The organism is Halosimplex litoreum, from assembly GCF_016065055.1.
Lineage (GTDB): Archaea > Halobacteriota > Halobacteria > Halobacteriales > Haloarculaceae > Halosimplex > Halosimplex litoreum.
Window position 1 is genome coordinate 3,799,112 of record NZ_CP065856.1, and the last position, 228,953, is coordinate 4,028,064.

Genomic DNA, 228,953 nt, shown 5'->3' on the forward strand with positions numbered 1-228,953 from the left:
CGTCGTCGGTCGCCCACACGTCGCAGTCGGCGACCCGACCCGCGTAGGCCGCGAGCGGGCCGTAGCCGCAGCACAGATCCAGCACCCTGTCGCCGTCCGCGACCGTCGCGGTCTCCGCGAGCAGGCGCGTCCCGCGGTCGAGTTCGCCGGCCGCGAACAGTCCCGGTGCGGTGGCGAACGTCAGGTCGACCCCGGCGACGGTCGTCTCGATCCGGCCGAACGGTGGGTCGGGGCGGCCACCGTCGGCGCTCCGCGATCCGGTCGCGCGCAGGAGCGTCCAGCCGCTGCGTTCGGCGGCCGCCTCGACGGTCGCCGCGGCACCGGCGAGGGCGTCCTCGTATCGTCCGAGTCCCGCCTCGGGCTTCGCGGCGAGATAGAGGGTGCCGTCGCTCGCGAGCGACGCGAGCGCGGAGCGGAGACGACGGATCCCCACCTCGATCGGGGTGTACGGTTCGGGAACGAAAGCGACGGTGTCGAACTCGCGGGCGACCGGACCGTCGACCGAGGCGAGACCGGTCGCGAGTTCGACGGTCGCGTCGACGTCGTTCTCGGCGGTGTTGCGCTCGCAGCGCGCCGCCGCACGAGCGCTGGGAGTCGACATCTCGACTCGCTCGGCGCGTTCGGCGAGGACGACCCCGACGACGCCGTAGCGAGCGCCGACCGTCCGGAGTCGGCCGCAGTCGCGGTCCCACAGGGCTTCGAGCGCGAGCAGCTCGCCGGGGCAGAACGAGTCGGCATCGGGGACGCCATCGGCGGTGTGGAACGTGAACCGGTCCGGGCCGGCGTCGGTGCGCGAGCCGAGGACGAGCGGCTCCCGGCGGGCGGTCATCGGGACCCCTCCGAGGCGTGTGGCCTCCGTCGAGTGCGGGCGGTGAGGTGGTCGTCGGGACTGTGCGGTCGCGGGCGTGTGTGGCGTGGCATTCGGATGGTCGGCAGGGCTGGCGTTCGTCGACCGACTCGGAGCCGCGCCTCCGGACGTGACGTGCCGAGAAGACACCCACCGCTGTCCGCAAGCGCGACCTCGGGTGCCGAAAGCGCGACCGGGCGGAGAGAAGACGCGCCAGACAGCGACTCCGACACGCATCCGCCCGGCCCACAGCCGGCGAGCCGGTCGAGCCCGCCCCGCCCGCGTGACCGCCGCTGCCGTCGACGGTCTACGCGAATCGGAGGGCGCGGCCCGACCTCGGGCCGTTGTCCATCCTGTCCCGTCGTTTCCGGGCGTCCTACTAAGGCGTTTCCGTGGCGTGGGACTCCATCGCAGGTGCGGTCCGGTTCCGGACTGGGGGAACACGTATGCGCCCCCCGGCTGACCGACCGACATGGAACTCGTCGAAGCGACCCGCGGGGACACCGAGACCCTCGCCGAGCACTGGTTCGCGCTCGCGACGGCGATGGAGCAGTACGACGACCTGAACGAAATCGCCTACGACGACCCCGAGCCCGCCGAGGCCGGATTCGAGAGGCTGCTCTCCGCGGACGACACGACGGTCTATCTGCTCACCGTGGGCGACGACGAGCGCGGCTTCCTCGTCCTCCGTTCCGGCGAACACCCCTCTCGAACCCACTCGGAGTACCTCGATATCGTCGACCTGTACGTCGAACCGGAGCACAGGGACGAGGGTCACGGGAGCGCGGCCCTCGACTCCGTGATGGAGGTCGCCAACGACCGCGGCGTCGACTACGTCGAGGTCTCCTGCGAGTGGGCCAACGACGGCGCCCGGCGGTTCTACGAGGACAGCGGCTTCGAACCGAAACAGGTGACCTACACTCGGCGGGTGGACTGAGATTCGGACCGTTGGCTGACGATGGTATTCGGATGGGATCGAAAATCGAACGCGCCTGGAACTTTCGAAACACAGGGACAAACCGCATGAATAGGGAGTCCCTATCTAGACGCATCATGAGCGAGCGCACGATACGACTGCAGCTACAGGGGATGAGCTGTGCGAACTGTTCGCAAACCATCGAGGAGCGCGTGGGCTCGCTCGCGGGCGTCTCCGAGGTAGACGCCAACTACGCGACCGACGAGGGGAGCGTCACGTACGACCCCGCGGAGACGAGCCTACGAGCGATCTACGAGGCGATCGAGGACGCAGGTTACGAGGCGGCCAGCGAGACGGTCTCCGTGGCCATTACCGACATGTCCTGCGCGAACTGCGCGGAGACCACCGAGTCGGCGCTGCGTGACACGCCAGGTGTCGTCGACGCGGACGTGAACTACGCCACCGACGAGGGGACGGTGACCTACAATCCCGCCGCGGCGTCGCTGGACGACGTCTACGACGCGATCGAGGGCGCCGGGTACTCGCCGGTCCGCGAGGACGGGACCGCAGGGAGTGACGACGGCGAGAGCGGAGCCAGCGATGAGAGCGGCGAGACCGCGACCGATCCGCAGCAGGCCGCGCGCGACGCGGAGATCCGTCGCCAGCGCAACCTCACGCTGTTCGGTGCGGTGCTGTCGCTGCCGCTGCTGGCGATGATGGCCGGCCACCTCTTCGCACCCGGGTGGATGGACGCCACCTTCGAAGGGATCCCGCTCGGCTGGGCCGCCTTCGCGTTCGCGACGCCCGTCCAGTACGCGCTGGGAAAGGAGTTCTACGAGAACTCGTACACGGCCGTCGTAAAAAACCGGACGGCGAACATGGACGTGCTGATCGCCCTGGGTTCGTCGACGGCGTATCTCTACTCGGTCGCACGACTGCTCGGGTTCCCCGGGGAAGGGCTGTACTTCGACACCGCGGCGCTCATCCTGGTGTTCATCACCCTGGGCAACTACCTCGAGGCCCGCTCGAAGGGCCAGGCCTCGGAGGCGATCCGGTCGCTGCTGGAGATGGAAGCCGATACCGCGACCGTGGTGCGGGAAGACGGCAGTGAGGAGCAAGTGCCGCTCTCTGAGATCGAGGTCGGCGACCGCCTGAAAGTCCGACCGGGCGAGAAGATTCCCACGGACGCGGAAGTGGTCGACGGCGACAGCGCGGTCGACGAGTCGATGGTCACCGGCGAATCGGTGCCCGTCTCGAAGGAGCCCGGCGACGAGGTGATCGGGTCGACGGTCAACCAGAACGGCGTGCTCGTCGTCGAGGCGACGAAGGTCGGCGAGGAGACGGCGATCCAGCAGATCGTCGCCCGCGTGAAGGACGCCCAGAGCCGTCAGCCGGAGATCCAGAACGTCGCCGACCGCATCTCCTCGGTCTTCGTCCCGGCGGTCATCGTCAACGCGCTGTTCTGGGGCGGCGTCTGGTACGCGTTCCCCGAGGCGCTGGCCGGATTCGTCGGTGGACTGCCGCTGTGGGGACTCGCGGCGGGCGGTCCCGCGGCCGTGGGCGTCTTCGAGTTCGCAGTCGTCGTCTTCGCGTCGGCGGTGCTGATCGCCTGTCCCTGCGCGCTCGGGCTGGCGACGCCCGCGGCGACGATGGTCGGCACCACGATCGGCGCGCAAAACGGCGTCCTCTTCGAGGGCGGCGACATCCTCGAACGGGTCCGCGACGTGGACACCGTCGTCTTCGACAAGACGGGGACGCTCACGAAGGGCGAGATGGAACTGACCGACGTGGTCGCGCTGCCGGCGACGGACGGCGGGAGCGTCGAGCACGACGCGGCCGCGGACGGCGGAGCCGTCGTCGAGTCGGAGGTGTCTGAGCAGTTCGTCCTCGAAGTCGCCGCGAGCGCCGAGTCCGGTAGCGAACACCCGCTGGCCGAGGCCATCGTCGAGGGCGCTCGCGAGCGCGGTATCGAGGTCGAGGACGCCGACGAGTTCGAGAACGTCCCCGGCCAGGGCGTCAGGGCGACGACGAGCCACGGACGTGTTCTCGTCGGCAACCGGACGCTGCTACGCGAGGCGGGCGTCGACGTGACCCCCGCCGAGGACGCGATGGACCGACTCGAACGAGAGGGCAAGACCGCGATGCTGGTCGCGCTCGCCGACGGTGAGGGCGCCGGCGACGGGGACATCGACGCTGCCGCCGGCGACTACCGGCTGCTCGGCGTCGTCGCCGACGCGGACACCGTCAAGGAGTCGGCCGAGACCGCCGTCGCCGAACTCCGCGAGCGCGGCACGGACGTGTGGCTGATCACCGGCGACAACGAGCGCACCGCCGAGGCCGTCGCCGAACAGGTGGGCATCGACCCCGGAAACGTGATGGCCGGCGTCCTACCGGAGGACAAAGCCGACGCGGTCGAGCAGATCCAGTCCGACGGCCGCCGAGCGATGATGGTCGGCGACGGCGTCAACGACGCGCCGGCGCTGGCGACGGCGTTCGTCGGCTGCGCCATCGGCAGCGGCACCGACGTGGCCATCGAGGCGTCGGACGTGACGCTGATGCGCTCGGACCCGCTGGACGTGGTGAAAGCCGTCCGCGTCTCGGAGGGGACGCTGTCGAAGATCAAGCAGAACCTCTTCTGGGCGCTGGGCTACAACACCGCGATGATCCCGCTGGCCTCGCTGGGGCTGCTCCAGCCGGTGCTGGCCGCCGCGGCGATGGCGGTCTCCAGCGTCTCCGTGCTGACCAACAGCCTCCTCTTTCGCCGGTACGAGCCCGACCACGACTACGAACTGCTCGGGTTCCTCCGCTGAGGGCGACCCCTCGCGACACCCCGTCGACCGGCCGAACTGGTTCGGCCGGATCTGGCGATTTCGTGCGACTGACAGCATCGAGGCGGTCTATCACGGTCTGTATTGCGAACCCTCTTTTCGGTGGGGACCCAAGGATTCAGTTGCGACATGACCGACGGAATCCGACGTCGACGGCTGCTCGGTGGTATCGGAGCGATGGCGACCGCTGGCGTGCTCGCGGGCTGCTCGACGGAGACCAGTGGCGACGGCGGGGATGGCGGCGATACGGACGGCGGCGACGGCGGCGACGGTGGGAGCCAGGGGACGCCGTCCTGGCCCTCGTACCTCGACGACGCGATGGGCAACACCAGCCAGGACGCGCGCGGCCAGAGCGAGGTCACGGTCGCGGTCGGACCGGATGGTAACTTCGTGTACGACCCGGTGTACCTCCGCGTTGACTCGGGGACGACGGTCAACTTCGAGTTCGAGTCACCCAACCACAACGTCAAACCGGAGAGCCAGCCCGACGGCGGTTCCCTCGACGGGACCGAGGGCGGCGAGATGGCCATCGTCGACCAGGGCGAGACCTACTCGGTCACGCTGGAGACGACCGGTGTCTACACCTACTACTGCGGACCCCACGAGGCGACCGGCATGAAAGGCGGAATCTCGGTACAGTGACCTAGCGGACGCGCTAAACTTAGGATCCATCCCGGAATCCTAGAGCTACCCGTCGTTCGCCATTCGACCGGCAACGAACAGGGCGGCGCCCCCCAATAGGACGGCGAGTCCTTCCAACCCGCGCTCTACGGCGGGCTTTTCTGACAGCCCCTGTGTCTCATAGAGTCTGAACACCGCGACGTATCCGTCCTCGTACTCGTAGATCTCGTTATGATCAGGACCGAGAGGCAGTGGGCTGTCGACCTCGGTCCGGCCCTGCTCGATGATGCGCTCTGCCCCCGGGTCGCTCATCGGACGTGACGCGACTGCGCTCAGTGCCTCTTCCGGTGGGACTCGCTGCAGACCCAACGTCGTCTCTTTGCCCTCGGACGCGGTCTGGCGACGGTAGGGGACGCCCTCAGCACCGAAAACGACGTACTCGGGGATGGGGGTGCCGACCGTGTCGCTCCCGTCCGCTGGGTAGGTCACCGTCGTGTTGCCCTCGTGGAGTCCAGATTCGAGGTAACAGCCGCGGTCGTAGGTCTCCGCTGCGAACTCGCTCATGCAGGCAATCTGGTCTGTCGGGCTGGGCTGGCCCCTGGTGGTCTCGACAGAGATCCGGCCGTCCTCGGCCGTCACCTCAGTCGCGTCGTAGACGTAATCGGTGCCGGTCACGTCCAGCACCGGCCCGAGGACGGGCGCTGACAGTAGCACTCCTCCTAGTAACAAGGCCACGAATACTTTGGTCTCCACAACCATCACCCAGTAATTATTCTAGATAAGTATTTCGGATTGATAGTAATTCGTCCCAACACGCGGTCCCTCCCTCGCTGAATCCGACAACGGACGAATCGTAACTCTAAAACTGATTTATGATTTGTGATTAACCAATTGGTAGTTTTAGACATCCACGCTCAGCGTTTGGTTCTCCCGTGTTTATTATAAATTAAGTACTAGGATGGTAACTAGACATTATAAAATACTAATAAAACATTACTAATTGGATGACATGATGGTACGAGATAAATTGTCCAACCCATCGAGGCGTCGCTTCCTCAAACGCTCGTCGCTCGGTATCGCAGCGGGAATCCCCGCGGCTAGAGTGGCCACCGGTTCCGTGGCCGCCGAGAAGTGGGACGAACTGGAGCCTCCGTACAAAGACGTCAAGGAGAGCATCGACGACGAGGTCACGATCACCAACGAACAAGACGACCTGATTTACGACCACCGGAACGTATCGACAACGACAGTAACCGTACTGAACGCGGACGAGATGGACAACGGCAGCGGGTACACGACCACGTTCGGCATCAGTACGCAGGCCCTCTGTCTGAACGACGATGACGAGAAACAGGACGACATCTCCTCACACGGTTTCCGTATCGAGCGAGCCAACTCCTTCGACGGTGACATGACGATCTACACCACCGACGACAGCGCGGTGACGGGGGCGTGGCCCAACAGCGGCGACGAACTCCAGAATCTCGCGATCTCGACGATCAACCAGACGGCCGGGGTACTGAACAGCTACTACGCTGTCGCGCTCGCCGGAACGACTATCGTCGATAAACTCCCCGACGCGTCCACTGACAGTTGCAGCGAGCGTAACGACTGCGCGAACTTCGAGTGGTCGGCCTCGAACGTCGGCGAGGTCGCTCACCACTCTCGCGTCAAGATCGAGACGACCGAGGAAGGGTTCGGCGCGGTCCTCACTTCGAACGTCGACAACATCGCCGAGTGTAAGTTCGCGCTGACCTCTTACGAAGACAACGCCTTCGCGACGCCGGTGAATCTATCATTTAACTAACTAGACGGCGGAACGCTGTTGTCCTGTTCATTTTAGCCGACTATCGGGTCCACGTGGATCCGTGACCCGGCGTTTTTTCAAGGCTGGTTTCACTCTTCACTCGCCGCGCAGTTCGGCGACGTGGTCGATGCGCTGCTGGACCAGGTCGGGCTTGCCGATGTCGTGGCGGATGCGGACGCCGTCGCCGGCGGCCGCGAGCGCGTCCTCGGCGATCGCCTCGGCGGTCTCGATCGTGTCGGCGAGGCCGACGACCGCGAACGACCGCGAGGTCGTCGTGTAGATGCCGTCGTCGCGCTCGTCGACGCTGGCGTAGTACAGCAGCGCCTCGCCGTCGGTCCCCTCGGCGGCGGCGGCCGCGCTCTCCTCGTCGACGGTGACCTTCGCACCGCTGTCGGGATCGGTCGGGTAGCCGTCGGGGACGGCGTACTTGCAGACGGTCGCCTTCGGGGCGAACGAAAGCTGCGGGAGCGCGTCGCCGTCCCGGGCCGCCGTCAGCACGTCGAGGAAGTCCGTGTTCAGCACCGGAAGCGTGTTCATCGCCTCGGGGTCGCCGAAGCGGGCGTTGAACTCCACCACTTTGATGCCCTCGCTGGTGAGCATGAACTGGCCGTAGAGGACGCCCTTGTAGCCCTCCAGCGCGTCGACGACGGCCTCGATCACGTCGACGGCCTCCATGTAGTCGTCCTCGTCCATGAAGGGAAGTTCCAGCGTCGAATCGGAGTAACTGCCCATCCCGCCGGTGTTCGGGCCTTCGTCGCCCTCGTAGGCGCGCTTGTGGTCCTGGACAGCGGGAGAGACCCGCACGTCGCCGTTGGCGACGAGCGCCTGGACGGTGAACTCCTCGCCGACCAGCCGTTCTTCGAGCACGATCCGCTCGTAGTCGGACTCGCGGACGTACTCCTTGGCCTCTTCTTTGGTGATCTGGTCGCCGGTGACGCGGACGCCCTTGCCGCCGGTGAGGCCGGCGGGCTTGACGGCGAGGTCGCCGTCGAACTCGTCGATAAAGTCGCAGGCGGCGTCCATGTCCTCGAAGGTCTCGAAGACCGGGCAGCCGGGGATGTCGTGCCGTTCCATGAAGCGGCGCTGGAACGCTTTGTCCGTCTCGATGCGGGCCTCGGCCTCCTGGGGACCGAACGCGTAGACGCCGGCGTCGTCGAGCGCGTCGGCGACGCCCGCCGCGAGGGGCGCCTCGGGGCCGACGACCGCCAGCGTGGCGTCGATTTCCTCGGCGTAGGCCGTGACCGCCGTCGGGTTCGTGGTGTCGAGCGACTCGAAGCCCTCGGCGAGCCGGGCGATGCCGGGGTTGCGGTTGCCCGCGCAGGCGTAGAGATCCGCGTCGGAGTCGGCCAGCGCGCGAGCGACCGCGTGCTCGCGCCCGCCGCCGCCGACCAGCAGGACTGTCTCTGTCATACCCGGATATCCGACGCGGTGGGAGCCTAAAGCTTGCCTTTCGGGCGACGCGACGGCGCGAACGCCGGCGAGCGGACCTCCGAGGCGGGCGCGGCGGCCGAAATAAGTGCCCCGCGAGCGCACCCGCTCGGAATGAACGTCGTCAACCCAGCCACCGGCGAGCGCATCGCCACGTACGAGGAGGCCGGCGACGAGGCCGTCGAGCGGACGCTCGCGGACGCCGAGCGCGCGTTCGAGTCGTGGCGCGAACGACCGCTGGCCGAGCGCGAGGAGCTGCTCGCCTCGGCCGCCGAGGTGCTCCGCGAGAACGAGCGCGAGTACGCCGAGCTGATGAGGAGGGAGATGGGCAAACCGATCGCCCAGGCCGAGTCCGAAGTCGAGAAGTGCGCGTGGGTCTGCGACCACTACGCCGAACACGCCCACGCCTACCTCGAAGACGACCACCACCCGAGCCCGCCGGGCACCGCGGTCAAGACCGTCCACGAGCCGCTCGGTGTCGTGCTGGCGGTGATGCCGTGGAACTTCCCGTTCTGGCAGGTGTTCCGCTTCCTGGCGCCGTCTCTCACCGCCGGCAACGTCGGCGTGCTGAAACACGCCTCGAACGTCCCCGGCTGCGCCGAGGCCATCGAGGATATCCTCCTCGAAGCGGGCTACCCCGAGGGCGTCTTCCAGTCGCTGCTCGTGCCCTCGGACCGCGTGGACGATATCATCGCTGACGAGCGGGTCCGAGCTGCGACGCTCACGGGGAGCGGTCCCGCGGGCCGCGCCGTCGCCTCCGCGGCCAGCGAGCACCTGAAGAAGACGGTGCTGGAACTCGGCGGGAGCGACCCGTTCGTCGTCCTCGACGACGCCGACCTGGCGGCGGCCGCCGAGACCGGCGCGTGGGCGCGCAACCTCAACGGCGGCCAGTCCTGTATCGCCGCCAAGCGCTTCGTCGTCCACACCGACATCTACGACGACTTCCTCGACCGGTTCGTCGCGGAGGTCGAGTCGCTCGCCGTCGGCGACCCGACCGACGAGGCTACCGAGGTCGGCCCGCAGGCCAGCGCGGACCTGCTCGCGACTCTCCACGAGCAGGTGGCGGCGAGCGTCGAGGCGGGCGCCACCGTCCGCACCGGTGGCGAACCGATGGACCGGGAGGGCGCGTTCTACCCGCCGACGGTCCTGACGGACGTGCCGGAGGGCTGTCCCGCGGACACGGAGGAGCTGTTCGGCCCGGTCGCGGCGGTCTACGAGGTCGACGTCGAGGGCGCCGGGGTCGAGCGGGCCAACGACACGGAGTTCGGGCTCGGCGCGAGCGTCTGGACGGAGGACCGCGACCGCGGCGAGCGCCTCGCCCGCCGGATCGACGCCGGCTGCGTCTACATCAACCAGCTCACAAAGTCCGACCCACGCGTCCCGTTCGGCGGCGTCAAGGAGTCCGGTTACGGCCGCGAGCTCTCCGAAGCCGGGATGAAAGAGTTCGTCAACCGCAAGACCGTCTGGATCGAGTAGTCGCGGCTCGCACGAGCGCACTCGGTTGGCCCGTCCTCGAGCGTAGTACGGTTATTTCGTCGTGCAGCGTGTATCGATCGGTATGACCCTCACAGCCGATGTTTCGGTCCCACACGACGCGCTCACGCTGGGAGGGAAGCCCCTGAGAGCGGGCCTGACGGTCGAGTTCGAGACCGTCGTCCCCGTCGGTGGCACCGCCCGGGTGCTCTTCTGGGTCGAGGACGACGACGCGTTCGACCGCTGGTCGGACGGCGGTACGGACGACCGCCCCGCCCGGGTGGACGCGGTCGACGGCCGAGTGCTCTACCAGGACGAACTCGGTCCCGAGGCGGGGCCGATAGTCGAGCCGATCCGGGAGGACGGCGTCCACATCGTCGCCGGGGTCGGCGACGCCGACGGCTGGCGCTTTCGGCTCCTCTGTGCGGACAGGCGGTCGCTCTCCGAGTTCTCCGTGCGGGTGACCGACCGCGGCGTCCCGGTCACGCTCGACCGGATCCGCCGCGACGACGACCGCACCGCGCCCCCGCTGTCGACCGAACAGCAGACCGCGGTTCTGCGCGCGCTCGACGGCGGATACTTCGACATCCCGCGGCGAACGACCATCCTCGACCTGGCCGAGTCCGAGGGGATTAGCGACAGCGCGTTCTCCCAGCGGCTCCGCCGGGGCCTGCGGGCCGTCCTCGAGGAGTCGCGAACCGCGGGGCTGCTCCGCGACGGCGGCCGCTGACCGGGCTCGCCACCGGTTTCGAGTCCTTCGACACCGAGACTCCGCCCGGCTCGCTCGCTTCGGATAGCGAAGGCAACGCTTCTGCCCCGAGGCCCGAATACGTATCACCGTATGAGTCCGTCCGCAGCCACCGACGCCGCCCGGACCGTCGACCGATCGCTATCGCTGCTCGCGAGCGGCCCCCGTCGCGCGATACTGACCGAGTTGTCGAGTTCGCCGGGGATCGGCGGCGAGGAACTCGACCGGATCCGCGCCCGGTTCGGGGCGACCGAGGTCGAGTTCGAGACCCAGCTGTTCCACGTCCACCTGCCGAAACTGACGGCCGAGGAGGTCGTGGAGTTCGACCTGGACCCGCTCTCGGTCCGCCGGGGACCGCGGTTCGAAGAGCTGGGGCCGCTGCTCGAAGCCCTGCGACCGATCGACGGTCCTGTCGGCGATTGACGACCGATGACGGACGCCGAGTCGATACCGGTCCGGGTGGTCGAGGCGCTCGCGAGCGCGCTGGACGAGGAGCCGACCCGGATCGAACTGCAGTTGGCCGACCACGTGCCGCCGGAAGCGCTGCGAGCGCTGGCCGGCCACGAAAACGACAGCTGGTGGCTCACCTTCGAGACGGGCGACTATCGCGTGTCGGTCGACGGGAGCGGAACCGTCGAAGTGACCGAGCGAACTGACTGAGTCCGATGTTCGCACATTTACCTGCCCGCGACCCAAACCGGCGGGTATGGCCGAGCCCGCTCCGACAGCACGCAACCGCCTCGACGAGGAGGCGAGCCCGTATCTCCGCCAGCACGCCGACAACCCGGTGAACTGGCAGCCCTGGGACGAGACCGCACTGGCGGCCGCCGAAGAGCAGGATAAACCGATCTTCCTCTCGATCGGCTACGCCGCCTGTCACTGGTGTCACGTCATGGAGGAGGAGTCCTTCGAGGACGAGGACATCGCCGAACTGCTCAACGACCACTTCGTCCCGATCAAGGTCGACCGCGAGGAGCGCCCGGACATCGACTCCATCTACATGAGCATCTGCCAGCAGGTCAGCGGCCGCGGCGGCTGGCCGCTCAACGCCTGGCTCACGCCCGACGGCGACCCCTTCTACGTCGGCACGTACTTCCCTCCGGAACCGAAACGCGGCGCGCCCGGCTTCCGCCAACTGCTGGCGGACATCTCCGAGTCGTGGGCGGACCCCGAGGAGCGCGCGGAGATGGAGTCACGCGCCCGCCAGTGGACCGAGGCCATCGCGAGCGACCTGGAGACGACGCCCGACCAGCCCGGTGACGCTCCCGACGAGGACGTGCTCGAATCGACCGCGAGCGCCGCGCTCCGCGGCGCCGACCGGGAGTTCGGCGGCTGGGGCAAGGGCCAGAAGTTCCCCCAGCCCGGTCGCCTGCGCGTGCTGATGCGCGCCCACGAGGCGGGCGGCCGCGACGCCTACCGCGAGGTCGTCGGCGAGACGCTCGACGCGATGGGGGACGGCGGCCTCTACGACCACGTCGGCGGCGGCTTCCACCGCTACACCACCGACCGGGAGTGGGTCGTCCCCCACTTCGAGAAGATGCTGTACGACAACGCCGAACTCGCTCGCATCTTCCTGACCGGCTACCAGTTCACCGGCCGCGAGCGCTACCGCGAGACCGCCCGCGAGACGCTCGAATTCGTCGAGCGCGAACTCACCCACCCCGACGGCGGGTTCTACAGCACGCTCGACGCGGAGAGCGAGGTCGCGGCCGGCGGGAGCGACCTCGGAACGACGACCGAGAACGAACACGGCGAACGCGAGGAGGGCGCCTTCTACGTCTGGACGCCCGACGGCGTCGACGACGCGGTCGCCGAGTACGGCCCCGAACACGGGATCCCCGGTGAGCAGGCCGACCTCGCGGCCGAGATCTTCCGCGAGCGCTACGGCGTCACCGCGACCGGAAACTTCGAGGGCGGACAGACGGTCCTGACACGCAGCGCGAGCGTCGCGTCGCTCGCCGACGACCACGGGCTCTCGACCGACGCCGCCGAAGAACTGCTCGACGCGGCGAAAGCGGCCGTCTTCGCGGCCCGCGCCGAGCGCCCCCGTCCGCCCCGCGACGAGAAGGTCCTCGCCGGCTGGAACGGGTTGATGGTCTCGGCGTTCGCCGAGGCCGCCATCGTCGACGACCCCGCACACGCCGAGACGGCGACCGACGCACTGGCGTTCGCCCGAGAGCACCTCTGGGACGCCGATACGGGACGGCTCTCCCGGCGGTTCAAAGACGGAGCTGTGGACATCCAGGGGTACCTGGAAGACTACGCCTTCCTCGCGCGAGGCGCGTTCGACACCTACCAGGCAACGGGGGAGGTCGAACACCTCGCGTTCGCGCTGGGCCTCGCGCGGACCATCGAGGCGGAGTTCTGGGACGCCGAGGAGGAGACGCTGTATTTCACGCCGCAGAGCGGCGAGTCGCTGGTCGCGCGACCCCAGGAGCTGGCCGACCAGTCGACGCCCTCCAGCGCGGGGGTGGCCGCCGAACTGCTGCTCGAACTGGACCAGTTCGCCGCACACGACCGCTTCGAGTCGGTCGCGAGCGGCGTGATCGCGACGCACGCCGGCCGGGTGGAGTCGAACCCTCAACAGCATCCGTCGCTCGCGCTCGCCGCGGACGCCTACCGCACGGGCGCCAGCGAACTCACCGTCGCTGCCGAGTCGATGCCCGAGTCCTGGCGCGCTACCCTGGCCGACACCTACGTCCCGCGACGCCTGCTCGCGCCGCGGCCGCCGAGCGACGACGCGCTCGCGGAGTGGCTCGACGCGCTCGAACTGACCGACGCACCGCCGATCTGGGCGAGCCGCGAGGCTCGCGACGGCGAGCCCACGGTGTACGCCTGCCAGTCGCGGACCTGCTCGCCGCCGAGCCACGACCTGGACGAGGCCCTGGAGTGGTTCGAGCACTGACGCTGGCAGGACGACCACGCCGGTATCTCGATCGATACTCGGGGTGGTACAGTTCTACTCACCTACGGGCTACGTTCTCCACTTGATAGCTGTGGGAACATAGTTGGGCGATCGTTTTCAGATCTGATAGGGGGTAGATGCGCTTACGTCGGTGCTGTCCTGTGAGTCGGGTACGATGTTGTCACTGATACGCAGCCGGTACGGGGCCAAGCTCGGGCTGGCCTACGTGGCGACCGGCGGCCTGCTCGTGGCGGTGGGGCTGACGACGAACGACGTGGCCTCGACCGTCGTGGCCGGGGTCGCGGGGCTGTTGACGCTCGGGTCGATCAACGCGGCCGAGAGCGTGGCGAGTATCAAGGAGATCCGTGCCCAGACGGCGACGGTCGCTTCTGGCGAGCTCGACCAACCGGTGGTATCGACCCGGACCGACGAGTTCGGCCAGTTGGCCGACTCCGTGGAGACGATGCGCCAGTCGCTGCAGGAGCGGTTGGCGGAGATGGAGCAGGCACAGCAACAGCTGGAGTCCGCGCGGGCCGAGGCCGAGGAGGCTCGTCAGGAAGCCGAGCGCGCCGAACGCGAGGCCACCGAGATGGCCGCGGCTTACCAGGAGATAGCGGAGCGATACGGCGAAGTGATGGCGGAGGCCGCGACGGGCGACCTCGCTCAGCGGGTCGACGTGGCGACGGAGTACGACGCCATGGAGCGGGTGGGCACCTCGTTCAATCGGATGATGGACGACCTCGAACAGACGCTCGTGACCGTCTCCGAGGTGACCGACCACGTGCGCGAGGGGACCGACGAGGTCGCGTCGCTCAGCGTCGAAGTCGAGGACCGCGTGGACGAGACGATGACGTCCGTGACGGAGATCCAGGGCCGAGCGAGCGAACAGCAGGAGCGCTTCGACGGCATCGCGGACGACGTCGCGGACGTGAGCGCCGCAGCGGAGGAGATCGCGGCGACGGTGACGGACATCGCGGACCAGAGCGACCAGGTGTCGGACGCGACCGACACGGCCAGCGACTCCGCTCAGTCGGCGCTGGCGGAGATGGACGCGATCGAGTCGGACGTGGCGTCGGTCGTCGACCAGGTCGAACAACTCCGGGAGACGGCGACCGGGATCACCGAGATCACCGAGATCATCGGCGAAATCGCGGAACAGACCAACATGTTGGCGCTCAATGCCTCCATCGAGGCCGCGCGGGCGGGCGACAGCGACGGCGACGGGTTCGCCGTCGTCGCAGACGAGGTAAAGTCCCTCGCCGACCAGACCCAGGAACGGGCCGACGAGATCGCGGCTATGGTCGGTGAGGCCGAGACCCAGACCAGGTCGGTCGTCGAGTCGGTGAGACAGACCCAGGAGCGCGTCCAGTCGGGGTCCGAGACGGTCGAATCGGCGCTGATGGAGATAGAGAGCATCTCCGGGTCGGTCGAGGACATCTCCGAGGCGATCGCGGAGATCGACCAGACGACCACGGAGCAGGCGACGACGCTCGGGCAGACGGCGTCCGCGGTCGACGAGGTCGCCGAACTGAGCGACGAGACCGCCTCGGACGTGACCGATATGACACAGGCCGTCCGCGACCAGCGGTCCGCCGTCGAGTCGATCCGAACCTCGATCGAGGACCTCCAGAACACCGCGGTCAGCCGGCTCGACACGCAGGTGGGCGCGTTCACGACCGGCGACGCCGCCTCGCGACCGACGCAGGTTCGGCCGGCCGCGACCGACGGGGGGAGCAGCTGATGCTCCTGGCCGCACACCTCCTGGCCGCCGTGGCGTTCGGGGCCGGACTGGTCGTCACGGTCGCGGTCTACTCGTCGCTCGATGGGAGCCCCACCCAGTCGGTCGTGCCGTACCTGATGGTGATCCCGGGCTTCGCCGGCCTGTCGTACCTGGGGATCGCCTTCGGCGTCGGGACCGTCACCGTCGACGGGACCGAGTTCGTCGGGCTGCGCTACCTCGACTGGATCGTGACGACGCCGCTTTTGGTCGGGTTCGTCGGCTACGTCGCCGGGGCCTCGCGGCGGGCCATCGCCGGTGTCATGCTGGCGGACGCGTTGATGATCCTCGCCGGCGCCGGCGCCGTCGTGACCTCCGGGACGGTCAAATGGGGCCTGTTCGGCGTCTCGGCGCTGTTCCACGCCGGCCTGTTCGGGTATCTCTACTACGTCTTCCCTCGGACCGTGCCCGACGAGCCCCAGCGGATCGGCCTGTTCAGCCTCCTGAAAAACCACATCGGGCTCCTCTGGCTCGCGTACCCGTTCGTCTGGGTGACCGGACCGGCCGGGCTCGGCTACACCACCCTCGAAGGCGCCAGCCTCACGTTCCTGTTCCTCGACGTACTCGCGAAGGTGCCCTACGTCTACTTCTTCTATGCGCGCCGCAGCGCGTTCACCGACCGCGAGGTGCGGTCGAAGCCGACCTCGTCGGGGACCGCGGCGGACTGACACCGGTCTTACCCGACCGGAGGACGTCGGAGAGACGGCAGGACCCGCAGCTTCAGACCGATTCGGTGAGGTCTCCGAGTTCGCGAGCGAGGTAGACGGCGATGGGGACCGGTTCCTCCTCGACGAAGCGAGCGACCTCCTCGCCGTTGCGCTCGACGACGACGGTCGGGATGTACTCGACGTCGTACGCCTCGACGTTCGGGCCGACCTTCGTGCCGTCCTCGTCTTTCTCGACGGCGTACTCCTCGATCCGGTGGTCGGGGACGCCCGCCGCGTCGAGCGCCGCGCCGAAGTCCGGCAGCTGCGAGCGGCAGTCGATACACCAGTCGCCGCCCCAGACTTTGAACGTGACGTCGTCGCCGAGCGCCGCGAGCACGTCTACCGTCTCGGCGTAGGCCTCCTCGGTCCACACCGGGTTCGGGTCCATGGTCTCTAGTGACATACCACCTCCTAACGGGCGGGGTGGCTTAACGACAACGCTCCGTTCGCGCTCACTCGCGGCCGCTGGGCCTCGTCCGCGGCCGTCGTCGACGCCCGCACTCCCTGCCGCTGTCACGGGCCATTTAAGCGACGGTGTCGTAGGCCTGGCCAGTGAAATCGAGCATCCTGGACACGATCGGGTCGCCGCTGGTCGAAGTCGACGCCCCGGAGGGCGCCACGATCGCGGCGAAGGTCGAATCGTTCAACCCGGGCGGGTCGGCGAAGGACCGACCGGCGAAGGGGATGGTCGAGGCCGCCGAGCGCGAGGGCACCCTCGCGGCGGGCGACACTATCGTCGAGCCGACGAGCGGCAACACCGGCATCGGTCTCGCGATGGTCGGCGCAGCGAAGGGCTACGACGTGACCCTCGTCATGCCCTCGTCGAAGTCGCCCGAACGGCGCCAGATCATGCGCGCCTACGGCGCCGAGATCGAACTCGTCGACGGCGACATCTCCGCGGCGAAAGACCGCGCCGACGAACTCGAAGCCGAGGGAGAGTTCGTCCAGCTCCGGCAGTTCGACAACCCCGCCAACCCCGACGCGCACTACCGGACGACCGGCCCCGAGATACTCGAGCAGGTCGACGACCGCGAGATCGACGCCCTCGTCGCAGGCGTCGGCACCGGCGGGACCATCACTGGGATCGGCCGCCGGCTGCGCGAGGCGTTCCCCGAGATGGACGTCGTCGCCGTCGAACCGGCCGAGAACGCCGTCCTCTCGACCGGCGAGGCCGGCGACGACGACTTCCAGGGGATGGGACCGGGGTTCGTCAGCGACAACCTCGACCGCGAGTTGCTCGACGACGTCGAGACCGTCGAGATCGGCGCCGCCGAGGCGGAGTGTCGCCGCCTCGCCCGCGAGGAAGGCATCTTCGTCGGCCAGTCCTCGGGCGGGACGAACCTCGCCGCCAAACGTGTCGCCCAGCGTCTTGCCGCCGCCGAGGACGTCGACGATCCGCTCGTCGTCACCGTCTACTGGGACAGCGGCGAACGCTACATGTCGACCGGGATGTTCGATTAACCCGCTCTCTCACCACCGTCCTCCGCACCGTCTTCCGAGTCCGGTCGCGCCTCCTCGAACGCTCGCAGGTCGCCACTGACGCGCCGGGCCGCCTGCCCGTGCACGACCCGTCCGAGCAGGACGGCCAGCCCCGCGACGAGCAGGGCGACCGCGGTGACCGTCGCGACCGACACGGAGCGGTCGACGGCAGCGATGCCGTTCCCGCCGAACTGTAGCCCGACGGGGATCAGTGCGGTCCCGGCGGCGACGAGGTAGCAGCTTCGCGCGAACGCTTCCGCGGGGACGCGAGCGCGAGCGAGGTACGCGGCTGGGGCGAGCCACCCGCCGAGAAAGACGAGTCCCGCGCTCCACACCGACTGCACTCGAACCGTGTTGACGAGGAACAGGGCCAGCGGCGCGAGCGGGAGCGCGACCGCCAGCCCGGCGACGACCATGACGCGGCCGGACGCTCGTCGCTCGCCGGCCTCGACGGACAGCAGCTCCGCGGGGTCCTCGTCGAAGCGGTCGTCGAGGTCCGAGAGGTCGACCGCCTCGCCGTCCTCGCCGATGGGCGTCGCGCAGCGGGGGCAAAAGCGGGCGTCGGCTGGCAGCGGGTCGCCGCAGTCGGGACAGGGGACCGTCTCGCCGTCGTCGTCGGGCGCCCTGTCGCCGTCGACGGGGCTGTCGTCGTCCCCTGGATCGGCCATACCACCGGCTACGCGCTCGGTCGTCAAGAATCCCGGTCACGTCACGGACCCGCGGTCGCGGATCGGCGGACGGACCGCGGTCGGGGAGAGACACGCGGTGGATCGACCGGGCTCGACCGCGAGCGGACGAGAAACGACTTTACCGGCGGGGAGCCACCCACCGGGCATGCGACTGGAGGACTACTGGGGTATCGGGCCGAAGACCCGGGATCTCCTGGCCGACGAGTTGGGCGTCGAGCGAGCGGTCGAAGCCATCGAGACGGCCGACACCCGCGCGCTGGTCGCGGCCGGGCTCTCACAGGGGCGGGCCACGCGCATCCTCCGACGTGCGCAGGGCGGCGAGGCGCTGGACGTGCTCGCCACGCGGGACACGCGCGAGGTGTACAAGGAGATCCTCGACCTCGCCGGCGAGTTCGCCCTCACCGAGGACGCCGCCAGCCGGATCCGCATCCTCACGCCGCTGGGCACCCGCGAGGAGATGGCCGAGCGCATCGACCGGGTCCTCGAAGCTCGCGAGGCCTGGACCGCCCTCGACGACGAGACCCGGACAGCGGTCGAGACCGCCTTCGACGAGGGCGCCGCGGGCGGCGAACTCGCCGCGGTACGGACCGCGATCGCGCTCTCGGCAGCGGGTGTCTCCGAGGGCGTCTTCGAACCGATCGCCGAACTGGACGACGAAACGCTCGACGACGCGGCCGCTGCGCTCGCGGGTCTGGCAGGCGAGGACGACCGCATCGGCGAGGGCGCCGACGGCCGCCTCGATTCGCTGCGGGCGACCCTGGCGAGCGTCGAGGACATGGCCGCGACGCCCGAGAGCGTCGCCGAAGAAGTGCAGTCCGGCGCGCGCGGCGCGGACGACTTCCGGGAGACGCTGGTGCGCCACGTCACGAGCGAGACGGACGTGGACGCAGCGCGCGTCCGCGAGGCGATGCCCGGCGAGGCCACCGACGCGAGCGACTTCGTCGCCGAGACGCTGCGGGCGCTGGCGAGCGATCTGCGGACCGCCGTCGAGGACCGGGAAACCGAGGTGGCCGACCGCCTCGAAGACACGCTCGAATCCGCTCGTGCGGAGGTCGACGCGGCGGTCACGGCCGTCGACGACGTAGCGCTGTACGTCTCGCTCGCCCGGTTCGCCGAGGCGTTCGACCTCGGGCGGCCGACGTTCGTCGACCGTGAGACGGTCGCCGTCGAGAACGCGCGGAACCTCTCGCTCGTGGCGGGCGGCGTGGGCGTCCAGTCGGTCACCTACGGCATCGGCGACCACGACCTCGACGTGGCGACCGAGTCCGCTCCACCCCGCGACCACCGCGTCGCCGTCCTCACGGGCGCGAACTCCGGCGGGAAGACCACGCTCCTCGAAACGCTGTGTCAGGTGCAACTGCTCGCCCAGATGGGGCTGCCGGTCCCCGCCGACAGCGCGGAGGTCGGCGTCGTCGACACCGTCGTCTTCCACCGCCGTCACGCCAGCTTCAACGCGGGCGTGCTCGAATCGACGCTGCGCTCCGTGGTCCCGCCGTTGACCGACGAGGGTCGGACCCTGATGCTCGTCGACGAGTTCGAGGCGATCACCGAGCCGGGCAGCGCCGCCGACCTCCTCCACGGGCTCGTCCGCCTGAGCGTCGACCGCGGCGCGCTGGGCGTGTTCGTCACGCACCTCGCCGACGACCTCGAACCCCTGCCGCCGGAGGCACGCGTCGACGGCATCTTCGCCGAGGGACTGACGCCAGATCTCGACCTCGAAGTCGACTACCAGCCCCGCTTCGAGACCGTCGGCCGCTCGACGCCGGAGTTCATCGTCTCGCGGCTGGTCGCCAACGCCGGCGACCGGGGTGAGCGCGCCGGCTTCGAGACGCTCGCCGAAGCCGTCGGGGAGGAAGCCGTCCAGCGGACGCTTTCGGACGCCCGCTGGTCTGCCTGACCGCTGTAGCCGTTTCAGACAGTCCTCGCGGTCAGCAGGTCGTCGTCCGACGGGTCCTCGCCGTCGCTCGACGCCTCCTCGTTCTCACCGCTGGCGTCGTCGGATCGATTCCGTTGCTCGTCGTCCCGCGACGCGTACTCCGGCACGATGATGCACAACATGGGTCGTAGGCTCCCCGACGGGGATCGAACCCGCCGCTCCGGCCGGCTGCCGGCGTCACACCGCTGTGACCGCGGGGAGCGAAGGGCCGGGGCGACCCCGCCGCGGGACCGCCGTCGGTAGTTACCGCCGGTCACGCCTCGGCCGCCTCGGCCACGAGGACGCTCGCCTCCATGATGCCGAATCCGTCTTCCAGAGTCGCCCGGACCGCGTCGGACTCGACTTCGTGGTCGGGGAGGACGACCCAGACCGTCGCAGTGACACGGATATCGGTCGCTCGCGGCGTCACGTCGGTCACGCCGGTGACCTCGGCCGTCTCGACGCCCGCCGCGTCGGCGACGACCGTCCGGACGCCGCTCTCTAAGTCCGCTATCGTGTCCCGGGGGACCCACAGGTCTATCTCCGCCGTCGCTTCCACCTGGTTCGTGGCATGGACTGCCATACGACGCCCGGCGCGAGTCGAACGCGCCGCCCGCTGCCTCCGAGGGGCGTCCGGGGCGCGCAGCGATGCCTCTGGCCGGCACAGCTGGCGCTGGTTCACCGACCGCGCCCGGGTTCGAGCCGAGGTACGCCGGCTCGCGCACGGTCACCGCGTGAGCGACGACCGGCCGGACGGGCGCGGGTCTGGGGGACTAAACGTACCGTGACCGGGACGTCGCGGAGACGGGACCGACGAGACCGGGGGGTCGTCCTCGGTGGGACGGACCCGTGGCCACGACGCCGAAGTCACAGGAAGAGCCGAGGTCGGCTCGAATCGACGGCCGTCACCGGACTGGGAGCCCGGACGGCCTGCGGACCTTCACGCGGCGATCGACTCGAGATTGCGGTCGACCCCGCCGAACCCGACGCGCGCAGGAATCCGCTTGCCGGCGTCCACCGGACCGTCGGCGGACACGCCGGACCCGGCAGTAGCGCAGACGAGGGCCTCGGCCCTCTGGTGTGCCGGATACGCGCTGAGTTCGGTCGTCATCGGGATCACCGCTCACCTCGTTGGTGTAGCGTACACGGTACTCTACACGGATTTATATTAAATTTTTTGCACGTATGTCAGGGATTGACACGCGAGACTTCTCGTGAGGGTCACATTTATGCCTCGGATAGGCGAATGAGAGGGTATGCAGAAACGCATCAAACGCGTCCTGAGTCGTGCTCGCTACGCAGCCATGGGTGCCGCTATCGGCGCCGGGATCGGCGGTCTCGTCGGCCGCAACGCAGCCAGTACCGGCGGCGCGCTCGGCGCCATCGTGGGCGCGACCGTCGGCGAGAAGCGCGTCACCGTCGACTCGTTCATCGACGACGTCAAGGAGAAACGCGCCGAACGCGACGAGCTGGTCGCCGAGGAGTAACCTCCGAACGGCGTCGACCGCGCCGGCGTGGTCGGCCGCCGACCGAACTACACCGCTTGTTCGACGTGCGCGCGGGTAACGTGCCCGCCGCAGCCGCACTGTTCGACGTACTCGTACCGGACGGCGTCGCCGTACGCTTCCTCCAGCGCTTCGTAGAGATACGTCTCGGGGTGGCCGTGGTCGCCGTGGGTGACGATGTTGACGTGGTTGTCCGGTGTCGTGTGTTCGACCGCGTCGAGCGCCTGGGCCACCACGAGGTCGCGGTCCTCGCCGTGGTGCGGTTGCTCCAGATTCGCCGACCAGGAGTTGTCGTGGACGCGGTCGGTCACCGGCTCCACGTCGTCATGGCTGACGGACATACCGACCCGTAGGAACCGGCCACACCAAGCGCTGGCGCCGAACGTGTTCGCCCCGAAACCGCCCGTCAGGCGACGCCGACGTCGTCTTCGCCCTCGTCGTCGTCCTCGTCCCCGCCGTCGGCACCCTCGTCGGACTCGGACGCCTCGTCGGGGTCTTCTTCGGGCCCCTCGACGGTCCGTTCGCGGACCTGGACGCCCTTACCGGCGAGATAGCGCATCTGTCGGCGGGCGAACTCCTCCTCGCGTGCGCCCTGCGTGGCGAGGACGTACATCAGTGCGCGGCCGGCCGGTCGCATCGTCCGGCCGGCGCGCTGCGTGCCCTGTCGTCGGGAGCCGCCCAAGCCCGACGCGACGATAGCCAGCGAGGCGTCGGGCAGATCGATACCTTCGTCGCCGACGCGGGAGACCACCAGCGTGTCCAGCGACCCGTCGCGGAACTGTTCGAACTTCCGTGCGCGCTCGTGATGTGGTGTGTCGCCGCTGATGAACGGGGCGTCGATCGCCGCCGACAGCTCCCGACCCTGGTCGAGGTAGTCGACGAACACGAGCGCCTTCTGCTCGGGGTGCTCGCGGAGTATGCGGCGGGTCTCACCGATCTTCGCCGGGTTCGAAGCGGCGATCTGGCGGCGTTCGTGGCCCTCGCTGCCGACGTACTCGTTGCGGTGGTCGTCGTCGGTCCAGGGGACGTAGCGGATCTCGACGGTCGGCTCGGCGACGAACCCCTCGTCGAACAGCGCGTCCCAGTCCGTACCGATCGGCGGACCGATCAGCGTGAAGATCTCCTCCTGCAGGTCGTCCTCCCGGACGGGGCTCGCCGACAGCCCCAGCCGATGGCGGGTCTGGAGGTTCGCGCTCCGGCGGTACACGTCGCTGGGGACGTGCTGGACCTCGTCGTAGACGATCAGCCCCCACTCGCGGGAGTCGAACAGGTGTCTATGTCTGCCCATCCCGGCGGTTTGGTAGGTGGCGATCGTGACGGGCCTGATGTCTTTCGTGCCGCCGTGGTACTCGCCGACCTGGGACTCGTCGAGCGTCGTGTGGGCGAGCAGTTCGTCGCGCCACTGGCGGACGAGTTCGCGGCTGGGGACCAGAATCAGGGTCTCACCGCCGACGCGCTCGACGATGCCCATCGCGGCGACGGTCTTGCCGCTGCCCGGCGGGCCGACGAGGGCGCCCGATTTCGTCTCCATGAACCGGGCCACCCAGTCGTGCTGGTACTCCCGCAGGTCGAGGTTCAGGTCGAGATCCAGCGGTTCGCCCGAATCGAGGTCCCGTTCGTCCTGAACGGGGTAGCCCGCCTCGTAGAGGACCCGCTTGACCTCGGCGGTGGCCTCCTCGGCGACCCAGCTCTCGGTGTCGGAGATGGGCGCCCGGAGGTGGGAATCGTCGAGCTTCTGGCGCGCGACGTTGCCCATCAGATTCTCCGTCGCCGCTTCGAGGACGACGTAGCCGTCCTCGTGAGTCTTCAGGGTGAACTGGTGGGCGCGTTTCCACTGGTCGCCGATCCACTCCTCCAGAGCGGGGTAGCGCTGGGGCAGCACGTCCCGGACCGTCCCGAGCAATCCCTCCAGGTCCTCGTAGGGCGCCTGCCACACGTCCGAATCGTCGATCTCGTAGACGTAGCCACCCTCCCCGTTCGTATCCACGAGCCGGGCGAACTGCGAGAGCTGGGCCCGCGTGAACTGCGCGGGCCGGTCGACGACGATCTGGCGTCGGTCGGGGAAGACGACGAACCGCTCGCGGTCGGCGTAGTCGGTCCACTCCGCCGGGTACCACACCGTCGGGTCCTGGGACACGTCCCTGCTCACGACCGCCCGCTCGCGTTCGAGGGTCGCGAGCCACGTCTCGACCGCCGCGCGCGGTTCGTCGGCGTGGCGCGCCACCTCCTCCGTCGTCACCACCGGGTTGCCCGCCGCCTCGACCGCCTCGTGGAACCGGTCCAGCGACGGCTCCCCCTGGTCGTCTGTCACGCTCGGCGGTTGGCGGCGCCGCGACAAGGGGGTTTCGTCTGCCGACGTCCAGTCCGATCGTCACCGGTCCCGAACTATCGAATCGAAATACTACTAGCTTTTTCGTCCTAATGCAAAGATAATGAGAGACGACAGCGCATCGGTTCGAAACGGGTCTCCCCGCCTTGTGGGCACTCTTGGGCGTGGATATCGGCTGGGCTTCGACGATCGGACTGCGCGCGACGGTCCGATCCGAGCTATCGTAGAACGCCGCAAACGTCGCGTATACGCCGCTCGAATGGGTTCAGCGTCGTCGAGGGGGCGGTCGTGGTCGCGCAGACGCAAAGATATATCGAAGTAGTCACGTAGTGGCAAATGACGGAAGTGCTATCGCTCGGCGAGCTACGAGTAGGTGACGTTGAGTTCGAGGACGTTGGCGGTCTCGAGGACGCGCTTGGGGAGTGCCTCGCGGAAGCGGTCGTCCTCGAAGCGGTGGGACGGGCCGGAGACGGAGATGGCGCCCAGGACGCGGTCGTCGTTGCTGAGGACGGGCGCGGCGACGCAGCGCAGGCCCGAGAGGCGTTCCTCGTCGTCGAACGCGACGCCGCGCTCGCGGATCTCGGCGAGGGTGTCGAACAGTTCGTCGCGGTCGGTGACGGTGCGGTCGGTGGTCTCGGGGAGGCCGTGTCGGTCGATGATCTCGTCGACGCGCTCCTCGGAGCAGTGGGCGAGGATCGCCTTGCCCAGCGCCGTACTGTGGAGACAGACCCGGTTCCCGACGTGTTCTTTCACGCGGACGGCGTTCTCGCCGCGGGTCCGGTAGAGGTACGTGCCCTTGCCGTGTTCCTCGACGAGCAGGTTACAGAGCTCGCCGGTCTCGTTGGCCAGGCGGTCGAGTTCCGGGCGGGCGATCTCGAAGATCTGCGACTGGTTGCGGGCGTAGGCACCGTGTTCGAGGAATCGGAGGCCGATGCGATACTCGTCGTCGGCCTTGACGACGTAGGCCTCCTGTTCGAGCGTGCTCAGGTAGTTGTGGACCGTGCTCTTGGGCAGGTCCAGATGGGTCGACAGCTCAGTGACGCCGGCGCCCCCCAGCTCCTGAAGCCCACCGATGATCCGGAACGTACGTTCGACCGATTTCACCGTGTTCCGCGCGGTCTGCGCCATACGCGCAGTCAATACACTGCCCCGTAATAATCGTTCCGCAATCGCAAACGTTCGTTCAGAAATTCACTCGGGACCGAGCCAATATTCGACCGAACCCGACGACCGCTCAGACCGTCGTGACTGGGTTCTTCAGGGTTCCGACGTCCTCGATCTCGATCTCAACGAGGTCGCCTTCGTGGAGCGTGAAGTCACCTTCCGGAACCAGTGCCGTTCCGGTCATCAGAACGGTGAGGTCGGGGACGACGTTGTGGCGGGTGAGATACGAGGTCAGTTCCTCGCAGGTGCGGACCATCTCGCCGGTGTTGGTCTCGCCCTCGTAGACGACCTCGTCGTCGCGGTGGATCTGCATCGTCATCTCCAGGTCGTGAGGATCGTCGATATCGCCGGCGGAGGTGACGCTCGGACCGAGGGCCGCACAGCGGTCGTACACCTTCGCCTGCGGGAGATAGAGGGGGTTCGCGCCCTCGATCGAGCGGCTGGACATGTCGTTACCGATGGTGAACCCGACGATATCGCCCTCGTAGAGGACGATCGCCAGTTCCGGTTCGGGCGTGTCCCAGTCGGAGTCGCCGCGGATACCGACCGACTCGTTCGGGCCGACCGTCCGGCTGGGCGTCGCCTTGAAGAAGACCTCCGGTCGCTCGCTCTGGTAGACGTCGATGTACACGTCTGGCTCGTCGCTCTCTTCCTGGCGCGCTTCCTCGCTGATCTGGTAGGTGACACCGGACGCCCACACTTCCGGCGGCTCGACGGGCAGGACGAGGTCGTCGTCGTCGAACTCGACCTCCCCGGCGTCGTCGAGATAGGCCTCTGCGGCCTCGTCGAGGCCCTGGCGCGTCTCGTCGGCCGCGAGCAGTTCGACGACCGTCGACGGCCCGTCGGGGGCGCTCGTCAGGTCGTAGGCGGCGTCTCCATCGGACACTACCAACCGCTCGTCGTCCCCGCTCGTCACTCGAAAGTATCTCATGCTACTCACTGTGATGGACAGCCAGTATTTAGTTTTGCCGGGCTACGACTGCAAGCACCGATCGCGAGGCCGCGCCCCCGTCGACGGGGCAGTTCGCTCGTCGAAATCCCCCGGAGAGCCGGTGTGGACCGCGCGGCCAGGGCTGTTCGCCACCCAGAATCGCTCGAACCCGCGGCGAGGGGTACCGCCACCGCAAGAGTTTTTGAGCGTTCGAGAGAGGTGAACACACATGGACGTAGGTGTGCTGACAGTGGCACTCGGCGGCGAATCGCTCGACGACGCGTTCGCGTACCTGTCGGAGCAGGGCGTCGACGCGGTCGAACTCGGCTGTGGCGGGTTCGTGGGCGACGACCACCTCCCGCGCGAGGAGTACCTCGACGACGAGGATGCACAGGCCGAACTACACGACCTGCTCGACGAACACGACCTGTACGTCTCGGCGCTGGCGACGCACAACAACCCGCTCCACCCCGACGAGGAGCGGGCGGCGCGCGCCGACACCGAGCTCCGGGAGGCCATCGAGCTGGCCGACCAGCTCGGCGTCGACGCCGTCACCTGCTTCTCCGGCCTGCCCGCGGGAAGTCCCGCAGGCGAGGTGCCCAACTGGATCACAGCCCCGTGGCCCAACGAACATCACGAGGCCCACGAGTACCAGTGGGAGGTCGCCGAGGCGTACTGGTCGGACCTGGCCGAGCACGCCGCCGACCACGACGTCTACGTCGGCATCGAGATGCACCCCAACATGCTCGTCTACGAGCCGACCGGGATGCTCGAACTGCGCGAGCGGACGAACGAGTACATCGGCGCGAACTTCGACCCCTCGCACCTGTTCTGGCAGGGTATCGACATCACCGAGGCGATTCGCTTCCTCGGCGAGGAAGACGCTATCCACCACTTCCACGCCAAGGACACGAAAGTGTACGAGTCTAACTCCCGCGTGAAGGGCGTGCTCGATACCGAACCCTACACGGAAGAGCCCGACCGCTCGTGGCTGTTCCGATCGATCGGCTACGGCCACGGCGAGGAGTTCTGGAAGGACGTGGTGTCGACGCTGCGGATGGTCGACTACGACGGCGCGCTGTCCATCGAGCACGAGGACTCGCTGACCTCCCCGAACGAGGGCCTGGAGAAGGCCATCGACGTGCTCCAGCGCTCGGTCTTCGAAACCACTCCCGGCGACGCCTACTGGGCCTGAACCATGAGCGAGGAACCACTCTCCGTCGGCGTGCTCGGGTACAGATTCATGGGGAAAGCGCACGCGAACGCGCTCGCGCGACTGCCGATGTTCTTCCCGGAGGCCCCGGACGTCGAACGCGACGTCATCGTAGGGCGCGACGAGGAAGCGCTCGCCGACGCCGCAGACCAGCTGGGCTTCGAGCGCTACGCGACCGACTGGGCGGACGTGGTCGAGGAGGTCGACGTGTTCTACAACCTCGGCCCGAACAACGTCCACGCCGACCCCTCGATCGCCGCGCTGGAGGCCGACACGCACGTCTTCTGCGAGAAGCCGCTCGCGAACACACTCGACGACGCCGAACGGATGGCCGACGCCGCCCGCGACTCGGCGGCGACCGCGGGCATCGCCTTCAACTACCGGTTCATCCCCGCGATCCGATACGCCAAGAACCTGATCGACTCCGGCGAGATCGGCGAGATCCACCACGTCCGCGGACGGTACCTGCAGGACTGGCTGGTCGACCCGACGGCCCCCTGGAGCTGGCGCAACTCGGAAGAGCTCGCAGGCTCCGGGGCGCTCGGTGACCTGGGCGCTCACACGATCGACCTGGCCCGGTTCCTCGTCGGGGACCGTGCCGGTGACATCTCGCGGCTGTCTGGCCACCTGCAGACGTTCGTCGACGAGCGGCCCGTCCCCGGTGGCGACGAGGGGTCGCTCGAAGGGTCGGGCGGCGAGTCGACGGAGACCCGCGAGGTGACCGTCGACGACGCCTACACCGCCCAGGCGGAGTTCGAGAACGGCGCGATGGCAACCTTCGAGGCCTCGCGGTTCGCCAACGGCCGCAAGAACGACCACACGATCGCTATCGAGGGGTCGAAGGGCAGCCTCTCGTTCTCGCTCGAACGGCTGAACGAACTGGAACTGCTCACCGAGGGCGACCGGGGCTTCCAGACGGTCAACGTCACCGACCCCGACGACCCCTACATCGACCACTGGTGGCCGCCGGGCCACGTCATCGGCTGGGAGCACACGTTCGTCCACGAGAACTACGAGTTCCTCTCGGCGGCCGCGGCCGGTGAGGACCACAGCCCGTCCTTCGAGGACGGCTACCGCGTGCAGGAACTGCTCGCGGCGATCGAGGAGTCCGACGACGCCGGCGAGTGGGTCGAGGTGTAACGCCGGTCCGGCTACCGCTCGGCACCCGTTCGACAGCGTTCTCTGGAACGTAACTATCGTTCTATTCGTATAGAACTACGTTTACTGGCGAATGCACCGTATTCTGGGTTCTAGACCGCTGGAAACTCGATTTCGTCAGCGAATCGAGTGCACACGGAGAGAACAGCGAACCACTGTTCGGGAACGCACATACCCGGTCGCGAATGATTACATGAATACGAGTGTAATATTTGGGGTCCGGTGCCAGACGGGCTAACTATACAGAACACTGTTCTATTTCCAGTAACGGGAGTGGAGCGGAGGCAGACCGACGCGGGTCGACGGGTCAGTCGTCGGCGAGGCGCTCGCGGAGGACGCGGTAGGCCTCTTTGGGGCGGCGATACTCGTCGAGGACGCCCTTGTTGTTGCGCGTCCGGGGTCGCGTCATCGCCGAGTCGGGGTTCGTTAGCGTGTCGCAGAACTGCCAGACGGTGAACCCGGCGACGCTCTCGCGCTCGCGGAACAGGTCGACGCAGTCGGCCAACAGGTCGGCCTGGTAGGACTCGGACCACTTGCGGCCCTCGTGGGTGCGGTCGCCGGGGACAGCGCCGGCGCCGAACTCCGTGACGACGAGCGGCTTCTCGCCGTAGTCGGCTTCGATGCCGTCGAGGAACTCGCTCCAGTCGCCCTCGCGGTACCAGCCCCAGTAGGCGTTGACCGAGAGGAAATCGCAGAACTCGAAGGTACCGTCGGTCCCGCCTTCGAAGTCTGTGTTCGAGGCGACGGTGATCAGCCGGGAACCGTCGACGCCGTCGGCCGCCCACTTCAGCTTGCGGGTGCCGTCGACGACCGTCGACTCGTCGTTCGCGCACTCGTTCGAGAGGCTCCAGGCGAACACCGAGGGGTGGTGGCGATCCCGCTCGACCATCTCCATGAGCGTGCGCTGGGCGCGCTCCTGAGTGGACACCATCGTCGACTCGTCGACCCCCCACATCGGTATCTCCTCGATCACGAGGACTCCTCGTTCGTCGCACAGGTCGAGAAAGCGCGGGTGGTTCGGGTAGTGCGAGCACCTGACCGCGTTGCAGCCCGCTCGCCGTATCAACTCGAGGTCCCGTTCCTGCACCCGGAGTGGCTGGGCGGATCCCCACTCGGGGTGGTCCTCGTGACGGTTGACGCCCGCGATAGCGACCGGCTCGCCGTTGACGAGGATGTCGCGACCACTGGTCGAGACGGTACGGAAGCCGATCCGGTCGCGCAGGTCGTCGGTGAAGGCGCCGCCCTCGCGGTCGTCGGCCCGTTCGCCGTCCAATCGCGCTTCCACGTCGTAGAGCGTCGGGTCGTCGGGAGTCCACCGCTCCACGTCCTCGATATCGAGAGCGAGCGTCGCCGTGGCGGCGTCCATCCCGTCGACCTCGACCGGTTCGGTCACCGACGCCTCGCCGACCGAGACCGTCAGGTCGGGCTCGGCCGGTCGCGGGTCGAGGTTGTGGAGCGTCACCGCCGCTTCGACCGTCGCTTCGTCACCGTAGATATCGTAGTCGACGGCGAGATCGCGGACGTACACGTCGGGCACGGTCTCGACGACGACCTCGCGGTGGATGCCGCCGTGAGGGAACCAGTCGACGTCGTCGTGGGGGAGCGTCGCCTCCCTGCGGGTGTTGTCGGCGCGGACGACCAGTTCGTGTTCGCCCGCGTCGAGGTCCCGTGCGAGCGCGTCGAACGGCGTGTAGGCGCCCTCGTGACTCGCCACCTCCTCGCCGTCGAGGTAGACGGTCGCGTCGCGGGCGACTCCGTGGAAGGTGAACAGCAGCGAGTCCTCGGTTCGGGTCTCGAACGTCCGCCGATACCACGCCGGGCCGACGTAGTCGGCGTACTCCCGGTGGGCGTTCCAGGAGCTCGGAACGCTCAGTCGGTCCGCCTCCTCGGCCGGGAACGACTCGTGATAGTCGCCGTCGTACCCCTCGTCTCCGGGGTCGGTGAGGAACTCCCACTGTCCGTCGAGGGTCCGCTGGTGTCGCTCCGTCGTCGTCTCGAACGTCCGGTGCATGCCTCTTTCTCGGTCACCCTTGCCGAATAAACGTTGCTACCCGTGCGGGCGAAACGTTAAGTTAGAATGTCACGATATGACGGTATCGATGGTTGGCGACCCTTACGACGGTAGTGAGGCTCACGGCGGCGAGGTCGACGGCGACACCCGTGGCGGGTCGACGGGCTCCGGACGGCTGGACAGGCGAGCGTTCGTCTCGCTCGCCGGAACGGTCGCCGCGGCGGCGCTGTCGGGGTGTTCGAACGAGTCCGACGACGATCCGACGACGGCCGGTCGGCAGCGCGACGTTGACGGGCCGGTGGTGTCGGTGATGACCGGCGCCCAGCCCAGCACCCTCGACATGGGGCCGAGCATGAACACCCCCGCCGGTCGGCCCCACTTCGAGGGGTTCCTCCAGAGCCTCGTCCTCCCGACGCACGCGCCGACCGGCCGGAGCCTCACCAGCGACCACATCTGGACGGTCGACGGCTCGGCGCTGCCGGTCCCCTGCGCGGTCGAGTCACGGGAAGTCACCGACGATGGAGACGTTCGCTACCGCTTCGACGACCGGCTGACCTACTGGTCGGGCGCCCCTCTCGACGGCCAAGCGTACTACCTCCGCGACCGGGTCGGGTGGCTGGAGACGAACGGCGCCTTCCGCGAGGAGTCGTTCGGAGGCGAGCTGGAGAGCGACATCGTCTACCGCCGGTCGCCGCTGGCCGGCCCGACGAACCCGGCGGCCGCGCGGGCGAACGCCCACCCCGGCATGCCGCCGCTGCCGCCCGCCTACAGCGAGCCCTGGGTCGAACGGTTCGAGGACGCGACGACCGAGGAGGCGGTCCAGGGAACGTATCTCGACTACCACCAGGGGAAGCTCTCGGTCGAGACCTTCGCCGAGGAGGGGTACGGGACCGGCCGCTACGAAGTCCGGTCGGCCGACGACGTGACGAGCGAGCTGATCGAACTCCCCTACGGACTGCGTACGAACACGGAGGTCGTCTACGCCGAACCCCGCTCGGAGTACCCCGGTCCCACCGACCGGCCGACGCTCCGGATCGTCTGCGGGTCACGGACGAGCTCACCGGGGATAGCGAGCAAGCCGTCGGGCTCGATGTACGACCCGCGAGACTTCGTCAACGGCGACGAGATCGACTTCGGCCGGGGCGTGATCGCCGAGTCGAAGGGCGACTTCTTCCGGAAGCAGGTCCCCGACGACATCGAGCAGCTGACCACCTGGCCGAACCCGGCCGGCGGCGGGCGACAGCTCACGTTCAACTGGGCCAACGACCACCTCCGGCGGCTGTGGGTGCGCCGCGCCATCGTCGCCGCCGCGCCGTTCGAGCGGATGCGCTCGAACCAGTACGGTCGCGGGTCGATGGCGCCCTCGTCCGACGCCGGGACGCTCGGGTCGATCGCCGAGCGCGCGCTCGGCGAGTCGTTCGTCGATTCGCTGTACACTTATCCGCTGGCCACGGACACCGACCTGGCGGCGCGATGGCTGCGCCGGGCCGGCTACGAGCGCGTCGACGGTCTGTGGACGGGACCCGAGGGGGAGGGGCTCTCGCTGACGCTGTCGGTCTTCTCGTCGGAGGTCGGCGACGTGCAGACGCTCGTCGCCGGGCTGGAGGCGTTCGGGATCGCGATCGAGGTCGAACAGCTGCTCGCCGGCGGCATCTCCTACGAGGGCAACGTCGAGGCGGGCGGGTTCGACCTGCTCGTCTCGAACGCGCCCGCCGGCGGGTCGGTGCTGCCGTACTACGGCGACTGGTTCTCGGTCTGGGGGAGCGGGATGTCGATGCCGCCGATCGCCGTGGCGGGCAACCCGCTGGGGAGCTGCCGCGACGACCCGCCGCTGGCGTCGGTCCCGGCGTCGGTGACGCTCCCGTCCGAGCCCGGCTCGCTCGCGGTCGACGGCGTCGACTACGCCGACAGCGGCGGGACCTACGAACACGACGCCGGCGAGACGGTCGCGCTCTGTGAGACGGTCGACCGGCTGCACGACGCAGGGACCGACGTCGAGGGGTTCCGCGAGGCGGCCCGGCGCTGCGCTCGGTGGTACAACTACGCAGTCCCGAACTTCGTGTTCGCCCAGGACCGGGTCGGGCTCTGGGCGGAGCTGAGCGAGTTCGCGGTGTCGGCCGACGAGGACCGCTCGCTCGGGATGAGTCGGGGGGAGCCGACGGCGCCCGTCCACTACCACGTCCAGGCGGGGACGCTCCGTCGGGCGGGCGCCGCGGAGTGACTGCGCTCCAGCCGCACCGGTCGCGGGCGCCCGAGGGTAGCGGGAGCCACCGATCGGAAGCGAGAGTGTTCGATCGGGAGCGGGCGCACCCGAGCGAGTCGAACGCCAGTTCTATGGACGCCCGCCCCAGAGAGCGGATATGGAAATCGAACCGGTCGACGGGGCAGTGTTCATCTACACCTTCGGGGTGATGTTCAGTGCCCTCTGGCTCTCGACGCCGGGGACGCCGCCGCTGAACCTCTTCATCTTCGCGCTGTTCGGCGTCGTCTCGCTGGGGTGGACCGCCTACTTCAAGTGGCAGATCGCGCCGCAGTTCCGCCCCGACGAGGACGAAGAGGACGAGGAACCGGAGACGCCGCGGCCCCCGACCGCCGAGGAGTAGTCCGGCTCGGCCGCCCCGACCGAGGCCGACCGGTCAGTGGACGGTCCGCTCGTCGGACGTGTCGATGTCCTCGCGCGGGTCGGTGTTGCCGCCGCTGGAGGTGGCGCGGTCGTCGCTGGGGGCGGCCCACTCGACGGCGTTGGCGAGCACCTTCTGGATCTCCTCGTCGTGGTAGATGGGGTAGGTCTCGTGACCCGGTCGGAAGTAGAAGATCCGGCCGTTGCCGCGGCGGTAGGTACAGCCCGAGCGGAACACCTCGCCGCCCTCGAACCAGGAGTTGAACACCAGCGTCTCGGGCTGGGGCACGTCGAAGCGCTCGCCGTACATCTCCGCCTCGTCGAGTTCGATACAGTCGTCGATCCCGTCGGCGATGGGGTGGCTCGGCTCGATGACCCACAGCCGCTCGCGCTCGGCCGCCTCGCGCCACTTCAGCGAGCAACTGGTGCCCATCAGCCGCTTGAACACCTTCGAGTAGTGCGCGGAGTGGAGGACGAGCAGCCCCATCCCGTCGCGGACCGCCTCGACGACCCGCTCGGCGACCTCGTCGGAGACTTCGTCGTGGGCGGCGTGGCCCCACCACGTCAGCACGTCGGTCTCGGCGAGCACGTCTTCGGTGAGGCCGTGCTCGGGCTCCTGTAGCGTCGACGTCTCGGTGTCGAAGCCGCGCGCGTCGAGCGCGGCGGCGATGGCGCCGTGGATGCCGTCGGGGTAGATCTCCGCAACCGTCTCGGACTCCTGCTCGTGGACGAACTCGTTCCAGACCGTGACGCGTGTGTCGGGCATGCGTACACGCTGGCGCCCCGGGCGCATGCCCGTTCGGGTTCCGGAGAGTTACCCGACCAACCGCGCGCTTTTTGTCGGGGGACGGCAACGACGGGCAACCTATGAGCGAGTTCGAACCAGGGTCGGACGGGCCCGCCGAGCGGGTGCGCGTCGACCAGGTCGGATACCTCCCGTCGGCGCCGAAGCGAGCCGTCGTCGCCGTCGAGACCGACCGGTCTACAATCGAGGCCGAACGGTTCGCCGTCCGCGAGTGCGGGCCCGGGGACGTCGTCCGCTCGGGGGCACTCTCGGATCCGGTCGACGACCCCGACGCGGCCGAGACAGTCCGTCGCGCCGACTTCTCGACGCTCTCCGAACCGGGCGAGTACCGGGTCGCAGTCGGGCGCGGCGTGACGGACGACGGCGACCTGCAAGCGGTCACCGCCGAATCGGTTCCCTTTCGCGTCGGCACGGACGCGTACGACGGGGTGCTGGCCGACGCCGTCCGCCTGTACACGCTGAAGCGGTCGAACACCGCCATCGACGATCCCGTCACCGGACTCGACGTACCGGCAGGCCACACGCAGGACGCCCGGGCGGCGATGTACTTCGGCGACGAGTTCCGCGACGACGGCGAGCGGCTGGACGTCTCCGGCGGCTGGTACGACGCCGGCGACTACGGGAAGTACGTGCCGCCGGCCGCGGTGACGGTTGGGCAGCTGCTCCTGGCCTACGAGCAGTATCCGTCCGCGTTCGAGGCCGGGCAGTGCGACCTGCCGGTCGAGGCGTCCGGAGTCGAGGGGTCGGTGACCGACGGCGAGGACGCGTTCGAACTGCCGGACCTGCTCGTCGAGGCGAAGTTCGAACTCGAATGGCTGGAACGGATGCAACGCGAGGACGGCGCCCTCTATCACAAGGTCGCAGCGCGGGAGTGGCCCGCGATCGACGAGGCGCCGACCGACGACGACCGCGAGCGGTTCGTCTACGGCCTCTCGACGTTCGGCACCGCCCAGTACGCGGCCGCGATGGCGATGGCCGCCAGAGTCTACGCCGAGCGGGCGCCCGAGTTCGCCGAGCGCGCGCTCGAACACGCTCGCGGGGCACACGCTTACCTCGAATCGAATCCCGACCCCGAGTTCCGCTTCGACGAGGGCCAGGACGACGGGTCCGGCCCCTACCGCAAGGACACCGACCGCGAGGAGCGATTCTGGGCGACCGCGGAGCTGCTGAAGACCACCGGCGACACCCGGTACGCCGACTATCTGGAGGTCCGGTTCGCCGACCTCTTCGACGCCGAGGCGCGGGCCCCGGTCTGGGACGACACGCTCTCGCTCGGCCAGTGGGCCTATCTCACCGCCGACGCGGCCGACGACGCCCGTGCTGACCGGCTCGAATCCGCGTTCGTCGACTACGCCGACGACCTCGTCGCGGCCATCGAGGCCGACGGTTACCGCTGCGCGCTCGATACCGAGGACTACCACTGGGCGTCGACCAAGTTGGCGCTCTCGAAGGGGAGTCTGCTCCTGCTCGCGAACGCGATCGACTCGGACGCGCGCTACGTCGCGGGCGCGCTCGACCAGTTGCACTACGCGCTGGGGCGGACGCCGACCGGCTACAGCTACGTGACCGGCCAGGGGACCCACCCGCCGCGCAACCCCCACGACCGCCTCGTGGAGGGCACGGGAACCGACCTCCCGGGGATGGTCGTCGGCGGCGCCAACCGCAACGGCGACGACGAGACGGTCGCCGAGTACATCGCCGAGACCGACGCGCCGCCCGCGAAGTGCTACGTCGACGCCACGGAGTCGTATTCAGCCAACGAGTGGGCCATCGACTACACCGCCCCGATCGTCTTCCTGCTCGGGCACGCCCGGACGATGGGCGACGCCTGAGGCGGCACCTCGCCGTTCGACCCGCGGGCTATCGGCGTTCCGGCGCCACCTCGTCGCCGAACAGCTCCATCCCGCGCGTGCTCGGGAAATCGGGGAAGATGAGCTGGAGCTTCCCGAACCCCAGCTCGCGGATCGGTTCGATCTGCTCCGCGACTTCGGCGGGCGTTCCGATCAGGAAATCCCCCTTCTCGCGGGCCTCTTCCGGTGTGCTCAGCTGGTCGTCGACGTCCTCCTCCTCGCCCCACGGCAGCGGGAAGATCTCCTCGCACAGCCGGTCGAGTTCCTCGGGGTCCTCCCGGACGATGCAGTGAGCGAGCCACGACCGCTCGACATCCGCGGGGTCGCGCCCCTCGGCTTCGAGGTACTCGTCGAACTTTCGAGCTTTGAACTCGATCGGTTTGCCACGGGCTCGCCCGGATATCTCGACGTTCCACTCGTCGGCGTGGCGAGCGGCGAGCCTGAGCATCCGCGGGCCCGCGCCGCCGACGACGATCGGCGGATGGGGGTCCTGGAGCGGTTTCGGCTCGTTGTAGGCGTCGTCGATCTCGTAGTGGTCGCCCGAGAAGCCGGGCGCGTCCTCGGTGAACATCGCCCTGATCACCTGGATGCCCTCGTCGAGCATGTCGATGCGCTCGTTGACGGGCGGGAAGTCGTAGCCGTAGGCCTCGTGCTCCTCGCGGTGCCAGCCACAGCCGAGCCCGAGGCGGACCCGACCCTCGGAAAGGTGGTCGACGGTCGTCGCCATCTTCGCCAGCAACGCGGGGTTGCGGTAGGTGATCGACCCGACGAGCGGGCCGATGTCGAGATCGGTTCCCTGGGTCCGCTCGGCGATGGCCGAGAGGAGCGTCCAGACCTCGAACTCCTCGTGGTTCGGCCCGAGCATGAAGTGGTCCGGCGCCCACAGCCCGTCGAGCCCCGCGTCGACGGCAGCGTCGACCCCCGCCATCACGGTGTCGCGGTCGACGTGCTCCAATAGTGGGGTGTCCCTGTGGACGCCCGCGCCCGCGTAGCAGCCGACCATCCAGTCGAATTGCATAGCGGAACCGGGGGTGGCAGCGACTTCAGTGTCGGGGTCGATCTGTGGTGGGGAAACGAGAGCGAACGAGAGCGACCGCAGGAGGTAGCAAGCGATGAACGCCCTCTGCCCGTTCGCTAGCAGTGAACTCGACTGGCGACAACAGGCGGTGAACGCCCTCTGCCCGTTCGCTAGCAGTGAACTCGACTGGCGACAACAGGCGGTGAACGCCCTCGGCCCGCTCGCGGTCGCTGAGTCGGATATCCGCGCTCTCCAAACCGCCCGCGCGGATAGAGCCGACTCAGACGACTGAACTGGACGCGAGCGCGCCTCGCCCTTTCAATCCGCCAGGGACCGCCCCGCACGGCACCGCAGCCGGCCACGACCCTCCCCAGCCGACTCCCTCGCTCGCTGCGCTCGCTCAGTCATCCCTCGCACGGCTTCGTCGCGCGCACGAGAGCGCGCGACAGCGCGCGCCACGGTAGATTACTCAGTCCGTCACACCCACTGAATCCCCTGCACGATACCTGAAGCCGAGCCCACGCCGCTACCGATCCACGTCGACGCTGGCTTCGCTGCCGCCGTATTCGAGGGTCGCGTCCGGTTCGGCTGACCCGATGCCGGTGCCACGGTTTTCATCGACCACGACCACCTCGAACTCCCGGTCTTCGACGAGCTCGGGGAACGAGCCCTCGCGGTCCTCGACGGTCAGTTCGTCGGCGGTGTCGTCCCAGCGGATCGGGGTGAAGGCGTAGTCGCCGTCCTCGTAGTCGAAGCCGTCGCCGGCGTCCTCGTAGGCGTCGAACTCCGCGTCGCGACCGGGATAGACGCGCAGCTCCCACGGCGCGTCGGGCTTCTCGCCGGTGTGCTGGACTTGGGGCCCCATCGGGAGGATGCTCCCCGCTTTGACGAACAGCGGGAGCTTTTCGAGGGGCGCGTCGGCCAGGACCGTTTGCCCGCCGTCGTGGCGCTCGCCGGTCCAGAAGTCGTACCAGTCGGTGCCTTCCGGGAGGTAGACTTCGCGGGCCTCCGCCTTCCCGTCTAGTTCCGTCGAGTCGGGACCGTAGTACATCGGTTCGGTGACCGGACAGACGAGCAGGGAAGGACCGAACATGAACTGGTCGCCCACGTCGTGGGCGTCCTCGTCGTCCGGGAACTCCAGGGCGAGGTGGCGATACATGGTGTAATCGCGGTGGGTCTCCCAGCCCGCCAGCGAGTAGAGGTAGGGCAACAGGCGATAGCGCAGGCGGTCGAACTTTACGAGCGTGTCGTAGGTGCGGTCGCCGGGCTCGCCGAAGCGCCACAGCTCGCGAGGCGTGTCGGTGCCGTGCGAGCGGAACATCGGCAGGAAAGCGCCGTACTGGAACCAGCGGACGTACAGCTCCCGATACCCCAGGTCGTCGACGCCGTCGTCGAAGTCGCCGTCGGTGATCCACGACGGGCCGTCGCCGACGAAGAACGCGCCCACGTCGAGGGTCCACTTGGGATTGCCTGCGGCGGTGAACTGCAGGCCGTCAGCGATCTGGTTGCGGTAGCGCTCCCACGTCGCCTCGACGTCGCCCGACCACGTGATCGCGCCGTAGCGCTGCTGACCGGGATATCCCGACCGGGTGAGGTTGATGACTCGTTTGTCGTCGGTGGTCGCGCGCTGGCCCTCGTACATCCCTTTCGCCTGGTGGAGCGAGTAGGTGTTGACGTAGCCGGGGTCGAAGACGCGTTTGAACGCGTCGGTGGTGTGCTTGGCCAGCGCGAACGGGTCCGGCGCGGTGGGGAGCGTCCACGTCGGGTCGTACGGCTCGGTCGAGTCGCACCACCACGCGTCGACGCCGTGGTCGAACAGCCCTTCCTTCGCCTGATTCCAGTAGATGTCCCGCGCTTCCTCGGAGAAGGCGTCGTAGTAGCGCTGCTCGTTGCCCGGTGCGGGAACGTCCGCGTCGTCGAGGATGTGACCCGCGTCGCGCAGCTCGTCGTAGTTCTCGCCGGCGAGGGTGTTGGGCCAGATGGAGACCATCAGCCGGACGTTCCGGTCGTGGAGCGCGTCCATCGTCGCCGACGGATCGGGGTAGCGGCCCTCGTGGAAGGACTTCTGTCCCCACTGGCCCCAGTCACCCTGGGGGCCGCCCCACTCCTCGAAGTTCGGGTGATGGTCCTCGGTGTCGGGCCAGTACTGCCAGTCCTGGACGACGCAGTCGATGGGTACCTCGCGGTCGCGGTACTCGTCGACCACGTCGACCAGTTCGTCGCCGGTCTCGTAGCGCTCCTTGGACTGGACGTACCCGTAGGACCACTTCGGCAGCATCGTCGCCTCCCCGGTCAACTCGCGAAAGCCCGCGATCACCTCGTCGGGGTCGCCGGCGACGACGAACACGTCGAGGGCGTCGTCGCACTCCGTCCAGACGTACGACCCGTGCCGGTCGTCGTGGAACGTCGTCAGCGAGCCCGTGTTCCAGAGCATCCCGTAGCCGCCGGTCGACAGGATGGCGGGCATCGCGACCTTCGTGTTCCCCTGGTAGAGCGTCTGTCCCTCGCCGCTGTAGTCGGCGACGCCGCCCTCGTGCTGGCCGAGGCCGAGGATCGCCTCGCTGTCGTCGAATTCGAGGTCGAGCCGCGTCGAGTACGCCTCACGGTCGAGACCCTCGCGCGGGCTCGCGACCTCGTGGTCGCCCACGGTCAGCTCCTCGGGGGAGACGGGGACGAGCGACTTTCCGCCGTCGGCGGGCTCGCGGACGAGCAGGTCGCCGTCGGAGTCACGCCAGGCCAGCGCGCCCGTCTCGCGGTCGAGTTCGGCGCGCAGGGCTGGAGTGACCAGTTCGTACTCGCGCTCGCGTTCGATCAGGTCCCACTCACCCGTGGCCTCCTGTTCGACGACCATGGGGCTCTCGGGGTCGGGGATCTCGTCGGCGGCGGTGTAGACGAGTCGGACGGTGTCGTCGGCGAGGACCTGGAGTTTGAGTCGCTTGCCGCCCGCGTCGAACAGCGGACCGTCGGCGTCCCGTCGGAGGGCCGTTACGTGCATGACAGATTGCTCAGACGGATGCCTCTTTAGCGTTCTCGTCACGGACTCACACGTCCGGGCCAATCCGGAGAGATGGACCGCTTTCCGTGGCATCCGGCGGAATCATCGACGAGAATGTCCCCGGTATCTTTATCGGGGAGTGTTCACCTGTTCGAGGTATGGCAGACGAAGACAGACTGCGGGACGTGGCCGACGAACGGGACTTCGAGATCGGTGCGGCCGCGGCGGCCCAGCCGCTGCGGACAGACGCCGCTTACAAGAAGATCCTCCGCAACGAGTTCAACTACGTCACCGCCGAGAACGCCCTCAAGATGGGGCCGCTCCGACCCGACGAGGGAGTCTACGACTTCAACGACGCCGACGCGGTCGTCGACTACGCCCGCGCGAACGACCAGTCGGTCCGTGCGCACACCCTCGTCTGGCACAATCAGACGCCGACCTGGTTCCAGGAGTGGGACTACACCGCCGAGCAGCTGCAGGAGTTCACGCGCGAGCACGTCCACACCGCCGCGGGCCGCTACCGCGACACCGTCGACACCTGGGACGTGGTCAACGAGGCCGTCGCCGACGACGGCACGATGCGCGAGAACCTCTGGTACGAGACGTTCGGTGAGGAGTACCTCGACGACGCCTTCCGCTGGGCCAACGAGGTCGCCCCGGACACCGATCTGTACTACAACGACTACGGCGCAGACGGCGTCAACGTGAAATCCGACGCAATCTACGACCTCGTCGAACGGATGCTCGACCGCGGCGTCCCCATCGACGGCGTCGGCCTCCAGATGCACGCGCTCCACGAGAAGCCCGGCATCGACTCCGTCGCCGAGAACATCCGTCGGTTCAAAGATCTCGGCCTCGACGTCGAGATCACCGAGTTCGACGTGGCGTACCTGCCCGACGACGACCCCGGCGACCAGGAGGCTCGCTGGGAGAAACAGGCCGACTTCTATCGGGACATCACCGAGGTCTGTCTCGACGAGGGCGTCGACACCATGATCGTCTGGGGGGTTCGGGACTCCGACTCGTGGATCCCCAACTGGTTCGAGAACCTCACCGGCGACCCGCTCCTGTTCGACTCCGGCAACGACCCCAAGCCCGCCTATCACGCGATCAAAGACACGCTCGCGAACTACGAAGCGTAGGGAGCGTTTCGTTCGGCGTCTTCGGGCAGCCTTTTCCGATCTCCGGTGGTTGGCGGATCTAATGAACCGACGCCACCTCCTCGGTGTCGCGGCCTCGGGTATCGGTGCCGCGGGGCTGTACTGGGCCGGATTCGGGCGCCAGTCGGACGACGGGCCACGCGCGTTGAGCGAGGCCCACGGCGGGAACCGGGTCGCCGACTCGCACGGGCGACTCGAACTCGCCAGCGCGACGGAAGACGTCGAGTTCGGGGAGCCGGCGCGGTTCGAGATCGGGAACACAGGCCCATCGACCGTCGGAGTGGGCTGTCAGGTCCCCTGGACGATCCAGCGACGCGAGAGCGGTGGGTGGAGCGACGTGCTGTGGACCGATTCGAACGCGTTCGCGCAGCGTGCTACCGAACTCTCGCCCGGAGGTACGACCTCGGAGACGGTCACGATGTCCCGGGCCGCGCTCGACGACCACGGGATCGTCGAACTGAGCTTGAACCCCGGACGGTACCGGTTCGTTCTCCTCGGGGTCGACCCGTTCCTCGCGACGGACTTCCGGCTCGTCTGAGCGCTTCGAACCGAGTGCGACCGTGTGAATCCTACAGCTCGATACGCCCGCCCGACTCCCCGGACTCGTAGATAGCGTCGGCGATCCGCATGTCCTCGTAGCCGTGCTGGCCGTCGGGACCGATCGCCATGTCGGTCAGGAGGCCGGTGGCGAAGTAGTCGAACTCCTCGACCATCTCGGAGGGTTCCTCGACGGTGACGGTCTGCTCCTCGCCGCCGGTGCTGACGGTGATCGTCCGGTCGGCGTCGACGTTGAACGGCACGTCGACCCGGATGCGGCCGTGGGTACCACCGACCTCGAAGTAGTTGTCGCCGGCGACCTGGTAGCCGCTGTCGCACTCGGCGACGGCGCCGTCGGGGAACTCCATCGTGAACGCGACGTACTTCTCCAGGCCGTCGAACTCCGGCGGCCCCTCGACAGTCGTGGCGTGGACGGCCTCGGGGTCGGCGTCGAGGACGAACCGCGAGGTGTTGAGCGGGTACACACCGAGGTCCATCAGCGGACCGCCGCCCGCGAGGTCTGGGTTTAGGCGCCACTGATCCATCGACTCGCCGGCGGCGATGAGGTTGTACGAGAAGGCGCCGCGGGTGTGGACGGGGTCGCCGATGGCGCCGTCCTGCACGACGTCGCGGACCCACCGGATCGACCGCGTGGTGTGCATCCGGTAGGCCGTCATCAGTTCGACGCCGCCGTCCTCGCAGGCCTCGACGCACTTGCGGGCGCGCTCGCCGTTGGCCTCGAGCGGTTTCTCACAGAGGACGTCCTTGCCGAGTTCCGCAGCGGTCTCGACGTGCGGGAGGTGCAGCGCGTTCGGCGTGCAGACGTAGACGGCGTCGTAGGCGTCGCTGGCCTCGCCGTCGGCGTAGTCGTCGTAGGTCAGCGCGTGGGCCACGCCCTTCTCGTCGGCGACGCGCTCGGCCTTCTCGCGGCCGCCGCTGACGACGACCGTCGTCTCGCAGTAGTCCGACGCCTCGATCGCAGGGATCGCCACGTCCGGAGCGAACCACCCCAGTCCCAGGACGGCGAACCGGACGGGCCCACCGTCGACCGGTCGCGCCCAGTCCCGCTCGTCGAACGAACTCGGTACGTCGATATCCATACCACGACTCAGCAGAGCCACCGGCAAAAAGTGAATCGGTCGCGGAATCGACAGCGATAATCACACCGATCCGTGTCGAGCGGCCGGCTCAGAACCCGTACAGCTCCTTCGGCCGCTCGTAGGCGACGTGGTCGACCAGGTCTTCGGCCACGTCGAGGGGGATCTGCCCGCGCTCGACCTTCTTGCCGACGACGTTGGCCAGCGTCCGGCGGAACATCTCGAAGCGAGAATCGAAGGAGAGGAGCTTGCGCGAGTCGCTGACCATCCCGGCGTGGTTGGCCAGGAGGTCGACGCTCCCGACGTAATCGAGCTGGTGGTCCATGCCGAACGGGCTGTCGTTGAACCACCAGGCCGGGCCGACGCTCACGTTGGAATAGGCCCGCGCGACCGTCGTCAGCGTCGGGTAGTGGCTCGGGTCGACGCAGTAGAGGACGATCTCGCCCGCGCCGTCGAAGCGGTCGAGGTAGTAGTCCAGCCCCTCGGCGATGTCGATATCGCCCATCGACACGTCGCCGCCCGACGCCGCACCGAGTTCGTCGTACAGCTGTTCGCGGTAGTCCCGCAGCGCGCCGATGTGCAACTGTGAAACCCAGCCCGCCTCGCCGTTTAGCTCGCCGATAAACTCCAGCAGGTAGGCCTGAAAGTCGCCGATATCGCGGTCCGAGAGCGACTCGCCGGCCCGCCGTTTGGCGTACACCTCGGCGGCGCGGGCTTCGCTGACCGGTCGCGAGACGGGTTCGAGGATGCCCAGATCGCTGGCCGCACAGCCGTGGTCGTCGAAGTACTCGTGGGTAGCCGCCAGCGCGTCGAGATACCCGGCGAAGTCGTCGGTGTCGAACTCGGTCGCGTCGGCGAGGTCGTCGGCGAAGTCGAGGAAGCCCGCCTTCTGGACGTTGACGGCCGGGTCCGCGCGCCAGGTGGGGCGGACGTCGACGCCGTCGACCTCGTCGACGGCCCGCTCGTGGTATTCGAGCTGCGACGCGGGGTTGTCCGTCGTCGCCAGGACTTCGACGTTCATCTCCCGCAGGAGCTCCTGGGGGCGCATGTCGACGCCCTCCAGCTGATTCTTCGTCTCGACCCAGATCTCGTCGGCGGTCTCGGCCGAGACGGGGTCGTCGATCCCGAACCGCCGTTTGAGATCGAGGTGGAGCCACTCGTAGACCGGATTGCCGGCCATCTCCGGGACGACCTCGGCGAAGGCGTCCCACTTCTCGCGGTTGGAGGCGTCGCCGGTGATGTACTCCTCGCCGACGCCGCGCTTTCGCATCATCGACCAGACGTAGTGGTCGGTCGCACCCTGGACCTCCCAGATGTCCGACCAGCCGTCGTTCTCGACGATCTCGACGATATCGGCGTGGTTGTGCGGGTCGAGGATCGGTCGGTCGGCGATGGTCTCGTAGAGGTCCCGTGCCGCCTCCGTTTCGAGCAGATACGTTTCGTCGTCGAGGAAGGCCATGTCGGTCGGACCAACCGGCGATTCGTTCATAAAGGTAGCTGTCCGGGCGCGCTACCGCGGTGGGGCGGGCACCGTCGCCCGGTTCCTACTCGTAGGCGTACTTCACCTCGACGACGTTGACGGTGTTGCGGAGTTCGGGCAGGATCTCCGCCTCGATCCGCTCGTCGTCGAGTCGCGCTTTCGGTCCGGAGACCGATATCGAGCCGACCACGCGCCCGTCGACGACGATCGGCGAGGCGACCGACCGGATACCCTCCCGGCGCTCTTCGTCCTCGACCGCGTAGCCGCGGTCCTCGATCCTGGCGAGTTCGCTGTCTAGCCGGTCGCGGTCGGTTATCGTGTGTCGGGTGGCTCGCGGCATCCCGTAGGTGTCGACGACCTCGTCGATGTACTCGGCGGGGAGGTGTGCGAGGATGGCTTTGCCGAGGGCGGTCCAGTGCATCTCGGTGTGTTCCCCGATCGGGGCGTTGTCGTAGACGGCCTCCGTCCCCTCGGCCTGATAGAGCAGGACTCGCTGGCCGTTCTCTTCCACGCCGAGGTTGGCGACTTCGCCGGTGGATTCGGCCAGCGCCTCGATCTCGGCCCTGGTCGCGCCGAATACGTTCCGCCGCTGCCTGACCGCGACGCCGTCGCGGAGGAACCGACAGCTCAACCGGTAGCCGTCCTCGCCCTGGACGACGTAGCCGATGGATTCGAGCGTCGCGAGGTGTGAGTGGGCCGTGCTCGTGGGGATGTCCAGCGCCGTCGCCACGTCGTCGATCCGCACGGTCACGTGCTCGCGAACGACGCCGACGACCGCGAAGGCCCGCTCTACGGCCCCGATCGCGCCGTCGTCCGCGCCCGGTTCTGTGATTCCCATATCGTCCCATACGATTCGCCAGTGGTAAAATCTACTGATGCTGGAATACGGGGATGAAATTACACTCGTATACTTGTATTCTGATTTCGGGGATCTGAGGTAGGTTCGGCGTGTCAAAACCTGCCTTCCCGAGACTCGTCAACCGCCTGAAACGGGCGTATGTGTAATTATCGTTAGTGTGTGTATGGTTCCACCGATGGTAGAATGGGGAGCGTAGTTCGCCGTCGTGACGGCCCGGTACCAGGTGCGCGGTCGGAACTGGCGGTGAGAACAGGTGGTCCGTGTCCGATCCAGATCGATTCTGAGTGGCCCTGATTATCGCAAGCGTGTATCGGGTCGACCGCACGCGGTCGTGTGGTCGACGTTCTGGACATCGACGGTGAAAACCGGAGTCGGGTCAGTCCTGCGCGACGGCGTCGACGCCGTCGTCCCGGACTGCTTGCTCGGCGCGCATGGCTTTCAACATCCCACGGAGATAGCCGACGGTGTAGGCGCGGCCGCGGTGTTCCCAGTCGGTGTCTCCCTCCAGATGGGGGGTGTGGTCGGGGATCATCATCCCGGAGAAATCCACTTCGTCCAGCAGCGAGAGGAGTTCGTACTCGTCGTAGTTGCCCTCGTCGATGAAATCCTCGGAGAAGTTCGGGACGGTCCCCGAGACGTCGCGAAAGTGGACGTAGACGATCTCGTCGCGCTCGCCGAAGTAGCGGATCACCTCGTCCAGTGGCTCGCCCATCTCCGACCAGCAGCCCAGGCAGAGGTCGAGCCCGTGGTGGTCGGTGTCGCGGTAGTTCATCGCGCGCTTGAAGTTCTCGAAGTTGCGGAACAGCTGTGGGATCCCGCCGAGTGTCTCCATCGGTGGGTCGCTCGGGTGGAGACACATCGTGACGCCGGCCTCCTCGGCCACGGGCAGGATCTCGTCGAGGAACGACTCGTAGTTGTCCCACAGCTCCGCCTCGGTGTACTCCCGGTCGTGGGTGAGTTCGTCGGTCTCGGCCTCGTCGGCGTCGAAGACGGAAACCTCGGCGCCGCCGCGAGTGGTCGTCCAGCCGGTTCGCCAGACGCCCGCCGGCGCCCAGTGGTATCCGAAGATGGGGATACCCGCTTCGCCCACGTTGCGGATCGTCCGCTTCAGTTTCTCCATCTGTTCGTCGCGGTCGGGCCCGTCGAGCATGATGTCCTCGTAGAACGAGACGGGCACGTTCTCGATCGCGTCGAGTCGCATGCCCTCCGCCTCGACGCGCTCGCGGAGTTCGCGGAGGTTCTCGGCGGACCACTCGCCGTCGCCCGTCAGCGGGACCCGCTCGTCGTCGGGCATGTGCTCGTAGTCCGGCTCGTCGACCTGATACATGTTCAACAGCACGTCGTCGGCACCGAGCTGCTTGATGTATCGCAGACGTTCGGGCGACGGATCCATGAACTGGCCCGCGCCGACCCGCATCGGCAAGTCCGCGAACGAACTCGGCTCGTCGTTGTCGGTCGCCATACGCCCCGTACCGGATACGGAGTTATAAATCTCGTCACCCAAATCCCGGTCCGGACCGCCGCGAGGCGTGGATTCAAGAGCCACCCGGCGCTTGCTCGGGCTATGGTAGACGCCGCCGCACACCACGCTCGCCCGCACGCCCCGTCGAACGACCACCGCTCGTCCGGACCGACTCCCGGGCCGGATCCCCACTGGGAGGTGTCCGCCTGATGGTCGAGTTCGCCGCCAACGCCGGAATCGTCGCCGCCGACGGCGAGACGGTCGCCGACGGGATCGAACGAGCCGCAGACCTCGGCGTCGACGCCGTCGAGTTCTTCGACTGGGAGAGCGCCGACCGCGACGCCGTCCGCGCCGCCGCCGAGGAACACGGGGTCGAAATCGCCGGGATCCTCGCCGCCGGCGCCGGGTCGAACATCGACGACCGCGACGCGCCCGCGACGGTGAATCCCTACGACCGCGAGACGGCCGTCGCCGACGTCGAACGGTCGCTCGATGCCGCCGCTGCGTTCGATGCGGAGTGTCTGATAGTCACCGTCGGCCCCGACCAGGGCGGATTCGCTCGCGACACCCAGCGTCGCGCGCTCGAACGCGTCCTCGCCGACGTGGCGCCCGCCGCCGAGGAGGCGGACGTCACGGTCGTCGTCGAACCGCTCAACACCGTCGTCGACCACCCCGGCTACTTCCTCGAATCGTCGCGCGAGGCGTTCGACATCACCCGATCGGTCGGGGGCGACCACGTGAAGGTGCTGTTCGACGCCTACCACCAGCAGATCACCGAGGGCGACGTGATCCGAACCCTCACGGGGAACGTCGACCAGGTCGGTCACGTTCACGTCGCCGACAACCCAGGCCGACTCGAACCCGGGAGCGGCGAGATGGCGTACGACACCATCTTCGACGCGCTCGACGAGGCGGGCTACGCCGGCTACGTCGGCATGGAGTTTTTCGCGACCAGCGAGGGCACGAGCCTGGCCGACGGGATCCGCGGAACGATGGAGCTGGACTGACGGGCGACCGAAATGACAGCTACCCCGGAATCGGACCACGACGACCCTACCAGGTACCGACCACTCTCGACCTCCGCGGTGGGGTCCGCCGAAACGAATACACTATCGCTGGAACACGTTTCGAGTGCGACCGGTTCGTGAGTGCGTCGGACGGCGTGTTCGCGGCTCGAGTCGGGGCCGACGGGTCGGCTGTCGTCGATATCGCGGTCGAGGTGAACTATCGTAGAATTCGAAAGCGTTTGCACGGTCGATCGCACGCTATCATGCGATCGTTCGAGCGATGTCTTTCAAATTCTGCGATACCGGCCCCGCCGGTGTCTGTTCACGCGAGCGAACTGGTCCCGTTCTCCGTGAACCCAGCTCTTAAGCGTGGGCGTGCGTACCGTCAGTCGATGGCACCCGACGCGACACACGCGGAGCAGCCGATAGACTCGGACGATCTCGAGATCGCCTACATCGGCGGCGGCAGCCGCCAGTGGGCCCCGAACCTGATCCAGGATCTGGCGCTCTCGGAGTTCGACGGCCACGTGCGCCTCTACGACACCAACCAGGACGCCGCCGAGACCAACGCCGAGTTCGGCAACTGGGTCCAGGACGACCCCGACGCCACCGCCGAGTGGTCCTACGAGGCCGTCGAGGACCTGGACGACGCGTTGGCGGGCGCCGACGCGGTCATCCTCTCGACGCAGTACGACCCCCGCGACACCTTCGTCCACGACCTGCGCATCCCGAAGGAGTACGGCATCTACGGGGCCGTCGCGGCCACCATCGGCCCCGGCGGCATCTTCCGCGCGATGCGGACGATCCCCGTCTTCCGGCGGTTCGCCGCCGCGATCCGCGAGAACTGTCCCGACGCGTGGGTGTTCAACTACACCAACCCCGTCCACTTCGTGACCCGCGCCCTGTACGACGAGTACCCCGACATCAACGCGCTGGGCCTCTGTCACGAGGTACTCGGTACTCGCTGGCACCTCGCGATGCTCGCCGAGGAGGAGCTGGGCATGGACGCCGAGCGCGCCGACGTGGAGGTCAACGTCAAAGGGATCAACCACTTCACGTGGGTCGACGAGGCCCGCTGCAAGGGCGTCGACCTCTGGCCGCTGCTGCACGAGCTGAAAGACGGCGAGCGCGGCAGCAAGCGGTTCACCTACGACGACCTGAAAGACGACAGCGTGTTCAGCGACAACTGGCAGGTCACCTGGGAGCTGTTCCGCCGGTTCGGCGTGCTCCCAGCCGCAGGCGACCGCCACCTCATCGAGTACGCCACCTCCTTCATCGCCGACGGCCAGGAGTCGCTCAACCACTGGGGCGTCCGCCGCACGGACGCCGACTACCGCGCGAAACACTGGACGCCCGCCGAGTCCAAACAGACCACCAACGTGGAGGGCTGGATGGAGGGCGAGCGGGAGTTCGAACTCGAATCGTCCGGCGAGGAGTTCCTCGACATCCTCGAAGGGCTGACCGGCGACGGCCCGTACGTCACGAACGTCAATCTCCCCAACTCCGGCCAGGTCTCGGACATCGAGCAGGGCCCGGTCGTCGAGACCAACGCGGTCGTCCGCGACAACCAGGTCAAGCCGGTCAACGCCGGCGGCTTCCCGCGCCCGGTCCGCAGTATGGTCCAGGGTCACGTCGACACCATCGAGACGATCATCGAGGCCGCCCGCACCGGCGACGTGGATTACGCCTTCCAGGGCTTCTCGACCGACGACCAGGTCCAGACGTTGACTCCCGACGAGTCCCGCGACCTGTTCGGCGAGCTGTTCGCCGCCGAGGCCGAGTTCCTCACCGACTGGAACGTCGACGACTCCGACGTGCTCGCGAAAGCCGACACCTTCGACGCCTGACCGGCGTCTCCCACCGTCTCTGAAGGGGCCGGTTCCCGCCCCTTCCGGGTCCGGTCCGCGTGTCGCTCGACCGTCCGTATCGTCCGCTCGCCACCAATCGGACTCTATTCGGCACCCATCGTTCTCTACTCGATACATATCGTTCTCCCTTCAAACCGCCTCGTTCCTCGCCCGACGAACATCGTTCCTCACCTCTCTCGATTCGTCAGACAACTCGATTCTCGGTGTTCTCCATTCGTCTATACTCGTTCTTTTTGTAGCTAATTTATTCACTTCTGGTAGCGTAGCGTTCTCCATTTGGTTCGGCTACCGCGGTTGGCGCCACCGACTGGTCGTCCGTTGGTACAATGTTTTATTGACGAAAAGTATACACACCTAATTGAAATAAGACTTAACTCCACCACACTACACGTCGGAGTCACCAGGGTGGTGCTATGATACGGGGTGGCAAGACTTACGATAGTTGACCGCAGCGAGAGGACCCCCGGCTCGGACGACGAGGTAGTCGTCCGTTTCAGGGCCGCCTCCGCGCTCCGCCGCTGACCTCCCGTCGACGTCCGCGGTCGCAGTATCCGCGGCCGGCGTAGTCATATCTGAGTTATATGTTGTTTGTTTATGCTTTGTTTTAATGTTTGTTACAATTGCTAATATTTATGTAGTTATCGCGTCTCGAAACGAGTGCGGCAGTGGTAACATGGTACGCGATACTGGCGACGACGGCAGTGGTGAATCGTACTCCGACGGATCGGGAAGCTTCGACCGACGTGGCTTCATGAAAGCGGCCGGTGCCGCCGCAGCGACCGGCATCGGCATCGGTGCGACGGCGAGTCCGGCGGCCGCCGATATCACGTCGAACCAGACGGGCAACGACAGCGGCTACTACTACTCGTTCTGGACGAACGCCGAGGGGACGGTCACGATGAACCTCGGGGACGGCGGCAACTACAGCGTCGACTGGTCCGACACGGGCAACTTCGTCTGTGGCAAGGGCTGGGAGACCGGCGGCCGCCGCGACGTCGACTACACGGCCAACTACAGCCCCTCCGGCAACTCGTATCTGTGCCTGTACGGGTGGACGACCGACCCGCTCGTGGAGTACTACATCATCGAGGACTACGGCAGCTACAAGCCGGGCGACTCCTACGTGGGGACACACACGACCAACGGGTCGACCTACGAGATCTACACGTCCGAGCGAGTCAACAAGCCCTCGATCGAGGGGACGGCGACGTTCACGCAGTACTGGAGCATCCGGCAGAACTCCCGGACCGAGGGGACGATCACCACGGGCAACCACTTCGACGCCTGGGAGAACAACGGGCTGCCCATGGGCAACCACGACTACATGATCGTGGCCACCGAGGGCTACCAGAGCAGCGGTTCCTCCGAAGTCTGGGTCGGCGCCGACGGCAGTGGCGGCGGTGGCGATTCCGGCGGCGACTCCGGTGGCTCGACCGGCTCGCTCGCCAGTGGCACCTACAGCATCCAGAACGTCGACAGCGGGAAGGGCATGGACGTGACCGGCCAGTCGACCGACGACGGCGCCAACGTCCAGCAGTACAGCTACTGGGGCGGTGAGAACCAACAGTGGACCGTCACCGACACCGGGAGCGGCTACAAGATCGAGAACGTCAACAGCGGGAAGGTCCTCGACGTGTCCGGTAGCTCGACCAACGACGGCGCAAACGTCCAGCAGTACACCGACTACGGCAACGACAACCAGCGGTTCCACATCCACGACCAGGGTGGCGGCCAGTACCACGTCCAGCCGGTCCACAGCGACATGGCCGTCGAAGTCGAGAACGCCTCGACCTCCGACGGCGCCAACGTCCAGCAAGGCGACTGGAGCGGTGGCGACCACCAGCTCTGGACCTTCGAATCGGTCTGAGCCCCCCGCATCGCCCGACCCACCGGTGTCGAACTCGTCCGTGCCTCTGCACTTTTGCGGCCGCGGCCGCGACCGATCGCTCCGGTCCATCGGGAAACCAAGTGTCGAACACGGTCGGTCGTTCCGATCGCAGACCGATTTTAACGTTAGTTATAATTGATAATGTTTATACAATAACCGGGTGAGGTTGTAACTGCTGGTGGTGCGTTACAATGGCACACGATACTGGCGACGACGGCAGTGGCGAATCGCAACCGACAGACCGCGCCGACGTCCTCGACATGGACCGGCGCGAGTACATGAGTGCAGTGGGCGCGACGGTGGCGACGGGATTAGGGGTGGGAGCGGCGACGAGCCCAGCGGCGGCCCACGGGGAGACGATCACTTCGAATCAGACCGGCACGCACGACGGTTACTTCTACTCGTTCTGGACCAACGCCGAGGGGACGGTCGAGATGACGCTCGGAACGGCCGGCAACTACGAACTGGACTGGAGCAACACGACCAGCACGGTCTGTGGCCTCGGCTGGGAGACGGGGGCACGCCGGAACGTCGAGTACGACGCGACCTTCGACCCGGGCAGCAACGGTTACCTCTGCCTGTACGGGTGGACGACGGATCCGCTCGTCGAGTACTACATCATCGAGGACCACGGGCCCTACCAGCCCGGAGACTCGTTCCAGGGCACGGTCGACACCGACGGCGGGACCTACGACATCTACACGTCCGAGCGAGTCGAGAAGCCCTCGATCGTGGGGACGGCGACGTTCACGCAGTACTGGAGCATCCGACAGTCGGGTCGGACGAGCGGCACCATCACGACGGGCAACCACTTCGACGCGTGGGCCGACAACGGGATGGATCTGGGCAGTCACGACTACCAGATCATGGCCACCGAGGCCTACCAGTCGACCGGCAGCTCGGACGTCTCCGTCGGTACCGCCGGGAGCGGCGACACGGGCGGCGGTGACGACGGTAGCGGTGACGGAGGGAGCGGAGACGACGGCAGCGGTGACGGCGGCTCCGGCACCCAGCAGCCCTACGGTGGTACGCCACACGCCGTTCCCGGTCGTATCCAGGCCGAGGAGTACGACCAGGGCGGTTCGGGCGTCGCCTACAGCGACACCACCGCCGAGAACGAGGGCGGCGCCCTCCGCACCGGCGAGGGCGTCGATATCTCCTCGAACTCCGCGGGCTCGGGCTACTCGATCGGGTACATCGAGTCGGGCGAGTGGGTCGAGTTCACCGTCGACGTCGAGCAGGCCGGCGAGTACACCCTCGACGCGCTTGTCGCCTCCGACTCCGGCGGCGGCGCCTTCCACGTCGAAGCGAACGGCCAGAACGTCTCCGGCGACGTCAGCTTCGGCGCCACCGGCGGCTGGGACTCCTGGGAGACGGTCTCGACTTCGGGCGTCTCGCTCGACGCGGGCCAGCAGGCGATCCGCGTCGCGATGGACGAGAGCTGGTGGGATCTGAACTACCTCGACTTCTCGCTCGACGGTTCGAGCGGTGGCGGTGGCGATAGCGGCGGCGACAGCGGCGGCGACAGCGGCGGCGACAGCGGGGGCGATAGCGGCGGCGACAGTGGTGGCGACAGCGGCGGCGACAGTGGTGGCGACAGCGGGGGCGACAGCGGGGGCGACCTCGTCGCGGAGATCGACCCCGACACGACGTCGGCGGCGGTCGGTGAGCGCGTCGCCTTCCGCGTCACCGACACCACCGGCTCGGGCAACTGGATCGACTCGTTGTCGTGGAGCCTCGGTAACGGTGACACCGGCGCTGGGTGGTACACCGACACCACCTACGACTCGGCCGGCTCGTACACGGTCCAATTGGACGCCACCAACGACGAGGGAACCACGACCACCGACGAGGTGACGATCACGGTCTCCTGATCGGACGCGGGACCGGGCCCGTCCACGCGCAGCGATCGGGTGAGCGGTAGCATCGCCACGCACGCCGACGATTCGGGGCGTGCGGCGCGATTCAGTTCTCCTCTCCGAACGAGTCCCCGACCCAGAGGGGCACCGGAGAGGCGGGCATCGACGCAGCCGAGCGGTTAGCACCGAGTACGTACGATGACGGACGACACCACAGAAACCGACGACACACGAACGGACGAGAATCGAACGGACGACGAACGCCGACCGGGCGACGCACCAATCGAAGAGTCGCCCGGTCGGCGGGTCGAGAAACGCGAGAGGAACGACATGGCGCCGGCCGACGCGTCGGACGGCTTCGGCATGAGCCGCCGAGACTGGATGCGGACGCTCGGCGCCGCGATCGCCGCCGGGGGTGCAGGCGCGGCCGCCTCCGGCGCCGCCGCCGGCGAGACGGCCGACACCTCGAAGACGGTCGACCAGCGGATCCAGGAGCACCGTACCGGCGACCTGCAGGTCACCGTCGAGAACGAGGACGGCTCCGCGGTCTCGGGCGCCGAGGTCTCGGTCACCCAGCAGTCACACGACTTCAACTGGGGGACGGCGGTCCACGCCGACACGCTGATCAACCAGTCCAGCGCCGGCGACAACTACCGCGAGTACATCCCGGAGCTGTTCAACACGGCGGTCATCGAGAACCAGATGAAGTGGGCGATCTGGGAGAGCGACACGCAGCTGGCCGACGACGCGGTGAACTGGCTGCTCGACCAGGGGCTGGACGTGCGCGGGCACGTCTGCGTCTACGGCGTCGACTACGCGGTGCCGTCTGACGTCCAGACCGCCATCGACAGCGGTGATACGCAGTCCATCCGCGAGCAGTCGATGGCCCACATCGACGAGATCGTGAACCACTACGGGAACGACATCCACGAGTGGGAGGTCGTCAACGAGGTCCAGCACTCGACGACGATCATCGACCCGTTCACCTCGACGCCCGAGACCGCCGACATCGTCGCGGACTGGTACCAGCGAGCCGAGGCGGTGCGTCCGAGCGGCGTCACGCTGGCGGCCAACGACTACAACGCGATCGCCGGCAACTACGGCAGCGACCAGCGCGGCTACAAACAGCACATCAACCACCTGCTCGACAACGGGGTCGACCTGGAGACGACCGGCCTGCAGTGTCACTTCGGGCAGAACCAGACCCTGTCGACCGACCAGATCCTCGCGACGCTCAACGAGTACGGGCAGCTGACGGACACGCTGAAGGTAACGGAGTACGACCAGGCGGGATCGGGGTGGCCCGAGTCCCAGAAAGCCGACTGGTTCGAGCGGTTCCTCCGGGTCACCTTCAGCCATCCCGGCGTCGAGTCGTTCCTCGTCTGGGGCTTCTGGGACGGTCGCCACTGGGAGAACGACGCGCCGTTCTTCGACGACGACTGGTCCACCAAACCCAGCTACGACGTGTGGATGGACCTGGTCTACGGCGAGTGGTGGACCGAGACGTCGGGCACGACCGACTCCGAGGGCACGTTCGCGACCGGCGCCTTCCTCGGCGAACAACAGATCGAGGTGTCCACCGACTCCGATTCGGCGACCGTCACCCGCGCGGTCACGAGCCCCGACGGGACCACGACCGTGACCGTCACCGTGTCCGGCGACGGCACCGGAGACGACACCGACGGCGGGGACGACACCGACGACGGAGACGACACGGCCGGCGAGCAGCAGCCCTACAACGGTACCCCCCACGCGATCCCTGGTCGGATCCAGGCCGAGGAGTACGACCAGGGCGGCTCGGGGGTCGCCTACAGTGACACCACCGCCGAGAACGAGGGCACGTCCTTCCGCACCGACCAGGGCGTCGACGTCTCCTCGAACTCCGCGGGATCGGGTTACTCGATCGGGTACATCGAGTCGGGCGAGTGGGTCGAGTTCACCGTCGACGTCGCGCAAGCCGGCGACTACACCCTGGACGCCCTCGTGGCGTCGAACGCCGGCGGCGGTGCCTTCCACGTCGAAGTCGGCGGCACCGACGTGTCCGGTACGGTCGGCGTCCCGGACACCGGCGGCTGGGACTCCTGGGAGACGGTCTCGACTTCGGGCGTCTCGCTCGACGCGGGCCAGCAGGTGATCCGCGTCGCGATGGACGAGAGCTGGTGGGATCTGAACTACCTGGAGTTCTCGCTGGACAGTTCGAGCGGCGACGGCAGCGACGGCGGCGACGGAACGGACGGGGACGACGGCACCGACGGTAGTGACGGCGACGACGGGAACGACGGTTCCAGCGGCGACCTCGTCGCGGAGATCGACCCCGACACGACGTCGGCAGCGGTCGGCGAGCGCGTCGCCTTCCGCGTCACCGACACCACCGGCTCGGGCAACTGGATCGACTCGCTGTCGTGGACGCTGGGCAACGGCGACACCGGCGCCGGGTGGTACACCGACACCACCTACGACTCGGCCGGCTCGTACACGGTCCAGCTGGACGCCACCAACGACGAGGGCGAGACTACCACCGACACCGTCACCGTCGACGTGTCGTAACCGCTCCGCGTCGAATCGACCGACCCTCTCGGGTCGAACCGCACTCCGTACCCCTCCTCGCGAAACGCTCCCCGTCGAGCGGCCGCTCAGTCGTCGCCGCCGACGCGGCCCTGCTCGTCGGGGATCTCGGCGTGGTCGTAGAAGTACTCGCTCAGTCGGTCGCGCCAGATGCCCGCGTGTTCGACCTGCTCGTCGAAGCGCTCGGCGACGTGACGCCAGCGTTCGTCGTCGATCTCCCCTTCGAGCGTCCGCCACTCGTCGCGCAGGCGCTGGGTCTCCTCGACGCCCGCGTAGAGGTTGTCGTACAGTGTCTGAACGACGGTCCGGCCGTCCCCGAGTTCGTGATCCCAGGGCAGGTGATGGAAGAAGAGGAGCAGGTCCTCCGGGCACGATTCGGGGTCGTCGTACAGTTCGGCGAGGGCTTCGGGATACTGCTGGGCGTAGCCGTTGCCCCGGGAGTTGCGATCCTTGCCGATACCCTCGTCGGTGATGCCGGTGTAGCCGGGCCACTCCTCCGGACCGGGGTCGTAGTGATTCTCGAGGTAGGCGCTGCCGTTGTACATCATGTGCATCAGGCCGATGCCCCCGGTCGAGTAGTCGACGACCGCCGGCCAGGTCGAGTGCATGATCTCCGTCACCGTCTCGACCACGTCCGGGTCGGTGCCGAACGTCAGTTTCACCCACTCGTCGGTGATCTCCTCGGTGGTCAGGTCCGGGTCCCACGCGAGGCGGCCGTAGCCGTAGAGGTTGGCCTGCGCGAGATAGTGGCCGGTCCAGTTCCTGTCCTCGCCGGGCCCGCCGACCCCGGCCATGCCGGTCCCCTCGTCGGTGAAGAGGTCCTTGACTTTCTTGCCGTGGCCCTCGGGGTCGGTGTCGAACTCTAAGACCTCCTTCCACATCGGGACGTGGTAGCAGGCGTGGACGTGCTGGCCGGTGTACTCGCCGGTGATCTGCAGTTCGAGTCCGAGGTCCGTCTCGGGCATCTGGCCGAAGACCGGCGAGATGGGTTCTCGGGGCTGGAAGTCGATGGGGCCGTTCTTCACCTGGACGGTGACGCTGTCGTGGAACTCACCGTCGAGCGGCTCGAAGGTGTCGTACTGCTGGACGGCGCGGTCCTTGTGGCTGCCGTAGACGAACGCGCGCCACCAGACGCGACCGCCGTGGGGTTCGAGCGCCCGCGCGAGGACGTTCGCGCCGTCGACGTGGTCGGCGTCGTAGTTGTACGGCCCGGGCTGGCCCTCGGAGTCGGCCTTGACGAGGAACCCGCCGAAGTCGGGGATCAGGTCGTACACTTCCTCGGCCTTCTCGGCCCACCACTGCTCGACTTCGGGGTCGTTCGGGTCCGAGGTGTCGAGGTCGCCGATCTTCTCCGGCGCGCCGAAGTTGATCGAGAGGTACGTCTGGATGCCGTACCGGCGGAACGTCGAGGCGAGCCCGGTGAGCTTCTCCAGGTACCGCGTCTCCAGCAGGCGCCACCCCTCTAACTCTTCCATCGCCCCGTTGCCTTCCTCGCGCCCGGGAATCCCCGTGTTGACGTTGTTGAGGACGATGCCGTTGATCCCGACGGAGGCGAGCAGGCGCGCGTAGTCGCGGTAGCGCTCGCGCAGGTCCGGCAGGCGCTCGAAGTCGAAGATCGACTGGCCGGCGTAGCCCCGCTCGACGGACCCGCGGAAGGGGTTGTCCCAGTGGTTGATCAGCCGGTCCGGGGAGGTGGGCTCCTCCTCGATATGCACGTCCGCGATGGGTTCGCGCATCGCCAGCAGCCGCAGGAGGTGGAAGGTGCCGTAGACGAGCCCCCGATCCGAAGAAGCGGTGACGACCAGCGTGTCGACCCCCTCCCACTCGCCGGTCGTGACGACGTATCCCCCGTCGTCGAGGTCGGCGATCCGGTCCTCGTCGACGGCCTGAGCCACCACGTCCATGTCGCCGGGTGTCCCGACGGCGAGGAAGCCGTCGACGGTGCGAGGCGGGTGCTGCCAGAGGTGTGGGTCGCGTCCGAGCATGCCTTCGAGGCCGCGTCGGAGCTCCTCGCGGACGGCGCCGAGTTCGCGCGACTCCTCGGCGACGTAGGCGTGGGTGCAGAGTCGCCGGTACGACTCGCGACGGTCCCCCTCGGGGACCTCGTCGTACCGGAGCCAGCAGTCGTCGTAATCCGGTTGCATACGCTACTCGATCCGCGGGGGCCACTAAAACGCTGACGACCGGTCTCGGAAGAACGGGAACGGCGGACGCCGCCGGTCAGGAGACGGTGACCTCGACCTCGTCGGTGGTCGAGTAACCGATGTTGTCCGTCGCGGTCAGGGAGACGGTGTAGGTGCCGGTCGAGTCGTAGCGGTGTTCGGCCCACCAGCCCTCGGCGCTCTCGTCGTCACCGAACTCCCACTCCAGATCGGTGATCCAGCGGTTCTCGCCGGAGGTGTCCTCGACGGCGAAGGTGAGTCGCTCGTCGACCGCCGCCTCGGTGGCGCTGGGCTTGGCCTCCGCGAGGACGCCCTCCAGCTCGGAGACCCAGACGGTGAGTCCGTCCGTCGTGGTCTCGCCGTCGCTGTTCGTGGCGGTCAGTTCGACCGTGTAGATACCCGGCTCCTCGTAGCGGTGGTCGTTCCAGTAGCCCGACGCGGTCGTCCCGTCGTCGAACGACCACTCCAGGTCGTCGATGTGGGCGCCCGACCCGCTGGTGTCGATCACCTGGAACTCCAGTCGGTCGCCGACGGTGCTCTGGGTCGCGCTGGGCTGCAGGCGCGCGATCAGGTCCTCGTCGCTCCTGGTGACCTCGAAGCTGAGGTCGGTCGCCGTCGTCACGCCCGAGGCGTTGGTCGCAGACACGTTCAGGGTGTTCCGTCCGCGGGAGACGATCTCCCCGCCCTCGAAGGTGTCGCCGTTGAGCGTGACCGACTGCGAGGCGACGCTCGACTCGTCGTCGGCGATACGCACGCCGGCGGCGCGGGGCGCCTCGTAGGTCGCGCCGGCCTGCAGGTCGTCGATCACGATCCCCGGACCGGTCGGATCGGTGGCGTCCAGCGAGACGGCCTCCGAGTAGACGTCGACCGCGCCGACCACCATCGCGTAGCCCTGCGGCCCCTGCGGGATTGTGACCCGGAGGTACTCGGCGTCGTCGGGCAGCCCGCCGACCTGCGAGTAGGTCCAGAAGGCGTAGTAGCCGTTCGAGTCGTTCGGCGGCTCGACGACGGTCGGCCCTACCTCGACGGGCTCGAAGGTCTCGCCGTCGCTGGAGACCGCGAACGACAGGTCCGAATCGGTCGCGTTGTTGTTGACGTAGGCGTCGACCTCGAAGGCGGCCACGCCGTCGGCGAGGCGGTACGTGACCGAGCCCGCCTGACCGCCCTCGGACTTCTGGAAGAAGCTGTCGTCGCCCTGGCGCGAGGTGTAGCCCGCCGCGAAGACGTTGTCGTTGGAGTCGGCGACCGACAGGTCGCTCGCGTCGTCTGCCAGCGCCGGGTCGCCCAGGTCCGCGCTCTCGCGGGCCGCGAAGCGCGCACTCGCCGCCGCGGTGTCGCCGTAGGCCGCGACCGTCACCGTCACCGTCGCGGTCCCCTCGCCGGCGACCGAGACGACGCCGTCCTCGTCGATCACGAGCACGTCCTTGTCGGCGCTCTCGAAGGACAGCGCCCCCTCGGGGACCGGTAGCTCGTACCCGCTCTCGGAGGTGAGCGCCACGCCGAGGTCGACGGTGTCGTCGCCGACGAGCGTGTGCCCGTCCACGTCGAGGTCGACGTCGGCGATCGAAGCCGTCTCGATCTGAACCTCGACGGAGGCGCCGTCGTCGGTGAACTCGACGGTCTCGGCGCCGATCCGCTGGCCGTCCCGAGCGACGACCTCGTACGTGCCCTCGAAGCCGCGACCGCTGTAGACGCCGTCGGCGTCGGCGGTGCCGGACGCCTCGGTCCACCACTCGTCGAACAGCAGCCGGCGGTACTCCTCGCCGTGGGGCCGGATCGTCCAGTCGCTGTCGTAGTAGGCGCCGGTCGGCCGCCAGTGTTCGTCCTGCCAGAAGCCCCACGAGACGACGCCCTCGACGGCCTCGTGGCTGAACGCCGCCGTCAACACGTCGCGGAGGTAGTCACGCTGGGCCTGGACCTCGCTCTCGTTCGAGCGGTCGTTGATCTGGATGTCGAACTCGGTGAGCTGGAGCGGGACGCCGAACTCGGCGAACCGGTCGAACCGGTCGAGGAGCTCGGTCGGCGGCGTCAGGCTGCCGAGGCCGAAGTGGGACATGAAGCCGATCCCCTCGACGCCGGCGTCGTTGCCGGTGAGCCACTCGATGTGGTCGTAGTAGTCGTCGGTAAGCTGGTCGCCCGCGACGATGTTCAGCTCGTTGACGTACATCTGCGATGACGGGTCGGCCTCGTTGGCCGTCTCCCACCAGTCGAGGACGTACTCCTGGCCGATGTCCTGCCAGATCTCGGGGTAGAACAACGGGTGGTTGTGCATGTCCCACTCGGGGAGGTCGCCTTCGAACTCGTTCGCTCGATCGCGGATCAGGCGTTTGACTTCCTCGTTTATCTCGGTCGCCGACAGCGAGTCGTCGATGCCCATCCAGTCGTAGGTCGACCAGACCAGCGCGTGGCCCCGCGTCGGAATGTCGCGTTCGAGCAGCCAGTCGATGGCCGCCCGGGTGTTGTCCTTGTCGAGGCCGTCGCCGTACTCCCCCTCCCAGGCCGGCACCTTCAGGCCGTTCTCCGGGACGGCCTTGTTGAAGTTGTCGAGGAACGTCTCGCGGTAGGTCTCCGAGCCGTCGGGCCACTGGTTGACCGCGATGGCCGACCCCCAGTCGTACTCGTGAGCCTGCATCGCGACCTCGACCTCGGCGTCGGAGACCGGGTCGCCGTCCGCGTCGAGGACGGTCACCTCGAAGTCGGTCTTCCGCAGTTCGTCGATCCGATCCTGGGCCGCCGAACGCCACTCGGCGTCTTCGGCCCGACCGGGGTACTCGTAGTCGAAGGCGGTCGTCGGCAGGTCGCCGACGCCGACTTCCGTGCCGTAGTCGAGCAGGGCGACACCACCGAAGTCGACGGTCTGCTGGCCGAAGCCGGTCCAGAACTCCACGTACGGGATATACTCGGAGCCGTCGGGTTTGGCGCCCACCTCGATCGGGAAGTAGAAACGGCGCCACTCACTGCCCAGGGTGACCCGCTCGGTGCCCTCGATGAACGAGTCCGAGTAGCCCGTCTCGCCGTCGGGGTCGGTGAACTGGTACTTGAACTGCGCCTGGACCTCGACGGCACCCTCGGCGGCGGCCGCGTTCGGGCCGCGCATGTACGCCACCGCGAGCAGCACGTCGCCCTCCGAGAAGTCCCGGTCGGTGATGTTGGACTTGTACGTGTAAGAGTAGCCGTTGCTCGCGTCTTCCTCGATCGCGACGCGGTCGCCGACGGTGATAGGCACGTCGGCGTTCACGTCGAGCTGCGTCTCGGTTCCCTGGTCGCCGCCCTGCAGCGAGAACGCCTCGAGCGTGGCCGCCTCGGTGTCACCGTAGACGAACGTCCCTTCGGGCAGCCCTTCCTCGTCCATCAACCGGGACTGCAACCCCTGGTGATACGCGTCGGCCGCTGTCTCTCCACCCGATGCCACACCTGTGCCGAGGACCCCCGCAGCGCTGGCCGCAGCCAGCGACTGCAGGAACGTCCGCCGGTCGCTCCCGCTTTCGCGGGTCTCGTTGCCATCCATGTACGAAACAACACGTAATACGTTCGCCACCATATACAAAATATTTTTGTGTTTTCACTGTTTCACTTGCGTGTCAATACGAAATGTCGTACTCCGCCAGCCAGTCCGTTCTCACGGTTGAGAAGCGCGGACGAACGTTTTAGTGCAAATGCGTCGACAACGACGACATGAACGCACCGACAGAAGACGGACGCGGAGGCGACGACTCCCGGGCGACGACCCGTCGCGCGCTGCTCGGATCGCTGGGGATCGCGGGGGTGGCGGGCTGTCTCGGTCTCGGGGGTAGCGGGACGGGTGAGGAACCGTCCGGCGGTGGCTTCCAGACCGTCGGACCCGACGGGGGGCCGGAGCCGACGCGGACCGCAGAGGTGACACCGACGACCGCCGCCGAGCGGGACCGGACGGCGACGGAGACGCCGGCTCGGTCGACCGAGACACCGAGCGACGACTCGTCGACGGCCACCGCTCGGCCCGGGACCGAGACGAGCGCCGACTGGCCGTCGGTCGAGGACCCCTACTACAGCGCGCTACAGGACGACCTCGCGGCGATGGGCGTGTCGCCCGGGGAGTTCGTCTACGCCGACGACGAGGAGACCGCGCTGGGGAAGTTCGAGATCTGGTCGGACCTCGCGGAGACCTCGTCGCTCTCGGTGACCGGCGACCGGGACTTCTCAGCGGCCCGACGCGTCGAAGTGACGGAGCAACCGGACAACCCCTGGGACGTGACGATGAACGGCCCGGTCAACAATCGGTCTGTCGCAGAGGGGGACGTGTTGCTCGGCGTCGTCCATCTGCGGAGCCCAGTGTCGAGTCCGACGGATTCGACGGTCCAGTTCATCGCCAAGGATCAGGACAACACCGCGACGAACATGGTCGCAACCCAGCCGCGGGTCACCCCACCGACCGAGTGGACCCGCTACTACGTCCCGATGCAGTGGAGCTACGACTCCGAAGCGGGCACCTGGTGGTGGGAGCTGTTCCACGGCTTCGGCGTGCAGACGACCGACGTGGGCGGCCTCGCGCTCGTCGACTTCGACCGGTCGGTGAAAGTCGAGGACCTCCCGCGAGGACCGGTCACCGACGGGGACTGAGACCACGGAACGCCGGTGACGCTTCGGGAGCTCCGCGGCGGCGTTCGCACGGACACCGAACCCTTTTACCAGCATTTCCCCTTGGACGATGCACGCGCATGTCATCCGAAGACACAGACGGTTCGGGTGCGGACGGGGCGGTGGACTCTTCGGTCGATCGGCGGTCGCTGCTTGGCGCGCTCGCAGCCGCGGGACTCGCCGGCTGTCCGAGCGACGGCGGCGACGGCACGGCGACCGAGGGGGGGACGACGCCGACACCGACGCCCACTCCGGACGACGGTGAGGCGACGCCCGAAACGACCGACTCTCCGAGCGGGACCGACACAGTCACCGAGCCGGACCCGACCGTCGAACGCCGGATCCGCGACCACCGAACGAGCGACCTCACGGTCGAGGTGACCGACGGGTCCGGCGCCACGGTCGCGGACGCCGAGGTCGAGGTCGCGATGCAGGCCCACGAGTTCGGCTTCGGAACCGCGGTCAACGCGGGAACGCTGATCGAGGAGTCGAGCGAGGGCGACGAGTACCGCGAGTACATCCCGGAGCTGTTCAACAAGGCCGTCATCGAGAACCAGATGAAGTGGCGCTTCTGGGAGTCGGACCCGGAGCTTGCCGACGCGGCGGTCGAGTGGCTGCTCGACCAGGGCCTGGACGTGCGCGGACACGTCTGTATCTGGGGGCGCTCCGACGTGGGCGCCATCCCTTCCGACGTCTTGACCGCGATCGAAGACGGTGACGCCGAGACGATCCGCGAGCGGTCGATGGCTCACATCGAGGATATCGTCACCCACTACGGCGACGACGTCACAGAGTGGGAGGTCGTCAACGAGGCGATGCACGCCTACCAGCTCCAGTTGGGTGTCTACGGCGACCAGATCGATTCCGAGGAGCCCTGGACCGGTGAGATCGTCCCCTGGCGGTCACCGCTGCTGGCCGAGTGGTACAGCAAGGCCGACGAAGTCCGTCGAGAGAACGACCTCGACATCGGTCTCGGCGTCAACGACTTCAACCAGTTCGGCTACAGCTACACCGACGGCCGCTATCAGTCCCAGATCGAACACCTCAACGACACCGCGGTGCAGCTCGACACCGTCGGGCTGCAGGCCCACGTCGGCGCTCGCTCAGGCGAGTTCAACACCAACTCCGACCCCGACGAGCGGGTCAGCGCCAGCCGCGTCGCCGAGGAGATCGACACGTGGGCCGGCTACGGGGCGAGTGTGAAGATCACCGAGTTCGACACCTACGCCGGCGACGACTGGGCGGACGACGAACAGCGAGCGCAGGTGCTGGAGAACTACCTCCGGGGCGCCTTCTCCCATCCCGACGTGACGGACTTTCTCATGTGGGGGTTCTGGGACGGTCGTCACTGGCAGGAGGAGGCGCCGTTGTTCTACGAGGACTGGTCGGAGAAACCCGCCTTCGACGTGTGGACCGGGCTCGTCTACGACGAGTGGTGGACCGAGGAGACGGGCACCACCGACGAGGCGGGCGCGTTCTCGACGACCGGGTTCCACGGCGAGTACGAGGTCACCGCGACCGTCGACGGCACCGAGGTCACCGAGACGGTCACTCTCTCCGACGGCGGCGCGGTCGTCGAACTCACACCGAACGCGTAGCGGTGCGGTGTCGCTCGCCGCTCGCGCTCACGAGTCTGCGTCCGCGACCAGTGTCACTTCGAATGTAAATCCTTTTTACCGGAACTCGCACTGGTAGGAGTCACGTCGATGGTAGACGATCACGTTCGCGGTTCTGAAAGCGGTGAGAACCCGGCACTCGGCCGGCGGTCGCTACTGGGCGCGCTCGCTGCGGCCGGACTGGCGGGGTGTCCGAGCGGCGGTGCGAACCCGACAACGGAGGCGCCGGACGGCGGTGGTGGGGCCGGCGGTGCCCCGGCGACGCCGTCGGGGACGCCCGCGACCGTCCCCTCGGGGTGGCCCGAGACGCGGGACCCCTACTACGGGGCCCTCGCGAGCACGCTGGGCGGCGAGATGGGGCTTCCTGGGGGGGAGTTCGTCTACGCGAACGACGAGGCGGGCGCGTCGGCCGCCTTCGGCGTCGGGGTCGAAGCGGCCGAGGCTACCGAGATCGAGGTGGGCGACGCACAGCCGTTCGACTCGGCGGTTCGCGTCGAGGTCGCCGAGGAGACCGAGAACGTCTGGGACGTGACGATGATGGGGACGGCGACCGACACTGCAGTCGAGAGCGGGGACGTGTTGCTCGGCGTCGTGTATCTGCGCGGCCCGGAATCGAGCGAGTCCGAGTCGACCGTCCAGTTCGTCGCCAAGGACGAGGACAACCTCGGCACGAACATGGTGCGGTCGACGCCGGAGGTCCAGCCCCCCGCCGGGTGGACCCGTTACTACGTCCCGATCCAGTTCGACTACGACGCCGAGGCCGGCACCTGGCGGACGGAGCTGTTCCTCGGATACGGGCCCCAGACCGTCGATATCGGCGGCATCGCGCTCGTCGATTTCGGCGCCGACGTCGCCGTCGAGGACCTCCCCAGCGGCCCGGCCGACGAGGTCCGGGACGGAGGGACCGATGGCGGGACCGCAGACGGCGACTGGGAGGCCGCGGCCGACGAGCGTATCGCCGAGCACCGGACGAGCGATCTAACCGTAGAGGTGGTCGACGCCGACGGCGCGGCCATCACCGACGCCGAGGTCGAGGCCGCGATGCAGGCCCACGAGTTCGGCTTCGGCACCGCGGTCAGCGCCGACTTCCTGACCGAGGAGTCCGAGGACGCCGACACCTACCGCGAACACGTCAGCGATCTGTTCGACCTCGCGGTGCTGGGCAACCACCACAAGTGGCGCTTCTGGGAGGAGAACCGGGCGCTCTCGGACGCTGCGACCGACTGGCTCGAGAGCGAGGGGCTGGACATCCGCGGCCACGTCTGCCTGTGGTCCGACGTGTCTGCGTGGTCCGTACCGCCCGACGTGGTGCGGGCGATGGGGGTCCAGTGGGAGGAAAACGGCGTCACCGACCCCGACCTCGACCCCGAGTACGTCCGCGAGCGAACGCTGGAACACGTCCCCGCGATCATCGACTACTACGGCGACCGGATCACCGAGTGGGAAGTCGCCAACGAGATCGTCCACAAGCCGGGACTGATCCAGGCGGCCAACGGCGTCGCGGCGACCGACGACGCGACGCTCGACGACGTCGACCTCGTCGAGTCGCCGATCCTCGCCGAGTGGTACGCCGCCGCTCGCGACGCCGCTCCCGAGGGGATGCCACTGGGCGTCAACGACTACAACACGCTCTCGGGGCCGTACGAGTCGACCCGGGACGACTACGAGCGACAGATCGAGTTCCTCGCCGACGCCGAGGCGGGACTGGACTTCGCCGGCCTCCAGTGTCACTTCAATCGTGAGTCGTCGCTGTCGCCGGCGGCGGTGAAGGCCGGACTGGACCGCTACGCCGAGACGGGCGTGCGTCTGCGGATCACCGAGTTCGACATGGCCGACGAGAACTGGGACGAGGCGGACAAGGCGGTCTTCTTCCGGCAGTTCCTCAAGATCGCCTTCAGCCACCCGGCGGTCGACGACTTCCTCGTCTGGGGCATCTACAGCCCCAATCACTGGCGTGACGACGCGCCCTTCTTCGCCGACGGCTGGGAAGAGAAACCCGCACTCGAGGAGTACCGTAGTCTGGTGTTCGACGAGTGGTGGACCGAGGCGTCGGGGCGGACGGACGACGAGGGGACGTTCTCGACGACCGGATTCCAGGGAGCGTACGAAGTCACCGCGACGATAGACGGAACCGAAGTCACCGAGACGGTGACCCTCTCCGACGGCGGCGCGACCGTCGAACTCGCGCCGAGGGAGTAGCCCCCGGTCGATCCGAACCGGAACACCGCTTTACCGTCCCCTCGTTCTCTCGTGATCGTTGGTAGCGATTCGCAATACCTGTCTCGAAAACAAACGTTTTTCAACAGGTATCGGTCTCGTATGAGCCAGATACATGCCAGAAGCCAACGACGGGTCGGGTGAGGCGGAGGGTGCGAACGATGGAGAGAACGGGGCGCTCGCGCGCCGATCGCTGCTGGGGACGCTCGCCGCGGCGGGTATCGCGGGCTGTTCGTCGATCGGCGGTGGCGGTTCGACGCCGACGGACACCGAGACGCCGGAGCCGACGCCGACGGGCACGCCGCATCCGGACGGGACGCCGGCGGACGTGCCGCCGGGGTGGCCGACGGTGCGGGACCCCTACTACGGGGAACTCGCGTCGACGCTCGGGGACCAGGGCCTCCCGGGCGGGGAGTTCTGCTACGGGACCAGCGAGGCGGAAGCGGTGTCGGCGTTCTCGGTGCAGTCGAACGTTGGCGTGGTCGAGCCGCTGGACGTCGCCGACGAACTACCGTTCTCTTCGGCGCGTCGAGTGATCGTCGAGGAGTCGACGGAGAACCCGTGGAACGTGACGATGAAGGGGACCGTCCCCGACCGCGCCGTCGCCCAGGGCGACGTGCTGCTGGGCGTGTTCTACCTGCGCGGTCCCGAGGACAGCGAATCCACGCCGACGCTGCAGTTCGTCGCCAAAGACGAGGACAACGCGAGCACGAACATGGTTCGCGGGGTCCAACAGGCCGAGCCAGCCGACGAGTGGATCCGCTACTACGTCCCGATCCAGTTCGACTACGACGCCGAGGCCGGTACCTGGTGGACCGAGCTGTTCCTCGGCTTCGGCCCCCAGACGATCGACATCGGCGGCGTCGCGCTGATCGACTTCGACCAGAACATCTCCGTCAGCAACCTCCCCAGCGGGCCGGCGAGCCAGCCGAGCAGCGACGACGGCGCCGACGACTGGGAGGCGGCCGCCGACGAGCGAATCGCCGAGCACCGGACGAGCGAGTTGACCGTCGAGGTGACCGACGCCGACGGCCAGCCGGTCGAGGCCGCGTCGGTCGACGTGGCCATGCAGGAACACGAGTTCGGCTTCGGCGCCGGGGTCGACGGCGCGTATCTCCTGAACGAGACGAGCCAGGGCGACCCCTACCGGGAGTACGTCTCGGAGCTGTTCAACACCGCGACGCTGACCAACCACCACAAGTGGCGCTTCTGGGAGCAGGAGAAGCACATCTCCGACGGCGCGACCCAGTGGCTCCTGGGCGAGGGTCTCGACGTGCGCGGTCACGTCTGCCTCTACGCCGACGTGTCCTCCTTCGCCGTCCCGCCCGACGTCGTCGGAGCCATGGGACGCACCTGGGAGGACGGCGGCGTCACCGACCCCGAACTCGACCCGGAGTACGTCCGCGAGCAGACGCTCTCACACACAGGGGACATCGTCGACTACTACGGCGAGGACGTCCTCGAGTGGGAGGTCGTCAACGAGCTCATGCACTCGCCGGGATTCGTCCAGGCGATCAACGGCGTGGCGGCGACCGAGGACGCCTCGCTCGACGACGTCGACCCCGTCGAGGCGCCGATCCTGCGGGAGTGGTTCGCAGCCGCCCGCGAGGCCGCCCCCGAGGGGATGCCCCTGGCGATCAACGACTTCAACGTCCTCGCCGGCCCCTACGAGGCGGACCGGGCGCGCTACGAGCGACAGATCCAGTTCCTCGCCGACTCGGAAGCGGGGCTGGACGCTGTCGGCATGGAGTGTCACTTCAGCCAGGACGAGACGCTCACGCCCGAGGAGATCATGGACGGGCTGGACCGCTACGCACAGTACGACGTCTCGCTGCGGATCACGGAGTTCGACATGGCCGACGACGCCTGGAACGAGTCGAAGAAAGGCCAGTTCTTCCGGCGGTTCCTCAAGACCGTCTTCAGCCACCCCGCCGTCGAACAGTTCCTCGTCTGGGGGATCAACGACGCCAATCACTGGCAGGGCGACGCTCCCTTCTTCACCGCGAGCTGGGCCGAGAAGCCCCCGCTCACCGAGTACCGGAGCCTGGTGTTCGACGAGTGGTGGACCGATACCGAAGCCGAGACCGACGGTGACGGGTCCGTCTCGACGACTGGGTTCCACGGCGAGTACGAGGTCACCGTGACCGTCGACGGCACCGAGATCACCGAGACGGTGGCCCTCTCGGACGGCGGAACCACCGTCGAGCTCTCGCCCGACGAGTAGCCCGGCGCTCGCCCGACACGGTCCCGCGTTCCTCCGACTCGACCCGACGTTCGCTCGAGCCGATCCAGCGTTCGATCGGGCCGACTCGGCGTTCGCGCGCCGTCCACGCGCACCGAATATCGGCCGACAGATCCCGTCGATCCGGCGGTTCGGATCGGGTTCGAGGTCCCGTGAACTGCCGCGAACCCGGGGATCCGGCAACCGTCTCCGACAATTCTGACAACGGGATCGGAAGTATCTCCAGTTTTCAGTATGTTTTAGGAATATTTATGACGCATAAATTGCAGAGATCCGGGTGCAACTATGCGAGAGTCTGACAGAGGCGGTCGTGAGGACGACCGATTCAGGGTGGGCCGTCGACCGTTCCTCCAGTCGATCGGAGCGGCCGGCGCCGCGGGTGGTATCGCCAGCGCAACAGCGGGCGGGGTCAGCGCGGACACGCCCGATTCGTGGGCGTCGGGCGGTGACTCATACTATTCGACGCTCGTCGACGACCTCCAGAACGGAGAGGGGCTGCCGCCGGCGTCGTTCGAGTTCGCCGACACCGAGTCGGCCGCCTGGGACACGCTGTTCGCACAGGCCGGCTCGGACGGCCAGTACGGGACCGTCGAATCCATCGACGTGAGCGGCGACTCGGTGCCGTTCTCCGAGGCGCGTCGGATCGACGTGACCGACGCGCCGGACGCGAACTACCCGGTGCAGCTCCGCGGCGACCTCACGCGGGACGTTTCCGCGGGCGACACGCTACTCGCGGTCGCGTACCTCCGGTCGTCGTCCGACAGCCCACAGTCGGAGTTTTACGCCGTCGATAGCGGCGGGTTCGGGAACGCGTCGGTCGGCAACGGGTCGCCGACGATCGGCTCGGAGTGGGAACGGCACTACTTCCCGATCGAGATCGGTGCCGACACCACGGCCGACTCCTCGGACCTCTACGTCCAGTGGCAGTTCGGCTTCAAACAGCAGACCGTCGACGTCGGTGGGGTGGCGCTGCTCGACTTCGGGACGAACGCCGAGTTCGACCAGCTACCGTCCGGTGTCGTAGAGTCGTCCGGCTCGTCGGGGTCGTACTACGACACGCTGACCGGCGACCTGTCGGCGCTGAACCTCCCCGACCCCGGGTTCGTCTATAGCGACACAGAGTCGGGGACGTGGAGCTCCTACGAGTTCGGTGTCGGCGAGTACGGAACTACCGAAAGCCTCGACGTGAGCGGCGATTCGGTCCCGTTCTCGCAAGCGTCGCGCGTGTCGATCAACGGCACACAGAGCAACGGCTACAACGCGAACCTTCGAGGTGACGTGAGCGGGATGGCCGTAGAACAGGGCGACGTGTTCCTCGGCGTGGCGTACCTGCGCGCCCCCGACGGCGACGCGCAGGTCACCTACTCCGCACAGGAGAGCGCCAGTACGTCGTACAACAACTGGGCGGAGTTCACTAGCCCCTCGATCGGCTCGGAGTGGGAACGATTCTACTTCCCGATCCAGTACGGTACCGGCGACGACGCCGGCAACTGGTGGACGGAGTTCTGGCTGGCGTACAACGAGCAGACCGTCGACGTCGGCGGGCTCGCGCTGCTGGACTACTCCGATACCGACGTAGCGGTCGGCGACCTTCCTGCCGGCGCGGCGAGTGAGATCGGGACTGGGGGCGGCGGACCGGAAGAGTGGCCCCAGACCGACGACCCGTACTACTCGGGGCTGATCGACTACCTCCAAGAGCGCCAACTCGACCCCGGACGGTTCGTCTACGCGAACAACGAGACCGACGCCTTCGCCGGGTTCGAACTCGCCGGCGGTGAGACGGACAAGGCCACCCGCTCCAGCCTGGATGTCGGCGACGGCGTTCCGTTCTCGGAGGCGACCCGGATCGACGTCACCGAATCTGGGACGAACGCCTACAGCATCAACCTCAAGAACTTCGTCAACGACGAAGGTGTCTCCAGCGGCGACGTCCTCCTCGGCGTCGCGTACCTCCGCACGCCGGACGAGGAGAACGCGCAGGTGACGTACAAGGTCAGCGAGAACACAAACTTTGCCAACTACGTCACGAAGCCGAACCCGCCGGTCACCAACGAGTGGCAGCGGTTCTTCTTCCCCGTCGCGTTCGACAGCGGCTACGAAGCGGGCAACTGGTGGACGGAGATCTGGGTCGGTGCACAGGTCCAGACAGTCGACATCGGCGGGCTCGCGCTGTTCACCTTCGAGGGGAACAACTCTCTGGAGGCCTTGCCGGAGTGGGAGCAATCGCCCGCCGACGGCTGGGAGGAAGAAGCAGACGCTCGCATCCAGGACCACCGGACGGCCGAGATGGCGGTCGACGTCGTCGACGAGAACGGCGACCCGGTCGAGGGCGCCGAGGTGTCCGTCTCGATGCAGGAACACGAGTTCAAGTTCGGGGCCATGACCAACGCGCCTCAGATAGCGAACACGGAGGAGGGCGACCCCTACCGCGAGAACCGCAAGGAGCTGTTCAACGCGGGTGTCCTCGAGAACTACCACAAGTGGGACTTCTGGGAGGGCGGCCAGGACACCGCCGACGCGGCCGTCGAGTGGATGGAGGCCCAGGACTGGTACATCCGCGGCCACGTCGCGCTGTGGGGGAGCGTCAGCTCCGCTGCCGTCCCCGACGACGTCGTCGACGCGATGGCCTGGGACAGCGACGCCGGCGAAGCCGTCCCCAGCGAGGCCGACTCGCAGTACGTCCGGGACGAGACCATCGCCCACGTCGAGGACATCGTCAGCTACTACGGCGACCGCATCGACGAATGGGAAGTTATCAACGAGCTTATCCCCCAGCCCGGCTTCGCCCGTGCCATCCACGGCGCCGACGTGAATCCGCCCGAGGCACCGATCCTCGGCGAGTGGTTCGCGACCGCCCAGGAGGCTGGCCCCGACGGCCAGCCGCTGGGTATCAACGACTACAACACCATCGAAGGGCCCTACAGTGGCCGCCGAGATCAGTACCAGACCCAGATCGAGACGGTTCAGAACACCGAGGCAGGGCTGGACTTCGTCGGCCTACAGAGTCACTTCAGCGAGAGCTCCTCGCTACTGCCCTCCCAGACGATGTCCGCGCTCGACAGCTACGCGGAGTACGACGTCCCGATCCGCATCACCGAGTTCGACATGTCCGACGAGAACTGGCCCGAGTCGGAGAAGGCCGACTTCTTCTACCAGTTCCTGAAGACGGTCTTCAGCCATCCGTCGGTCGAGCAATTCGTCGTCTGGGGCCTGATCGACACGCTGCACTGGCGCGACGACGCGCCGTTCTACGCGGCGGGTTGGGAGGAGAAACCGGCGCTCGACCGGTACCGCGACCTCGTGTTCGACCAGTGGTGGACCGAGGAATCGGGAACGACCGACTCGGAGGGTCGGTTCACGACGAACGCGTTCAAAGGCGAGTACGAGGTAACCGTCACCCACGACGGCGAGACGGTTACTAGGTCCGCGACACTCTCGGACGACGGCGCGACGGTATCGGTCGCGACGAACCTCTCGCCAGTCGTACAGGAATACGACAGCAACGGCAACAGTGCGGTAGAAGTGAGAGAGCTCGGTCGCGCAGCCACCGACTTCGCCCGTGGCGATCTCACCATCAGCGAGCTCTCGGAGATCGCGAGACTGTTCGCGTCGTCCTGAACGAGGGACTCTCCGGCCTAACGCCGTCGGCTACGGCGGCCGAGAGGATGGCTTCCCCTGTCGGAACCATTAATATCCGCGTCCCCGACCGAACAGGCGTAATGACAGCCGACTCCGACGCAGCCTACCGCGATCCGGCGGTACCGATATCGCGGCGCATCGAGGATCTGCTCTCCCGAATGACGGTCGAAGAGAAAGCCGCGCAGCTCGGCTCGGTGAGCCCGAGCCGTGGTGTCGCGGACAACGCCGGCGAGGTCGACGAGGGCCAGGAACTCGTCGAGGACGGCGAACTCAACCGCGAGGTCGCAGAGGAACTGCTCGCCGAGGGGATCGGCCACCTCACTCGCATCGGCGGCGAGGGCAGTCTCCCGCCGACGCAGGCCGCGTCGGTCACCAACGAGATCCAAGAGTACCTCGCCGAAGAGACGCGACTCGGAATCCCCGCGATCCCACACGAGGAGTGTCTCAGCGGCTACATGGGCCCCGAGGGCACCACCTTCCCGCAGGGAATCGGCATGGCGAGTACCTGGGACCCGGACCTGCTGGCGGCGGTCACCGACACGATCGGCGACCAGCTCGAGGCCATCGGCACCGCCCACGCGCTCTCGCCGGTGCTGGACGTCGCTCGGGACCTGCGCTGGGGTCGCGTCGAGGAGACCTACGGCGAGGACCCGTACCTCGTCGCCGAGATGGCGACCGCTTACGTCGACGGCCTGCAGGGCGACTCCCCCGCCGACGGCATCTCCGCGACGCTGAAGCACTTCGTCGGCCACGCCGTCGGCGCGGGCGGGAAGAACCGCTCGTCGGTCGACCTGAGCCGGCGCACGCTCCGAGAGGTCCACATGTTCCCGTTCGAGGCGGCGATCCACGAGGGGAACGCGGAGTCGGTCATGAACGCATACCACGACATCGACGGCGTGCCCTGCGCGAAAGACGAGTGGCTGCTGACGGACGTGCTCCGCGGCGAGTGGGGCTTCGACGGCACCGTCGTCTCCGACTACTTCAGCGTCGACTTCCTCAAGGAGGAACACGGCGTCGCCGCGACCCAGCAGGAGGCGGCCGTCTCGGCCGTCGAGGCCGGTGTCGACGTGGAACTGCCCAACACCGACTGCTACGAGTACCTCGCCGAGGCCGTCCGCGACGGCGACCTGGCCGAGGAGAGCCTCGACGAGTCGGTCCGCCGGGTCCTGCGCGCGAAGTTCGAGAAGGGGCTGTTCGACGACGCCACCGTCGACGTCGAGGCGGCGACCGACCCCTACGAGGACGAGGCGGCCGTCGGGCTGGCCCGCGAGGCCGCCCGCGACTCGCTGGTCGTCCTGAAAAACGAGAGCGACCTGCTGCCGCTCGACGAGGCCGATTCCGTCGCCGTGGTCGGTCCGAAGGCCGACGACAAGAAGGGGATGCTCGGCGACTACGCCTACGCCGCCCACTACCCCGAGGAGGAGTACGAGTTCGAGGCCGACACGCCCCTGGCCGCCATCGAGAACCGCGTCGACGCCGACGTGAACTACGCTCAGGGCTGTACGGCCACGGGCAACTCCACCGACAAGATCGGCCGCGCCGTCGAGGCCGCCGAGAACGCCGACGTGGCGCTGGCGTTCGTCGGCGCCCGCTCGGCCGTCGACTTCTCCGACGCCGAGGGCGTGAAGGCCGAACAGCCGATGGTCCCGACCAGCGGCGAGGGCTGTGACGTAACCGACCTCGGGCTACCCGGCGTCCAGAACGAGCTCGTCGCGCAGGTCGAGGAGACGGACACCCCCGTGGTGATCGTCCTCGTCAGCGGCAAGCCCCACGCGATCCCCGACATCGACGCGGGCGCCGACGCGGTCGTCCAGGCGTGGCTCCCTGGCGAAGAAGCAGGCAACGCCGTCGTCGACGTGGTCTTCGAGGGCCACGACTCGGGCGGCCACCTCCCCATCTCGATGCCCAAGTCCGTCGGCCAGCTGCCGGTCCACTACAGCCGCAAGCCCAACACCTACAGCGAGGACTACGTCTACGACGACGCCCAGCCGGTGTACCCGTTCGGCCACGGCCTGAGCTACGCCGAGTTCGAGTACTCCGACCTCGATCTGTCGGACGTGGACGTCGACCCCTCCGGGACGTTCTCCGCGAGCGTCACGGTCGAGAACACCGCCGACCGCGACGGGAGCGACGTGGTTCAGCTGTACGTCTCCGCCGAGAACCCCGACCTGGCCCGCCCGGTCCAGGAGCTCGTCGGCTTCCGCCGCGTCGAACTCGACGCTGGCGAGTCGACCGAGATCACCTTCGACCTGGCCGCCAGCCAGCTCGCCTACCACGACCGCAACGAGAATCTCGCCGTCGAGGCCGGCGACTACGAACTCCGCGTCGGCCACTCCTCCGAGGAGATCGCCGAGTCCGCCCGCCTCTCGGTGACCGACACGAAACAGGTCCCGCGAACCAGCCGCCGGTACTTCACCGAGACGAGCCTCGACCAGGCCTGACCGTCGCGGCTCGACCCCCCTATCGTTCAGTATCGTACGTGATATAGCGTTCCCGTTCTCGTGGCTTCGCCAATTGAAGCCTCGCGCGCACGCGCGAAGGGTAGGAGGCAATGCAGTGGGGGAGCGCGACCGATCACGAGGACAGTTCTCATGGATGATATCGGAGGGTGACCGGTACCGGAGGGGGTAACGAGCGCTCCCGGCGGAGGCGGCGGGCCTCCGTCGGGTCGACCCGGCGAGACCGCACGAGCCCGCCTCTCGCCGGTGTGGCAACCCTTTTCGGGACCGCCCGACAACGGGGGAGCATGGTTCGGGCGCCCGTCGTCGACGGAGGGATCCGATCGTGAGCGAGCAGGCCGACGAGCAGACGGGCCGCGAGGCGGCCGCCGAAGCGCTGTGTGAGGAGAAACGGAAGGTCCTGGGCGTGTTCACGATCGCGGTCGTGTTCCTGCTCATCCAGCTCCCCTATCTGGTCGTCACCGACGCGGACTCGTCGCTGTTCGTCGTGTCCGTGTTGAACGTCGTCGGGAGCGGCGCGTTCGTCCTCCTCAGTGGGAGCGTCCTCTGGTTCTGCCGACAGCGTGCGGTCTGAGGCGGCCGGCGAGGAGTGGCCGGGACGGTGCTACGTTTCACGGATCGGCGGTGCGACTCACGGTTCGGTGGCTGCGGACCGGGAGACCGAGGGGAAAAGGTCGCGAGCGGTTCAGGCCGACGTCGTCGCGCGGGCGTAGAGTTTGTTCGCGAGCAAGAATCCGTAGACCGTCGCCCCGAGGACAATGAGCGTCACGCCGAAGATGCCAAGCATCGCGGCGAAGACTTTGTGCGCCAGAACGACCCCGGAGACCTGCCCGAAGGTCTGGACCGACTCGGGGATCCCGTTCATCAGCGAGATCGGACCGGCGTCGCCGGCGATGACGATCGCTGGGGTCCCGTTGACGAGGGTGGCGCCGAGTGCGATACAGATCACACCCACGACGATGACCATCAGCGAGATGTTCCCGACCATGAAGTAGTACAGCGCCAACGCGTACGCTCGGATACCGTCCGCTTCCTGTCCGGCTCGTTCGAGTTCCTGTCTCATTGCGATAGAGTGTTTCACACACCTATTTGAAGGTTGCGCTTGCGGGAGCGGCCTCGGTGGCCCCCGCCGTCAGATACGTCGCTCACTCGGTATGAAATAATCAGGAAGTTTTATATAGAGCTGGCAGAAGGTAGAGGTATGCGGAAGCCTGACAGCATCCGTGACAAGGAGTTATCGCGACGCCAGTACGCGCAGATACTGGCTGGAATGGGAGCCGCGGGCATGGCGGGTTGTGGGAGCAACGGTGGATCCACGGCCACGCCGGGTTCGGGGAGCACGCCGACGCCGACCCCGAGCGGCGACGGCGGCGACATGGGCGACGGTGGTGACGGTGAGACCGAAACCGAAGCCGACACCGCGACCGCGACCGCCGCGGAGCCGGTGACCCGCCAGGTCAACTACGCCGTGGCGAACTCGCCGGACGTGTTCAACTGGAACCCGTGGACGCCCCAGGACAACACCATCGGCGACCTGTGGATGTCCGACCTGCACGGGCTCCGGAACGTCCACACCACGCAGAGTTCCTACAGCGGGACGACGATCCCCACGCCGCACAAGCCCGACCACGAGGAGATCGAGATCATGACGTGGATCTCGGGCTTCGAGGTCGAACCGCCCTACGACTGGTACGACCACCACGACGACCGCGCCCGATACTGGAACGGCGACCCCTACGACGCGGTCGCCCGCGAGGCGCACAACCACGTGAACTTCTTCCAGCAGGGGAACAAGTTCAGCGAGGGCGTGACGTTCAACCAGCGCGCCGAGGACCAGTGGACCCACCACTACTGGCAGAACAAGGGCGACGTCCCCGAGCAGGACCCCGACCCGACGGCACGGGTCGTGCTGCGCTCGAACGCGGGCCCCGTCGACGGTGACCCGCCGATCCACCCCGACTTCACCACCCCCTACCGGGAGCAGTACCGCGACGCGGCGAACGCGGACGCGGTCAGTTCGATCACGGACGAGCTCGTCAGCGACCGGATCAGCCTCGACCGCATGGCCGCGAACGGCGGCACCGACGAGATGCTCGCCGGGTCCGGTCCCTACATGCTGGAGTCGATGGACGACGTCGGCTCCGAGCGGGTCATCCTCCGGCTCAACGAGGACCACCCCAACGCCGAGAACACGAACGTCGAGCGGCTCGCGCTCTACTGGGCCGAGGGCGACCGGCGCCAGACGCTCGTCAACGAGGGTGTGCTCGACGTCGACTCCGGCGCCGTCACCGACAGCGGGGCCACTACCCGCGAGACGCTGCCGGACCACGTCCAGGAGTTCACCCGCTGGCTGCGCGCTACGGGTGGCGACGTCTGGAAGCTCAACTGGCAGAACGAACACCTCCAGAACCTCTGGGTGCGCCGTGCACTCATCGAGGCCATCGACTGGAACGCCGTCTCCGCAAACGGGTGGGGCGAGGACGCCTCGCAGGTCACCCAGCACGACACCTTCCTGCTGGACGCCCAGTCCGAGAGCACGTTCTCCGAGGACTTCCTCGACCAGCTGCACCACTACTCGCGTTCCTCGAACGTCGAGAACGCGAACCGGTACATGCAGCGGGCGGGCTACAGCAAGCAGGGCGGCCAGTGGGTCGACCCCAACGGCAACCCCGCGTCGATCGACCTCTCCTCGCGTTCGGGCAGCCCCGCCAACGTGCAGGGCGCCCAGACCATCCGCGCCAACCTCGCCAACTGGGGCTTCGGCGTGAACTTCACCACGATGGGCTGGAACAACTGGTCGACCTCGATCGACCCGAACGAGGGACTCAACTACGACTCCACGATGTTCTGGCACGGCGACCCGTACGTGTTCCAGTACTACCACGACCGCGGCGCGTGGTGGGACGAAGCGCTCGTCGCCGGCAGTCCGACCGGCAGCCCGTTCAACGCCGACCCCGAGGACGAGATGGACACGCAGGGCAAGCCGGTCGTCCAGCAGGTGCCCGACGAGCCGGGCGCCTTCGAGGCCCCGGACGAGGCCGGCAAGTCGCCGGATCTCGACAACGCGACCGAAGTCAACCTCGTCGAGACCGTCAACGCGATCCGCGAACCGGGCAACTCCGAGGAAGAGCAACAGGAGCTCTACCGGACCTGCGCGAAGTACTACAACTTCTACGTCCCGCACTTCGTGTTCCATCAGTACCTGATGGGTTCCTACGGCGACGTGCGCGACTTCGACTGGCCGGACCCGTCGGCCCGAGCGTTCGACTACGAGCGCTCGTTCGGTATCGAGGACGTGCTCGTGCTCGGCGGCATCACGCAGGCCAGCACGGACACCGAGTTCGAGCCGCCGCAGTAAGCGGCTGACCAACGCATCGAACGCCGACCACCCGGGCCGTCCGGGTCGACGCTTTTCGCCGTTCGTCGTGAGCCGACGAGCGTCGCGACTCCGCGTGAGTCGCCCCACTCCGTCGAACGGCAGTGCTCCACGTGTGGTCGTGCCGCGGCGCTCGCGGTTTCGCGTCGTCGGAGCGGCCGCGACCGGCGCTACTCCTCGGTCGTCGGCCGTATCATACCGTGTTTCAGCATGTGAAACACGGGCTGACCGGCGGGGCCGGCGGTCCCGTATTCGGGGGCCGCGTCGTAGGACGGCCACTCGAAGTCGCGGGTGTTGCCCCAGAGGCCGTCGACGGTGGTCCCGAGGTAGACGTCGGGGAGGGCGTCGTTCCACCAAGTCGCGAACGTGGTGATCGCGTCGACGGTCGTCTCCCGGTCGCTCGGCCCTTCGATCGTCCGCCAGAGCTCGCGGAGGTCGACCGTCCGGCGCTCCCCCGCTGGGGCGTCGACTGCGCCCGGCTGCCGGGGGACCGAGACCTCGACGGGCTTGCCGCGGCTCCCGGCGTCGGCGTCCGGGCCGGTGGCGCCGTACCCGATCGAGGTCGATCCGTCGCTGGCCAGGTCGTAGACGCTGTAGGGATCGCCGTCGAAGTTCCAGAGCGTGACGTCGTGGGTGTGGTTCGAGACGGCGGCGTAGACGTTGCTGTTGGTGAGCCGGTCGGTCTCGACGTCGAAGCCGAACTGCGAGAGGCTCGACGCGACGACCTCCGCCCCGGAGACGAAGTCCGACCACACCGGCGTCGCGAGGCTGAGCGACGGCTGCTCGCCGTCCGGGCCGCGCCAGTCTCCGTTCCCGTCGCGGCTGTAGCCCGCCTCGCGCATGTACTCGGCAGCGGTCTCCTCGTCGGCCTCGACGGGGTAGCGGTGGAGTCGCTCGCGGACCTCCTCGGGGAGCCACCGGCGGGCGGCGGGCGCGGAGAGGCCGGTCTGGCGGACGGTCGGCTCGCCCCAGTCGGTCACGTCGACCACCTGGTCGACCGGGATCACCGACAGGACGGCTCGCCGGACCGGGCGGCGACCGAGGTGTGGGTCCCGCCAGTCGAGGACGAGCTTCGTCCCCGAGTTCGTCGGGTAGCGGGCGAGCTCTTCGAGGTTCTCCGGCGGGGTCCCGCGCTCGTCGTCGAGCCGGCCGGTGCCGCCGTCGAGCCACCCCTTGCTGACGAGGTTCTCGATCGAGACCGACTGGACGACGGGGAACCACAGGCGTGGGACGGCGACCTCGTCGGCGCGGGGGTGGTCCTCGTAGCGCTCCAGCATCAGCCGGTTGATCGACACCTCGACCAGCTCGAAGGGACCACAGCCCAGCCCCTCGTCGGCGACCGTCTCCAGCCCGGGGCTGTCCGTGCGGAGGTCGGCGGCGACCTCCCCGCGGCGCTCGTCGGTCCCGGCGTCGCGGAACCGGTCGAGCCAGGGTTCGTAGCGGTCGGCGCGCGTTCTGACGGCACCGCCCGCGGCAGTCGAGAGCGCGAGCGGTCGGTCGAGCGGCCGCTCGAAGCGATAGCGGAGCCGCCTGTCGTCGAGGCGTTCGACCTCGTAGCTTCGGCCGCCGCTCACGAACGACCCGATGCGCTCCTCGATCCACGCGTCCCGGGCCGTGACGGGGTCGCCCGACCACCACGTGTACCCGTCGGCGTACGCGACCGTCGCGGTGTCGCCGTCGGTCTCGAAGGAGTCGATCACGTCGCCGAGTCGGCGCTCGCCGCCGGGGGTAGTGTAGGACTCGGCCTCGAAGAGGATCGAGTAGAACGCCGCCGGGTCCGAGGAGGACCACGGTCCGACGTGGACGTTCTCGGGGACGTATGGGAACTGGAACCCGAACACTTGCGGCGAGTCGACGATCTCGTTCGGGCCGGAACAGCCGGCCATCGACCCGGCGACCCCGGCGGCGACCGCGGCGAGATACCGCCGCCGAGTCGTGCCGTCGACCGGGTCGTCGCCCGCCCGTCCCGCGGAACCAGGATCCATCGCCGCGAGGTTATGGACGACCCGACTTAAGACCTCCGGGGACGGGCCCGTCGGCGGGCGGGACCGCCGACGACGGCTCGACGCGACGGCGGAGACGGCCCCGAGTGCGAACGGTTCTCGCGCGCGCCGACCGCGCGGGGTCAGGTCACCGCTACCCAGCGGATCGGCGAACGGGCTCCCCGCCAAGCGGAAAAGACATATAGGGTCGATCGTACAAATCGTAGTATGGATGATTATGTGTCACAGGAAGCCCTGCGGTTCGTCGTGATCGGGCTCGTGGCGATGGCGGCCATCGCCGTGGGCGCCGCGACCATCACGGCGACCGTCGACACGGGGGCGACCGGTGGCGGGCAGGGTCCGGTGGAAGACCCGAACGAACAACAGCAGAACCGGGGCGGCGGCGGAAGCGGAGACGGCCCCGGCGGGGGTGACGGGTTCAACCGAAGCGGGAGCAGTTCCGGCGGGGATCAGGTTCAGTTCACTACCTGTGTCGAACCGCTGACGACGTGGTACGGCGGGCTGGCGTACTTCGGCGCCGCCGCGATGCTCGTCTTCCTTATCAAGCGCCGGTACTCCTTCGGCGCCGCGTTCCTCGGGCTGTACGCGCTCGCGCCGCCGGTGCTGCTGGCGTACTTCCTGGGGACCGACTGCGCGACCGTCGGCGGTCCCGGACTGGGTAACGGCACCGTCTCCAGTGCAGCCAACGCCTCGTCGTCGCCGGTCGCGTCGGTGGACGTGCCGCCGGCGGCCATCCTCGGCGTCTTCGGCGTCGTGCTCGTCGCGACGGCCGCGGTCCTGTTCCGCGCGTCGGGCGACCAGGGGATCACCACCATGGAAGAGGAGGCGGCCGACGAGGGCGAGGGCGCCGACGTGATGGACCTCGCCCAGGCCGCGGGTCGCGCGGCCGACCGCCTCGAAGAGCACAACGCCGACGTGGACAACGAGGTCTACCGCGCGTGGTGGGAGATGACGAGCATGCTCGACGTGCCCAACCCCGACAGCGCGACGCCCGGCGAGTTCGCCGAGGCGGCCGTCGACGTGGGCCTATGCGAAGACGACGTCGGAGAGCTGACCCGGCTGTTCGAGGAGGTCCGCTACGGCAAGCGCGACGCCGAGAGCCGCGAGGACCTCGCTATCGACGTGTTCCGCAACATCGAGGACGAGTACGGCGGGTCGACCCGCTCGTCGGTCGGACGGGAGGGCGACGATGGATATTGAGACGGTCCTCAACCGCCTGCTGATCGCCGTCGGGGCGATCCTCTTCGCGGCCGCGGCGGCGATGATCGCCGTTCCGGACCTCTCGTCGGCGCTCCCCTCCGCGACCCAGGGCGTGTTCCTTGTCGGGATCGTCGCCGTGGTGACCGGGCTGGGCGTCGTCCGTCGACGCCTCCGCGGTGAGGTCGAGGAGACGGTCACGCCGAACCCCGAGCGGCCCGCCGGCAACCCGATGCCCGGCGAGGACGTCGACCGGATGCTCTACGAGATGACCCACCTCCGCCAGGGGGTCAACGAGAACCGCGAACACCTCGAGGAGCGCCTGGAGAACCTCGCGGTCGCGGTCGTCCGCAACCGCGAGGACTGCTCGGTCGAGGAGGCCCGCCGTATCCTCCAGGCCGGCGAGTGGACGAACAACGAGACGGCCGCGGAGTTCTTCCGGAGCGAGCGGACGGCCGCCCAGGAGGCGGGTCTCTCGGAGTCGCTGCTCTCGGGCACCGACGACGTGGCCGCCTTCGAGAACCGCTTCCGCGTGACCGTCGAGGAGCTCATCGAGGTCGGCGACGTGGACGTGAGCCACTCCGTCGACGTCGAGGAAGAGACCGACCGCTCCTTTTTCGACCGCCTGCTCGGCCGGTCGGGCGACGACGGCGACGACGAGGACGCGGTCGAGTCCAACTGGAACGACTCGAACTCCTCGATCCCGTCGTTCGATACGAGCGAGCCGTTCGAGGACGTGAGCCTGCAGCACACCAACCGCTGGCTCGGCGTGACCGCGTTCGCGCTGGTCGCGGTCGGCGCCGGCGTGGTCACGTTCACCCCCGGCCTGATGCTCGCGGGGACGGTCGGCGTCGCCTACACCATCTACGCGCGGGTCTCGGCGGTGCCCCGGACGGAGGGGCTGGTCGTCGAGCGCGAGTACGACGTCGACGACCCCGAACCGGGCGACCTCGTCGAGGTGACGCTGACGGTGCGCAACGAGAGCGGGTCGATGCTGCCCGACCTGCGGATGGTCGACGTGGTCCCGGACGCGTTCGTCGTCACCGAGGGCGTCCCGCGCCTGCACACGGCGCTGCAGTCGGGCGCGCAGGCTCAACTGGAGTACACGGTCCGCGTCGAGCGCGGCGAGTACGACTGGCCGCTGCTCGTGGTCGCTCGCGACTTCAGCGGCGGCGTCGAGCGCACGTCGCTGGTCACGCCCGAGGCGGGGATGCGAGTCGTCCCGCCGCTGCGGGTCACCAACGACATCCCGGTCCGCGCCCAGACCACCCAGTACGCGGGTGACGTCGACACCAAACAGGGCGGCGCCGGGCTGGAGTTCCACTCCGTCCGCGAGTACCGCCCCGGCGACCCGATGAACCGCATCAACTGGAAACAGGTCGCGAGCACCGGCGAGCTGGCGACGATCGACTTCCGCCAGGAGAAGGCCGCGACGGTCACCATCCTGTTCGACACCCGCCAGAGCGCGTACATCTCGGCGGGCGTCGACGAACCGCACGCCGTGGACCACTCCGTCCACGCGGCCAGCGACATGTTCGGCGCGCTGTACGACCAGGGCAACCTGGTGGGACTCGCCGCCTTCGACACGGTGCCGTGCTGGTACGCGCCCGGCGCGGGCAGCGAGCACCTGGAGAACGCCCGCGTGCTGTTCGCCCAGCACCCGGCGCTGTCGCCGCGGCCGCCCGAGCGACAGGACCACGAGAGTCAGTACATCGACCCGATGACGCACGTGCGCCGGCGGCTGCCGAGCACGTCGCAGGTGTTCCTGTTCTCGCCGCTGGCGGACGACTACGCGGCCGAAGTCGCCCGGCGGCTCGACTCCGAGGGTCACCTGGTCACCGTCATCAGTCCCGACGTGACCGTCGACGAGACGGTCGGCCAGCGACTCACGCGCATCGAACGGACCGCGCGGGTCCGGTACCTCCGCGAACGGGGGATCCGCGTCATGAACTGGGACCCCGACGGGCAGCTCTCCCTCGAGGTCGAGAAAGCACAGACGAGGTGGGCATAATGAGTTTCGACATCCAAGACGAGGAGTTCAGCGCGGTCGAGGTAACCCACTCGCCCGCACGGTTCAGTAGTATCATCGCGGTCGCCGCGGCGCTGCTGGCGGTCGTGACGACGGCACTGGTCGCGCCCCTGTCGGCACCGGTCGGCCTGTTCGGGCTCGCCGGGGTCGCGGCCGGCCTGTTCGTCTTCGAGTCCGAGCGGCTGACCATCGCCGGCACCGGGATCGTCTTCGTCGGCATCGTCGTCGCCGGCTTCTTCGGCGACGTGCCGGAGTTCCTGTTGTTCGCCTCGCTGGCGACCATCGTCGCGTTCGACCTCGGGTCGAACGCATTCAGCGTCGGGCGCCAGATGAGCGACCAGACCGATACCCAGCGCGGCGAGGCCGTCCACGTCGCCGCCACCGTCTTCGTCGGCGTCATGGCGGCCGGTCTCTCCTACGGCCTCTACATCGTGCCGTGGGGGTCGCTGACAGTGCCGGCGCTCACGCTGTTGCTGCTGTCGGCGCTCTTTTTCCTCTGGTCGATCCGGCAGTAAGCCGGCCGACCGACCACTCGCCGCCGGGCCGTTCGCCCGACGCTGGCGACCCCGCGACCCAACCCATTTTCACCGCCGTTCTCGTTCGGGCGATTCCGTCGATACCGCCCGGCTGACTGCCGTGTCAGTCAGTATTCCATCACGGAAAACCGTCTTACACCGTCAGGATTAAGAGGCACAGCACGGGCTATCTTACCATGGCACAGAGCGAACTATCCATTCAGGAGGCCAGTGACCAGTTGGACGCAGTGGTCGACGAGATCCAGTCGTCGGTCATCATCGAGGAGGAGTTCCTCGAGACGGTGCTCGTGGGACTGCTCTCGAAGGGCCACGTCCTGCTCGAGGACGTGCCCGGGACGGGCAAGACGCTGACCGCGAACAGCTTCGCGACGGCGCTGGGCCTGTCGTTCTCCCGCATCCAGTTCACACCGGATCTGCTCCCCAACGACGTGACCGGGACCTACATCTACAACGAGCAGGAGGGCGAGTTCGAGTTCAACAAGGGGCCTATCTTCGCGAACATCGTCCTCGCCGACGAGATCAACCGCGCGCCGCCGAAGACCCAGGCCGCACTCCTGGAGGCGATGGGCGAGGGCCAGGTCACCACCGAGGGTGACACCCGCCAACTGCCCGAACCGTTCTTTGTCATCGCGACACAGAACCCCGTCGAGCAGGAGGGGACCTTCCCGCTGCCCGAAGCGCAGATCGACCGTTTCAACGTCAAGTCCTCGATCGGCTACCCCGACGTGGACGGCGAGGTCGAGCTGCTCCGCCGCCGCAACGACCGCACGTCGACGACGCCGTCGGTCGGGCAGGTGCTCGACCACGATTCGGTCATGGACCTGCAGGCGGTCCCGGACACCGTCACCGTCACCGAGGACATGCTGGAGTACATCGCGGCGGTCTCGCGGGCCACCCGCGACGACCACCGCGTCGAGACCGGGATGAGCCCGCGCGGGACCCAGCGACTCTACGAGACCGCACGCGCGCAGGCGGTCATCGAGGGTCGCAACTACGTCACGCCCGACGACGTCAAGACGGTCTCCCAGCCGGTGCTCGCCCACCGCATGGGCCTGACCGCGGAGTCGCAGGTCAACGACGTGGACAAGTCCCAGATCGTCGACGACGTGCTCGAAGAGATCCCCGTCCCGACCATCGAGGCCCCCGCGTAACGACTATCTGGAGGATACATCATGGGTGTTTCAAACGCGGTTCGGAATCCGGGCTCGTACATCAGCAGGACGCTGGGTCTGTACCGGACGCTGCTGACCGACCCGGAGCGGTTCTACGACGAGTACATCGGCAGTCGCCGGGTCAAATCGGAGTTCGCGCTGGTGCTGGTCGCCGGCCTGATCGGGCTCGTGGGCAACTACGTCATGCTCCAGGAGCTGATCTTCCAGTTCGACCCCTTCGACGCGGTCGTCATCAACGACCAGGTTCGCTTCCAGCTCCAGCAACGGGTCATCGAGCCGCTGCTGGGCGCGTTCCTGCTGTGGGTCTGGTTCGGGGTCGGGATGTACTACGTCGCCTGGCTCTATACGACGATCGGGACGACGTACGTGACGATGAAGCGAACCGCGTGGGCGCTGCTCCCGGTCCTGATCGGGAACGTCATCCACACCGCGGCGATGGCCTACGCGTCGACGACGATAGACGTCACCGAGGAGGACATCACGATCACCACGAGCCTGGCCGACGAGGTGTCGGCGTTCGTCTGGTCCCAGGCCAGCGGTGAGACGGTCGTCCTCGCGGCGACCGCCCTCGGGATCGTCTTCGCGCTGTGGACCGGGTACATCGGCGCCTACGCGATCAAGGACGTGCGAGACCTGACGACGAGCGAGGCCTACAAGGTCGCCGCCGTCCCGACCGTCGGCTACGTCCTCTACATCGCCTACAGCGTCTTCACTGCGCTCTGACAGAAGAATTAAGAAGTTGTGACACACCAACACACAGTATGAACTATTACATACGCCGATTCGCGCAAGCGATCGTGACGTTCGTCGTGGGGATGTTCATCACGTTCGCACTGTACAGACTCGTTCCGGGTGGGCCGGTGGAGGCGATCATCGCCGACCGGGTCCAGCAGATGCAACAGCGGGGCCAGCCCGTCGACACGCAGGAGGTCGGGGATATGGCCGAACAACTGACGGGGATCAACCCCGACACGCCGATTCCCATCGCCTTCTACGAGTGGCTTCGGGACATCATCCTGTACCAGGACTTCGGCGAGTCGATCCTGTTCCAGGACCCCGTCTTCGACATCCTCTTTCGGGGGATGCCGTGGTCGATCTTCCTGAGCGTCTACGGACTCCTGCTGGGCTTCACGGCCACCATCGCGGTGGGCGTGTTCATGGCCTGGCACGAGGGGACCAAGATCGACTCCGGGCTGACGGTGTTCGTGCTCGTCATGCGGTCGATCCCCTACTACGTGGCCGCGATCGTGATGCTGTCGGTGCTGGCGTTCCAGTGGGGCCTGTTCCCGACCGGCGGCCGCGCGCCGCCGGCGGCGACGCCCGGCTTCAACGTCGAGTACATGGTGGGGATCGCCAGACACGCGGCGTTGCCCATCCTCTCTAACTTCATCGTCGGCTTCGCCGGCGGGGCGATCGGGATGCGGGCGCTGTCCGTGCGGGTCATCGGTGAGGACTACCTGCGGTCGGCGCGGCTGCGCGGGCTCGGCACGAACCGCATCCTGACGCGGTACCTGACCCGCAACTCCATCCTCCCGATCTACACCGGGTTCATGCTCGGCATCGCGGGGATGTTCAGCTCGAACGTCATCACCGAGGTCATCTTCCAGTACCACGGCGTCGGCTGGTTCATGCTCGAGGCGGCGGTCAGTCAGGACTACCCGCTCGTGATGGCCGCGTTCGTCTTCTTCTCGTCGATCACGGTGACCGCGATCCTGATCGCCGACTTCACCTACGGGCTCATCGACCCGCGAGCAGGGACCGGTGCGTCCAGGGAGAGCTTCTAACGATGTCCGAGAACGAACCACGGAGCGACGGAGGCGTCACGCAGGAGAGCATCTTCGGCACCGACGAGGAGGTCGAGCGCCGACGGACGCCGCCGGCCGAGCGCGCCCGCCGCGCGTTCGACTTCTACATCGCGACGCCGTTCCGCGTCGCGTGGTCGGACTGGCGGACGCGCATCGGTGGCGTGGGTGTGCTGTTCTACCTCCTGATGGGCACGGTCGGCGTCTGGCTGGTCCCACCGCCACAGATCAACGAGGGGCCGTACTACCTCCAGCCGTTCGTCGACTGGTCGATGCCCCTGGGGACCGACAACCTCGGACGGGGCGTGTTCAAGACGCTCGTCCACTCGACGCCGGCGATGATGAAGATGGCGCTGGCCGGGATCGTCTTCTCCATCGGGATCGCGGTGCTCGTCGGGATGATCGCGGGCTACAAGGGCGGCGTCGTCGACACGGTCCTGATGACGATCGCCGACGTGTTCATCACGCTGCCGGGGCTTCCGCTGATCATCGTCCTCGCGGCGATCTTCTCGCCCCAGGACCCCTTCATCGTCGGGACTATCATCGCGATCGACCAGTGGCCGGGGCTGGCCCGGATGTTGCGCTCGCAGGTGCTGTCCTTACGCGAGGAGGACTTCGTCGAGGCGGCCCGGTCGATCGGGCTCTCGACGCCGACTATCGTCGGTCAGGAGCTCGTCCCGAAGGTCGCGCCGTTCGTGCTCGTCTCCGCGGCGGGCGCCGCGGTCGCGGTCATCTTCCAGTCGGTCGCGCTGTATTTCATCGGCGTGCTCCCGTTCAACTCGTTCAACTGGGGCGTGATGATGCAGCTGGCCTACCAGCAGGGCAACGCGATCTCGGCGCCGGGCCGCGCGGGCCACTGGATGTTGTTCCCGCTGCTGGCCATCTCGGGCGTGAGCTTCTCGCTGATCCTCTTCTCGCAGGGGCTCGACCGGGTGTTCAACCCGCGCCTGCTGGCGCGCCACTCCGAGACGGTCCCGGAGGACGAACAGGACGGAGCGGGTGACCTCTGATGACCGCTCGCGAACCGACGACTCGACCGGAGGGACGCTGACATGGCAATCGGACAACCGAACCAATCGACCGAGGAAGAGACGACGGAGGGCGACGACCCGGACGACGACATCGTCATGAGCGTGGACGACGCCCGAGTACAGTTCGGGATGTCACGCGGTCAGGCGTGGGTGCTCAACGACGTGAGCCTGGACGTACGACGCGAGGAGATCCTCGCCGTCGTCGGGGAGAGCGGCTCGGGCAAGTCGATGTTCGCGGCCGCGCTGATGGACGCCGTCGAGGATCCCGGCCACCTCTCGGGCGACGTGACCTACTACCCGAGGGAAGACGAGAGCGACGAGACGCCCAGCGCCGACCAGATCGGCTCGTACGACGCCGTCGGGGACGACTCCATCGACGTGCTCGGGATGAGCGAGGGCGAACTCGACAACTTCCGCTGGGAGGAGGTGTCGATGGTGTTCCAGGGGGCGATGAACTCGTTCAACCCCACGATGAAGATCAAGGGCCACTTCCACGAGACCATCCAGGCCCACAACGCGGTCCTCGACGAGCGGATGGAGCACGTCCGGAACCTCTTCGAAGCACTGCACCTCGACCCAGACCGGGTGATGAACGCCTACCCCCACGAACTGTCGGGCGGGATGAAACAGCGCGCGCTCATCGCGCTCGCGCTGGTGCTCGAACCCGAGGTGCTCGTGATGGACGAACCGACGGCGGCGCTCGACCTGCTCATGCAGCGCTCTATCATCTCGATGCTGCGGGAGCTGCGCGACGAGTTCGAGCTGACCATCGTCTTCATCACGCACGACCTGCCGCTGGTCGCCGGGCTGTCGGACCGTATCGGCGTGATGTACTCCTTCGAGTTCATCGAGGTGGGCGACACGCGGTCGCTGCTGAAAGACGCCGCCCATCCCTACACCCGAGCGCTGTTGCGTTCGGTGCCGAGCATCGAATCGGACATCGACGAGATGGAGCCCATCGAGGGCGCGCGACCGGACCCGGTGAACATCCCGACGGGGTGTTCGTTCCACCCGCGGTGTCCGGTCGCCGACGACCGCTGTGAGATCGAGGACCCCGACCTCGTATCGGTCGGCGACGACCACCAGACGGCGTGTTTCTACTCGGACCAGGCCCGCAACGAGCTGTCGTACAGTCTCGACCACGGGACCACGGAGGACTAACCGATGAGTACAGACGAACCCACGGCGGAGGACCCAGCGGACGACCTGACCGCCGACGAGCCGGCGACCGACGTACCGGACGACGAACCGATCCTGTCGCTCGACGACGTGAACGTCCACTACACACCCGGCGGGATCGTCAAGCGAGCGCTGACCGACAAGAAGGTCCGCGCGGTCGACGGCGTCAGCTTCGACCTCTACGACAACGATATCGTCGTCCTGGTCGGCGAGTCGGGCTGTGGCAAGACCACGCTGGGCAAGACCGCGATCGGCCTCGAACAGCCTACCAGCGGGTCGATCTCTTACCGCGGCCAGGACATCTGGGACGCAAAGGAGAACCCTCGCGGCGCCGACATCGAGTTCACCGAGATCCGGCGCTCGATGCAGATCATCCACCAGGACCCCGCCAACGCGCTGAACTCCTCGCGACGCGTCAAGGCGATCCTCTCGGACCCGCTCAAGAAGTACCGGACCGAGCTGGGACCGAAGGAACGCGAGGACACGATCTATCGCTTCCTGGAGTTCGTGGACATGATGCCGCCGGAGGACTACGCCGAGCGCTACCCCCACCAGCTGTCGGGCGGGGAGAAACAGCGCGTCGCGCTCGGTCGCGCCCTGCTGATGAACCCGGACGTGATCCTGGCCGACGAGGCCATCTCGGCGCTGGACGTGAGCCTGCGCGTCGGGATGATGGACCTGATCCTCGACCTGCAGGAGACGTTCGACACTTCCTACGTCTTCATCAGCCACGACCTGGCCAACGCCCGGTATCTCGCCAAGCGCGCCGGCGGGCGCATCGCCATCATGTACCTCGGCGAGATCGTCGAGATCGGGCCGCCCGACGAGATCCTCCAGAACCCGACTCACCCGTACACCAAGGTCCTGAAGTGGTCGACGCCGACGGTCGACCCCGACCTGGCCAAAGAGCGGATCCAGGAGGACCCGCCGGTCCGCGAGGTGGACGTCCCGGACCCCGAGGACCCACCCTCGGGCTGTAAGTTCCACACCCGCTGTCCGGAGGCCCGCGAGGTCTGCACGCAGGAAGAACCCGAGCGGTTCGACACCGCCGGCGAGAGCGACGCCGCCTGCTTCCGAGCGCTGGAGACCCACGAGTACTGGAACAGCGCGGAACTGGCCGACGCCGAGGCCGACGAGTACGACGCGCAGGACTCCTCGACGTTCGGCGACTGAGTCGGAGATGCCCTCTTCTCGCGGTTCGCCGTCGATCGCCGGTCGCGACGCACCGAAAGCAAATCTTATTTCTGCCAGACGCGGTTGTGAGCACACATGGCACGACAGATGGCCGACGGACCGATGGTGGTCCTCTCCGACGAAAGCCAGCGCACGTCGGGCGAGGACGCCCGGTCGATGAACCTCGAGGCAGGGCGTGCAGTCGCGGAGACGATCCGAACGACCCTCGGCCCCCGAGGGATGGACAAGATGCTCGTCGACCAGGGCGGCAACGTCGTCGTCACGAACGACGGGGTGACACTTCTGGAGGAGATGGACGTCGACCATCCCGCCGCGGACATGGTCGTCGACGTGGCGACGACCCAGGAGGAGGAGGTCGGCGACGGCACTACCTCCGCCGTCATCCTCGCCGGCGCCTTGCTCGGCAACGCCGAGGAACTGCTCGAACAGGACATCCACCCGACCTCGATCGTCGCGGGCTACCGCCACGCCGCCGAGACGGTCACCGAGGTGTTCGAGGACATCGCGACCGAGGTCGACCCCGACGACACCGAGGTACTCGAACAGGTCGCCGGCACTGCGATGACCGGCAAGGGCGCCGAGACCGCCAAGGACCTGCTCTCCGAGATGGTCGTCAGCGCCGTCCGCGCCGCGGTCCGCGAGGACGGGACCGTCGACCAGGACGCCGTCGACGTGCGTCAGTTCTACGGCGCCTCCATCGACGACTCGGAGTTCGTCGAGGGGGTCCTCTTCGACATCGAGCCGGTCCACCAGAACATGAGCCGCGACCTCGACGACGCGAACGTCCTCGTCTACGAGGGCGACATCGAGGTCTCCGAGAGCGAGGTCGGCGCGGAAGCGTCGGTCGGCGACATGGCCGACCTGCAGGGCTTCGTCGAGCGCGAGCAGTCCGAGCTGTCGGACAAGGTCGACGCGATCGTCGAGGCGGGCGCCGACGTGGTCCTCGCCGACGGCGGCATCGACGAGTACGCCGCCGAACTCCTCGTCGAGCACGGCATCACGGCCTTCCGCCGCGTCGACGACGACAAGCGCCAGCGCGTCGCGGCCGCGACGGGCGCCGAGCGCGTCGGCGACCTGAAGCTGCTGACCTCCGACCACCTCGGCCACGCCGGCAGCGTCCACGAGCGGGTCATCCGCGACGTGACCGTCCGCCGGCAGGCCGACCACGAATCGACGGTCGTCTTCGGTGACCTCCCCGAAGAGGGCATCGGGACGATCCTCCTGCGCGGCGGCACCGAGCACGTCCTCGACGAGGTCGAGCGGGCGGTCGTCGACAGCGTCGGTGTCGTCTCCGCCGCCATCGAGGACGGCCACGTCCTGCCGGGCGGCGGCGCCCCGGAGATCGAGGCGTCGCTCGCGCTCCGCGAGGAGGCCGACTCCGTCGAGGGCCGCGAGCAACTCGCCGTCGAGGCCTTCGCCGAGGCCTTCGAGGACGGCCCCCGAACGCTCGCCGAGAACGCCGGTCACGACGCCATCGACGCGCTGGTCGACATGACCGCGCGCCACGACGGCGGCGACGTGAACGTCGGCATCGACGCCGACACCGGCGAACTCGTCGAGATGTTCGAGGACGGCGTCGTCGAGCCGCTGCGCGTCAAGACCACGGCCGTCAACTCCGCGGTCGACGCCTCGACGATGATCCTCCGCATCGACGACGTGATCTCCGCCGGCGACCTCTCGGTCGGCGGCGAGGACGAGGACGAAGGCGGTGCGGGCGGTCCGCCCGGCGGTGCCGGCGGCATGGGCGGCGGCATGGGCGGCATGATGTGAAGACCATCTTTTTCGCGGGCGGGTTTCCTCGGCGCGCTCCGCGCGCCTGCGGGGAACCCACCCGCGAAAAACATGGGTGAAAAAGGCCGGTCGCTGCGGTCGCTCCGCTCCCTTGCGACCGGTGAACCGCGCGCCTGTGGCGCGCGGACGTTTTCTTTCTGTTTCCCGCCGTTCGGTATCTGAAAGTGTGTCCGTTCTGTTGCGGTACCAGCATCCGGCGCGCTCCGCGCGCCGGTTCACGCGGCCGAACGGAGTGAGACCGCGCCTTTTTCACCCATGTTTTTGCGTTCGGGGGTTCCCGCAGCGAGGCCGAAGGCCGAGCGAGGAAACCCCCGGCGGAAAAAGATGGGTTCTAGGAGTAGTTGTGTTCCAGTTCGACGACGTTGGCGGCGCCCAGCACCGCCTGTCGGAGTTCCTCGTAGAAGCGGTCGTCGTCGACGCGGTGGACGGGGCAAGAGACGCTGATGGCGGCGATGGCGCGGTCGTCGTCGTCGGTGATAGGCGCGGCGACGCAGCGGAGGCCGTTGAGCCGTTCCTCCTCGTCGATGGCGTAGCCCTGCTCGCGGACCTCGGCGAGCTCCTCGAAGAACGTGTCGGGATCGGTGATGGTGTGTTCGGTCTCGGCGGGCATACCGTGGTCGTCGAGGATCGCCTCGACTTCGTCTTCGGGGCGAAAGCCCAGGATGGCCTTTCCGAGGCCGGTGCAGTGGAGGTTGACGCGCTTGCCCTCGTAGGTGTCGAGTTCGACGGCGTTGTCGCCCTGAGCCTGGTAGAGGTAGATGCCCTGGCCGCTCTTCTCGACGAGGAGGTTGACGAGTTCGCCCGTCTCGTCGGCGAGCTTGTCGACCTCGGCGTGGGCGGCGTCGAAGATCTCGTTGCGCTTGCGAGCGTACGCGCCCAGCCCGAGGAACGCGAGGCCGATGTGATACTCGTCGCCCTCCTTGACGACGTACTCGCGATTGGCGAGCGTGTTGAGGTGGTTGTGCACCGCGCTCTTGCCCACGTCGACCCGCTCTGCGACCTCCGAGACGCCCGCACCGTCGAGTTCCTGGATGATCTCGACGATCTGTAACGTTCGGTCGACCGTCGTGACCGGGTGTTTCGGCTCGTCCATACGGAAGGATTCGCGCCGTCGCACTTACCTGTTCCCTTCCTCCGAACTTCGTTCTGTATCGTTTCGATCTCGTCGGTGCGGATCGGGAGATATCGCCGTTTCGCGGCCAGAGTGTTCGAACGAGTGACACGTCTTTTCGTGTGACGTCGCTCGAGAGAACGCATCGGAACGTGGAAAACGGCTCTACCTGTGCCGGGTCCGCTCGGGGTGGACCGACGGTCGGGTGGTTCGACGGGACATAGCCTCCGTCGCACGTGTCGACGCGAAGCGTCGCCGGCACGAGGAGGCGCAGGCCTCGTCGAACGAGTCGAATCGAAGATTCGCCGGCTTGACGAGGCTTAGGCCTCGTCAAACTCCGCTGAGCAAAGCTCAGCGTGCCCGACGAAGCTTACGCTTCGTCGAACAGCGTCTCGCCTTCGACCATGTTCTCCTCGACGGTGTCGAAGTCGAGCGTCAGACCGAGACCGGGCTCTTCGGGGATCTCCATCCGACCTTCCTCGATGAGGTTGTCCTCTTCGACCAGGTCCTCCCACCAGCCGAGCTCGTAGGAGTGGTACTCGACGGCAAGAGAGTTCGGGATGGCCGCGGCGAGCTGCGCGGACGCCATCGTGCCGATGGGCGAGGAGACGTTGTGCATGGCGACGGGGATGTAGTACATGTCGGCCATGGCTGCGATCTTGCGGCCCTCGCGCATGCCGCCGACGCGCGGGATGTCGGGGGCGATGATGTCGATGGCTTCGTTCTCGATGAGGTCGCGGTTGCCGTGGGTGCGGTAGACGTTCTCGCCGGTGGCCAGCGGGGTCGCGGTCGACTGCGTGACTTCGCGCTGGGCGTCGTGGTTCTCCGGCGGCACGACGTCCTCGAGCCACCACACGTCGTACTCTTCGAGGCGCTTGGCGAGGCGCTTGGCGCTGCCAGTGGCGTACGACCAGTGGCAGTCGAAGGCCACGTCGGCGCGGTCGCCGACGGCTTCGGTCGTCGCCTCGACGATCTCTGCCTTGTGCTCGATCTCGCCGGGCCGGAGGTGGCGGTTGGCACGGTCCTTCTCGTGACCCGAGGGCACGTCGAGGTCGAACTTGATGGCGTCGTAGCCCAGGTCGGAGACGACGCGGTCGGCCTCTTCGGCGCAGGCCTGCGGGTTGGCTTCGTCCTCGGTGTGGAGGTCGCAGTAGACGCGCGCGGAGTCGCGGTACTTGCCGCCGAGCAGCTGGTAGGCCGGCAGGTCGGTGAGCTTGCCCGCAACGTCGTGCAGGGCGATCTCGACGCCGGAGATAGCGGAGATGACCTTCCCGGAGATGGAGCCCTCGCCGGACATCTTCTGGATCATGTGCTCGTAGAGGCGGTCGATGTCGAGGGGGTTCTCGCCGACGAGGAACGGCTTCATCCGCTCGATGATGGCGGTGTCGCCGCCGCCCCAGTAACACTCACCGTTGCCGACCGGGCCGGCGTCGGTGTAGACGCGCACGAGGATCCACGGGTAGTTGCCGTCGACCATCGTGGTCTGTACGTCGGTGATCTCCGCGTCGCGTGTGCCGCCGCGCTCGTTCTCGACGCCCATCGTCTCCGCGGAGAGGTCCCGCATCGTGTATTCAGCGTTCGGATCGCTGATCTTGTCGAAGTCGACCATGACGAGTATAGGTCCAGACGTAACTCGCTTAAAGTTTCCCACATCCGCTCGGCCGATCGTCCCACCGCGTGGCACCCGTGCGAGCGATCGAGATCGAGGCAGGTCGTGTCCTGTATGGAAACTCGTAAGTGGCCGCCAGACGACCGATTACGTGCATGACAGAGACAACGAACCTGTACATCGACGGCGAGTGGGTCCCGGCCGAGGACGGGTCCACGTTCGCGGTCGAGAACCCGGCCGACACGAGCGAGACGGTCGCCGAGTACGCCAAAGGCTCCACCGAGGACGCCCAGAAGGCTATCGACGCCGCCAACGAGGCCCAGGGCGACTGGGAAGCGATGCCGGCACCGGACCGCGGCGCGATCCTCCGCGAGACCGGTGCGGTCCTCGAAGAGCGCAAGGAGGAACTGACCGAGCAGCTCTCCCGCGAAGAGGGTAAGACGCTCTCGGAAGCTGGCGGTGAGGTCCAGCGAGCCATCGACATCTTCTACTACTACGCTTCGAAGGCCGCGGACAACGCGGGCAAGCGCAAGGGTCCGAGCGGCGGCCGCACGTCGGTCTACACGAAGCGCGAGGCGCTCGGCGTCGCCGGCCTCGTCACGCCGTGGAACTACCCCATCGCCATCCCGGCCTGGAAGATCGCCCCCGCCCTCGCGACGGGCAACGCGATCGTCCTCAAGCCCGCCTCGGCCGCACCCGGTCCCGCCGGCGCCATCGTGCAGGCGCTCGAAGACGCCGGTCTCCCGGACGGCGTCATCAACTTCGTCCCCGGCTCCGGCAGCGACGTCGGTGCCGAGCTGACCTCGAACGACGGCATCGACGCCGTCTCGTTCACCGGCAGCTCCGAGGTCGGCCACCACGTCTACGACGCGGCCACCGACAACATGGCCCGCGCGCAGGCCGAGATGGGCGGCAAGAACCCCGCCATCATCACGGACAGCGCGGACGTCGAGGAAGCGGTCGAAATCGTCGGCGCCGGCGCGTTCGGCGTGACCGGCCAGGCGTGTACCGCCTGCTCCCGCGCCATCGTCCACACGGACGTCTACGACGAGTTCGTCGAGGGCATCGTCGAGTACGCCGAGTCCATCGACATCGGTCCCGGCGTCGAGGACCCCGGCATGGGTCCCCACGTGACCCAGAGTGAGCTCGAATCCACGCTCGAATACGTCGACGTAGCGGCCAACGAGGGCGCGACCCACGAGACCGGCGGCGAGCGTCTCGAAGGCGACGAGTACGACGACGGCTACTACGTCACCCCTGCGGTCTTCTCCGACGTCGAGCGCGACATGCGCATCTTCCAGGAGGAAGTGTTCGGCCCGGTCCTCGCCGTCACCGAAGTCGAGGACTTCGACGACGCCATCGAGACCGCCAACGACAGCGAGTACGGTCTCTCCTCGTCGGTCGTCACCGACGACCTGAACGAGGCCCACGAGTTCGTCGAGCGCACCGAAGCCGGTGTCGCGAAGGTCAACGAGAAGACTACGGGTCTCGAGCTTCACGTGCCCTTCGGCGGCGTGAAGGACTCCTCGACCAACACCTACCGCGAGCAGGGCGACGCCGGTCTCGACTTCTTCACCGAGATCAAGACGGTCTACCTCAACACGTAGACCTCACCACCCGTTCGCCACCGCGAACGGCTTCGACGAACGGCCGCGTCCGTCAATCTCGGATATCGATCCGTTCCGTTCGTCCGATCTCGACCGACTAGCAGCAGAGCCCTCCTCTGGCCCGTGTAGGCCGCGACGTTTCCAAAACGTTCCACATTGTTGAATCCATATAATCCACTTATTTGACCTAACACGTCTGTTAGGACCAGCACAGAGGCACTAATATTGGTTATATTGCCCGATCTATGTGTTTCGTCTACCACATCACGTAGTCGAACTGCTGTTCATCTATACAAAACGTAAGTTCCGAATCAGAGTAGCGTCGACCCGCTCGACCGAATTCCCATTACAACACTACGAGTGTAATAATTTGGAATAACAGCACTACGACTGTAATCTCGTTCCACACCACCGTTGCGGAGATGGACGGGCGGCCGGTCAGTACTGCTCGTGTCGAAGCTCGATTATGTTGACCGTCTCGCGCAACTCGTTGACCAGCTGTTTTTCCGTTTCCGTCTGAGACAGTCGTGAGGTCGGCCCGGTGATCGACATCGCCCCGATGACGGTCCCATCGCTTTGCTTGATCGGCATCCCGAACGCTCGGACGCCGACGATGTGTTCTTCGTCTTCGACGGAGTAGCCTCGCTCTCGGGTCTCCTCGAGTTCGGCTACGATGCGGTCCTCGTCGCTGAGCGAGTGTTCCGTCGCTTCGCCGAGGCCTTGCCCGTCCAGAAAGGCCCGGAGCCTGGGCTCGGACCAGTGTGACAGGATCGCTTTTCCGATGGCCGTGAGGTTGAGCGGGGTCCGCGAGCCGATCGGTACGTCGTCCCAGATCGCGTTCTCCCCCTCGGCCCCGTAGATGATGACTCGTTCACCACCCTCCGGGACGCCGAGGTTCACGGCCTCACCCGTCTCGCGCGCGAGCCTGTCGACCTGAGAGCGGCCCACCTGGTAGAGGGTAAACGAGTGCCGGAGTTGCCCCGCATGTCGAAGGATCCGGAGCGAAAGCCGGTATCGTCCGTCCTCGTTGATCGCGTAACCGGTGTTCTCGAGTGTCTTGAGGTAGGAGTGGGCCGTGGTTTTCGGAACGTCCAGTTCGTTCGCCAGTTCGGTCACTCCCGTCGACTCCACGTCGGTGAGGTGTTCGAGTATTTCGAATGCCTGTCGCACGACCGAGAGCGACTGGGTTCCGTCGTCTTGGGAAGTGGTGTCGGTCACTGATCCACGGATTCGGACGGAGACATATATATGTTGTGTGCCGATACGGCCGTTCCAGTATTCTGGACTCCCGGAGCGTCGAGTCGAGCCCAGCAACTGACCGGCCCGGTGCCGGCCACTGGTATCACGTCTCCGGCCAGTGGGTCGCCAGGATGACGATCGGGTGCGACGGACCGACGCATCTCGGTGAGAACAGGAGTCGGTCGTCCCGTTATTTCGTACGTTTCGAGGGGTGAATCTCGGCATGGCCTCTTTCGTGGGTATCGTTAGCGAGCACCCAGAAAATGCGTCCGAATATTTGGGACGAACCTTCGAATGCGGAGTCACGGGCTGAGAGAGGTGGAACGACGAGATCGCTCGGTCACCGCGTGACGATACGGCCAGGGGGAGTCGGTAATCGAGAGCGTCGGCCCGGCGACGGTTCTCACGGTTTCGTGTCGAACGAATCCGAGGAGTTTTATATTGTTACTGGGACAGTGGTGGTGTGAGCCCAGAGATAATCAAAATCGAGAGTGTCGAATTCAATTACCCGCTCCGCGACGTCGGGGTCGACGGGAACGGATTCAATCTCGTGTACGAGCCCGGGTCGACGACGGAGCGGAAGCTCTTCGCGATCAGGGTCCACACCGACGAGGGGATCGCCGGTGAGTACGTCGGCGGGAACTCACCGGGAGCGGCACAGATCAACACGTTCGCCGACTATCTGATCGGGAAGGACCCCCTCGAACGCGAGAAGCTCTGGAGCGAAGCCAAGCGCGCCCTTCGAAAGTACGACCGGATGGGGATCGGACCGATCGACATCGCCCTCTGGGACTTCGCTGGCAAGTACTACGACGCTCCGATCCACGAACTCCTCGGTACTTACCGCACGCGCCTCCCGGCGTACGCTTCGACGTACCACGGTGACGACGAAGGCGGCCTCGACTCGCCGGAGGCGTTCGCCGACTTCGCCGAGGCGTGCCTGGAGATGGGATACGGTGGGTTCAAGATCCACGGCTGGGGTGGCGGCGACGAGCTGCGAGACCTCGACCGCGAGATCGAAGCGGTCCACGCCGTCGGCGAGCGTGTCGGCGACGAGATGGATCTCATGCACGACCCGGCGTGCGAACTCGAGACGTTCGCCGACGCGCTGAAACTCGGCCGCGCGCTCGACGAGGAGGGCTTTTACTGGTACGAGGACCCGTATCGCGACGGCGGGATCTCCCAACACGGACACCGGAAACTCCGCCAGCAGCTCGACACCCCGATCCTCCAGACCGAGCACGTCCGCGGCCTGGAGCCCGCTACGGACTTCGTCGCCAACGAAGCGACCGACTTCGTCCGTGCCGACCCCGAATACGACGGTGGGATCACCGGCGCGATGAAGCGGGCCCGCGTCGCCGAGGGATTCGGCCTCGACGTCGAGTTCCACGCGCCGGGCCCAGCCCAGCGCCACTGCATCGCCGCCGCGCGGAACGCCAACTACTACGAACTCGCACTCGTCCATCCGGACTGCTCGAACACCCAGCCGCCCGTGTACGAAGGCGACTACTCGGACATGATCGACACTATCGACGACGAGGGGACGGTCCCGGTTCCCGACGGCCCCGGCCTCGGCGTCGAGTACGACTGGGAGTACATCGAAGCGAATCAGACCGGTAGTCTCCACGTCTACGAGTAGCCGCTCCGGGAGTCGGTGCTGTCAGGCCACCGGTTCCGCTTCGTCTCCCCTCCCCCGCGAGCGTCCCGAAGAACACGAATCAGACGACCGCGGCGACGACGCTCCGATCAGCGGTCGCCCGCGAGCCAGCGGACGAGGTTGGCCCACAGCGTCGGGTAACTCTCCCACTCGACGAACTCCATCGGGCCCCAGTGGGGCGCGCAGTCGCTGGCGAACGCCGCCGACCGACCGGACTCGTGGTCGCCGACCACCAAGAACGGGTCCTCGTCGATACGAACGAGTTCGCGAGCGTCTTCGTCCGCCTCGAATCGGTTGTACCCGAGAAAGTCGGGCCAGTCGTCCCGAGTGTCCGCGAGGACCGGGTGGTCGGGCTCGACCACGTCCGGGTAGACACCGTCGGATCGTTCGACCCGGTCGTCAGTCCGTTGCATAGTGACCGGGAGAGCGTCTTCGACGACCGTCCCCGCGTAGTTGGCTCGCCCGTCGATCCCCTGGAAGGAGAGGTAGCCGCCGATCATCAACAGCCCGCCACCGTCGCGGACGAACTCGTCGATCAGGCGGAGCCGATCGGGCCGTCGCGTTCCGTCGCCGAACGTCTCGGGAGGGACCGCGAGCGTGTTGTATCCGATATCGCTCAGGACGACCACGTCGTACGCTCCCAACTCCGCAGCCGTCTCCGGGAACGACGAGGCAGCGACGTGACACGGCTGGTACGTCGTGTCGATCTCGTTGGAAGCCAGTGCGGCCTCGAGGTAGTCGATGGCTTCGGTGTAACTCGAACTCGAGAACAGATCGAACCCCTTCACGTGGAACTCGATCGTCTGCCACGACTCCCCGACTAACAGTGCGCTAACTGCACTCATACAGCTATCGATAGCACTGGAAAATTTAATTCTTTCGGCGGTAGGCATCTTGCTTCACCGTCTCGGTGCCGTACTCAAACCGAACGGGGTGTTTCGGAACCGGGTGTCGAGTGGAAGCTCTCATCCGGATATCGAAAATCTTTTTGTACCCTTCGTTCGCATCGTCAGTGTACTCATGACGTGCCATCGTACTTCGGTATCGGTAGCAGATCCAGTGGAGCCGAGTCCCTCGGGAGGGGGGTCGTGATGTCTGTCGTCGACAAGGTGGTCGGCGAGGACGGGGCAAACGACGACCTGGTCCTGCTCTTCCTCGACAATCTGGTGTGGCCAATCCTGATAGCGACGTTCGTCGCCTTCGCGTTCCTCCTCCCGGAATCGTTCTTCACTTCCGGGAACATCCGGTTCCTCTTGCTCTCGAGTGCGGCCCTCGGGATGCTGGCGCTCGGTGAGTCGATCTGTCTACTGAGCGGCCACTTCGACCTGTCGGTCGGATCGATCGCTGGGTTCTCCGCGATGATCACCGGGCTGTTCATGACCCAGTGGTTCCCCGGTGCGCCGGGGATCGTCGGGATCGCCGTGATACTCCTCGTCGGCGGAACCATCGGGCTACTGAACGGCGTCTCCGTCGCGTATCTGGGCGTGAATCCCTTCCTGCAGACGCTCGCCTTCTTCATCATCTTCCGCGGCGCGACGATCGCGGCGTCGACGTATCCGATCACCGAACTCCCGGAGTCGTATCTCTTCGTCGGGGGCGGTGATATCGTCTCCGGCGTCCCGTTCGCTGTCTTGATCCTGTTCGCCGCGTTCGCCCTGGTGGGCTTCGTCCTGAAGTACCAGCCGTTCGGGCTCTCGATCTACGCGGTCGGTGGTAACGAACAGGCCTCTCGTGAAGCGGGGATCAACACCAAGCGAGTCATCCTCTCGGTCTACGTGCTCTCGGGAATCTTCAGCGGCCTCGCCGGCCTGCTGTTCACCGGCTTCCTGGGGGCGGCGACGCCGTCGCTCGGGGAGAACCAGATGTTCCCCGCGTTCGCGGCTGCCATCATCGGGGGCATCAGTATCTTCGGTGGACGTGGGAACATCCTCGGCGCCCTCGGCGGCGTCCTGTTACTCGGCACCATCGAAGCCGGCCTGGTGATGCTGCAGGTCCAGCCGACGCTCATCCGGATGACCAACGGGGTCATCCTGCTCGTCGCCATCCTACTGTACACCGGGATCGAGAAGTACCGGAAAGCGAAGCTACAGGTCTGAGACGGCCGGGCCGAGCGCACGACTCCTTTTCGACCGCGCGAATCCGCTCGGCCTCGTCGACGAGACACCGCGAACTCGCGAGTCGGCCCGGTCTCGGTACTCGGACGTCGCCGATCCGAGCGCCGACGACAGGGCCACCACCTCCGACCGTACTATCGGGCCGGCAATGACACGTGTCTACAGAAACGAGAACTACAGAAACGTACGTCCACATATTAGGTCTATCCTCGAACTATACACACACTACCCAAAATTTAAATACCTGGCTGGTATCTACGCTCTGTGTATGGAAGATAGTCACAAGCGGCGCACCTTTCTGAAAGGTGTGGGTACTGCGGGCACGATCGTAGCGGCCGGGCTGGCCGGCTGTAGCGGCGAATCGGATTCCACTCCGACGGACGGAGAACAGAGCTCCGACGGCGGCTCGGGGTCGACCGTCGGCAGCACCGACTCCGGCGGTGACGGCGACTACACGATCGGGTTCCAGATCGGCGGGCTGCAGAACTCGTGGTTCACCGCGCTCGCTCGCGCGTCCGAGTGGTACGCCGACGAGCTCGGGGTCGAACTGAACATCGGAGACGGGGAGCTCGACCCGACGCGACAGGTGACCGTCGCCCGAAACCTCATCAACAGCGATATCGACGCTCTCGTGGTCAATCCCTTCGACTCGGAGGCCATGGCAGGGCCGGTCGAGGACGCCGCGGACCAGGGCATCCCCACGTTCAGCGTCGACTCGGTCGCGTCGAGTTCGGACCTCAACCTCTACACGGCGTTCGGGAACTACGAAGCGGGTCAGCGTGCGGCCGAGAACGCCGTGGCGCAACTGGAAGCGCAAAACGGTGCGCCCGAGGGGCGCCTCGTCGAGGTGATGATCCAACAGTCGGCGAAACTCGGCGTCGCCCGCCACGAGGGAACGGTGGCCGGCCTCGAACAGTACGACGACGTGGAGATCGCCGGGGAGATCATCACGAACAACACTCGCCAGGACACGACGACGAAGGTGACGAACTTCCTCCAGAGCGATTCCGACATCGACGGGTTCGTCTGCCACGCCATCACGACCGGCAACGGGACGCTCAACGCTCTCGACCGCCAGGACATGAAAGTCCCCAAGGGCGAGGACGGTCACAAGATCGTCTCCCAGATCGACGCCGGGTCGACGACGCTGACCGCCATCGACGACGGGTTCGTCGACGTCGCGATCGACCAGCCGGTCCACTTCTACGGCCCGATCACGCTCCACTACATCAAGGAGTACCTCGACGCGGGGAAAGACGAGAGCGTCCTCCCCGGTCCCGGTGACTCGGTCGAGAGCGACGCGATGTCGTTCGAGTCGTCGGCCGCACAGGACGCCACGGGCAAGGACATCTGGGCCGAGAACGTGTGGGCACCGGGAGAGGTACAGGAGACCGAGGACGTCGACGACGTGCCCTGGTTCCGCACGAACTCGGTGAGAGTCACCGAGGAGAACTTCGACGCGGACTACCTCTGGGGCAACTGGATCACCGACGTGGCCTGAACGGAACTATGTATCACGACCACACCACACGCTCCACCCACCATGTCTGACAACGACCAACCGATCGTCGAGATGCGAGGTATCGGGAAACGCTTCGGTCGGATCCGGGCGCTGAACGACGTCGACCTCGACATCCGAGACGGCGAGATTATGGGACTGGTCGGCGACAACGGTGCCGGCAAGTCAACTCTCGTCAAGACGCTCGTCGGCATCCACCAGCCCGACGAGGGGGAGATCCGGATCGACGGGGAGCGAGTCACCATCGACAGCCCCAAAGAGGCACAGGCTCACGGGATCGCCACCGTCTACCAGGACCTCGCACTGGTCGACCAGCAGACGGTCGACGCCAACATCTTCCTCGGTCGGACGAAGACCCGAAAGCTGGGCGGGCTGATCCCGGTGATCGACTGGAAAGGGATGCGCGAGGAAGCGGAGGCGACGCTACAGGACCGACTGAACTTCGACGTCCCGATCGACTCGAAGGTCGAGTTCCTCTCGGGCGGTGAGCGACAGGCGGTCGCGATCGGCCGGGCCCTGATCACGGATCCCGACCTGATCATCCTGGACGAGCCGACCTCGGCGCTCTCGGCCGACGCCGCAGAGCGCGTCACCGACCTGGTCAAGACGCTTCGCGACGAGGGGATCTCCGTGTTGCTGATCAGCCACTCCTTCGAGGAGATCTTCTCGCTCACCGACCGGCTCACGGTCCTCCACAACGGGGAGCGCGTCGGGACGGTCGAAAGTTCGAACGTGACCGAAGACGAGGTCGTCGAGATGATGATCGCCGGCAACCCGATCGACGAAGTGCGAACGGCACCGAACGACACCGCGACGAGCGCCGACTGAGAGCGCTACTCGGCTTCGACGAAGCTGAGGACGCGCTTGGGGTTCTCCTCGACGATCGCCTCGATAGCGGTCTCCGACACCCCTTCTGCACGGAGCCACGGAAGTACCTGCTCCGGGATGTACGCGTAGCCCTTCCCGCCGTACTTCGTCAGCTGCATCTTCGTGCAGACGTCGTGGCTGAACAGGAGTCGGTCCGCGTGGCCGGCGTCGACCAGTTCGACGACCGCGTCGACCCGAGTGGCGTCGGACGGGTACGCGTGGTCGTCGTCGGCCATGTACATGTCCCAGGCGTCCCACTCGTCGAACTCCAAGTACGCGCCCCGGTCGGCGATCCGCTCGTGCGTCGAGAGGTCCTGCATGGCGTCGTGGTCCTGATCCATGTGACTGACCACGACCCTCTCGAGTGGGAGCCCCTCCGCTTCGACGATGTCCAGCGCTTCGAGGGCAGCGGCCGGAGAGGGGTCGGGCCCGAACAGCGGCGGGTGGATGTTGAGCGACGCACCCGTCCGACGGGCCGCGGTCGCTCCCGCTCGCAGGACTTTCTCTTCCTGAGGGTGGATGGTCCCCGAGAGGCCGATCTCGCCGATCTGTCCGGCTCGAACGTCCGTCTCCGCGATCCCCGACCGGACGTCGTCGACGAACTCGGCTTCGAGTTCCTCGCGCGTCGAGTCGTCGACGTGGTCGGTGTGGGACGGGCGAGTGTAGTAGGCGGTCCCGTGGACGAACTGGATCCCGGTCGTCCGCGCGATCCGCCGGACCCGCTCCGGGTCGGCCCCGGCGCTCTTTGGCGTGACGTCGACTATCGTCGTCCCACCGGCGCGGTAGTACTGCTCGAGTTCCTCGATCGCCTCCTCCGTGGACTCGAGACGCATGTTGTCCTTGTTCTTCAGCGGGTTCGTGCGGACGTACCCCAGGTTTTCGAGTGTGACCGGCTCTCGCGCGAGCCGCTGGGCCTCGGGCTTCGTCGGTCGGGTGAACCACCCCGTCACCATGTCCAGGAAGACGTGTTCGTGGGTCATCACCATCCCCAGCTCGTCGGGATCGATACGTCCGGTAACAGTCACTACCGTGCCTGCGTCGGTCGGCATAGTCCCTCTTCGACGGGCGCTTCTAAGAAGCTACTGATGGGACACACGCCTGACAGTCGTGGCTCCGGGCGACGGACTGGCCGTCGTCCGCACGCGGCGGTGCGAGGGAGACGAGCCGCCGCGCCGACACTGCGACGGACGGCGACGCGCAACAAAGGCTAAAGGGGTGCCCGGTGCATCACTCACGCATGGGACAGCTCAACCCACGGTTCGACGGAGAGACAGTCGTCGTCACTGGTGCGGCGTCGGGTATCGGCCGGGAGATCGCCTTGCAGTTCGGGGCGGCCGGTGCGACGACTATCGTCGCCGACCTCCGTCCGGAACCGAAAGACGGTGACGTCCCGACTCACGAGGTCGTCCGCGACGAGGGCGGTGACGCCGAGTTCGTCCGGACCGACGTGACCGACGTCGACCAACTGGAGACGCTCGTGGCAGCGGCTCGCGAGTTCGGCGGCGTCGACGTCATGGTCAACAACGCCGGGATCATCGTCTCCGGATCGATCCGGGAGGTCGACCCGGAGACGTTCGACAGGATCCACGCGGTCAACGTCAGAGGTACCTTCTTCGGCACGCAGGTGGCGGCCAACGACATGATAGACCGCGACGACCCCGGGGTCGTCCTCAACACGGCCTCGATCAGCTCCGACCTCGCCCAGTACGACCAGGTCCAGTACGACGCCTCGAAGGGCGCGATCCGGATGATCACGCGGGGGTCGGCGCTCGAACTCGCCGAGCACGACATCCGCGTCAACGCCGTCGCTCCGGGTCAGATCGCGACGGAGATGACCGACGGCTGGGCAGACGAAGCCAGGGAGAAAGTCGCGAACGACGAACTCGTCAAGCCGGTCCCGCTCGGCCGAGCCGGCACGCCGGCGGATCTCGCCCCCGCGTATCTCTACCTGGCCAGCGAGCAGGCCGGGTACGTGACGGGCGAGATGCTCCAGGTCGACGGCGGCTGGCAAGTGTTCTGAAGCGGGTCCACGGCGGTCTGACGGGGAGAGGCCGGGAGCGCCGAGCCGAGTGGCGTCACGGAGACAGTTCGGCCTCGATAGCACCTGTGAGCACTTCGATCCCGATATCGACGCTCGTCTCGTCGACGTCGAACCTGGGCGTGTGGTGGCCGCTGGGATGGTCGGTCCCGACGACGACGTACGTCGACTGGCCGCCGTTCGCCGCGACGGCGTCCATGAGGTACGTCGCGTCCTCGCTCGCTCCGAACGCGCCGCGTCGACGGACCTCCTCGACGGCCGAGACGGACGTTGCAGCCTCGCAGACAACCGCCGCGAGGGCGGAGTCGCTGTCCACCCGCGGCGCTCTCCCGATCGTCTCGACGGATAGCTCGCAGCCGTGCATTCCCGCGGCGTGTTCGAGGACGCCGTCGACGCGTCGGTCGATCGCTTCGAGCACCGGGTTGGTCCCTGCACGCGCCTCGAGCTCGATCACCGCCCGCTCTGCGACGACGTTCGAAGCCCGACCGGCCTCGGCCCGGCCCACGTTCACACGCGTGAGCGCGTCCGCGTGTCGCGGGATCCCGTGGAGGTTCTCGACTGCCGTCGCCATCGCTCGTATGGCGTTCCTGCCGTCCTGTGGCGCCGCGCCCGCGTGTGCGGACTCGCCCGTGAACGTCGCCCGCCGTTGGCGGATCGCCAGGAACTCCTCGGCCCCGGCGACGACCGTCCCGGTCGGGTACCCGAAGCCGACGTGTACAGCGAACAGCGAGTCCACGTCGTCGACGTGGCCGGCTTCGACCATGGGGCACCCACCGCCGAGGACCTCTTCGGCCGGCTGGAAGAACACCTTCAGCGTCCCGTCGAACTCCCGGTTCGCCAGCTCCGCGAGCGTCCCGACCCCGATGGCCATGTGAGCGTCGTGACCGCAGGCGTGCATGACACCCTCCTCGGCGGATCGGAACCCATTCGCAGCGGGTTCGTGGTCGGCATCGGTCGGTTCCGCGACCGGCAGGGCGTCGATGTCGACGCGGAGGCCGACGACCGGACCGTCACCTCGCTCCAGTACGGCGACGAGCCCGGTCGTTCCACCCTCGACGGCGTCGAGGACGTCGTCACGAGCGCCCCGTTCGGCGGCCTTCTCGTGCCACTCGTCGAGGACTGCCTCGTCGGGCACGCCGAGCCGAGCCGCCGAGTCGATTGCGTCTTCGCCCACGTGGCACTCGTCGACGCCGACGGCCTCCACGAGGTCGACGAGGCGACTCGTCGTGCGGAACTCACACCACGACGGTTCCGGGTACTCGTGCAACCGGCGTCGGAGGTCGATCGCGTCTGGCAGGTCTTCTGACGTCATCGCAGATACGTCGAGTAGACTGTCTCGCGATATTTAATCGTTCGCTCCGTCCGGCGAACGGTCGGCGACACGCGGACTCCCCGCCCCCGGGAGAGTGACCGAAGGGTCCGGTCAGCCGGTCGGTGTCGCACCTGCCTCACGGTTCTCGTGCCCGACGGCGGGATCGGCGGGATATAGGTCGGTGGGGACCGACGCTCCGTTCACAGGTGAACACAGTGTGATTGTCCTCGCCACTGTCGCCATTCCAGTGGATCCGTTCCCAGTCATCAACGCGGTCGGCCTCGCGGCGTTCGCCTTCGTCGGAGCGACGAAGGCGATACGCGAACGCTTCGACCTCTTCGGGGTCGCCGTCGTCGGTCTCGTGACCGCGTTCGCGGGCGGGACGACGCGCGACCTGCTGGTGAATCGCGTCCCGCTCGCGCTCAGTTCACCGGTCGAGATCGCCGTCGGAACGTTCGGTGTGGTGGCGGCTGTGGGCGTCGGCGCCGTCGTCGAGTCGGCAAACGACCATCCCGTGACGGTCTCCGCGGACGCGGTCGGGCTCGCGTCGTTCGCGACCGCAGGCGCGATCGTCGCGACGAACGCGGAGATCGGCGGGTTCGGCGTCGTCGCGCTCGCGGTGGTCAACGCCGTCGGCGGCGGGGCGTTCGCGGACGTACTCCTCGATCGGTCCCCCTTCGTCTTGCTCGACGACTTCTACGCGAGTTGCGCGTTTCTGGGTGGTCTCGCCTACTGGCTCGCAGTCCAGCTCGGTGCGTCGGGAGAGCTCTCGGCTTTCCTCTGCGTGTCAGTTACGTTCGGGACCCGCGTCCTCGCCGTGAGGTACGGGTGGGAGGTGCCGACGGCCCAGACTCTCCGAACCGCGGACTGATTCCGGGTCGAGAGGCCGGCTGCCTCCGAGAGCGGACTCCCAACACGGGGCCGAACGTCGCGGTCGCCCGACCGGTTGCTCGGCGGTCTCGACGGCGGTCGGACGGAAAATGGCACGTCCATCCCGGAGTCCCGGGAGCGAGGCGGCGGCTACTGCCGGGTCGCCCACTCGAGCGCGTCGAGCCAGAACTCGTCGTAGGCGTCCCACTCGACCAGGTCGAGGCCCCACTGGATGCCGGGGTCGGACGTGTAAGTGACGACGCGTCCGTCGCCGTGTTCGGAGACGGCCAGGAGCGGGTTCCCGTCGACCGTGGCGAGCTCCGTCGCGCCGTCGCGCACGCCCGCGACCTCGTTGTACCCGTAGACGACCGGTAGCGAATCGTCGCCAACGGAGTCCAGTAGGGGATGGTCCGGCTCCTCGATCGTCACCGCCGCCCCCTCCGGACGCTCCACGCGGTCGTCGTAGATCGGTCGGATGTCGACGGGCAGCGTGTCGGCGACCGGCGTGCCGTGCCAGTTCCCGACGCCCTGGTAGCCCTGGAACGTCATCCAGCCGCCGCAGTACACCAGGCCGCCACCGTCCGCGACGAAGTCCCGGACGATTCGCAGGAGGTTCGGCCCGGGGATGCTGTCGGGGTGGAAGTGCGGTTCGAGGGTGCCGCGACTGAGGTCGCTGATGATCAGCGCGTCGTACTCCGCCAGTTCCTCGACGGACCGGGGAAAGTCCGTCATCGTGTCCGGGCCGTCGAGGAAGTCGACGGACAGGTCCGTCGCTTCCTCCAGCGTCTCGAGAAGCGGCTCGTAGTCCCGGATCTTCTGGTGAAACATCTTGAACGAGTCCGCACCGACGAAGTACTCGTTTGCCTGTAGCTTGTGGTCGCCGATGTACAGTACGTCCATCTACCGGAACCTCTGGACACTGCTATTTATATTTTGTGTCAGTCGATCTCACTCCCCCACGATCTCGGACGACGGCTTTCCCGCTCGCGGGAGATGGAGTGGTATCCGGGCGTTCGATCGGGGCGATTTCGCTACGTCGACGAGATCCCCGGCGAATGTGCCCGAGACGGGGATCTTCGACCGTTCGTCCGCAGCCGTCGAGCGATATTTTGGTATAGCCAAATGTGGTTTATGTGTTCACCAGCGGACGAGCTCGAATCGGCCAACAAACGGCTTTCTGACAGTTCCGACCGGAGAGTGCGTTTCGACGACGGCTCAGAGGAGTCGATAGACGTGCTCGGAGTACATCTGGCGAACGCGGTCGCCCCAGTCGTGGGTGTAGGTATCGATGACGTCCTGGGCGACGTCGCCCCGGAGGTACTTGACGATCCCGCGGTCGCCGGTGCGGTCGCGGAGATGCGTCGTGAAGAAGTGGCGGAAGTAGTGGGGTGTGACGTTCTCCTCGGCGCCGCCGCCGTCTCGATACCACCCCTGGTCGCGTGCGTGGTTCTCGACGATGTGGTGGACCATGTCCGGGGTGAGGCGTTTGCCCCACTCGTCGGTCGTGCTCACGAACAGGGGATCCGCCTCCGACCGCGGATCCGGTCGCACGGCCAGCCACTCGACGAGCACAGAGGCGAGCTCGTCGTCGACGGGGATCGTCGTCGCTCGCTTGCGTTTGTTCGACGCCGTCCGCCGCTGGCCGTTGTACTCCTCGCCCGCGCTCGGCGCGTCGTCGACGTAGATCGAATCGGGCTTGCCGTCCAGTTGCGGGCGATGGTCCCACTCGAACGGCGCCTCGGTCAGCGACAGGTCTCGTCTGTCGAGGTTACACAGTTCACCGGCCCGCACGCCCGTCTTCAGCAGTGTCATCACGACGGCTCTGTCCAGCGGATGGGTCACGTCGCCCACGAACGACCGCATCGCGGGGACCGTGATGTCGCGCCGCTCGGGGTCGACGTTGATCGACTCGTCGATCTCCTCCAGAACGAGCGCCATCGGATTCTCCTCGAAGGCCCCGACCTCGGTCATGTACCCGTAGAAGCGGTGGAGATAGGAGGCGTACGTGGCGACCGTGCTCTCGCCGACCGACCCGCGTAGCTGGTGGATCCAGGCCATGCAGTCCCGGTGGTTCGCCTCGTCGAGCCCGAGGGTACGCTCGGTCAGATACGCCTCGAACTCCCGCAGGACGCGCTCGTAAGCGTCTCTCGTCCGCCGGCTCTTGCCCTGGAACGTGATGTCGTCGAGGAAGTACGCGACAGGGTCCTCGGTGTCGGCCGACCCGCGTTCGACCTCACTCATCGATAGTGTACCCGCCGTTGCGCCCGCTGTAGGTGATCTGTCCCTCGGCCTGGAGCCGCTGGAGGGCGTCTTCTAGCCCCGCTTCGATGTCGTCGGTCACCGCCTCGAGCAGCTGGTCCCACGACAGGTAGTCGTCCGAACGCAACGCGTCGACCACCCTGTCTTCGAGGTCCGAGCCCTCGGAGTCGGCGCCCGAAGAAGCCCCGTTGGCGTCCGAGTCTGCGCTCACCTCGGTCCCGTCGGAACCGTCAGAACCCGTTGTTTCACCGCCGAAGCCCCGCCGACCTGCCTGGACCATCGTCCGCACGAACTCGCTGCGACTCATCCCGAGCGCCTCGGCGTGTTCGTCCCACTCCTCGCGTTGGTAGGCCGGGACGTACGTCCGCACCGCCGTCCGAGAGGTGTCTACGTCGGACTCTGCCATCGAATCCTCACTGTACTGCCACCAGTATCAATCTACCGCTACGTTCACTGATAAACGAGCTATTTTGCCGAATCTTCCGGAGAGCGACGGGTTCGTACACGTTCTCTCGATGAACCGAAGACGCCCACTCACAAATAACCGTACGCAGCGGACACGGCAGTCCGTGGGGTCGCTTCCACCCTCGGTCGGTGGACCGACGTGCTGGTCACTTCGGTACGAATTCGAATCGATATCGTACGGGGAATTCGAGAGATAGTTGACGTATCGTTGTCTTTCGCTTCCCCGTCCGGACCCTGCGGGTCGATAATGTCGCGATTACAATGGTCAGACACGCCGATAGTGCTACTGCGTATGTTCAGAAACTCGAACCACGGAGCTCGATCTTCCGAGGAGGTACTGTAGGGATGGTTTCCCAGGCGGAGAAGTGGTGGGAAGCGATCGGCGTCAGTGGCGCGATCATCCTGGGGTTGGTGCTGTTTTTCTTCCCCGAACCAGCGACGTCCGTGCTGGGAGTGATAATCATCGTGGCCGCTGCGTTCGTCTGGTTGGCAGTCGACATCAGACAGGAGCGGAGACACGAATCGGAGTTGCTGCGTGAGTCCTCGGCCGAGGAAGCGACCGACTGATCGACGCGCACTGTCCCTTTCACAGTGATCGAGCGAGAGACTCCGGTTGCCCCCTCCGACGGCGCTTGGTCGTGGGGCCCGTATCGCCCCGACTCCCCCTCGAGGTCGATGCTCACGTCCTCTATTCGGGACTGTGGATGCTACCTTGTGTATATCGACATGCGATGTACAGCGTACGACGTTCGAGACTGGGTCAGGCGCCTCGATAGATGTAAAGTCCGGTCCGAAAAGCTATCCCACCCAGGAAGCGGTACCACCTTGCAACGGGTCGCCTGCGGCCGTAGAATGGAAGATTCCGTTCGGGAGGTCACACACGTGGGTCTGAGAACCGTAAGTGACTCGTCCCGACGGCTATCGCCGCTGTGTCGGTGGCGAACTTCCGCCGTTGTTCATCGAATCGAGTTTCCACCGAAAGATTCGATCTCCACGGGAGCGTCGAATCCCGTTCCGACAGCACTGCGAAATTTTTCACTCCGGACACCTTCGTCCGACAGGTTGCTACCAGTACGTCCAGCGACGAGTCGCCGGCTTCGAAGCGCAGTGATACACTGCGCCACGAGCGCTCCGAATTGACAATCAGTACGTGATTCCGCCACCTCCGATAGTCGACTCCCTGACTGCGACCGGACGATGGCCGCCGGGGGTGGTGCGCCGTGACCGGTGCTACCCCTCTCGGCGAAAGGCCGTTCGACGGCTCACGTTCACGCAACCCCTGGGGGTAGCGCATGCGAGAACGCCCTCCCTCGCGGCACCCGCCAAATTTCGAGCGTTAGGGCCGAGAGCGGCGGATCTCGCACACGAAGCTGATCCACACTCGCGAGGACTTGGTTCGAACGCTGTTAGCCTTCGCGGACTGCCCTACTACTAAGAGTTGTGATAGTAATTTCAGGCCGACAAATTCCGAATTTGCGGCGATCATCCTCGCCCTCGAATCAGACACCGAATCACCGGAGAATTCCAAGTCGTGATCACATACTCCCGGATAAAGACCCTTATTTGTGAGTGACGGCTCACAATAGCGAGGAACTTCGTACTTTTAGTTGTGTATCTCGTCGAACAACGTCGTGAGTTATACACAGATACAACTAAAAATTGTTAATCGAGACCCAGACGGTTCGAGCTGCTCTCGGGGTGAGACGGTGCTACCGACGATCGGTCGAACGGCCCTCCACCCCTATCATTTCAGTGACTAGACAGGGCGGTCCGTGGAGCGAGGCTCGTACCGGTCAGTGACCGACTCACGGGCGCCGACGTCTCGGCTCCGAAGATCGATACCTTCTGGGCCCCGACGATCGCTCGGCGGGGATGCGACCACACTCGCCCAGATCGTCGACCCACTCGGTCGGCGATGAGACGACGACGGATCGTGACCGACCGAACGGCCCGAAACCCTACTCGGTGGTGAGTCCGTCGGGTCCGGCGGCCCCGACCGACCCTACACTCCCGTCGGACGGTGCGACCGCGGAGCGGAGGCGGCGGAACTCGGCGGCTGGCCGCTACCTGTCCACGGCGAGGGAATTCGCCGTTCAGGACAACCGTGAACCGATAGTCCCGGTGCTCCGGACCGACGGAACACGGTACTCTGGGCACAGCCGAATAGTACCGGCCGTGACGCCTGCCGCAGACGAACTCCGTCGACCCTGCTGTCGACGAACGCAGGGGCCGGGATACTCCCACGTGGCAGTGCACGAGACATTCTCTGGTGGGTGTTCCTCGAGTCTGACCTGTTAACTCCTCACGGGACTGCCCTGTACCACCGGATATCGTCGAGAGACTGCAGAGAGGTGGTGGTGGCTGGGAGTTCCGTAACGAGGCACGGGTCGGCCGGTCGATGCCCGGATCCGCCTCGCCCGACTCGGGAGCGGTCGCACCAACCGGGAGCGAACCGCTCTCCGCCGGGAGGGGTCCGTCGGGGCCCCCGACGCCTCACGACAAGGCGAACTACGTGACGCCTCGATCGAAGACCGGCAGCTACCGGGCGCGAGTACGACCTCTGACTTCGATCGTTCGTCGGGTTCCGGAAGTCGGTGCCTGGCGTCGACCGGTCCCCGGCGTCCGAGTGAACGAACGCAGCTGAACCCTCTGCGGCCGTGGCGTACTCGTCGAACACCGTGCCCGGTGGGCCGACCGCGAGTCCGACTCGGTCGCTCCTCCGACGAGACCGAACTCTGCGAGTCCCGACGAAGTGGTCGGGATTGGGTCGAGCCGACACCGACCACAGATGGCGCTTAGACGCCGCTCTGTCCCCGCTCGCAGCCACTTTCCGTCCGAACGGGGCGTTATGTGTTTCTCGGCCCGTCTACGCAGCAGCGACTCTGGGCGACGGTGTGTGCGCCCCCGCTCGACCCCTACGCAGTGTCGCCGTGGTCCGGGTCCGCGGACGCATCGAGCCTCGAGACGGGCGTTCCTCGAGCGAGTCGCCCCGTCCGAGTCGACGGGGAAATTCGACGACACGGGTGGCGTTCGAATAAACATTCAGTCTCACCTATCAGAACTCGGTGTTCGACGTGCTACCGGTAAACTACATGCTGCTATACGAAGTTCGACGGCCCCGCTCGAAACCGGTGACGAAACGACGCGCGAACGGGCCGCCGAAGCGGGAGCCGACAGCTCACGCTCGGGAACCGGTAGACTGAGGCGGCGGTGGACCGAGGGCGTGGTATGGACGAGCGGCTGCTTCGAGCGACGGCGAGCATCAGGGGCGCGGTCTGCTCTCCGGCAGGCACGACACTGACGATCCGCCGCGCCAGCGACGACGGATGGGAACTCCCAGGCGGCCGGATCAGAGAGGGCGAAGCCGTGACCGACTGCCTCCGTCGGGAGCTCACTGAGGAGGTCGCTATCGACGCGACCGTACGCGAACCGGTCCACGCGCACGCGTGGCGAAACGACGACGGCGACGACCGGCTGGCAGTCTACTATCACTGCAGTGCCGTCGAGATGGAGCCGCTACTGAGCGACGAACACACCGAGGCCGAGTGGGTCAGCGAGGCGGTAGCCCGCGAGCGGCTCTCGGCGCCGCAGACGACCGCCGTCGCGAGAGCGATACGCGCCGATCGCCGCGAACGGACGGAGTGACGAGCGAACCGATCCGCTCCGACCGGAGCGCAGTGCGATTGACTGTTTCGGTGGCGACTGTTCGAAGCGGTGGGGGTCGTACGCCGAAACCAACAGGTGCGGTCGGGAACGTTCGCGGTCACAGACGGCGAACATCTCTCCCGCCACCGAGTCGACGAGCGTCCCGTCGGGTCAGGCCCGGACGTAGCGAGGCGTCGCGTCGCTCGCGACATCGCAGGCGGCGAGCCACTCGCGGCATCCGAACAGGCAGCCGGTCCGGGACTGCTGGGTGACGACGGCGTTCCCCTCGGAGGAGTCGAGTTCGACGACTGAGCTCCGAACCGTCACCGTGAGAGCGCACATCGGGTCGTCCTCGACGGCTCGGGACGTAACTGGACCCGAATTGCACGGTGAGCGACTGGCCCGTATCGGGTAGGTTTATCTCCGCGTCCGCCGACTAACTCGTATGACCGCACTGGCCGTGGGGGTCGTCGGCGCCGGCTGGATGGCGACCGACTACCACGTCCCAGCCTTCTCAGACCACCCGCGGACGACCGTCGTCGGCTTCGCCGAACGGGACGACGCCCGCCGCGAGGAAGTCGCCGGGACGACCGGCCTCCCCGGGTACGCCGACGCCGCCGGGCTGTTGCGCGCCCACGACCTGGATATCCTCAGCATCTGCACGCCGCCGAGCACGCACGAACCGATCTTCCTCGACGCCGTCGCGGCGGGCTGTCACGTGCTCTGTGAGAAACCGCTGGCAACGACCGCCGCGAGCGCGCGTCGGATGGCCGAGGCGGCCGCGGAAGCCGGCGTCGTCACCCAGGTGGGATACCTCCACCGGTACTACGAGAACTACCGTCGCGCGCTCCGCCTGCTCAAGGAACACCTGCTCGGCGATATCGTCGAAGTGACCGTCGCCCACCACTCGGCACCGCCGACACAGGGCTGGTATTACGACCCGTCGCTGTCGGGCGGGGGCGTCGCTCGCGACCTCCTGCCCCACTCGCTGGACGTGCTGTTCGAAGTCCTCGGGGCGGACCCGACGGTCACCGACGCCTCCGTCCGGCACCTCCGCGACCGCGCGGTCGAAGACGCCGCGCGCGTCTCCCTAAAGTTCGACGGGGTGCCCGTTACCCTCTCGACGACCTGGACCCAGACCGAAGGGGTCTCGCGGTTCATGGTCGTCGGGACCGAGGGCTGGCTCGAACTCGACGCCGAGCGTCTGGCGGGCGACGTGTTCGGCCGGCCGTTCGCCTTCGAGGGGGGCCGACTCCCCATCGTCGACCTCGGGGTCGCCGACCTCTTCCCCGCGAACGACGAGGACGCTCACACCGCGCGGATCCACGACTTCGCCGACCACGCCGCCGCGGGCGACACCGACACCGCCGCGCCCGCGAGCCGTGGCGTCGCCGTCGCCGAGGTGATCGACTCCGTCTACGAGACGGCCGGCGTCGACTGGGAGACCGGATCCGACCGGGAGGCCGACCGATGAAAGTCCTCGTCACCGGCGCGACGGGGTTCATCGGGCTGAACCTCCTCCACGCCCTCGACGAGGGCGCGACCGGGGACGAGACGGTCGACCCGGTCGCGATGGTCAGGCCGTCCACCTCGACGGCTCGGCTCCCCGAGGGGACCGAAACTGTGGAGGGGGATCTGCGCGACCCCGACACGCTGCGGGCGGCGATGGTCGAGTCCGGCGCCGACGCGGTCGTCCACCTCGCGGCGGCAGTCTACGAGACCTCGGAGATGGCAGGCACCAACACTGCCGGGACCGAGAACCTCGTGGACGTGGCCGCCGCGGCGGATATCGACCGGTTCGTCTTCGTCTCGACCATCGGGGCACACCCGGACGTGCCCGCCGACGAGGGGTCGCCCTACCAGCGGTCGAAGGTCGAGTCCGAGGCGCTGCTGTTCGGCCGCGAGCACCCCTTCGCCGTCTCGGCGCTGTACCCGACGTACATCTTCGGGCCGCGCGATTACCGGCTGACCCGCTACGACGTGGTCCGGATCATCGCCGCCAACAGGGTGCTCGTCCCGCCGCTGTACACCCACGACGAGTACAACGTCGTCCACGTCGCCGACGTGGTCGACAGCCTCGTCCACTGCCTGACCGCCGATCGCGGTGACGCGGCCGGTCGCCACCTCGTCACCGGCCCGAACCTCTCGAACGGGCAGGTGTTGCGGACGATCGCCCGCCACGCGCCCGGGAGCAGCACCGTCGTCGGCGTCCCCTACGCGCTGACGCGCTGGGGGATCAAGCCGGCGATGGACCTGCTGTATCGCGTCGGTATCTCGCCGGTGCCCGGCGAGGGCTTCCTCGAACGCGGGGACTTCGGGACGGTCGCGCCGCCGCTGGAATCGCGGGCGCCGGTCGAACAGCGCTCGTGGGAGCGCGCGCTGGCGGACACCGTGGCCTGGTACGAACGGGTCGGGCTCCTCTGAGATGCGCGGTCGTGGCCCACGCGGGACGCTCGCGCCCCCGCGACTCCGCCGAACGATGAACCTCGCCCGCGCGAGCGGGCTGCTGTTCGTCGTCGAACTGGTCAACACCGCCCTCGGATTCCTCGGCACCGTCTACTTCGCCCGTGAACTCGGCGCGACGGCGCTGGGCGTGTTCTTCCTCTTCGAGGCGACGCTGTACACCATGGCGACGGTCGTCGACTTCGGCCTGCGCGGCGCCGTCGAGAAGCGCATCAGCGCCGGCGACGACCCCGCACGGATGTTCGGGGCCGCCCTCGCGCTGAAACTCGCGCTCATCGCCGTCGTCTCGACGGTCGTCCTCGCCGCTCGCGAGCCCCTGGCCGCCTACATCGGCGTCGACCTCGCGCTCGAACTCGTCGCGGTCGTCGCCGTCTTCGAGCTGTCGATGCTCGCCGTCCACGTCCTCCACGGCGAGCTCAGAGTCGCCCAGACCGCCGTCCTCCACTTCCTGCGCAGCCTCACCTTCGTCGTCGTCGCCGTCGCGCTCCTCCGGCTGGACTACGGCGTTCGCGCGCTCGTCTACGGCCTGCTCGTGAGCTACGGCCTCCTGCTCGTGACGGCGACGTTCCGGCTGGAGACGCCGCTCGCGATGCCCGGCCGTCGGCATCTCCGCTCGCTGTACGACTACGCGAAGTTCAACGGGATCTGGGGGCTCGGCGGTCACGTCTACAACTGGATGGACGTGATCGTCATCGGCCTCTTTCTCTCCCAGGCCGCGGTCGGCGCCTACGAACTCGCCTGGCGGCTGACGACGACGGCGATCATGTTCAGCACCGTCTTCGCCCGCGCACTCTTTCCCCAGCTGTCCGCCTTCGAGGCAGACGGCGCCACCGAGAAGCTCTCGGCGCTCGTCTCCGACTCGCTGACGACATCGCTGTTGCTCATCCTTCCCTCGGTCGTCGGCATCGCGCTGCTCTCGCGGGAACTGCTCGGCGTGATCTTCGGGCCCGAGTACGTGATCGCCGCCGGCGCGTTCGTGATCCTCGTCGTCGAGAAGCTCCCGCAGGCGGTGAACCTCGTCCTCGACAAGGGCATCCAGGCGTTCGACCGACCGAAGTACGGGGCCATCGCGACCGTCGTCTCGCTGTCGATGAACGTCGCGCTCAACCTCGCGCTGGTGCCTCGCCTGGGGCTCGAAGGCGCGGCGCTCGCGACACTGCTGTCGGTCGTCGTCAACACGGCGATCCTCGCGTACTTCTTCCGGCGGCTCCTGCCCGTCCGATTCCCGGTCGCGGACGTGGCCTGGTGTTCGCTGGCCGCGCTCGTCATGGGCGGGGCCATCGTCGCCGTACTGCGCGTCGTCGTCGTCGACACCGCGGTCGGCCTGGTGGCGGTCGTCGCCGTCTCGGCTGCCGTCTACGGCGCGGGCGTGCTCGCCTCGCCGTCGCTGCGGGAGAAAGTACTCGGCGGGGTCCGCGGCGCGGTGGGGTAGTCCCCGCGTCTGTCGGTCGTCGCCGTCAGGCCGACGCGATCCGATAGACGACGCCGTCGGTCTGCGAGAGCGGATCCTCCGCCAGCGCCGCGCGCGTCCCGAGGACGTAGCTGTCGCCGTCGGCCACACCCAGCGAGAGGACCTGGATGTCCAGCCGGTCGCGGTCGGCGAACTGAATCTCCTGGACCGGCCACTGTCCCGACCCGGAGGGGTCGGCGGCGAGCAATCGACCGGCCGGCTCCTCGAAGGAACTCGTGAAGGCGCCGAACAGATACGAGTCGGCGACGGCCGACACCGACCCGGTGTGGACGTGGCCGCCGATGACGGCGAACCCGACCGCCCGGTCGTCGGCGAAGTGCGGGAACTCCAGCACCGGGTCGACCAGCGCCTCGCCGCGCTCGGACTCGTCGACGCAGCCCTCGTCGCTGCTGGTCCCCGTCTGGGGGTCGTGGCAGTGCAGCCCCTCCCGCAACGGCCAGCCGTAGTTGGCGCCGCGTTCGATAACGTTCACCTCCTCCCACTCGGCCTGACCGACGTCACCGACGATCAGTCGGTCGCCGCTGAAGGCCATCTTCCAGGGGTTGCGCAGTCCCCACGCGTAGTACTCGTCTCGACCCTCCGCCCCGACGAGCGGGTTGTCCTGGGGGATCCCGTACGGTCGTTCGCCGCCGTCGAGGTCCTCGCCCCGTCCCACCGGCAGTGCGTCGGGCGAGCCGCCGTCCACGTCGATCCGGAAGATCCCGCCCTTGAGCTCGCCCGTGATGTCTTGGCCGTTGAACGGATTGAGTCCGTCCCCGAGCGCCCCGTAGAGGTAACCGTCCAGCCCGAACTCGATCGTCCCCGCCTGGTGGATCGGGCGGGCCCAGGGCAGGTCCATCAGGACCCGCTCGGTGCCGGGGTCGACGCGTTCACCGTCGTCGTCGGCGGTGAACTCCGAGAGCCGCTCGCGGTGGTCGAGCTCCTCGTCGTCGCTCGGGGCGCTGTAGCGGACGTACAGTCGACGGTTCTCCGCGAACGCGGGGTGGAAGGCGATCCCCAGCAGGCCCCGCTCGTCGTAGGAGACCCAGTTCGGCAGCCCCTCGCCGACCGCGACCAGCCGGTCGGTCAGGTCGAGGAACGGCTCTGCTCGCAGGTCGTCGCCTTCTATGACGTGGACCGTCCCGACCTGGTCGAGGACGAACCGCCTGTCGGTCCCGTCGTCGGCGGTCACGAGCGCGCTGGGCGAGACCAGTCCCGTCGCGACTTCCTCCAGTCGCACGGTCGGTCCCGGTTCGAAGTACGGCTCCGGCGCGTCGGTCGCCGGCACGTCCGTCGCCGGTGCGTCGGGTGGCGCGGTTCCATCCGGTGTCTCGGTGTCGTCCCCGCTCCCACCGCTTCGGCCAGCGAGCGAACAGCCAGCGAGGGCGCCGGCGACACCCGTCACCGCGATAGTCCGCAGCAGAGACCGCCGTGTTCGGCTTCCGACCTCGTCGTCCACCGGCACGTCTCGTGAATCCATACTGTCCTGACGCAGTACGTAGATATAACCGTTGCCAGCGGACAGCCGCGAGACACCCCGAGAGACCCGTTCGCCCCTGGATCGTGATCGATAGGTCGGAGATCGGTCGGATCGGCGTCGTATCCGGTTCTGTGCGTGACACTGTCGGGATAGGCAAAGCTATACTCCAGTCAGTCGTACCGTATACATGGATTGTGACGCGGATGGAGGCCGGATATGCGAACAGTGATACTCGCAGCGGGGCGGGGCGGTCGGCTCGGTCCGCTGACGGAGCTGCGACCGAAACCGATGCTCCCGGTGGCCAACCGGCCGATCCTCGAATCGGTCGTCGAGACCGCCATCGAGGCCGGGACCGACGAGATCGTTCTCGTGGTCGGCTACCGCCGGGACCGCATCCAGGACCACTTCGGCGACGGCGACGACTGGGGCGTACCGGTCCGCTACGTCGTCCAGGAGCACCAGCTCGGCGCCGCACACGCGCTCTCGCTCGCCGAATCGGCCGTCGACGGACCGTTCCTCGCGCTGCACGGCGACCGCCCGGTCGACGGGGACCTGCTCGCGCGTTTGACCGACCGCTACGAGGCGAGCGGCCGGCCGACCGTCGCGGCCGCGCGCTCGCGGCGACCCACGGAGTACGGCGCGGTCGAACTCGACGGCGAGGCGGTCGTCGGCGTCTCCGCCGAGCCGACCGCCGACCCACCGTTCCTCGTCAACGCCGGGGCCTACGTCTTCGACGAGCGCGTGTTCGACGCGGTCGAGGCGTCCGACTCGGACACTCGGGGCGACCTCGACCTCGGGATGGCGACGGCGCTGCAGTCGCTCGCCGACGACGGCCTGCTGACGGCGGTGGTCCACGGCGGCTCGTGGCAAGACGTGACCTACCCCTGGGACCTGTTGTCGGCCAACGCCGCGCGGCTCCGGGACGGCGGGAGTACCGACGTTCCCGACGGTGTCCACGAGACGGCCGCGGTGTCCGGCGACGCGGCGCTGGCGGAGACCGTCTCGGTCGGCTCGCACGTGTCGGTCCTGCCGGGGACGGCGCTCGGCCGGAACGTCCGCGTCGGCTCGAACGTCACCCTCTCGAACTGTATCGTGCTCCCAGGTGCGGAGATCGGGCACGGGGCGGTCCTCTCGGACTGCGTCGTCGGCGAATCAGCCTCCGTCGGACCGAACGTCACCGTCGAGGGGGGCGACGCCGACGTGGTCGTCGACGGGCGCGTCCACGAGGACGTGCGACTGGGCGGCGTGCTCGGCGACCGCGCGACGCTCCGGGGTAACGTGACCGTCCGCCCGGGGACGACCGTCGGCTGTGACGTGCGGGCGGACGCGGGGACGGTCCTCGACGGTCGGATCGACTCGCGAGAGACGGTGCGGAGGGGATAATCATGTGTGGAATCATCGGCTACGTCGGCGACGAATCGGCACAGCCACGCCTCGTGAGCGGGCTGCGGAAACTGGAGTACCGCGGGTACGACTCGGCGGGGATCGCCCTCGCCAACGGCGACCTGAGTGTCACCAAGCGCACCGGTCTGGTCGGCGACCTCGACTTGCCGGTCGACTCCCCGCAGACGGTGGGGATCGGACACACCCGCTGGAGCACCCACGGGCCGCCGACCGACGCCAACGCGCATCCCCACACCGACTGTTCTGGCCGCGTCGCGGTCGTCCACAACGGGATCGTGGGCAACTACGACGACCTGCGAGCGGAGCTACCGGGCCATACCTTCCGCAGCGAGACCGACACCGAGGTGGTCGCCCACCTCGTCGAGGAGGCGCTGGCCGACGGCCACGACCTCCCGAGCGCTGTCGCGAGCGTCGCCGAGCGCATCGAGGGCAGCTACGCCCTGGGCGTCGTCGCCGCCGGCTTCGACGGGATCGTCGTCGCGCGGCGGGCCAGCCCGCTCGTCGTCGGCTACGGCGAGGGCGAGAACTTCGTCGCCAGCGACGTGACGCCGCTGCTCGAACACACTCGCTCGGTCTCCTACCTCGAAGACGGCGACGTCGCCGTCGTCACGCGCGACGGAATCACCGTCGAACACGGCGGCGAGCCGGTCGAGCGCGCCCGCCACACCATCGAGTGGGACGCCGACGCCGCCGAGAAGGGCGGCTACGACCACTACATGCTCAAGGAGATCCACGAGCAGCCCCAGTCGCTCCGCCAGGCCATCGCCGGTCGGATCGACGACTTCGAGGGACGAGTCGATCTGGACCTCTCGCTGCCCGAGTCGTTCCTGCGCGAGGTCGACGAGATCCAGCTCGTCGCCTGCGGGACCTCCTATCACGCCTGCCTGTTCGGGAAACAGCTGATCGAGTCGCTGGCGGACGTGCGTGCGACCGTCGAGTACGGCAGCGAGTACGCCGTCGGCAGCGGGCGCACGCCTGACCGCACGCTCGTGGTCGGAGTCAGCCAGAGCGGCGAGACCGCCGACACCCTGCGCGGGCTGCGGGCGGCGCGGCGCTCGGGCGTCCGGACGCTCGGCGTCACCAACACCGTCGACTCGACGGTCGCCCGCGAGTGCGACGACGCCGTCTACATCCAGGCCGGTCCCGAGATCGGTGTCGCCGCGACCAAGACGTTCGGCTCGCAGGTCGTCACGCTCGCGTTGTTGGCCGTCGCGGTCGCCGACGCCCGGGACGAACTCGACCCCGAGGTGGCAGGGGACCTACTCGACGGCCTCCAGCGACTCCCCGGCGCCGTCCAGGGCGTCCTCGACGACGAGGAGACCATCAGAGACGTCGCCGAGCACTACGCCGATGGCGAGGCTTTCTTCTTCGTCGGCCGCCAGTTCGGTTCGCCCGTCGCGCTGGAGGGCGCGCTGAAGCTCAAGGAGATCTCCTACGACCACGCCGAGGGGTTCCCCGCCGGCGAACTCAAACACGGCCCGCTCGCGCTGGTCACCGACGAGACGCCGGTGCTCGCCCTCCTGACCGACGGCGCCCGACCGGACGAGACGGCCAACAACGTCCGCGAGGTCCAGGCCCGGGGCGCCCCCGTCATCGCCTTCTCCTCGGCCACCCGCGGCGAGGAAGACGTAGCCGAGCAGTTCTCGATCCCCGACCTCGGACTGCTGGAACCGCTGGTCGCCAACGTCTACCTCCAGCTGTTCGCCTACCACCTCGCCAACAGCAAGGGCCGTTCGATCGACAAACCGCGCAACCTCGCCAAGAGCGTCACCGTCGAGTGAGCGGCCGGCCCGCCCGACGTGTCGGTCCCCTGATCGCCTACCCCGTCGTTCGCATCCGGTTCGTAACCGATCTCCGAGATCCGGTACGAGTAAACATTTGTAACAGCAATCGGGTATTATACTGATTTTATCTGAACATTTGTCGGAGAAAGAGTGATATTAACACGAAGCTTAAGCACCTGCGCATGGCACCCGACCCACCACGGGGGGACGACGAGGGGGACGAGGAGACGCTGGACATCTCGCGCCGGTCGCTACTGCGGGCGACCGGCGCCGCGACTATCGTTTCGGCGTCGATCGCGGGCTGTCTCGGCGGCGACGACCCGGGCGAGTACCGCGTCGGCTACGGCGGGACGGCCTACCGACTCGAAGGGGGGAGCGATCCGGCGCTCGCCGCCGTCGCGACGTTCACAGCGACGAGCGACGGACTCGTCGCTCGCTGGTCGTTCGACGGCACCGGCGCCTCGGCGACCGACGCCGTGGGCGACAACGACGGCGCCGTCCGCGGCTCGCCACGCCAGGGCGTCGCCGGCGCCCGCGGTTCGCTGGCCTACGAGTTCGGTCCCTCGGCGGACAACTACGTCGAGGTCCCGGACGCTGGCGCGCTCAGACCCGCGAGTGCGCTCTCGTTCGGCGGTTGGTACCGGACCGATTCGGGCGCGAACAGCCAGACGCTCGTCCAGAAGGCCGACCGTCGCTACGGTGACGAGGGCTACGCCGTCGACGTGCAGACGCCCAACAGCCTGCGCGGGCACGTCGCCGTCGAGAGCGGCCAGGCCAGCGTCAACCCCTGGGGGCTCGACACCAACGACGGCGAGTGGCACCACGTCTTCCTCACCTGGGACGGCGAGGTCCTCGTAGGGTACTTCGACGGCGAGGAAGTCGACCGCGACGACTCCCAGTCCGGTGACGTGGTCCACAGCGACCGCCCGCTGTACGTCGGGTACGGCGACAACAGCTACAGCACCGTCTACGATATGGACGGGGCGGTCGACGACGTGCGCGTCTACGACACCGCGCTGACCGCCGAGGACGTGACGGCGCTGTACGACGGGGAGGCGACCACCGCCACGCCGACGCCAACGAATACCGCGACGCCGACCCCGACGGACACCGCGACGCAGACATCGACGCCGACGGCAACCCCGACGCCGACGGACACTGCAACCCCGACGCCGACGCCGACATCGACTCCGACGCCGACGCCGACACCGACGGCCACTCCGACGCCGACGCCCGCCGGGTCGGGACGCCCGACCCCGGTCGCTCACTGGCGGTTCGAGGAGACGGGCGGTTCGACGGTGGCAGACGGCGTCGGGTCGAACGACGGCACCGTGGTCGGCGCCCCGGATCTCTCGACGCCCGGCGTCTTCGACTCCTCGGGGGCCCGGTTCGGACCCTCGGCCGAGGACTACGTCGAAGTGCCCGACGCGCCCGCGCTCCGCCCGACGGCGGAACTCTCGTTCGGCGGCTGGTACCGGTCGGACTCCGGTACCAACGGCCAGACGCTCGTCCAGAAGGCCGACCGTCGCTACGGTGACGAGGGCTACGCCGTCGACGTGCAGACGCCCGACAGCCTGCGCGGGCACGTCGCCGTCGCCAGCGGGCAGGCCAGCGTCAATCCCTGGGGGATCGACACCGACGACGGGGAGTGGCACCACGTCTTCCTCACCTGGGACGGGACCGATCTGGTCCTGTATCTCGACGGCGAGGAAGTCGCCCGCGACGACTCCCAGTCCGGTGACGCGGTCCACAGCGACCGCCCGCTGTACGTCGGGTACGGCGACAACGGGTACACCTCGTACTACGGTATGGACGGGGCCGTCGACGACGTGCGGGTCTACGACACCGCGCTGACCGCCGAGGACGTGACGGCGCTGTTCGACGGCGAGACGCCCACGTCGACGCCCACACCCACGCCGACGCCCACACCCACGTCGACGCCCACACCCACGCCGACGCCCACACCCACGTCGACGCCCACACCCACGCCGACGCCCACATCCACGCCGACGCCGTCGGCGACTTCAACACCCACAGCGACACCGACGCCGACCGACACGCCGACAGAGACATCGACCGACACGCCGACAGAGACGCCGACGCCGACCGACAGCGTGACCGTCACGCCGATCCCGAACGACGAGTTCGGGGAGCGGGGGTACGGCGAGTTCGGCTACGGCGGCGTCGACCCGGAGACGACATCATGACCGAGAATCACGACTACGAGACGCCCTCCGCGGGGACGCTCGACTGGAACCTGCCGCTGAATCGCAACTTCGAACGCATCGACACGGACGTAGAGGTCCGCGACGCCGAGGCCAACCGCTCGCAGTACGCGCCAAAGGACGGGGGGAAGTTCCTGGCGACCGACACCGGGGCCGTGTTCGTCGGGGACGGCTCCGACTGGATCGAACTCGGGACGATCGGCTCGGGTGGCTCCGGCGGGTCGGGCGGGAGCAGCCTGACGGAGCTCCTGCTCGGCGGGAACGTCGTCGCCGTCGCGCGCAACCTCGCGGACCTGCGGACGGTCTCGCCGGCCGAATCGGACACGCCCGTCCAGGACGCCCTCGACGTCCTCGCGGCAAACGGCGGCGGGCAGGTCCGGCTGCCCCCGGGCGTGGTCGAGGAGACGGGGCCGATCCGTCCCTACGAGGACACCGAGATCCGCGGGCTCGGGGTCGAAGTCACGAAGATCTCGATCACGGGGCAGCCGGTCGACGGGATCCGATTCGACCGCGAGTCGGGGACCAGCCGCGTCGTCCTCGACGGCTTCGCGCTGAACGGTCCGGGCGGCACCGCCGAGACCGGCGTCGCCGTCCACCACACCAACAGGGACACGCAGGACCTGCGGGTCGGTCGAATCGTCTTCTGGGGGTGGAACAACTCCGTGTATCGCGTCGACGAGGACGTCGGTCCGTTCCAGTGTCGCCACGACCAGATCACCGTCTACGGCTGCGACGCCGGCGACCAGGACGGCCTCTTCGAGTTCCGGTCGTGGTACGGCCCGGCCAACTGGTTCGGGACGATCGCCGCCTACCCGGTCACCGACGCGAGCGGGGCGAACACGACCGTGTTCTTCTCCCGGGGCGGCACCCAGACCGTCGACTACCTCACCATGGGCGGCTCCTCGGGGATCGCCGTCGACCAGACCTGGGACGCCGTCGTCGAGTTCGGCAACGTCCACTGGGAACCGACGACGAACCCGACGACCCCGCCGGCGATCGTCCGGCTGCGCGGTCACGGCACCGCGAGCGTCGACTCGCTGAAACACGTGACCGGCGTCGCCGACTACGTCTACGAACTGGGCTACGACGACTACAACGGTCGCGGCCCCGCCCGGAAGGTCCTCGGCCCCTACATCGAACTGGGCGCCGAAGCCGACGTCGTGACGAACGTGGTCAACCTCTCCGCGCAGGCCGACCCGGCGAACCCGTCGTTCTACTTCGGTGCAGCCGACGACGTCGACGTGACCCACGGCGACGGCTCCAACGGCGGCCTCCGCGCCATGGGGTCTGCCGGTACCGGGTTCTGACCGCCCCGAGCGACGGCGACGGTTAAGTCCCCGGCCGCCGGAGGTAGACCCGGACAATGGGCGCAGACAGGCAGGGACGGGACGGTGGGGACGGGAGAGAGACCGACCGGGCGACCGACTCGGGGACGCTCGAACTGCCCTCGACCGACGAGCCCGACGAACACGCGCTGCTCGCTCACGCCCGCGCCGACCCGGACCCGCTGTTGGTACGGATCCGCCGACGACTGGCGCGATCGACCGTCTTGGAGCGAGCCGTCTGGCACACCGGCGAACTGCTGCACGTTCGGAAGGGCGCAGGCGAATTCCGACCCGACCCCGTCGACGTGTCGGGGCTGTACGACGGCGAGACGGTTCCCTCGTACCCGATCGACGCCGAACGGGCTCCGTCGGAGTTCCTCCCGGCGGGCGATCTCGACCCCGTGATCACCGCCGCGGACGTGACCGACTTCGGCCGCGCCGACTGCGTGGCCGACCCGTTCCTCTTCGTCGACGTCGAGGGCCGGTGGCACTGCTTTTTCGAGGTGTACACGCTCGACCGCGAGCCATCCGCGGCCATCGCCCACGCGGAGAGCCCCGACGGCTACGAGTGGACCTACGACCGGGTCGTCCTCGAACACCCGTATCACCTCTCCTTCCCGTACGTCTTCCGCTGGGCCGGCGAGCACTACATGGTGCCCGACCAGTGGTCGAAGACGGTGGATCCCGCGCCGGCGACGCTGTACCGCGCCGAGTCGTTCCCGACGGCGTGGGAGCCCGTCGCCGACCTCGTCCGGCCGGAGACGCCCCGCCACGACTTCGCGCCCTTCCGCTGGGGCGACCGCTGGTGGGCGCTGATGGGCGACGGCGTCGACCTGTACGCCTACCACAGCGACGACCTCGAAGCGCCCGACTGGACGCCCCACGAGGCCAATCCAGTCGTCGAGAACCGGCCCGCCGCGGCCCGCCCCGGCGGCCGCCCGCTCGTCTTCGACGACCGGGTGCTGGCTTTCTACCAGGACTGTGTCGGCCGCTACGGCGAGCGGATCCGACCCTACGAGATCACCGAGCTGACGCCGTCGACCTACGAGGACCGCGAGCGAGCCGACTCGCCCGCCCTGGAGCCGACCGGTGGACTGGCGTGGAACTCCGGCGCGATGCACCACGTCGACCCCTGGTGGGACGGGGAGGGGTACCACTGCGCGGTCGACGGGAACATCGGCTTCGGGTACCAGGTGCTCGGGGAACACCACTGGTCGATCGGTATCTACCGTGCCTGAGCGGGCGGGCGCCTCCGGAGGGCGGCGCGGCCGGCTCGGCTCAGGGGTCCTCGACGGTGAGTCCCTCGGCGAAGCCGACGCCGTAGGCGAGGTACTGGACGGCGAAGATGACGGGGACCAGCGCGGCGAGGGGCGTCCCGCGGTCGCGGTACACCTGAACGGTTGCGTAGGCGCTCGCCAGTAGAAACAGCGCGGCCAGCAGCGGGACGTAGCGCGCCCGTCGCGTCGCGAGGTCGGCGGCCGCCGCGGCGATCCCGCCGCCGATGGCCGCGGTCGGCAGAAACGAGTACCACCGGATCAGCTTCCCGTGGCGGCGCTGGATACGCGCCATCGCCGTCCCGTACGAGCGGTTCTTCCGCCAGAGCGCACCGAGGGTCGGCGAGAGGTGATGGGAGACGGCGATCTCGGGGTCGAAGGCGAAGCGATAGCCCGCCTCGCTCAGTCGGAAGTGCAGCTCGGCGTCCTCGCCGACGTTGACGGAATCGTCGTAGCGAACGGAGTCGAAGACGGCGGCGTCGTAGAGGACGTTGCAGGCGGCGACCGAACCGACGAGGCGCTCGCGGCCGATGTCGTGCGACTGGGGCGAGCGCCCGGATCCGAAGACCGTCCCCTGGAAGCTCCCGACGAGCTTCGTGAACGACGAATCGGTCGGGAACGGCCGGTTCGGTCCGCCGACGCCGACGACGAACGCGTCGTCGGCGTAGGTCGCCATCCGGTCGACCAGCGAGTCGAGCCAGGTGGCCGGGACCGCGCAGTCGGAGTCCGTGAACGCCACGTAGTCGCTCTCGGCGCGGTCGATCCCGCGGTTACGACAGGCGCCGATACCCGCTCCGTCCTCGACGAGGAACTCCACGCCGTAGTCGGCGACCGTCTCGGCCGTCCCGTCCGTCGACCCGCCGTCGACGACGACCACCTCGTACCGGTCGGACGGGTACGTCTGGTCGGTTAGCGACGCCAGCGTCTCGGCCACCGTCGGCACCGAGTTGTACGTGACGACGACGACCGTCACCGTCGGTCGAAGCTGTGCCTCCGACTCGTCTCCGTCCGTCCCGGCGGCCACCACGTCGTCACCTCGCACCCCACCGCCGCCGTCGAGCCGGTCCGTCACGCTGAGATCACAGGGTCCGATACCCGGAGTGGAGGAATAACGCTATCGGAGCCCAGGGGATTCACCCGAGCCCGCGACCGGCCTCGTCCATCACGCGGAGGCTCCCGGTTCGCGTCGAGGTCTCGACGGTGACCTCGTCGGCGGACCCGAAGTACCAGGACCGGCGCTGTGGGTGGAGCCGACCGGTGACGCGGACGATAGGGCCGGTGACCTCGCCGCGGTCGGCCGTCGGCCGGTAGAGAACCGCGTCGCCGGCGCCGTCGCCGAGTTCGTAGACGGTTTCGACGCGACCGGCGTCGACGATGACGTCGTCGACGTGAGTCTGACCGACGCCGGCGACGCGAACGAGCGAGTCGGGTACGCTGGGCTGGGCCTCGGGTTCGTAGTGGAGGCGACCGACCCGGAGTCGGCCCGCTCGCTTGTCGACCATCCGTCCGGCCGTCCCACCGACGGAGATGTCGCCGACGGTGAGTTCGCCGCCGCGCTGGGAGAGCACGTCGGTGTTCTGGCCGCTGACGCTGTCGTTCGGGTAGGAGACGATCGTCCCGAACCAGTTGGCCGGGCCGTAGGTCGACCGCCAGTCGACCAGGGCTCGGGCGTCGCCCGCGTCGCAGTCGTCCGCGCGGAGGTACTCGAGACGACACTGGAAGGGCCCGACCCCCTCGTCGACGCGGTACACCGAATCGTGCCACTGCCGGCAGTAGAGGTGCCCCACGCGCAGGTCCGAGGGGTCGCTGACCGGCTCCGTTCCGTTGTCCACGTAGTGGATCGCGACACCGGTCGGCGAGTCCGCGCCCGGACCACGCAGCTCGAACCCGTCGAGTTCGACCCAGTGGGCGCGGCGGTCGCGGTCGAACCGGATCCCGTCGGACCCTGCACCCGTGATCCGGAGTGCCGACACGTTCGTTCCGAACCCGTACAGCCCGGTGTTCCGGTGGGGCCTGAGGGCGCCCTCGTTGCGGGTCGTGCCGGGCGGCAAGTAGACGTGGCCGCCGCCCTGCTCCGCGACGAGGTCGAACCCGTCTTGAACGGGCGTCGCCGAGTCGGCCGTCGATATCCGAACGTAGTCGCGGTCGGCGGCCACCGCGACGACGTCGCCGGCCGCCGCGGCCCCGACGGCGTCGGTCCCCGTGTGCGGGGTCGCCGTCACCGTCTGTGCCGCCTCCGTCGCGGTCGCAGTCGATTCACCGTCGTCCGTCGGCTCTCGTCTCTCATCTGTGGGTTCACCGTCCCCGCCGAGCATCGAACAGCCGGCGACCGACACGGCCGCCGCGAGCGCGAGGTACGACCGGCGGCCGATCCGGGCCCGACCTCGACCCTCGTGCTCGTCGTTGGGGGACACCGACAGTCGCTACGGCGTATCGGGTCAAAAGCCTTCAGTACCCCGCATCGCCCAGAAGACATAAGTCTCGTCTGACTGATGTACTGACGAGAGCGGCCGTCGAGCGGGCTCGAAACCGATCGCGAGCCCGTTCAGCGGCCACACGTCGAAATGTCAGGAATATTCACATCAGAGGGAACCACGTCGGGCACCGACGCGGACGCACCCGCGAGCGACGCACCGTACCGGGTTCTGGGGTGTGCGGTCGAACACCCGAATCACGTCTTTCCAGTCCGTACTCCGTTCAACCACCGGTCGTTCGACGCCCTGCACCGCGCCGGGGTCGGGCTCGACGTCGTCTCGCCGACGCCGTTCGCCCCGCCGGTCGGTCCCTACTCGGAGTACCGTCACGTCCCCGAGACGGAGCGATGGGGTAGCTACCGGGTGCACTACCCTCGCTTTCTCTACGCGCTCCCGAAACGGTATCTCTACCAGGTATCGGGCGACTCGGCCCAGAAGCGGGTCACCCGCTACGTCGAGGAGACCTTCGAGACACCACACGACGTGGTGCAGGTCTGTGGGCTCTACCTGGACGGCTACGCGATGTTGCCGTACTGCCGGCGCCACGACGTTCCGATGGTCGCGATCTCTCACGCAGGCGACCTGAAGAACTTCGACCGGTTCAACGAGGGCGTCCGCGAGCGGATCCGGGAGACGATCGACTACTGTTCGGCGGTCCTGACCGTCAGCGACGAACTGGCCGGTATCGCCCGCCAGTTCGCCCCGGCCGAACGTGTCCGGACGCTGCCGATCGGGGAGAACCCCGACCTCTACCCGACGGAGCGCCGGGCGGCAGTACGGCGCGAACTGGGGTTCGACTCCGAGACGGAAGTGCTGCTGTACGTCGGGCGCTTCGAGAAAGAGAAGGGGGTGCGCGAACTCGCGGCGGCGCTCGACGCGCTCGACCGGGACGACGTCGCAGTCGCCGCGGTCGGCCACGGCGGCGCGTTGCGGTGGTGGTTCCTCGACCGACTGGGCGAGCTTCGCCACTCCGCCCACGCCTACTGGGAGCTGGACCCGATCGCGTTGCGGCGGTTGTTCGTCGCCGCCGACTTGCTCGTTCACCCGAGCCACGACGAGGCACGCCCGACGGTCATCTACGAGGCGATGGCCGCGAAGCTCCCGGTGCTGGCTTCCAACGTCGGCGGCATCCCGGAGATGGTCGTCGACGGCGAGACCGGCGTGCTCGTCCCGCCGTACGACCCCGACGCTCTCCGTGCGTCGATGGCGGAGCTACTGGACGAGCCCGAGCGGCTGCGAGCGATGGGCGAGGCCGGCCACCGGCGCCTGCTGGACCAGGAGTGGACCTGGAGCGCCCACGCCGAGAAGCTCTCGGCCGTCCACCGGGAGGTCATGCGTGAGTGAAGAGACGTCTGAGGGTGCGTCGCCTGACGGCACGGACACGACGGCGGACCCGCGCGTCAGCGTCGTCGTCCCGGCCTATCGCCGAGCGGACGTGGTCGGCCGCGCGCTCGACAGCGCGCTCGCCCAGACGACGACCGACCTCGAAGTCGTCGTCGTCGACGACGGGAGCGACGACGGGACCGAAGCCGTCGTGGCCGCCTACGACGACCCCCGCGTCCGCTATCTCGCCCACGAGGGAAACCGGGGCGTGAGCGCGGCTCGCAACACCGGCGTCGACGCGGCGACCGGCGAGTACGTCGCGTTCCTCGACTCCGACGACGAGTGGCTCCCACGGAAGCTCGAACGACAACTCGCCGTCCTCGACGAGCGCGGCGGTGAGTGGGTCGGTGTCTACTGCGACGTGGCCACGGCGGATCTGTCGCTGCTCGGTCGGCTCGGGGCCGCCTTCTCCGAACGGGTGGTCCGAACCGGCGGCCCGGTGGAGGGCGGCCGCGAGCTCGCAGAAGCGCTGGTGACGATGCGGGTGTTCATGAGTCCGGGGTCGACGCTGCTGGTCGAGCGCGAGGCCGTCCGCGCCGCTGGCGGCTTCGACGAGGGACTGTCGATCTACGAGGACTGGGACCTGGTGTTGCGGGTCCTCGCGGCGGGCCGGATCGCCCACGTCGCCGAGCCACTCGCGGTGACCCACTTCACCGGTGACGCCCCAGCCGAGGCCTACGTCGAGAACGACGCGCGCTACCTGTCCCGCAACGCGGCCCTCGTCGACGATCTCGAAGCGCGCGGTGTTCCGGTCCGTCACGTCCACCGGATGGGGCTGGTCGGCCACTTCCTCGCGGAAGGCCGGTTCGGCGACGCCGCGGCGTACCTCGACGGGCGGGTTCTCCGTCGGCCGGCCGACCTCGCGCGGCTGGCCTTCTGGTCGGTGCTGGGCGTCCGCGCTCGCCTCGGAGGGGAGCGATGACCGAGGACGGTCCCAGCGGCGCCGCCGCGAGCGGCGACCCCTACGACGTGCTGGCCTGCTGTGTCCACCACCAGAGCCACTCGCTGCCGGTCCGGTCGCCGTTCAACCACCGCTCGTTCGACGCGATCAACCGGACGGCGGCGGACCTGGACGTAGTCGTTCCGACGCCGTTCGCCCCCCGCGTCGGGCCACACTCCGAGTACGACCGCGTCCCGCGGACCGAGCGCTGGGGCACCTACGTCGCCCACTACCCGCGATTCCTCTACATGGTCCCGAAGCGTCACTTCTACCACCTCTCGGGCGACTCCATCCAGAAGCGGGTCACGGAGTACGTCGAGGAGACCTTCGAGACGCCCCACGACGTGGTCCACACCTCCGACATCTACCTCGACGGCTACGGGATGTTGCGATACTGCAAGCGCCACGGCGTGCCGCTGGTGGTCAACAGCCACGCCGTCGACCTGCACAACTTCGAGTCGTTCAACGAACCGGTGCAGGCGCGTATCCGCGAGACGATCGACTACGCCTCGACGGTCGCGGTCGTCAGCGACGAACTCGCCGAGGTGGCGCGGCGGTACGCGCCGGCTGAGAAGGTCGAGACGGTCCCGATCGGCGAGGACCCCGAGAAGTTCCCGACCGACCGCCGCGCCGAGATCCGGCGGGAGCTGGGGATCGACCCGGACACCAAGCTGCTGCTGTTCGTCGGTGCCTACACCGAGCAGAAGGGGCTGCGCGAACTCGTGGCGGCGGTCGGCGCGCTGGATCGCGACGACGTGGTGCTCGCGACCGTCGGTCACGAGGGCGACCTGCGGTGGTGGCTGCTCGACCGCCTCGGAGAACTCGACCACCCGGCGCGCTCGCAGTGGCGCCTCGATCCGGTGGCGCTCCGACGCTGGCACGTCGCCGCCGACGCGCTGGTCCACCCCAGCTGGACCGAAGGTCGCCCGACGGTCGTCTACGAGGCGATGGCCGCCGAGACACCCGTCGTCGGATCCGCCGTCGGCGGCATCCCGGAGATGGTCGCCGACGGCGAGACGGGCGTGCTCGTCCCGCCGAAAGACCCCGAGACGCTGACGGCCGTCCTCGACGAGCTGCTCGACGACCCCGAGCGGCTGCGCGAGATGGGCGCCGCGGGACGTCGACGCCTAATCGACCAGGAGTGGACGTGGGCGCGCCACGCCGAGCGGTTCGTCGAGATCCACCGGGAGGCCATGGATGGGTGAGGCCGACGCGGGACCCGGACCCACCGCGGACGGCCCGCCGGGCGACGTCGCCGCCGACGGCGGCTATCCGACCGTCTCGGTCGTGATCCCCTACAGCGATCGCTACACGCCCCGCGAGATGCTGGCCGAGGCCGAGGCGACGGTCGCGGCCCAGTCGGTCCCGACCGAGACCGTCGTCGTCGACGACGTCGAGACCGGTCCGGCCGACGCGCGCAACGCCGGCCTCGACCGCGCCGAGACGCGCTACGTCGCCTTCCTCGACGCCGACGACCTGTGGGAACCCGACAAACTCGAACGGCAGCTCGACCGGATGGCCGAGACCGGCGCGGGCCTGTGCGTCGAGGCCGAACCGATGGCGCTCGACGACTTCGTCTACGAGGTGTTCGTCGGCGACCTCCACGAGGTGACCTCGGCGATGCTCGTCGACACCGACCGCGTGAGCGCCCGCTTCGAGGCGGATCTGCGCCGCGGCGAGGACCTGCTGTACGCGCTGGAGGCCGCGACCGAGGCGGGCGTCTGCTGTTGCCCCGAGCTGTTCACCCGGCGCCGGCACGACGCCAGCATGATGGCATCGGGCATGGCCGTCGACGAGTACCGCGCGCAGGCAAAGCGCTTCGGCTACCTCGTCAGCGAGCGGGTGCCCGCGGCCCAGCCGTACCTCTCGGTCTACTACAACCAGCTGTACACCGACCTCGGGCTCGCCTGCCACGACGCCGGCGAGTACGACCGCGCGGTGACGATGTTCGCCCGCGCCGTCCGGATCTCCCCACACCCGTTCTCGGTCGCGTACCTCGTCCGGAGCGCGTGCTACCGCGCGGTGCCGTTCGCGCCGTAGATCCCCTCGAAGCCGCCGGGACTGTGGTACACCCGCACCCGGCCGGCGGTGTAGACCTTGTCGGCCGTCGCGTCGCCGGCGGCGAAGCGCTCGGGCGACACGACGAACGTGTTCTGGTCGGCCGCGCGAAGGCTCTCGGTCGGTGCGACGACGTGGCGCTGCCACTCCCTGCGGACGACGAGGAACGAGGCGTCGGTCGCGAGTCCGTCCGGTCGGACCCGCAGCCGCTCGGTGGCGTTGTACGGCGTGGTCTCGAAGGCCCGATTGGTGATCCGGTCGGTCGCGGCCTCGCCGGCGAGATAGCGGTCGGCGAACGCACCCGTCGACCCGACGGCCCCGAACTCGGCGTCGCTCATCGACACCTGCTGGCGAGGCTCGTCCGTGTAGACGCCGGGCACGTCGTCGGCGACGAGGACGGTGAACGTCGTCGCGCCGCCCAGCGCCGCGAGGACGACCAGCGCGGCGAGCGCGGTTCGACGAGGGGCCGAGAGCGCCCTGTGGAGGCCGACGGCGACCGGGAACACCGCGACGAGCGTCACCACGAACTGGAGGCGCTCGATCTGCGGGATCGCGACGGGGACCGGCAGCAGCAGTCCGGCGAGAACGAGCCCGGTCGCGGTCAGAGTGAACCCTCGCTCGTAGCGGTCGGTGCGGTCGAGCAGCTCGTAGCCCGCGACCAACAGCACCGCGCCCAGTCCGACGGCGTAGACGCCCGTGGGCGTCAGCAGCCACTCGACGGCCCGGTCGACCGAGTCGGTCGGCAAGGTCTGGCCGTAGGCCAGCAGCTGCGGCGCCGGCACCGACACCACGTCCAGCAACACCCCGGCGGTCAGCTGGACGATGCCGACGACGATGATGCTGGGCGAGTACGTCCAGTACGCGAGCAGGACGACGCCGCCGACGAGCCCGGGGAACACCCGTCTGAAACGCAGCGTCCGCGCGGCGTCGCCGAGGTCGCCGCCGAAGACGAACGGGCGCACCAGCGCCGCGACCAGCGCGACCGCGGCCACGCCACCGAACAGCAGGTAGGTGAGGTGGTGAGTGAACACCATCACGACGATCAGCGCGAGCGCGAACACGGAGAGCCGGCGGTACCCCCGCTCGTCGCCGGCGTAGAACAGCGCGGCGTTGACCGCCAGGAGGACCACCAGCAGGAGAGACGCCAACGCCTGCGGGAAGAAGTAGACGGCGTGGTAGGCGAAAAACTCCAGGACGGTGACCGCCAGCGCGGCGGTCAGCCCGAGGCGGGGGTCGTCGAAGACGGTCACGGCCAGGACGTAGACGACCGGGACGACCAGCGAGAGCGCGCCGATCCCGGTCAGGACGAGCGCGTCGTACACCGGCAGCCCGGAGAACGCCGTCGTCGACCCGACGAGGTAGTGATAGACGGGGTAGAGGTCGTACCCGTGGGGGAGCGCGGTCGAGTAGCCGGCCGCGAACAGCGCCTCGACGGCGCCGACGTGGGCCAGCGTGTCCGAGCCGCCGAAGTAGACGCCCGTCGTGACGTACTTGCCGAGTCGCGGCGCCAGGAACAGCGCCCACAGCCCCGTCAGCACGGCCGGAACCGACGGCTCCGACCGTAGCTGGAGCCCGACGAGCAGATAGCCCAGCGGGAGCGCGACCGCGAAGGGGAGCACGCGCGAGCCCGTCTCGGCGGAGGCGACCACCGCTCCGGCACAGAGCGCGATGACGATTTTCGTCGCGAGGGGGCCCGAAAGTGCCGGCACGAGTCGATCCGTCGTCCCGTCGTCCATCCCGCGGCTCGCCAGGAAGAGCGCGGCGGCGACGACCGCCGCCAGGGGCGCGAACCCGGCGCGGACGAGCGTCGGGCGGGGGAGGACGGCGAACGCGTCGAGCGCGACCAGGCCGACCGCCGCGACGGCGGGGACGGCGAGGGCGAGCCAGTCGACGGGACGGAGCGACGTTCGGGGAGTCATCGAGGCGTGAACCTTGCTCTCACTTCCGTACCGACCGGCAAAAGTGTTGCATCCGACCGGCGAGCGACGGATGTGTTTATCCGGGTGTCCGACCAGTATCCGGTATGTACGACAGACGAGCGGTGTTGCGGGCGACCGGAGCGACCATCGCGGCCAGCGTGGGCCTGGCCGGCTGCTCGTCCGACGGCGGCGACGGGTCCGACGGTGGCGGCGACCCTCCCACCGAACCCGGGACCCCGGCGCCGGTGACCGTCGAGATGACCGACGGGCTGAAGTTCGATCCGGCGACGGTCACCGTCGACCGGGGGACGACGGTCGTCTGGGAAGCTGTCGGTTCGGTGGCCCACAGCGTCACCGCCTACGAGGACGGGATCCCGGGGGACGCCGAATACTTCGCCTCCGGGGAGTTCGACGAGGAGTCGGCGGCCAGGTCCAGCTACCCCGACGGCAGCGTCGGTCCCGACGAGACGTTCGCACACACCTTCGCCGTCGCCGGCGAGTACGAGTACTTCTGCGTCCCCCACGAGTCGGGGATGAAAGGCACTGTCGTCGTCGAGTGAGCGCGGTTCGACGGGGACGACACTCGGTTCGACCGTGGAAGTCGGCGAGTCCGGCTCACCCGAGGAGGTCGGCGAGTCCCTCGGTCAGCGGGACGGTCGGCTCGTAACCCAGACGATCGCGGGCCTTCCCGACGTCGGCGACGCTCTCGCGGATGTCGCCCGACCGCGGGTCGCCGTGGACGACCTCGACGTCGGGTGCGACGGTGTCCCGGACGATCTCCGCGACCCGTCGGATCGTCGTCGCCTCGCCGGTCCCGACGTTGAACGCCTCGCCGGTCGCGTCGGTGGTCGCCGCGAGCAGGTTCGCCTGGACCACGTCTGCGACGTCGACGAAGTCGCGAGTCTGCTCGCCGTCGCCGTCGACCCGGAGCGGGCCGCCGGCTCGCGCCTGCTCGGCGAAGGCCGTGATCGCGCCGGCGTAGTCGCCGCCGGCCTGCCGTGGGCCGTAGACGTTGAAGTAGCGCAGCGCGACCGTCGACAGGTCGTAGAGGTCGGCGTAGAGCCGACAGTAGTGGTCGCCGGCGAGCTTCTCCAGGCCGTAGGGCGAGGCCGGTTCCTTCGGGTGGCGCTCGTCGACCGGGACCGATTCCGGCTCGCCGTAGATGGCCGCCGAGGAAGCGAAGACGACGCGCGCGTCGGCCCGCCGCGCGGCTTCGAGTACCGCGAGCGTCCCGTCGACGTTGACGGCGTGACTGGTCGTCGGGTCCTCGACAGATTGGGCCACGCTGACGATCGCGGCCTGGTGGAAGACGACGTCGACGCCGTCGACCGCCGCCGCGACCGCGTCCTCGTCGCGTACGTCAGCCTCGACGACGCGCACGCCGTCCGGGACCCGCTCGCGGTCGCCGCGGACGAAGCTGTCGAGTACGACCACGTCGGTCTCGGGGACGAGCGCGTCGACGATGTGGCTCCCGACGAAGCCACCACCACCGGTAACCAGCGCCGTCCGACCTTCGAGTGACCCTCGCACGCCCCGACGTGCGCTCCGCGGCGATATATAGGCGCGGGTCGTCACCCGGGCGACGACCACCACGGCGCGACCGCGAAGTGGACCGCGAACACCGCACAGCCGACGATCCCCGCGATCGACGCCGCGATCAGGTCCGGAATCGCCACCGCGTTCAGTAGCGCGAAGATGTCGACTGGGGTGTCGTAGGGGTAGGGGGCCAACACCGGCCACAGGAGGTACGTCAGCTCGTCGACGCGCCAGAAGTAGATCTCGACGTAGGCGTCGCCGAGCAGGTGGCTGAGATAGCCCACGGCGACGGCCGGCGCCACGCCGAAGTGGCCCGCGCGGTGGGCGACCACGCCGACCGTGACGATCAGCGGCAGCGCGAACAGCAGCGAGTGGCCCAGCGACCGTCCGGAGGGGAGCAGGGGCACCCACCACGCCAGCGGCTTGTCGATCAGGTCGGGGAGCTGACTGGCGACCAGGACGCCGATCAGCTGCGCGCGCGAGACGCGGCGATGGGCCAGCAGCGCGAGCCCGACGAACAGCAGGTACGCGAAGGCGGCGTGGCCCCAGGGGTACATCGATACCTGGCAGACGGGCTCCAGCGGCTTCAACGACCCGGATGACGGGCGAGACCGTCCGATCGGGCATCGACGCCCGCGAGCGCCGGTCCCGGAACGGCGACTGCCCCGGAACGACGCCGACCCCACGTCGTTATACCGGTCGGCGGTGTAGGGGGCGCCGTGCCGACCCCGAGACAGTACCGATTCCTCCGGACACAGCTGTACGCGACCCTCCTCTGCGTCGCGGGACTGGCCTCGCTCGGGGCGCTGACGCTCGAACGCGCGTTTCTGGTCGGATTCCTCGCGCTCGTCACGGTCGCGACGCTGACGGCGCCCGTCCACGTGACGCCGCCGTGGCGCCGCCGGCTCAGGTGGCCGCTCCTCCTCGGGAGCGTCGTCTTCCTCGCGCTCGTCGTCGTTCGGACCGCCGAGAAGCTGCTCGCAGCGCTCTGAGACCGGTCGATATCGGTCGGCGGGCGCCCCCGAGTCAGCGTTCCTCGTCGGTGACCCGCGGCTCGTTCGCGGCCGGACCGGCTTCGCCCGGAGCGGCCGCATCCGGAACGTCCTCGCCGCCGTCCCACCGGCAGGTGACGACCAGCCCGTCGTCGGTGACGGCGCTCTCGACGGTGGCCGGGCGGTCGACGGCCTCGACTATCCCGACCGCGAACGCCGACGCGACGGGGTGGTCGTACAGTTCGTCGGTCGCGAGCCGGGACCGCGCGGTCAGCTCCGCGCTCGACTCGTCGACGGTCGCCGCGGCCCGCTCGGCCAGTTCGAGGTGGTTGACGACCGCGTCGACCAGCGTCGCCGCGCGGGCCGCCGGCGTCTCGGCCGCCTCGTCGGTCCGGACTCCGGCCAGCAGCCGGACGCCGACGGGTTCGCCGCCGGACGCGAACCGGACGCCGGACTCGGTCGGGACGTAGCGCTGGGGAGCGGCGGCGTCGGGACGGGCGCGCGCGGCCGCGACAGTGTAGATGTCTCCGGCGACGGTCGCCGGTACCGTCGGTTCGGCGGCGACCAGCCCGACGAAGAGGGCGACGAACAGCGCCGTCCCGCCCCAGACGAACAGGAGCGTGTCCCAGTCCGGGAGGGCGACCCCGCCCGCGAGGAGCGCGACGCCGACGAGCGCGAAGGCGGTCGCCGGCGCGCGTCGACCGACGCGGTCGCGGCGCCTGCCGCCGGCCGCGACGTGGACGGCGTCATCCACGGCGACCACCGCCGACCACGGGGGTCAGCCCGCGCTGGTTCGGTCTCATACTCCTCTCGTCCGGCCGCTCGCGTTTAGCCCTTCCCCCCGTTCGACCCGGTCCCCGCGAGTCACTGCTGGAGGTTTCTGACGGCGGGATGGGCGTTCAGGATGTGCATGACGAGTGCGGCGACACAGACCAGCACGCCACCGACGAGGACGAGTGTGGCGATACCGAGCTGTACCGGGGCGAGCCCGCCGCCACCGTCGTATCGGACGAGCGCGCCGAGGCCGACGGCCACGCCGAGGAGCGTCAGCAGCAGGCCCGGCAGACCGACGACCAGCAGCGGTCGGCCGTACTCGACGGTCCAGAGGATGTTCCGCACGAGGTCGATCCCGTGGGACAGCGACCCCTGCGTGCTCGATTCGGGCACGTCGTAGGAGATGGTCGTCCCGACCTCCGCGACGCTGAGCCGGTTGCGGTGGGCGTGATAGAGGATGTCCGTGCTGGCGCCCATGTTGTCGCCGATCGCGCGGTCGGCGGCCAGCGAGCGGATCGCCCGCCGGCCGTAGCTGCGGTACCCGCTCTGAGTGTCGCGGATCCAGCCGCTCGGGCGCAGGTTCCCGAGGCTCACGTTGGTCAGGTTGTTGATGACCGCGAGGCCGATCGACCGGACGAACGGGATCCGCGTCTCGCCGCCGACGTACCGGCTCCCGATGACGATGTCGGCCCGCTCGGTCTTGCTCGTCTCGACGAGCGTCGGGATGTCCGCGGGGTCGTGTTGCCCGTCGGCGTCGATGACGACGAGGTTGTGTGCGTTGCGGTCCGCCGCCTCCCGAAAGGCGGTCTTGAGCGCGCCGCCGTAGCCGCGGTTGCGGTCGTGAACGACCACCGTCGCGCCGGCTTCGCGCGCCCGGGCGGCCGTCTCGTCGGCACTGCCGTCGTCGACGACGATCACTTCGTCCGCGAACGCGCTGGCTCGTTCGACCACCTCGCCGACGCTCCCGGCCGCGTCGTACGCCGGGATCGCGACGACGACCAGCGGATCGTCGGTCTCGTCGCTCCACGTCTCGGGGACGGCGACCACCTCGTAGTTCGCGCTGTCGAGGGCGGCCAGCGACCGGTCGTAGTCGATCCGCGGGCAGTCGCCGGTCTGGAGAACGAGACCGGCCAAGCCCCGCTCGCGCGCCGCCGTCGACAGGACGCGGTTCAGCTCGGCGCGGGTCGTCTCCGCCCCCGGGACTTCGAGGACCGTCACGCCGACCGATTCGAGCGTCGCCGCCAGCTCGCCGCCCGGGTCCGGCGCACGGATCACGGCGAAGGTCGGGTGACCCCGCTGGCCCGCACGCATCGCCGTCCGCAACGCCGCGTCCTGGTTCGAACGGGTGACGACGAACCCCACCGCGATATCCGACAGGGTCTCGAGGCCGGGTCGCGGGGCCGATGCGCTCGGCTGTGTCGCCTCACCCCGCCCGGACGACCGGACGCCGACCAGCCCGATCCCGGGCGAGGACGCCTCGTCGTCGCGGCGGTCGCCGTTCCCCTCCGAATCCCGCTCGGTCGTGTCGATCGCGAGGGGGGAACCCGGGCCCTCCGTCGGGAGCCACCGACCGATCGTCTCGGTCGGCTCGGTCGCCGACTGGCCGCCTCGTAGTCGTTCGACGGTCACGGCCGGGAGCGTCGCTGGGCCACCGACCAGTCGGTAGCGTAGCCGTTCGGCCGTTCCCGCCGCCAGCGTCGTCTCGACGACCAGCTCGCCTCCGCCGGTCACGCCGTCCGCCGACGCTTCGTCGACCGGATCGACGACCGTCGCCGTCGCCGGAACCGGATCGACGACGCGGACCGAGACCGACTCGTCCGCGTCGGACTCGATCGTCAGCGTGACCGTCCGTCCGCGCTCCGTCGATTCGATCGATTTCAGAACGTCGATGCCGCTGTCCTGTCGTGACTGTATCTCTTTCACTCTCCGCTCCTCGTAACCCACCCGGGGTACGTTTCTACTGCGTTAATACGCTAATGTATACCAAATAGGTATCGGCTAGTGACCCTCAGGTCGGCGCTACCGCGACCCAGACGTGAACCTCGCGGAGCGGCCGGTCGGCGCCGTCGGGGTACAGCCGATAGGTCAGCCGGAGCGGGTCTCCGGGTCGCCTCGGCGTGACCGTGTGCTCGACGAGCGAGCGGTCGCCCGGTTCGACGGACACGCCGAAGCGAGCGACTTCCCACCGGCGGGTGACGCGGACGGTGTCCCCCTCGACGGCAGCGCGCTCGAGGTGGCCGACGACGGTTCCGTCGAACGAGTCCGGCCCCGAGACCCCGACGCCGACCGTCACGTCGGCCGGTCGACCGACCGTCAGGTTCGTCGGATGCGCGCCGGCGACCCGCTCGCCGTCGACCTCCCCGACGACGAACAGCTCGGTCGTCTCCGCGGTCGAGGTGGCCTCCTCGGCGACGACGCCCGCCGCGCCGACCGCGGCCACGAGCACGACGACGGTGAGCGCCGCCCCTGCGACCCCGTCACCGACGGCGACGGACCGCAACCGCGTTCCCACGGCTCCGGGCGTCACCGTCACACGAGCAGCGGCCGGAACGCGTGCTCGACGGAATCGTGCGACTGCCGCCGCGACGACCGTGAACGCGACCAGTCCGACGGCGACGGGCTCCCTGGCGAACCCCCAGACGGTGAAATCGAGGGCGCCCGCGACCGCGCCGACCGCGACGACGCTCCCGCCGACGCTCAGCGCGAGCCGCGACGTCCAGAAGACGCGGCGTTCATCCCAGGGCGTCGTCTCGCCTGCCCGTGGGAAGACGGCGGCGACCAGCGCGTACCCGGGGACGAGCAGGACGAACGGGACGCCGACGACCAACCCGACGAGCGGCGGGACACCGGGGACCAGCGCGACCGCGAGGGCACCCAGCGCGACCACACCACTCGCCCAGAGGTCGGCGTTCCCCGTTCGCTCCTGCGAACTCTCTGACACGGGACGTACTCCGGCGGCGACTACCAAAAGTAGAGAGGGTCCTGCGCCGTCCCGAACCCGCGATCGAGCGGGTCGGCTCCGGGGAACACGAATCCGGTCGGGCGGCCACGTCGGTCGGGTGCCGCCCGGACCACGTCGTTACTCCTCGGCCGGTTCGTCGGCGTCGGGGCCGCCGGGGCCGGGCGAGCCGGCGCCGGTCTGGAAGACGAACTCGTGTTCCTCCTCGGTCTCGAAGTTGCCGAGCCCGTCGCCCAGGTACTGGGCGTAGCGGGTGAGTTCCTCGGCGCGCGAGGAGACCTCGTTGAGCTCGGCGGCCTGTTCCTCGGCGGCACCGGCGACGTTCTCGCTCTCGGACATCGTGTCCTCGGCGAGGTCGGCGGCCTGCTCGATCATGCCTGCGACCTCGCGGATGCTGTCCAGCGAGTCCCCGAAGTCGACGTTGGGGTTGTCGGCGGCGAAGTCCTCGAGCTGGGCGGCGACGCCGTCCATCTCCTCGGAGATGTTCTGCAGACGCTCCTTCTGGTCGTAGGCGTCGTCGGAGATCCGCTGGATGGAGTCGGCGACCTGTTCGCTGGCGTCGCGGACCGTCTCGGCGCTCTGCTGGACCGACTCACCGCTCTCCTCAACCTCGCTCGCGAAGGTCTTGAGCTGGCCGGTCGTCATCTCCAGCTCGGTCAGCATCTCGTTGAAGTCCTCGGCGATCTGGTCCATCGCCTCGTTCTCGCCCTCGGGTTCCATCCGCTGGGTGAGGTCGCCGCGGGCGCAGGCCTGCATGATCTCGGAGTACTCCTCGGCCCGGTCCTGCAGGTAGTTCGACAGCTCCATGGCCTCGGCGCGGGAGACCTCCGCCTCCTTCCGGGCGCGTTCGGCCTCGTCGATCTGCTCGCGCAAGGAGTCACGCATCGACGCGAACCCGCCGTAGAGCTGGCCGATGCTGTCGATGCGGCCCGACTCGATGTCGACGTCGAGGTTGCCCTCCTCCATCTCCTGAGCCTTGCCCTTCAGGCGGTCGATCGACGAGGAGGTGTTGTAGCCGAGCGCGGCGCCGATGACCAGCATCACGAGCACGGCCCCGGCGGTCGCGAACAGCCCGAGCTGCTGGACCTGCTGGACGTCACCGAAGAGCACGTCCGTCGGCGCGTGGACGAGGACCGCCCAGTCCTCGGTGTTCCCGGGGACGAGGACGGGCCCGTAGCCGACCGCGTACTCCTCGCTCATGACCTGGTCGTTCGTCTGGCTGGGGGCGACGTCGCTGGGGTTCTCGGACAGCGACAGCGCGGCGTCGATGGTGTTCTGGTCGCCGTACGTCGTGAGCGTCGCGTCCGCATCCATATCCGGATCGCTCGCCCGCTCGTCGATCAGGACGGCCCCGCTCCCGTTGACGACCGCGGTGAAGCCGCCCTCGGCACGGTCGGTCCCCTGGAGGTTGCCCGCGATGTCGCTCGTGGACACCTCGACGAGCAGGACCCGCTCGGTCGTGCCGTTGACGAGGCTCGCGAAGCCGACGACGGGGACGCCGTTGGGCGTCTGGTAGACGCTGGAGACCTGCACCTGGTTCGTCTCGGTGAAGCTCCGCTCGGTGACCCAGTCGCGGACCGTCCCGTCGACCTCCGAGCCGGGCGCGACGTTCTGGCTGGCGACGAACGTGGTCGCTCCGGTACCGCCCTGGATCAGATGCATCGCGCTCACGTCGCTCGGCATCTGGCTCGATTGGCGACTCCGTAGCGTCTGAGACATCGCGGCCCCGTCGGACCCCCTGTACGCGGGGTCACCGGAGGCCAGCCGCGTCGAGAGGCGGTTGCTCTCCAGCCACTGCTCGACCAGGTTCGACTCCTGGGTCGCGAGCCCGCGGTACTCGCTCTCGACTTGGTCGCGCGTGTGGTCGACGAACTGCTGGGTACCCACGAGCCCGACCGCGCCGATAGCCAGCCCCATCACCAGCAGCACGATGAGGAACTTCAGCGCGAAGCGTTTCCTGACGAAGTCCGGAACGACCGTCCGGACGGCGCCCATGGCCCCACCGCCACCGTCACCGTCGTCGCTACTCATATGCCCTGCCTCCGTTCTGTCGTCGGTCGATGCCCCGCGTTCGAGTCACTGCCATCCCGAGCACCACGCCCGGAACGCTGACTCGACCTGTCGGCTGTGCCCCAGTTGCCCATGGAAATCCATGTCCGACTATGTCATATATAGCTTTGGAGTACTAGGTGACATCTCGGCCAACTCATGCACGTATCCAGCCGGCTCGACGTCGTGTCGGACGCACCCGGGGCGAGGCCGTGTCCGACTGCCGGCGTCCGCGCGCCGCGGATCCCCGCGGATTTATGCCGAGTCCCCTCCCAGCGACGGGTATGACAGATCTCGTGACCGTCGGCGAGTCGATGCTCAGGCTCTCGCCACCGGACCATCAACGGCTCGAAGCGATGGACGAACTCGACGTCCACGTCGCCGGCGCCGAGAGCAACGTCGCGATCGCCGCCGAGCGACTCGGTCTCGACGCCGCCTGGGTGTCGAAACTCCCCGACTCCCCGCTCGGTCGCCGGGTGACCAGCGCGCTGGGCACCCACGGCGTCGACGCCGACGTGGTCTGGGACGACGAGGCCCGGATGGGCACTTACTACGTCGAGATGGCCGGCAAGCCCCGCGGGACGAACGTCATCTACGACCGCGCCGATTCGGCGGTCACCACCGCCACCGCCGAGGAGCTCGCGACCGACCGGATCGCCGAGGCCGACGCCTTCTACACCTCCGGTATCACGCCCGCGCTCTCCGAGACGCTGCTGGAGACGACCGCGGGCCTCCTCGAACTCGCCGGCGACGAGGACACGACGACCGTCTTCGACGTGAACTACCGGTCGAAGCTCTGGTCGCACGCCGAGGCCCGCGACACGCTGGAGGAACTGTTCCCCGACATCGACGTGCTGGTCGTCGCCGCCCGTGACGCCCGGGACGTCCTCGACCGCGAGGGCGACGCCGAGGCCATCGCCCGCGGCCTCGCCGACGAGTTCGACTTCGAGCTGACGCTCGTCACCCGCGGCGGCGAGGGGTCGCTCGCGCTCCAGGAGGGCGAGGTGTACGAACAGGGCGTCTTCGAGGCCGAGGAGTACGACACCGTCGGCACCGGCGACGCGTTCGTCGGCGGCTTCCTCGCTTCGTGGCTCGACGGCGAGTCGGTCCCCGACGCCCTGGAGTACGGCGCCGCGGCGGCGTCGCTCAAGCGGACGATCCCCGGCGACATCGCGCTCGTGACGCCCGAAGAGGTCGACCGCGTCGTCGAATCGGGCGAGCAGGGCGGCATCTCGCGGTAGCGTCGTCGGTCCCGGTGCGACCGTCGGGGTCGGGGAGCGGCCGAAACCGAAACTAGGTTATGCCAGCGCGGGTGCTGTCGTGAAAGAACGGGGGACCCCGGGCGTCACACCCGGCGGCGCTCGACACACGTAGCAATGAACTCCAGGATACGAGTCGACTGGCGGGCGAGCGTCAGCCTCACCGGCAGCGTCGTCAAGTGGCTCGCGGTGCCGATGCTGTTCCCGGTCGCGCTCGCGCTGTACTACGGGCGGGGTATCGAGGCGTTTCTCGTCACCGTCCCGCTGGCTCTCGTCGTCGGGTACTCGCTGGAGCGGCTCCACGACGACCCCGGCGAGGCGCTGGGCGCCCGCGAGGGGTTCCTGATGGTCGCGCTCACGTGGCTGCTCGTCAGCCTCGTCGGCGCCGTCCCCTATCTCGCGGAGGGATGGTTGACTGCCTACGGGTCGGCCTCGACGCTGAAGTGGCCGGTCGACGCCCTATTCGAGTCGATGAGCGGGTTCACCACCACCGGGTCGACCGTGATGGGAACGATCTCCTTCGAGAGTCACTCCCGGGCCCTGCTGATGTGGCGCCAGCTCTCCCAGTGGCTCGGCGGCATGGGCATCGTCGTCCTCGCCATCGCCATCCTCCCCGAACTCTCGGTCGGCGGCGCCCAGCTGATGGACGCCGAGGCACCCGGGCCGGGCATCGAGAAGCTCACCCCGCGGATCGCCGAGACGGCCCGCACCCTCTGGGGACTGTACCTCGGGCTGACCGCTCTGGAGATCCTGGGGCTGTATCTCTTCCACCGGCTCGGGATGGCGCCCGAGATGACCCCGTACAACGCCGTCGCCCACGGCTTCACGACGATGCCGACCGGAGGGTTCTCGCCCGAAGCCATGTCGATCGAGGCCTTCTCGGCGGTGGTCCAGTGGTTCGTCGTCCCGTTCATGATCGCCGCGGGGACGAACTTCGCGCTGTTCTGGCACTGCTGGAACCGCGACTTGCGGACCGTGGTCGGGGACGTGGAGTTCGGTTCGTACCTCGGGATCATCGGCGTGCTGTCGGCGCTGGTCGCCGGGCTCCTCTTCACCGGTCCGGGCCACGACGCCCTCGTGGGCGCCCTCGAACCGTCGGTCCGCCACGCGGTCTTCCAGGTCGTCTCCATCGTGACTACGACCGGGTACGCGAGCATGGACTTCACGCTCTGGGGAGAAAACGCCAAGTACGTCCTCCTGTTCGCCATGTTCGTCGGCGGTTCGGCGGGCAGCACCGGCGGTTCGATCAAGGTCATCCGCTGGGTCGTGATCGTCAAGTCGCTGTCCCGGGAGCTGTTCACCACGATCCACCCCGAGGCCGTCCAGCCCGTCCGCCTCGGCGACACCGCTATCGACGAGGGCACCATCCGCGGCGTCTACGCCTTCACACTGTTGTATCTCGTCATCTTCGGCGTCGCGGCCGTCATCGTCGTCGTCGTCGGCCACACCGAGGTGTCGCTCTCGGCGTTCGAGGCCACCAGCGCCGTCGCCGCGACGCTGGGCAACGTCGGCCCGGGCGTCGGCGCCGTCGGCCCGATGGCCAACTTCGAGGGGTTTCCTGTCGTTTCGAAACTGCTGATGGTCTTCCTGATGTGGATCGGCCGCCTGGAGGTCTTCCCCGTGCTCGTCCTGCTCACGCGGGCGTACTGGCGGTCGTAGCATCGGGCGGCGTCTCGTCCCTGGGGGCTACACGAGGTCGTCGGCGACGACCGGCGATAAAGAACGGTAGACAAACCCTATATCCCTCCCGCGGGAAGCCGTTCACATGAACCGAACGCTCACGCTCGCGGGGGTATCGATCTGAGATGCGCAGCGCGAAGATAGTGTGTACGCTGGGACCGGCCAGCGACTCCGAGGAGACCATCGAAGCGCTCGCGAAGGCCGGCATGTCCGTCGCGCGGATGAACGCGAGTCACGGGACGCCCGAACACAGGCGGGATCTGGTCGACCGCATCCGAACGGTCGACCGGCGGACCGACCGCCCGGTCGCCGCGATGCTCGACCTGCCGGGCCCGGAGGTTCGAACGGCCCCGATCCCGGAGGAGATCGCCCTCGAGAGTGGAACGACGGTCCGGTTCGTCGAAGGCGACGAGGCGACGCCCGAGGAGATCGGCGTCTCTCACGACATCTCCGCGGTCGAACCGGGCGACGTGGTCCTGCTGGACGACGGGCGCATCGAGACGACGGTCGACGCCGTCGACGACGGCGTCGTGACCGCGACGGTCGAGAACGGCGGCGACCTGGGCGCGCGCAAGGGCGTCAACGTCCCCGGCGTGGATCTCGATCTCCCGGTCATCACCGACCAGGACCGGAAGGAGCTGCAGGTGGCCGCCGACAAGGAGGTCGACTTCGTCGCGGCGAGTTTCGTCCGCGACGGCGACGACGTCTACGAGATCACCGACGCGCTGGACGAACTCGACGCGGACATCCCGGTCATCGCGAAGATCGAGCGGGAGGTCGCCGTCGAGAACCTCGACGGGATCATCGACGCCGCCTACGGCGTCATGGTCGCCCGGGGGGATCTGGGCGTGGAGTGCCCGCTGGAGGACGTGCCGATGATCCAGAAACGGATCATCCGGACGTGCCACGAGGAGGGCGTCCCCGTCATCACGGCGACGGAGATGCTCGACTCGATGGTGACGGCGCGCCGGCCCACGCGAGCGGAAGCGTCGGACGTGGCCAACGCCGTCCTCGACGGCACGGACGCGGTGATGCTGTCGGGCGAGACGGCCATCGGTGACCACCCGGTCCGAGTGGTCGAGACGATGGACCGGATCGTCCGCGACGTGGAAGAGTCGCCGGAGTACGCCGAGAACCGCGAGCAGCGCGTGCCGAACGCCGACGAGACACAGACCGACGCGCTCGCGCGCTCGGCTCGGTTCCTCGCGCGAGACATCGACGCGGCGGCCATCGTCGCGGCGAGCGAGTCCGGCTACACCGCGCTGAAAGCGGCGAAGTTCCGGCCTTCGATCCCGATCGTAGCTTCGACGCCCAGCGAGGAGATCCGCCGCCGACTCGCGCTGTCGTGGGGGATCATCCCGCAGAGTTCGCCCTACACCGCCGACGGCGCCGACGCGGTCATCAACGACGCCGTCCAGTCGGCGCTGGACACGGGCGCGGCCGACAGCGGCGACACTGTCGTCGTCCTCTCGGGGATGATGACCGAACTCGAAGGGGTGAACACGGCGAACATGCTGAAAGCACACGTCGCCTCGGAGACGATCGCGTCGGGCCGCTCGGTCGTCGAGGGACTGGTCTCGGGCGAGCTACACTGGACCGAGACCGGTGACCTCGCGGAGGTTCCGGAGGGCGGGATCCTGGCGGTACCCGAGGACTTCGACGGGGAGTTCACCGGCGACGTCGAGAAGCTCGGCGGTGTGATCGACCGCCACGGCGGCATGACAAGTTACGCGGCGATCGTCGCCCGAGAGCTCGACGTGCCGATGATATCCAACGCGTCGCTGCCCCGCGAGGTCGACTCGGGGACCGTCGTGACGCTGGACGCCGAGCGCGGTATCGTCTACGACGAGGCGATCCAGAGCCGCACGCGCGAACGCGGCACTGCACGAGATCGCTGAGCCAGCGCGAGACGACCGTGGCGACCGTCGGCGACCGACGCGACCGTCGGCGACCGACGCGCGCGGACTCGCGTCTCTTCGGCCGAGCCGTCCGCGAGCGCGTTCGGCCCGCCGGGCGAAAGGGTACTCGGTGGCGGGTGAATATGTGCAGTTAAGTAGCGGAGGGTACACCGATAAGGTACCATGGCCACCTACGCAGGGGTCGACCTCGGCGCGACGAACATCCGCGCCGTCGTGGGGGACGAGACGGGGCGGGTCGTCGCGTCGCGACGCACGGGGACGCCGCAGGGACCGAACGGCATCACGGTCACAGAGGCGGTCCTCGACGCGCTTCGTGGCGCCGCCGACGAGGCCGACGTCGACCCGACGCGGATCGCTGCGGTCGGAATCGGCTCTATCGGCCCGCTCGACCTCGCCGAGGGGGCGATCGACAACCCCGCGAACCTCCCCGATACGATCGACCGGATCCCGCTGACGGGTCCCGTCGGCGAACTCGTCGACAGCGACGATATCTACCTGCACAACGACACCACGGCGGGCGTCATCGGCGAGCGCTTCTACTCCGACCGCAACCCCGACGACATGATCTACCTCACTATCTCTAGCGGCATCGGCGCGGGCGTCTGCGTCGACGGCGACGTCGTCGGCGGCTGGGACGGCAACGCCGGCGAGGTCGGGCACATGACCGTCGACCCGCAGGGGTTCATGACCTGCGGCTGCGGCATCGACGGCCACTGGGAAGCCTACTGCTCGGGCAACAACATCTTCCGCTACGCTCAGGAGCTACACGACGAGGACCCCGTCGAGACGTCGATGCCGATGGAGAGCGCCGATTTCACCTCGGCGGACGTGTTCGCCCACGCCGAAGAGGGCGACGAGTTCGCCGGGTACGTCTTGGACCAGGTGACCCAGTGGAACGTCGTCGCCACGGCGAACATGATCCACGCCTTCGCCCCGCTGGTCATCTACGTCGGCGGCGCCGTCACCCTCAACAACCCCGAGCGCACCCTCGACCCGATCCGCGAGCGCCTCGACGAAGTGGTGTTCGGGAACGTCCCCGACGTGCAACTCACCACGCTCGGCGACGACGTGGTCGTCAAGGGCGCCCTGGCGAGTGCGATGACCGCGGGCACCGGCGACCGCTCGCGGGTTCGGTAGCGATAACTCCGGTCAGACGCGGTGAACCGGCCGTTCAACTCGTTTTGAGAAGCGATCACGGTTCGTCGCCAGTAGGTGAAGTATCCGCAGTGTCCGGGTGTAGCGCGGAGACCACGCTCCCGACGAACCCGAGCCCGGCGAGGACGACCCCGGCGTGCGGGAACGGAGTCGCATCGAGACCGTAGACCTGCAACCAGTTCCCGAACAGGACGAGAGCGATACCGAAGAGGAGGGCGTCTCGTGACAGTGACATGATCTAACCGGGCCGAGAGAAGTAACATAAGTTTTACCGATCCCGGTGGGGGGGAATACTCCTGTCCGACACTCGTTCTCCCGAGCCGCTCACCCGCGCAGGTCGTACAGCCGACGGAACGCCGTCGGCGAGAAGCGGAGTTCGACGCGGCTCGGCGGGCGGCCCTGTTCGTTGGTGGTCTCCGACTGGACGCGTTCGACGACGCCGACCTCGGCCATCTCGTAGAGGTAGCGCTTGACGGTGCCCGGCGAGAGGTCCACGGCGGGGACGGCGCCGATCGCCTCGGTCGTCGCGGTGACCGAGGCCCGGTCTTCGGGGTCCAGATCGACCAGTTCCCGGAGGACGAGCTGTTTGTTCGCCGGGAGCGCGAGCACGCGCCCGAGCGAGACGGACTCGCGGGGGACTTCCTCGACCGCGGCGGTCACGTCCGCTTCGGTGAGCCGGGTCCGTCCGTCCTCGGTGGCGCGGACGGCGGCGACGAACAGCGCGGCCATCGCGTCGTGGGCGTTGCCGTCGGCCCACTCGGCGATCCGGCGGGCGAGTTCGTGGTCGAGGCCCTGGCGGGCCACCCCGAGCGAGGCGCGGGTCATCAGCAGGTCGACGAGCGTCTCGCGGCGGTAGCGGTCGACGCGGATCTCGGCCGCGGTGTAGTCGGTCAACGGCACGTCCTCGGGGTCGCGGCGGCCGACGGCGAGCCAGCTGACGTTGCTCGGGAGGCCGGCGAACAGCTCGACCAGCTGTTCGTCTCCGGTGCCCTCGGACTCGCAGACGTGGTCGACGACGACGACGACGCCGGTGCGCGACCCACCGAGCAAGTCGTGGAGCCGCTCGCGCAGGTCGGCGGTGGAGATGCCGTGGTCGGGGACCGACTCCTCGACGAGCGCGTCGAGGACCGCGTGATAGAAGGCGAACTCGCTGGTCGTCTCGCGCAGGTCGACGTAGGCGAACGCGGGCGAGGTGGGCGTCGCCGCGCGCGTGCTCGTGTGGATGATCGACCTGGTCTCCGTCGAGAGGGTGTCGAGGTGGGAGAACAGGGCGGTCACGACGGCGGATTTGCCGGCGCCGAAGGGGCCGGAGACGTAGGCGTTGCCCGGGAGGTTCCCGTCGAAGACGGGGTCGAGGTGGTCGAGCAGCCGTTCGAGGGTCGGGCCGCGGTCCGAAGGTTCGTCGACGTGAGCGACGGGCGACAGCGACTCGTAGTCCTCGACGAGGCGGCGGCCGTCGGTCCGGCGCTGTCGTCGTTTGATGCGCGCGTCGATGTCCATGGGAGTCCAGTCGAACGGTTGTGAATCAGTTCCGTCTCGGGATATAAATCACTCGTATTAGGCCCGGTCGTCCCGGGCCGGTCGAGCGAGTCGTGGCCGCTCAGAGGTACCCCGCGCTGGGCAACACGCCGACGATCGCGAGGACGCCGACGGCGAGCATCGCGAGGGCGATAGCCATCGCGGGCGGGTCGACGTGGGTGTCGGAGTGAGCGTAGAAGATCCGCTGGGTGACCTCGCCGAGTAGTCCGCTGACGGCGCCGAAGACGCCGGCTGCGAGCAGCGCGACGACGCCCCCGGCGACGGGGTCGACGACGACTGCCCCGACCGAACCCAGCAGCGTGATGTGGTGGGTCACGGGAATCTTCTCGACGCCGAGGTTCAGGAACAGCAGGCTCATCGCCGAGATGGCGTAGCCGAGGAAGATGCTGCCGGTCTGGAGCCAGATGTAGCCGCCCAGGATCCCGCCGACGAGACCGATGGCGGTGACGCCGGACCACTTGTACTGGTGGGGGAGCCACGGCTCGGTCGCCAGCCGACCGGCGTGTTCCTCCGGGACCTCGCCACCGTCGGAGCGGAACTCCGACGAAGGGTCGCTCTCCTCGCTCGCGACCCCACCGTCGGCGGCCACGCGGGGCTCCTCGCGCTCGAAGGGGGACATGTCGAGCAGACTCCCGCCCGCGGAGCGCCCGACGATCGGGTAGCCGAAGACGATGCGGGCGAGGAAGGCGCTGGCGACGACTGTCAGCGCGATGGAGTCGGTGACACCCGTCCCGCCGACGACGAGGATCGCCGCGAAGAACTGGTTGAGGAGCGCGCCGACGATGCCGAAGACGGCGCCGACCGCGAGGATGTCCGGCTTGGTGCCGAACGCGTAGAGGATGTTCTTCCCGAAGTGGTAGTCCCAGCCCTCGGGTTCCATCTCGGGGTACTTCTTGCCGGCGTAGGCGGTGGCCGCGACGCCGCCCGCGAACGCGATGTGCGGGCCGGTGATGGCGCCGAAGCCGATGACACCGGTCACGCCGGTCGCGAGCTCACCCGGCCCGACCGCCGGGACCGCTCCGCCGACCTGCCGTTCGAGGATCAAGAGGCCCTCACCGAGGAAGACGACGAAGCCGGTGAAGATGAACGCCGGCAGCGCCCCGAGCGCCGCGCCGAAGGCGCCGCCGGCGAGGGCGGTGATGAGCAGGAGCGCGAACTGCTCCCACTCCATGCCGATGAGCGGCACCTGGAGGACCGTATCGTACATGGGTCACTCCTCCCGGGCCCAGTCGAGCGAGCGCTCGACGGCGTCGTCCCAGCGGCCGTACATCCGGTCGGCCTCGCTCGCGTCCATCTCGGGTTCGAACTCGCGGTCGATCTGCCAGTTGTCCCGCAGTTCGTCGACGGAGTCCCAGTAGCCGACGGCGAGGCCCGCGGCGTAGGCCGACCCGAGCGCGGTCGTCTCGTCGACTTCCGGGCGGGCGATCTCGGTCTGGATGATGTCCGACTGGAGCTGACAGAGGAAGTTGTTCTTGACCGCGCCGCCGTCGACCCGCAGGCTCGTCGTCTCGACGCCCGAATCGGCCTCCATCGCTTCGGCGATGTCGCGGGTCTGGTAAGCGATCGATTCGAGGGTCGCCCGGACGATGTGTTCCTTCCGGGTGCCGCGGGTCATCCCGACGATGGTGCCGCGCGCGCGGCCGTCCCAGTGGGGCGCGCCGAGTCCGGTGAAGGCCGGGACCATGTAGACGCCGTCTGTCGACTCGACGGAGCGGGCCAGCTCGGCGGTCTGGGCGGCGTTGTTGATCAGGTCGACGTCTTCGAGCCACTCGATGGCGGCGCCGGTGATGAAGATCGATCCTTCGAGCGCGTACTGGACGGGTTCGCCCGACAGCTGGAAGCCGATGGTCGTCAGCAGGCCGTGTTCGGAGGCGACGGCCTCGTCGCCGGTGTTCATCAGGTAGAACGACCCGGTTCCGTAGGTGTTCTTGGCGTCGCCGGCGTCGAAGCAGGTCTGACCGAAGAGTGCGGCCTGTTGGTCGCCCAGCGCTCCGGCGACGGGGACCTCGGCGCCGAGGAAACCGTCGGCGTCGGTCGAGCCGTAGGTCGCCTCGTCGGACGAGGGCCGGACTTCGGGGAGCATCGACTCGGGGACGCCGAACTCCTCCAGGAGTTCGGGGTCCCAGTTGAGCCCCTCGATGTCGTAGAGCATGGTCCGCGAGGCGTTGGTCACGTCGGTGATGTGCTCGCCGGTGAGGTTGTAGATGAGCCAGGTGTCGATGGTGCCCATCCGGAGTTCGCCGGCCTCCGCGCGGTCGCGGACGCTCTCGCCGCGAGAGCTCTGGAGCTTCAGCGGTTCGGCGTTCTCGAGGATCCACTCGGTCTTCGTGGCGGCGAAGTAGGCGTCGGCTTCCAGCCCCGTCTTCTCGCGGATCCACTCGACCTTGTCCTCTTCCTCGAGCTGCTCGACGCGGTCGGTGGTACGGCGGTCCTGCCAGACGATCGCGTTGTGGACCGGCTTGCCCGTCTCGGCGTCCCAGACGACCGTCGTCTCCCGCTGGTTGGTGATCCCCAGCGCCTCTAGCTGGGTCGCGTCCAGCCCGCCGTCGCGCAGCCCCCGCGTGACGACTTCCTGCGTGTTCTCCCAGATCTCGATGGGGTCGTGCTCGACCCACCCCGGCTCGGGGTAGATCTGCTCGTGCTGTTCGTATGCGTTCGCGACGACCTGGCCCTCGTGGTCGAACACCATGAAGCGGGTGCCGGTCGTCCCCTGATCTATCGCGCCGATGTACGTGTCTGCCATTGTCTGTCTCCGTGTGTGGCGGATATTTACTTCGAATGCCGCCCTGTCGATAAACAACATACGGAATCATTATAAATGTTACTGACGGTTGGGGTGTGCCTGGTAAAGTAGGCATCCGGTACCGCAAGCCGGGGGCTACGTAGCGGAAGAGCGACGCCTCTTCGGGCCGCCGTATTCGACCGCGATTACCACCGAATCGGAACGGGTTAGCGACAGCGAAGCTAGATCGTCCATCGGAGTACGACGTGTGTTCCGTGGAGTAATCACGGCCGGATCGCCGTACTGCCGATGGGTGAGAAGGTAGAACCATTTTATTTATCGAGGACAGCGATTCGTCGGTGAAGTAAAGTGGGTGGGCGACGAACGTGCGAACAGATGGCATCCACACCCCATATCGTGGTTCTCGGGGGCGGTTCGACGGGCGCAGGCGTCACGCGGGATCTCGCGATGCGCGGGTTCGACGTGACCCTCGTCGAGCAGGGCAACCTCACGCACGGGACGACCGGGCGGATGCACGGGTTGCTCCACAGCGGCGGCCGGTACGCGGTGTCGGACCAGTCGAGCGCCCGCGAGTGTATCGAGGAGAACCGTGTCCTCCGGGACATCGCGAGTCACTGCGTCGAGGAGACGGGCGGGTTGTTCGTCAAACGACCCGAGGACGACGAGGCGTACTTTCAGGAGAAGCTCGAGGGCTGCGAGGCCTGCGGGATCCCCGCCGAGGTCCTCTCGGGCGCGGAGGCGCGTGCGATGGAGCCCCACCTCGCCGAGGATATCGACAAGGCGATCTGGGTGCCCGACGGCGCCGTCGACCCCTTCCGACTCGTCGTCGCCAACGCCGCCAGCGCCGTCGAGCACGGCGCTCGCGTCGAGACCCACTCCGAGGTCACCGACCTGCTCGTCGAGGACGGGGACGTCGTCGGCGTCGAGGTCGAACACGCCTCCGGTCCGGGCTTGCGGGTCCACGGCACCGAGGGCGGTCGCGAGGAGATCCGCGCCGACCACGTCGTCAACGCGACCGGCGCCTGGGCGGGCCAGATCGGCGACATGGCCGGCGTCGACATCGAGGTCCGCCCCTCGAAGGGCGTGATGACGATCATGAACGTCCGGCAGGTCGACACCGTGATCAACCGCTGTCGGCCGAAGGGCGACGCCGATATCGTCGTCCCCCACGAGACGACGGCGATCCTCGGCACCACCGACGAGGAGGTCGACGACCCCGAGGACTACCCCGAGGAGCGCTGGGAGGTCGACATGATGATCGACACGCTCTCGGAGCTGATCCCGGCGCTCGAAGGCGCCCGGACGATCCGGTCCTTTTGGGGCGTCCGCCCGCTGTACGAGCCGCCGGACGTGGGCAGCACCGACCCGACCGACATCACGCGCGATTTCTTCCTGCTTGACCACGACGACCGCGACGACCTGTCCGGCATGACCAGCATCGTCGGCGGGAAGTTCACCACCTACCGGATGATGGCCGAGGGGATCTCCGACCACGTCTGCGACCGCTTCGGCGTCGACGCCGCCTGCCGGACCGCCGACGTTCCCTTGCCCGGCAGCGAGGACTTCTCGGTGCTCCGGGACTACATGGACGAGTTCGGCCTCCAGTCACCGATCGGCCGCCGCAGCGTCGAGCGGCTGGGGTCGCGGGCCGACGAGGTGCTCGACACCGACGGCCCGAACCCGGTCGTCTGCAACTGCGAGGCCGTCACGCACGCGGAGGTCCAGGACGCGATCGAAGGGTCGGGATCGGACCTGAACGCCGTTCGCATCCGCACCCGCGCCACGATGGGCAACTGCCAGGGCGGCTTCTGCGCCCATCGGTTGGCCGGGGAACTACAGGACAGCTACGACGAACCCACCGTGCGCGAGGCGTGGGACGAACTCCTGCAGGAGCGCTGGAAGGGCCAACGCCACGCCCTGTGGGGCCAGCAACTCTCCCAGGCGATGCTCAACTACGCGCTGCACGCCACCACCCAGAACCGCGACCGCGACCCCGCCGACGCCCCCGGGTCCGTCGACTTCGCGGCCTTCGACGCCGGGCCGGCCGACGCGGTGGACCACGGCGACACGGACCGAGCGGGCGATACCGGCGTCGCGACCGACGGAGGGCGCGATGGCGATTGAGTCCGAAGTCGTCGTCGTCGGGGGCGGGCTCGCGGGCGGGTTCGCCGCCCTCGCCGCCGCGCGCGAGGGCGCGGACGTCCGACTGCTCTCGTACAAACAGAGCACGCTCGCACAGGCCTCGGGGCTCGTCGACGTGCTGGGGTACACGCCCGACAGTGACCGGCCCGCCGCGGACCCCTTCGAAGCCATCCCGTCGTTGGCCGAGGAACATCCGTACCGGACCGTCGGCGTCGACGGCGTCCGCGAGGCGATGGCGGTCTTCGACGAGGTGGCCGACCGCTACCGCGGTGCCCACACCGACCGCAACGCCCTCCTGCCGACCCACGGCGGGACAATAAAGCCGACAGCGCGATACCCCGCCGGCGCCGCCGCCGGCGTCGCCAGCGACGAGCGCGACGCGCTGCTGGTCGGCTTCGAGGCGCTGGTCGACTTCGACGCGCCCCACGCGGCCGCCCATCTGGAGGCGGCGGGCGTCCCCTTCGACGTGTCCGGCGCGACGATCGCCTTCCCCGGCGGTCTGGCCGCCGACGCGAAGGTGACTCGCTACGCGAAACTGCTCGACGAGGACGCACCGGTCGAGACCGGGACCGGAGCGACCCGTCGCGCACGCAGCGCGCTCGCGAGCGCGGTACAACCCCACCTCGACGGCGCCGAGCGGGTCGGGTTCCCCGCCGTCCTCGGTGACGACGACCCCGCCGCGGTCCGCGAGTCCCTCGAAACCCAACTGGGCGTCCCCGTCTTCGAGGTTCCGATGGGGCCGCCCTCGCTACCCGGTCTCCGTCTGGAAGACGACCTCTACGCTGCGCTCGACGCCGCCGGAGTCAGCATGGAGACGGGCAACCCCGTCGTCGACTACGAGCCGGACGGCGAGAGAGGCTCCGAGGGTCGGATCGCGTCGGTCTCGATCGACCGCAACGGCGCGTCGATTCCGTTCGCCGCCGACCAGTTCGTCCTCGCGACGGGCGGGCTGGTCGGGAAGGGGATCGGCTCCGACCGCGAGCGCGTCGAGGAGCCGGTCTTCGACTGTCACGTCCCCCACGCGACCGACCGCTACGAGTGGTTCGACACCGACGCGTTCGGCGACCACGACTTCGCCCGCTTCGGCCTCCCGACCGACGACGATCTGCGGCCGCTCGACGCCCGGGGCGGCGCCGAGTTCGAGAACCTCAGAGCTGCGGGGTCGGTACTGGGCGGCTACGACTTCGCCGCGGAGAAATCGGGCAGCGGCGTCTCGATCGCGACCGGCCACGCCGCCGGCGCGGCCGCAGCGGAGGCGGTGCGATGAGCGACGAGCGAGCGGGCGACGGTGCGGGCGACGCGAATCGCAGTGCGGACGACGAGACGGAGTCGGGACACCCGCGCGTCCCGGACGGCGGCACGGCGAGCGACGCGGCCGGCGACACGACCGATCCCATGAGCGACACCGACCACACCAGCGAGTTCGAACCGGCGGCACCGAATCCGGACAGAGAGCGGACGCAGGTCTTCGGCGAGGCCGAGGAGTTCGACCTGCGACCCGGCGCCGACTCCTGTTACAAGTGCTCTTCGTGCGACACCAGCTGCCCCGTCGCGGAGGTCGACGACGACTTCCCTGGGCCGAAGTTCCAGGGCCCCGAGCAGTGGCGGCTCACCCAGACCGACGAGGACTACGAGGTCGACGAGTCGGTCACGTCCTGCTCGAACTGCATGCGCTGCGACGACGCCTGCCCGTCGGGCGTCCCGCTCAGCCAGATGCACAACACGACCCGCGGGCGCTACGTCGACGAACAGATGAGCAAGCTCTCCGTCGAGTACTGGCGCAACCGCATCCTCGCCAACTACCGTACCTCCGCTTTTTTCGCCAGCAAGGTCCCCCGGCTCGCGACCGCCGCGATGAACTTCGGCCCGGCGCGCTGGGTCATGGAGAAGACCCTCGGCGTCACGAGCGAACGTGATTTCCCGGAGTTCGCGACGGAGACGTTCACCGACTGGTGGCGCGCGCGCGGCGGCGCGCAGGTCCAGTCGGCCGACAAGCGCGTCGCGTACTTCCACGGCTGTTACGCCGAGTACAACACCCCCGAGGTGGCGAAGGCCCTGGTCAGGTTGTTCGAGCACTTCGGCTACCAGGTCGCCGTGCCCGAGCAGGGCTGTTCGGGCACGCCGATGTTCGCCAACGGCATGTTAGACGACGCCCGTCGCGACGCGAAGACGAACGTGAGCTCGCTGTCGGCGCTGGTCGACGAGGGCTACGACGCCGTCTGTTCCTGTACGTCGTGCTCGATGAGCCTCCGCCAGGAGTACCCCGAACTGTTCGACTTCGAGGGCACGGCCGACGTGGCCGCCCACACCTACGAGGCCGTCGAGTACCTGCGAATCCACGAGGATCTGTCGGGCGCGGTCGCAGACGCGGACGTCGACGGCGACCTCGCCGAGGAATTCGCCTACCACGCGCCGTGTCACGCCCGGAATCAGGGACTAGACCGACAGGCGGTCGAACTGTTCCGGGAGCTGGACGGCGTCGACGTCGAGGACGTGGGCGACTCCTGTTCCGGGATCTCGGGCACCTACGGCTGGAAGGAGGAGAAGTACGACTACTCCATGGAGATCGGCGAAGAGATGTTCGAACACATGGAACACGCGGAGGGCGAGACCGGCATGACCGAGTGTCCGACCTGCGCGATGCAGATGGAACACGGCACCGGCTACGAGATACGGCACCCGCTGGAACTGCTCGAAGCGGCGCTGGTGGAGTAGCCCGCGGCGGTCCGGGACGTTCGTCACGGTCCGCGCGCTGGCCGCGCTCGCCCGGGTCCCGGGACCGGGAGAGGAGGACTATCCGGTGACCGGTCCGGGGCTCACGCCCTCTCGCCCCCGAGTCACTCGCTGCGGACGAAGGTTACGGGGCAGGGCGCTTCGAGCAGGACCTCTTGGGCGGTCGACCCGAACACGGCCTTGCCGGTCGGCGAACGGTGCCGCCCGCCGACGAACACCATGTCGGCACCGACGGCCTCGCAGAGTCCGACGACCCCCTCACCGCGGTCGTCGTCGACACTGCCGCGGACCGAGATATCGATCCCGGAGCCCTCGAAGGCCGCTCGAACTTCTCTGACGTTCCCGTGGCGGGCCGCGACTTCGTCGGGGTCGGCGCTCCCGTCGAAATCCATCTGTCCGGTGAGGTCGGCGAACTGGTCTTCGGTGAACACGTGCGCTACCATCACGTTCGCGCCGGCCGGTTCGGCGACGTCACGGACGGCCTGAGCGAGCGATTCCACTCGGTCGGCGTCGTCGGCTCCGACCGCGAGCAAGACGGTTTCCAGAGACATCCTCCCGTTATTTGCGCGCACCCATCAAAGCAGTTCCGGCGATTTGAGCCATCTGTGATAAATTCTGATCGACGGTGGGCGGCGGTCGCGGGTCGGGACCACAAGACCGGCGTCCCCGGCGTGTCCAGGCTATCCGGTGTTTTTCATCCCGGCGGCGACACCCTGGACCGTGAGCCGCAGGGTGCGCTCCTCGGCTTCCGTCAGGTGTGACTGGTCGAGCAGGCGCACCTGCAGGAGGTTCAGCGGGTCGACGTAGGGGTTGCGACGGGCGAGATTCTCCGCGAGCCACTCCCGTCGGAGCAGGCTGTCCCGGTCGGTGATCGTCTTCACGAGTTCGACGGCGCCCTCGTACTCCTCGCGGATGCGCGGGAAGAAGGCCTCCCGGAGCTCCTCGTCGGCCAGATCGGCGTAGCGCTCGGCGATCTCCATCTCGGAGCGCGCGAGCGCGAGCGCGGCGTTGTCCAGCGTCGTCTGGAAGAACAGCCACTCGTCGTACATCTCCCGCAGCGTCTCGACGTCGCCACCGGAATCGAGATACGCCTCGATCCCGGTCGCCAGCGAGTACCACCCCGGCAGGATACAGCGGGCCTGGGTCCACGAGAACACCCACGGGATCGCCCGCAGGTCGTCCACGTCCCGCTCCTCTGACCGCGAGGCGGGACGGGACCCGAGGTTGAGGTTCTCGATGACGGTGATCGGGGTCGCCGTCTCGAAGAAGTCGACGAACCCCTCCGACTCCAACAGGTCGACGTACTCCTCGCGGGCGGCCTCGGCTGCGGTCTCCATGGCCTCGGCCCACTCGTCGGGCACCTCCTCGACGGGCTCGACCATCGCGTTGTGGCGAGCGCGGATCTGGGCGTCGAGCATCTGTTCGAGGTTGCGCTCGGCGATCTTCCGGTTGGCGTACTTCTCTGAGATGGTCTCGCCCTGCTCGGTGAACTTGATCTGGCCCGAGACCGTCTCCGCCGGCAGCGCGAGCATCGCGTCGTTCATCGGCCCGCCGCCCCGCGAGATGGAGCCGCCGCGACCGTGGAACAGCCGCATCTCCACGTCGTAGTCGTCGGTGATGGCGGCCAGCCGGCGCTGGTTGCGAAAGAGGCTCCAGTTGGCCGCGAGGAAGCCGTTCTCCTTGTTCGAGTCGGAGTAGCCCAGCATGATCTCCTGGACGCCGTTGCGCGCTTCGAGGGCCTGCTGGTAGGCCTCGTTCTCGAACAGCGTGCCCATGATCCGCCGGGCGCCGTCGAGGGCGTACTTCGATTCGAGCAGCGGCACCACGTCGAGCCCGCAGTAGCCCGGCAGGTCGACGACCCCGGCCTGGTCGGCGAGGAAGAGCACTTCGAGGACGTGGGACGGTTCCTCACACCAGCTGATGGCGTAGGTGTCGATGGCGTCGACGCCGTAGTCGTCCTGCCACTCGGCGGTCTTCTCGAACCGGCGGAGCACGCGGGCGGCCTCGTCGGAGAGGTCCTCGCGGTCGGCGAGGTCGACCACGGGCCGCTCCTGCAGGATGGCGTCGGTGAGGAAGTCGACCCGTTCGTCTTCGTCCATGCTCTCGTAGTCGATCCCGTCGCGGTCGACGGCCTCGGCGATGGCGTTCGTGTGTTTCGCGCGGTGGTCGCGCAGGTCGAGACTGGCCAGCGAGAAGCCGAAGGTGTCGACGGTCCGATAGAGGGGGTCGACGTGAGACTCGGCGATCACGTTCGCGCCGTTAGCTCGCAGACTCTCGGCGAGGGCCTCGATGTCATCCAGGAACTCGCTCTCGTCCTCGTAGCCGCCCGGACGCACGTCGTCGACCCGGAGGACGCGCTCGCGCATGAGCTTGAGCAACTGGCGATAGGGCTCGTCGGGGTAGCGCTCGCGAGCCGTCTCGGCCACGGCGGGCAGCCGCTCGCGGTGCTCGGCCAGCCGCTCGTCGAAGCGCTCGCCGGTGTCGATCTGGTCGGCGTCTTGGCTGAGGACGCCCGAGAGCGTCTTGAGGCGGTCGCGGTACAGCGGGACCGCGGCCGACTGCTGGCGATCGAGCGTCTCCTCGGTGACCTCCGGGGTGACGAAGGGGTTACCGTCGCGGTCGCTGCCGGCCCACGAGCGGAACTCGTAGAGCTTCGGCACGTCGACCTCGTCGTCGAACTCGTCGTCGACGGCGCGTTCGAGCGCGTCGTACACCTCGCTGATGACTTCGAAGAGGACGTTCTCCAGGTACCACTGGACGTTGAGCGCCTCGTCGGTCACGTCGGGCCGGCGCTCGCGGACCTGCGCGGTCTGCCAGAGGCTCGTCACTTCGGCTTCGAGGTCGCGCTCGACGTCGGCCTGCTCGTCGCGGGTCAGCCGCACCTCGTCGAGCCGTTCGAGGTGGCTCGACACCGACCGGAGCTTCGCCTTGACGGTCTTGCGGCGCGCCTCCGTGGGGTGCGCGGTGAACGTCGGCTGGATCAACACGTCGTCGAGCACGGCCTCGACCGTCTCGGCGTCCAGGTCTCGCTCGGCGAGTTCCTCGACGGCCGCGCGCACGCTGTCGTCGAGCGTCCCGTCCTGACTCCCCTCGCGTATCTCACGGACGCGCTGGCGCTCCTCGGCGAGGTTGATCAGTTCGAAATACGTCGTGAACGCCCGCGCGACGACGTCCTGTTCCTCGGGGTCGAGCCCGTCGAGCGCCTCGCCGATCGCCGCCCGATCCTCGGCGTCGCCACGCCGGTAGTCGATCGCCGCTTCCCGGATCTGTTCGACTATCTCGAACGCAGACTCGGACCGCTGTGCCCGGATTATCTCCCCGAGCAGCTCACCCAGTTCCCGTACGTCTTCGTTGACCTCTCTGGCATGTAATTCCATAACAGTGGTTCTCAGGCCCATTCGTAAAACACTAGCGGAAGTCGAAAACCTTCAGCAACGTGCGTGAGAAACCGATCGGACGGTCCAGGCGTCGGTCTCCGAACCCCATCCGAGGGCGGAATATCGTCGAGCGTAGTTCGGGCATACCGAACCGCTATTTCGAGGCCGTCGGGCGGAAGGATCGGCCTAGAGTCGCCGGATCGTCACCGGCGCCCCCGTCCGACGCGTTCGGGTACCTCTCACGGGGTTCACAAGTGAACGTCCGGGTTGAAGGGTCGGGCGTCCGATATCTCCGCTATGGCCTACGCGACGAACGACGGGACCCGGATCGCCTACGACGTAGCAGGGCCGCCCGAGGCGGAGGTGGTGACGTTCCTCGAGGGGTTGGCGTACGGGACCTGGATGTGGAACTGGCAGCGCGAGGCGCTCTCCGACTTTCGGACGGTCGTCGTGGACAACCGGGGGACCGGCGACTCCGACGCGCCCGAGGGCCCCTACACCGTCGCGGAGATGGCCGCCGACGTGGAGGCCGTCCTCGACGACGCCGGGATCGAGCGGACGCATCTCGTCGGCGCGAGCCTCGGCGGGATGATCGCCCAGCGCTACGCGCTGGACTACGACCGCGCCGAATCGCTGGCGTTGCTCTGTACCACGCCGGGCGGCGACGACGCCGTCCCCATCCCGGAGGAGACCCAGGCGCGGATGCTCGCGGTCCCCGACGACTACGGTCCCGCCGACACGATCCGACACAAGATGGAACCCGCCTTCTCCGAGGAGTTCTGGGCGGCGAATCGGGACGTGGTCGAGCAGATCGTCGACTGGCGGCTGGAGACCGACCCTACCGACGACGCCTACGAGTGGCAGAGCGCCGCGGCGGTCGGTTTCGACGCCAGCGACGAACTGGGCGAGATCGACCTGCCGACGCTCGTGCTCCACGGCACCGACGACCGCGTGCTCCCGACCGAGAACGGTCGGCTCCTCGCCGAGGGGATCCCCGGCGCGGACCTCGTGGAGATCCCCGGCGGGTCGCACCTCTTCTTCGTCGAGCGGGACGAGCGCGTCACCGGCGAAATCCGGGAGTTCATCGAGAATGTCCGCGGCTGAGTGGGTCGGAGCCTGGAGCGAGAAGCGCGCGGCGTTGTCACCCGAGCGGGTCGGGCTCGTCGACGCCGCGACCGGCACGGAGTACACCTACGCGGACCTCGACCGCCGGGCGAACCGCTGTGCGCGACTCCTGGCCGACCACGGCGTCACGGCGGATCCGGACGACGAGTCCGCCGAGACAGCGGGCCGCGTCGCCGTCGTCTCGCGCAATCGCCCGGAGTACGTCGACCTCTTCTTCGCGACGGGCAAGACCGGCGGCGTACTCGCCCCGCTGTCCCACCGACTCGCTCCGCGGGAACTCGCCGAACTGTTTGCGACGGTCGATCCCCACCTCGTCGTCGTCGAGGAAGCGTTCGCCGGCCTCGTAGACGACGCGGCCGACGAGGACACCTGGAGCGCCGACGCCCCGGTCCTGTCGCTGCCGGTCGGGGCGGCCGAAGGCGGGAAAGAAGACGGAAGTGCGAGCGGAGCGACCACCTGGGAGCCTTACGAGGCCGCCCTCCCGGACGACGGCTCGACGTTCGACGGGCCGGCCGTCGACGCCGACGACCCCCATCTGTTCCTGCACACCGGGGGGTCGACGGGGACGCCGAAGGAGACGGTGGTCTCCCACGAGGCGCTCGTCTGGAACTCCCTCAACACGATCACCGCGTGGGGCCTGCGCGACGACGACGTGACGCCCATGGTGTTCCCGATGTTCCACACCGGCGGCTGGAACGTCCTCACCCTTCCGATATTCCACATGGGCGGGACGGTCGTCGTCGACCGCGAGTTCGACCCCGGCCAGATCCTCGGGGTCGTCGACGAGCGGTCGGCCACGGTTCTGGTCGCCGTCCCCGCGGTCCTCCGAATGATGACCGACCACGACCGCTGGACCGAGACGGATCTCTCCTCGCTACGGTTCGTCAAGTCCGGCGGTGGCCCCTGCCGGGAGTCGGTCATGGAGGCGTGGTGGGACCGCGGCGTCGACCTCTCGCAGGGCTACGGGCTGACCGAATGTGGTCCCAACAACTTCGCGATGCCCGACGATTGGCCCCGCGAGAAGGCCCACACCGTCGGCGTCGCGAACGTGCACGTCGATGCACGCGTCGTCGACGACGACGGCCAGTCCCTCCCCGCGGACGAGATCGGCGAACTGCAGTTGCGCTCGCCCCACGCCGCCGACGGCTACTGGTCGTCCCCGGAGGAGAGCGCCGAGACCTTCGGCGAGTGGGTCTCGACCGGCGACCTCGCCCGGGTCGACGACGAGGGCTACGTCTCCATCGAAGGTCGCAAGAAGAACATGTTCGTCAGCGGCGGCGAGAACGTCTACCCCGCGGAGGTCGAGGACGCTATCGTCGACCACCCCGCCGTCGCCGACGCCGTCGTGGTACCCGTCCCGGACGACCAGTGGGGCCAGGTCGGCAAGGCGGTCGTCGAACTCCGGGACGGCGGCGGAGAACTGCCGCTCGACGGCCTCCGCGAGTTCCTCGACGGCCGGCTGGCTCGGTTCAAGCATCCCCGCCACCTCGCGTTCGTCGACGAACTCCCCACGAGCGGCCCCGACAAGATCGACCGCGAGGCGGTCGCGGCCGAGTTCGGCGAGTGAGCCGTTTCGGCTCCGCTCGAACGGGACGGCCATCGGGTCACGGTAGGATTCGGCTACCCCGAACGCTACCCACGAAGGTAGAATCATTTATATTCGTGAAGGAATACGTATCGCGGAAAGGGTGTCTCGTACGTGATCGACATCTCGATGGACATGGAGCAGTACGACTGTCCGTTCATCGATACGACGGCGGACTACGGGGTCGCGTTCTCGGCCGTCCACTGGGAGTTCGACCAGTCTCGGCGCGCGCTGGAGACACGGATGGTCGTCGAGGGCGGCGACCGCGGTCAGCTCTCGGACGGGCTCGACGCGCTGCGCGACCACGGGAACATGTACGATTACACCCTGCTCTCCCGGCGTGACGACGTGGCCCACATCCGGACGGTCATCGACGAGACGGCGGCGATGGAGACAATCCGGGACAACGACGGCTACATAACCGGTCCGTTCTACGTCGAGGAGGGCAGCGAGATCTGGCACGTCGGCTTCGACCGCGCGCGCCGGGCCGACGACACGCTCGCGGAACTCGAACGGGACAACGAGTTCGACGTAGTCGAGCGCTCGGACACGACGCTGCCGGACGTGCAGGACCTCGTCCGGAACGCCGGCGCGGCGATGACGCTCATCCAGGGCTGCGAGGAGCTCTCCGAGACCGAGCGCGAGACCCTGGAGACCGCGGTGTCCTCGGGGTACTTCGAGTCGCCCCGGGACGCCACGCTCGGCACGCTGGCCGACGAGTTCGACGTGTCCAAGCCCGCCGTCTCGAAGAACCTCCGCAGGGGCCAGCGCAAGATGATCGAACGCGTCGTCGACGCGCTCGACGACCTCGACGGGGCGGAGTGAGGCGCTTCTCGACACCGTTTACTCCGCATCGTTCGTCGCCCGGACCGCCGTTTCGCTCGCCCGAACCCGCTCGTTAACATGTGAACCCCGGTGGATATGCCCGTGAGCGTAGTATCACTAATTATCATGCGAGAGCATCTCACGCGGAGGCGGGCGCTGAAGTCACTGGGTGTCGCCGGCGTCGCGGCGCTGGCGGGCTGCTCCGAAGGCGACGGGACGCCGACCGACGGCGCCGGTGGAGACGGCGATACCGGCGGCGATGGAGACGGTGGAAACGGGAGCGGCGACGGCGGCGACACGGCGGCCGACGACTCAGACATGAACGGAACGGCGACGGGCACGGCGAGCAGCGTCTCGGGCGAGGTGACCATCGGCGTCCTCCAGCCGATGTCGGGGAACCTGGCGTACTACGGCCAGCAAGGCCTGTGGGGGTTCCTCTCCGGACTGGCCTACAAGGCCGGCGCCGACCCCGCGGGGATGGTCGGGACCGGTGAGACGACCGTGACCGTCGGCGACGTGGACTACCGGCTGCTCGTCCGCGACACGGAGTTCGCCGCGGACCCGGCCCAGTCGGCGGCCACGTCGCTCGTCCGCGACGACGGCGTCGACATGCTCTTCGGCTGTTCCTCCTCGTCGGCGGCCGAGCGCGTCGTCGGCCAGGTCGTCACCCAGGCGCAGGTGCCGTTCGTGGCGGGACCGGCCGCCTCGGCGGCGATCACCGCCAGCGGCGACTACTGTAGCGATCTGGTCTTCCGGGCCAGCGAGAACACGGCGATGGACGCCCGCTCGGGCGGCCGCTACGTCGCCAACGAGACGGACGTCTCGCGGGTGTTCCTGTTCGGCGCCGACTACAGCTTCGGCCGGGCCGTGGTCAACAACTACGAGTCGGTCCTGCAGGACAACGGCGTCGAGATCGTCGGCAAGCGCTTCGTCGAGCAGGGCTACGCCGAGTGGGACGGCCTGCTCGACAACGCCGAGTCCGCAGGCGCAGAGGGTATCGTCGGCGGGTTCACCGTCACGACGCTGCCGAATCTGTTCAGCTCCTTTCTCTCGGGGGACTACTCGTACCGGGCGTTCGGCGGGTTCGCCACTCAGATCACCAATCAGGTCGTCGGCAACACGATGGAGAGCGTCCTCGGGTCGCCGCTGACGGCCGAGAAGATCGAGGGGTCACAGCTCGGCCCGTTCACGACCCGGTACCACTGGAACCAGTACGACAACGAGATCAACGACGCCTTCGTCGACAGCTACACGAACACCTACGAGGTCGTCCCCGATCTCTTCACCTCGGGGACGTTCACCGCTGCCTCGGCCATCCACCAGGCGGTCCAGGCCTCGGGATCGACCGAGGGCGCCGACATCGCAGGCGCGCTGAAGGGGATGACCGTCGCGGACACGCCGAAGGGCGAGGACGGCTACACCTTCCAGGAGTACAACAACCAGGCTCGCTCGGAGATGACGGTCGCCAGCCCGGTCCCGACCAGCGACGAGTACGCCGACACCTGGGGCGCCTCGATCATGCCCGGCGAGCCACAGGCCCGCATCTCCGGCGAGAACGCCACCATCCCGGCCGACAGCTCCGACATGAACTGTTCGCTGTGAGCATGTTGCGGACGACCGGCCTCACGAAGCAGTTCGGCGGCCTCACCGCCGTCGACGAGGTGGACTTCGAGCTGGGCGACGAGCTGTGCTCGCTTATCGGCCCGAACGGCGCCGGCAAGACGACGTTTTTCGACCTGCTGACCGGCGCGCTCGAACCCACCCGCGGGACGATCGAGTTGCGTCGCGGCGGGAGCGACGACAGTGGCAGAGCGAGCGATGCTGCCGGCGGAGCCAGCGACGGCTGGGTCGACGTGACCGACGCCTCGCCGGACGAGACGGCTGCGATGGGAATCCATCGGTCGTACCAGATCACGAACGTCTTCCCCACGCTGTCGGTGCTGGAGAACGTCCGGATCGCCGCCCAGGCTGCCGGCGACGACGCCGCGACGTTCTGGCGCAACGTCGGCGCCTACGACGAGTACGTCGCGGAGGCTCGGGATATCCTTGACCGGGTCGGGCTGGCTCACCGCGCCGACGACGTGGCGGAGAACCTCAGCCACGGGGCCAGCCGCCAGCTCGAGGTCGCCGTGGCGCTGGCGGGCGATCCGGACGTGCTCCTGCTGGACGAACCGAACGCGGGCGTCTCCTCCGAGAGCGTCGACGACATCGTCGCGCTCATCGAGGACGTGGCCGCGGACCACGCCGTCCTGCTGGTCGAGCACAACATGGACATCGTCATGGAGGTCTCGGACCGCGTGGTGGTCCTCAACCAGGGCGCGGTCATCGCCGACGGCGAGCCCGAAGCGGTCCGCGAGGACCCCGCCGTTCAGGAGGCGTATCTCGGCGGCTACGAGCCCGGCGACCTGAATCGTCGCGGGGACGGGACCGCCGAACGGGACGACACGGGAGGGGTCGCGTGAGCGCGCGTCGACCGTCGGGGAGGTGCGCGACGTGACCCTCCTCGAACTCGACGGCGTGGAGACGTACTACGGCGAGAGCCACGTCCTCGAAGGCGTCACGCTCTCCGTCGACGAGGGTGAGGTGGTCGCGCTGGTCGGGCGCAACGGCGTCGGCAAGACGACGACGTTGCGGTCTATCCTCCAGTTGACCCCGCCTCGGGAGGGAACGATCACGTACCGCGACGAGCAGTTGGTCGGCCTGGAGACCCACGCGGTCGCCGAGCGCGGCGTCGGCTGGATCCCCGAGGACCGCCGTATCTTCTCGCAGCTCACCGTCGCCGAGAACGTCCGCGTGGCGGTACCCGACGGCGCCGACACCGGCGAACGGGTCGCGACCGTCTACGACACCTTCCCGATCCTCGAAGAGCGCCGCGACCAGGAGGCTGGCACGCTCTCGGGTGGCCAGCAACAGATGCTCGCGCTGGCCCGAGGGCTCGTCGGCGAGAACGACCTGCTGCTGGTCGACGAACCCAGCGAGGGCCTGGCCCCACAGATCGTCGCCGACGTGGCCGAGGCGCTGGCCGACGCCGCGACCGAGACGACGCTCCTGCTCGTCGAGCAGAACCTCCCGCTGGCGCTGGATCTGGCCGACCGCTTCTACGTCCTCGACAAGGGGCGGGTCGTCGACGACGGCGACACCGCCGACGTGTCCGCCGACGACGAACGGCTCAGGAGGTACCTCTCCGCATGACGGCGAGCGCACTCGCTCCGGTCGCTGGGCCCCTCCAACACGGGGCCGAGCCGTTCGCAGCCGCCGCCATGCAGTTGAGCTTCGGTGAGGGGCTCCGGCAGTTCCTCGGCCCGGACACGCTCGTCAGCGTGGTCGTCGAGGGGCTGGCGAAGTCTGCCATCTACGTGATGATCGCCAGCGGGCTGACGCTCATCTTCGGCCTGATGGGCGTGTTGAACTTCGCGCACGGCTCGCTGACGATGATCGGCGCGTACCTCGCCGGCCTGGTCATGGTCACGCTCGTCGGGAGCGCCACGGGCGCCTGGACGCGCCTCGCACTGTTCTTCGTCGCGCTCGCTGCCGTCTTCGTCGCACTGGCGTTTCTGGGCGGTGTCATGGAGGTCGGGCTCGTCAGGCAGCTCTACGACCGGCCGCCGATCTACCAGATCCTCCTCACCTTCGGCCTGACGCTCGTGCTGGAGGAACTCGTCCGGATCGTCGTCCTGTTCTACGGGCTCCAGCCCATCTCGGAGTGGCGGGCCGCGCTGGGGACGCGGCCGGCGATCCTCTCGGCAGAGCAGTCGATCGGCCCGCTCTCGGTCCGCGGGCTGGCCCTGTTCGAGATCGCCCTCGGCGCGGCGACCGTCCTCGGCATCTGGGCCTTCCTGACTCGTACCCGCTACGGACTGTACATCCGCGCGGGCAGCGAGGACGCGGAGATGGCCGAGGCGCTCGGGATCGACGTGCGCCGCGTGTTCACATTCGTGTTCGCGCTCGGTGCCGGCGTCGCGGGCGCCGCCGGTGCCCTGCTGATGTGGGACCCCGTCTGGGGCGCGAACGTCCCGCTGGCGGCCGAGACGCTGCTTCCGGCGTTCGTCGTCGTCATCATCGGCGGGCTGGGCACCTTCCGCGGGACCGTCGCCGGCGCGCTCGTCGTCGGGATGGCCGACGCGACGACGACCTGGTGGTTCCAGAACGTCGTCGTCACCTGGACCTGGCTGCCCGAGATCACCGTCTTCCTCATCCTCGTCGGGATGCTGATCGTCAAACCACAGGGCCTGTTCGGCGTCGAGGAGGTGGGCGGCCATTAGCTCCGTCACCCAGTGGATCGACGATCGGGAGCTCGCCTGGCCCGTCGCACACCTCCGGGACCAGCAGGTCCATCTGCTGGTGATCCTCGCCTTCGTCGCCTATCCCGTGATCTACCACCTGCTGACGACGTTCTCGTTCCCGGTCGCCCCCTCGGCGATCAACAGCTTCGCGATCGCCGTCCTCCCTCGCGTCGACTCGATGGTCGCCGTCCTCTATTTCGCCCTGTTCGCCATGTCGTTCGACTTCATCAGCGGCTACACCGGCTATCTCTCCTTCGGCCACGCCGCTTTCTACGGCACCGGCGCCTACGCCGTCATCCTGATCGCCAACGGCAAGGTCCCGCTCCTCCCCGCCGGAACGCCGTTCATGGTCTCCTTGCTCGTCGCGGCCGTCCTCGCGGGACTGCTGGCGGTCGTCATCGGCCTCGTCTCCTTCCGGCTGTCGGGGGTGTACTTCGCGATGATCACGCTCGGGTTCGCGCAGGTGCTGTACGTCTTCGTCCGCGGCTGGGACTACGTGGCGAGCAACCCTCGCGACGGCCCCGCCGTCGGGTCGACCCACCCCGAGGGCTTCGAGATCGGGATCCCCTTCGTCGACCAGCTGACCCTCGCGATCGGCACCTTCTCCGGCGACACGGTGGTAGTGCTGGGTCACGAACTCGGCACGTACACCGTCTCGTTCTACATGGTCGGCCTGGTCGCGCTGGTGTCCTATTTCGCGATGCAGCGGGTGATCCACTCCCCGTTCGGCCGGGTGATGATCGCCATCCGCGAGAACGAGGAACGGGCGGCCGCGATCGGCTACGACACCTTCCGCTACAAGCTCGGCGCGTTCGTCATCAGCGGCTTCTTCGGCGGCGTCGCGGGCGCGCTGTACGCCGGCTTCTCCCGCTCGGTCACCCCCGAGAGCACGTTCTACTTCCTGACGACCGGCGACGCGCTGCTGGCGAGTATCATCGGCGGGTTCGGCACGCTCGCCGGCCCGCTGTACGGCCACCTGTTCGACCACTCGATACGGGAGTTCCTCTCGAACACCGGCCAGGGCGGCGGCCTGCTCCCGTTCCTCCGGGAGACGCTGCCCGAGGGCGTGCTCACGGCGGATATCGTGGGCGGGCTCACCGTCGAGGGGTTCATCGGCGCGGCGCTGAACGGCCACGCCAGTCTCTACGTCGGGATCGTGTTCGTCCTGTTCGTCCTCTACGTCCCCAGCGGCCTCCTCGGGACGCTGCGGAACTACCTCGGTGGCTCCGTCTCCGAGCGGCTGCCCGCGAAGCTGTGGGGCGAGCGATGACCGTCCACCTCACCGGAATCGGGACGGCGCTGCCCGACGAGACCGTCGGCGGCGCCGACATCGCCGAGCGGTCGGGTATCCCCCGCGACGTGGTCGTCGATAAGATGGGGATCCGCCGCAAGCACGTCTGCCGGAACGGCGACGACCAGCCCAGCGATCTGTGTGTCGCGGCCGCCGAGGACGCGCTGGCCGACGCCGACTGCGAGCCTGCCGATCTCGACGTCGTCCGCTACCACGGCAGCGAGTTCAAGGACTACGTCGTCTGGAGCCTCGCGGCGGACGTGGCCGACCGGATCGGCGCGACCGACGCTTACGCCGCCGAGAGCTACGCGCTCTGTGCCGGCGCACCGGTCGCCGTCCGCGAGACGAAGGCCCAGATCGAAGCGGACGCCCCCGACCGAGTGCTGCTGGTCGCGGCCAGTCGCGAGGAGGACCTGGTGGACTACGACGACCCCGACACCTCCTTCACGTTCAACTTCGGCAGCGGCGCTTCGGCGATGGTGCTCGAACGCGACGCGCCCGACCGCGCGCTCGCGACCGTCCGCGAGAGCGCCGCGCTGACCGACGGCAGCTTCTCCCGGGACGTGGTGATGCCCGCCGGTGGCACGCGCCACCCCCCGAGCCGCGACACCGTCGACGCCGGGATGCACGCGCTGCGCGTCCCCGACCACGAGTCGATGAAGGAGCGACTGGGCGAGGTGAGCCTCGGGAATTTCCTCGAAGTCGCCGACACCGCTCTGGAGCGGTCGGGACTGGACCGCTCGGATCTCGACTTCGCGGCGATAACACACATGAAGCGGTCGTTCCACGCCTATCTCTGCGACGAACTCGGACTCGACGACCGCGAGCAGTACTACCTCGACGACTACGGCCACGTCCAGAGCGTCGACCAGGCGTTGGCGACCGCCGAGGCCCGAACCCGGGAGTGGCTCCGCCCCGGCGACACCGTGCTCTTTCTCGCAGCGGGTACCGGCTACACCTGGGCGGCGACCGTCCTGGAGTGGCTCGGCTGAACGACCCCTCAGACCGTCCAGCGATTCCGAATCCGGCGGGGTCGAGCTCCGACGCACGCCCTCCTTCGCATCACTTATGCCGGTCGCGTGCGGGCAATCGTTCATGGATATACAGGAGTACATGGACGACTTCACGGCGCGCGACTGGCCCCAGGCGGACGAGGGGACGGTTCGGTTCGCGATGGTCGGACTCGGCTGGTGGACGATGGAGTTCGCCATCCCCGCAACCGAGGTCCTCGACCACCTGGAGACGACCGTCGTCGTCTCCTCGACGACCGAGAAGGCCGAAGGCGTCGCCGACGAGCACGAGTCCATCGAGCACGGACTCACCTACGACGAGTTCCAGAACGGTGAGGCGACCGACGCCTACGACGCCGTCTACATCGCCACGCCCAACGCCCTGCACCTCCCCTACGTGGAGGCGGCCGCCGAGTTCGACAAGGACGTCCTCTGCGAGAAACCCCTCGAAGCCAGCACCGAGCGCGCCGAGAAGCTCGTCGAGGCCGCCGAAGGCGTGACCCTGGGCGTCGAGTACCGGATGCACGTCCAGCCCGCCGTCCGCACGATGCGCGAGCTCGTCGACGCCGGCTTCATCGGCGACGTGGCGATGGTCCACGGCAACATGTCTCAGCCCCTGCTGGACATCAACGACAACTACGACCAGTGGCGGCTCGACCCCGACATGGCCGGCCCCGGCGCCTCGGTCACCGACCTCGGCGTCTACTCCATCAACACGACGCGGTTCGTCATCGACGAGGACCCCGTCGCCGTCACCGCGACGGACTGGTCCGGTCACGAGGCCTTCGACGACGTACCGGACGAGCGGGCCGCCTTCACCGTCGAGTTCCCCGACGGCGTCGTCGCCGCCTGCACGGCCAGCCAGAACACTCAGGAGACCAGCAACCTCCGCATCATCGGCACCGAGGGCGAGCTTCTGCTCGAAGACGCCTTCCTCTCCGGCGACCGCGAGCTGACGATCACCCGCGGCGAGACCACCATCACCACCGAGTTCGACGGCATCGAGGAGACCCGTCGCTCGCTGGAGTACTTCGGCGACCACCTGCTGACCGGCACGGACATCCACGGCGACGGCGAGCACGGCATCGTCGACCAGCGCGCCATCGACGCCGTCTACGAGGCCGCCGAGTCCGGCGAACGCGTCGAGCTGTAGCGGCCACTCGAACCGTTCTTTCTGCGCCCGTTCTTTCGTTGCGGACGCTCAGTGCAGTCTGAGGTTGTTGCATTTGGGGTAGCGGTGCGGTTGCGGTGCTGTGCGGTCGGCGCGTGCTGTCGAGCGTGCCCGCCTCGTGGCGGGCCGCTCGAAACAGTCGCGCGAGGGATGAGAAGCGCAGCCCGCGAGCATCGCAAGAGGCTGGGGAGGTGTGAGGCCGTCTGCGGTTGCTGTTGTGGTCGCGGTGCGGTCCTGGTGGACTGAAAGGGCGAGGCGCGCTCGCGCCGGTAGTCGTCTGAGCGGGCACTATCCGCGCGGGCTGTGCGGAGAGCGCGGATATCCCGTCTCAGCGACCGCGAGCGCGGCGAGGGCTTTCATCGCTTGCTGTTCTCTGCGGCCGAGACGGCAGCTAGCGAGCGCGGCGAGGGCGTTCATCGCTCACCGTCGACTGCGGTCGCTGTGGTCCGCGTTTCTTTCACGAGACAATTTCTTGGAACTCGCGCTCAACGAGCACGCATACTGAGCGGACGCGTCTTCCGAGGCTGTCGAACGCGTAGCGGCGCCACACGAATAGCCGAGACGAACGCGATAACAACAGTTCGAAGCAGGAGTGGGGCGACCGGGTGGAGGGCGGTCGCCCCCGTGTCAGAGGCACAGGTGGATCGGTTGGCGGGCGATGCGACGGTGGCGCAGTCGGAGGGCGGCGTGGGGAGGGCCGAAGCGTCAGCGGGTGGGGACCTGACAGGGCGACGCGGGACCCGTCGCACCCACCGAACTGCGCGCATCTACTGGTAGCCGGGACGGGTATGTAATTTCTATCTCGGTACCATCTGTTGTATCGAGACTATCGATACTATCGATACACTATCGACGAAACGAACCGTTGGGTCACGGGTAGCTACAGCCGGCGCGGCCGCGTCGACGACTCAGAGCTTGTGGCGGAAGGCGTGGAGGACGTTCTGGCCGGTGTCGGTCAGGCGGATCTGTTTCTGTCGGCCGACGCGCTCGACTTCGATGTAGCCGTCGTCGACGAGCGGGTCGACGATGTTGGCGTTGAGCAGTGCGAACTTCGCCTTGTCGTTGGCGGGGTCGGCGTCGGCGATAAAGGACAGGGCTTCCGACTCGGCGTGTTCGATCAGGTCGGACTTCTTGGCGGTGTAGCTGTCGCTGTTGCGCTCTTCGAGGTAGGCGAGGACGGCGACCTGGTCGCGGGAGACCGCTTCGATGGGGTAAGAGGGAAGCACCACGTCGTCGCGCATGCCCCGCGTTCGCGGGTTCTCCTCGAGGTCGGGGACGTGTTCCTCGGCGCGGACGTAGTAGGCGGTTGCCTCGGTAGCCATGCAGGCGATGGCGCTGCCGATGGCGGCGAGCTTGCCGCCGCTGGAGACGTTGACGCGGACCACGTCCTGCTCGTGGGCGGCGGCGACCGTCGTGACGACCGCGAGCACGTCGTAGAGGTCCGAGAGGTTCGTCTCGCGGAAGCGGATGGTCCGGCCGTCGTCCTCGAGTTCCTCGACGAGCGCCTCCTGGTAGGGAGTCAGCGGGGTGTGTTCCCCGTCGGCGGCGAGGAGGTAGACGGTGTCCGCGTCGTGTTTGCGAAGGGGGCGGAGGATCCGGTCGTGCTCGTATCCGAGCGGCACGACGTGGACTTCGTCGATGGTTCGCATATCCGACAGCGCGGCCGCTCCCGACGAGAACGTTTCGGTGGCAGGCCCGACCGCCGAGTACGCGACTCGGTCCCACACCGCCCGAAGGACCTTGGGACCGCCGACGGTAGTCCCGTCCCATGACGAGCGGTGGACGGAGGGGAACAGGGGCGGACTGGTCGCCGACCCACGAGGTGGTGTGTCCGGGCGACTCCGCCGACGCGGTCGCGGCAGACACGCGTCTGGTCGCCGTCGCCTGCGGGTTCGGCGACGAGGCGCGCCTGACGATGGCGACCGACGACGTGAGCGACCGGAGCCCCCGCACCCAGCGAGTGCTCGACGCGGACCTCGACCGACTCCCCGACGACGCGACCGACGGTACGGACCCCACCTGGCGGGCGCCGCTCCCGGAGGCCACCGACGCGCTGGTGAGCGCGCTGACTGTCGACGAGTCCGGGGCGGACGGCCCACTCGGCGACGCGCGGTGGCGGGTCTGGGACGTGTCGTCGGTCGAGGTCCGCCGCGACGGCCGTCGGATCTACCGGTCGATCCCCCACCACGAGCGGTTCGAACTCGCCGCGACCGGCGCTCCCGGACTGGTCGACGCCGCGTGCGAGCGACTAGACGACTTGCCCTGTGCCGTCGTCCCGACCGGTCCGGTCGCCACCTGGGGCGACGGCGGGGAACTGACACACCGGGGGCTCCGGTTCGAGGGCGGGGCGGGCGCGTCGCTGGCGCACGTCCGCCGAGTCGCAGTCGATCGCGACCGCCGAGCGATCGTCGTCGACTGGATGCCGACGAGCGAGCGCGTCGGCCGGGACCGCTCTCGCGCGATCCGCGCGCTGTTGCGAGCGTTCGTGTGGAGCGTCGAGCGGTTCGGTGGGTCGGACTCGCCACCCCGTCGACTCTCGTTCGCGGACGAGGCGAGCTTCCGGGAGGCGGTCGACGGGTTCGAGACGGTTCGCGACCGCGCGGGATACGACTTCGAAACCGTCGTGGTGTGAGAGATGGCGTCACACTTTACACCCGGACCCGCCTGAGTGGAGACATGGTGAACCTCAGGGACCCCGAGTCGCTCCGCGAGGAGCCGGGCGTCGACTTCCGCGAGCAGGAACAGGTCGTCGACGCCGAGCAGTTCGAGACGGCCGTGGAGGGCGCCGAGAATCAGAGCGGGCTGGTCGTCGTCGCGGTCACGGACGAACAGGACCGGCTCCTGCTGGCAGACTCCGAGTGGGTCGACGGCTGGACGCTCCCGAACGGGCCGGTCGGCGCCGACGAGGACTGGGCGGTCGCCGCCGACCGCTGGGCTGAAGACGAACTGAGCTTCCCCGTCCAGATCGAACGGCCCGAGCTGGCGATCCGTACCGAGACGCGGGCCGAGGGCGGCGAGGAGAGCGTCGTCGGCTACACGGTCGCGTTCACCGCGTCGCTGATCCCCGCGATGGGCGGCCCCGGGGGGATGGGGCCCGGCAGCCCGCCGCCGGGCGTCGGCCCCGACGGGGAAGGCGCCCAAGAAGGCGAGGGGCCACCTGCGGGCGGCGGACCGCCCGGCGGCGGCGGTGGCCCGCCCGGCGGACCCGGCGCCGGTCCCATCGCGTCGAACCCCAACCTTGACTGGTTCGACGGCGTCCCCGACGAGGTGGCGCCGGGCCACGACGCGCTCGTGCAGTACTTCCTGGGCTGAAAAGCGATCTGTGGTTTTCCGACCCGTCTCACCGCGTCGCACATCGATAGTCTTGGATCTTCGAGTTCGACTTCGGCTACGCTTCGTCGAACGAGTCGAAGCGAAGACTCGCCAGTTCGGTCGGCTTAAGCAGCCGGATCGAACAGCGTCTCGCCTTCGACCATGTGGTCTTCGACGGTGTCGAGGTCGAGCGTGACGCCGAGGCCCTTGTCCTCGGGCACTTTCATGTAGCCGTCCTCGATGAGACCGTCCTCCTGGACGAGGTCTTCCCACCAGTCGAGTTCGTAGGAGTGGTACTCGACGGCCAGGGAGTTCGGGACGCTGGCGCCGACGTGGGCGCTGGCGACCGTGCCGACCGGCGAGGAGACGTTGTGCATCGCGACGGGGACGTAGTACTGGTTGGCTACGTCGGCGATCTTGCGGGTCTCGCGCATGCCGCCGATCTTCGGCATGTCCGGCGCCACGATGTCGACGGCCTGGTCCTCGATGAGCCGGCGGTGCTCGGTGACGCGGTAGCGGTTCTCCCCGACCGTGATGGGCGTCGTCGTCGAATCGGTGACCTTCTGCTGGACCTCCAGGTTCTCCGGCGGGACGGGGTCTTCGAGCCACCAGACGTCGTAGTCGTCGATGGCCTCGGCCAGCCGCTCGGCGGAGTTGCCCGAGAACGTCCAGTGGCAGTCGAAGGCCACGTCAGCCCGGTCTTTGACGCGCTCGGTCACCTTCTCGACGATCTCGGCCTTGTGGCGGATCTCGCCCGGGCGGAGGTGGCGGTTGGCGCGGTCTTTCTCGTGACCGGAAGGCACGTCCAGGTCGAACTTCAGGGCGTCGTAGCCGAGTTCCTCGACGACACGCTCGGCCTCGTCGGCGCAGGCGTCGGGGTCGGCCTCCTCCTCGGTGTGGCAGTCGCAGTAGACGCGCATACGGTCGCGGTACTTGCCGCCGAGTAGCTGGTAGGCCGGCACCTCGATGATCTTGCCGGCCAGGTCGTGCAGCGCGACCTCGATCCCCGAGATGGCCGAAACGGTGACGCCCTCGACCGACCCCTCGCCGGACATCTTCTGGATCAGGTGTTCGTACAGGCGGTCGATGTCCAGCGGGTTTTCGCCGATGAGGAACGGCGCCATCCGCTCGATCAGCTCGGGGATGCCGGCGCCCCAGTAGGCCTCACCGGTGCCGACGAGTCCCGCGTCCGTGTAGACCCGAACGAGCGTCCACGGGAAGTTCCCGTCGACCATCGTGGTCTGTACGTCCGTGATCTCGACGTCTCGGCCGCCGCCGCGCTTCGCGTCGGCACCCATCGTCTCCGCCGACAGTTCCCGCATCGTGTACTCCGCGTTCGGGTCGTGGAGGTCTCTGTAGTCTCGTCCCATGCCCCCGGCTACTTGTGGACCCTACTAAAGTGTGGAGGAAACGCCGCCGAAGCGTTCGGCTCTCCGGAACGTTTGGAGTGTCGGGTCGTACTCGCTGAACGGTCTGTCCGTCGACTCGCTTCTCCAGGTCGAGTACGTCGCGACGCGTGCCTGAGGGGAGAACGCGAGGGTCGCCGTGTCAGCCGCTCGACCCGGTGTCACCGGCGTCCTCGATCCGGGTTTCGAGGTCGTCGAGGCGGGCGCGCAGTCGCTGGTACTCCTCGCTGCTCTCGAGTTCGGCCGGGTTCTTCTCGACGCGCAGCGTGGCGACTTTCGCCGAGAGGGCGTGGTACTCCCGGACGACGGCCCGCTTGTCGAGTCGATTGACGGCCTCGGCGACCACGGACTGCAGTTGCGCGCCCTCGACCGGCTTGAGCAGGTAGTCGTCGAAGCCCATGTCGACGATGTCGAACCCGGGGTCGACGGCGGTGACCATCACCACGCCGCAGTCGATGTCTCTGCCCCTGATCCGTTCGAGAACCTCCCGTCCCGAGAGACCGTGCATCCGCCGGTCCAGCAACACCACATCCACGTCTTCGGTCACCTGTTCGAGCGCCGACTCTCCGTCGTACGCGGTCGACACGTCGTAGGACTCGCTGAGTTGACTCGCGTACACGTCCGCGACCGCCTCGTCGTCGTCGACGACCAACACGGTCGCTACCCCCCCTTGGACCATGTATCGCAGTTGGCGGGTACCCGATTTAGGGTTTTATAATAGAATCTGATACGTTCCGCCGTCAGCCGCCCCACTCCTCGCGGTGGGCGTCGCTACAGAAGTGTGTCGTCTCCACCTGGCCGTCGTCGACGCGCGTGACGACCCTGTGGTCGGGGTCCTGTACCAGCGCTGCACCGCAGACGGCGCACGTCGGCGCCTCCTCCTCGGATACGTCTTCGTTGAGATCGGACGTGGGATCCACCATCGTGTCCGAGTGGTGTGTACGGACCCACTTAACCGCATACATCGACGCCGGCCAGAGCCGGAGAGACGACCGCCCGGGACGACCGCCGCGACCGGCGTTCAGGAGCCTCAGCGGTCGCGAGTCACGGACTCGCCGGGCGCACTGGTCGCGCCGGCGGAGAGTTTCACGCCGGGGTCGAGACTCGTGTTGATGCCGGTTTTGACGCCGTCGCCGGCGACGACGCCGAACTTCCGGCGACCGGTAGAGACGCGGTCACCTTTGACCGTGAAGCGCACGTCGCCGCCGTCGTGACGGAGGTTCGCCACCTTCGTCCCCGCGCCGAGGTTCACGTCCCGACCGAGCACGCTGTCGCCGACGTAGTTGTGGTGCGGGACGTGCGTGCCGGCCATGACCACGCTGTTTTTGACCTCGACGGCGTTGCCGACGTAGGTGTCTTCCGCCAGCAGCGTCGCGCCGCGGACGTAGGCGTTCGGCCCGACCTCGGCGCCCTCGCGGATCAGCGCCGGTCCCTCGACGACGACGCCGGCGTCGACGGTCGCCCCGGCCTCGACGACCACGTCGCCGCGCAGCTCCGCCGACTCGTGGACGTCCCCCCGCACGTCCCGGTCGAGCTCGGCGATCTTCCACTCGTTGGCCTCCAGCAGTTCCCAGGGGCGGCCACAGCCCAGCCAGCGCTCGACCTCCACCGTTCGGACCGACCGCTCGGCGATCACCTTCGAGAGCACGTCCGTGATCTCGTGTTCGCCGCGCTCGCTCTTCGGCACGTCGAGCCACTCGCGGGCCTCGGCGGGGAAGCGGTAGGCGCCGACGTTGACCAGATCCGTCGGCGGGTCGCTCGGTTTCTCGACAATACCGGTGACGACCCCGTCGGTCACCTCGAAGACGCCGTAGCTGGTCGGGTCGTCGACGCGATAGGTGCCGACCGCCGGCCCGTCGGCCGAGAGGAGCGCCTCGACGCTCGCGCGGTCGTAGAGGTCGTCGCCGTTGAGCACCGCGAACGGGCCCTCGAGGTACTCGCTCGCGCAGTCGACGGCGTGTGCGGTCCCGAGTTGCTCCGCCTGAACGGCGTATTCGACGGGTGTCCCGCGGTACTCCTCGCCGAAGTACTCCCTGACCGCGTCGGCCTCGTAGCCCACGACGAGGATCAGCTCCGACGCGCCCGCGTCGATGGCGGCGTCGGCGCCGTGGGCGACCAGCGGCCGGTCGGCCACCGGCAGCATCGGCTTGGGCAGCGACTCCGTCAGCGGACGCATCCGGGTTCCCTCCCCGGCGGTCAGCAGGACGACTTGCATGTACGACACCCGTCGCTCGGACGGCTCATAGTGGTACCGCAACGTGAATCGGTGCCACATAACATCCAAGCCGCGATACCGGCGTGTTCGGGCCACTCGGGATAGTCGACGAGAACGATCAATGGTACCGCGACACATACAAAAGCGGGCGCCACGTAGTGGCCTGTCCGAAGACCAATGCCACGATCCGACGACAGTGAGGGGGGAACCGACGAGCGGAACTCCTCGGCCGAGGGGAGTGAGTCAGCGGAGGCGATGGGTGCGCGTCTCCCGGCGTCGGCCGTCGCGGATCTGCGCGCGAGCGGTCGGCGACGTCGAGCGCTCAGCTGTCTCGCCGACTGCGACGGACCGGTCCCGGTGTCGGACCTGGCGCGACTCGTCGTCGCCGCCGAGCGGGGCAAGGGACCGGGAGACGTCTCCGTCGACGTCGCCGAACGAGTCCGCGCCGACCTGTTTCAGCGTCACCTGCCGAAGCTGATCGCGACAGGAGTGGTCAGCTACAACTCGCTGGTCGGGACCGTGGAGCTGGCGAGTGACGACCCGAGACTGCTCGGCGAGGACGGTGACAGCATCGACGACCGGGTCGACGACCCGCCGACACCGGAGTGAAGGGAGGCTGTCCGAACGGAAAGAACAAAACGGGCTGCTTCCTAACCGCGGGTACTGTGACGAACACGCAGGTAACGCACGTCCAGATCGACAACTACGGCCCCTGGACGGTCACCCCCGAACCCCGACGAGAGGTCGACCTTCAGACCCTGCAGTCGCGGCTGTACGCCGACCTCTCGCAACTGATCGGCAACCGCGGCGGCTACGTCTTCTTCTCGCGGTTCGACAACATGATCGCTGTCACGAACGGGCTCGACGAGGACGACCACGCGCTCGTTCAGGAGTCCGTCGGCAACCGCTACCCGGTCACGATGAGCCTGAGCGTCGCCACCGGGACGACCCCCGCCGAGGCGCTCGGAACCGCGACCGAGGCGCTCCAGGAGGCCGGGAGCGCCCAGGACAAGTCCCGGCGGGAGATCCTGCGCGGCCGGACCATCGACGAGGAGTTCCGGACCGCCGAGGATCTGCAGATCGCACACTTCGACGTGAACGACGCGACGGGCAAGTACACCGACCAGCTCAACGAGTTCGACACGTTCATCCGGATCGAACAGGGGTACGCCGAACTCATGCGCTACATGCGCCGCGCCTACGACTCACTCTCCTTTTTCGTCGGCGGCGACAACGTCATCGCCGTCTGTTCCGAGATGGACGCCGCCGAGTACCAGGACGCGGTCGACCACGTCCGCGAGGCGGTCGACGTGGAACTCAAGGTCGGTGTCGGTCGCGGGCGCGTCGCCCAGGACGCGGGCATGGCCGCCAAACACGCCCTCGAAGAGTGTCGCGCGACCGGCGAGGACGTACACGTCGACTGGGCGACCGGCGAGACCGACCCCTCGGCGTGAACGGTCCGTCGCCCTCCGCTCGACCGACGAATTTGGCCGGAAAAGTACGGTGCGTGCCGTCTTAAGCGTGGTGCAGGTAGCTTTTAGACGCAGTGTGGTAAACGTCCGCACATGGAACCAGACGCGAGCGTTCGGGAGGTGATGGACCGCGAGTTCGTCGGGGTCAGCGAGGCGGACGACCTCGAGGAGACGGCGGAGCTGATGCTCGAAGCGGGGACAGACAGCGCCGTCGTCCTGCGGGGGAGCGACCCGGTCGGCGTCGTCACCGAGCGAGACGCGCTCGCGGCGTTCGTCGACGCCGGGGAGGGCTCGCCCAGCGTCTCCGAAGCGATGACCGACGCCCTGCCGACCGTCTCGCCGGAGATGACCATCGCCGAGGCGGCCGACGAACTGTCGGCGGGGCCGACCCAGCGGGTACTCGTCTCCGACGGGGACGAGCCCCTCGGCGTGTTGACCGAGCGGGACCTGTTGACCGCCTCGCCGTTCGTCCGGACGGCCGACGGCGCCGTGATGGCCGAACGCGAGCGGGCGGTCGTCGGCGTCACCGACGGAGTGGGCGAACCGAACCCCGAGTCCGCGGGCACGCGTCGGACCGACGAGTCGCGCTTCGAGGACCAGTCGCTGTGCGAGGCCTGCGGGTCGCTCTCGCGAGAGCTCTCGCCGTTCAACGGACAGCTACTCTGTCCAGACTGTCGGGACATCTGACCGCGCTGCTCCACGACCGTCCGCTTCACGACCAGCCGCCTCACGACCGCGTTCGGAGTCCACGCATGGAGGCCGGTGAGTAAGCACCCATTACGTGATCTAAATCTGGTACGATAGACGAATCCGTATCGGATAGTCGGTATCGATCGATTCTCGAAAGCTGTACGGGCGCGTCCCGGCGTTCGTATTTCGATGGGAACGTGACAGGTCGTGGGACAGCTTTATAGTGACTGGTTGACAAGGAACGTGAGAAGATGTCTCGCAAGATACGGCGACGGAAGATACTGAAGGGACTCGGTGTCGCGGGCGTCGCGGGGCTGGCCGGGTGCGCGCAGGCGGGCGAGGACACGCCGACCGAAGAGGACGTCGGGGGCGATGGGGGCGACGGCGGTGACGGGGGCGACGGTGAGGACATGTCGACCGCGTCGCCGACCGCCGAGCCCACGGACGGTGACACGGAGACCGAGGGCGACGGCGGTGGCGGGGTCGAGTCGCGGACGATCAGGTTGGGGATCCTGATGGGCGTGACCGGGCAGCTCTCGGACCTGGGGCCGCCGATCCGACAGGCCGCGGAGTTGGCGGCCGACTACGTGGACGAGGAGAGCGACACGTTCACGATCGACTACCAGTTCGAGGACACCGCGACGGACCCCAACACGGGGATCTCCGCCGCCGAGTCGCTCGTCTCGGCGGGGTATCCGATGATCGCCGGCGCACTGTCCTCGACGGTGACCATCCAGACGGCCAACAACGTCGCGGTCCCGAACGGCGTCGTCGAGTGCTCGCCCGCCAGTACGTCGCCGGCGATCACGGACCTGGAGGACAACGGCTACCTCTACCGGACGACCCCGACCGACGCGCTCCAGTCCCAGGTGATGACCCAGATCGGCCGCGAGCGCCTGGAGGCGTCGACGACGTCGACGCTCGCGCTGAACAACGACTACGGGCAGGGGCTGGCCGACGCCTACGTCTCCGCCTGGGAGGAGGCCGGCGGGACCGTCCAGCAGGAGGTCAGCTTCGAGCCCGGAGCGTCCTCCTACACCTCTCAGCTGAGTTCCGCGCTGCAGGACCAGCCGGATCTCCTGATGATCGTCGGGTACCCCGATAGCGGCGTTCGGATCTTCCGCGATTTCTACAACGACTACTCCCAGGACTTCTGCGACATCATCGTCCCGGACGGCCTCCAAAGCGGGAGCCTCCCGGGCAACGTCGGCAACTCCATGCGCAACGTCTGGGGGACCGCCCCGACTTCGACCGGCCCGGGTCGGGACACGTTCGACTCGCTCTACCAGGAAGCGTACGACAGCAACCCCGCAGAGAGCCCGTTCACCGGCCAGTCGTTCGACGCCGTCGCCGTGCTCGCGCTCGCCAACGCCGCCGCCGGCGAGAACAGCGGCGAGGCGATCCGCGACCAGATGAGCGCCGTCGCCAACGAGGGCGGCGAGACGGTGACGCCGGAGAACCTCGCCGAAGGCCTGGAGATGGCCGCCAGTGGCACCGAGATCAACTACCAGGGCGCCTCCAGCGCCGTCGAGTTCGACGACGTGGGCGACATCGCCGCCGCCACCTACCAGTTCTACCGCTACCAGGAGGGCGGCTTCGAGGTCATCGAGAACATCGACTACTCGGCCTGAGGCGGCGGTTCGGGGGTTCGCTTTCCCCGCTCGCTCACCCGCCGAGGAACTGCTGGCGAACGCTCTCGTCGGCCAGCAAGGCGTCGCCGTCGTCGACGAATCGGTTCTCGCCCTGCACGAGGACGTAGCCGCGGTCACAGCGACGCAGCGCCTCTTTGGCGTTCTGCTCGACCATCAGGATCGCCGTCCCGCCCTCGTTGATGGCGTCGATGCGGTCGAACAGGTCGTCGACCAGATCCGGCGCCAGCCCCGCGGAGGGCTCGTCGAGCAGGAGTAGGTCGGGGTCGAGCATCAGCGCCCGGCCCATCGCGAGCATCTGCTGCTGGCCGCCCGACAGCGTGCCGGCGCGCTGGTCCTCGCGCTCTTCGAGGATCGGGAAGCGGTCGTAGACCGCTGCCAGCGCCTCGTCGGGGAACTCCGCGCGGATGTACGCGCCCATCTCCAGGTTCTCGCGGACCGAGAGGCCCGCGAAGACGTTCTCGTTCTGGGGGACGTACCCCAGCCCGTGGTGGACCATCGACTCCGGCGCCTCGTCGGTGATGTCGGTGCCGTCGAAGGTGATCGTCCCGTCGAACACGCGGGTGAGCCCGAACACGGATTTCATGACCGTCGACTTCCCCGCGCCGTTCGGGCCGACGATGGTGACGTACTCGCCGTCGCCCACGTCCAGGTCCACGTCGGTCAGGATCTGCAGGTCGCCGTAGCCCGCGTCGAGGTTCCGGACCGCGAGCAGCGGGTCGTCGAGCGACGACGCGTCCGCCGCGCTGGTCGCCTCGGCGTCGCTCACAGGTCCTCACCCAGGTAGGCGTCGATGACGCGTTCGTTCGATCTGATCTCCGCGGGCGGCCCCTCGGCGAGGACCTGCCCCTGGTGCATGACGACGACGCGTTCGCAGTGTTCCATGATGAGGTCCATGTCGTGTTCGACCAGCAGGAAGGTCAGCCCCTCCTCCCGCAGCTGGTGAACGCGGTCGAGCAGCTTCTCCTCCAGCGTCGGGTTGACGCCGGCGAACGGTTCGTCCAACAGCATCATCGACGGGTCGACCATCAGCGCCCGGGCGAGTTCGAGCAGTTTCCGCTGACCGCCGCTGAGGTTGCCCGCGTACTCCTCGGCGAGGTGGTCGATCTCGAACAGCTCCAGCGTGTCCCACACCCGCTCGCGCAGTTCCCGCTCCTCCTCGCGGACCCGTCCGCGGAGGCCGGGCGTGACCGCGTCGACCAGGTTCTCGCCCGACTGGCCCCGCGGGGCGAGCATCAGGTTCTCGAGCACGGTCATCTCCTCCAGTTCGCGGGCGATCTGGAACGTCCGCACGAGCCCCTCGTCGGCGATCGCGGCCGTCCGAGCGCCGGTGATCTCCCGTCCTTCGAAAGTGACCCGTCCACCGTCGGGGTCGTGAACCCCCGTGATCAGGTCGAACGTGGTCGATTTACCCGCGCCGTTCGGGCCGATGAGGCCCGTCAGCGTCCCCCGCTCGACGGCGAAGCTCACCCCGTCGACGGCGTCGATACCACCGAAGCGCTTGGCGAGGCCGTCGACGACCAGCGAGGCGTCGGCCGGGTCGAGGCCGTCGCGCTCGGCGCCGTCGGGCGTCGTCGATTCGGGGCCATCGACGTCCGCGGCGGCCACGGCGTGGTCCGGTTCGGCCGCGGCGGACGGTTCGGTCGTCTCGGCCGCTTCGGCGGCCGGCGCGTCGTCACTCATCGTCGTCGTCCCCCTGTGGCGGCCGACGGGGCTCGTCGGCGGTCCGGTCCACGGCCGCGGGTCCACCGCCGTCGGCCGCCGGTCGCGGCCCGTTCGACCCAGGCCGGCTGCCGTGGTCGGAGAGCAGCACGCTCGCGGCGACCTCCTTTCGATGGCCGAGCAGGCCGGTCGGTCGCCGCTGCATCAGGACGACCAGGACGACGCCGAGGAGGACGAACCGCAGCGGCGGGACGTTCTGGAGCGTGTAGGCGAACAGCGGGCCGAAATCCAGCGACCCGATCGGCGCGAGGGCACCCGCGATGGTGGTCGGCGCGTCGCCGCTGACGAAGTACTTCGTGAAGATCCCGGCGACGCGCTGGGGCCCCTGGAAGAGGAGGCTGGCGAACAGCGCGCCGCCGAGGACGCTCCCCGTGTTCGAGCCCGCGCCGCCGATCATCAGCGCGATGAAGATGTAGAACGTCTGGATCGGCATGAACGTCGTCGCCGTCGGGTCGGTGTAGCCCTTCTGGGTCTCCCAGAGGATCCCACCGAGACCCATCAGCGCGCAGCCGACCATGAACACCTTCACCTTGAACAGCCGGGTGTCCTTGCCCAGCGAGTTGGCGACGAGTTCGTCCTCGCGGATGGCCTTCAGGACTCGACCGAACGGGGAGTTGCCGATCCGGCGGAGCAGCCAGTAGAACAGCCCGACGAAGACGAGCAAGACCACCGTGTACGCGAGCGAGACGACGACGGTCTCCCTGACGCCCGCGGCGCCGAACGCCGAGATGACGGCGTCGCCCAGCGCCGTCCGACTCCCGCTGGCGGGGTTGGTCGGGTTCGTGTAGAACAGCGACTTGACGGGGATCGTCGGGTTGATCGGGATGTTGATCCCGCGACCGGCGCCGGTACCCAGCGGGATGTCGGGGAGGACGGGAACGTTCGCGAACAGCGTGAACTGCTGGAACGTCGTCGACAGTAGGGTGAGGCGGACGATCTCGGAGAACGCGACGGTGACGATCGCGAGGTAGTCCGCCCGCAGGCGCAGCGCCGGCAGCGAGATGACGGCGCCGGCGATCGCGGCCATCAGCATCCCGCCGACGACACCGACCCACAGCGGGAGGCCCAGACCCGGCGGCGTTCCGCCGGTCGGAGCCGTGATCGCGGCGAAGGTGTAGACGCCGACGGCCATGAAGCCCGCGACGCCGATGTTGAACAGGCCGGCGTACCCCCAGTGGAGGTTCAACGCGAGGACGAGCATCGCGTACAGCGCCGTCCAGAAGGTGACCGCCTGGAGCGCGGCGACGACGCCGCCGACGCCCTGTGGCGGGCCGAGAATCGCGAAGATCGTGAACAGCACGTAGATGCCGCCCATCACCAGCGCGATCAGGCCGGCGTCGCCCTCCCGTAGTTCCCTGAGGAGGCGGTCGATCACGCTCGCACCGGTAGCGCCACGGCTCTCCGAGTCGCTCATGCGGTCGTCACCCCCCCGAACAACCCGTCCGGCCGTATCACCAGCACGAGGATCATGATCGCGAACGCCGCCGCGGTCGAGAACGACGACGGGATCCACACCAGCGAGACGGACTGGGTGAGCCCGATCAGCAGGCCGCCGACCATCGCGCCGTAGATGGAGCCGATCCCGCCGAGGATGACCGCGGCGAAGATGAGGAGGAGCAGCACCCAGCCGAGATTGTACGACAGCGTCCCGCGTTCGAGCGCCATCAGGTAGCCCGCGGCGCCGGCGAGGCCGCCACCGATGACCCACGTCGCGCGGACGACGCGTTCGGTCGGGATGCCGGAGACCCGCGCCAGGTCCTCGTTGTCGGCCATCGCCCGCATCGCCTTCCCGAGTTTTGTCCGCTGGAGCGCGAGGTGGAGCGCGACCATCAGCGCCAGCGACGTGACGACGAGCGTCGCCTCGGCGCTCGTGACCGAGAGGATCTCGGCGGTGTAGCTCCCGAAGTCGGGGCCCGGGAGTTCGACGTAGAACGCGTCGCTCGGGACGTTGCCGTTGGCGGCGAGGATGACCGTCGAACGCTCGGTCGCCAGTGCGAGCGTCCCGCTCACGCTCGCGAAGACGAGCTTCGACCCGCCGGCGGTCAGCCCGCGGTTGGTCGGCCCGAAGAAGAAGACGATCAGGTATCGCAGCGCCAGCGCGACGCCGATGCTCGCGATCAGGACGGCGATCCCGCTCTGGTCGCGCATCGGCCGGAAGACGACCCGGTCGAGGACCAGCGAGAGCGCGATGGTCGCGACCACCGCGACGACGAGCCCGGCGAACACCGCCAGGGGGTTGCCCAGCGCGTTGACCGACAGCTCCGCCGCGCTCGGGCCCTCGGGACCGAACCCGAGCGTCCCGAGGTAGAGGACGTTGCCGTCGAGCAGGCCCGATCCCAGCCCGGCCAGCAGCCACGCGACGGCCCAGCCGGCGAACGCGCCGGTCGTGATGTAGTCGCCGTGGGCGAAGTTCGCGAAGCTCAGGATGCTGTAGGTCATCGACAAGCCGATCCCGGCCAGCCCGATCCCCAGCCCGACCACGACGCCGTTCCAGACGAGCGTGATCAGCCGGCTCGCGGCCAGCGTCCCTCCAAAGAGTTTCACCGACCCGACCGCCACCTCGACTCCGAGGACCTTCAGCAGGAGGTCGACGCAGAGGCCGACGACGAACAGCCCGAACAGCGCCGTCTTCGGCCGTTCAGCGACTTCTACCCGCAGGTCGGCGACCCGCTCAGCGGTCGCCATGGCTCCACTCTGATGCCTCCCACCCGACCGTTCGACGCTCGGTCGTCTCGCATCCGTGCGCCGAATCCGTCCCCGCGACCACTCGCCTCCCCCTCGACCACTGGCACCGGATCGTGTGATTTGCAAACATGCCTTACAGGCAGTGGAGACGCCGGAGGGGTAAAACTCTTCGACGCCCGCCGGCCGAAAGGCTTAGTCGGAGCCGGGCGTCACACCGGCCACCGGATGGAGATCGAACTCGCCACGGTGGCCCAGGCCGAGCGCGTCACCGACCTGTGGGTCGACCTCGCCGAGGAGCAGACCCAGCACGACTCGCACGTCCTCGCCGAGCGCAACAGGGGGTCGGTCGCCGACGAGCTGGCTCGCCACGCCGTCACCGACCGCCTCGTCGTCGCCACCGAGGCCGGCGACGTCGTCGGGTTCGTGATGTTCACGCTCGACCGCGGCAGCTACGAGATGGACCTGACCCAGGGCGTCGTCGAGAACCTCTACGTCGTCCCCGAACGGCGTGGGGAGGGGATCGGCAGCGAGCTGCTCGCGACCGCAGAGGGGCGACTGGACGAACTGGGTGCGGACACGGTCACTCTGGAGGCGATGGCGGACAACCTCGCCGCCCGGCGGTTCTACCGTCGCCACGGTTACGACACCCACCGCGTCAAACTGGAGAAACCACTGGAAACCGATACCCACTCAAAGGAGGGCCGGTAACGCTCACCTGCGCCAGGGGAGCTTGGGCGGTTCAAGCACTCGACTTGTAATCGAGATTCCCGGGGTTCGAATCCCTGCCCTGGCTCTACTCGCCGTCGTTCGCTTCGACTAGTTCGAACTCGACCGAGACCACCTTCTCGGCGGTTCAGAGGGCGATGTAGTGCGTCTCGACGCGCGCGAACGACTCGGACTCCTCGCAGACGGTCGTCTCGTCGTATCGAGTGCCGTCGACGAGCGGGACGGCACGCGGTTCGGTGTCGCTCATCGGTAGCGGAGACTCGGATCTGAGCGGTCCAGACGACTCAGGCGCCCTCTTCGAGCGGATTGTACGCGCCGTTGATGTCCCACTCGTGGAGACAGAAGGGGTCGCCGGCGAGGCGCTCGCCGTCCCGCTCGACGACGGTCCAGGTGCCCGACTCGTCGTTCCAGACGTCGGTTCGACCGCAGCGCTCGCACTCGCGCTCCCGCGGGGGGACGATAGTTGTCATACGGCACTCTCCGTCGTGGGGGGTAATTAATCTCGCGGGCTCGACTCGTAGGCGGGGCGCAAGCACTCGACGACCGTTGACCCCCGTCCACGACCGTCCCCACGGCGAGTCGCGCCGGATCCTCGATGTGCGAACGGACATTCGTTCGGAGATAATATCACTAGAAGATCCTTGAAGCAACACTTTTTGTGACGAATGTTCACATATATCGTATGCACAGCAAAGATCCGTACACGGCGACGAAATCCCGGTACGAGTGCGTGGAGTGTCTGCACAGGGAGACGACCGACGGGACGCTCGGGGCCTGTCCGGAGTGTGGCGGACGCGTGAAGAACGTGGCAGTGCCGCGGGAGTGACGAGCGCGAAGGGGGTGAGCGGACCCGACGAAGTCGGGGCTACTCGCCGAAGTCGGGGAGGTCGTCGGGCGCCTCGTACTCGGTCTCCCACTCGATGTATTCCTCTTTGAGCACGTCACAGACCTCCTGACCGAGTTCGGTTAGACCGGCGTTGATCGCCGAGACGGTGCCCCACGAATCGAGGTCGGGGTGGATGTCCATCCGTTTCCAGTCTTCGGGGAGTCCAGGCGCGTGGTAGCCGACGCGCTCGGCGTACGAATCCCAGAAGAAGTCGAACCGCTCCATCAGGTCCAGATCGACGACGATCCGGTAGTCCTCGGCGTTCATCCCCGTGTCCTCGGCCCACGTCTCGAACGCGCGGTCCCAGGCGCCCTCGCGGAGGTAGTCCTCGATCTCCTCGCGGCGGTAGTCGGTGTCGTCGACGACCTGGGCGTCCTCGTACTCGTTGGGGTCGATGGTCTCCAGTTCCGGCGGGTCCGGCGGGTCCACGTCGAGGGGCATGAGCGGAGATAGGCGGGGTCGGCGGATAAGTTCACGTGTCCCGACCGCCGACTCAGTGGGCACTCTCCTTGTCGTCGCCGTCGATGGCGTCGGCGCGGAGCCGTTCGCCCTCCTCGGAGTCGACGGTGAGTTCGGGGACTTCGACGGGCTCTCGGTCGTCGTCGATGGCGACGTAGACGGAGTACGATTCGGTGGTGAGCTCGCGCTCGCCCGACCGGGGGTCCTCGCGGAAGACGCGCAGGCGGACGCGGACGCTGGAGCGACCGGTCTCGTAGACGTAGGCTTCGACGAGCGCGGTCTCGCCGACGGGGATCGGCTGTAGGAAGTCGACCTGGTCCATCCGGGCGGTGACGCAGTCGCGGCCGGCGAACCGCATCGCCGACATGGCCCCCACTTCGTCCATCCACTTGAGCACGTTCCCGCCGTGGGTGGTCCCCAGGGAGTTGGCGTGGTTGGGCTGAACCATCCAGCGGTTCTCCAGGAACGTATCCATCAGGTCTGGCATCGACGGCGGTTGGACGAGCGAGCCCATATGGCTGACCGTTCGGGCAGTCCGCGCCAGCGGGACGCGCGGACACGTGGGTCGGCTCTGGTCCGCGTCTTCGAGAGCGCTCACGTCGCCCGGAACCCAGGGGGATTTATACTCCGGCGAGGCACGAGTAGGCCTATGAACCGCGCAGACGTCGCGATCGTGGGCGGCGGTCCGGCCGGCACCGCGGCGGCGTGGGCGGCCGCCGACGAGGGGGCCGACGCCGTCGTCGTCGAGAAGGGTGTCCCACGAGCGGATCGGGACCGGCTCGGCCCCGACTCGACCGACGCCGCCGGGATGCTCGACTACTGGCTGGAGATCATGGACGTCCCGGCCGAGGAGCTCCCCGACGACGTGATACTGAGCGTCCTCGACGGCGCCGAGTTCATCGGCCCCTCCGAGTCGGTGACGCTCGAATCGACCGGCATCGAGTCCTCCTACGACCACTTCGGGTTCGCCTTCCACCGCGCGAAGTTCGACGACTGGCTGCGTGACCGCGCCGAGGAAGCGGGCGGCCGATACGAGGTCGGCACGAGCGTCAAGTCCGTCGAGACCGACCTCTCGGGCGACCCGCGCCACACGCTCGAACTCGCCGACGGCGAGACGATCGGCGCCGACTACCTGATCCTCGCCGACGGGCCCCAGCGGACGGTCACGACCGGCGTCCTCGACGGGTTCCTGCCCGGCAGCCGGAGCGTCTCCGAGTACCTCTCGCCGGACCGGGCGAACCACATCGCCTACCAGGAACACCGGCGCATCCCCGAGGAGCTGTTCGACCCCGCCCACATCAAGTTCTGGTGGGGCGTCATCCCGGGCCACACCGCCTACCCGTGGATCTTCCCGAACGACGACAACGTCGCCCGCGTCGGCCTGACGATGCCGATCGGGATGGATCTCGCCGACGTGGCCAACCCCGAGTCGTACGCGCTGCTGGAGCCCGACGACGAGCAAATTCCGGCCGGGGCGACGTACCTCGAACGACTGCTCGAACGCGAGTACCCGGGCTACGACATCGAGGACTTCCCGCTGGTCGAAGACCGGGGCAAGCGCGGCGGGACCGAGGCGTATCCGATCTCCTCGACGCGACCCATCGACTCGCCGACGAGCGCCGGAATCGCCGTCGTCGGCGGTGCGATGGGCACCACCTCGGCGTTCCACGAGGGCGGCGACCACGTGGCCGTCCGCACGGGCAAGATCGCCGGCGAACTCGCGGCTAACGACCGCCTGCTCGCCTACAACGGCCGCTGGAAGAAAGCCATCGGCGACGAGATACTGCGGAACGTCACCTTCGCGGAGGTCGTCCGCGGCTGGGAACCCGCCGACTGGGACCGCATCTTCGCCGCGACGCGCGCGATGAAACATCGCGGCGGCTACGACTGGGGTGGCGCGCTGAAGTCGGGTACGACGGCGCTGAAGCTCGTCGCCGACTATCGGTGGACGAAACGGGGCTTCGGCGACGGGAAGTACGTCCAGTTGCGACAGGACGAGTACGAAGTGTAGGCTCGCGACTGGTCGCTTTCGACCGGCTTCAGCAGGGCACGACGCTGTCCCCGCTCACCCGCGTCTCGTTTTCGGCGGTGACGTGGTAGACGGCCTCCGAAGCGCCGTCTTCCTCGGTACTGTTCGTCCCGTAGAAGTAGGGCTGGCTCACCTCGACGTAGACTCCACCGTCGGTTCGGTCGACGACCGAACTCTCCGCCTCGACGACCGGACTGGAGACCCCCCAGCTCTCGACGCAGGTGGCGTTCTCGAACCCGTTCGAGAGGTGTGCCGCTTCGGCGTCGAGCGCGCGCCCCTCCGGATTCTGTACGGACTGACATCCCGACACGGCTGCGAGGAGGACGACGAGAGCGACGGCAGCACCGACTCGTTTCGTGTCTGCCATACGATCGGTCTGAAAGCCGCGAAGCAAGTGCTTTCCGGGCGGATCGCTGCCGTTGTCGTCTGTCGAAGCAGTGCGCGAATAGTAAGGCCAATATTCAAAAGTAAGGAGAGCGTAGTTTTGGTAAGACGATGGCCACTAGGGAAGACGCGACGATCACCAGCAAGGGACAGGTCACGATCCCGAAGGAGATCCGGGAGCGGCTCGACCTCGACGAGGGGACGAAGGTGGAGTTCGTGCTCGACGATGACGGGAGGGTGACCATCCGACCGAAGGAGTCGGCGATGGAACGGCTCCGAGGCGTGCGGCGGACGCTCTCGAAACACGACGTCGACCTCGACGAGATGCGCCGGGACTCCGAGCGGGCGTGGAGTTCCCACACCGAGGACTCGTGATCTTCCTCGACTCCTGGGTGTGGCTGGAGTTCGTGTTCGACGGCGACAGCGTCGACGAAGCCGAGTCAGTCATCGAGCGGGCCAACTCGCCCGACGTGGGGGGACTCGTCGCACCGACGGTCGTCTCGGAGGTCTCCTATCGCGTTCGCCGAGTCGAAGACGAGGAGACGGCCGAGGAGACGATCCGCGCGATCCGCGACTTCGAACACGTCGAGAGCATGCCCGTCGTCGACGACATCGGGGAGTACGCGGCAGAACTTCGGTTCGAGTACTACGAGCCAGGCGAGCGGGAGCTGTCCTACGCCGACGCGATACACCTCGCGACCGCGATCGTCCACGGGGGCTGTGACACGCTGTACACCGGTGACCCGGACTTCGAAGGGATCGAAGAGATCGAGACGGTCGTCCTGTGATCGCCGACCGATTTTGGCTGCTCACTCGCCGTCCGGGAACTCCACCGTGTGCCGCAGCGTCCCCACGTCGTCGATCTCGATCTCCACCTCGTCGCCGTCGGCGAGCGGACCGACGCCCTCGGGGGTGCCGGTGGCGATCACGTCGCCCGGTTCGAGGGTCATGTAGGTCGTGATCTCCTCGATGAGCTCCGGGATGGAGAAGATCATCTTCTCGATCGATTCGGACTGGCGGACCTCGCCGTTGACCCGGGCCTCGACGGTGGCGTCATCGGCGAGGTGCTCCGGCGTGGCGATGACCGGTCCCATCGGGGCGGCGCCGTCGAAAGCCTTGCCGCGGACCCAGTTCTGCTCGCGGTCCTGGTCGTCGCGGTTCGAGAGGTCGTTGAACGGGGTGTAGCCGGCGATCACGTCGTCGGCGGTGGCGGCGTCGACGTTGCGACAGCGCTCGCCGATGACGACGCCGAGTTCCGCCTCGTGTTCGATCCGCTCCTTGCCGGCGGGGAGCGTGACGGTGCTGTTGTGGGTGGCGACGGTGTTGGGCGTCTTGAGAAAGAGCAGCGGGCGGTCGGGGATCTCCTCGTCGCGCTCGTCGGCGTGGTCGGCGTAGTTGCGGCCGACGCAGACGATCTTGGTCGGTTCGCAGGGAGCGAGTACGTCTACCTCGTCGGGGTCGAACGTCTCGTCGCCGAAGGCGATGCGTCCGTACGGGCCCGCCGCGGCGGTGACCACCTCCTCCCCGTCCCTGACGGTCCACCGACCGCCGCGGACGTTGCCGGCAGAATCGCGAAAGCGGACGCGTCTCATGGCCGGATTATCTGCGGGCGGACTGATAAGCGTTTTCAGAGCGGGGCATGTTGACACGCCACGGGAGAGAGTCGACTGACCGAACGGCTTTTGAAACGGGCCACAGTAGCCCGGTCCATGAACCTGCTCGTGGTCGGCGCCGGCGAGATGGGGCGGTGGTTCGCCCGGACGGTCACCGCCGGGGCCCCCGACCCGCCGCCGGTCGCGTTCACCGACACCGACCCGAGCGCTGCGCGCGAGGCCGCTGCCGCGTGCGACGCCGCCGTCGACGACGCCCCTGACGCCCGCGTCGTCCCGACCGACACCGACGAGCGCTTCGACGTCGTCTGTTTCGCGGTGCCGATCCCCGCAGTCGGGACGGTCGTCCCGGCGTACGCCGACCGGGCGGACCGGGCGCTGGTCGACGTGTCCGGCGTGATGGCCCCCGCGCTCGACGCGATGGGAGCCGCCGGTCCGGACCTCGAACGGGTGAGCTTCCACCCGCTGTTCGCGGCCGCCAACGCGCCGGGCAACGTCGCCGTCGTCGCGGACGCCCCCGGCCCCGTGACCGACGAGATCCGCGCGGCGCTGGCCGACGCCGGCAACGACACCTTCGAGACGACCGCCCGGGAACACGACCGAGCGATGGAGACCGTCCAGGCCCGCGCTCACGCGGCCGTGCTGGCGTTCGGCATCGCCGCCGAACCGGTCGCCGACGAGTTCGGGACGCCCGTCTCGGAAGCGCTGTTCGACACCCTGGCGACCGTCACCGGCAACGACCCGAGCGTCTACGCCGACATTCAGACCACCTTCGACGGCGCCGAGAGCGTCGCCGAGGCCGCTCGCCGAATCGCCGACGCCGACCGCGACGCCTTCGAGTCGCTGTACCGCGAGGCGGACACAGCGCTCGCGCCGACCGCCGACGGGGACGGAAACGAGAGCGGTGACGCGGACGGAGAGCGTCCATGAACGCCGACCAGCGCGAACAGGTTCGCTCGAACGCGAAGTACCTCCGGCGAGTGCGTCCGATCGACCCCGACGAGATATACGAGTACGTCGACGGCCAGCCCCACCCGGCCGCGGTCGCGCAGGTGCTACGCGAGTCGGCCGTCGACCTGGGCCTCCTCGAGCGCGACGACGGCACTTTCGAACCCGTCGAGGCGGGGGCGCTGTCGGTCTCGTTCCACGGCGTCGACGCGTTCCCCGTCGAGTACGGACGCGTACTGGAGGACCGACTCGTCGCCGAGTACGGCCCCGGCTGGCCGGACGGCGACTCGGGCGACCGCCTGCGCGAGCGGATCCGCTCGTTCAAGGCCGACTACTTCGAACAGCGCGCCGTCGCGTACGACGCGGAGACGGCACTGGCGTACGGCCTCTACCACCTCCCCGACTACTACGCCGTCGCGCAGTACGCCCTGGCCGACCTCGCGGGCGAGGGCCTGCTCCCCACGCACCTGCGCGTCCTCGACGTGGGCGCCGGCGTCGGCGGCCCGGCTCTGGGTCTGCACGACCTCGTCCCCGAGGACGCGCTCGTGGACTACCACGCAGTCGAGCCCAGCGCCGCCGGCGACGTACTCGAAGCGCTGCTCGGCGAGACCGGACGGAACTTCCATCACGCGGTCCACCGCGAGACCGCAGAGGCGTTCGACCCCGGCGCCCTCGCGTCGGAGTTCGGCGACGACAGCGATAGCGAGGGCGAGCACGATGACACCGACGACGGCGACGCCGGCTTCGACCTGATCCTGTTCTCGAACGTCCTGAGCGAACTCGACGACCCCGAGTCGGTAGTCGAGCGATACGCCGAGGCGCTGGCGGAGGACGGGACCATCGTCGGCCTCGCGCCCGCGGACCGCAACACGGCGACCGGTCTCCGCGAGGTCGAGCGGTCGGTCGCCGACCGCGGGCCACTGACGATATACGGTCCCGACGTTCGACTCTGGCCCGGCGAGACGCCCGCGGACGACTGCTGGTCGTTCGAGGTGAAACCCGATATCGAGGTGCCCGTCTTCCAGCGCCGCCTCGACGACGGCGAGCCCGGTGAGTCGAGGCTCGACGGCCCCGAGCGACGCGACGGCGAGTTCGAGAACACCGACGTGCAGTACGCCTACACCTACCTCCGTCGGGACGGCAGTCGGCGCGTCGACTTCACGCCCGACGACTCCCGCGTCGCCAGGCTCGCCAAAAGCGAGGACCTGGTGACCGAGCGGGCCAACGTCTACCTCGCGAAACTCAGCCGCGACCTCTCCGACGACGGCCACCCCCTCTTTCGCGTCGGCGACGGCTCCCAGCAGGTCGACCACTTCGCCGTTCTCACCGACGAGTCGATGCTCAACAGCGATCTCCTGACCGCCGAGTACGGCGACGTGCTGTCGATCGAGAACGCGCTCGTCCTCTGGAACGACGACGAAGGCGCCGTTAACCTCGTGATCGACGGCGAGACCGTCGTCGACCGGGTCCCCGTCTGAGACCCGTTCGGAGAGTACGACTGGCACAGCGGTGTCGTTCATACCCTCACGGAACTGGAATTCGAGCAACGCCCAGGCGCGACAGCGTCGCAGTGGCGGCGATTCGTGTGGGTCAGCTCGCAGCGTATGCCGTTGCGACCTTACTGAGTCCGTTGATCGTGAGGTCTCCGTTCGCATAGTCCGTCGCGGCATCGGCGAGTTCGCCGATGCCGATCGCCCAGTCCCCGTTGCTGTCGTACTCGGCCGCCAAGCTACCTCGTTCGTAGGCAGCATCGTTCGGGATCGACACCGGTTCGACGGTTACCTCCGTGGTATTATGCCCGTTCACGGTCACGGTGTGCGGTCCGGCCTCGTCGAACGCCGTTGACGCGGTGACGGTCGTCGAGTCGCCGGTGCCGAGCGCGACAGTAGTGTTAGAGACTATCGAGTCGTCCGCGTACACCGTGATCGCAGTTGTCTCCGAGACGGTCCCGGTGTTTTCGGCGGTCGCCGTTATCTCCAGGGTCTCGTTGACGGCGACAGTGTCGTTCGCGACGGTATAACTCACGGAGATACCGGCCGTCTCCCGGGGAGAATCGACGACCGCCACGTCGCTCGTGCTGGTCACGGATTCACCGTCCACCGTGATCGGATCTCCGTACGCACTCTCGGGGGCGGTCTCGTGGAGTTGCAACCGTAGCGTGACGTTCTCGGAGAACGCGTCGAGTCCGTCGTCCTGCGCTGCGGTGGCGTTGAGATCGAGCGGGATATTCTGTGAGTAGCCAGTCAGTGGGACCGAAGAACCGACTGGTTGGCCAACGGTGTCGTCGGAAGCGACCAGGTGCGCCACGACCACGTACTCCCCTGCCGTCCCATCTCTCAGCGTGTAGTTCGCGAACTCCACGGACACCGTTTCGGAGCCCGTCCGAACACTCTGATTGTCGAAATCCACCGCCGCTGCGCGCTGCGATGGGGAGATAGCCACGGTGGCCGTGGCGGGCTCGAAATCTGCCGTCGGTGGATCGTTCGCCGCCGCAGCGGTGAGCGTGTGATTCGCTGGGGCGGTCGCGGCGAGCACGATACGACCGTCCTCACCGGTCACGAAGCGGTCGTCGTCGGTCCTGAGGGTCGCGTTCACGGCCTCGCCCGTATCCGCGCGTGTGACGGTGACCGAGAGCCGGTCGCCGACGATGACTGCCGACCGGTTCGTCGTGACGGTAAGCGGGACCGACGGATCGAGCCGTTCGGCAGCGGCGACGACGCTCACTTTCCCACCGCCGGTATACACGTCGGTTCCAGATCGGTCGACGTCCTGTGCTGCCGAAATAAGTGCGTCCTCGATCTGGCCAGCGGACGCGGACTCGTTGATCGAACGCAGCAGTGCGGCCGCACCCCCGATGTGTGGAGCTGCCGCGGAGGTGCCTCGAAACGCCCTGTCGTAAGCCCGTGTCGATACCTTCGATGGGCCGAGGATGTCGACCCCTCGTCGACCGTCGGCTGTGGGCCCTGCCGCGCTGTACGCCGCCATGCGACCGGTATCGACGTGGTACGAGCCGACAGCCGTCACCCCTCGGGCAACCGCTGGTGCGACGATACTCCCCTGGCGAACGACGTGCTCGAACGGACGGGTTACGTCCGACCCGATGACCTCCACGGTATGTGGCGATTCGGACCCGGAGATCGCGAAGTGATAGCGCCCGTCGTGTGGGAGCATCGCAGACAGTACCTCGACCGGTCGGTCCGGTGACCCGGGCAATCGATACGACTTCGCGACAACTTGATTGGATGCGTCGAGCAGATACAGCGTATAGTCCGTGGTCGCGCTGGCACGCTCACTCCACTTGAGATAGAGGGTCACCGATCGTCCGGCAGAATACACTCGCCCGTCGCCGAGGGTGTTCACCTCGTCGTCCCCGTCGAAGTTGTGCCAGGAGTCCCCGTCGGGGCTGGAAAACGACCCCTGCCAGTGGCTATCGCCGGAGTTTCCCGCCGAATTCGCCCAGAATATCCCTTCGGCCGCAGCCTCCGTCGCGGTCTGGGAGACGATACCTTCGCCCGTGTCGGCTTGCGTATAGAATCCCGCGGACATCACGACGACGTCGACGTTCTTGCTCTCCATCCACGAGACCGCATTGGCGTAATCGACCTGGGTGTTGAACGCACTCAGATAGAGAGACGCGTTCGGTGCCGTGTCGGCGACGATCTCGGCGACTGCCGTTCCGTGAGACGCACTCGACGCGGTGAGCCCACCGGGGTGAAACGCCTTCGTCGCTGCGACCTGGTCGGCGTACTCCGGAGAATCGGAGCGAACCCCGAGTGTGAGGACACCGACCTTGGAATCTTCGCCCGTCACGTTCAGCTCCTGCAGTGATCCCGCACCCATCGAGCGAACACCCTCGGAGACCTCGGTCCGTGTCGGAGTCACGACCGGTCGGACGGAGACGACCCAGCTCACGTTCTCGATCGAACGAAGCGCCGGCCGCGTCGCGTTCACCTCGATGTACTGGTCGTGCCGCGCGCCGACGTCTGCCTCGAGGCGTCCGAGCTGCGTCGTGTTGATCGCGTCGGGCCGCGTCGCCTCGACGATCACCTGCACGGGCTGCTCGGAGCCCCCCGCCGGCCGGACGCTATCTCCCGGGACACCGGTTCGATGACTCTCGTTGAGGTCCACGACGACCGACCCGTTCGACGGGTGTTCGGCGCCGTGGACTGTCCCAGTCTCGGTGAGTTGCGATTGTGCGATACCGCCTCGGTCGGCTGCCGGCGCGGTATCTACAGACTGCGGCGCTGCCGACAGATCCGGGACTGCCAGCCCGCCAATAGCCCCGACCGCGATACAACAACACACAACCGCCAAGATGGTATTTGATCTAAGTTTCATACGGTCACACCGATCGAAAGCACATAAAAAAGTAACTAAACGATAGTCAGATGACAAGGGGCGTGTTCGGTTCAGACTCGACTGTTCGGTCCCAGTGGCGACGAGTTTTCCGACGCTGGTGTGCTAATTTGTATCGCGTTCTACCCACGGAACGGTCGCTCGGTATAGACTGTCGTTCGGGGCTGTCGCGACAGTCACAGATCCCGGTACCTATCGAGGAGTACGGCTACACCCGCGAGCGGTCGGTGCGCTTTTGCCGGTTCCGTCGACAGGGCTGGTATGGACGAGCCGTCGATCCTCCTGACGAACGACGACGGGATCGAGAGCGCCGGCCTCCGGGCGCTCTACGACACGCTGACCGACGTGGGCGACGTGACGGTCGTCGCCCCGGCCGAAGACCAGAGCGCGGTCGGGCGCTCGCTCTCACACGAGGTGACAGTTCACGACCACGAGCTCGGCCACGCCATCGAGGGCACGCCGGCCGACTGCACGGTCGCGGGGCTGGGGTCGCTGGCGCCCGAGACCGATATCGTCGTCGCGGGCTGCAACCAGGGCGCGAACCTCGGGGCGTACGTCCTCGGACGGTCGGGGACGGTCTCGGCGGCCGTCGAGGCGACGTTCTTCGACGTGCCCGCGATCGCGGTGTCGATGTACATCCCCGTCCGCGAGGACACGGCGTTCGAGTCGACCCAGGTGGCCCCCGAGAGCTACGCCGAAGCGGCGCGTGCGACGGAGTACCTCGTCGAGCGCACTCGCGAGACCGGCGTGTTCGAGGAGGCGGACTACCTGAACGTCAACGCGCCCGTCGCCGAGTGGGGACCGGCCGAGATGGCCGTCACCGTCCCCTCGGAGGTGTACCAGATGACCGCGACGCGCGAGGAAGACGGCGTCCACCTCCACGACCGCATCTGGGAGCGAATGGCCGACGGCGACATCCCAGACCCCGAGGGAAGCGACCGCCGCGCCGTCGTCGACGGGAAAGTGAGCGTCTCGCCGCTGACCGCGCCCCACACGACCGAACGCCACGACGAACTCGACGCACTCGTCGGGACGTACGACCCGACCGCGTAGTCGCGGGGGTGGGCGCCGTCCCCGGCGGTGTGACCGTCGACGCCGGCCGGATCGTCTGCCACGTCGTGCCACGGCGCCGAAACGCTCAATTGGGCACTTTTCGAAGCCGACTCCATGGGAGAACGGGACGCCGTCGACCGGGTAGACGAACCGGCTACGGTCTCGACACTCGTCGAGGATCTCCGCGACGTGGGCGTAGAGCGGGGTGAAACGCTGCTCGTCCACTCGTCGCTCTCGGCGCTCGGTTGGGTGGCCGGCGACGCCCAGGCCGTCGTCGACGCGCTGCAGGAGGCCGTGACCGACTCGGGCACGCTCGTGATGCCCGCTCACACCGGCCAGTACACCGACCCGTCGGCCTGGTCGAACCCGCCGATCCCCGACGACTGGATCGAGACGATCCGCGCCGAGCGGCCGCCCTTTCGCCCCGAGACCACGCCCACTCGCGGGATGGGGGCGATCGCGGAGTGCTTCCGCGGGTATCCCGCCACCGTCAGGAGTCGCCACCCGACCGTCTCGTTCGCCGCCTGGGGCGCGGAGGCCGAAGCCGTCGTCGCCGACCACGCCTACGACGAGGGGCTCGGCGAGGAGTCGCCGCTGGCCGCAGTCTACGACCGCGGCGGGAAGGTGTTACTGCTCGGCACCGGCCACGATACCAACACCTCGATCCACCTCGCCGAGTACCGCGCGGAGTTCCCGAAGTCGCGTACGACCGACGACGCTCCGGTGCTGGTCGACGACCGACGGGTCCGCGTGGAGTACGGCGACATCGAGACCGACACGTCCGACTTCGCAGCTCTGGGGGCCGACTTCGAGGACGACCGTCCGTGGGCCGTCGACCGCGCGAGCGTCGGCGCGGCCGAGGCGCGACTGATCGACCAGCCGGCGCTGGTCGACTTCGCAGTCGAGTGGTTCGAATCCAACCGGTGCGTCGCCTCCGAGTGACCGGCCGGTTCGCTGGCCGAGAACCCCGACACTCCGGACGGGCGACACACTCAATTGGCGGGCGGGTGTCGACTCGAACATGAACACGACGGTCGTCGAGCTGCTCGAGGGGAACGCGCGCCACGCGAGGGCGTTCGCGGACCGCTTCGACGACGTGCAAGACGCACAGCGCCCCGACGCCGTCACCGTCTGTTGCTCCGACTCGCGCGTGCTGCAAGACGAGATGTGGGGCAACGACGAGCCCGGCCGCGTGTTCACCGCGGGTAACATCGGCAACCGCGTGGTCCAGCGGACCGACGAGGGCGAGGCCGTCTCGGGCGACGTGCTCTACCCTCTCGCTCACACCGGTACCGACACGGCGGTCGTCGTCGGCCACACCGGCTGTGGCGCCGTCACGGCCACCTACGGGAAGCTGACCGACGGCCTCTCGGAACCGGCTGGGATCGACCACTGTCTCGACCTGCTGGCCCCCTCTATCGAGCCCGGTCTGGCGGCGCTGCCCGACGGCCTCGACGACGAAGCGGCCGTCAACCACCTCGTCGAGTACAACGTCGACCGCCAGGTCGCGTTCCTCCTTGAGAGCGACGAGGTACCCGACGGCGTCGACGTGGTCGGCGGCGTCTACGACTTTCAGGACGTCTACGATGGCGGCCGCGGCGAAGTACACGTGATCAACGTCGACGGCGAGCGACGTGTCGACGCGCTGCGGGACGCCCACCCGGAAGTGGACGGCCGGATCGACCGGCTCTGGGAGTACTGACCGCCGAGACGGTCGCACGGCCCGTTCAGTGGGCCAGCGGTGTCGACTCGTGGCTGCGAAGGGGGAGTTCGTCGGCGACGGTCAGACCCCGAGTCCCCGGGGTGGACGTACGGAACTTCGGTTCTCGGGCACGGGCCGACTGGACTCACTGCGAAGCGTCCGCGAACCCTCAGGCGCCTGGCGGCGCCGCGTCTCCGGCGTCGTCGAGCCGTTCGTAGAGATAGTACGAGTAGGCGACCGTGACGGCGGCGGTCGTCAGCGCCGGTACGAGGAGGAAGTAGACGGCGTAGTCGCCGAAGGCGAGCCCGACGAGCGAGACGACCGCGGTCAGCTTGAACAGGCGTCCGCCCAGCGCGTGCGTGCGCTGCCACACCGTCTCGCTACTGAGCGTCCAGGGCGTGCGGATACCGACGAACCAGTTCTGCTCGGCGTGGGTCAGGAGGATGCCGATGTAGTAGAAGAGGCCGGCCACGGCGGCGAGGATCAGCAGCGTGAAGTCGAACTCGTAGCCGAGGTTGAACGCGACCACGCCCCCGTGGACGAGAGTCATGAACGCCGCGAACAGCACGACGAACCAGTCGTAGGACGCGCGGAAGTCGGCGACGTTCTCCCCGAGCGGGTCGAGCCTGGGGAGGACCGCGAACAACGCGACGAAGACGGCTGAAAGCGCCGGCAGCAGCGCTAGTGCCGTCGTCTTCGCCATCGTCCCGTCCGGCTCCCCGGCCGCGTTCCAGTGAGTGACCAGCGTGTCCGGGAGTGACGGCGCGGCGAGGACACTCGCGAGCGCCGAGACCGCGACGAGCGCGGCCGCGACTCCGAAGCGTTGGGTCGTGTTCATACACGTTGATACGTCCTCACCCCTCAAGAATTGATGGGCCGGCGGACTACGGGTCCGAGACGGTCTCGGCGACTCCCGACCGGTTCGACTCCTTCGGGTAGCGGAGCGGTACCGTTCCCCCCTCGTCGGTTTCCCAGCGGGGATCCCACCCCCAGAACCATAAGTAAGCTTATGCTTATTCCCCTCCTCTAGAGCGCACTCATGAGTTCACGGAGACCCACCGGTACCCCGCGTGGCTTGCCATCTGTTCCCGTTAGTCGTCGTCGCCTCCTCGCGGTCGGCGGTGTCCTCGCGGCCGGGTCGATGGCTGGGTGTCTGGATCGGGTAGCGTCGGCGGTGACGAACACGGGGGCGTCGCCTGCGGCGGCGTTCGCGGGGACACAGGGGGCGAGTATGGGCGAGTTCGTCGTCGGTGAGCCACACGTGAGTCGGCTGACTCCGACGGTGTCGGGTGGACGACTCGGAGACGTAGCGTTGGAGGGGTGGCTCACGTCGTCGCCGGTCATGGCGCAGAATCACAATTCGTCGCGGAGCAACAGACACAGTCTGCGGGGAGACGGTGATGCTGATGCGGATGGTGTGGGCGACGCTGACGAGGATGACGACCTCGTCGCGTATCTGGGCGGCGAAGCGATGGTCGCTGAGCGGTTCACGGTCTGTCTGCCTGATGCTGACGTTCCGGGTGAGAACGGGCGTCTCCGTGAGGAGGTGACGCCGGAGCGACTCGTCGCCTATCTGACGGGCGGTGATGGTGACGACCTGCTCTCGAGGGCCGACTCGAAGTCGCGTGACGTGGGGGGTGGTGGTGATTGTGACGACGACGACCCCACCGGGTACCCGAGTGCGGTGTGCGGGACGACGCCCCACTTCGTTGCGGAGGTGTCCGAGCCGACGGCGACGGGCGGGGGTCTGGAGATCGTTCGGACGGACGACGGGTCGGTGGTACTGTATTCGGGCGACAGGGCGACGGAGGGGACAGAGATGCAGATAGAGATGCTGATGACGCTTTCCGCGGACCCGATCGTCGCTGGACCCGACGGTGACGGGTCTGACACGAGCTGTTCGGCCGACGGCGACCCGTGTGGGCCGGGCGTCTGGGCACGGACGACGGCGTCCGGTTCGTCGACCGGTGTGTCGGTGTCTCAGGTGACGGTGCAGCCGCCGCGGTGTCCCCGTCCGTTCCCGGCGTTGTTCTACGTCCAGCGGTGTGAGAGCGACGACCAGCTCGTGTACACGGGTGGGTGGGTCGTCGACGACGCTGCGCTGTACGAGCATTCGGCGACGGTGTTGTCGCTGGCCGGTCCGACGGACGTCGTTCCCGTTGGGAGTGGCGACTTGGATGGGGACGGGCTCGATGACGTGGTGAAGCGGGCAGCGTCTGGTGAGCGTGCGGGTCGGGGTGCGCGGCTGGATCGGGGGACGGTCGAGGAGTTGGTCGGGACGGGGGTGCTTTCGAAATCCGCAGGGGAAGACATCGGTATTCGGAAGCGGCCGGGGGAGAGGACGTACGATATCGAGTTACTGCACGTGTCGCCGGACGCACCGGTGGTTCACCTGACGAGTGCGAGCCGGGCGTCGCAGGACGTGAAGTTCAAAGCGGGCGCGGAGCTGTCGAAGGCCGTCAACTGAACGACTCCCGCCTCAGCGACTCTCCCGTTGCTCCACCTTGTTCAGCTCGATGAGCAGGCGGAAGATGGCTTTGACGAGGTTCGAGTCGACGTCGAACTGCTCGGCGTTCTCGCCGGCCCGATCCATGACGGCCTGCTCCTGTTCCTCGTCGGTGGTCGGGAGGCCCTGTTCGTCTTTGACTCGAGCGATCGTGTCGGCGACGTAGGTCCGCTGGGCGATCTGTTCGACGATCTCGCGGTCGATCGCCCGGATCTCGTCGCGCAGTTCGTCGAGGCTCATCTCCTCCGCGTACTGTGTCGTGGGTTCGTCTTGGCTCATTGGATGCGTGTCCCTTCCGTCTGTGTCGTCGTCAGCCAGGTGCGTCCCTCGCGGTCGCTCCAGCGGTCGCGCAGCGCTTCCAGCTCCTCACGGTCGCCGACGGCGGTGAAACTGGGTCCGGTCCCCGACAGCGAGACCCCGTGGACGACCGGCATCGCCTCGACGACCGGATCCGTCGGAAAGTCGAGCGCGGCGCAGAAGGCCAACCCGTTGACCGTCATCGCGCGACCGAACTCGCCCTCGAGAGCCAGATCGGCCACCAGGTCGGCCATCGGGGTGACCCGCCGGCAACTCTCGACGTCGGCGTCCGCGGAGAACGAGCGCTCCGGCGGCGTCCACACGAGGACTGCCCAGTCGCGCTCCTCGCGGGCGAGCAGTTCGTCCTCGGCGTTGTCGGTGACGGTGACGCCGCCGAGCATGCTCGCGCTCGCGTCGTCGAACGCGCCCGTCACCGTGACGCCCGCGTCGCGAGCGGCTTGCACGCCGATGCGGCAGGCGTCCTCGCGGTCGATCTCGTCGGCGGCGTCCAGCGCGTCCAGGGTCGCCAGCACGGTCGCGTTGGCGGCCGCGCTGGAACTCTTCAGCCCCGACGCCATCGGGACCTCGCTCTCGGTTCGGACCGCTCCGCCCTCGCCCGCCCCGAAGCGGTCGGTGACCGCGGCGACACAACGCTCGATCAGCTCCGTGTCGGCGTCCGCGGCCTCGGCGACATGGCCGGTCACCTCGTCGGCGCCGGGGTCGAGTTCGACCGTCGCGGTGGTGTACTCGTCGATAGCGAAGGCCGACCCCTTGCCGTTCGCGAGGGCGTTCAGCACCGTCCCCGCCGCGGGGGCGACTGCCTGTCCTTCCATCGTCTCCCTGTCTTCCCGGGCGGTATTTACCTCTGTGGGATTCCTGTGAGCGAAGCGAACGGGAAGTCGGCGAGGGACCGAGCGGGCGCGAGTGTACTCGCCGGAAATCCGGCAAGCGCAGCGACGGGCCCGCATCGTCCCGGTCCGCGAACGCGACGTTTTTGGGGCGCTGGCGGGAATCCCCGTGCATGAGCGCGCGCAACGACGTGCCGCCGGACACGCTGGGGGTCGAACTCACCGAGGACGGGATCGCCGTCGAGTACGTCGACGGCCGGGAGGTCTTCTACCGCGGCGTCCCGACGGCCGTCGAGGACAGCGTCCGCGCCGCCCCCGGCAAGGACGTCCACGTCCTGGTCACCGACGCCTCGGAGACCCAGGGCATCATGCTGTACGTCAACGACCTGAACACCCACGACGACATCCTGGAGACCACCGGCGTGGGGCGCGTGATGGTCGACGACGGCGACGAGGAGCCGCTGTTCCAGGGCGTCCGGGCGCGCTCGGAGGCCCACCGCGTCGAAGTCGAAGCCGACCTGTCGGTCGTCGACGGCCGAGTGTTCGTCTTCGTCGAGGACGAAATGGGCGAGCAGAGTTTCGAAATCGTCGAGAACGCGTAACGTCCCCCGTTTTTCGGTCCCCTGTGCGGTCTGACCGGCTTACTGGATGTACGACGGCTCTTCGGCGTCGCAGTTGTTCTCGTGCTGGTGCGCGTCTGACTGGTCGTCGAACAGCAACCCGCAGTCCTCGCACTTGTACCAGGTCATTTCGTCGCGCTCGGTAGTCACGACCATGGTAATCGTTGCGTCGGCGGAGGGTAAAGGCGTTTCTCCGAGTCCCATCTTTTTCCCGCTCGGGTATCCTCGCTCACTGCGTTCGCTGCGGGTACCACTCGCGGCAAAAACATGGGTGAAAAAGGCCGCCTTCGCCGTCTTCGACGGCTCCGGCGGAGAACCACCTTCGCTCGCTAGCGCTCGCTCGGTGGATGCTTCTGTGGTTTACCCGTCACCTCTACTGAGCATTCGCGCGAGCGAAGTGAGCGCGATTCACGCGGCCGAACGGAGTGAGGCCGCGCCTTTTTCGCCCACGTTTCTGGCTCGGGGGTCGCGCCGTGCGCGACCCCCGAGCGAAAAAGGTGGTGGGGAACGCATTAAGACGGTCGGCCCGATAGCGAGGGTATGGGAAGCGGCGACGCCATCGAAGTCTCCGTCGAAGGAGCGAACAAGCGCGACGCCGGCCGCGGCATCGCGCGGGTCCCGGAGCGAGTCCGTGCCGAACTGGGCGTGTTGAGCGGCGACCCGCTCGTCATCCAAGGCGAGCGGGCGACCGTCGCGAAGGCCTGGCCCGAGAGCGGTGACGGCGCGTACATCCGTATCGACGCCGACACGCGCGCCAACGCCGGCGTGAACATCGGCGACACCGTCACCGTCGAACAGACTTCCGTCCGCGAGGCCGACAGCCTGACCGTCCGGCTGGCGCAGACGGTCGGGCTCGACGAAGCCCAGCAGGAGTCGGCGGTCCGGCGCGCACTGCTGGACCGCCCGCTCCGCGAGGGCGAACAGGTCCACATCGACGGCGTGGGCGCCTTCGCCGTTTCCGGGACCGACCCCGCCGGTGCGGTTCGGGTCACCGACGAAACCGACATCACCGTCCTGCCGCCGATCGACGGGACGCCGACCGGGAGTGCGGCCGGCGGATCCGTCGCCGGGACCGGCGACGTGGGATCCGCGGGCGGGACCGGCGCGGCGAGCGGGTCGGCCGGTGCCGGGACGGCAACGGGCGGCGCGACAGCGGAGTCGACGCCCGACGAATCGGCCTCGCGCACGGGCGTCTCCTACGAGGACATCGGCGGGCTGGACGACGAACTCGACCAGGTGCGGGAGATGATCGAACTCCCGCTATCGAACCCCGATCTGTTCACTCGTCTGGGTATCTCGCCGCCGCGAGGCGTGTTGCTACACGGTCCGCCCGGGACGGGGAAGACGCTCATCGCCCGCGCGGTGGCCAACGAGGTCGACGCCTACTTCGACGTGATCTCCGGGCCGGAGGTCGTCTCGAAGTACAAAGGCGAGAGCGAGGAGCGACTGCGCGAGGCGTTCGACGACGCCGAGGCGAACGCGCCGGCGATCATCTTCGTCGACGAGATCGACGCCATCGCTGGCGAGCGCGACGAGGACTCGGACATGGAGAACCGCGTCGTCGCGCAGTTGCTCACCCTGCTCGACGGGCTGGAGGACCGCGGACAGGTCATCGTCATCGGCGCGACGAACAGGGTCGACAGCATCGATCCGGCGCTTCGCCGCGGCGGTCGCTTCGACCGGGAGATCGAGATCGGCGTCCCCGACGAGACCGGTCGCCGGGAGATCCTCGACGTCCACACACGCGGGATGCCGTTGGCGGACGACGTTGACCTGGACCGCGTGGCCGGTCGGACCCACGGGTTCGTCGGTGCGGACCTGCACACGCTGACGACCGAGGCCGCCATGCACGCGTTGCGGCGGACCCGGGACGAACCGGAGGTCACCCGCGAGGACCTCGAAGCGGCGCTGCGAACGGTCGAACCCTCGGCGATGCGCGAGTACGTCGCCGAGTCGCCGACCGTCACCTTCGACGACGTGGGTGGGCTCGCGGAGGCCAAATCGACGCTCGAACAGGCCGTCGAGTGGCCCCTGGAGTACGGTCCGCTGTTCACCGCGACGAACACCGACCCGCCGTCCGGCGTCCTGCTATACGGCCCGCCCGGGACGGGAAAGACCCTCCTCGCGCGGGCGGTAGCGGGTGAGAGCGGCGTGAACTTCATCCGGGTCGCCGGCCCCGAACTCATGGACCGGTACGTCGGCGAGAGCGAGAAGGCCGTCAGGGAGGTCTTCGACCGCGCTCGTCAGACCGCGCCGGCGATCGTCTTCTTCGACGAGATCGACGGCATCGCTGGCGGCCGGATGGACGGCAACGAGGTGACCGAACGCGTCGTCTCCCAGTTGCTCACGGAGATGGACAGCGCCGCCGAGAACCCCAACCTCGTCGTCCTCGCGGCGACGAACCGCCGGGACATGCTCGACGACGCGCTGTTGCGACCCGGCCGGCTCGAACAGCACGTCGAAGTCCCCGATCCCGACGAGACGGGCCGGCGGGCGATCCTCGAAGTCCACACCGAGGGCAAACCCCTGGGCGACGACGTGGATCTGGACGAACTGGCGAGCGAGACCGAGGGACTCTCGGGCGCGCAGATCGAGTCGCTGGTCCGCGCGGCGTCGATGCGGGCCATCAGCGAGGTCGCCGCGGGCGTCGACCCCGAGGAGGCCAACGAGCGGGCCGACGACGTGGTGGTCGGTCGCGACGACTTCGAACACGCGATCGAGCGGGTCGCGCGGGCCGACTGAGCGGCGATCGGACGGCGGCCGACGGCTCCGGCCGCCGGCGGAGCGCTCGCGTCAGCGACGACGGGCGATCCGCTGGTTCGCGGGGTCCGAGCGGTCCTGCAGCGTCCCGCAGTCGGTACACTCCCAGACGAACGCGCCCAGTCGCCGGTAGCCGGCGGGCGAGCCGTCGGGGGTGACGTTCCAGTCGCGCCCGCAGGACCCGCAGCCGTCGGGTCGGTACTTGCCGCTCGTCGGCGGTTCGCACTCGTCGGCGGTACGCTCGTACTCCGGCGGTGCGATGTCGAACAGCACCGACCGCACCTCCTCGGCCGAGAGGCGCTTCTGGAGGGTCTTGATCCCCGCGGCCAGGTCCGCCCGGCGCGACTCCAGGCGACGGTATCGCTCGTCACCCTCCAGTTCGTCCCCGCGGCGTTCGACCTCCCGCGAGGCCAGCCAGGCCGTACACTCGTAATACTCCGTGAGCAGCCGTCCGTAGGAGGCCATCGCGAGCTGTCGGCCGACCACTCGACGGAGCGCCGTCCTGTCGATCGGTTCGCACAGGCAGGCGTCCTCGTCGACGACCGAGTCGCTGACCGGTTCGTGGCGACTCGTCGTGAGGACGACCCGAACGCCGCCGCCCCGGTCGGCCAGCACGTCGGCGATGGCCGAGCGCTTGGCTTCGGACAGCTCGTAGCGCACGAGCGCGACGGCCGTGGTCGGATCGACGAACCGCCGACCCTCGTCGACGGACCGCGCGGTCTCGACCCGTCGAACACTACGACCGTCCGACCGGCCCCGTCGTTCGCCCGTCCCGCGTCGGTCTCTACGTCCGCCTCCACCTGACTCGGCGCTCCTGATGCGGTTGCCATCCTGTGTCACTCGTCCGTATCGCATTTTATAACGAACTATAATTAATATTTCGCGGACTATCGACCGTGATAACGGACCGGGCCGACGCGGGGGAGGTTTTTGCCAGTCGCGGTCGAACTGGGCAGCATGAGTCGGGATCAATCGGAGCCTTTCGAGCACTACGTCGACGGGGAGTGGACGACCGGATCGAGCGGGGAGACCTTCGAGAGCGCGAATCCGGCGACGGGGGAGACGCTGGGGGAGTTCCACCGGGCGACCCCGGCGGACGTAGAGCGGGCGGTCACCGCCGCCGAAGAGGCCTTCGAGGAGTGGCGCGGGCTGTCGTACATCGACCGCGCCGAGGTACTCTGGGAGGTGTACCACGAACTCCGCGACCGCACCGACGAACTCGGCGAGATCGTTACCCGGGAGTGCGGCAAGGAGATCAGCGAGGGCCGGGCAGACGTAGTCGAGGCCGCCCACATGGTCGAGTGGGCCGCCGGCAACGCCCGCCACCCCCACGGCGACGTGGTTCCCTCCGAGATCGCCGCCAAGGACGCTTACATGCGCCGCAAACCGAAGGGCGTCGTCGGCTGTATCACCCCCTGGAACTTCCCGGTCGCCATCCCCTTCTGGCACGTGGCCGTCGCGCTCGTCGAGGGCAACACCGTCGTCTGGAAGCCCGCCGAGCAGACCCCCTACTGCGGCCAGATCATCTCGGAGATGATGATCGACGCGGGCGTCCCGCCGGGCGTGTTCAACGTCGTCCAGGGCTTCGGCGACGCCGGCAACGCCATCGTCGAAGACGAGCGCGTCTCGACGGTCCTCTTCACGGGCTCGGCCGAAGTCGGCCACAAGATCGACGAGAAACTCGGTGGCGTCGCCGGCCGCGACGCCGCCCTGGAGATGGGCGGCAAGAACGCCATCGTCGTCACGGAGGCGGCCGACCTCGACATCGCCATCCACTCGGCGGTGATGTCCTCGTTCAAGACCACGGGCCAGCGCTGCGTCTCCAGCGAGCGACTCATCGTCCACACCGACGTGTACGACGAGTTCAAAGAGCGGTTCGTCGACCTGGCCGAAGACGTGGCCGTGGGCGACCCGCTTGAGGAGGACACCTTCATGGGCCCGGTCGTCGACGAGAGCCAGGTCGAGAAGTTCGGCAAGTACAACGACCTCGCTCGCGAGGAGGGCGCGACCGTCCTCGTCGACCGCGAGGAACTGGACCCGGCGGAGATCCCCGAGGGCCACGAAGGCGGCCACTGGGTCGGCCCGTTCGTCTACGAGGTCGACTACGACCCGGATCTCCGGTGTATCCACGAGGAGGTCTTCGGTCCCCACGTCGCCCTGATCGAGTACGACGGCGACGTCGAACGGGCCGTCGAGATCCACAACGATACCGAGTACGGTCTCGCCGGGGCCGTCATCTCGGAGGACTACCGCCAGCTCAACTACTACCGCGACCGCGCCGAGGTCGGCCTCGCCTACGGCAACCTCCCCTCCATCGGCGCCGAGGTGCAACTGCCGTTCGGCGGCGTGAAGAAATCGGGCAAGGGCGCCCCCAGCGCCCGCGAGGTAATCGAGGCCGTCACCGAGCGCACCGCCTGGACGCTCAACAACTCGAAGGAGATCGAGATGGCACAGGGGCTCTCGGCGGACATCTCGACCGACGAGGACTGACCGCGAGGCCTCGGCACGCGCTAGCGGCCCCGAGGTCCGGACGAGTCGGCGACCGCGCGTTCTCAGATGTCGCCGCCGGCGTCGACGTCGACGCCGCCGCCGGAGTTGCCGGAGGGGAGGCGCCCGGCGAGGTCGCTGACGAACTCGCCGTAGTTGCGGGTCTGCAACAGCACCGTCCCGGGGCCGGTAAAGCGCATGACCAGCCCCTCGTCGCTGAACAGCGTCTCCTTCATCCCACCGATCCGCTCGGTGTTGTACTCCATCGCCGCGTCCCAGGCGACGACGTGTCCCGAGTCGACGGTGAACACCTCGCCGGCGTCGACTTCGTGCTCCTGGATCCCGCCGAAACTCGACAGGAAGAGCGGTCCGGTCCCGGAGGCCTTCAGCAGGAAGAGTCCCTCGCCGCCGAACAGCGTGTCGAGACTGCCCACGTCGGTGTCGAGTTCGACGCCAGAGCCGGCGGCCTCGTAGGCCCCCGACTGGACGTAGACGCTGTCGCCGTCGAGGTCCCGGACGGTCATGTCTCCGGGCGTCGTCGCCGCGATCTGGACGACGCCGTCGCCGCCCTCGGCGGTGAACCGGTTCCGGAACAGCGACTCGTCGCCGAGCACGGAGTCTTTGACCGACTCCAGGAACCCTTCGTCGGAGTCGCCGATCCCCGTCTCCATCCGGATCGTCTCCGTGTGCGAGACCATCGCGCCGGCCTCTGCAGTGAGTTCTTCGCCCGGGGACAGCTCGACCGAAGCGACCGCGTACGACGGCCGGTTCTCGAGTTCGTACTCCATGGTCGTCCCAGAAGCATTCGGACGGCGGATAAATATCTTGTCCCCCGGTCGACATCAGCGGACCAACCACCGGTTGGGAGCGGACGATACCGCCGGATAGAGTACTCGGACGGGTCGAACGGAGCGTCGAAAGGTGAGAGGCGGGCCGTGGACGAGGAGGCGAGCCGCGGCGGCCTGTCCGGACAGGTGCCGCGGCGTGAGGTCGACGTGGGCCTGGTCGAGCGCGGTTGGATTGCCGGGTGCGACGTGAAAAGCGTCTTGCCGGCACCTCCTTGTTGCGTTTCCTCCGATATAAATCTCGTGTCTGAACGCACGGCGGAACCGCGTTCTCGTGTGACAGTGTGGCCCATCGGGGAGCGATCCACGGCCGCGCCCGGACTCGATCACTCGTCTTCGGGGTCCGTCTGCTCGCCGTCGCCGGCCTCCGACCGCTCGGCCGAGTCGTCAGAACCGTCCTCGTCGTCCGACTCGAACTCGGTTCGGAGGCCATCGGCCGTATCGGCGCGTTCGCCCGACGAGGGCCGCGAACTCGATCGGCTCCCGACGAACGGTAGGCGTCGCGCGACCCCGAGGCGGCGGCCGCCACCGACGACCAGCAGCGCGGGCACGCCGAGGCCGACGATCCACGGGACCGCGGCGACGCCGGCGACGAAGACGGTCCGGGCGAACGTGACGAAGCCACCGACCGAGGAGGCGAACACGGCGGCGGGCGACTGCTCGTGCAGCGGCGTCGGCTCCTCCGGCGCGACCGCGTCGGGCTCGGGCTCACGCAACTCGACCCGAACCGTCGAGAATGACACCCTGTCGCGAAGGGAGCGCTGCTGGGCTTCGAGCCGTTCGATCTCGCCCTGAACCGAGGAGAGCTGTTCGCCCACGTCGAGCAGGGCTTCGGTCGTATTGGCCGAGTCGTACAGCGAACGCAGTCGGTCGCGCTGGGCTCGGAGGTTCTCCAGCCGGGCCGTCAGATCCACGAGCTGGTCGGTCACGTCCTTCGTGTTCGAGTCGGCCGATAGCACCGTCCCCTCGCGCTGGGCGCCCTCGTACAGCGCCGTGAAGTTCGTCGACGGGACTCGCACCTCGACGTATCCCGTTCGCCAGGTCTCGTTCTCTCGGTGGTGAAGCTGGACGCTCGACCCGGAGACGTATCCGCCGAGGTCCGCCGCCCGACTCCGTACTGCCCGCTCGCCGACGGAGTAGTTCTCGACCTCGACGGCGACCTCCCCGGTCTTGATCAGCGCCCGATCCACTTGGGCCGCCGCGCTCGATCGTCCGTCGCCGCCGTCGTCGCTCGCGCCGAACTCGGCGTCCGCCACGTCGCCACCGCCGCTTGCGCCGTCACCGCCGCCACTGCTCCCGTCTCCCCCACCACCGTCGCCGCCGTTCGCTTGGAGGTCCGCACCTTCGCGGTTCGCCGAATCGCCCGATCCCATGCTCGCACAGCCCGACAGGGCCACCAGCACGACCACGAGAACCGCCGCTTTTCGTCCCATACACCTCGGGTCTGACCGTATCGGTAAAGGGGTGCCGTGGCTTCAAATACGCGCTTGAGCTATCGACGGCGGTCTTCGAGCGCGGGGAACTCCGACCGGACCTCGGCGACGCGGTCGGCGTCGACGTCGGCGGTCACGACGGCGGCCTCGTCGCCCGCGCCGGCGAGGGTCGTGCCCCAGGGGTCGTAGACTGCGGAGCGGCCCAGCAGGTCGGCGTCCTCGAAGCTCCCGACGCCGTTGACGGCGCCCACGTACAGGAGGTTCTCGACGGCGCGCGCCTGCGGGAACAGCCGCCAGTGCTCGACGCGCGGATACGGCCACGCGCTCGGGACGAGAACCATCGTCGCCCCCGCGTCGACGAGGTCCCGATACAGCGAGGGGAACCGCAGGTCGTAGCAAGTCGTGATACCGACGGTGTGGTCGTCGAACTCGACGGTCGGTACCGCCTCGCCGGCCGTCAGTAGCTCCTGTTCCGCCGAGTCGTACCCGAACAGGTGACGTTTGCGGTACACCGCCCGACGCTCGCCCGCTCGGTCGAGGAAGACGGCGGCGTTGGCCAGCCCCTCCTCGGTCGGTGTCTCGACGCCCTCGGCCCGCGAGGCTTCGAGGTCCTCCACGATGGTGCCCGCGAGGATTCCCACGTCGTGCTCGCGCGCACACTCTGCGAGCGCGGAGACGGTCGGACCGGCGACGCTCTCGGCGTCGCGAGCGTAGCTCTCGAACGCGAAGTACCCGACGTTGAAGATTTCGGGGAGCGCGACGAGATCCGCGCCGTCGGCGGCGGCCTCGGCGAGCGCCGCCCGCGCGCGGTCGAGGTTGCCCGCCACGTCGCCCCCTTCGATCCGGAGCTGTGCGAGCGCGAGCCTCACACTTCGACACCGAGGTCCTCGGCGAGCGCCGCCTCCAGGTTCTCCATCTCGTCGTCGAGGTTGCGCTTGAAGAAGCGTTCGACGCCGGGGAGCGAGCCGTCGACGACGAAGCGGTTGGTGAGCCGCGTCCCCCCGTCGGTCTCGGTCAACTCGTGTTCGCCGATCACTTTCATCACCTTCGAGCGACCGACGAACCGGACGTACTCCGGCGCCCGGCGCTCCTCGTCTTCGGTCTCGACGCCGATGGTCCGGTTCACGACCGGGATCGGGAGGTCGAGTCGCCAGGTCGCGCTGCCGTCGTCGTGGACGGTGTAGTCGGAGACGACGCTGATGGCGCCGGCTCGTTTCCCCGGATCGGCGATGAACTCCCAGACGCGCTCGCGGCCGACCGGTAGCTCGAACGACCGCTCCACCCGAACAGTCATGACGGTGCTTCGGACCGCGTCCCCTAAAAGAGCCCGTTAGCTGAGCGTGACACGCCAGGTCGTCGAGCGCGCGCGACCCCACTTCTCGATGTCGACGTCGTCTGACTCCTCGTCGAGTTTGGGCAGGCGCGCGCCGACCTGCTTCGATGAGAGCCCGATCTGCTCGGCGATGTTCTTCGCTCTGAAGTAACTCTGCCCGCGCGAAACGCTGTCGCGTAGATAATCCAGAATTTCCCTGTCCTCCTCGCCGAGTTCGCTCATACCCTCGACTAGGGCGCGAGCGCCCTTAAGAATTCCTTACGCGTTCGCGCCGTCGTAGAGGTGGATCGCGGCGACCGCGCAGATCCCACCGACGATCGCCAGGGCGAAGCTCCAGCCCGCGACGATCTGATTGCTGTAGGCGACCAACATTCCGACCGCGCCCGCCACCGCGAGCACGCCGAACGCCAGTCCCAGCCCGATACCCATGTCCGAGCCCGCGGTTGCCTCGCTCATGTCCTCTCGTTCCGTGACTCACCACTTAATTCATTCGAGGTCCGAGCAACGGCGAGTCGGTAGTGCCGGGGCGCCTGCGAGCACGCCAGAGCCGGGACGACGCCCGGAGTTGGCGTCGCGACCGCCGACTCAGTCCTGCGTCGAGTCGGACTGGATAGTCGTGTGTTCGGACTCCTCGCTGAGCGCGAGGTTCGTCGCGATCTCGGCGTTACGGACGGCATACTGAGCGGTCTGCTGGAGGCTCACGAGCACCTCGCGGACCCGCAGGACGTCGTCGTTGGACATCTCGTCGAGGTCGTCCAGGATCTCGGCCTCGCGGTCGCCGATCTCGGCGAACATCTCGCGGACCTCGATGGCGATGTCGTAGTCGCGCTCGACGGCCGCCTCGACCGCGAGTTCGGTGATCTCGTTGACCTGGTCGGTGAACTCGCGGATGCGACGCATCGTCGAGGAGTCGACGTTCAGCGAGTGGCCCTCGGTCTCCAGGGCGATCTCGGCGATGTCTTCGGCGTTGTCCGCGGTCAGTTCGAGGTTCTTCGCGATCGAACGGTAGCCGATGAGCGGGAACCCGTCGTTCAGCCCCACCGCCCGCGCGAGGTTGGGGTTCTGGTAGGAAGTGAATATCAGGCGCAGCAGCAGGACGAAGATCTTGTTGGCCTGCCGTTCCCGGTTCAGGGCCCGCTGGGCGAGGTCGGGGTTGCCGTGGGCGAGCGCCTTGATCGCCTCGTTTCGCATCGTCGAGCCCGTGCTCTCCAGTCGTTCGAGGAGGTTGTCGAGCGTGAAGTCCTCCGGGTCGACAGAGCAACGAATGGCGATCCGCTCGGGGGTCTCCTCGACGACGCCAAGTCCCATCAGCTGGGTCTCGGCGTTGTAGACGGCGTTGATGTGGGAACTCTCCAGGGTCCCGCTCTCGCCGGCGTCGACGTGGATGATGCGCCGCCCGAGGACGTACTGCGAGAGGATCGCCCGTTCGAGCGCGTCTGCGTTGAGGTCCTCGGCGTGGATGACCGCCTCGGACTCCTCGCCCTGGACGGACTCGGGCATCACCGTCAGCGTCCCCTTGCCGCCCATCCGCAGCGATACCTCGTCACCCTTCTCGACGTTGTGCTCCTTGGCCCACTTCGCAGGGAGGGTCATCGCCAGCGTCGACGGACCCAACCGCTGGACTTTCCGCGTTTCCATACCCTTTCTTATTCTCAATCGACCTTAAACGTATTCATACACCGTATAATTCTCTGTCAAATAATATTACGCATAGTGGACGATCGTCCGAAAATCGCAACGACCGATCTGAACGGTTACCATACTAGGAATCTGGGGAGGGTCACGCAGGTAGAAGACGGGCGAGCAGGTGGGGTGCGGTCACTCGATGTCGACGAGCCGTCGCTCGTAGCGGCCGACCCTGACGCGGTGCCAGCCCCGCAGTGACTCGTCGAGGTCGGGGTCACCCGTGTCGACGCGGAGGGCGTCCAGTCCGTCGAGTTTCGCGCGGGTCGCGACGATCTCGATCGTCGATCGGCGGATCACCTCGGGAGAGATCTGCTGGTTGCCGCGACCGAAGACGAATCCCTGTCCACCGATCGGGGAGACGACGACCACGTTTCGCTCGCCCAGGGCCGCCTCGATGTCGGCAGCGCCCCCGTCGCGGACGACCACTTTGCCCGTCGGCACCGCACCGCTGGCCCGTCCGTTTCCGGCGTCCGCCCGCCACACGTCGACGCCCAGCGGCGTCCCTTCGAACCCGAGTTCGGCCTTGATCGCGCCGACGGTTCCGCCAGGGCCGAGGACGTAGGTCGTCCCTGGTCGGACCTCTTCGGCGACCCCTTCGGCGAGCGTCGCGACGGAGCCGCCGCCGGTCTGCTTGCTCGCCTGGCGCTGTTCGGCGACGGGCGTCTTCGCGATCGCTCGCAGCTCGGTCGACACCTCCTGGGCTCGGTAGGCGTCCTCGTCCACGTCGTTGACCTCGCCGGTCTCCACGTCCTCGAACGACGCGGCGACGATCCCCGCTTCTCGGGGCCGTACCGCGAACACCGACGAGTAGATCTTCACCCCCGCCGGCACCCCCAGGATCGGGATCTCGCTGTCGCACTCGGTTACCGCCTCGGCCACGTCGACGGCGGTCCCGTCGCCCCCGACGAACAGTATCAGATCCGCGTCGCGCTCGACGAACGCGTGGACCGCCGCGCGGGTGTCCGCCGCCGTCGTCTCCCCGCCCTCGCCCTCGCTCCCCGAGGGCGCTCCGACGACGAGGGGGTCGAATCCCACCGCACGCGCGGCGTCCGCACCCATCGGCCCGTCGAAAGCGAGTAGCTCGACGCTCGCACCCGTCCCGGCCAGCGCGTCCAGCGCCGCGCGCGCTCGTTCGGGTGCCCGCGGCTCCGCCCCGCGTTCGCGGGCCTCCTCGACTTTCCCGTCGGTGCCCTTCAGTCCCACTCGCCCGCCCATGCCGGCGATCGGGTTGACGACCACGCCGATCCGTCGCATCACAGGTGATTCGGCGCGGCCGGCCAAAAGCGACCCGACTCCCGAGCCGGCTGCCCGACTCCCGGCGGAGTCGGCGCGAGCCCGACGACCGGTCCCTGCGTCGACTCCGGCCGGACCGGGACGAGCGCGGCGGAAACCGGGCGGTTTTACATCGCGTCACGCGAAACGCTCCGATATGTACATGCCGCTGCAGGAGAGCGCCGAGGCCGTGCAGGGCGGGCTCATCAACGTCGCGGGGTTCGTTTTGCTATTGGGCGGACTGCTGTTGACCGCGCTGTGGTGGAAGATCCTCTATCGGTAGCGCCGCGTTACTCGTCGCTCTCCGTCTCGATATCGGCCAGTTCGACCCGATCGCGTAGCCACGCGGCGGCCGTCTCGACTTCCTGGTCACCGCCCCGTATCTTCACTCGCACCGAGTCGCCAGGGTAGCTCCCGACGGCCACGTCGAACCGGTCGCGCAGCTCGTCGATCCGGTCCAGCAACGCGCTCTCCGGTTCGTCGGCGACGACCGAGGTGACGTGTTCGATCTCGCCGGCGAACTCGTCCGCGATCGTCTCGAACATGGCTTTCATCTCCGCGGGCACGCCCGGCAGGACGTAGACGCTCCCGACGACGCAACCGGGGGCGACGCCCTCGAGGTTCTTCAGCAGACGAGCGCCCCGAGGGATGTCCGCGGTTCCCTCGGCGAGGTCGTCGGCCGCGTAGCCGCCTTCCTCGGCGAGCCAGTCCAGCGCCTCCTCGCTCTCGACGACCTCGCGGCCGAAGGCGGCGGCGACGCCGTCCATCGTCAGGTCGTCGTGGGTCGGCCCGAGCCCGCCGGTCACGAGGACGGCGTCGTAGGCGGCCCGGTACTCGTTGACGACGCGGGCGATGTCGGCCACGCGGTCCGGGAGCGTGACGACTCGCTCCACGTCGACGCCGCGCTCGGTCAGTCGTTCCCCCAGCCAGGCGGCGTTCGTGTTCACCGTGTCGCCGACGAGCAACTCGTCGCCGACCGTGACGATAGCAACGCGCATACCCGCCGTTGGCACCCGACGCGTAAAAGGTCGCCTGCTTCCGGTCAGAACGGTCGCGGGCGTGGCGACTCCTGTCGCCGCTGCACCCCGCGGCGCCTACTCCCGTCCCGCACCGGTCGCGACTACCGCATCCCCGGCGGTGGGTCGTCGTCGTCGAACTCGTCGGTCTCGGTCTCCACGTCGAGACCGATCTCTTCGCGCCGACGCTCCAGCACGCGGATCTGCCGCAGGTAGTACAGCGCGCCGCCGATACCGACCAGCGCGAGGACCCCACCGATGCCGCCGAACAGCAGCAGGTCCCGCGCGAGGTAGTACCGGGTCACTATCGGGCCGCGTTCGACCGAGTTCCAGCGGACGGTCATCCGGTTCGACTCGTCGGGGGAGCTTGTGGTGTAGCCACCCGGCGAGACCTTCGAGAGCAGCGGCACGCCGACGCGAGCCTGCGGCGGAAGGACGACCTCGACCGAGTGGGCCGACTCGAGGAACGTCGGGACCGCGAACCGCTTGGCGTTGGGCCGGTTCGCCGTGAACGCCACCTGGCCCCCTGCCTCGGGGAGCGTCACGTTCAGCCGCGAGTTCGTCGCGTTGACGTAGAAGTTCGACCGGTTGGCCGGCGCGGTGACCGTCCCGTTGTCGGGGTAGCGGAATCGGAGCGAGGCCACGTCCAGCGGCTCGTCGGTGCCGAGTTCGCTCCGCTGGTACAGCTCGACGTACGACTCGTTCTCGACGCCGAGTATCCCCGTGAAGTTCCCGCGGCCAACGTCGTAGGTCGTCGTCGCGTTGGTGTCCCAGTCGTAGGTCGCGTTCTGATTCAGCTGCGCCTCGTCGGGGCCGCCGCCGCCGAACGGCGACGCACAGCCCCCGAGCGCGACGAGCACTGCCAACAGGCCGAGCGCGAGGACCGATCGCCGCCTCATGGCACGACACAGAGCAGCTCCGCCGGCATGTACTGGCCGATGCTCGCCAGCAGCCCCGGCGGGTCGGTGTCTTCGGTACAGACGATGCTCTGTTCGAGCAGACCGAGCCGCTCGACGGTCACGATGTCCTGGGCGTGGCCCGCACGGTTGACCGTCGCCCGCGCCTCGGCCCGCGTCGCCGAGTTGACGTTGACCCGCCCCGCCCCGCGCGTCCAGTCGTAGAGGCGGTCGCGCTCGGCGTCGGCCAGTCGTGCGGGTTCGTCCTCGTCGGGGTCGGCCGCGACGAACCGCATCGGCAGGTGCTGGACGAGGCCGAACCGCGTCCGGATCTGCTCTGGCGTCCCCTGTCCGAGCCCGATCTCGCCGGCGGGAATGCGCACGTCACGGCCGAAGCCGGCGTCGAGGACGAACCCCTCGTCGTCCCACGACTCGAGCGTCCCGACGTGTTCCGCGCCCGGGTCGATTTCGGGCGTGACCTCGCCCCACTCCTCGGCGAGGGCGTTGGCCGCGACCGTCGCGTCCTCGCCGTCGAGGGCGACCTCGGGGAAGTCGTCGTCGCGGATCTCGAGGGTAAACGCCACGTCGAGGTCGCCGACGACGTTGTTTACCTGCGAGCGCAGCGAGTCGGTCGCTCGCGACCGGGCGTCGCCCTCGACGTACAGCTTGGTTGCGAGTACGACCATCAGGCCTCGCCGTGCTCGACGTTGAGTTCGTCGCGCAGTTGTGCGATCCGCGTCTCCATCGCGTCGACCAGGCGAGTGTTCTCCATCGCCTCGACGGGGTTGCCACAGTCCGGGCACTCGAAGCCGAACTCCATGGCTTCGCCGAACTCGAAGCGGATGCCGCAGTGCTCACACAGGTAGAACTCGTTGTCCTTCTCGTAGCCCTCCCGCTCCTCCAGAGCTTCGAGCAGCCGGTACATCTCCGACTCAAGTTGCTCGGGGATCTTCTCGTACTCGAAGGTCCAGAGGTACGTGAGCCACCCCGAGTCCTCGTCGCGAAGCCGGCGGTAGCTCGCCAGGTCGTTCTCGTAGAGGATGAACAGCGCACGGCGAACGTCGTTGAGCTCCAGGCCGAGGTCCTCGGCGAGCTCCTCGTCGGTCACTTCGCCGTCCGGCGGTGCCGCCGCCACCGGCATCCCTTTCGGGCCGACCAGCTCGTGTAAGTACTTCTGTATAACGGGGTCCTCCAGAAGTTCGTCAAAAGCCATTACGTCCGTCTCAGTCCGTGAGGCGTTTAAAAGCACCGGATGGACGGAACCGTCGCGTCCCGGCGTCTGCCCCGAATTCGCGGCGCGCGCCGGCTTCACTCGGCCTCGTCGGCCGATCCGGCGTCTCCGTGGCGGTCGGCGCCGCCCGGTTCCACGACGCGCTTGCCGGTCTCTTTCGGGATCACTTCGCGGTCGGCGCCGACCCACTCGCGGTCGAGTTCGGCCCCGTCGAACATCCGGTCGAGCGTCACCGCGAGCGACGCCACCTCCGAGTGGGGCTGGTTCGTCACGGCGACGTTGTAGTCGGCGCGCTCGTACACGTCGAACGACACCTTCTCGGCACCGACGACGAACAGGACCGGCTCGTCCGCCGCCAGCGACTCGCGCAGGTCGTCCTGCACGTTCTGGATCGGCAGCCCGTACATCGTGAGGTGGACGACCGGGCCGGTCCAGTCGGAGATGGTCGCCTTCGGCGCGTCGGTGACCTCGACCTCGAAGGGGCCGCCGAAGCGGTCGGTGATGTCCCGCACCGTGTCGGCCGAGCCGGACGCCTTCGGGCCGAAGACGACGCGGTCGGCACCCAGCGCCCGCGCCGTGAGTCCGACGTGGGTCGTCATCCGGTCGTCGCGACCCGGCCGGTGACCCAGCCGGAGGACGGCGACCTCGGGTTCGTCGTTCATGCGCGACGGCTACGCGAGCCCCGTTTAGGAGCCTTCCGACCGAGCGACCGGATCGGCGCTCCCCTCCCCCGCGCCTCGCTCGCGCCCCCAGCCCTCGGAACGCGCGTTCTCGATCGCCGACCGGACGGTCTCCCAGCCGAATCCGTCGAGGGCCGACCCGTTCACGAACACCCACGGCGTGCCGCGCACGCCCGCGTCGATTCCCTGCTGTTTGTCGGCCTCCACGACCGAGCGATAGGTCCGACCCTCGGCGTCGGACCGGACGCGCTCGCCGTCCACGTCGACGTCCCCTGCGAGGTCGGCGTACGTCGACGGCCCCAGATCGGCCTGGTTGTCGAACAGCAGGTCGGCGTACGCGAAGAAGGCCGCGTCGTCGGCCGCGTGCTGGACGGCCCGCGCGGCGTTGGCCGCCGTGTACGAGTCGGGTTCGTGCATGTCCAGCGGGAAGTCGTAGTGTTCGAGTCGGACGACTCCCGGGTCGACGTATTCGCGCTCGACCTGCGGCGCGATCTGCTGGTCGAACTGCCGGCAGGCCGGACAGGCGAAGTCCTTGTAGACGCCGACGGTGACCGAAGCGTCCTCGGGTCCCTTGTACGGCGTCGGCAGCGACACGTCACGAGCGGTCGGCGTCCCTTCGCTTCCCGGCCCGGAGACGAGTCCGTTACATCCCGCGAGCGCGCTCCCGGCGAGCGCGCCAGTCCCCGCGAGAAACGCGCGTCTGCTCGATCCCCGTGTCTCGTCGTTCATACGTCGTCTGTGGCCCCTGTCGCGTTTACCGTTGTCGGTGACACGTTCGGCGTCGCAGCCGGACGTCCGGTCGGGTTCCCGGACGCCGACTCGCTCCGATCGACCGCAACACACATGTCGGCGCTAGACGACGTTCGCCCATGGAACTCTCTGGCAAGCGACTGGTCGTCACTGGCGGCGCGGGCTTCGTGGGTTCGCACCTCTGTGAGCGACTGGTCGCAGACAACGAGGTGGTCGCGGTCGACGACTTTTCGAACGGCGAGCGCGCGTGGCTGCCCGACGGCGTCGAAGTGGTCGAGGGCGACTTGACCGACCCCGAGGTGGCCGCCGAAGCGATCACCGAAGAGGTAGACGGCGTCTTCCACTTCGCCGCGAACAAGAACGCCGCCGCCGACGACATCGACCAGTACCGCTTCAACAACGAACTCACCGAGACCGTCCTCGACCGGATGGACGAGGTCGGTGTCGACAAGATCGCCTTTACCTCTTCGTCGACGGTGTACGGCGAGGCCCCGCGGCCCACCCCCGAGGACTACGCGCCGCTGGAGCCCATCAGCATCTACGGCGCCTCCAAACTCGGCGAGGAGAGTCTGCTGTCGGTGTACGCCAACAGCCACGACTTCACCGCGTGGGTCTACCGGTTCGCCAACATCGTCGGCCCGCGGCTTCAGCTGGGTGCGGTCATCCCCGACTTCGTCGACAAACTGGAGGACGACCCCGACTCGCTGACGATCCTCGGCGACGGCCGCCAGGAGAAGTCGTACATGCACGTCGACGACTGTGTCGATGCCATGTGTCACGTCGTCGAACACGCCGGGGACGTCTCCGAGGGCACCTCGGAGGCTCGTCGGACTTCGTCTGACGGTGACTTCAACGTCTACAATCTGGGCACGCGCACGACGACCTCGGTGACGACCATCGCCGATATCGTCAGCGACGAGATGGGCCTCGATCCGGCCTACGAGTACACGGGCGGCGACCGCGGGTGGGTCGGCGACGTGCCGCGGATGCGCCTCTCCATCGAGAAGCTCTCGGCGCTGGGCTGGGAGCCCGAGGGGTCGTCCGACGACGCCGTCCGACGCGCGACCCGTCAACTGCTCGACGGCTGACCGGCGGCTCCAGAAGCGTCGCGACGCGTCGGGTTCAGGGCGCGTAGGTGCCTTCGAGCTGTGCCTTGCCGACGAGGCAGCCCTCGGCGGCGTCGTAGGCGTCGTCCTTGGTGGCGTCCCGGCCGAGATTCAGGCGGTCGTCGAGCGCGTAGAGGAGGAACCGGTAGGTGTGCTCGCGGTCCGGCGGGTTCGGGCCGCCCCAGCCGGTCTCCCCGTAGTCGTTCTCGCCGGCGACGGCGCCGTCGCCCTCGAGGTCCCAGTCCTCGGGGATCGACTCGGTGTCGGCGTCGACGTTCCAGACGACCCAGTGGTCCCAGATCTTCCCCGCGGGCTCGCGCGCGTCGGGGTCGTCGACGACGATCAGGAACGATTCCGTGTTCGAGGGCGCCCCCGAGATCTCCAAAGGCGGGTTGACGTTGTCCTCGGTGTAGCCGTAACGCTCGGGGATCGCCGTGCCGTCCGCGAACGCCGGACTGGTGAATTGCAGGTCGGCCATGCTACGGCGAACCGACGACGCCCCGACAGTTAAACCCGACCCACCGTTCGCCCGGCCTACAGGTTTCCCACGAGGGCGGCCGAGCGCGCCGTCGCAGTCGTGCGACCTGCAGTAGCGTCCCCAGCGGAGCGCCACGACTATATCCGGGGGTCGCCAAGCCGCGGCCGTGCAGATAGTGGGGTACGAGAGCGGTACCGACGGACCGCCAGCGCTGCTGATCGCCGACGACGGCTCCGTCTCGGCGGTGGCGCTCGACCCTCATGCCGAGATCACCTACGCCCTCGAGGAACGCCACTGCGCCGGCGTGCTCGACGACGGCTCGCACATACCCTGTCCCCGCGATGGCGCGCCCTACTGCGACGACCACACCTCCCGGTGGCCCTGCGCGCGATGCACGGGGGAGTGCTCGATGCCCGTCGACGCCTGCCGCGAGGAACACGCCATCTACCTCGCCGCCTTCGCGCCCGCGACGTTCAAAGTCGGCGTCACGCGCTCCTGGCGGCTCGACACCCGCCTGCGCGAGCAGGGCGCCGACCGCGCCGCGCACCTCCGGACGGTCGCCGACGGCCGCGTCGCCCGGCAGATCGAGGCCGAGATCGCGACCGACGTCGGCGACCGCGTGCGCGTCCCGACGAAGGTCCGCGGCCTCCACGAGCGGGTCGACGAGGCTGCCTGGGACACCCTGCTCGCCGAGTTCGACCCGATCGAGACCTACGACTTCGACTACGGTCTCGACCTCGTCGACCGGCCGGTGACCGAAACGGTCGCTTCGGGGACGGTCAGGGGCGTCCAGGGTAGGGTGCTGTTACTCGACAACGGCGGCAGCACGTACGCCGTCGACATGCGCGACCTCGTCGGGTACGACGTGCGGCCGGGCGAGAGCGACCGAAACCTCCAGTCCAGCCTCGGCGCGTTCGGGTAGGCCAGTCGGCGCGGGCGTCACACGGGCGGCACGCCCGAGCGGCGGGCGGTGGTGTCGGACACGAGAGCGATGCCGCAGGCCGGAAGACCGTGGAACGTCTCCGCCCGATCGCCAGTCCGGATATCGCCCGGTACGACAACCCTTTTGGGACGGCGCGGCCAAGCGCGACCATGGCAGACGATACCTCAGAGGAGAACGACGCGCCCGCGGAGGAGTCGGCCGACGGGGCCGACGGAGCAGACGCCGAGGGCGAGAGCGACGACGAGTCCCAGTCCTTCCGCGAGCGGGTCGAGGAGATCCGCCAGCAGCGCGCCGAAGAAGGCGAGGGCGACGGCGAAGGCATGAGCCGCGAGGAGCGCATGGAAGAGATGATGGGCGGCGGTGGCGGCCCGCCCGGCATGGGCGGCGGTGGCGGCGGCAATCCCTTCGCGCAGATGATGGGCGGCATGATGGGCGGCGGTGGCGGCCCGCCCGGCATGGGCGGCGGCCCGGGCGGCCCGGGCGGCCGCGGCGAGGAGGAGTCCTCCTCGAAGGCCGACGAGGAACTCGTCCGCGAGGTCCGCAAACTCCGCGACGAGGTCCACGACGCCCGCCGCGAACTCGGTCGCATCGCCGACGCGCTCGAAGACTGAACTCGCCGCTCCCGAATCGTCCCGCCGACCGACCCAGTCACCGTTTTGCGAGGGAGTAGACGGCCTGCTCGTGGAGCGCCGGGTGCGGCTGTGCCGGCGGTCGCGCGGACTGCACGTCGGAGAGCGCCGACCGGAACGAGCGGTCCTCCGCGGCGGCGAGCGCGACCGCGGCGACTGCCGCGCTCCGCGAGACGCCGTGCGAACAGTGAACGAGCAGAGACCCCGGTCTCGACCCGAGGAGTCGACACGCCGTGTCGGCGGCCGCTTCGAACGCGGCCCACTCGTTGCCGGGGCCGTCGACGAGGGGTCGGTGATGGGTCGTCGCCGGTCGCGGCTCGGCCGTCAGCGAGAGGACGTTGTCGCCGCGAGCGGGAGCGCCGGTCCGGTGGTCGTCGGGCCGGTCGGGGTCGGCGGCGGCCGCGTTCCCGACGAACAGGTCGCGTTCGCAGACTCGCCGAGCGATCGGTCGGTCGTGGCCGTAGCCGAACGGGCGGACGACCGTCTCGTCGTGACGCCACCAGTCGGGGCCTTCGCGGCCGAGATTCGTACCAGGCATAGCTACTGCGGCCCGAGAACGGCGAAGTGGGACGGTCGCCGCGCTACTCCTCGTAGGCGAGGTTCATGACGAACTGCGAGAAGGTGTCGCTGTGGGCGTTGACCTCGTCGTCGCCGACGAACGGGGAGAGCTGGTCGCCGGCCATCAACAGCGAGAAGTCGAGGTCGCGGGCGGCGGGCGTCAGATAGTAGGTGTTGTGGCCGTTGTAGACGGTCTCCTCGCGCTGGATGAGGTCCTGGTCGGCCAGCGCGTCGGCGATGCGGCTCCCCTTGCGGGAACTCACGTCCAGCTCCTTCCAGAAGTCGCTCTGGTGGATGCCTCCCGTCTCCCGGATGAGTTCCAGTCCCGCGTGCTCGTCCTCGTTGAGGTCGGCTTCGGCAGCGGCCATACGGGTACGGTCCGTGTCTGACCGGTTTAAACCTGGCCCTCCACGTCGCGGTAGTCGGTCTCGCACGGGGGACCGTCGGCGTAGCGGTATCGCGATCCCTCACGGCCGATCTCGACCAGCGACGACGAGCGCGTCCCGAAGCGGTCGCGGTGGATACAGACGCCGTACTCGTGGTCGGCGACCACGTCGGCGGCGCGGTCGAGCCATTCCGTACTCCGCTCGCCAGGCTCGACCTCCAGAGCGGCCGCGACTTTCCCGGCGTTCTCGGCCTGGGCTCGCCCGGCCTCGGCGCGGCGCTCGGGGATAGTGTAGTCGCCGTCGGCGCCGACGTTGACGACGACGTGGACGCCGGGGTCGAAGTTCCGAACGCGGCGACGGTCGCCGTCCCACTCGACGAACAGCGCGGCGCTCGCGTCCGCGACGACGAGGTTGAACCCGTCGTAGGTGTTCTCGTCGAGTTCCCGCTCGACCAGGCGTGTGGCCGCC

General features: G+C 68.1%; 197 protein-coding genes and 1 tRNA gene (2 of these 198 running past the window's edge). 110 read left to right on the top strand and 88 right to left on the bottom strand.

Translation table 11 applies throughout. The annotated features are described in order from the left end of the window. Window positions 1-829, bottom strand: partial view of a methyltransferase gene (locus I7X12_RS18845; RefSeq protein WP_198061554.1) — the 5' portion only. The gene continues 314 nt to the left of window position 1, outside the view; 829 of the gene's 1,143 nt are visible here — the first part of the coding sequence; the start codon lies at window positions 827-829; its stop codon lies beyond the left edge, outside the window. 490 nt (window positions 830-1,319) lie between these two features. Here I7X12_RS18845 and I7X12_RS18850 point away from each other — a divergent pair, with 490 nt between their 5' ends. The 3 genes from I7X12_RS18850 to I7X12_RS18860 all read left to right on the top strand — a co-directional run bounded on the left by I7X12_RS18850 (window position 1,320) and on the right by I7X12_RS18860 (window position 5,233). Beyond that, window positions 1,320-1,784, top strand: coding sequence for a GNAT family N-acetyltransferase (locus I7X12_RS18850; protein ID WP_198061555.1), 465 nt, complete (start codon window positions 1,320-1,322; stop codon window positions 1,782-1,784). 116 nt (window positions 1,785-1,900) lie between these two features. Beyond that, window positions 1,901-4,573, top strand: coding sequence for a heavy metal translocating P-type ATPase (locus I7X12_RS18855; protein ID WP_198061556.1), 2,673 nt, complete (start codon window positions 1,901-1,903; stop codon window positions 4,571-4,573). Between the two features lie 147 nt (window positions 4,574-4,720). Then, entirely contained in the window at window positions 4,721-5,233 is a 513-nt protein-coding gene (locus tag I7X12_RS18860) for a plastocyanin/azurin family copper-binding protein (protein ID WP_232342920.1), read from the top strand. 45 nt (window positions 5,234-5,278) lie between these two features. Here I7X12_RS18860 and I7X12_RS18865 read toward each other — a convergent pair whose 3' ends face one another. Next, window positions 5,279-5,965: a hypothetical protein gene (locus tag I7X12_RS18865; RefSeq protein WP_198061557.1), complete on the bottom strand. Its 687-nt coding sequence runs from the start codon at window positions 5,963-5,965 to the stop codon at window positions 5,279-5,281. 259 nt (window positions 5,966-6,224) lie between these two features. Here I7X12_RS18865 and I7X12_RS18870 point away from each other — a divergent pair, with 259 nt between their 5' ends. Beyond that, window positions 6,225-7,019: a hypothetical protein gene (locus tag I7X12_RS18870; RefSeq protein ID WP_198061558.1), complete on the top strand. Its 795-nt coding sequence runs from the start codon at window positions 6,225-6,227 to the stop codon at window positions 7,017-7,019. A gap of 96 nt (window positions 7,020-7,115) precedes the next feature. Here the strand turns inward: I7X12_RS18870 and purD are convergent, their stop codons facing one another. Further along, on the bottom strand, window positions 7,116-8,429 hold the full coding sequence (gene purD / locus I7X12_RS18875) for a phosphoribosylamine--glycine ligase (RefSeq protein WP_198061559.1): 1,314 nt from the start codon (window positions 8,427-8,429) through the stop codon (window positions 7,116-7,118). 132 nt (window positions 8,430-8,561) lie between these two features. Between purD and I7X12_RS18880 the strand changes: the two genes are divergently transcribed. The 7 genes from I7X12_RS18880 to I7X12_RS18910 all read left to right on the top strand — a co-directional run bounded on the left by I7X12_RS18880 (window position 8,562) and on the right by I7X12_RS18910 (window position 16,018). Then, complete coding sequence (locus I7X12_RS18880; protein ID WP_198061560.1) at window positions 8,562-9,923, top strand: NAD-dependent succinate-semialdehyde dehydrogenase; 1,362 nt, start codon at window positions 8,562-8,564, stop codon at window positions 9,921-9,923. Window positions 9,924-10,005: 82 nt separating this feature from the next. Continuing rightward, on the top strand, window positions 10,006-10,650 hold the full coding sequence (locus I7X12_RS18885) for a helix-turn-helix domain-containing protein (RefSeq protein ID WP_198061561.1): 645 nt from the start codon (window positions 10,006-10,008) through the stop codon (window positions 10,648-10,650). Between the two features lie 111 nt (window positions 10,651-10,761). Beyond that, complete coding sequence (locus I7X12_RS18890) at window positions 10,762-11,091, top strand: hypothetical protein (RefSeq protein ID WP_198061562.1); 330 nt, start codon at window positions 10,762-10,764, stop codon at window positions 11,089-11,091. Between the two features lie 6 nt (window positions 11,092-11,097). After that, window positions 11,098-11,328, top strand: a complete 231-nt coding sequence (locus tag I7X12_RS18895; protein WP_198061563.1) for a HalOD1 output domain-containing protein — start codon at window positions 11,098-11,100, stop codon at window positions 11,326-11,328. A 46-nt stretch (window positions 11,329-11,374) separates the two neighbouring features. Next, window positions 11,375-13,573, top strand: a complete 2,199-nt coding sequence (locus I7X12_RS18900; protein WP_198061564.1) for a thioredoxin domain-containing protein — start codon at window positions 11,375-11,377, stop codon at window positions 13,571-13,573. 175 nt (window positions 13,574-13,748) lie between these two features. Then, a complete protein-coding gene (locus I7X12_RS18905) occupies window positions 13,749-15,314 on the top strand; it encodes a methyl-accepting chemotaxis protein (RefSeq protein WP_198061565.1) in 1,566 nt (521 codons plus the stop codon). Continuing rightward, the gene (locus I7X12_RS18910; RefSeq protein WP_198061566.1) at window positions 15,314-16,018 is read left to right on the top strand and encodes a bacteriorhodopsin; all 705 of its coding nucleotides are present in this window, start codon (window positions 15,314-15,316) and stop codon (window positions 16,016-16,018) included. Before I7X12_RS18905 ends, I7X12_RS18910 begins: the two co-directional genes overlap by 1 nt. A 52-nt stretch (window positions 16,019-16,070) precedes the next feature. Here I7X12_RS18910 and I7X12_RS18915 read toward each other — a convergent pair whose 3' ends face one another. After that, window positions 16,071-16,460: a thioredoxin family protein gene (locus I7X12_RS18915; protein ID WP_198061567.1), complete on the bottom strand. Its 390-nt coding sequence runs from the start codon at window positions 16,458-16,460 to the stop codon at window positions 16,071-16,073. Between the two features lie 149 nt (window positions 16,461-16,609). Between I7X12_RS18915 and I7X12_RS18920 the strand changes: the two genes are divergently transcribed. After that, window positions 16,610-17,518 (top strand): PLP-dependent cysteine synthase family protein, encoded by a 909-nt coding sequence (locus I7X12_RS18920; protein WP_198061568.1) that lies wholly within the window; start codon window positions 16,610-16,612, stop codon window positions 17,516-17,518. Here the strand turns inward: I7X12_RS18920 and I7X12_RS18925 are convergent. Continuing rightward, window positions 17,515-18,204 (bottom strand): zinc ribbon domain-containing protein, encoded by a 690-nt coding sequence (locus I7X12_RS18925; RefSeq protein ID WP_198061569.1) that lies wholly within the window; start codon window positions 18,202-18,204, stop codon window positions 17,515-17,517. The two genes, I7X12_RS18920 and I7X12_RS18925, sit on opposite strands and share 4 nt — an antisense overlap. Before the next feature lie 166 nt (window positions 18,205-18,370). On the opposite strand from I7X12_RS18925, the gene I7X12_RS18930 reads away from it, so the two are divergent. After that, window positions 18,371-20,122: a MutS-related protein gene (locus tag I7X12_RS18930; RefSeq protein ID WP_198061570.1), complete on the top strand. Its 1,752-nt coding sequence runs from the start codon at window positions 18,371-18,373 to the stop codon at window positions 20,120-20,122. Between the two features lie 14 nt (window positions 20,123-20,136). Here I7X12_RS18930 and I7X12_RS18935 read toward each other — a convergent pair whose 3' ends face one another. From I7X12_RS18935 to I7X12_RS18945, 3 genes are all read right to left on the bottom strand, one after another. Then, a complete protein-coding gene (locus I7X12_RS18935; protein ID WP_198061571.1) occupies window positions 20,137-20,283 on the bottom strand; it encodes a hypothetical protein in 147 nt (48 codons plus the stop codon). A 131-nt stretch (window positions 20,284-20,414) separates the two neighbouring features. Then, window positions 20,415-20,723, bottom strand: a complete 309-nt coding sequence (locus tag I7X12_RS18940; protein WP_198061572.1) for a hypothetical protein — start codon at window positions 20,721-20,723, stop codon at window positions 20,415-20,417. Window positions 20,724-21,080: 357 nt separating this feature from the next. Continuing rightward, entirely contained in the window at window positions 21,081-21,251 is a 171-nt protein-coding gene (locus I7X12_RS18945) for a hypothetical protein (RefSeq protein ID WP_198061573.1), read from the bottom strand. Window positions 21,252-21,396: 145 nt separating this feature from the next. Between I7X12_RS18945 and I7X12_RS18950 the strand changes: the two genes are divergently transcribed. Beyond that, complete coding sequence (locus I7X12_RS18950) at window positions 21,397-21,627, top strand: hypothetical protein (protein ID WP_198061574.1); 231 nt, start codon at window positions 21,397-21,399, stop codon at window positions 21,625-21,627. A 47-nt stretch (window positions 21,628-21,674) separates the two neighbouring features. Here I7X12_RS18950 and I7X12_RS18955 read toward each other — a convergent pair whose 3' ends face one another. From I7X12_RS18955 to I7X12_RS18970, 4 genes are all read right to left on the bottom strand, one after another. Next, window positions 21,675-21,986 (bottom strand): CGCGG family putative rSAM-modified RiPP protein, encoded by a 312-nt coding sequence (locus tag I7X12_RS18955; protein ID WP_198061575.1) that lies wholly within the window; start codon window positions 21,984-21,986, stop codon window positions 21,675-21,677. Window positions 21,987-22,051: 65 nt separating this feature from the next. Continuing rightward, window positions 22,052-23,983: a DEAD/DEAH box helicase gene (locus I7X12_RS18960; RefSeq protein ID WP_394355616.1), complete on the bottom strand. Its 1,932-nt coding sequence runs from the start codon at window positions 23,981-23,983 to the stop codon at window positions 22,052-22,054. 354 nt (window positions 23,984-24,337) lie between these two features. After that, window positions 24,338-25,102 carry an IclR family transcriptional regulator gene (locus I7X12_RS18965; RefSeq protein ID WP_198061577.1) on the bottom strand — a complete coding sequence of 255 codons (765 nt, stop codon included), beginning with the start codon at window positions 25,100-25,102 and terminating at the stop codon, window positions 24,338-24,340. 106 nt (window positions 25,103-25,208) lie between these two features. Further along, window positions 25,209-26,069 (bottom strand): fumarylacetoacetate hydrolase family protein, encoded by an 861-nt coding sequence (locus I7X12_RS18970; protein ID WP_198061578.1) that lies wholly within the window; start codon window positions 26,067-26,069, stop codon window positions 25,209-25,211. A 229-nt stretch (window positions 26,070-26,298) separates the two neighbouring features. Here I7X12_RS18970 and I7X12_RS18975 point away from each other — a divergent pair, with 229 nt between their 5' ends. Further along, a complete protein-coding gene (locus I7X12_RS18975) occupies window positions 26,299-27,264 on the top strand; it encodes a sugar phosphate isomerase/epimerase family protein (protein WP_198061579.1) in 966 nt (321 codons plus the stop codon). A 3-nt stretch (window positions 27,265-27,267) separates the two neighbouring features. Further along, a complete protein-coding gene (locus I7X12_RS18980; protein ID WP_198061580.1) occupies window positions 27,268-28,422 on the top strand; it encodes a Gfo/Idh/MocA family protein in 1,155 nt (384 codons plus the stop codon). A 325-nt stretch (window positions 28,423-28,747) separates the two neighbouring features. On the opposite strand, the gene I7X12_RS18985 is transcribed toward I7X12_RS18980, so the two are convergent. Then, window positions 28,748-30,451 (bottom strand): glycoside hydrolase family 2 protein, encoded by a 1,704-nt coding sequence (locus I7X12_RS18985; protein ID WP_198061581.1) that lies wholly within the window; start codon window positions 30,449-30,451, stop codon window positions 28,748-28,750. Window positions 30,452-30,539: 88 nt separating this feature from the next. On the opposite strand from I7X12_RS18985, the gene I7X12_RS18990 reads away from it, so the two are divergent. Next, the gene (locus I7X12_RS18990) at window positions 30,540-32,672 is read left to right on the top strand and encodes a periplasmic substrate-binding domain-containing protein (RefSeq protein WP_198061582.1); all 2,133 of its coding nucleotides are present in this window, start codon (window positions 30,540-30,542) and stop codon (window positions 32,670-32,672) included. Window positions 32,673-32,811: 139 nt separating this feature from the next. Then, a complete protein-coding gene (locus tag I7X12_RS18995) occupies window positions 32,812-33,054 on the top strand; it encodes a hypothetical protein (RefSeq protein ID WP_198061583.1) in 243 nt (80 codons plus the stop codon). A gap of 33 nt (window positions 33,055-33,087) precedes the next feature. Here I7X12_RS18995 and I7X12_RS19000 read toward each other — a convergent pair whose 3' ends face one another. Next, entirely contained in the window at window positions 33,088-33,837 is a 750-nt protein-coding gene (locus I7X12_RS19000; protein WP_198061584.1) for a ThuA domain-containing protein, read from the bottom strand. A 101-nt stretch (window positions 33,838-33,938) separates the two neighbouring features. Between I7X12_RS19000 and I7X12_RS19005 the strand changes: the two genes are divergently transcribed. Beyond that, window positions 33,939-35,708, top strand: coding sequence for a glycoside hydrolase family 9 protein (locus I7X12_RS19005; protein ID WP_198061585.1), 1,770 nt, complete (start codon window positions 33,939-33,941; stop codon window positions 35,706-35,708). A 28-nt stretch (window positions 35,709-35,736) separates the two neighbouring features. On the opposite strand, the gene I7X12_RS19010 is transcribed toward I7X12_RS19005, so the two are convergent. Further along, the gene (locus I7X12_RS19010; protein ID WP_198061586.1) at window positions 35,737-36,744 is read right to left on the bottom strand and encodes an LLM class flavin-dependent oxidoreductase; all 1,008 of its coding nucleotides are present in this window, start codon (window positions 36,742-36,744) and stop codon (window positions 35,737-35,739) included. A gap of 94 nt (window positions 36,745-36,838) precedes the next feature. Between I7X12_RS19010 and I7X12_RS19015 the strand changes: the two genes are divergently transcribed. After that, window positions 36,839-37,036: a hypothetical protein gene (locus I7X12_RS19015; protein WP_198061587.1), complete on the top strand. Its 198-nt coding sequence runs from the start codon at window positions 36,839-36,841 to the stop codon at window positions 37,034-37,036. 234 nt (window positions 37,037-37,270) lie between these two features. Here I7X12_RS19015 and I7X12_RS19020 read toward each other — a convergent pair whose 3' ends face one another. After that, window positions 37,271-39,739, bottom strand: a complete 2,469-nt coding sequence (locus I7X12_RS19020; RefSeq protein WP_198061588.1) for a glycoside hydrolase family 31 protein — start codon at window positions 39,737-39,739, stop codon at window positions 37,271-37,273. A gap of 158 nt (window positions 39,740-39,897) precedes the next feature. Between I7X12_RS19020 and I7X12_RS19025 the strand changes: the two genes are divergently transcribed. Further along, a complete protein-coding gene (locus I7X12_RS19025; RefSeq protein ID WP_198061589.1) occupies window positions 39,898-40,881 on the top strand; it encodes an endo-1,4-beta-xylanase in 984 nt (327 codons plus the stop codon). A gap of 61 nt (window positions 40,882-40,942) precedes the next feature. After that, the gene (locus I7X12_RS19030) at window positions 40,943-41,437 is read left to right on the top strand and encodes a hypothetical protein (protein WP_198061590.1); all 495 of its coding nucleotides are present in this window, start codon (window positions 40,943-40,945) and stop codon (window positions 41,435-41,437) included. A 31-nt stretch (window positions 41,438-41,468) separates the two neighbouring features. On the opposite strand, the gene gfo6 (I7X12_RS19035) is transcribed toward I7X12_RS19030, so the two are convergent. The 4 genes from gfo6 (I7X12_RS19035) to I7X12_RS19050 all read right to left on the bottom strand — a co-directional run bounded on the left by gfo6 (I7X12_RS19035) (window position 41,469) and on the right by I7X12_RS19050 (window position 46,334). Next, window positions 41,469-42,536, bottom strand: coding sequence for a D-xylose 1-dehydrogenase Gfo6 (gene gfo6 / locus I7X12_RS19035; RefSeq protein WP_198061591.1), 1,068 nt, complete (start codon window positions 42,534-42,536; stop codon window positions 41,469-41,471). Window positions 42,537-42,624: 88 nt separating this feature from the next. Then, window positions 42,625-43,992: a glucuronate isomerase gene (gene uxaC / locus I7X12_RS19040; RefSeq protein ID WP_198061592.1), complete on the bottom strand. Its 1,368-nt coding sequence runs from the start codon at window positions 43,990-43,992 to the stop codon at window positions 42,625-42,627. Between the two features lie 85 nt (window positions 43,993-44,077). Then, on the bottom strand, window positions 44,078-44,851 hold the full coding sequence (locus tag I7X12_RS19045) for an IclR family transcriptional regulator (RefSeq protein WP_198061593.1): 774 nt from the start codon (window positions 44,849-44,851) through the stop codon (window positions 44,078-44,080). A gap of 397 nt (window positions 44,852-45,248) precedes the next feature. Further along, window positions 45,249-46,334, bottom strand: a complete 1,086-nt coding sequence (locus I7X12_RS19050; RefSeq protein WP_198061594.1) for a mannonate dehydratase — start codon at window positions 46,332-46,334, stop codon at window positions 45,249-45,251. 209 nt (window positions 46,335-46,543) lie between these two features. On the opposite strand from I7X12_RS19050, the gene I7X12_RS19055 reads away from it, so the two are divergent. The 5 genes from I7X12_RS19055 to I7X12_RS19075 all read left to right on the top strand — a co-directional run bounded on the left by I7X12_RS19055 (window position 46,544) and on the right by I7X12_RS19075 (window position 55,503). Then, on the top strand, window positions 46,544-47,341 hold the full coding sequence (locus tag I7X12_RS19055) for a TIM barrel protein (protein ID WP_198061595.1): 798 nt from the start codon (window positions 46,544-46,546) through the stop codon (window positions 47,339-47,341). 392 nt (window positions 47,342-47,733) lie between these two features. Then, window positions 47,734-49,188 (top strand): family 4 glycosyl hydrolase, encoded by a 1,455-nt coding sequence (locus I7X12_RS19060; protein WP_198061596.1) that lies wholly within the window; start codon window positions 47,734-47,736, stop codon window positions 49,186-49,188. A 694-nt stretch (window positions 49,189-49,882) separates the two neighbouring features. After that, window positions 49,883-51,076, top strand: coding sequence for a glycoside hydrolase family 11 protein (locus tag I7X12_RS19065; RefSeq protein ID WP_198061597.1), 1,194 nt, complete (start codon window positions 49,883-49,885; stop codon window positions 51,074-51,076). A 212-nt stretch (window positions 51,077-51,288) separates the two neighbouring features. Beyond that, complete coding sequence (locus I7X12_RS19070) at window positions 51,289-52,971, top strand: glycoside hydrolase family 11 protein (RefSeq protein WP_198061598.1); 1,683 nt, start codon at window positions 51,289-51,291, stop codon at window positions 52,969-52,971. A gap of 183 nt (window positions 52,972-53,154) precedes the next feature. After that, window positions 53,155-55,503 (top strand): endo-1,4-beta-xylanase, encoded by a 2,349-nt coding sequence (locus I7X12_RS19075; RefSeq protein WP_198061599.1) that lies wholly within the window; start codon window positions 53,155-53,157, stop codon window positions 55,501-55,503. 86 nt (window positions 55,504-55,589) lie between these two features. Here I7X12_RS19075 and I7X12_RS19080 read toward each other — a convergent pair whose 3' ends face one another. Together I7X12_RS19080 and I7X12_RS19085 are read right to left on the bottom strand one after the other, a co-directional pair. Continuing rightward, entirely contained in the window at window positions 55,590-57,665 is a 2,076-nt protein-coding gene (locus tag I7X12_RS19080; RefSeq protein WP_198061600.1) for an alpha-glucuronidase family glycosyl hydrolase, read from the bottom strand. A 76-nt stretch (window positions 57,666-57,741) separates the two neighbouring features. Further along, on the bottom strand, window positions 57,742-61,191 hold the full coding sequence (locus I7X12_RS19085; RefSeq protein WP_198061601.1) for an endo-1,4-beta-xylanase: 3,450 nt from the start codon (window positions 61,189-61,191) through the stop codon (window positions 57,742-57,744). Between the two features lie 167 nt (window positions 61,192-61,358). Here I7X12_RS19085 and I7X12_RS19090 point away from each other — a divergent pair, with 167 nt between their 5' ends. The 7 genes from I7X12_RS19090 to I7X12_RS19120 all read left to right on the top strand — a co-directional run bounded on the left by I7X12_RS19090 (window position 61,359) and on the right by I7X12_RS19120 (window position 75,047). After that, window positions 61,359-62,282: a hypothetical protein gene (locus I7X12_RS19090; RefSeq protein WP_198061602.1), complete on the top strand. Its 924-nt coding sequence runs from the start codon at window positions 61,359-61,361 to the stop codon at window positions 62,280-62,282. A gap of 98 nt (window positions 62,283-62,380) precedes the next feature. Beyond that, complete coding sequence (locus I7X12_RS19095) at window positions 62,381-63,898, top strand: endo-1,4-beta-xylanase (RefSeq protein ID WP_198061603.1); 1,518 nt, start codon at window positions 62,381-62,383, stop codon at window positions 63,896-63,898. A 108-nt stretch (window positions 63,899-64,006) separates the two neighbouring features. Then, on the top strand, window positions 64,007-66,115 hold the full coding sequence (locus tag I7X12_RS19100) for an endo-1,4-beta-xylanase (protein ID WP_198061604.1): 2,109 nt from the start codon (window positions 64,007-64,009) through the stop codon (window positions 66,113-66,115). Window positions 66,116-66,248: 133 nt separating this feature from the next. Continuing rightward, window positions 66,249-68,357, top strand: coding sequence for an endo-1,4-beta-xylanase (locus I7X12_RS19105; protein WP_198061605.1), 2,109 nt, complete (start codon window positions 66,249-66,251; stop codon window positions 68,355-68,357). Window positions 68,358-68,660: 303 nt separating this feature from the next. After that, a complete protein-coding gene (locus I7X12_RS19110) occupies window positions 68,661-71,993 on the top strand; it encodes an endo-1,4-beta-xylanase (protein WP_198061606.1) in 3,333 nt (1,110 codons plus the stop codon). 101 nt (window positions 71,994-72,094) lie between these two features. Continuing rightward, a complete protein-coding gene (locus tag I7X12_RS19115) occupies window positions 72,095-74,455 on the top strand; it encodes a glycoside hydrolase family 3 N-terminal domain-containing protein (protein ID WP_394355617.1) in 2,361 nt (786 codons plus the stop codon). Between the two features lie 343 nt (window positions 74,456-74,798). Beyond that, window positions 74,799-75,047 (top strand): hypothetical protein, encoded by a 249-nt coding sequence (locus tag I7X12_RS19120; protein WP_198061607.1) that lies wholly within the window; start codon window positions 74,799-74,801, stop codon window positions 75,045-75,047. Window positions 75,048-75,158: 111 nt separating this feature from the next. Here the strand turns inward: I7X12_RS19120 and I7X12_RS19125 are convergent, their stop codons facing one another. After that, on the bottom strand, window positions 75,159-75,536 hold the full coding sequence (locus tag I7X12_RS19125) for a hypothetical protein (RefSeq protein ID WP_198061608.1): 378 nt from the start codon (window positions 75,534-75,536) through the stop codon (window positions 75,159-75,161). Window positions 75,537-75,674: 138 nt separating this feature from the next. Here I7X12_RS19125 and I7X12_RS19130 point away from each other — a divergent pair, with 138 nt between their 5' ends. Beyond that, entirely contained in the window at window positions 75,675-77,831 is a 2,157-nt protein-coding gene (locus I7X12_RS19130; RefSeq protein ID WP_232342922.1) for an ABC transporter substrate-binding protein, read from the top strand. Between the two features lie 188 nt (window positions 77,832-78,019). On the opposite strand, the gene I7X12_RS19135 is transcribed toward I7X12_RS19130, so the two are convergent. Continuing rightward, window positions 78,020-79,834: an ABC transporter substrate-binding protein gene (locus tag I7X12_RS19135; RefSeq protein ID WP_198061609.1), complete on the bottom strand. Its 1,815-nt coding sequence runs from the start codon at window positions 79,832-79,834 to the stop codon at window positions 78,020-78,022. A 225-nt stretch (window positions 79,835-80,059) separates the two neighbouring features. Here I7X12_RS19135 and I7X12_RS19140 point away from each other — a divergent pair, with 225 nt between their 5' ends. From I7X12_RS19140 to thsA, 10 genes are all read left to right on the top strand, one after another. Then, window positions 80,060-81,052, top strand: a complete 993-nt coding sequence (locus tag I7X12_RS19140) for a DUF4129 domain-containing protein (protein WP_232342924.1) — start codon at window positions 80,060-80,062, stop codon at window positions 81,050-81,052. Further along, the gene (locus I7X12_RS19145; RefSeq protein WP_198061610.1) at window positions 81,042-83,060 is read left to right on the top strand and encodes a DUF58 domain-containing protein; all 2,019 of its coding nucleotides are present in this window, start codon (window positions 81,042-81,044) and stop codon (window positions 83,058-83,060) included. Before I7X12_RS19140 ends, I7X12_RS19145 begins: the two co-directional genes overlap by 11 nt. Further along, window positions 83,060-83,593 carry a DUF7519 family protein gene (locus I7X12_RS19150; protein WP_198061611.1) on the top strand — a complete coding sequence of 178 codons (534 nt, stop codon included), beginning with the start codon at window positions 83,060-83,062 and terminating at the stop codon, window positions 83,591-83,593. The genes I7X12_RS19145 and I7X12_RS19150 overlap by 1 nt, the downstream gene beginning before the upstream one ends. 197 nt (window positions 83,594-83,790) lie before the next feature. Next, window positions 83,791-84,765, top strand: a complete 975-nt coding sequence (locus I7X12_RS19155; RefSeq protein WP_198061612.1) for an AAA family ATPase — start codon at window positions 83,791-83,793, stop codon at window positions 84,763-84,765. 21 nt (window positions 84,766-84,786) lie between these two features. Next, window positions 84,787-85,509: a YIP1 family protein gene (locus I7X12_RS19160; RefSeq protein ID WP_198061613.1), complete on the top strand. Its 723-nt coding sequence runs from the start codon at window positions 84,787-84,789 to the stop codon at window positions 85,507-85,509. A 38-nt stretch (window positions 85,510-85,547) separates the two neighbouring features. Further along, window positions 85,548-86,570, top strand: a complete 1,023-nt coding sequence (locus tag I7X12_RS19165) for an ABC transporter permease (RefSeq protein WP_198061614.1) — start codon at window positions 85,548-85,550, stop codon at window positions 86,568-86,570. Between the two features lie 2 nt (window positions 86,571-86,572). Then, on the top strand, window positions 86,573-87,598 hold the full coding sequence (locus tag I7X12_RS19170) for an ABC transporter permease (protein WP_198061615.1): 1,026 nt from the start codon (window positions 86,573-86,575) through the stop codon (window positions 87,596-87,598). 42 nt (window positions 87,599-87,640) lie between these two features. Beyond that, window positions 87,641-88,780: an ABC transporter ATP-binding protein gene (locus I7X12_RS19175; protein ID WP_198061616.1), complete on the top strand. Its 1,140-nt coding sequence runs from the start codon at window positions 87,641-87,643 to the stop codon at window positions 88,778-88,780. 3 nt (window positions 88,781-88,783) lie between these two features. Then, window positions 88,784-89,971 (top strand): oligopeptide/dipeptide ABC transporter ATP-binding protein, encoded by a 1,188-nt coding sequence (locus tag I7X12_RS19180; RefSeq protein WP_198061617.1) that lies wholly within the window; start codon window positions 88,784-88,786, stop codon window positions 89,969-89,971. Window positions 89,972-90,079: 108 nt separating this feature from the next. Then, entirely contained in the window at window positions 90,080-91,762 is a 1,683-nt protein-coding gene (thsA, locus tag I7X12_RS19185; RefSeq protein WP_198063921.1) for a thermosome subunit alpha, read from the top strand. Window positions 91,763-92,114: 352 nt separating this feature from the next. On the opposite strand, the gene I7X12_RS19190 is transcribed toward thsA, so the two are convergent. Both I7X12_RS19190 and I7X12_RS19195 read right to left on the bottom strand, forming a co-directional pair. Beyond that, entirely contained in the window at window positions 92,115-92,876 is a 762-nt protein-coding gene (locus I7X12_RS19190) for an IclR family transcriptional regulator (RefSeq protein WP_198061618.1), read from the bottom strand. Window positions 92,877-93,264: 388 nt separating this feature from the next. After that, window positions 93,265-94,503 (bottom strand): mandelate racemase/muconate lactonizing enzyme family protein, encoded by a 1,239-nt coding sequence (locus I7X12_RS19195; RefSeq protein WP_198061619.1) that lies wholly within the window; start codon window positions 94,501-94,503, stop codon window positions 93,265-93,267. 155 nt (window positions 94,504-94,658) lie between these two features. Here I7X12_RS19195 and xacF point away from each other — a divergent pair, with 155 nt between their 5' ends. Continuing rightward, window positions 94,659-96,110 carry a 2,5-dioxovalerate dehydrogenase gene (gene xacF / locus I7X12_RS19200; RefSeq protein ID WP_198061620.1) on the top strand — a complete coding sequence of 484 codons (1,452 nt, stop codon included), beginning with the start codon at window positions 94,659-94,661 and terminating at the stop codon, window positions 96,108-96,110. 438 nt (window positions 96,111-96,548) lie between these two features. Here the strand turns inward: xacF and I7X12_RS19205 are convergent, their stop codons facing one another. Then, a complete protein-coding gene (locus I7X12_RS19205; RefSeq protein ID WP_198061621.1) occupies window positions 96,549-97,328 on the bottom strand; it encodes an IclR family transcriptional regulator in 780 nt (259 codons plus the stop codon). A gap of 484 nt (window positions 97,329-97,812) precedes the next feature. On the opposite strand from I7X12_RS19205, the gene I7X12_RS19210 reads away from it, so the two are divergent. Continuing rightward, a complete protein-coding gene (locus tag I7X12_RS19210) occupies window positions 97,813-98,988 on the top strand; it encodes a mandelate racemase family protein (protein WP_198061622.1) in 1,176 nt (391 codons plus the stop codon). A gap of 107 nt (window positions 98,989-99,095) precedes the next feature. Here the strand turns inward: I7X12_RS19210 and I7X12_RS19215 are convergent, their stop codons facing one another. Continuing rightward, window positions 99,096-99,851, bottom strand: coding sequence for a glutamine amidotransferase (locus tag I7X12_RS19215; RefSeq protein ID WP_198061623.1), 756 nt, complete (start codon window positions 99,849-99,851; stop codon window positions 99,096-99,098). Window positions 99,852-100,097: 246 nt separating this feature from the next. Here I7X12_RS19215 and I7X12_RS19220 point away from each other — a divergent pair, with 246 nt between their 5' ends. From I7X12_RS19220 to I7X12_RS19230, 3 genes are all read left to right on the top strand, one after another. Continuing rightward, window positions 100,098-101,102 (top strand): ABC transporter permease, encoded by a 1,005-nt coding sequence (locus I7X12_RS19220; RefSeq protein WP_198061624.1) that lies wholly within the window; start codon window positions 100,098-100,100, stop codon window positions 101,100-101,102. Between the two features lie 286 nt (window positions 101,103-101,388). Next, window positions 101,389-102,621, top strand: coding sequence for a sugar ABC transporter substrate-binding protein (locus I7X12_RS19225; RefSeq protein ID WP_198061625.1), 1,233 nt, complete (start codon window positions 101,389-101,391; stop codon window positions 102,619-102,621). Window positions 102,622-102,663: 42 nt separating this feature from the next. Further along, a complete protein-coding gene (locus I7X12_RS19230; protein WP_198061626.1) occupies window positions 102,664-103,467 on the top strand; it encodes an ATP-binding cassette domain-containing protein in 804 nt (267 codons plus the stop codon). A 5-nt stretch (window positions 103,468-103,472) separates the two neighbouring features. Here the strand turns inward: I7X12_RS19230 and I7X12_RS19235 are convergent, their stop codons facing one another. After that, window positions 103,473-104,555, bottom strand: a complete 1,083-nt coding sequence (locus I7X12_RS19235) for a phosphotriesterase family protein (protein WP_198061627.1) — start codon at window positions 104,553-104,555, stop codon at window positions 103,473-103,475. A 188-nt stretch (window positions 104,556-104,743) separates the two neighbouring features. Here I7X12_RS19235 and I7X12_RS19240 point away from each other — a divergent pair, with 188 nt between their 5' ends. Further along, window positions 104,744-105,526 carry an SDR family NAD(P)-dependent oxidoreductase gene (locus tag I7X12_RS19240; protein ID WP_198061628.1) on the top strand — a complete coding sequence of 261 codons (783 nt, stop codon included), beginning with the start codon at window positions 104,744-104,746 and terminating at the stop codon, window positions 105,524-105,526. A gap of 55 nt (window positions 105,527-105,581) precedes the next feature. Here I7X12_RS19240 and I7X12_RS19245 read toward each other — a convergent pair whose 3' ends face one another. Next, entirely contained in the window at window positions 105,582-106,856 is a 1,275-nt protein-coding gene (locus tag I7X12_RS19245) for an amidohydrolase (RefSeq protein ID WP_198061629.1), read from the bottom strand. A gap of 247 nt (window positions 106,857-107,103) precedes the next feature. Between I7X12_RS19245 and I7X12_RS19250 the strand changes: the two genes are divergently transcribed. After that, window positions 107,104-107,727: a trimeric intracellular cation channel family protein gene (locus tag I7X12_RS19250; RefSeq protein ID WP_232342926.1), complete on the top strand. Its 624-nt coding sequence runs from the start codon at window positions 107,104-107,106 to the stop codon at window positions 107,725-107,727. Between the two features lie 149 nt (window positions 107,728-107,876). Here I7X12_RS19250 and I7X12_RS19255 read toward each other — a convergent pair whose 3' ends face one another. The 3 genes from I7X12_RS19255 to I7X12_RS19265 all read right to left on the bottom strand — a co-directional run bounded on the left by I7X12_RS19255 (window position 107,877) and on the right by I7X12_RS19265 (window position 110,391). Then, window positions 107,877-108,626: a glutamine amidotransferase gene (locus tag I7X12_RS19255; protein WP_198061630.1), complete on the bottom strand. Its 750-nt coding sequence runs from the start codon at window positions 108,624-108,626 to the stop codon at window positions 107,877-107,879. A gap of 315 nt (window positions 108,627-108,941) precedes the next feature. Further along, the gene (locus tag I7X12_RS19260) at window positions 108,942-109,967 is read right to left on the bottom strand and encodes a tyrosine-type recombinase/integrase (protein ID WP_198061631.1); all 1,026 of its coding nucleotides are present in this window, start codon (window positions 109,965-109,967) and stop codon (window positions 108,942-108,944) included. Then, window positions 109,960-110,391 (bottom strand): DUF5805 domain-containing protein, encoded by a 432-nt coding sequence (locus I7X12_RS19265; RefSeq protein ID WP_198061632.1) that lies wholly within the window; start codon window positions 110,389-110,391, stop codon window positions 109,960-109,962. Before I7X12_RS19265 ends, I7X12_RS19260 begins: the two co-directional genes overlap by 8 nt. Before the next feature lie 404 nt (window positions 110,392-110,795). Here I7X12_RS19265 and I7X12_RS19270 point away from each other — a divergent pair, with 404 nt between their 5' ends. Then, window positions 110,796-111,017, top strand: a complete 222-nt coding sequence (locus I7X12_RS19270) for a hypothetical protein (RefSeq protein ID WP_198063948.1) — start codon at window positions 110,796-110,798, stop codon at window positions 111,015-111,017. Window positions 111,018-113,678: 2,661 nt separating this feature from the next. Then, on the top strand, window positions 113,679-114,095 hold the full coding sequence (locus tag I7X12_RS19275) for an NUDIX domain-containing protein (protein ID WP_198061633.1): 417 nt from the start codon (window positions 113,679-113,681) through the stop codon (window positions 114,093-114,095). 171 nt (window positions 114,096-114,266) lie between these two features. Here I7X12_RS19275 and I7X12_RS19280 read toward each other — a convergent pair whose 3' ends face one another. Further along, window positions 114,267-114,437, bottom strand: a complete 171-nt coding sequence (locus I7X12_RS19280) for a hypothetical protein (protein ID WP_198061634.1) — start codon at window positions 114,435-114,437, stop codon at window positions 114,267-114,269. A 103-nt stretch (window positions 114,438-114,540) separates the two neighbouring features. Here I7X12_RS19280 and I7X12_RS19285 point away from each other — a divergent pair, with 103 nt between their 5' ends. The 3 genes from I7X12_RS19285 to I7X12_RS19295 are packed head-to-tail and all read left to right on the top strand — an operon-like array spanning window position 114,541 to window position 117,990. Next, window positions 114,541-115,569, top strand: coding sequence for a Gfo/Idh/MocA family protein (locus I7X12_RS19285; RefSeq protein ID WP_198061635.1), 1,029 nt, complete (start codon window positions 114,541-114,543; stop codon window positions 115,567-115,569). Beyond that, on the top strand, window positions 115,566-116,519 hold the full coding sequence (locus I7X12_RS19290; protein ID WP_198061636.1) for an NAD-dependent epimerase/dehydratase family protein: 954 nt from the start codon (window positions 115,566-115,568) through the stop codon (window positions 116,517-116,519). Before I7X12_RS19285 ends, I7X12_RS19290 begins: the two co-directional genes overlap by 4 nt. A gap of 55 nt (window positions 116,520-116,574) precedes the next feature. Next, window positions 116,575-117,990, top strand: coding sequence for an oligosaccharide flippase family protein (locus I7X12_RS19295; protein ID WP_198061637.1), 1,416 nt, complete (start codon window positions 116,575-116,577; stop codon window positions 117,988-117,990). A 25-nt stretch (window positions 117,991-118,015) separates the two neighbouring features. On the opposite strand, the gene I7X12_RS19300 is transcribed toward I7X12_RS19295, so the two are convergent. After that, on the bottom strand, window positions 118,016-119,488 hold the full coding sequence (locus I7X12_RS19300) for a PQQ-dependent sugar dehydrogenase (protein WP_232342927.1): 1,473 nt from the start codon (window positions 119,486-119,488) through the stop codon (window positions 118,016-118,018). Window positions 119,489-119,704: 216 nt separating this feature from the next. On the opposite strand from I7X12_RS19300, the gene I7X12_RS19305 reads away from it, so the two are divergent. The 5 genes from I7X12_RS19305 (at window position 119,705) to I7X12_RS19325 (ending at window position 127,464) form a co-directional block, all read left to right on the top strand. Beyond that, window positions 119,705-120,871: a sugar phosphate nucleotidyltransferase gene (locus I7X12_RS19305; RefSeq protein WP_198061638.1), complete on the top strand. Its 1,167-nt coding sequence runs from the start codon at window positions 119,705-119,707 to the stop codon at window positions 120,869-120,871. A 2-nt stretch (window positions 120,872-120,873) separates the two neighbouring features. Further along, entirely contained in the window at window positions 120,874-122,673 is a 1,800-nt protein-coding gene (gene glmS / locus I7X12_RS19310) for a glutamine--fructose-6-phosphate transaminase (isomerizing) (RefSeq protein ID WP_198061639.1), read from the top strand. 185 nt (window positions 122,674-122,858) lie between these two features. After that, on the top strand, window positions 122,859-124,883 hold the full coding sequence (locus tag I7X12_RS19315; RefSeq protein WP_198061640.1) for a LamG domain-containing protein: 2,025 nt from the start codon (window positions 122,859-122,861) through the stop codon (window positions 124,881-124,883). Continuing rightward, window positions 124,880-126,208 carry a hypothetical protein gene (locus I7X12_RS19320; RefSeq protein ID WP_198061641.1) on the top strand — a complete coding sequence of 443 codons (1,329 nt, stop codon included), beginning with the start codon at window positions 124,880-124,882 and terminating at the stop codon, window positions 126,206-126,208. Before I7X12_RS19315 ends, I7X12_RS19320 begins: the two co-directional genes overlap by 4 nt. Before the next feature lie 56 nt (window positions 126,209-126,264). Then, window positions 126,265-127,464 (top strand): glucosamine inositolphosphorylceramide transferase family protein, encoded by a 1,200-nt coding sequence (locus I7X12_RS19325; RefSeq protein WP_198061642.1) that lies wholly within the window; start codon window positions 126,265-126,267, stop codon window positions 127,462-127,464. A 40-nt stretch (window positions 127,465-127,504) separates the two neighbouring features. Here the strand turns inward: I7X12_RS19325 and I7X12_RS19330 are convergent, their stop codons facing one another. Further along, on the bottom strand, window positions 127,505-128,572 hold the full coding sequence (locus I7X12_RS19330; RefSeq protein ID WP_198061643.1) for a glycosyltransferase: 1,068 nt from the start codon (window positions 128,570-128,572) through the stop codon (window positions 127,505-127,507). Window positions 128,573-128,633: 61 nt separating this feature from the next. Then, the gene (locus I7X12_RS19335; RefSeq protein WP_232342928.1) at window positions 128,634-129,914 is read right to left on the bottom strand and encodes a hypothetical protein; all 1,281 of its coding nucleotides are present in this window, start codon (window positions 129,912-129,914) and stop codon (window positions 128,634-128,636) included. A 150-nt stretch (window positions 129,915-130,064) separates the two neighbouring features. Here I7X12_RS19335 and I7X12_RS19340 point away from each other — a divergent pair, with 150 nt between their 5' ends. From I7X12_RS19340 to I7X12_RS19355, 4 genes are read left to right on the top strand one after another with little or no spacing between them, the layout of a single operon-like run. Next, entirely contained in the window at window positions 130,065-131,318 is a 1,254-nt protein-coding gene (locus I7X12_RS19340; protein WP_198061644.1) for a glycosyltransferase family 4 protein, read from the top strand. Further along, window positions 131,311-132,279, top strand: coding sequence for a glycosyltransferase family 2 protein (locus tag I7X12_RS19345; protein ID WP_232342929.1), 969 nt, complete (start codon window positions 131,311-131,313; stop codon window positions 132,277-132,279). The genes I7X12_RS19340 and I7X12_RS19345 overlap by 8 nt, the downstream gene beginning before the upstream one ends. Further along, window positions 132,276-133,502, top strand: coding sequence for a glycosyltransferase family 4 protein (locus I7X12_RS19350; protein ID WP_198061645.1), 1,227 nt, complete (start codon window positions 132,276-132,278; stop codon window positions 133,500-133,502). The genes I7X12_RS19345 and I7X12_RS19350 overlap by 4 nt, the downstream gene beginning before the upstream one ends. Next, entirely contained in the window at window positions 133,495-134,337 is an 843-nt protein-coding gene (locus I7X12_RS19355) for a glycosyltransferase family 2 protein (RefSeq protein WP_198061646.1), read from the top strand. Before I7X12_RS19350 ends, I7X12_RS19355 begins: the two co-directional genes overlap by 8 nt. Here the strand turns inward: I7X12_RS19355 and I7X12_RS19360 are convergent. Beyond that, a complete protein-coding gene (locus I7X12_RS19360) occupies window positions 134,310-136,274 on the bottom strand; it encodes a hypothetical protein (RefSeq protein WP_198061647.1) in 1,965 nt (654 codons plus the stop codon). The two genes, I7X12_RS19355 and I7X12_RS19360, sit on opposite strands and share 28 nt — an antisense overlap. Window positions 136,275-136,378: 104 nt before the next feature. Here I7X12_RS19360 and I7X12_RS19365 point away from each other — a divergent pair, with 104 nt between their 5' ends. Then, window positions 136,379-136,834 (top strand): plastocyanin/azurin family copper-binding protein, encoded by a 456-nt coding sequence (locus tag I7X12_RS19365; protein ID WP_198061648.1) that lies wholly within the window; start codon window positions 136,379-136,381, stop codon window positions 136,832-136,834. Window positions 136,835-136,889: 55 nt separating this feature from the next. Here the strand turns inward: I7X12_RS19365 and I7X12_RS19370 are convergent, their stop codons facing one another. Both I7X12_RS19370 and I7X12_RS19375 read right to left on the bottom strand, forming a co-directional pair. Continuing rightward, window positions 136,890-137,804 (bottom strand): NAD-dependent epimerase/dehydratase family protein, encoded by a 915-nt coding sequence (locus I7X12_RS19370; protein ID WP_198061649.1) that lies wholly within the window; start codon window positions 137,802-137,804, stop codon window positions 136,890-136,892. 41 nt (window positions 137,805-137,845) lie between these two features. After that, window positions 137,846-138,367, bottom strand: coding sequence for a metal-dependent hydrolase (locus I7X12_RS19375; RefSeq protein ID WP_198061650.1), 522 nt, complete (start codon window positions 138,365-138,367; stop codon window positions 137,846-137,848). Between the two features lie 162 nt (window positions 138,368-138,529). On the opposite strand from I7X12_RS19375, the gene I7X12_RS19380 reads away from it, so the two are divergent. Continuing rightward, window positions 138,530-138,802 (top strand): hypothetical protein, encoded by a 273-nt coding sequence (locus I7X12_RS19380; RefSeq protein ID WP_232342930.1) that lies wholly within the window; start codon window positions 138,530-138,532, stop codon window positions 138,800-138,802. Window positions 138,803-138,836: 34 nt separating this feature from the next. Here I7X12_RS19380 and I7X12_RS19385 read toward each other — a convergent pair whose 3' ends face one another. From I7X12_RS19385 to I7X12_RS19400, 4 genes are all read right to left on the bottom strand, one after another. Beyond that, window positions 138,837-139,565, bottom strand: coding sequence for a hypothetical protein (locus I7X12_RS19385; protein ID WP_198061651.1), 729 nt, complete (start codon window positions 139,563-139,565; stop codon window positions 138,837-138,839). Between the two features lie 101 nt (window positions 139,566-139,666). Next, complete coding sequence (locus I7X12_RS19390) at window positions 139,667-141,499, bottom strand: glycosyltransferase family 2 protein (RefSeq protein WP_198061652.1); 1,833 nt, start codon at window positions 141,497-141,499, stop codon at window positions 139,667-139,669. 85 nt (window positions 141,500-141,584) lie between these two features. After that, on the bottom strand, window positions 141,585-142,517 hold the full coding sequence (locus tag I7X12_RS19395) for a DUF1616 domain-containing protein (protein WP_198061653.1): 933 nt from the start codon (window positions 142,515-142,517) through the stop codon (window positions 141,585-141,587). Between the two features lie 138 nt (window positions 142,518-142,655). Beyond that, entirely contained in the window at window positions 142,656-144,566 is a 1,911-nt protein-coding gene (locus I7X12_RS19400; protein ID WP_198061654.1) for a HAMP domain-containing protein, read from the bottom strand. A 302-nt stretch (window positions 144,567-144,868) separates the two neighbouring features. Between I7X12_RS19400 and kdgK1 the strand changes: the two genes are divergently transcribed. From kdgK1 to I7X12_RS19420, 4 genes are all read left to right on the top strand, one after another. Beyond that, window positions 144,869-145,825 carry a bifunctional 2-dehydro-3-deoxygluconokinase/2-dehydro-3-deoxygalactonokinase gene (kdgK1, locus tag I7X12_RS19405; RefSeq protein WP_198061655.1) on the top strand — a complete coding sequence of 319 codons (957 nt, stop codon included), beginning with the start codon at window positions 144,869-144,871 and terminating at the stop codon, window positions 145,823-145,825. A gap of 135 nt (window positions 145,826-145,960) precedes the next feature. Continuing rightward, a complete protein-coding gene (locus tag I7X12_RS19410; RefSeq protein ID WP_198061656.1) occupies window positions 145,961-147,502 on the top strand; it encodes a TrkH family potassium uptake protein in 1,542 nt (513 codons plus the stop codon). Between the two features lie 146 nt (window positions 147,503-147,648). Next, complete coding sequence (pyk, locus tag I7X12_RS19415) at window positions 147,649-149,421, top strand: pyruvate kinase (protein WP_198061657.1); 1,773 nt, start codon at window positions 147,649-147,651, stop codon at window positions 149,419-149,421. Window positions 149,422-149,604: 183 nt separating this feature from the next. Then, window positions 149,605-150,579, top strand: coding sequence for an ROK family protein (locus tag I7X12_RS19420; protein ID WP_198061658.1), 975 nt, complete (start codon window positions 149,605-149,607; stop codon window positions 150,577-150,579). Between the two features lie 55 nt (window positions 150,580-150,634). Here the strand turns inward: I7X12_RS19420 and I7X12_RS19425 are convergent, their stop codons facing one another. The 4 genes from I7X12_RS19425 to glpK all read right to left on the bottom strand — a co-directional run bounded on the left by I7X12_RS19425 (window position 150,635) and on the right by glpK (window position 154,879). Continuing rightward, complete coding sequence (locus tag I7X12_RS19425; protein ID WP_198061659.1) at window positions 150,635-150,832, bottom strand: hypothetical protein; 198 nt, start codon at window positions 150,830-150,832, stop codon at window positions 150,635-150,637. 89 nt (window positions 150,833-150,921) lie between these two features. Beyond that, complete coding sequence (locus I7X12_RS19430; RefSeq protein ID WP_198061660.1) at window positions 150,922-152,097, bottom strand: Cdc6/Cdc18 family protein; 1,176 nt, start codon at window positions 152,095-152,097, stop codon at window positions 150,922-150,924. Between the two features lie 100 nt (window positions 152,098-152,197). Next, on the bottom strand, window positions 152,198-153,343 hold the full coding sequence (locus I7X12_RS19435) for a hypothetical protein (protein WP_198061661.1): 1,146 nt from the start codon (window positions 153,341-153,343) through the stop codon (window positions 152,198-152,200). Window positions 153,344-153,346: 3 nt separating this feature from the next. Then, window positions 153,347-154,879 (bottom strand): glycerol kinase GlpK, encoded by a 1,533-nt coding sequence (gene glpK / locus I7X12_RS19440; protein WP_198061662.1) that lies wholly within the window; start codon window positions 154,877-154,879, stop codon window positions 153,347-153,349. A gap of 375 nt (window positions 154,880-155,254) precedes the next feature. Here glpK and glpA point away from each other — a divergent pair, with 375 nt between their 5' ends. From glpA to I7X12_RS19455, 3 genes are all read left to right on the top strand, one after another. Then, complete coding sequence (gene glpA / locus I7X12_RS19445; protein WP_198061663.1) at window positions 155,255-157,003, top strand: anaerobic glycerol-3-phosphate dehydrogenase subunit GlpA; 1,749 nt, start codon at window positions 155,255-155,257, stop codon at window positions 157,001-157,003. Beyond that, entirely contained in the window at window positions 156,993-158,288 is a 1,296-nt protein-coding gene (gene glpB, locus I7X12_RS19450) for a glycerol-3-phosphate dehydrogenase subunit GlpB (protein WP_198061664.1), read from the top strand. The genes glpA and glpB overlap by 11 nt, the downstream gene beginning before the upstream one ends. 128 nt (window positions 158,289-158,416) lie before the next feature. Then, on the top strand, window positions 158,417-159,736 hold the full coding sequence (locus tag I7X12_RS19455; protein WP_198063927.1) for an anaerobic glycerol-3-phosphate dehydrogenase subunit C: 1,320 nt from the start codon (window positions 158,417-158,419) through the stop codon (window positions 159,734-159,736). A 122-nt stretch (window positions 159,737-159,858) separates the two neighbouring features. On the opposite strand, the gene I7X12_RS19460 is transcribed toward I7X12_RS19455, so the two are convergent. Further along, a complete protein-coding gene (locus I7X12_RS19460; RefSeq protein WP_198061665.1) occupies window positions 159,859-160,305 on the bottom strand; it encodes a universal stress protein in 447 nt (148 codons plus the stop codon). 129 nt (window positions 160,306-160,434) lie between these two features. After that, entirely contained in the window at window positions 160,435-163,131 is a 2,697-nt protein-coding gene (gene ppc / locus I7X12_RS19465; protein ID WP_198061666.1) for a phosphoenolpyruvate carboxylase, read from the bottom strand. A 297-nt stretch (window positions 163,132-163,428) separates the two neighbouring features. On the opposite strand from ppc, the gene I7X12_RS19470 reads away from it, so the two are divergent. From I7X12_RS19470 to gfo6 (I7X12_RS19515), 10 genes are all read left to right on the top strand, one after another. Continuing rightward, window positions 163,429-164,235: an alpha/beta fold hydrolase gene (locus I7X12_RS19470; RefSeq protein WP_198061667.1), complete on the top strand. Its 807-nt coding sequence runs from the start codon at window positions 163,429-163,431 to the stop codon at window positions 164,233-164,235. Beyond that, window positions 164,222-165,823: an AMP-binding protein gene (locus tag I7X12_RS19475; protein WP_198061668.1), complete on the top strand. Its 1,602-nt coding sequence runs from the start codon at window positions 164,222-164,224 to the stop codon at window positions 165,821-165,823. The genes I7X12_RS19470 and I7X12_RS19475 overlap by 14 nt, the downstream gene beginning before the upstream one ends. 132 nt (window positions 165,824-165,955) lie before the next feature. Further along, on the top strand, window positions 165,956-166,666 hold the full coding sequence (locus I7X12_RS19480) for a helix-turn-helix domain-containing protein (RefSeq protein WP_198061669.1): 711 nt from the start codon (window positions 165,956-165,958) through the stop codon (window positions 166,664-166,666). 126 nt (window positions 166,667-166,792) lie between these two features. Then, complete coding sequence (locus I7X12_RS19485) at window positions 166,793-168,268, top strand: ABC transporter substrate-binding protein (RefSeq protein ID WP_198061670.1); 1,476 nt, start codon at window positions 166,793-166,795, stop codon at window positions 168,266-168,268. 2 nt (window positions 168,269-168,270) lie between these two features. Next, window positions 168,271-169,128: an ABC transporter ATP-binding protein gene (locus I7X12_RS19490; protein WP_198063928.1), complete on the top strand. Its 858-nt coding sequence runs from the start codon at window positions 168,271-168,273 to the stop codon at window positions 169,126-169,128. A gap of 31 nt (window positions 169,129-169,159) precedes the next feature. Then, window positions 169,160-169,858 (top strand): ABC transporter ATP-binding protein, encoded by a 699-nt coding sequence (locus tag I7X12_RS19495; RefSeq protein ID WP_198061671.1) that lies wholly within the window; start codon window positions 169,160-169,162, stop codon window positions 169,856-169,858. A 68-nt stretch (window positions 169,859-169,926) separates the two neighbouring features. Then, window positions 169,927-170,928 (top strand): branched-chain amino acid ABC transporter permease, encoded by a 1,002-nt coding sequence (locus tag I7X12_RS19500; protein WP_198063929.1) that lies wholly within the window; start codon window positions 169,927-169,929, stop codon window positions 170,926-170,928. 109 nt (window positions 170,929-171,037) lie between these two features. Beyond that, window positions 171,038-172,219, top strand: a complete 1,182-nt coding sequence (locus tag I7X12_RS19505; RefSeq protein ID WP_394355634.1) for a branched-chain amino acid ABC transporter permease — start codon at window positions 171,038-171,040, stop codon at window positions 172,217-172,219. Next, window positions 172,216-173,232, top strand: a complete 1,017-nt coding sequence (locus I7X12_RS19510; protein WP_198061672.1) for a 3-oxoacyl-ACP synthase — start codon at window positions 172,216-172,218, stop codon at window positions 173,230-173,232. Before I7X12_RS19505 ends, I7X12_RS19510 begins: the two co-directional genes overlap by 4 nt. 103 nt (window positions 173,233-173,335) lie before the next feature. Beyond that, window positions 173,336-174,403, top strand: coding sequence for a D-xylose 1-dehydrogenase Gfo6 (gfo6, locus tag I7X12_RS19515; protein WP_232342932.1), 1,068 nt, complete (start codon window positions 173,336-173,338; stop codon window positions 174,401-174,403). A gap of 926 nt (window positions 174,404-175,329) precedes the next feature. On the opposite strand, the gene I7X12_RS19520 is transcribed toward gfo6 (I7X12_RS19515), so the two are convergent. Further along, on the bottom strand, window positions 175,330-176,070 hold the full coding sequence (locus tag I7X12_RS19520; RefSeq protein WP_198061674.1) for an HFX_2341 family transcriptional regulator domain-containing protein: 741 nt from the start codon (window positions 176,068-176,070) through the stop codon (window positions 175,330-175,332). Window positions 176,071-176,189: 119 nt separating this feature from the next. On the opposite strand from I7X12_RS19520, the gene I7X12_RS19525 reads away from it, so the two are divergent. Further along, window positions 176,190-177,053 (top strand): hypothetical protein, encoded by an 864-nt coding sequence (locus I7X12_RS19525; RefSeq protein ID WP_198061675.1) that lies wholly within the window; start codon window positions 176,190-176,192, stop codon window positions 177,051-177,053. Window positions 177,054-177,097: 44 nt separating this feature from the next. After that, entirely contained in the window at window positions 177,098-177,733 is a 636-nt protein-coding gene (locus I7X12_RS19530) for an NUDIX hydrolase (RefSeq protein WP_198061676.1), read from the top strand. Window positions 177,734-177,858: 125 nt separating this feature from the next. Here the strand turns inward: I7X12_RS19530 and I7X12_RS19535 are convergent, their stop codons facing one another. The 4 genes from I7X12_RS19535 to glmU all read right to left on the bottom strand — a co-directional run bounded on the left by I7X12_RS19535 (window position 177,859) and on the right by glmU (window position 181,354). Then, on the bottom strand, window positions 177,859-179,103 hold the full coding sequence (locus I7X12_RS19535; protein WP_198061677.1) for a mandelate racemase/muconate lactonizing enzyme family protein: 1,245 nt from the start codon (window positions 179,101-179,103) through the stop codon (window positions 177,859-177,861). A 178-nt stretch (window positions 179,104-179,281) separates the two neighbouring features. Next, a complete protein-coding gene (locus I7X12_RS19540; RefSeq protein ID WP_232342934.1) occupies window positions 179,282-179,818 on the bottom strand; it encodes a response regulator transcription factor in 537 nt (178 codons plus the stop codon). Window positions 179,819-179,879: 61 nt separating this feature from the next. After that, window positions 179,880-180,062, bottom strand: a complete 183-nt coding sequence (locus I7X12_RS19545) for a DUF7576 family protein (RefSeq protein ID WP_198061678.1) — start codon at window positions 180,060-180,062, stop codon at window positions 179,880-179,882. Between the two features lie 107 nt (window positions 180,063-180,169). Then, window positions 180,170-181,354 carry a bifunctional sugar-1-phosphate nucleotidylyltransferase/acetyltransferase gene (gene glmU, locus I7X12_RS19550; protein ID WP_198061679.1) on the bottom strand — a complete coding sequence of 395 codons (1,185 nt, stop codon included), beginning with the start codon at window positions 181,352-181,354 and terminating at the stop codon, window positions 180,170-180,172. A gap of 177 nt (window positions 181,355-181,531) precedes the next feature. Here glmU and I7X12_RS20655 point away from each other — a divergent pair, with 177 nt between their 5' ends. The 4 genes from I7X12_RS20655 (at window position 181,532) to I7X12_RS19570 (ending at window position 185,147) form a co-directional block, all read left to right on the top strand. After that, entirely contained in the window at window positions 181,532-181,963 is a 432-nt protein-coding gene (locus tag I7X12_RS20655; protein WP_232342936.1) for a DUF7344 domain-containing protein, read from the top strand. A 56-nt stretch (window positions 181,964-182,019) separates the two neighbouring features. Then, on the top strand, window positions 182,020-182,808 hold the full coding sequence (locus I7X12_RS19560; RefSeq protein ID WP_198061680.1) for a GTP cyclohydrolase III: 789 nt from the start codon (window positions 182,020-182,022) through the stop codon (window positions 182,806-182,808). A 111-nt stretch (window positions 182,809-182,919) separates the two neighbouring features. Next, on the top strand, window positions 182,920-183,513 hold the full coding sequence (locus I7X12_RS19565; protein ID WP_198061681.1) for a CBS domain-containing protein: 594 nt from the start codon (window positions 182,920-182,922) through the stop codon (window positions 183,511-183,513). A 254-nt stretch (window positions 183,514-183,767) separates the two neighbouring features. Beyond that, the gene (locus tag I7X12_RS19570; RefSeq protein ID WP_198061682.1) at window positions 183,768-185,147 is read left to right on the top strand and encodes an ABC transporter substrate-binding protein; all 1,380 of its coding nucleotides are present in this window, start codon (window positions 183,768-183,770) and stop codon (window positions 185,145-185,147) included. A gap of 34 nt (window positions 185,148-185,181) precedes the next feature. On the opposite strand, the gene I7X12_RS19575 is transcribed toward I7X12_RS19570, so the two are convergent. Genes I7X12_RS19575 through I7X12_RS19590 form a run of 4 tightly spaced genes read right to left on the bottom strand, consistent with a single transcriptional unit; the run spans window position 185,182 to window position 189,572 of the window. After that, window positions 185,182-185,934 (bottom strand): ABC transporter ATP-binding protein, encoded by a 753-nt coding sequence (locus tag I7X12_RS19575; RefSeq protein WP_198061683.1) that lies wholly within the window; start codon window positions 185,932-185,934, stop codon window positions 185,182-185,184. Continuing rightward, the gene (locus I7X12_RS19580; RefSeq protein ID WP_198061684.1) at window positions 185,931-186,848 is read right to left on the bottom strand and encodes an ABC transporter ATP-binding protein; all 918 of its coding nucleotides are present in this window, start codon (window positions 186,846-186,848) and stop codon (window positions 185,931-185,933) included. The genes I7X12_RS19575 and I7X12_RS19580 overlap by 4 nt, the downstream gene beginning before the upstream one ends. Continuing rightward, window positions 186,841-188,301 carry a branched-chain amino acid ABC transporter permease gene (locus I7X12_RS19585; RefSeq protein ID WP_198061685.1) on the bottom strand — a complete coding sequence of 487 codons (1,461 nt, stop codon included), beginning with the start codon at window positions 188,299-188,301 and terminating at the stop codon, window positions 186,841-186,843. Before I7X12_RS19585 ends, I7X12_RS19580 begins: the two co-directional genes overlap by 8 nt. Next, entirely contained in the window at window positions 188,298-189,572 is a 1,275-nt protein-coding gene (locus I7X12_RS19590; protein ID WP_198061686.1) for a branched-chain amino acid ABC transporter permease, read from the bottom strand. The genes I7X12_RS19585 and I7X12_RS19590 overlap by 4 nt, the downstream gene beginning before the upstream one ends. A gap of 225 nt (window positions 189,573-189,797) precedes the next feature. Here I7X12_RS19590 and I7X12_RS19595 point away from each other — a divergent pair, with 225 nt between their 5' ends. Together I7X12_RS19595 and I7X12_RS19600 are read left to right on the top strand one after the other, a co-directional pair. Further along, complete coding sequence (locus I7X12_RS19595) at window positions 189,798-190,280, top strand: GNAT family N-acetyltransferase (protein WP_198061687.1); 483 nt, start codon at window positions 189,798-189,800, stop codon at window positions 190,278-190,280. A gap of 11 nt (window positions 190,281-190,291) precedes the next feature. Further along, window positions 190,292-190,365: transfer RNA gene (locus I7X12_RS19600), tRNA-Thr, on the top strand. Between the two features lie 217 nt (window positions 190,366-190,582). Here the strand turns inward: I7X12_RS19600 and I7X12_RS19605 are convergent. After that, the gene (locus I7X12_RS19605; protein WP_198061688.1) at window positions 190,583-190,768 is read right to left on the bottom strand and encodes an HEWD family protein; all 186 of its coding nucleotides are present in this window, start codon (window positions 190,766-190,768) and stop codon (window positions 190,583-190,585) included. Between the two features lie 212 nt (window positions 190,769-190,980). On the opposite strand from I7X12_RS19605, the gene I7X12_RS19610 reads away from it, so the two are divergent. Further along, complete coding sequence (locus I7X12_RS19610; RefSeq protein ID WP_198061689.1) at window positions 190,981-191,124, top strand: rubrerythrin-like domain-containing protein; 144 nt, start codon at window positions 190,981-190,983, stop codon at window positions 191,122-191,124. Window positions 191,125-191,163: 39 nt separating this feature from the next. On the opposite strand, the gene I7X12_RS19615 is transcribed toward I7X12_RS19610, so the two are convergent. Together I7X12_RS19615 and I7X12_RS19620 are read right to left on the bottom strand one after the other, a co-directional pair. Next, window positions 191,164-191,625 carry a hypothetical protein gene (locus I7X12_RS19615; RefSeq protein WP_198061690.1) on the bottom strand — a complete coding sequence of 154 codons (462 nt, stop codon included), beginning with the start codon at window positions 191,623-191,625 and terminating at the stop codon, window positions 191,164-191,166. Between the two features lie 52 nt (window positions 191,626-191,677). Further along, window positions 191,678-192,130: an acyl-CoA thioesterase gene (locus I7X12_RS19620; protein ID WP_198061691.1), complete on the bottom strand. Its 453-nt coding sequence runs from the start codon at window positions 192,128-192,130 to the stop codon at window positions 191,678-191,680. Between the two features lie 162 nt (window positions 192,131-192,292). On the opposite strand from I7X12_RS19620, the gene I7X12_RS19625 reads away from it, so the two are divergent. Then, window positions 192,293-193,654 carry an NAD(P)/FAD-dependent oxidoreductase gene (locus tag I7X12_RS19625; protein WP_198061692.1) on the top strand — a complete coding sequence of 454 codons (1,362 nt, stop codon included), beginning with the start codon at window positions 192,293-192,295 and terminating at the stop codon, window positions 193,652-193,654. Window positions 193,655-193,682: 28 nt separating this feature from the next. On the opposite strand, the gene I7X12_RS19630 is transcribed toward I7X12_RS19625, so the two are convergent. Beyond that, window positions 193,683-194,039, bottom strand: coding sequence for a hypothetical protein (locus I7X12_RS19630; protein ID WP_198061693.1), 357 nt, complete (start codon window positions 194,037-194,039; stop codon window positions 193,683-193,685). 128 nt (window positions 194,040-194,167) lie between these two features. On the opposite strand from I7X12_RS19630, the gene I7X12_RS19635 reads away from it, so the two are divergent. Further along, a complete protein-coding gene (locus tag I7X12_RS19635) occupies window positions 194,168-194,431 on the top strand; it encodes an AbrB/MazE/SpoVT family DNA-binding domain-containing protein (protein WP_198061694.1) in 264 nt (87 codons plus the stop codon). Then, window positions 194,428-194,844, top strand: a complete 417-nt coding sequence (locus I7X12_RS19640) for a type II toxin-antitoxin system VapC family toxin (protein WP_198061695.1) — start codon at window positions 194,428-194,430, stop codon at window positions 194,842-194,844. The genes I7X12_RS19635 and I7X12_RS19640 overlap by 4 nt, the downstream gene beginning before the upstream one ends. Before the next feature lie 21 nt (window positions 194,845-194,865). Here I7X12_RS19640 and I7X12_RS19645 read toward each other — a convergent pair whose 3' ends face one another. Then, on the bottom strand, window positions 194,866-195,648 hold the full coding sequence (locus I7X12_RS19645; RefSeq protein WP_198061696.1) for a fumarylacetoacetate hydrolase family protein: 783 nt from the start codon (window positions 195,646-195,648) through the stop codon (window positions 194,866-194,868). A 117-nt stretch (window positions 195,649-195,765) separates the two neighbouring features. Between I7X12_RS19645 and I7X12_RS19650 the strand changes: the two genes are divergently transcribed. Both I7X12_RS19650 and I7X12_RS19655 read left to right on the top strand, forming a co-directional pair. Beyond that, complete coding sequence (locus I7X12_RS19650; RefSeq protein ID WP_198061697.1) at window positions 195,766-196,596, top strand: prephenate dehydrogenase/arogenate dehydrogenase family protein; 831 nt, start codon at window positions 195,766-195,768, stop codon at window positions 196,594-196,596. Beyond that, complete coding sequence (locus I7X12_RS19655) at window positions 196,593-198,092, top strand: small ribosomal subunit Rsm22 family protein (RefSeq protein ID WP_198061698.1); 1,500 nt, start codon at window positions 196,593-196,595, stop codon at window positions 198,090-198,092. The genes I7X12_RS19650 and I7X12_RS19655 overlap by 4 nt, the downstream gene beginning before the upstream one ends. 112 nt (window positions 198,093-198,204) lie before the next feature. Here the strand turns inward: I7X12_RS19655 and I7X12_RS19660 are convergent, their stop codons facing one another. Next, on the bottom strand, window positions 198,205-200,952 hold the full coding sequence (locus tag I7X12_RS19660) for a S8 family serine peptidase (protein ID WP_198061699.1): 2,748 nt from the start codon (window positions 200,950-200,952) through the stop codon (window positions 198,205-198,207). A 279-nt stretch (window positions 200,953-201,231) separates the two neighbouring features. Between I7X12_RS19660 and surE the strand changes: the two genes are divergently transcribed. From surE to I7X12_RS19675, 3 genes are all read left to right on the top strand, one after another. Then, window positions 201,232-202,023, top strand: coding sequence for a 5'/3'-nucleotidase SurE (gene surE / locus I7X12_RS19665; RefSeq protein ID WP_198061700.1), 792 nt, complete (start codon window positions 201,232-201,234; stop codon window positions 202,021-202,023). Window positions 202,024-202,137: 114 nt separating this feature from the next. Continuing rightward, window positions 202,138-202,965 (top strand): aminoglycoside N(3)-acetyltransferase, encoded by an 828-nt coding sequence (locus I7X12_RS19670; protein ID WP_198061701.1) that lies wholly within the window; start codon window positions 202,138-202,140, stop codon window positions 202,963-202,965. A gap of 79 nt (window positions 202,966-203,044) precedes the next feature. Then, on the top strand, window positions 203,045-203,725 hold the full coding sequence (locus I7X12_RS19675; protein WP_198061702.1) for a carbonic anhydrase: 681 nt from the start codon (window positions 203,045-203,047) through the stop codon (window positions 203,723-203,725). 169 nt (window positions 203,726-203,894) lie between these two features. On the opposite strand, the gene I7X12_RS19680 is transcribed toward I7X12_RS19675, so the two are convergent. Beyond that, complete coding sequence (locus I7X12_RS19680; RefSeq protein ID WP_198061703.1) at window positions 203,895-204,563, bottom strand: SdpI family protein; 669 nt, start codon at window positions 204,561-204,563, stop codon at window positions 203,895-203,897. Between the two features lie 393 nt (window positions 204,564-204,956). Here I7X12_RS19680 and I7X12_RS19685 point away from each other — a divergent pair, with 393 nt between their 5' ends. Continuing rightward, window positions 204,957-206,192, top strand: a complete 1,236-nt coding sequence (locus I7X12_RS19685) for a hypothetical protein (RefSeq protein ID WP_198061704.1) — start codon at window positions 204,957-204,959, stop codon at window positions 206,190-206,192. 12 nt (window positions 206,193-206,204) lie between these two features. On the opposite strand, the gene I7X12_RS19690 is transcribed toward I7X12_RS19685, so the two are convergent. Then, window positions 206,205-206,510: a chorismate mutase gene (locus I7X12_RS19690; RefSeq protein ID WP_232342937.1), complete on the bottom strand. Its 306-nt coding sequence runs from the start codon at window positions 206,508-206,510 to the stop codon at window positions 206,205-206,207. Further along, window positions 206,507-207,361 (bottom strand): shikimate kinase, encoded by an 855-nt coding sequence (locus I7X12_RS19695; protein WP_198061705.1) that lies wholly within the window; start codon window positions 207,359-207,361, stop codon window positions 206,507-206,509. The genes I7X12_RS19690 and I7X12_RS19695 overlap by 4 nt, the downstream gene beginning before the upstream one ends. 188 nt (window positions 207,362-207,549) lie before the next feature. Between I7X12_RS19695 and I7X12_RS19700 the strand changes: the two genes are divergently transcribed. Continuing rightward, window positions 207,550-207,978, top strand: coding sequence for a DUF5796 family protein (locus I7X12_RS19700; protein WP_198061706.1), 429 nt, complete (start codon window positions 207,550-207,552; stop codon window positions 207,976-207,978). A gap of 39 nt (window positions 207,979-208,017) precedes the next feature. On the opposite strand, the gene I7X12_RS20755 is transcribed toward I7X12_RS19700, so the two are convergent. Beyond that, window positions 208,018-208,152, bottom strand: a complete 135-nt coding sequence (locus tag I7X12_RS20755) for a DUF7128 family protein (protein WP_269750336.1) — start codon at window positions 208,150-208,152, stop codon at window positions 208,018-208,020. Window positions 208,153-208,536: 384 nt separating this feature from the next. Here I7X12_RS20755 and I7X12_RS19705 point away from each other — a divergent pair, with 384 nt between their 5' ends. Continuing rightward, on the top strand, window positions 208,537-210,738 hold the full coding sequence (locus I7X12_RS19705) for an AAA family ATPase (RefSeq protein WP_198061707.1): 2,202 nt from the start codon (window positions 208,537-208,539) through the stop codon (window positions 210,736-210,738). A 51-nt stretch (window positions 210,739-210,789) separates the two neighbouring features. On the opposite strand, the gene I7X12_RS19710 is transcribed toward I7X12_RS19705, so the two are convergent. Continuing rightward, window positions 210,790-211,596: a HalX domain-containing protein gene (locus I7X12_RS19710; protein WP_198061708.1), complete on the bottom strand. Its 807-nt coding sequence runs from the start codon at window positions 211,594-211,596 to the stop codon at window positions 210,790-210,792. A 117-nt stretch (window positions 211,597-211,713) separates the two neighbouring features. On the opposite strand from I7X12_RS19710, the gene I7X12_RS19715 reads away from it, so the two are divergent. Further along, entirely contained in the window at window positions 211,714-213,246 is a 1,533-nt protein-coding gene (locus I7X12_RS19715) for an aldehyde dehydrogenase family protein (protein ID WP_198061709.1), read from the top strand. A 62-nt stretch (window positions 213,247-213,308) separates the two neighbouring features. On the opposite strand, the gene I7X12_RS19720 is transcribed toward I7X12_RS19715, so the two are convergent. The 8 genes from I7X12_RS19720 to I7X12_RS19755 form a co-directional block, all read right to left on the bottom strand. Then, window positions 213,309-214,031, bottom strand: coding sequence for a TIGR00266 family protein (locus I7X12_RS19720; RefSeq protein ID WP_198061710.1), 723 nt, complete (start codon window positions 214,029-214,031; stop codon window positions 213,309-213,311). A 383-nt stretch (window positions 214,032-214,414) separates the two neighbouring features. After that, window positions 214,415-215,521, bottom strand: coding sequence for a DUF4349 domain-containing protein (locus I7X12_RS19725; RefSeq protein WP_198061711.1), 1,107 nt, complete (start codon window positions 215,519-215,521; stop codon window positions 214,415-214,417). A gap of 59 nt (window positions 215,522-215,580) precedes the next feature. Continuing rightward, on the bottom strand, window positions 215,581-216,390 hold the full coding sequence (locus I7X12_RS19730; protein WP_198061712.1) for a nitrilase-related carbon-nitrogen hydrolase: 810 nt from the start codon (window positions 216,388-216,390) through the stop codon (window positions 215,581-215,583). Further along, window positions 216,387-216,815 carry a CoxG family protein gene (locus tag I7X12_RS19735; protein ID WP_198061713.1) on the bottom strand — a complete coding sequence of 143 codons (429 nt, stop codon included), beginning with the start codon at window positions 216,813-216,815 and terminating at the stop codon, window positions 216,387-216,389. The genes I7X12_RS19730 and I7X12_RS19735 overlap by 4 nt, the downstream gene beginning before the upstream one ends. Before the next feature lie 36 nt (window positions 216,816-216,851). Next, a complete protein-coding gene (locus tag I7X12_RS19740; protein WP_179908609.1) occupies window positions 216,852-217,076 on the bottom strand; it encodes a DUF7123 family protein in 225 nt (74 codons plus the stop codon). Window positions 217,077-217,112: 36 nt separating this feature from the next. Beyond that, a complete protein-coding gene (locus tag I7X12_RS19745; protein WP_198061714.1) occupies window positions 217,113-217,310 on the bottom strand; it encodes a DUF7525 family protein in 198 nt (65 codons plus the stop codon). Window positions 217,311-217,439: 129 nt separating this feature from the next. Further along, window positions 217,440-218,492 carry a phosphate uptake regulator PhoU gene (locus I7X12_RS19750; RefSeq protein WP_198061715.1) on the bottom strand — a complete coding sequence of 351 codons (1,053 nt, stop codon included), beginning with the start codon at window positions 218,490-218,492 and terminating at the stop codon, window positions 217,440-217,442. A 180-nt stretch (window positions 218,493-218,672) separates the two neighbouring features. Then, complete coding sequence (locus tag I7X12_RS19755) at window positions 218,673-219,794, bottom strand: ATP-NAD kinase family protein (RefSeq protein ID WP_198061716.1); 1,122 nt, start codon at window positions 219,792-219,794, stop codon at window positions 218,673-218,675. A 175-nt stretch (window positions 219,795-219,969) separates the two neighbouring features. Here I7X12_RS19755 and I7X12_RS20760 point away from each other — a divergent pair, with 175 nt between their 5' ends. Then, a complete protein-coding gene (locus tag I7X12_RS20760; RefSeq protein ID WP_269750338.1) occupies window positions 219,970-220,095 on the top strand; it encodes a hypothetical protein in 126 nt (41 codons plus the stop codon). Window positions 220,096-220,102: 7 nt separating this feature from the next. Here the strand turns inward: I7X12_RS20760 and I7X12_RS19760 are convergent, their stop codons facing one another. From I7X12_RS19760 to I7X12_RS19785, 6 genes are all read right to left on the bottom strand, one after another. Then, window positions 220,103-220,810 carry a competence/damage-inducible protein A gene (locus tag I7X12_RS19760; RefSeq protein ID WP_198061717.1) on the bottom strand — a complete coding sequence of 236 codons (708 nt, stop codon included), beginning with the start codon at window positions 220,808-220,810 and terminating at the stop codon, window positions 220,103-220,105. A 122-nt stretch (window positions 220,811-220,932) separates the two neighbouring features. Continuing rightward, window positions 220,933-221,727, bottom strand: coding sequence for a DUF5803 family protein (locus tag I7X12_RS19765; RefSeq protein WP_198061718.1), 795 nt, complete (start codon window positions 221,725-221,727; stop codon window positions 220,933-220,935). Continuing rightward, window positions 221,724-222,410, bottom strand: a complete 687-nt coding sequence (locus I7X12_RS19770; protein WP_198061719.1) for a DUF2110 family protein — start codon at window positions 222,408-222,410, stop codon at window positions 221,724-221,726. The genes I7X12_RS19765 and I7X12_RS19770 overlap by 4 nt, the downstream gene beginning before the upstream one ends. Next, the gene (locus I7X12_RS19775) at window positions 222,410-222,937 is read right to left on the bottom strand and encodes a transcription factor (protein WP_198061720.1); all 528 of its coding nucleotides are present in this window, start codon (window positions 222,935-222,937) and stop codon (window positions 222,410-222,412) included. The genes I7X12_RS19770 and I7X12_RS19775 overlap by 1 nt, the downstream gene beginning before the upstream one ends. Window positions 222,938-223,032: 95 nt before the next feature. Further along, complete coding sequence (locus I7X12_RS19780) at window positions 223,033-223,617, bottom strand: tRNA (cytidine(56)-2'-O)-methyltransferase (RefSeq protein WP_198061721.1); 585 nt, start codon at window positions 223,615-223,617, stop codon at window positions 223,033-223,035. 24 nt (window positions 223,618-223,641) lie between these two features. Continuing rightward, the gene (locus I7X12_RS19785) at window positions 223,642-224,364 is read right to left on the bottom strand and encodes a DsbA family protein (protein WP_198061722.1); all 723 of its coding nucleotides are present in this window, start codon (window positions 224,362-224,364) and stop codon (window positions 223,642-223,644) included. Window positions 224,365-224,504: 140 nt separating this feature from the next. Between I7X12_RS19785 and I7X12_RS19790 the strand changes: the two genes are divergently transcribed. Further along, window positions 224,505-225,473: an NAD-dependent epimerase/dehydratase family protein gene (locus I7X12_RS19790; protein ID WP_198061723.1), complete on the top strand. Its 969-nt coding sequence runs from the start codon at window positions 224,505-224,507 to the stop codon at window positions 225,471-225,473. 34 nt (window positions 225,474-225,507) lie between these two features. On the opposite strand, the gene I7X12_RS19795 is transcribed toward I7X12_RS19790, so the two are convergent. Continuing rightward, window positions 225,508-225,969 carry a YbhB/YbcL family Raf kinase inhibitor-like protein gene (locus tag I7X12_RS19795; RefSeq protein WP_198061724.1) on the bottom strand — a complete coding sequence of 154 codons (462 nt, stop codon included), beginning with the start codon at window positions 225,967-225,969 and terminating at the stop codon, window positions 225,508-225,510. A gap of 166 nt (window positions 225,970-226,135) precedes the next feature. Between I7X12_RS19795 and I7X12_RS19800 the strand changes: the two genes are divergently transcribed. After that, window positions 226,136-226,891 (top strand): DUF2797 domain-containing protein, encoded by a 756-nt coding sequence (locus I7X12_RS19800; RefSeq protein ID WP_198061725.1) that lies wholly within the window; start codon window positions 226,136-226,138, stop codon window positions 226,889-226,891. 170 nt (window positions 226,892-227,061) lie between these two features. Next, complete coding sequence (locus I7X12_RS19805; protein ID WP_198061726.1) at window positions 227,062-227,523, top strand: hypothetical protein; 462 nt, start codon at window positions 227,062-227,064, stop codon at window positions 227,521-227,523. Between the two features lie 37 nt (window positions 227,524-227,560). On the opposite strand, the gene I7X12_RS19810 is transcribed toward I7X12_RS19805, so the two are convergent. The 3 genes in view from I7X12_RS19810 to I7X12_RS19820 are tightly spaced (at most 43 nt apart) and all read right to left on the bottom strand, a layout consistent with a single transcriptional unit that may run on beyond the window. Beyond that, on the bottom strand, window positions 227,561-228,079 hold the full coding sequence (locus I7X12_RS19810) for a protein-tyrosine phosphatase family protein (protein WP_198061727.1): 519 nt from the start codon (window positions 228,077-228,079) through the stop codon (window positions 227,561-227,563). Between the two features lie 43 nt (window positions 228,080-228,122). After that, window positions 228,123-228,467, bottom strand: a complete 345-nt coding sequence (locus I7X12_RS19815) for a helix-turn-helix transcriptional regulator (protein WP_198061728.1) — start codon at window positions 228,465-228,467, stop codon at window positions 228,123-228,125. Between the two features lie 26 nt (window positions 228,468-228,493). Then, a protein-coding gene (locus I7X12_RS19820) for an NRDE family protein (protein WP_198061729.1) crosses the window boundary here: on the bottom strand, window positions 228,494-228,953 show its 3' portion. The gene runs 284 nt beyond the window's last position; the window shows 460 of its 744 coding nt (coding positions 285-744); its start codon lies off the right edge, out of view; its stop codon occupies window positions 228,494-228,496.

Excerpts from the sequence above, each read along its gene's own strand:
- glmS (WP_198061639.1), top strand. The coding sequence starts at position 120,874 with ATGTGTGGAATCATCGGCTACGTCGGCGACGAATCGGCACAGCCACGC.
- I7X12_RS18940 (WP_198061572.1), bottom strand. The coding sequence starts at position 20,723 with ATGGCAGTCCATGCCACGAACCAGGTGGAAGCGACGGCGGAGATAGAC.
- I7X12_RS19520 (WP_198061674.1), bottom strand. The coding sequence starts at position 176,070 with ATGCGAACCATCGACGAAGTCCACGTCGTGCCGCTCGGATACGAGCAC.
- I7X12_RS19725 (WP_198061711.1), bottom strand. The coding sequence starts at position 215,521 with ATGGGACGAAAAGCGGCGGTTCTCGTGGTCGTGCTGGTGGCCCTGTCG.
- I7X12_RS19525 (WP_198061675.1), top strand. The coding sequence starts at position 176,190 with ATGACGAGCGGTGGACGGAGGGGAACAGGGGCGGACTGGTCGCCGACC.
- I7X12_RS19580 (WP_198061684.1), bottom strand. The coding sequence starts at position 186,848 with ATGAGTGACGACGCGCCGGCCGCCGAAGCGGCCGAGACGACCGAACCG.
- I7X12_RS19030 (WP_198061590.1), top strand. The coding sequence starts at position 40,943 with ATGAACCGACGCCACCTCCTCGGTGTCGCGGCCTCGGGTATCGGTGCC.
- glpB (WP_198061664.1), top strand. The coding sequence starts at position 156,993 with ATGGCGATTGAGTCCGAAGTCGTCGTCGTCGGGGGCGGGCTCGCGGGC.
- I7X12_RS19630 (WP_198061693.1), bottom strand. The coding sequence starts at position 194,039 with ATGGCAGACACGAAACGAGTCGGTGCTGCCGTCGCTCTCGTCGTCCTC.
- I7X12_RS19135 (WP_198061609.1), bottom strand. The coding sequence starts at position 79,834 with ATGGATCCTGGTTCCGCGGGACGGGCGGGCGACGACCCGGTCGACGGC.
- I7X12_RS19320 (WP_198061641.1), top strand. The coding sequence starts at position 124,880 with ATGACCGAGAATCACGACTACGAGACGCCCTCCGCGGGGACGCTCGAC.
- I7X12_RS19225 (WP_198061625.1), top strand. The coding sequence starts at position 101,389 with ATGGAAGATAGTCACAAGCGGCGCACCTTTCTGAAAGGTGTGGGTACT.
- I7X12_RS19055 (WP_198061595.1), top strand. The coding sequence starts at position 46,544 with ATGGTCGAGTTCGCCGCCAACGCCGGAATCGTCGCCGCCGACGGCGAG.
- I7X12_RS19165 (WP_198061614.1), top strand. The coding sequence starts at position 85,548 with ATGAACTATTACATACGCCGATTCGCGCAAGCGATCGTGACGTTCGTC.
- I7X12_RS19790 (WP_198061723.1), top strand. The coding sequence starts at position 224,505 with ATGGAACTCTCTGGCAAGCGACTGGTCGTCACTGGCGGCGCGGGCTTC.
- I7X12_RS19340 (WP_198061644.1), top strand. The coding sequence starts at position 130,065 with ATGTCAGGAATATTCACATCAGAGGGAACCACGTCGGGCACCGACGCG.
- I7X12_RS19815 (WP_198061728.1), bottom strand. The coding sequence starts at position 228,467 with ATGGCCGCTGCCGAAGCCGACCTCAACGAGGACGAGCACGCGGGACTG.
- I7X12_RS19715 (WP_198061709.1), top strand. The coding sequence starts at position 211,714 with ATGAGTCGGGATCAATCGGAGCCTTTCGAGCACTACGTCGACGGGGAG.
- xacF (WP_198061620.1), top strand. The coding sequence starts at position 94,659 with ATGACAGAGACAACGAACCTGTACATCGACGGCGAGTGGGTCCCGGCC.
- I7X12_RS18955 (WP_198061575.1), bottom strand. The coding sequence starts at position 21,986 with ATGTCCGTCAGCCATGACGACGTGGAGCCGGTGACCGACCGCGTCCAC.
- I7X12_RS18890 (WP_198061562.1), top strand. The coding sequence starts at position 10,762 with ATGAGTCCGTCCGCAGCCACCGACGCCGCCCGGACCGTCGACCGATCG.
- I7X12_RS19245 (WP_198061629.1), bottom strand. The coding sequence starts at position 106,856 with ATGACGTCAGAAGACCTGCCAGACGCGATCGACCTCCGACGCCGGTTG.
- I7X12_RS19090 (WP_198061602.1), top strand. The coding sequence starts at position 61,359 with ATGAACGCACCGACAGAAGACGGACGCGGAGGCGACGACTCCCGGGCG.
- I7X12_RS19235 (WP_198061627.1), bottom strand. The coding sequence starts at position 104,555 with ATGCCGACCGACGCAGGCACGGTAGTGACTGTTACCGGACGTATCGAT.
- I7X12_RS18860 (WP_232342920.1), top strand. The coding sequence starts at position 4,721 with ATGACCGACGGAATCCGACGTCGACGGCTGCTCGGTGGTATCGGAGCG.
- I7X12_RS19300 (WP_232342927.1), bottom strand. The coding sequence starts at position 119,488 with ATGGATTCACGAGACGTGCCGGTGGACGACGAGGTCGGAAGCCGAACA.
- I7X12_RS19765 (WP_198061718.1), bottom strand. The coding sequence starts at position 221,727 with ATGAGGCGGCGATCGGTCCTCGCGCTCGGCCTGTTGGCAGTGCTCGTC.
- glmU (WP_198061679.1), bottom strand. The coding sequence starts at position 181,354 with ATGCAAGTCGTCCTGCTGACCGCCGGGGAGGGAACCCGGATGCGTCCG.
- I7X12_RS18930 (WP_198061570.1), top strand. The coding sequence starts at position 18,371 with ATGCGACTGGAGGACTACTGGGGTATCGGGCCGAAGACCCGGGATCTC.
- I7X12_RS19695 (WP_198061705.1), bottom strand. The coding sequence starts at position 207,361 with ATGGAAGGACAGGCAGTCGCCCCCGCGGCGGGGACGGTGCTGAACGCC.
- I7X12_RS18900 (WP_198061564.1), top strand. The coding sequence starts at position 11,375 with ATGGCCGAGCCCGCTCCGACAGCACGCAACCGCCTCGACGAGGAGGCG.
- I7X12_RS19435 (WP_198061661.1), bottom strand. The coding sequence starts at position 153,343 with ATGTACGATACGGTCCTCCAGGTGCCGCTCATCGGCATGGAGTGGGAG.
- pyk (WP_198061657.1), top strand. The coding sequence starts at position 147,649 with ATGCGCAGCGCGAAGATAGTGTGTACGCTGGGACCGGCCAGCGACTCC.
- I7X12_RS18945 (WP_198061573.1), bottom strand. The coding sequence starts at position 21,251 with ATGACGACCGAACTCAGCGCGTATCCGGCACACCAGAGGGCCGAGGCC.
- I7X12_RS18880 (WP_198061560.1), top strand. The coding sequence starts at position 8,562 with ATGAACGTCGTCAACCCAGCCACCGGCGAGCGCATCGCCACGTACGAG.
- I7X12_RS19680 (WP_198061703.1), bottom strand. The coding sequence starts at position 204,563 with ATGAACACGACCCAACGCTTCGGAGTCGCGGCCGCGCTCGTCGCGGTC.
- I7X12_RS19150 (WP_198061611.1), top strand. The coding sequence starts at position 83,060 with ATGAGTTTCGACATCCAAGACGAGGAGTTCAGCGCGGTCGAGGTAACC.
- I7X12_RS19305 (WP_198061638.1), top strand. The coding sequence starts at position 119,705 with ATGCGAACAGTGATACTCGCAGCGGGGCGGGGCGGTCGGCTCGGTCCG.
- thsA (WP_198063921.1), top strand. The coding sequence starts at position 90,080 with ATGGCCGACGGACCGATGGTGGTCCTCTCCGACGAAAGCCAGCGCACG.
- I7X12_RS19020 (WP_198061588.1), bottom strand. The coding sequence starts at position 39,739 with ATGCACGTAACGGCCCTCCGACGGGACGCCGACGGTCCGCTGTTCGAC.
- I7X12_RS20755 (WP_269750336.1), bottom strand. The coding sequence starts at position 208,152 with ATGGTCGTGACTACCGAGCGCGACGAAATGACCTGGTACAAGTGCGAG.
- I7X12_RS19785 (WP_198061722.1), bottom strand. The coding sequence starts at position 224,364 with ATGAACGACGAGACACGGGGATCGAGCAGACGCGCGTTTCTCGCGGGG.
- I7X12_RS19215 (WP_198061623.1), bottom strand. The coding sequence starts at position 99,851 with ATGAGTGCAGTTAGCGCACTGTTAGTCGGGGAGTCGTGGCAGACGATC.
- kdgK1 (WP_198061655.1), top strand. The coding sequence starts at position 144,869 with ATGACAGATCTCGTGACCGTCGGCGAGTCGATGCTCAGGCTCTCGCCA.
- I7X12_RS20655 (WP_232342936.1), top strand. The coding sequence starts at position 181,532 with ATGCCACGATCCGACGACAGTGAGGGGGGAACCGACGAGCGGAACTCC.
- I7X12_RS19585 (WP_198061685.1), bottom strand. The coding sequence starts at position 188,301 with ATGAGCGACTCGGAGAGCCGTGGCGCTACCGGTGCGAGCGTGATCGAC.
- I7X12_RS19530 (WP_198061676.1), top strand. The coding sequence starts at position 177,098 with ATGGTGAACCTCAGGGACCCCGAGTCGCTCCGCGAGGAGCCGGGCGTC.
- I7X12_RS19110 (WP_198061606.1), top strand. The coding sequence starts at position 68,661 with ATGCGAGAGTCTGACAGAGGCGGTCGTGAGGACGACCGATTCAGGGTG.
- I7X12_RS19475 (WP_198061668.1), top strand. The coding sequence starts at position 164,222 with ATGTCCGCGGCTGAGTGGGTCGGAGCCTGGAGCGAGAAGCGCGCGGCG.
- I7X12_RS19050 (WP_198061594.1), bottom strand. The coding sequence starts at position 46,334 with ATGGCGACCGACAACGACGAGCCGAGTTCGTTCGCGGACTTGCCGATG.
- I7X12_RS19755 (WP_198061716.1), bottom strand. The coding sequence starts at position 219,794 with ATGCGACGGATCGGCGTGGTCGTCAACCCGATCGCCGGCATGGGCGGG.
- I7X12_RS18965 (WP_198061577.1), bottom strand. The coding sequence starts at position 25,102 with ATGGCGCAGACCGCGCGGAACACGGTGAAATCGGTCGAACGTACGTTC.
- I7X12_RS19160 (WP_198061613.1), top strand. The coding sequence starts at position 84,787 with ATGGGTGTTTCAAACGCGGTTCGGAATCCGGGCTCGTACATCAGCAGG.
- I7X12_RS19605 (WP_198061688.1), bottom strand. The coding sequence starts at position 190,768 with ATGACAACTATCGTCCCCCCGCGGGAGCGCGAGTGCGAGCGCTGCGGT.
- I7X12_RS19105 (WP_198061605.1), top strand. The coding sequence starts at position 66,249 with ATGCCAGAAGCCAACGACGGGTCGGGTGAGGCGGAGGGTGCGAACGAT.
- I7X12_RS18950 (WP_198061574.1), top strand. The coding sequence starts at position 21,397 with ATGCAGAAACGCATCAAACGCGTCCTGAGTCGTGCTCGCTACGCAGCC.
- I7X12_RS19620 (WP_198061691.1), bottom strand. The coding sequence starts at position 192,130 with ATGCCAGACCTGATGGATACGTTCCTGGAGAACCGCTGGATGGTTCAG.
- I7X12_RS19430 (WP_198061660.1), bottom strand. The coding sequence starts at position 152,097 with ATGGACATCGACGCGCGCATCAAACGACGACAGCGCCGGACCGACGGC.
- I7X12_RS19635 (WP_198061694.1), top strand. The coding sequence starts at position 194,168 with ATGGCCACTAGGGAAGACGCGACGATCACCAGCAAGGGACAGGTCACG.
- I7X12_RS19170 (WP_198061615.1), top strand. The coding sequence starts at position 86,573 with ATGTCCGAGAACGAACCACGGAGCGACGGAGGCGTCACGCAGGAGAGC.
- I7X12_RS18910 (WP_198061566.1), top strand. The coding sequence starts at position 15,314 with ATGCTCCTGGCCGCACACCTCCTGGCCGCCGTGGCGTTCGGGGCCGGA.
- I7X12_RS19095 (WP_198061603.1), top strand. The coding sequence starts at position 62,381 with ATGTCATCCGAAGACACAGACGGTTCGGGTGCGGACGGGGCGGTGGAC.
- I7X12_RS19740 (WP_179908609.1), bottom strand. The coding sequence starts at position 217,076 with ATGAGCGAACTCGGCGAGGAGGACAGGGAAATTCTGGATTATCTACGC.
- I7X12_RS19595 (WP_198061687.1), top strand. The coding sequence starts at position 189,798 with ATGGAGATCGAACTCGCCACGGTGGCCCAGGCCGAGCGCGTCACCGAC.
- I7X12_RS19705 (WP_198061707.1), top strand. The coding sequence starts at position 208,537 with ATGGGAAGCGGCGACGCCATCGAAGTCTCCGTCGAAGGAGCGAACAAG.
- I7X12_RS19500 (WP_198063929.1), top strand. The coding sequence starts at position 169,927 with ATGCAGTTGAGCTTCGGTGAGGGGCTCCGGCAGTTCCTCGGCCCGGAC.
- I7X12_RS19220 (WP_198061624.1), top strand. The coding sequence starts at position 100,098 with ATGTCTGTCGTCGACAAGGTGGTCGGCGAGGACGGGGCAAACGACGAC.
- I7X12_RS19455 (WP_198063927.1), top strand. The coding sequence starts at position 158,417 with ATGAGCGACACCGACCACACCAGCGAGTTCGAACCGGCGGCACCGAAT.
- I7X12_RS19610 (WP_198061689.1), top strand. The coding sequence starts at position 190,981 with ATGCACAGCAAAGATCCGTACACGGCGACGAAATCCCGGTACGAGTGC.
- I7X12_RS19025 (WP_198061589.1), top strand. The coding sequence starts at position 39,898 with ATGGCAGACGAAGACAGACTGCGGGACGTGGCCGACGAACGGGACTTC.
- I7X12_RS19410 (WP_198061656.1), top strand. The coding sequence starts at position 145,961 with ATGAACTCCAGGATACGAGTCGACTGGCGGGCGAGCGTCAGCCTCACC.
- I7X12_RS19075 (WP_198061599.1), top strand. The coding sequence starts at position 53,155 with ATGACGGACGACACCACAGAAACCGACGACACACGAACGGACGAGAAT.
- I7X12_RS19000 (WP_198061584.1), bottom strand. The coding sequence starts at position 33,837 with ATGCCCGACACACGCGTCACGGTCTGGAACGAGTTCGTCCACGAGCAG.
- I7X12_RS19115 (WP_394355617.1), top strand. The coding sequence starts at position 72,095 with ATGACAGCCGACTCCGACGCAGCCTACCGCGATCCGGCGGTACCGATA.
- I7X12_RS19565 (WP_198061681.1), top strand. The coding sequence starts at position 182,920 with ATGGAACCAGACGCGAGCGTTCGGGAGGTGATGGACCGCGAGTTCGTC.
- I7X12_RS18975 (WP_198061579.1), top strand. The coding sequence starts at position 26,299 with ATGGACGTAGGTGTGCTGACAGTGGCACTCGGCGGCGAATCGCTCGAC.
- I7X12_RS20760 (WP_269750338.1), top strand. The coding sequence starts at position 219,970 with ATGTACATGCCGCTGCAGGAGAGCGCCGAGGCCGTGCAGGGCGGGCTC.
- I7X12_RS19060 (WP_198061596.1), top strand. The coding sequence starts at position 47,734 with ATGGCACCCGACGCGACACACGCGGAGCAGCCGATAGACTCGGACGAT.
- I7X12_RS19145 (WP_198061610.1), top strand. The coding sequence starts at position 81,042 with ATGGATATTGAGACGGTCCTCAACCGCCTGCTGATCGCCGTCGGGGCG.
- I7X12_RS18855 (WP_198061556.1), top strand. The coding sequence starts at position 1,901 with ATGAGCGAGCGCACGATACGACTGCAGCTACAGGGGATGAGCTGTGCG.
- purD (WP_198061559.1), bottom strand. The coding sequence starts at position 8,429 with ATGACAGAGACAGTCCTGCTGGTCGGCGGCGGCGGGCGCGAGCACGCG.
- I7X12_RS19420 (WP_198061658.1), top strand. The coding sequence starts at position 149,605 with ATGGCCACCTACGCAGGGGTCGACCTCGGCGCGACGAACATCCGCGCC.
- I7X12_RS18995 (WP_198061583.1), top strand. The coding sequence starts at position 32,812 with ATGGAAATCGAACCGGTCGACGGGGCAGTGTTCATCTACACCTTCGGG.
- I7X12_RS19540 (WP_232342934.1), bottom strand. The coding sequence starts at position 179,818 with ATGGTCCAAGGGGGGGTAGCGACCGTGTTGGTCGTCGACGACGACGAG.
- ppc (WP_198061666.1), bottom strand. The coding sequence starts at position 163,131 with ATGGAATTACATGCCAGAGAGGTCAACGAAGACGTACGGGAACTGGGT.
- I7X12_RS19360 (WP_198061647.1), bottom strand. The coding sequence starts at position 136,274 with ATGACTCCCCGAACGTCGCTCCGTCCCGTCGACTGGCTCGCCCTCGCC.
- I7X12_RS19735 (WP_198061713.1), bottom strand. The coding sequence starts at position 216,815 with ATGACTGTTCGGGTGGAGCGGTCGTTCGAGCTACCGGTCGGCCGCGAG.
- I7X12_RS19195 (WP_198061619.1), bottom strand. The coding sequence starts at position 94,503 with ATGGTCGACTTCGACAAGATCAGCGATCCGAACGCTGAATACACGATG.
- I7X12_RS19315 (WP_198061640.1), top strand. The coding sequence starts at position 122,859 with ATGGCACCCGACCCACCACGGGGGGACGACGAGGGGGACGAGGAGACG.
- I7X12_RS19775 (WP_198061720.1), bottom strand. The coding sequence starts at position 222,937 with ATGGCTTTTGACGAACTTCTGGAGGACCCCGTTATACAGAAGTACTTA.
- I7X12_RS19625 (WP_198061692.1), top strand. The coding sequence starts at position 192,293 with ATGAACCGCGCAGACGTCGCGATCGTGGGCGGCGGTCCGGCCGGCACC.
- I7X12_RS19180 (WP_198061617.1), top strand. The coding sequence starts at position 88,784 with ATGAGTACAGACGAACCCACGGCGGAGGACCCAGCGGACGACCTGACC.
- I7X12_RS19645 (WP_198061696.1), bottom strand. The coding sequence starts at position 195,648 with ATGAGACGCGTCCGCTTTCGCGATTCTGCCGGCAACGTCCGCGGCGGT.
- I7X12_RS19750 (WP_198061715.1), bottom strand. The coding sequence starts at position 218,492 with ATGGAAACGCGGAAAGTCCAGCGGTTGGGTCCGTCGACGCTGGCGATG.
- I7X12_RS19660 (WP_198061699.1), bottom strand. The coding sequence starts at position 200,952 with ATGAAACTTAGATCAAATACCATCTTGGCGGTTGTGTGTTGTTGTATC.
- I7X12_RS19005 (WP_198061585.1), top strand. The coding sequence starts at position 33,939 with ATGAGCGAGTTCGAACCAGGGTCGGACGGGCCCGCCGAGCGGGTGCGC.
- I7X12_RS19285 (WP_198061635.1), top strand. The coding sequence starts at position 114,541 with ATGACCGCACTGGCCGTGGGGGTCGTCGGCGCCGGCTGGATGGCGACC.
- gfo6 (WP_198061591.1), bottom strand. The coding sequence starts at position 42,536 with ATGGATATCGACGTACCGAGTTCGTTCGACGAGCGGGACTGGGCGCGA.
- I7X12_RS19295 (WP_198061637.1), top strand. The coding sequence starts at position 116,575 with ATGAACCTCGCCCGCGCGAGCGGGCTGCTGTTCGTCGTCGAACTGGTC.
- I7X12_RS19255 (WP_198061630.1), bottom strand. The coding sequence starts at position 108,626 with ATGGACGTACTGTACATCGGCGACCACAAGCTACAGGCAAACGAGTAC.
- I7X12_RS19485 (WP_198061670.1), top strand. The coding sequence starts at position 166,793 with ATGCGAGAGCATCTCACGCGGAGGCGGGCGCTGAAGTCACTGGGTGTC.
- I7X12_RS19190 (WP_198061618.1), bottom strand. The coding sequence starts at position 92,876 with ATGGACGAGCCGAAACACCCGGTCACGACGGTCGACCGAACGTTACAG.
- I7X12_RS18870 (WP_198061558.1), top strand. The coding sequence starts at position 6,225 with ATGGTACGAGATAAATTGTCCAACCCATCGAGGCGTCGCTTCCTCAAA.
- I7X12_RS18990 (WP_198061582.1), top strand. The coding sequence starts at position 30,540 with ATGGTTGGCGACCCTTACGACGGTAGTGAGGCTCACGGCGGCGAGGTC.
- uxaC (WP_198061592.1), bottom strand. The coding sequence starts at position 43,992 with ATGGCCTTCCTCGACGACGAAACGTATCTGCTCGAAACGGAGGCGGCA.
- I7X12_RS19810 (WP_198061727.1), bottom strand. The coding sequence starts at position 228,079 with ATGCCTGGTACGAATCTCGGCCGCGAAGGCCCCGACTGGTGGCGTCAC.
- I7X12_RS19275 (WP_198061633.1), top strand. The coding sequence starts at position 113,679 with ATGGACGAGCGGCTGCTTCGAGCGACGGCGAGCATCAGGGGCGCGGTC.
- I7X12_RS18885 (WP_198061561.1), top strand. The coding sequence starts at position 10,006 with ATGACCCTCACAGCCGATGTTTCGGTCCCACACGACGCGCTCACGCTG.
- glpK (WP_198061662.1), bottom strand. The coding sequence starts at position 154,879 with ATGGCAGACACGTACATCGGCGCGATAGATCAGGGGACGACCGGCACC.
- I7X12_RS19350 (WP_198061645.1), top strand. The coding sequence starts at position 132,276 with ATGACCGAGGACGGTCCCAGCGGCGCCGCCGCGAGCGGCGACCCCTAC.
- I7X12_RS19490 (WP_198063928.1), top strand. The coding sequence starts at position 168,271 with ATGTTGCGGACGACCGGCCTCACGAAGCAGTTCGGCGGCCTCACCGCC.
- I7X12_RS19780 (WP_198061721.1), bottom strand. The coding sequence starts at position 223,617 with ATGAACGACGAACCCGAGGTCGCCGTCCTCCGGCTGGGTCACCGGCCG.
- I7X12_RS19325 (WP_198061642.1), top strand. The coding sequence starts at position 126,265 with ATGGGCGCAGACAGGCAGGGACGGGACGGTGGGGACGGGAGAGAGACC.
- surE (WP_198061700.1), top strand. The coding sequence starts at position 201,232 with ATGGACGAGCCGTCGATCCTCCTGACGAACGACGACGGGATCGAGAGC.
- I7X12_RS19260 (WP_198061631.1), bottom strand. The coding sequence starts at position 109,967 with ATGAGTGAGGTCGAACGCGGGTCGGCCGACACCGAGGACCCTGTCGCG.
- I7X12_RS18935 (WP_198061571.1), bottom strand. The coding sequence starts at position 20,283 with ATGTTGTGCATCATCGTGCCGGAGTACGCGTCGCGGGACGACGAGCAA.
- I7X12_RS19685 (WP_198061704.1), top strand. The coding sequence starts at position 204,957 with ATGGGCGAGTTCGTCGTCGGTGAGCCACACGTGAGTCGGCTGACTCCG.
- I7X12_RS19545 (WP_198061678.1), bottom strand. The coding sequence starts at position 180,062 with ATGGTGGATCCCACGTCCGATCTCAACGAAGACGTATCCGAGGAGGAG.
- I7X12_RS19155 (WP_198061612.1), top strand. The coding sequence starts at position 83,791 with ATGGCACAGAGCGAACTATCCATTCAGGAGGCCAGTGACCAGTTGGAC.
- I7X12_RS19700 (WP_198061706.1), top strand. The coding sequence starts at position 207,550 with ATGAGCGCGCGCAACGACGTGCCGCCGGACACGCTGGGGGTCGAACTC.
- I7X12_RS19290 (WP_198061636.1), top strand. The coding sequence starts at position 115,566 with ATGAAAGTCCTCGTCACCGGCGCGACGGGGTTCATCGGGCTGAACCTC.
- I7X12_RS19085 (WP_198061601.1), bottom strand. The coding sequence starts at position 61,191 with ATGGATGGCAACGAGACCCGCGAAAGCGGGAGCGACCGGCGGACGTTC.
- I7X12_RS18970 (WP_198061578.1), bottom strand. The coding sequence starts at position 26,069 with ATGAGATACTTTCGAGTGACGAGCGGGGACGACGAGCGGTTGGTAGTG.
- I7X12_RS19270 (WP_198063948.1), top strand. The coding sequence starts at position 110,796 with ATGGTTTCCCAGGCGGAGAAGTGGTGGGAAGCGATCGGCGTCAGTGGC.
- I7X12_RS19745 (WP_198061714.1), bottom strand. The coding sequence starts at position 217,310 with ATGAGCGAGGCAACCGCGGGCTCGGACATGGGTATCGGGCTGGGACTG.
- I7X12_RS18895 (WP_198061563.1), top strand. The coding sequence starts at position 11,098 with ATGACGGACGCCGAGTCGATACCGGTCCGGGTGGTCGAGGCGCTCGCG.
- I7X12_RS18915 (WP_198061567.1), bottom strand. The coding sequence starts at position 16,460 with ATGTCACTAGAGACCATGGACCCGAACCCGGTGTGGACCGAGGAGGCC.
- gfo6 (WP_232342932.1), top strand. The coding sequence starts at position 173,336 with ATGGATATACAGGAGTACATGGACGACTTCACGGCGCGCGACTGGCCC.
- I7X12_RS19470 (WP_198061667.1), top strand. The coding sequence starts at position 163,429 with ATGGCCTACGCGACGAACGACGGGACCCGGATCGCCTACGACGTAGCA.
- I7X12_RS19100 (WP_198061604.1), top strand. The coding sequence starts at position 64,007 with ATGGTAGACGATCACGTTCGCGGTTCTGAAAGCGGTGAGAACCCGGCA.
- I7X12_RS19570 (WP_198061682.1), top strand. The coding sequence starts at position 183,768 with ATGTCTCGCAAGATACGGCGACGGAAGATACTGAAGGGACTCGGTGTC.
- I7X12_RS19240 (WP_198061628.1), top strand. The coding sequence starts at position 104,744 with ATGGGACAGCTCAACCCACGGTTCGACGGAGAGACAGTCGTCGTCACT.
- I7X12_RS19365 (WP_198061648.1), top strand. The coding sequence starts at position 136,379 with ATGTACGACAGACGAGCGGTGTTGCGGGCGACCGGAGCGACCATCGCG.
- glpA (WP_198061663.1), top strand. The coding sequence starts at position 155,255 with ATGGCATCCACACCCCATATCGTGGTTCTCGGGGGCGGTTCGACGGGC.
- I7X12_RS19065 (WP_198061597.1), top strand. The coding sequence starts at position 49,883 with ATGGTACGCGATACTGGCGACGACGGCAGTGGTGAATCGTACTCCGAC.
- I7X12_RS19015 (WP_198061587.1), top strand. The coding sequence starts at position 36,839 with ATGAACGCCCTCTGCCCGTTCGCTAGCAGTGAACTCGACTGGCGACAA.
- I7X12_RS19375 (WP_198061650.1), bottom strand. The coding sequence starts at position 138,367 with ATGTACCCCTGGGGCCACGCCGCCTTCGCGTACCTGCTGTTCGTCGGG.
- I7X12_RS18980 (WP_198061580.1), top strand. The coding sequence starts at position 27,268 with ATGAGCGAGGAACCACTCTCCGTCGGCGTGCTCGGGTACAGATTCATG.
- I7X12_RS19615 (WP_198061690.1), bottom strand. The coding sequence starts at position 191,625 with ATGCCCCTCGACGTGGACCCGCCGGACCCGCCGGAACTGGAGACCATC.
- I7X12_RS19230 (WP_198061626.1), top strand. The coding sequence starts at position 102,664 with ATGTCTGACAACGACCAACCGATCGTCGAGATGCGAGGTATCGGGAAA.
- I7X12_RS19510 (WP_198061672.1), top strand. The coding sequence starts at position 172,216 with ATGACCGTCCACCTCACCGGAATCGGGACGGCGCTGCCCGACGAGACC.
- I7X12_RS19045 (WP_198061593.1), bottom strand. The coding sequence starts at position 44,851 with ATGGGAATCACAGAACCGGGCGCGGACGACGGCGCGATCGGGGCCGTA.
- I7X12_RS19280 (WP_198061634.1), bottom strand. The coding sequence starts at position 114,437 with ATGTGCGCTCTCACGGTGACGGTTCGGAGCTCAGTCGTCGAACTCGAC.
- I7X12_RS19690 (WP_232342937.1), bottom strand. The coding sequence starts at position 206,510 with ATGAGCCAAGACGAACCCACGACACAGTACGCGGAGGAGATGAGCCTC.
- I7X12_RS19010 (WP_198061586.1), bottom strand. The coding sequence starts at position 36,744 with ATGCAATTCGACTGGATGGTCGGCTGCTACGCGGGCGCGGGCGTCCAC.
- I7X12_RS19355 (WP_198061646.1), top strand. The coding sequence starts at position 133,495 with ATGGGTGAGGCCGACGCGGGACCCGGACCCACCGCGGACGGCCCGCCG.
- I7X12_RS18985 (WP_198061581.1), bottom strand. The coding sequence starts at position 30,451 with ATGCACCGGACGTTCGAGACGACGACGGAGCGACACCAGCGGACCCTC.
- I7X12_RS19795 (WP_198061724.1), bottom strand. The coding sequence starts at position 225,969 with ATGGCCGACCTGCAATTCACCAGTCCGGCGTTCGCGGACGGCACGGCG.
- I7X12_RS19675 (WP_198061702.1), top strand. The coding sequence starts at position 203,045 with ATGAACACGACGGTCGTCGAGCTGCTCGAGGGGAACGCGCGCCACGCG.
- I7X12_RS19655 (WP_198061698.1), top strand. The coding sequence starts at position 196,593 with ATGAACGCCGACCAGCGCGAACAGGTTCGCTCGAACGCGAAGTACCTC.
- I7X12_RS19670 (WP_198061701.1), top strand. The coding sequence starts at position 202,138 with ATGGGAGAACGGGACGCCGTCGACCGGGTAGACGAACCGGCTACGGTC.
- I7X12_RS19130 (WP_232342922.1), top strand. The coding sequence starts at position 75,675 with ATGCGGAAGCCTGACAGCATCCGTGACAAGGAGTTATCGCGACGCCAG.
- I7X12_RS19760 (WP_198061717.1), bottom strand. The coding sequence starts at position 220,810 with ATGCGCGTTGCTATCGTCACGGTCGGCGACGAGTTGCTCGTCGGCGAC.
- I7X12_RS19535 (WP_198061677.1), bottom strand. The coding sequence starts at position 179,103 with ATGGGACGAGACTACAGAGACCTCCACGACCCGAACGCGGAGTACACG.
- I7X12_RS19265 (WP_198061632.1), bottom strand. The coding sequence starts at position 110,391 with ATGGCAGAGTCCGACGTAGACACCTCTCGGACGGCGGTGCGGACGTAC.
- I7X12_RS19080 (WP_198061600.1), bottom strand. The coding sequence starts at position 57,665 with ATGCAACCGGATTACGACGACTGCTGGCTCCGGTACGACGAGGTCCCC.
- I7X12_RS19720 (WP_198061710.1), bottom strand. The coding sequence starts at position 214,031 with ATGGAGTACGAACTCGAGAACCGGCCGTCGTACGCGGTCGCTTCGGTC.
- I7X12_RS19805 (WP_198061726.1), top strand. The coding sequence starts at position 227,062 with ATGGCAGACGATACCTCAGAGGAGAACGACGCGCCCGCGGAGGAGTCG.
- I7X12_RS19425 (WP_198061659.1), bottom strand. The coding sequence starts at position 150,832 with ATGTCACTGTCACGAGACGCCCTCCTCTTCGGTATCGCTCTCGTCCTG.
- I7X12_RS19125 (WP_198061608.1), bottom strand. The coding sequence starts at position 75,536 with ATGAGACAGGAACTCGAACGAGCCGGACAGGAAGCGGACGGTATCCGA.
- I7X12_RS19400 (WP_198061654.1), bottom strand. The coding sequence starts at position 144,566 with ATGAGTAGCGACGACGGTGACGGTGGCGGTGGGGCCATGGGCGCCGTC.
- I7X12_RS19140 (WP_232342924.1), top strand. The coding sequence starts at position 80,060 with ATGGATGATTATGTGTCACAGGAAGCCCTGCGGTTCGTCGTGATCGGG.
- I7X12_RS18905 (WP_198061565.1), top strand. The coding sequence starts at position 13,749 with ATGTTGTCACTGATACGCAGCCGGTACGGGGCCAAGCTCGGGCTGGCC.
- I7X12_RS18850 (WP_198061555.1), top strand. The coding sequence starts at position 1,320 with ATGGAACTCGTCGAAGCGACCCGCGGGGACACCGAGACCCTCGCCGAG.
- I7X12_RS18925 (WP_198061569.1), bottom strand. The coding sequence starts at position 18,204 with ATGGCCGATCCAGGGGACGACGACAGCCCCGTCGACGGCGACAGGGCG.
- I7X12_RS19175 (WP_198061616.1), top strand. The coding sequence starts at position 87,641 with ATGGCAATCGGACAACCGAACCAATCGACCGAGGAAGAGACGACGGAG.
- I7X12_RS19070 (WP_198061598.1), top strand. The coding sequence starts at position 51,289 with ATGGCACACGATACTGGCGACGACGGCAGTGGCGAATCGCAACCGACA.
- I7X12_RS19650 (WP_198061697.1), top strand. The coding sequence starts at position 195,766 with ATGAACCTGCTCGTGGTCGGCGCCGGCGAGATGGGGCGGTGGTTCGCC.
- I7X12_RS19460 (WP_198061665.1), bottom strand. The coding sequence starts at position 160,305 with ATGTCTCTGGAAACCGTCTTGCTCGCGGTCGGAGCCGACGACGCCGAC.
- I7X12_RS19770 (WP_198061719.1), bottom strand. The coding sequence starts at position 222,410 with ATGGTCGTACTCGCAACCAAGCTGTACGTCGAGGGCGACGCCCGGTCG.
- I7X12_RS19590 (WP_198061686.1), bottom strand. The coding sequence starts at position 189,572 with ATGGCGACCGCTGAGCGGGTCGCCGACCTGCGGGTAGAAGTCGCTGAA.